Below are 229348 nucleotides of genomic sequence, written 5' to 3'. Positions count from 1 at the left end.
GTTCTCGCGGCCGCTTGCGACCGGGTCGGCGCCGGAGCCCTGGGCGACCACGCCGATGGCCCGCCGGACGCGGTCCGGGTGGCGCAGCACGTCATGGCCGGCGACGGTGGCCGAGCCGGAGTCGGGGCGGGCCAGGGTGGTGAGGATCTTGACGGTGGTGGACTTGCCGGCGCCGTTCGGGCCGAGCAGGCCGAAGACGCTGCCCCGCTCGACGACGAGGTCGATGCCGTTGAGGGCGGTGACCTCACCGCCGTAGGTCTTGATCAGTTGACGCGCCTCGATCGCGGGCGCACGGGTGTTCATGGCAGGTGCTCTCCTGGGTCTCCTGGCCGAGCGGACGACAACTGATCCGCGTGAGGAGCACCGGGCTATCCTGGGTGTGCCGCACCTCGATCGCCTGGATGTGCCTCAGGGCGGATTCAGTTCGGGGTTCGAGGCCCCGGCGGGCTGCTGCAACAGCCGTGCCGGGGCCTGTTCTTGTTCAGGTCACGGTTCGTGGAACGCCTTCCACTCCTCGATGCCGGGCAGCGTGCCCTTTCTGAGTTCGTCGAGGAAGCCGCCGACCCACGCCGCCTCCGCCTCGACCATGTGGAGCTGGTACTCGTTCTCCACGAGGAAGAGCCGGGGCAGCGTCTCGTACAGCTTCTCCAGTGCGCCTCGGCCGCTCGCCAGCTGGACCAGCAGGGCGTCGAGGCGCTCCTCCAGCAGCGTCACCACGTCGTCGGGGTGGAGCACCCCGAGCAGTGAGAGCGCGGTCTCGAAGATCGGGTACTCCTTGGCCGGGGAGGCGACCAGGTCCGACATCCACTCGGTAGTCTCCTGGCGTCCGGCCGCGGTGATGCCGTACACGGTCCGCTCGGGCCGGTTGCCCTGCCGCTCCACGTCCGTGACCTCGACGAATCCATGTTTCTCGAGGTTCTGCACGACCGTGTAGAGCGAGCCGTAATTGATCTTCGTGCTGGAGTCCTTGCCCTGGCGGCGCAGAGTCTGGGCGATCTCGTAGGGATGCATCGGCTTCTGCCACAGCGTCGCCAGCACGGCGAGCGCCAGGGGGTTGCGGAGTTTGCGACGCCGCATGCCTTCACCTCACCTCCGAAGCTCGCATCCGAATATCCGCGACCGAACATATCGCGATCTACGACAGACCGTCAATAGACACGATGTATCGCGTATGAACGGTCCGCGCAAGGGCGTGAGGACTTGGGCGCCGCTTCGACATGCCTGCGTCACGCACCCGAAACAGCCTCTCCCTAATTTCTGTCACCCGACAGGAATCCAGCTCCCGCACCGCTGGTCCGCCTCTTTCGCCCTCATGCCGCCGAAGGCAGGTGCCGCCGTGACGACGACCAGTCCCTCCGACGTCCGTCCCGATCCCCCGCATTCCCCCGCCCCCGAGGACCGGTCCCTCGCCGAGTTCGGCTACCACCAGGAACTGCACCGCAGCCTGGGCCGGTACGCGTCCTTCGCGGCGGGGTTCTCGTTCATCTCGGTCCTGACGACCGTCTTCCAGTTCTTCGCCTTCGGGTACGCGTTCGGCGGCCCCGTCTTCTTCTGGGCCTGGCCCGCGGTACTGGTGGGGCAGCTGCTGGTGGCGGCCTGCTTCGCGGAACTGGCGGCGCGCTACCCGCTCTCGGGCGCGATCTACCAGTGGTCGTCCCGCCTCTCCAACCCGACCTTCGGCTGGTTCGCCGGCTGGATCATGGTGATCGGGCAGATCGTCGTGGTCGCCGCGGCGGCGCTGGCCCTGCAGATGGTGCTCCCGGCGATCTGGTCGGGCTTCCAGCTGGTCGGCACCGACCCGGCACCGACCTCGGCGGACGGGGCGGCCAACGCGGCGGTCCTGGGCGTCATCCTCCTCGTCCTGACGACCCTCGTGAACGTCCTGGACAACCGTGTGATGTCCCTGATCAACCGGGTCGGCGTCACCGCCGAGATCATCGGGGCGGTCCTGATCGTCGTGCTCCTGCTGACCCACTCCGAGCGCACACCGAGCATCACCTTCCACACCGCGGGCGCCGCGCAGAACGGCCTGTTCGGGGCACTGCTGGTGGGCTCGTTCACGGCGGCCTACGTGATGATCGGCTTCGACAGCGCGGGCGAGATGAGCGAGGAGACCCGCAACCCCCGGCGCACCGCGCCCCGCACCATCCTCACGGCGCTCGGCGCGGCCGGCGCGCTCGGCGGCCTGATCGTCCTGGGCGGCCTGCTCGCCGCCCCCAGCCTCACCGACGGGCACCTGTCGGTCGACGGCCTCAGCTACGTCCTCACCAGCAGCCTCGGCGACGGGGTCGGCAAGGCCCTGCTGGCCGACGTGGTGATCGCGATCACGGTGGCCACCCTCGCCATCCAGACGGCGGCCTGCCGCATGCTCTTCTCCATGGCCCGCGACGGCCAACTGCCCTTCGCGGGCCGCCTCGCGCGCGTGAACCCCCGCACGGGCATGCCCAGCGCCCCCGCTCTGGTCGTCGGCCTCCTGGCGGCCGCCCTGCTCCTCCTCAACTTCGCCTCACCGGAGGCGTTCCTGGCGATCGGCACGACCTGCATCGTGATGCTGTACCTGGCGTACGCGATGGTCACGGGCCCCCTGCTGATCCGCCGCGTGCGGGGCGAGTTCTCCTCGTCGGGCACCGACGAGGAGGGCGGCCGCCTGTTCTCCCTGGGCCGCTGGGGCATCCCGGTCAACGCCCTGGCCCTCCTCTACGGCCTCCTCATGACCGTCAACCTGGCCTGGCCCCGGGCCGAGGTGTACGACCCGGCGGGCGGGCACTGGTACTTCCAGTGGTTCACGGTGCTGTTCCTGGCGGCGACGCTGGCGGTCGGCGTGACATGGCGCGCACTGCGCGGGCGTACGCCTGCCAGTTGACCCTCGTTGGGTTCGGCGGCCCCCTCAGTCGCCCCGGACACGCGCGTGCAGATGCATGTCGTGCCAACCGTCCGGATGCAGAACCGCACTCCGCTTGGTTCCCTCCAGAGCGAAGCCCGTCTTGGTCGCGACACGGCACGAGGCCTCGTTACGGACGGCGTGCATGAGCTCAAGACGGTGGAACCCGACGTCGTCGAGGGCCCAGCGAGACAGGGCGGCCGTGGCACGGGCGGCCACACCCTGCCCGCGGGCCCCCGCCGTCGTCCAGTACGCCAACTCGGCCTGCCCGTCGTTGAGATGGATCTCGCGCAGGGCCACCCGGCCGAGCAGCAGATCGCTGTCCCCGTCCACCACGGCCCACTGAGCGGTCTCCTCGCGGGCCCAGGCCTGCCGCCACTCCTCGATCCAGCCGCCGACCTCGTCCACGGAGTCGGCGGCACGGGCGTGCCACTGGCGCATCGCCGGGTCCTGGAACGCGACGTGCACCGCGGGCGCGTCCTGCGGACGCCAGGGGCGCAGGAGCAGGCCGTCACCGGTGGGGAGGGCGGGCTGAGCGGTGCGCGAAAGGGCGCCGGGTGCGAGCACCGGTTCGGTGAGGAAGGGCATGACCCGCATCCTGCCAACCGAGCGAGGCCCATCCCAACGGGTTTTACCCTTGACGGAGAGGGGACACAGACCTCGCATTCCGCCCCCGGACGAAGGCGCAGCCCCCCTTGGCCGTGCGAGTCGGGCGTGCCGTCCCCGCGACGAACTTGCTCCCCAACTGCCGCAAACGAGGGTGGTACCCGCAGCGCATCGTCGGCCCGGAGTGCGCGGCCGTGCATCCGGCGGCCAGGGGATCCGCTCCGTGCGCCGGGGCTGCGCCCCCTTTCCCACGGCCGGAAATCGTCGCATGGTGCGAAGTGGTGGGCTGTCAGGGTGAATGCGGGCATGAGCGGTGTCGCACCCGGGCCCGTGGGGGTGGTGGCCGAATGCCTGCGATGGTCGGCGGGAGGACTCAGGGGCGTCGTGCGTGTGAGGCACTGACGCGGTCGGCGTTGTTGTGTGCGAATGCGAAACCGCGCGAGATGGGCGAACACCTTCCGCCCGCCGGGCGGTCCGGAATGCCACCAAGAACATGGAACCGACTTCCGCGCTACGTGTCCTGAACAGTCGCCCGTCACGGCGCCCCACACTAGCTCCAGGCCGCCCCCACACAGTTGACGAAACCCACAGCGGCACTGGAAGGTAATGGTGATCCACGGCCTCACCACCGACAACGCTGTCGAGGCGGTGATGGCCGCGATTGTCGGCGCCGTCGGGCGGTCGCCTTGAAGGTCACACCAGCGAACAGCCCGGCACATGATTGACGGGGCCCCGGTCGAGCCGAACCGGCCGAATCGCAGCGTACGGAGCACAACGCACAGTTCATGAACTTGGTCGACTCCGCCTCCCGGAGGGCATCATGAAACGCTCTGCTCGTGCCCGGTTGTCTCGATGCGTTCCCACGGGCTCGCAGCCAATCCTTGATCGGACATCACTCGACTGGCCGGCTCGTCGCGAGACGACTCGGAAAGCACTCTTCGCCTCGTCGACCTCGCCAGAAGCAGCCGACGGACAACTCCAGGAACGGTTCGAAACGGCCTAGGTGCTTCTCATCCTCTGATGAGTGGGTCGATAAGCATGCTGAGACAGAAACTGGGAGAGAATAATGCCCCAGAACGTCACTATCAAGTTGCCCATTCCGCCCCGACTGAACGCTGGTTTGGCAGCCGCCAGGGAACGCAATCTGGAGTGGATGCGCCAGCATAAACTGGTCTCGGGCCACAGTGCCATTCATCGCTACATGTTCTCGGCAGTAGCCGACTTGGCAGCCTACAGCTATCCGGACGTCGACGGTGATGACCTCGACCTGGCCTTTGACACTATGGGCTGGTTCTTCCTGTTCGATGATCTGTTTGATGTACCCGAGGGGCGAAAAGCCGACGCAGCCGTCGACGTGTGCCAGCAACTCATCGCGCTCGTCAGCCACCCCTCGTCGCGGAGGGTCAACCACGACGTCCCTCTGGTTGGCGCCTTCGCCGACATCTGGCGGCGAGCCAAGAGGGGAATGTCCGAGGAATGGCAGCGACGGGCCGCTCACAACTGGGTGGACTACCTGACGGGAAACCTCACTGAGGAGATAGATCGCCGTACGTGGATCCCCCAGGACTTCGCCACCCGGATGCGCATTGGTCACCGCACGCTGGGGCTCATCCCCTCGCTCGACCTGGCCGAACGGGTGGGACACTTCGAGATCCCACAGATCATTTGGCACAGCAGCCATCTGGAATCCATGCGCCGAGCGGCTGTAGATTCCGTCAAGCTCATCAACGAGGTGATGTCTCTCGAGAACGACGACGCACGAGGTGATCCCAATCTGGTGAGGTGCCTCATGCGGCAACGTCATTGTTCGCGAGAGGAGGCCATCGAGCTCGCCATCATTCTCGTCCAGACAACGGTCAATCAGCTATTTGAGCAGATGAAACTGATCCCCCTGTTCTGCGCCCGGCTCGGCCTCACGAGCACGGAGTCCGAGAAAGTCCAACGGTATGCGTCCGCAATGTGCACGTGGATACGCGGCAGCTACGACTGGAGCCGCAACAACGGCCGTTATTCCCCACGCACGGCCAGCGCGCTCAGTCCCAACGTGACCGGCCAACTGCACCCCGCGAACCTCACGGCGGTGTCTCCATAGCTTTCCGGCGCCGAAGTCCCCCTTTTCGAGATCGGTGTCAGAGCCTCCTCGTAGGCTTGTCCTGATGAGACGCCGTACCTCGCCCCCGCCCTCTCCCCTGCCGCAGCGCGACGGGGTCGATCCAGTGCGAGTGCGGCTACCGCCCGGTGACACCTGGGTGACTGTGCGGGATCACCTCGTGGCGCGGCTCGCGGCCGGGGGCGAAGTGATCGACGGGATGCTGGAGGCGGGGCAGATCGTGGACGCCGCCGGGCATCCGGTGACCCGCGACACGGCGTACGTCCCGGGGATGTTCGTGTGGTTCCACCGGGAACTGCCCGCCGAAGAGCGGGTTCCGTTCCCGATCGACGTCATCTACCAGGACGAACACCTGGTGGTGGCCGACAAACCGCACTTCCTCGCCACCACCCCGCGCGGCAGCCACATCGCCGAGACGGCCCTGGCGCGGCTGCGCCGGGAGCTGGCCATTCCCACGCTGGGCGCCGCGCACCGCCTGGACCGTCTGACGGCCGGCCTGGTGATGTTCACCGTACGGCCCGAGGAACGCGGTGCCTATCAGTCGCTGTTCCGGGACAGACGGGTGGCGAAGGAGTACGAAGCCGTGGCCCCGTACGACCCGGCGCTGCCCCTGCCCCGCACCGTGCGCAGCCGCATCGTCAAGGAGCGCGGAGTCCTGGCGGCCCAGGAGGTCGAGGGGGAACCCAACGCAGTCAGCCGGATCGACCTGCTGGAGCACCGGGGCGAGCGTGCCCGGTACCGGCTCACGCCGGGTACCGGGCAGACGCACCAGCTGAGGGTGCACATGAGCGCTCTGGGGGTGCCTATCCTCGGCGACCCCCTCTATCCGGTGGTCACCGCCGCCGTGGCGCCCGGCGACTTCCGGCGCCCTCTCCAACTGCTGGCACGGGTACTGGAGTTCACTGATCCGGTCACGGGACGCGAGCACCGGTTCGTCAGCCCACGCAAGCTGCGGGCCTGGTCGTCCTACGAGGAGTGGGCAGCGGGGTGACCCCGGTGCCGTCGGCTCACTCGCCGCGCCACCAGCGCAGGAGGCGCCAGAACACGCCAGGGCGGCGGGCCGGCTCGGGCGTCTGCGGCGGAGCGACGGACGGAGCGGCGGCCTCCACAGGTGCCGTCTTGGGCTGGGGGGTGCTGACCAGCCAGTTGTTGCTGGAACGCTGGAACGCCAGCGGATGCGCGGGGCGGGCCATGACGTCCTGCTGGGGCTTCGCCTCGAACTTCACCGGCAGTTCCAGCAAGTGGCGGTTCGAGATGGACGCCCACCAGCGCAGCTCGTCCTCCTCACAAGCGAGTTGGACGTCGGGCAGGCGGGTCAGCAGTGCGTCCACGCCGACCTCGGCGATGACACGGCCGATGTCCTGCCCCGGACACTCGTGGGGACCGCCGCCGAAGGCCAGATGGGAGCGGTTGCCCTGCATGTGAACCTTGGTGTCGGGTCGGACCCGTGGGTCGACATTGCCCGGCGCGATGCCGAGGATGAGGGCGTCACCCTTACGAATGCACTGGCCGCCCAGCTCGCTGTCCTGCTTCGCGACGTAGGGAAGCACGGTACTGAACGGCGGCTCGTCCCACAGGGACTGCTCGACCGCTTGGGGCACCGTCATCTGGCCCCCGTTGAGCTGAGCACGGAACCGCGGGTCGGTGAGCACCACCCGCATCACGTTGGCGATCAGGTTGGCAGTGGCCTCGTACGCCGCGACCAAGATGATGCGCAGGTGCTGCGAGACCTCGTCATCGGTGAGCCGCGCCGGATGGTTGATCAGGTGGCTAGTGAAGTCGTCCCTGGGTTCGCCCCGGCGGCGGGCGGTGAGCCGCGTCAAAACGTCCATGAGGTATGCGTTGCTGGCGATGGCGGTCTCGCTGCCCTTGGGCATGTCACGAGCGGCCTGCACGATCTGGTCGTTGTACTCGTCGGGCATGCCGAGGATCTCGCACATCACCATCATCGGCAGGTGTTCGGCGAACTGGGCGACCAGGTCGGCCCTGCCCTCCCGACAGAACTGGTTGACGAGTTGCTGGGCCGCCCGGTTGACATAACGGCGGATGCCCCGGTGATCGATGGTCGACATGGCGCCGGTGACCGCGCCGCGCAACCGCAGATGCTCATCACCCTCGGCGTGGACGCAGATGGGTTGCCAGGCGAAGTGCGGCATGAGCGGGTGATCGGGCTTGACCGACCCGTCCTGCAAGGCGGACCACAACCGGGTGTTACGGCAGAACTGCGAGGGATTGCGCACCAGGTGCAGGTTCTCGGCGTGGCCGAGCACCACCCAGATCGGCACGTCATCGTGGAGCAGCGCGGGGGCCACGGGCCCATGCTCGGCGCGGAGCTCCTCGTACACAGCCTCCAGGTCCTCCGCCCCCGGGCCGTACAGCCGACGCAGTCCGCCGACGCCGATGCCGTGCGCGGGGCAGCCGGGGGGCGGGGCGCCCGCGGGGTCGTACGTACCGGCCGGGGTAAAGGGTTCAGGCGTCACGATAATCGCTCCGGAGCTGAGGTCGATCTGGTCTTGAGGAAGTCATGTGCTGCCCCGGCCCGAGCGGTTCGGGCGAAGCCGGGGCGTGGGAGAGGCCTGCGGCAGTACGGCTCTGCCGGACCTCGGCTCACACGGGAGCCTTCTCCACCGACAGCGAATGAAGGAACTGCAACAACGTCATCAGCACGTCCCGGCTGGACGCCCGCCGCCGCGCGTCGCATTCGACGATGGGGATGTCCGCGCTGAGGTCGAGCGCGGTGCGCAGGTCGTCGACGGGGTGGCGGGGGCCGTCGGGGAAGGTGTTGACGGCGACGACGAACGGCACGCCCCGTTCCTCCAGGCGGTCCATGACGTCGAAGCTGACTTCGAGGCGTCGGGTGTCCACCAGGACCACCGCGCCGAGTGCGCCTTCGAACAGGCCGTTCCACAGGAACCAGAAGCGCTCCTGGCCGGGAGTGCCGAACAGGTAGAGCACCAGTTGCTCGGTGATGCTGATGCGGCCGAAGTCCATGGCCACGGTGGTGGCCGTCTTGGTCTCGGAGCCGTAGTTGTCGTCGACCCCGATGCCGGCCTGGGTCATGGTCTCCTCGGTGGTCAGCGGTTTGATCTCGCTGACCGAGCCGACCATGGTCGTCTTGCCGACGCCGAAGCCGCCCACGATGACGATCTTCACCGCGGCCTCGGCGGTCTGGGGGAGGTGGTCCTCTGTTCGCGGACCGGGGATGGTGTCAGAGCCTTTGAAGTCCATGCATCACCGCTTCGAGGAGGGAACGGTCGGCCAGCGCCTGGCGGATCACAGGGGCGCGCGCCGTCACCAGTTCGGCCGTCAGCAGCTCGGTGAGCAGGACGGTCACCACGCTGAACGGCAGGCTGAGATAGGCGGACAGCTCGGCCACGGACAGGGGGGCCGTGCAGAGCCTGAGCAGCGCCGCCTGCTCGGGCGTGGCGGAGGGCGGTGGGTCGGCGTGCGCCACGATTAAGGTGACCAGGTCGAGTTCCGAGCGCTCGGTGCCGTCGGGGCCCGTGATGACGTACAGCCGCTCGGGGTTCTTCTTCGGTCCCTCGGGTGGGTCCTGGCCCTCCTGCGGAGGTTGGGGAGTCGGTTCCGGACTGGCCTTGGGGAATCGCCGTCGGCGTTGTGGAGGAGTCATACGGTCTGCCCGTTGCGCCGGGGCGGGCTGGTGAGGTGCGCGCCGATGCGGACGACCAGGTCGCTCATGCGGGCGCTCATGTGGCCGGGTTCGGTGATGATGTCCGAGAGCACCGCGAGATAGGCGTTGGGGCCGGCGGCCATGAGGTAGAAGTAGCCGCCGTGGATCTCGATCAGGACCATCTTCATCTTGCCGTCGCTGCCCGGGATCTCCCCGGCGACGGCGCCCGCCAGGCTCTGCAGGCCCGCGCAGGCGGCGGCGACGCGGTCGGCGGTGTCCGGGTCGCCGCCATGCCGGGCGATGCGCAGGCCGTCGGCGGAGAGCACCACGATCATCTGGATGCCCGGTACGCCTTTGGCGAGGTCCTGGAGCATCCAGTCGAAGTTGCCTCGCTGCTGGATCACTTGAGGTTCCCCTCGTCTTCGGCCTCGGTACGGGCCGGTTCGTCGGTCGGCTGGGTGACTGTGGAAGAGGTGGGGCGCTTGAGGCCGTCCATGAACGCCTGGACCCACAGGCCCGGCGGGGTGTCGTCCGGCTTCGGCTCGGGCTCCGGCTCACGCGCGGCCGTCGACCAGATGGTCGGGCGGCCTTCCCGCTCGGCGCGTTCGATCTCGGCCTGCTCGGCGTAGCGCTGGGTGAGCGAGGTTTTGACCCGGCTGCGGCGCTGCGGCAGCCCGTTGGCCGTCCACTCGGTGACCTCGGGGACGTCGTCCTCCATGGACACCGGTGTCGTGAACTTGGGGCTGGTGGGGCGGCGCTTCTTGATCGTGCGCTTGGGTCCGGGCAGCGCGCCGAGTTCGGCCTTGGGCACGGCGGTGGCGCCGATGCCGTGGGCGAGTCCGACGCCGGGCTCGTCGGTGAGCATGTCGCTGGGCACGACGAGGATGGCGCGGACGCCGCCGTACGCGGAGGCACGCAGGGACACCTGCATGTCGTACGCCTGGCAGAGCCGGCCCACGACGGCGAGGCCGAGGCGCGGCGACTCGCCGAGGTCCTGGAGGTCCACGCCGGCCTTGGCGCGCTCCAGCATGCCCTCGGCCCGCAGGCGAGCCTCCTCGCTGAGGCTGACGCCGGCGTCCTCGATCTCGATGCAGACGCCGGTCTGCACCTCGGTGGCGGTGACGTGCACCTTGCTCTGCGGCGGGGAGTAGCGCGTGGCGTTGTCGAGGAGTTCGGCCGCGGCGTGGATGACCGGCTCGACCGCGGTGCCCTTGACGTTGACCTTGGCGATCGAGGAGAGGTCGATGCGCCGATACTCCAGGATCCGGGACATGGCGCCCCGCAGCACGCTGTACAGCGCGACGGGCTCGGGCCACTGCCGGCCGGGGCGGCCGCCGCCGAGGACGGAGATGGAGTCGGCGAGCCGGCCGATCAGCGCGGTGCCGTGGTCGATGCGCAGGAGGTCGTCGAAGACCTCGGGGTTGCGACCGTGGTCCTCCTCCATCTCCCGCAGTTCGTTGGCCTGCTGGTGGACGATGGCCTGCACGCGCCGGGCGATGTTCACGAAGGAGCGTTGCGCGGCGTCACGCATGATCTCCTCGGTGTCGACGATGGTGAGCACCGTCTTGAGGAGCCGGATCTGGGCGTCGGGAAGGTCCGCCCACGCGGGGTCGATGTCGCCGAGTTGGCGAATCACCTCTCCGGGGGAACTTCCGCGGCGCAGCCAGTCCAGCGCGGTGGGCGCGATCTCCTTGGCGAACCGGATCAGATCCTGGTCGTGGTCGGCGATGCGCTGTTTCAGATGAGCCGTCTGACGGATGTGCTCGAGTCGCTGCTCACGCAGTTCACGACCGCGCCGGACGGCTTCGGCCGCCACCGCGATCACCAGCAGCGTGGCGACGGCACCGCACCAGCCGACAGCGGCCCTGGCGGGCTGCTGCACCAGCGCGACGCCGGCCCCGGTCACCGCGGCCATGACTATGGCGGGGAGCAACAGCACGCGCGCATACGGCAGTTCACGGCGTCCTGGGGGGGATTGAACACTCACCATGTGGGCCCTCTGAGACGTATCGACGGGGAGTCGCACATATAGGGAACAAGCGCACGAATACACATCAACTCGGTGCGCTGCGGGCGAGCTTAGTCCGACCGGATCATCGCCGTGTCATATTCAGCAAGGGCCTGAAACGGGCATTGCGACTGGAGTAACCTCGGCCCTATTTACACGCTCCGACATCGCTCGAACACGGCGAGTCATGGTGTACGGGCGTACGAAAATCACTCACCGCGGCGAGTGAAGGTCAGCTTCCGGCGGGGTGCCGGACCTGGATATCGGGGCGCCGGACCTGGATTCCGGCGATGCGCAGGGCCGCGTCCGCGGTGGCCTCCGCGAAGACGGAGACGGGCCGTTCGGGGTCGGAGCGGTGGACCAGGATCACGCCCTCGATCAGGCCGAACAGCAGGTCCGTGCGCAGGTCGAGCTCACTCTTGGCGAGCGCGCCACCCTCGGCCGTCGCGGCCATCAACTGCCGGTAGGCGTCCTTGAGTTCGGCACGCACGGCATGGAAACCGGCGAACTGCTCGGCGCGCACCTCGGGCAGCAGATAGAGCCCACCGAGGTTGTGCGGACCGCCGCACAGCACCTCGACGTCCGCGCGGCACAGTTCCCACAGCCGGCTCTCCGCCGGGACCTTGTCGTCCGCGAGCAGCTCACGGGCGTACGCCAGCGAGGGCGTGACAGTGGACTCCAGGAGCTCGGCGAGGAGCTCCTCCTTGCCGGAGACGTAGTGGTACATGGACGCCTGCCGCATGCCCGCGCGCTCGGCGACGGCCCGGGTACTGGTGGCGGCATAGCCCAGAGAGGTGAACAACTCGGCTGCGGCGACGAGGAGTTCATCGCGCGGCGCCAGCCCGCTGTCCGGCCGCCGATCGGCCCGCGGCCTGCCGACCCGCCGCCCGGACTCCGCCGCCCCACCTGTCGTACCCATGCGTTCGATCCTCGCACACGGGGCCCGTGACGGGCTCGGGTGATCGTCACACCCTGCCGGGTCGCCGGCAGTGCCGCCTTCCGCGCGGGCGCACTTCAGGCCGTGGGCGCCGCGCCGACGACGCTGCACTGCCCGTCCGGGGCGGCGCCTCCCACGCCGGTGCAGTGCCCGCACCGAAGACCCCGACCCCCAACATTGGTGGACTTCCCGCCCGGGATGCCGACCCCACACCGGTGGACCTCACGCCCTGGGAGACCGACCCGCCACCCGCGCACCTCACGGCCTGAGGGACGGCCCCCCACGCCGGTGCACTGCCCGCCCGGAGGCGTCGATCGCCAACACTCGTGGACTTCCGGCTCGGGACACCGCCCCCACACCGGTGCACTGCCCGCTCGGGGGCGCCTGACAGTGGTGCACTTCCCGCCCGTGGTGCCGACCCCACACCAGCACACCTCCCGCCCCGAGAGACCGACCCGCCACCCGCGCACCTCACAGCGTGGGCCACCGCCCCCACGCCACTGCACTGCCCGCCCGGGAGCACCGATCCCCACGCCAGTGCACTCAACGTCCTCGGACACCGACCCCGCGCCCGCGCACCCCCGACACCGCCCCCGCACGCGCGCCCCCGCCCGCCCATGCGCACCCCGAACACCGACCCAACGCCCGCCCACGCACCCCACACCCCGGACACCAACCCAAGCCGCCACACGGCTCCCCCGCGCGGACGCGTCGCGCGCCTCCTCGACCGCCCCGTACCCGACAACGCCCCCGTGAGCGCCCGGTAACCACCCCGCAACACCCGGGCAATCCCCCCGACCAACCCCGCCCCTAATTTCTGTCAAGCGACAGAAACACCCCCGGAGCCGGAGGTCCGCCATGGCCACAGAGACCACATACGGAGCCCGTGACCACGCCCGTGCCCAGGAGGGCACCCGCGCCGAGGCCATGCCCGTCGTCCCGGCCCGCGACTGGCCGGACCCGCCCTCCGCGGCGGGGCCCCTGGTGTGGGCGGAGACCGTCGGGGGCGGCAACTACACCCACCGTGTCCTCGCCCGCGGCACCGAACTCCGCCTCACCGACCTGCACGGCGACGCCTGCGCCCACCTCCTCCTGTACGCGGAGGGCCGCCCCTGGGAGCGGCTGAACGTCGCCGACACGGTCAAGGTCCAGTGGAACGCCTACCTCGGTGAGGGCCAGCTGCTCCTGTCCGACCAGGGCCGCGTCCTCGCGAGCGTCGTCGCCGACACCTCCGGCCGCCACGACGCCCTGTGCGGCACCTCCACGCTGGTCCGCAACACCGAGCGCTACGGCGACGGCACCCCCCAGAGCCCCTCCCCCGCCGGCCGCGAGCTCTTCAAGCTGGCAGCCGCCAAGAACGGCCTCGAACCCCGCGATCTCCCGCCCTCCCTCTCCTTCTTCCAGGGCGTCCGGATCCGCGAGGACGGCACCCTCGACTTCACCGGCTCGGCGGGCCCCGGCGCCGGCGTCACCCTCCGCGCCGAACAGGACGTGACCGTACTGATCGCGAACGTCCCGCACCCCGCCGACCCCCGCCCCGCCTACGTCAGCACCCCACTGGAGGTGCTCGCCTGGCGTGCCGAGCCCACCCGCGCCGGCGACCCCCTGTGGGACGCGACCCCCGAAGGCCGCCGCGCCTTCCTCAACACCGCCGAATTCCTCGCCTCGAAGGGGCGCGCATGAAGACCGTGGTTCCGGCCCGCTCCGCCTGGTCCTCCGTCATCCGCGAGGGCGAGACGCTCACCATCACCGATCTGCACGGCAACCAGGCCGTCGACTTCCTCGTCTACGACGCCCACGACACGTCGGTCCGCTACAGCGCCCCCGACACGATCCAGGCGCAGGGCGGCATCTTCCTCACCACGGGCAGCGTGCTGATGTCCGACGAGCACACCCCGCTGATGACGGTCACGGCGGACGACGTGGGCCGCCACGACACGGTCGGCGGGGCCTGCTCCAAGGAGTCGAACACCCTGCGCTACGGCCACCACACCTGGTCGCAGCACGCCTGCGTGGACAACTTCCTCGCCGAGGGCGCGAAGCGCGGTCTCGGCAAGCGTGACCTCGTCTCCAACATCAACTGGTACATGAACGTGCCGGTCGAGAAGGACGGCACCCTCGGCATCGTCGACGGCATCTCCGCCCCGGGCCTGTCGCTGACCCTGCGCGCCGAGCGCGACGTCCTCGTTCTGGTCTCCAACTGCCCCCAGATCAACAACCCTTGCAACGGCTTCGACCCGACGCCCGTAGCGATGACGATCGGGGCCACGGAGACCACGGCAGGGACCACGGAGACCGCGATCGGGGCCGACGCATGACCTTCGACACCCTCCTCGTCGCCAACCGGGGCGAGATAGCGGTCCGGATCATCCGCACGGCCCGCGAACTGGGCCTGCGCACCGTCGCGGTGTACTCCGACGCCGACCGGGCCGCACCCCACGTCCGGCTCGCCGACCACGCCGTACGCCTCGGCCCGGCGCCCGCGAAGGAGTCGTACCTCGACGCCGACCTGGTGCTGAAGGCGGCGAAGGACTCGGGCGCGGGCGCGATCCACCCCGGCTACGGTTTCCTGTCCGAGGACGCCGCGTTCGCCCGCCGCTGCGAGGACGCGGGGATCGTGTTCGTGGGCCCGACGCCCGAGCAGCTGGAACTGTTCGGCGCGAAGCACACCGCACGGGCCGCGGCGGAGGCGGCGGGCGTGCCGCTGGCGCCGGGGACCGGCCTGCTGGCCTCTCTCGACGAGGCCCTCGAAGCCGCGGAAGCCATCGGCTACCCCGTGATGCTCAAGGCCACCGGCGGTGGCGGCGGCATCGGCATGTCGGCCTGCCGCTCCGCCGACGGACTGACCGACGCCTGGGACCGGGTGCAGCGCGTAGCCGCCGCCTCCTTCGCCTCCGCCGGAGTCTTTTTGGAACGGCTCGTCGAACACGCCCGCCATGTCGAGGTGCAGGTCTTCGGCGACGGCGAGGGCAGGGTCGTCACCTTCGGCGACCGCGACTGTTCCCTGCAGCGCCGCCACCAGAAGGTCCTGGAGGAGGCTCCGGCACCGGGGCTTCCCGCTCCCGTCCGCGCACAACTCACGGACAGCGCACGTGATTTGTGCGCCTCCGTCGGCTACCGATCCGCGGGAACCGTCGAGTTCGTCTACGACGCCGCCCGCGAGGAGGCCTACTTCCTGGAGGTCAACACCCGTCTCCAGGTGGAACATCCGGTCACCGAGGAGATCTACGGCGTCGACCTGGTCGCCTGGATGCTCCGCCTGGCCCGGGGCGAGCGGAACGCCGTACGCGAACCCGGTCCGCCGCGCGGCCACGCCGTCGAGGCCCGCGTCTACGCCGAGGACCCCTCACGCGAACACCGGCCCAGCGCAGGGCTGTTGACACGGGTCGAGTTCCCCACCGGGGTCCGCGTGGACGGCTGGGTGGAGACCGGCACCGAGGTGACGACGTCGTACGACCCGATGCTCGCGAAGATCATCGCGTACGGCCCCGACCGCGCCCACGCGCTCCGGCGGCTGGACGAAGCGCTCCAACGCACCCGCCTCGACGGCATCGAGACCAACCTGGGCCTGGTCCGGGCGGCGCTGGCCGACGCCGACTTCAGGACGGCCGCCCACTCCACGGCGACCCTCGCCACCGTTCAGGACCCCACCCCGCGCATCGAGGTCGTGGCCGCCGGAACCCTCACCACGGTCCAGGACTGGCCGGGCCGCACCGGCTACTGGCAGGTCGGCGTGCCGCCGAGCGGCCCGATGGACGACCGTTCCTTCCGGCTCGGCAACCAGGCGCTGGGCAATCCCGAAGGCGCCCCGGGTCTCGAATGCACCTTGCAGGGTCCGTCGTTGCGGTTCACCCACCCCACCACCGTCTGCGTGACGGGCGCTCCGGCACCGGTCACCGTCGACGGCACACCGGTGGCGCAGTGGGAGCCGGTGACCGTGCCCGCGGGCGGCGTCCTGGAGGTCGGCGCACCCGCCGAACACGGCCTGCGCACCTATGTCCTGTTCGCGGGCGGCCTCGACATCCCGGCCTTCCTCGGCAGCGCGAGCACCTTCACGCTGGGCCGCTTCGGCGGCCACGGCGGACGGGCACTGCGCACGGGCGACGTCCTGCACGGGGGAGGCCGGGCCGACGGCACCCCTGTCGGAAACCGGCCCTCCTACACCTCCACCTGGCACATCGCCGCCGCGGAAGGCCCGCACGCCGCCCCGGAGTTCTTCACCGAGGACGACATCCGCGACTTCTACGCCGCCGACTGGAAGGTCCACTTCAACTCGGCCCGCACCGGAGTCCGCCTGGTCGGCCCCAAGCCTCGCTGGGCCCGCACCGACGGCGGCGAGGCCGGCCTGCACCCGTCCAACATCCACGACACCCCGTACTCGGTCGGCGCGGTCGACTACACGGGCGACATGCCGGTGCTGTTGGGCCCGGACGGGCCCTCCCTCGGCGGGTTCGTGTGCCCGGCGACCGTCATCAGCACCGAGCGCTGGAAACTGGGCCAGCTGCGCCCCGGTGACACGGTCCGCTTCGTCCCGGTGAACACGGACGGCTCGGCGCGGCCGGCGATCGTGGACGGCGGCATCCTCGCCCGCGACGGCGACGTGACGTACCGCCGCAGCGGTGACGACAACCTGCTGGTCGAATTCGGTCCCATGCAGCTGGATTTGGCGCTGCGGATGCGCGTCCACGCCCTCATGGAGGCGGTCGCCGAACAGGGCCCGGACGGCATCACCGACCTCACCCCCGGCATCCGCTCCCTCCAGATCCGGACCGACCCGAACCGGCTGCCCCAGCACGAACTCCTCACCGCCGTACGGGAGATCACCGCGTCCCTTCCCCCGTCCGACCAACTGGTCGTCCCCTCCCGCACCGTCCATCTCCCGCTCTCCTGGGACGACCCGGCGACCCGCGAGGCGATCGCCCGCTACATGGCGGGCGTGCGCGACGACGCGCCCTGGTGCCCGTGGAACATCGAGTTCATCCGCCGCGTCAACGGCCTGACCTCGGTGGACGACGTCTACCGCACGGTCTTCGACGCGGAGTACCTGGTCCTGGGCCTGGGCGACGTCTACCTCGGCGCCCCGGTGGCCACGCCACTGGACCCGCGCCACCGCCTGGTGACCACGAAGTACAACCCGGCGCGCACCTGGACGGCCGAGAACTCCGTCGGCATCGGCGGGGCATACCTGTGCATCTACGGCATGGAGGGCCCTGGCGGCTACCAGTTCGTGGGCCGTACGACCCAGGTGTGGTCGCCCTGGCAGCAGCGCGGCGCGTTCGAGCCGGGCTCGCCCTGGCTGCTGCGCTTCTTCGACCGCATCAAGTGGTATCCGGTGGACGCGGACGAACTCCTGGAGCTACGCGCCGACATCACGTCCGGCTGCTTCGTGCCCCGCATCGAGGAGGGCACCTTCTCGCTCGCCGAGTACCAGGCCTTCCTCGCCGAGCACGCCGAGCCCATAGCGGAGTTCAGGTCGCGCCAGCAGACGGCGTTCGCCGCGGAGCGGGACGCGTGGGAGGCGGCGGGCGAGTTCGCGCGGGCCGAGTCCGTCTCCGCCCCGGCAGCCGACCCAGCCGACATCGCGGTCCCTCCGGGTGGCCGCTTGATCGAGGCCGAATTCGCCGCCTCCGTCTGGCAGTTGAACGTCGAGCCGGGTGACGAGGTGACGGCCGGGCAGCCGCTCCTCGCCCTGGAGGCGATGAAGATGGAGTCCAGGGTGCACGCGCCGACGGCCGGCGTGGTCGCGGAGATCCTGGCCAGGCCGGGCGACCAGGTGGAGGCGGGGACGGCACTGCTCGTCCTTGCGCCGCCCGCACAGTGAAAGAGGAGCGAGCCATGTCCAGCACCGTCACCCGGGTCCGTGCCGCCTACGACCGCGTCGAGGCCGTGGACCGCCCCGAGATCTGGATCGACCTGCGCCCGCGGGAGGAGGTCGAACGGGAGGCCCGGTCGATCGACGAGCGGCTCGCGCGCGGCGAGCGGCTCCCCCTCGCGGGCCGCTTGTTCGCCGCCAAGGGCAACATCGACGTGGCCGGCCTGCCCACCACCGCGGGCTGTCCGTCGTACGCGTACCGTCCCGAGGCCGATGCGCCGGTGGTCGCCCGGCTCCGCGCGTCGGGCGCGATCGTGCTCGGCACCACGAACCTGGACCAGTTCGCGACGGGCCTGGTCGGCACCCGCTCCCCGCACGGCGCGGTCCGCAACGCCTACGACCCGGCGAGGATCAGCGGCGGTTCCAGCTCCGGCTCGGCGGTCGCCGTGGCACTGGGCATCGTCGACTTCGCGCTCGGCACCGACACGGCGGGCTCGGGCCGGGTTCCGGCCGCCTTCAACGGCATCGTCGGCCTCAAGCCCACCCGCGGCCTGGTCCCCACAGCCGGGGTCGTCCCGGCCTGTGCCTCGATCGACTGCGTGACCGTCTTCGCCCGCACCCTCCCGGAGGCCGAACAGGCGCTGTCCCACATGACGACCGGCACCGCCCCGTCCCTGCCCGGACGCCGGCCCGGCCCCTGGCGGATCGCGGTCCCGGCGCGCGAGCAGCTCGGCGAACTGGACGAGGGCTGGGCCGAGGCGTACGAGGAGGCCGTCCAGCAGCTCGTGACGGCGGGCGCGACGCTGTGCGAGCTGGACCTGTCGCCCTTCACCGAGGCGGCGGCGATGCTCTACGAGGGCGCGTTCGTGGCCGAGCGCTACACGGCGGTGGGTGCCTTCATCGACAAGGCGACAGCAGCCAACGACGACTGTCTCGACCCCACGGTCGCCGCGATCATCACCCGGGCCCGCGACCTCCCGGCCCACCAGCTCTACGCCGACCTGGACCACCTGGCCACGCTCCGCACCCGGGCCCTGGCCGAACTGCACGACGCGGACGCCCTTCTGCTGCCCACCACCCCCGGTCACCCCACGCTCGCCGAGGTCGCCGCGGACCCTCTGGGCGCCAACGCCCGCCTGGGCCGTTTCACCAACTCCACGAACCTGTTCGACCTGGCCGCGGCCGCGGTCCCGGCGGGCGAGGTGGGCGGCCTCCCCTTCGGCGTGATGCTGATCGGCCCGGCGCACACTGATGAGCGCTTGGCGAGCATCGCGCGCCTGCTCCAGCCGGAGACCCGCCTCGCGGTGGTCGGCGCCCACCTGACGGGCCAGCCGTTGAACCCACAACTCCTCGCGCTGGGCGCCCGCCTGGACCGTACGACCACCACGGCACCGGTCTACCGCCTGCACGCCCTGCGGACCGACCCGCCGAAGCCGGGCCTGGTCCACGTCGGCGAGGGCGGCACGGAGATCGAGGCGGAGGTGTGGCGCCTGCCGGCGGAGGGCCTGGGCCGCCTCCTGGCAGCCCTGCCCCGCCCCATGGCACTGGGCAGGGTGGAGCTGTCGGACGGAACCCGGATCCCGGGCTTCCTGTGCGAACCCGCCGCCCTCACGGACGCCCAGGACATCACGTCACACGGAGGCTGGCGGTCCTATCTGAACGCCGAGTAGGCCGACCCACCCAGGGGCGCGGGCTCGACCAGCCACCGTCGACCCGCCCCCGCCCCCGAACGCTCACCCCACCGACGAGTAGGCCACAACCCCCCGCAGCAACAGATCGACAGCCTTCCGCGCGTTCTTCGCGACGGAGGAAGACCCGTCACCCCCCGACACGGGAGCCGCCGCCGAGATCTGCCCCAGCACGTCGATCACCTGCTTGCACCACCGCACGAAGTCCCCGGCCGGCATCTCCGCCTCCCGCAGCACCTCGTCCAGCCCCTTCCCCGAGGCCCACATGTACGCGGCCCAGGCGAACCCGAGATCCGGCTCCCGCTGCCCGACCCCCTCGGTCTGGTTGATGCGGAAGTCCTCCTCCAGGGCGTCGAGACGCCCCCAGATCCGCACCATCTCACCGAGCGCGGCCTTGGCCTTGCCGGACGGCACCTTGGGTGCCATGGCGTCGTCGCCCACCCGGGCCTCGTACACCAACGCGGAGACGCACGCGGCCAGTTCGGCGGGGGCGAGCCCCTCCCAGACCCTTTCCCGCAGGCACTCGCTGGCCAGCAGATCGAGCTCGCCGTACAGGCGGGCCAGCCGCTTGCCGTGCTCGGTGACCTCGTTGCCGCGCAGATAGTCCAGCTCGGTCAGCAGGGCCACGATCCGGTCGAAGGTGCGTGCGATGGTGTTCGTGCGTCCCTCGATGCGCCGCTCCAGCTGCGAGGTGTCGCGCAGCAGCCGGTGATAGCGCTCGGCCCAACGGGCGTGGTCCTCGCGGTCGTTGCACCCGTGGCAGGGGTGCGCCCGGATCGCCGTCCGCAGCCGCGCGATCTCGCGGTCGTCGGCGGCCTGTGATCGCTGCTTGCGGGCCCGCTCCGGCGGAATGTGCCCTGCCTTGGTGCGCAGCGCGGAGGCCAGGTCCCGACGGGACTGCGGTGAGCGCGCGTTGAAGGACTTGGGGATCCGCATCCGCTCCAACGGCTCTACCGGGACGGGGAAGTCCATCGACGCGAGCCGCTTGACCTGCCGCTCGGCCGTCAGCACCAGCGGCCGCGGGCCGTCGTGGTGCTCGAAGCCCCGGTGGCCGTTGGACCGCCCGGCGGGCAGGCCCGGGTCCAGCACGAGCGCGAGACCGGCGTACTTGCCCGTCGGCACATGGATCACATCGCCCGGCTTGAGCTTCTCCAGCGCCACGGCCGCCTCGGCCCGCCGCTGGGCGACTCCCTGCCGGGCCAGCTCGGTCTCGCGGTCCTTGAGCTCGCGGCGCAGCCGCGCGTACTCCTCGAAGTCGCCGAGGTGACAGGTCATGGAGGCCTTGTAACCGTCGAGCCCCTCCTCGTTGCGCTGCACCTGCCGGGAGATCCCGACGACCGACTTGTCGGCCTGGAACTGCGCGAACGACGTCTCCAGCAGCTCGCGCGAGCGGTGCCGGCCGAACTGCTCGACCAGGTTGACCGCCATGTTGTAGGACGGCTTGAAGCTGGAGCGCAGCGGGTACGTACGCGTGCCGGCGAGGCCCGCGAGGTGTTCGGGACTGCTCCCCCGCTGCCACAGCACCACCGCGTGACCCTCGACGTCGATGCCGCGCCGCCCCGCACGCCCCGTCAGCTGGGTGTACTCGCCGGGCGTGATGTCGGCGTGCTGTTCGCCGTTCCACTTGACGAGCTTTTCCAGCACCACCGAGCGCGCGGGCATGTTGATGCCCAGCGCGAGCGTCTCGGTCGCGAACACGGCCTTGACCAGTCCGCGCACGAACAGCTCCTCGACGACCTCCTTGAAGGTCGGCAGCATGCCCGCGTGGTGGGCCGCGATACCGCGCTCCAGGCCCTCCAGCCACTCGTAGTAGCCGAGGACGTGGAGGTCCTCGGTCGGGATCGACGCGGTGCGCTCCTCGACGAGGGCGCGCACCCTGCCGCGGGCCTCGTCGTCGTTCAGCCGCAGTCCCGCGTACAGGCACTGCTGTACGGCCGCCTCGCAGGCGGCTCGGCTGAAGATGAACGTGATGGCGGGCAGCAGGCCCTCGGCGTCGAGCCGCTCGATGACCTCGGGCCGGCTCGGCGTCCAGACCTTGGAGCGCTGCCGCCGCTCGCGCTCCCGGTCGGCCTCGCGCATCGCCCTGCCGCGTCTGCGGTCCTGGTACGACGGCCGCTGGGCCTCCATCCGGGCCAGCCGGGCGAGATCGGGGTTGACGGCCTTCTTGTTGCCCTCGCCCTCCTCGAACAGGTCGTACATCCGCCGCCCGGCGAGCACGTGCTGGAACAGCGGCACGGGCCGGTGCTCGGAGACGATCACCTGGGTGTCGCCGCGGACGGTGTCGAGCCAGTCGCCGAACTCCTCGGCGTTGGACACGGTCGCCGACAGTGACACCAGGGTCACCGACTCGGGGAGGTGGATGATCACCTCTTCCCATACGGCGCCCCGGAAGCGGTCGGAGAGGTAGTGCACCTCGTCCATGACCACGTAGCCGAGGCCGAGGAGGGTCTGCGAGCCCGCGTACAGCATGTTCCGCAGCACCTCGGTGGTCATCACGACCACGGGGGCGTCGGAGTTGACGCTGTTGTCGCCGGTGAGCAGGCCGACCTTGTCCGCTCCGTAACGGCGGCTCAGGTCCGCGTACTTCTGGTTGGACAGGGCCTTGATGGGGGTCGTGTAGAAGCACTTCTTGCCCTGCTGGAGGGCGAGGTGGACGGCGAACTCGCCGACAATCGTCTTGCCGGAGCCGGTGGGGGCGGCCACCAGCACGCCCTTCCCGGCTTCGAGAGCCTTGCAGGCCTCGATCTGGAAGGGGTCGAGACCGAAGTCGTACATCTCGCGGAAGTCCGCGAGCGCGGTGGCCTGCTCGGCTGCCCGCAGGCGGGCTGCCGCGTACCGCTCGGCCGGTGAGAGGTCCTCTGTCATCGTGCTTTCGAGCGTACCCGGCGGCACTGACAACAGGACGATCATTATCCGGATCCAAGTCCGGGAAACCTGCTCTTCACGCAGTTCACGGGCCCACCACGGACACCGCCCCGCGCACACAGCTCGCGCTCAGCGGCAGTGGTCCGAGCGGCTCGCCGTCCGCATACCCCGTGACACCCTCGGCGGTGATCTCGACCCGCGCGGCCCTCAGCACGGTGACCTTGGGATGGTCGACGTGGGTGCCCCGGTACACCCTCGGGAACACCCGCAGCAGGGTCGTACGGCTGCAGTCGCCGACCACGGTGACGTCGAACAGCCCGTCGGTGAGGTCCGCGCCCGGGCAGATCCGCATACCGCCGCCGTACGACGATCCGTTGCCGACGGCCACCAAGGTCGCCTCCACCTCGCGGACCTGGCCGCCGTCGAGCGTGATCCGGTACGGGACGGGCCGGAAGGCGGCCAGTTCGGCGAGCATCGCGAGGTCGTACCTGAGGCGGCCCGCGGGCCATCTCATGCGGTTGCCGCGGTCGTTGACACGGGAGTCGAAGCCGGAGGCGAGGACGGTGCCGAACCAGTGGTCACCGACCCGGCCCAGGTCGGTGTCGTGGACGCGGCCCTCCTTGAGCGCCTCGCCGATCAGCCGGCCGGCGGCGGCGGGGTCGCGCACCGGCAGCCCCAGGGTGCGGGCGAAGTCGTTGCCGGTGCCGACGGCGACCAGACCGAAGGGGGTGCGGGTGCCGGCGACAGCCTGGAGGGCGAGGTTCGCCATGCCGTCGCCACCGACCGCGATCAGAGCGCCGGTGCCGTCCCGGACTGCGGCACGCGCGCGTGCGAGGGCGTCGGCGGGGTCCTCGCCCAGCACGGTCCGCACGGCGAAGCCTGCCGCCCGCAACGCGGAAGCGGCCGGCTGCGCCGCGTGGGCGCCCCGGCCGCGGCCCGCGGTGGGGTTCACGAAGAGGGTGATCTCGCTGGTCACAGCAGTGACCTTACGAGCGCTTCCCGGTCGTCAGGTCACGTCGTCATAACCGTTGACCCGGTCCGTGGCCGACTGCTCGGGCAGCGCCCGGCTCGCGGAGACGGTCTCGACCTCGCCGATGTCCTCGGGGGTGAGGTCCAGGTCGGAGGCCTCGTCGTCGGCGGGCCCCTCGGCCTCACGACGGCGCTTGCGCCGGTCGTTGAGCAGGGAGAAGGCGGTCGCCGCGAAGTACAGGACCCAGATCGGCGCGGCGAGGGCCAGCATCGTCAGCGGGTCGGTGCTCGGTGTGGCGACGGCCGCGAACACGGTGATGGCCATGATCATGCCGCGCCACCAGCCGAGCATCCGCTTGCCGGTGATCAACCCGGTGAGGTTGAGGAAGACCAGCAGGAGGGGCAGCTCGAAGGAGAGGCCGAAGACCAGCACCATGCGCAGGACGAGGTCGAGCAGGTCGTCCAGCGGCAGCAGGTTGGAGGTGCCGCCCGGGGTGAAGCCGATCAGCACCTTCGCCGTGGTGGGCAGCACCGAGTAGGCGAAGTACGCGCCGACCATGAAGAGCGGGGCGCCCGTGCCGACGAAGGCGTAGGCGTACTTCTTCTCGTGCCGGTGCAGGCCGGGTGCGACGAAGGCCCACAGCTGGTAGAGCCAGACCGGCGAGGCCGCGACGACGCCGGCCATGAGCGACACCTTCAGTGCCAGCGTGAAGGGCGCGAGGAGGCCGTTGATCGTGATCTCGGCGCACGGCTTGGTCGACTGCGTCGACTTGGCCAGTTCCGCGAAGGACTTGTCACAGCCGACCGAGTCGAGAATCGGCTTGGTGATCAAGTTGATGATGTCGTTGTAGAAGAAGGCGGCGACCACCGTGACGGCGATGATGGCCAGCATCGCCTTCGCGAGCCGGTTGCGGAGCTCACGAAGGTGATCCGCGAGAGGCATCCGCCCCTCGGGATCCCTCTCCTCTTTGCGGGCAGACTTCAGCAACCCACGTTCCCATCTCGTGCGGGCGGGCCGGAGGTCACCGGCCCCGCGTCAGCGCTTGGTCGTGTCCGTCGGCTCGGTGACCGGGCGCGAGCTGGTCACGTCGCCGGGGGCGGCCTGGATGGTGCGCTGAGCCGGGGTCTGCTCGTCGGTGTTGGGCGGGCCGGCCGGAGTGGCCGTGCTGCTGCCCTCGTCCTTCATCGCCTTGGCCTCGCTCTTGAGGATACGAGCGGACTTGCCGAGCGAGCGCGCCATGTCGGGAAGCTTCTTCGCGCCGAACAGCAGGATGATGACGACGAGGATGAGAATGATCTCGGGGGCGCCGAGCCTTCCGAACATAAGTCTTTACCTTCTCACCGAGGCGGCTTGTGGGGTGCTGTCCGACCGGTCGGACATGTGTCCGATCAGTCGTGCTGACAGCGATCGTAACGCTCAGGGGTGAACGCCTGGCAATCCCTGTGCGCACTCCCGGTTCGCGGCCGAGCCTCGTTATCCGGACCGCGACCAGCAGCGTACCTGCCGACCTGCCACGGTGACAGGGCGAAGTGGCCCAAAACGCATCCGCCGCTCGACTCACACCCAACTCTCAGCCGTACTCACAGCGAGTCCACGGAACGGGCCGTGCTCACCGCCGCCCGCTCCAGGTCCTCCGCGGCCCTGCTGATGCGCTGTGCGGAGTCCGTGACCTGGCGCCCGAGACGCTGGGCCTCCAGGAAGACCCGGACGGCGAGCACACCGAGCACGGCGAGACCCACGAAACCCACAGCTACCGCGAACATCGGCCAGAACATGACACCGAGCCTAGAGGGTCTGGAGGGACAAGAAACACTAGAGGGTGGAGTGCAGCCGCAGCGTCCGCACCCCGCCGCCGGTCAGCAGCTCCACGATCCGCTCACCGGCGGGCTTGCGGACGGCCGCGCCGCACTCGGGGCAGGTGAAGGAGTAGAAGGTGGTGCGGCTGGTCGCGCCGATGGCGAGGCGAAAGGCGCTGGCGGCCAGCTCGAACCGCTCCCGGCAGTCGGGGCAGCCCGCCTTGAAGGTCACCGGAGCCGCGCTTCTCATCCCCGCGAAAGCGGCGGCCACCGTGATGCCCGCACCGGACGTCGCCGACTCGCTCAAAGCCCCTGCTCCTGCCTGTCGTACCGACCGTCGTCCTGCCGCCCCTGGCGCCCCGCGTCCGCCACGTGCGCGTCCCGCGCCTCGACCCCGTCGTAGGCCGCCAGGGCCTCACGGGCCGCCTCGCGGGCGCTGTCGGCGAGGTCGCGCGGCGAGACGATGCGGCCGTCACGGCCGAGCCGGAGCGCCAGCCTCCGCAGCGATGCCGGGTCGGGGGTGCGCAGGGTAATACGCAGCCCGCCGTCGGAAAGCTCATCCGCACTGTCGTGCGGGTAGTACTCGGCGACCCAGCGGCCGCCGGGGCCGACCTCGACGACCACCTCGGGGTCCTCGGCGGCGGGCTGCACAAGCCCCTCCGACAGGTCCCTGAGCTCCACCTCGGGCGGCGCGGACGGCTCGTCGAGGATCTTGATCTCGGCCACCCGGTCGAGGCGGAAGGTGCGCCGCGCCTCGGAGCGGCGGCACCAGGCCTCGACATAGGTGTGACCGACGCTGACCAGGCGGATCGGGTCGATCTCGCGCTCGGTGAGCTCGTCACGGGCGGGCGAGTAGTAGCGGATCCACAGCCGCCGGCGCTCGGAGATGGCCCGGTCGACGTCCGCGAAGACACCGCCCTCCGACTCGAAGGTCACCGACAGCCGCGCGCTGGCACCGGCGGCCTCACCGGCCGCGGTCTCCACCTTGGCGGTGGCCCGCAGCAGCGCCTGCCGGTCACTCTCCCTGAGGCCGGGCAGCGTGGAGACCGCGCGGGCGGCCACCAGCAGCGCGGTCGCCTCGTCAGCGGCGAGCCTGAGCGGCTCGGCCGTCTCCTCGCCGAGGGCGGCGGGGTTGTGCCACCAGATCCGCTCGCCGTCGGTGTCGATGTCGAGCAGATCGCCGCCGCGGAAACTGGTGCCGCACATGGGCAGCACATCGAGGTCGGAGACCAGCTCGTCCTCGGTGATCCCGAAGGCGCGGGCCACGTCCTCGACCCGGGCTCCGGGGCGCTCCTTGAGATAGGTCACCAGCGAGAGCATCCGCCGGGTCTGGTCGATGGCGTTCGTGGGCCTGACCGGTTTGCCTGCCACAGTTCTCTTCCGCTCCCCCTCAGCCCTTGGCCACGGCACGCAGCCGGTCCACCACGTCGGCCCGCAACTCGGCGGGCTCCAGGACCACCACGTCGGGACCGAACTCCACCAGCCAGGCGTCCAGGCCATGGCCGTACGGAATCTCCAACTCGTCCCAGCCGTCGCCCAGTTCCCTTACCGAGGTGGCCTTCGCCCGCAAGGGGTACCCGGCGCCCGTGCGCAGCCGGATCCGCGCGCTGCGGTCGGCGGTCTCCCCCGCCCAGCCCGCCACGGTCTCGCGGACGGTGACGACATCAGGGACCGGGGCCGTGAACCGCGTCCCGCGGGAGCGCACCTTGCCGGTGATCCGGGAGAGCCGGAACACCCGCTCCGCGCCCCGGTCCCGGTCGAATCCGGCCAGGTACCAGTGGCCGCGCCAGCACTCCAGCGCCCACGGTTCGACATTTCGGGGCTCGGGGCGGGCGGCGGTGGCCTTGCGGTAGTCGAAGACGACCGGGCGGCGGTCCCGGCAGGCGAGCATCAGCGGCTCGAAGGAGGCCTCGTGCACCGGGATGCGCGGCTCCAGGGCACCGTGTGCCTCGTACGGGTCGACGTCCTCGGGCAGCCCCGCCGCGCGCAGTTTCTGCAGCGCTCCGCTGGCCGCGCCGGCGAGCCGGGCCTGCTGCCAGACCTTGGCGGCCAGGCCAAGGGCGGCGGCCTCCTCGGCGTCGAGGGTGATGGGCGGCAGCCGGTTGCTGTCCCGGCGGGCGAGATAGCCGACTTCGCCGTCGAGATTCTCAACCGTCTCGATCACGAGCCCGAGTTCGCGCAGATCGTCCTTGTCGCGCTCGAACATCCGGTTGAAGGAGTCGTCGGAATTGGCTTCCAGGTAGGCCTCGATGGACTCGCGGAGCTCACGCTTGCTCAGCGGCCGTCGCGTCCCGAGCAGACACAGCGCCAGATTCATCAGCCGCTCGGCCTTGGCAATGGCCATCGACGCCCTTCGCCTCCCTATGGTGCTTACGGACGTTGACCGTACCGCCCCGAAGGAGCAAGGCAAAAGCCGAGGGCCCATGCCCGGACAGGCATGGACCCTGGTCGATCAGGTCCGGTCGAATGTCGTACGACGATCCGACCGCGACGCGATCTCTTACGACTCCTCCGGTGACTCCGGTACGACGATCAGACGCCGAGGAGGTCGACCACGAAGATCAGGGTCTCCCCGGGCTTGATCGCCGGAGTCGGGCTCTGGTTGCCGTAGGCGAGGTGGGCCGGGATGGTCAGCTGGCGACGGCCGCCGACCTTCATGCCCTGCACGCCCTGGTCCCAGCCCTTGATGACCCGGCCGCCGCCCAGCGGGAAGCGGAACGGCTGACCACGGTTCCAGCTGGCGTCGAACTCCTCGCCGGTGCTGAAGGCCACGCCCACGTAGTGGACGGTGACGGTCTGGCCGGCCTGCGCAACCTCGCCGTCGCCCTCCCAGATGTCCTTGATCTCCAGGTCAGCCGGGGGCTCGCCGCCCGGGAAGTCGATCTCGGGCTTGTCGATGCTCACGTCACTCGCTCCTGCTTGTTCACGGAAAGGCAACAGGGACCAGTCTTACATCCCCGTCACGGAGACCTGCGCGCATGTCCCCCGTGCGTCACATCTTCGCGAGGATGTCCACGGTGAAGACCAGCGTGGAGTTCTTCTCGATACCGCTGCCGGCCGGCGGGTTGTCGCCGTAACCCAGCTTCGGCGGAATCGAGATCAGCACCCGGCTGCCGACCTTCTTGCCGGTCAGACCCTGCGCCCACCCCTTGACGACCTGCTGCAGCGAGAACGACGCCAGCTGCTTGCGGCTGTACGTCGAGTCGAACTCCTTGCCGGAGTCCCACACCACGCCCTTGTACTGCACGAGCAGCGTGCTGTCGGCCGCCACCTCGTCGCCGTCACCCTCGATGACGTACTCCGCCACCAGCTTGGTCGGCGCGTCCGCCTTGGGGATGTCGATCGAGGGGGCCTTGCCGTCGGTGTTGGTGCCGACCTTGGGCAGCTTGGCATCGCTCTGCGCGACGTTCTTGCCCTTGGCGGAGCTCTTCGCGTTGAACGTGTCCTGCACGTCGACGACGAACACCAGCGTGTCGGTGCCCTTGATGCCCGCCTGCGCGTTGCCCCCCTTGCCGTACCCCCAGGTCGGCGGGATGGAGAACTGCACGCGGCTGCCGGCCTTCTTGCCCGACAGTGCGTACCGCCAGCCGTCGATGATGCTGTTCTGCGCGAGCTGGATGACCAGCGCCGTCTTACGGTCGTAGGAGTTGTCGAAGACCTTGGCCGTGCTCCAGATCTGCCCCAGGTAGTGGGCCTGGATGTAGTCGCCCTCGGCGATGGTGGTGCCGCCGCCCGCGATGAGCGTCTTGACCGCGAGATCCTTCGACGGATCGCCGGTGCCCTTGGCGACGGTCGGCTTCTCACCGAACTTCGCGCCCGCCGTGATCGCCGGCAGCGGACCGGCGACGATCTTCGGCGGCGGTGCCTGGGGGGCCGAGGACGACGGCGAGGGTGACGCACTGTCGCTCGCCTTGCTCGAATCGGACTTGTCGTCACCGCATGCGGCGAGAGTGGCCAGTCCTGCGGGAACGGCGATGAGAAGGGAGCGTCGGCGCACGGTGAGAGCCTCGTAATCGGTCGATCTTGTTGATGGCGTGCGCGCAACTCTACGGCGTGAGAAGGGCGCCGTACGGGAAACGTACGGCGCCCGTGTTGCGTTCCGACAGCGATGCGGAACGCTTTGCTCACATTCCGGCGATCAGTTTCTCCACCCGGTCGTCGACCGACCGGAACGGGTCCTTGCACAACACCGTGCGCTGCGCCTGGTCATTGAGCTTGAGGTGGACCCAGTCGACGGTGAAGTCCCGGCGCTGTTCCTGGGCCCTGCGGATGAAGTCACCGCGCAGCCGGGCCCGAGTGGTCTGCGGCGGAACCGACTTGCCCTCGAAGATCTTCAAGTCGTTGCAGATACGGGTGGCTTGACCCTTCCTCTCCAGAAGGTAATAGAGCCCACGACGGCGGTGAATGTCGTGATACGCGAGGTCTATCTGCGCGACCCGCGGGTGCGACATCGTCATGTTGTGCTTGGCCCGGTACCGCTCGATGAGCTTGTACTTCATGACCCAGTCGATCTCGGTGCCGATCCGGTCGAGGTCCTCCGCCTCGATCGCGTCCAGCGTCCGGCCCCACAGCTCGAGGACCTGGTCGACGGTGCCGGTGCGGATGCCACGCCGCTCGACGAAGTCCACGGCCTTCTCGTAGTACTCGCGCTGCACCTCCAGCGCGGAGGCCTCCCGGCCACTGGCCAGACGCACCTTGCGCCGGCCGGTGATGTCATGGCTGACCTCGCGGATCGCCCGGATCGGGTTCTCCAGGGTCAGGTCACGCATCACGGTGCCCGCCTCGATCATGCGCAGCACCAGGTCGGTCGCGCCGACCTTCAGCAGCATGGTCGTCTCGGACATGTTCGAGTCGCCCACGATGACGTGCAGGCGGCGGTAGCGCTCGGCGTCGGCGTGCGGTTCGTCGCGGGTGTTGATGATCGGCCGGGACCGGGTCGTCGCCGAGGAGACGCCCTCCCAGATGTGCTCGGCCCGCTGGCTGACGCAGTACACCGCGCCCCGCGGGGTCTGCAGCACCTTGCCGGCACCACAGAGAAGCTGCCTGGTGACCAGGAACGGAATGAGAATGTCCGCGAGCCGGGAGAACTCCCCGTGGCGCGCGACGAGATAGTTCTCGTGGCAGCCGTAGGAGTTGCCGGCCGAGTCCGTGTTGTTCTTGAAGAGGTAGACGTCGCCCGCGATTCCTTCCTCGTGCAGGCGTCGTTCGGCGTCCACCAGGAGTCCTTCGAGAATGCGCTCGCCCGCTTTGTCGTGGGTGACCAGTTCGGTCACGTTGTCACATTCGGGTGTCGCGTATTCCGGATGTGAGCCCACGTCGAGATAGAGGCGTGCGCCGTTTCGCAGAAAGACATTGCTGCTGCGGCCCCATGACACGACACGGCGGAAGAGGTACCGCGCCACCTCGTCGGGAGACAGACGTCGCTGTCCCCTGAACGTACACGTGACGCCGTACTCGTTCTCCAGCCCGAAAATGCGGCGGTCCATGACTGAACATTACGCCCGATCCCCCGAGCTGAAACGGGGTTCGGCAGCACGGTTTGGATCATTTTCCGATGAAGACGCAACCACCGCCTGCCGGGCGGGAGCTGCGAGGACCCGCCCGGTGGCCAGCAGGACCACCCATGACACACCCCCCGCGACCGCCGGCACGGCGAAGCCCCACAGGGCCCCGCCACCCTCGACGACCGGGCCCGCGAGCCCCGTTCCCACCGACGCGCCCACGGTGAACGTCGTCACGATCCAGGAGAACGCCTCCGTGACCGTCCCGGCCGGCGCGTGCCGGTCGACCAGGACGAACGCACAGGCGATCACCGGCGCCAGGAACACACCCGCGAGAACCATCAGCAGCGTCATGGCGACCGCGCCCGGCATCAGCGTCAGCGGCAGGTAACACACCGCCAGGAAGCCCACCAGCACCTGGAGTCGCCGCGCGGGCTCACCGGCCCACTGCCGCGCCCCGTACACCGTGCCGCCCACCAGGGCCCCGAGACCGATCCCGGCCATCAGCCAGCCGTACACCGCGTCCCCGCCGTGCTCGTCCGCGTACGGCACGGAGGCGACCGTGATGGACCCCAGCGCGATCCCGACGAACAGGAACGCGCCCAGCAGCGCCAGGAGCCCGGGCGAGCGCAGCGCGCCGAGCCAGTGCGCCTCACGCGGCCCGGAGCGCCACGCGCGCGAGGGCGGCGACACCACGACCGAGAGCGCACCGAGGACCCCGATGACGTTCAGCACCACCAACGCCGCCTGCGCCGACCACAGCGACACGCACAGCGTCACCAGCAACGGCCCCACCGTGAACATGACTTCCTGCGCCACCGCGTCCATGGCGTACGCCGTGTGCACCTGTTCCTCCCGGCGCAGCACGCTCGGCCACAGCGCCCGCAGGCCACCCTCCAGCGGCGGCGTGAACAGCCCCGCGCCCGCCACGGCCGCGTAGGCGAGCGGAAGCGGATCGGTACCGGTGAAGGCGAAGACAGCCATCGCGAGTGCCGACAGCACGGCGGAGGGGAACTGCACACGGGGCTGGCCGTGAAGGTCGACGAGCCGCCCGAGCACCGGCTGCCCCACGGCGTTGGCGACCCCGTAGACGGCCGCGAGACCCCCGGCGAGGCTGTACGTACCGCCCTCCGCCCGCACGAACAGCACGATCGCGATCGCCGCGGTGGCATTCGGCAGCCGGCCCACCAGCGTCCCCGTCAGCAGGCGGGCCGCATGCCTCGCCCTGAGGATCTCCAGGTATCCCGCGGCCATGTCCCGCCTCCAAGTCATACGTATAACCCCGACCCCCATACGTACCATGTGCGCTGTTCGGACGTCCAGACGAAGGAGCGGACCCACGGTGGCACGCAGCAGCACGCGACCGACCAGCCGCGACGTCGCACAGGCGGCCGGCGTGTCCCAGGCCGCCGTCTCACTGGTACTCGGCGACAAATGGCGCGGCCGAGTCTCCGAAGCCACCGCCGAACGAGTCCGCGAAGCCGCCCGCGACCTCGGCTACCGGCCCAACCTCGCCGCCCGCAACCTCCGCCTCGGCCACACCCGCACCGTCCTCCTCGTCGTCCCCGCCCTCACCACCGAGTTCTTCGCCGGCGTCTACACCGGCGCCGCGCGCGTCGCCGCCGACCACGGCTTCGGCGTCGTCCTCTACCCCTCCCCCGAAGGCATCGGCCCCGCCCGCGACCCCTTCGCCTCCGCCCAGGCCGCCCTCGACGGCGTCATCGCCTCCTCCATGGCCGCCGACGCCCTCACCGCCATCCGCGGCGACCAACTCCCCCTCGTCATGCTCGACAGCGACCCCTCCGGCAGCCTCGGCGCCGCCACCGTCAACCTCGACATCGCCGACGGCGTCCGCCAGGTCGCCACCCACCTCCTGCACCTCGGCCACCGCCGCTTCCTGCACCTCGCCGCCGACGTACCCTCCTGGACCTTCGAGGTACGCGCGCGAGAACTGGCCGCACAGCTCGACACCGTCCCCGGCACCTCCGTCCGCACGGCCCGCGCCCCCATCTCCATCGACGGCGCCACGACCGCCGCCGAGGCCGCCCTCGCCACCCCCGGCCCCCGGCCCACCGCCCTGGTCTGCGACGACGACAAACTCGCCGCCGGCGCCTACAAGGCCGTACGACGACTCGGCCTGCGCGTCCCCGACGACATCTCCGTCACCGGCCTGGACGACCTCGCCCTCGCCACCGCCATCGACCCCGAGCTCACGACCGTCCGACTCGACGCCGAACTCTTCGGCGAACGCGGCATGCAAGCCCTCCTGGCCGTCCTGGAGGGCCGAACACCCCAGGCCGGAGACATCCCCGTCGAATTGGTCGTACGAGGCTCCACAGCCCCACCGAGCGGCTCCTGAACGCCCTGTGCCCCGGCCTGGTGATCGGCCGGGGCACAGAAAGGGATGATGGTCGGGCGGGACGCGCCGGGACTACTCGTCCTCGGAACCCTCCGGCTCATCCGCGCTCTCCGCCTCGGTGGACGCACCGCCGGCCTCCAGCAACCGACCGAGCTGACGCCCCACGATGCGCTTGAACTTGCGCTTCTGCGGACGCGTCCGGTCCAGCACCGCGACCTCCAGCCGCTCCGCGGGGATCTCCCGCTCACTGCCGTTCGTGTCGCGGGACAGCGCCTGCACGGCCAGCTTCAGCGCCTCCGCCAGGCTCATACCGTCCTGATGACGCTGATCCAGATAGCTGCTGATCGTCTCCGCGTTGCCGCCCACCGCGACCGAGCCGTGCTCGTCCACGATGGAACCGTCATGCGGCAGCCGGTAGATCTGGTCACCCTCCGGCGTCTCACCGACCTCGGCCACGACCAGCTCCACCTCGTACGGCTTCTCACCGGCCGAGGAGAAGATCGTGCCCAGCGTCTGGGCATAGACGTTGGCGAGACCACGAGCGGTCACATCGTCACGGTCATAGGTGTAACCACGAAGATCGGCATACCGCACGCCACCGATCCGCAGGTTCTCGTACTCGTTGTACTTCCCGGCGGCCGCGAAACCGATCCGGTCGTAGATCTCACTGAACTTGTGCAGCGCACGGGACGGATTCTCGCCGACGAACACGATGCCGTCGGCATACTGCAGCACGACCAGGCTGCGACCACGGGCGATGCCCTTGCGGGCGTACTCCGCCCGGTCGGCCATCGCCTGCTGGGGGGAGACATAGAACGGCGTCGACACCGGTTATCCGTCCCTTTCTGTGGAAGTCACTGCGATCACCTTGAACAAGACGGTGGCGCCTACAGCAGCGCGGCCCGCGGGCCGTCGGGCTGCTCAAGACGCCGCTCGAGAATCGAACGGGCGATCTCGGAGGACTCGTCGTCGGTGAGCCGACGGAAACCGTCCTCGGTGATCACAGTGACGATCGGGTAGATCCGGCGGGCGACATCGGGTCCACCGGTCGCCGAGTCGTCGTCAGCCGCGTCGTACAGAGCCTGCACCACAAGGGTGGTGGCCTGCTCCTCGGTCAGGTCGTCACGGAAGAGCTTCTTCATCGCACCGCGCGCGAAGATCGAGCCCGAACCGGTGGCGGCGAAGTGGTGCTCCTCGGAACGGCCGCCGGTGACGTCGTAGGAGAAGATCCGCCCCCGCTCCCGGTCCACGTCGTACCCCGCGAACAGCGGCACCACGGCCAGCCCCTGCATCGCCATGCCCAGGTTGGAACGGATCATCGTGGACAGCCGGTTCGCCTTGCCCTCCAGCGACAACTGGGCGCCCTCGACCTTCTCGAAGTGCTCCAGCTCCAGCTGGAACAGCTTCACCATCTCCACGGCGAGACCCGCGGTGCCGGCGATCCCGACGGCCGAGTACTCGTCGGCCGGGAACACCTTCTCGATGTCCCGCTGGGCGATGACGTTGCCCATCGTCGCCCGACGGTCACCGGCGAGCACGACGCCCCCCGGGAAGGTGACGGCCACGATGGTCGTCCCGTGCGGCGCCTCGATCACGCCCTGCGTGGGCGGAAGTTGCCGGTTCCCCGGCAGCATCTCCGGCTGATGCTCGGACAGGAAGTCCATGAAGGACGACGACCCAGGCGTCAGGAAGGCAGCTGGTAGACGCCCGGTGCTACGAGTGTTGGCTTCCACGCGTTTCCTTCCAGGTAATCGGCAGCTCGGTTCATCGCTTCGGGGTCGTCCCCCAACAGGCCGAGGCCGGAATTGCAGTTGAAGCACAGTACGCCACGGACCCTACCCGTCTTGTGACAGTGATCCACATGCACGGCAGGAGCCGTCAGACAGATCGCGCAGAGCCCCATCTGAGAGGCGACCATCTCGTCACGCTGGGCTTCGGTGATGCCGTACTTGCGCATGAAGTAACTGGCCCTGTTCCGCTCAGCACGGCATGCCCGGCAGTAACTGGCCCAGCCGTCAGAGGAGGACTTGTTTCTTTCCCACTCGACATGAGGCTTTACCTGGCCGCACTGCGGACAACGCTTGTGCCCTGCTGGGACAGAGACCTTCTCCCTGACCTTCTTACCCTTGGCCTCCTGACGCTGCCGGTAGTACTCAGCGGAGCACTGCCGGCAGTACGCCTGGAGACCGTCAGTCATCGCCTTGTTGCTCGCGAACGCTGCTCTCGGCAAATATTGCTTGCACCTTGAACAGCGCCTCAACGTGGATTCTTCGATCACTCGATCGCGCCCCCGACTTCACCTTCAATTCAAAGGTAAAGTCACTCTCCACCCTTCTGAACGAAGGACCGCACGAAATCCTCGGCGTTCTCCTCGAGGACGTCATCAATCTCGTCCAGGACGGAGTCCACGTCGTCGCTGAGCTTCTCCTGGCGCTCCTTGAGGTCCTCGGAACCCTGCGCTTCCGCAGTCTGCTCCTCGACCTCCTCGGTGTTGCGTGTGGCCTTCTGCTGTCCGCCGCCGGTGTCCTTGGTCGCCATAACCCCTCACCCCGCTCGGTTCGCCGTTCGTGATCAGACCCTACTTGCAGGGTCTGACATCGTCCCCGCAGTTCCTACAACGTACGGGGGCCATCTCGATGATTCCCTCTGGCCGGGCTTTCCACCCTGTCGGACCGCCCGGCCCGAGGACCCGCTCAGTTGCCCGACAACACCCTGACCAGGTCTTCTGCCGTGCGGCAGCGGTCAAGGAGCTCCTTGACGTGATTTCGCGTTCCGCGAAGCGGTTCGAGGGTTGGGACGCGCTGGAGCGAGTCCCGGCCCGGGAGGTCGAAGATCACCGAGTCCCAGGAGGCCGCGGCGACGTCGTCGGCGTACTGCTCCAGGCAGCGGCCGCGGAAGTAGGCGCGGGTGTCCTCAGGGGGCTTGGTGCGGGCCCGCTCGACCTCGTTCTCGTCGAGGAGGCGCTTGATGCGGCCGCGGGCCGCGAGTCGGTTGTAGAGGCCCTTGTCGGGGCGCACGTCGGCGTACTGGAGGTCCAGGAGGTGCAGCTTGGCGGCGTCCCAGTCGAGGCCGTCGCGGCGCCGGTAGCCCTCCATGAGCTCCCGCTTGGCGACCCAGTCGAGTTCGCCGGCGAGGCTCATGGGGTCGTGTTCCAGGCGGTTGAGGGTGTCCTCCCAGCGGGCGAGGACGTCCTTGGTCTGGTCGTCCGCGTCGGCGCCGAAGCGTTCCTCGACGTACTTGCGGGAGAGCTCGTAGTACTCCATCTGGAGCTGGACCGCGGTGAGTGTGCGGCCGCTGCGGAGGGTGACAAGGCGCTGGAGCGTCGGGTCGTGGGAGACCTGGTGGAGGGTGCGGACGGGCTGGTCCACTGCCAGGTCGACCGCGATGAAGCCGTCCTCGATCATCGACAGGACCAGGGCCGTGGTGCCGAGCTTCAGGTAGGTCGAGATCTCCGAGAGGTTGGCGTCGCCGATGATCACGTGGAGGCGGCGGTATTTCTCGGCGTCGGCGTGGGGCTCGTCGCGGGTGTTGATGATCGGGCGCTTGAGGGTGGTTTCGAGGCCTACCTCGACTTCGAAGTAGTCGGCGCGCTGGCTGAGCTGGAAGCCGTGTTCGTGGCCGTCCTGGCCGATGCCGACGCGGCCGGCGCCTGCGAAGACCTGGCGGGAGACGAAGAAGGGCGTGAGGTGGCGCACGATGTCCGAGAAGGGGGTTTCCCGCTTCATCAGGTAGTTCTCGTGTGTGCCGTAGGAGGCGCCCTTGTTGTCGGTGTTGTTCTTGTAGAGGTGGATGGGCTGGGCGCCGGGGAGCTGGGCGGCCCGTTCGGCGGCCTCGGCCATGATGCGTTCGCCGGCCTTGTCCCAGAGGACGGCGTCGCGGGGGTTGGTGACCTCGGGGGCGCTGTATTCGGGGTGTGCGTGGTCGACGTAGAGTCGTGCGCCGTTGGTGAGGATGACGTTGGCGAGGCCGATGTCCTCGTCGGTGAGCTGGCTGGAGTCGGCGGCTTCGCGGGCGAGGTCGAAGCCCCGCGCGTCCCGCAGCGGATTCTCCTCCTCGAAGTCCCAGCGGGCCCGGCGGGCCCGGTGCATCGCCGCCGCGTAGGCGTTGACGATCTGGGATGAGGTGAGCATGGCATTGGCGTTGGGGTGGCCGGGGACGGAGATCCCGTACTCCGTCTCGATGCCCATTACTCGCCGTACGGTCATGCGGCCCTCCTTGCCCGGCGGCGCCCTCGGTCGGGGGCGGCGCTCAAGTACCGCTGGCGCTCCGGTGCGTGTGCGGTGCCCGTCCCCGCACTGCGCGACTCGGCGGTACCGAAGAGCCTAGAACGGCTCTGCGCTGGTGGGGAGATCATTTGCGTCATTGCCTTGCTCGCGTTTGATCCGGTTGGTTGCCTGAAAAACAGTCGGCTGCGGGTACCCCGGTGAGGGCACCCGCAGCCGCCCTGTCTTTACAGGTACTGACCGGTGTTCGCCACCGTGTCGATGGAGCGTCCGGTGTCGGCGCCCTGCTTTCCGGTGATGAGCGTACGGATGTAGACGATCCGCTCGCCCTTCTTGCCGGAGATGCGGGCCCAGTCGTCCGGGTTGGTGGTGTTGGGCAGGTCCTCGTTCTCCTTGAACTCGTCCACGCAGGCCTGGAGGAGGTGGGAGACGCGGAGACCCTTGGCGTTGTGGTCGAGGAAGTCCTTGATCGCCATCTTCTTGGCGCGGCCCACGATGTTCTCGATCATGGCGCCGGAGTTGAAGTCCTTGAAGTAGAGGACTTCCTTGTCGCCGTTGGCGTAGGTGACTTCCAGGAAGCGGTTTTCCTCGGATTCCGCGTACATGTGTTCCACGGCCGTCTGGATCATGCTCTGGACGGTGGTGGCCTTGCTGCCGCCGTGCTCGCCGACGTCGTCGGAGTGCAGCGGGAGGCGCTCGGTGAGGTACTTGGCGAAGATGTCCTTGGCGGCCTCGGCGTCGGGACGCTCGATCTTGATCTTCACGTCCAGGCGGCCGGGGCGCAGGATGGCGGGGTCGATCATGTCCTCACGGTTGGAGGCGCCGATCACGACCACGTTCTGCAGGCCTTCCACGCCGTCGATCTCGGCGAGCAGCTGGGGGACGATGGTGTTCTCCACGTCCGAGCTGACACCGGAGCCGCGGGTGCGGAAGAGGGATTCCATCTCGTCGAAGAAGACGATGACGGGTGTGCCCTCGCTGGCCTTCTCCCTCGCACGCTGGAAGACGAGGCGGATCTGCCGCTCGGTCTCGCCGACGTACTTGTTGAGGAGCTCGGGGCCCTTGATGTTGAGGAAGAAGCTCTTGCCGGTGGCCTGGCCGGTGACTTCGGCGACCTTCTTGGCCAGCGAGTTGGCGACGGCCTTGGCGATGAGCGTCTTTCCGCATCCGGGGGGCCCGTAGAGCAGGACGCCCTTGGGCGGGCGCAGTTCGTGCTCCTTGAACAGGTCCGGGTAGAGGTAGGGGAGCTCGACGGCGTCCCGGATGGCCTCGATCTGGCCGCCGAGTCCGCCGATCTGTTCGTAGCCGATGTCGGGGACTTCTTCGAGGACGAGTTCCTCGACCTCGCTCTTGGGCACGACCTCGTAGACGTAGCCGGAGCGTGGTTCGAGGAGCAGGGCGTCGCCGGGGCGGATGGTGACGTCCATCAGTGGCTCGGCGAGCCGGACCACCCGTTCCTCGTCGGTGTGTCCCTGTACGAGGGCGCGCTGGCCGTCCTCGAGGATCTCCTTGAGGGTGACGATGTCGCCGACGCTCTCGTACTCCATGGCCTCGACCACGTTGAGAGCTTCGTTGAGCATCACTTCCTGGCCGCGTCGGAGCTCTTCGAGTTCGACGCTGGGGCTGACGTTCACCCGCAGTTTGCGGCCGCCGGTGAAGATGTCGGCGGTGCCGTCCTCGTTCGCTTCGAGGAAGACGCCGAAGCCGGCCGGTGGCTGTGCGAGCCGGTCGACCTCCTCCTTGAGGGCCACGATCTGGTCGCGGGCCTCACGGAGCGTGTTGGCGAGTCGCTCGTTCTGGGCGGACACGCCGGCCAGGTTGGTCTGCAGCTCGACGATCCGCTCTTCGAGAATCCTCGTGTGTCGCGGAGAGTCGGCGAGCTTGCGTCGCAGGACGGCGATCTCCTGCTCAAGGTAGGCAATCTGCCCGGACGGGTCGTCGGACCCTCGTCCCGGGCGGATGCCGCGGTTCATGTCGTCGTCGTGGGCTGCCACGGTCCTCACCTCCTCCAAGGGGAGCTGGACGCTTCCAGACCCTACCTGGGTGGGTGTCGATTGAAACCCCTAGATCACAAAGACTGTCGAGGTGTGTCCGATCTTCACCCTTGCGCTCTCCCTCACGCCAGGGGAATACCCACCGAACAAGATTGGAAAGCTGCCGAAGGTAGGGTCGAAGTGTTCAACACCCGTCAGAGCTGGCCGGATTCCCGTTCGGCTCGGGTCATAAACGGCAGGAGAGATGAGAGTGCAGCAGGAGGCCGGGGCCGGCGGCGAGACTCTGGAGGTCTGGATCGATCAGGACCTCTGTACCGGTGACGGCATCTGTGTCCAGTACGCGCCGGAGGTGTTCGAGCTGGACATCGACGGTCTGGCGTATGTGAAGGGCTCGGGCGACGAGCTTCTGCAGGACAGGGGCGCCACAACGCCCGTACCGCTGCCGCTTCTCACCGATGTGGTCGACTCGGCGAAGGAGTGTCCGGGGGCGTGCATCCATGTACGTCGGGTTTCGGACAGCGTCGAGATCTACGGTCCGGACGCGGAGTGACCGGAAAGCCGCTCTGCGTGACTGCTGTCTGATTTCTCACAGATGTGATCGCTTCGGTCAGACGGTGTGCGTGCCCGCGGGGGTCGAGCGGACGAACGAGCCGTCCTTCCACTGCCACTTCGCCTTGTCCTTCACGTCCGGACAGCAACTGGGTACGTCGGACGTGGAGTAGCCGAGCAGGGTCGCGAGGACGGCGCCGTCGCTCACTGTGAAGTCGGTGACGGTGTTGCGGGTCCTGGGGCTCAGCAGGGTGGCGACGACCCGGGGTTCGCCGGTGCCCTTCGCGTGTGTGATGACGTAGACGGCGTCGGGCGGGGTGCCCATGGGGGCGTCGCAGTGGACCACGACGACTGTTTCCGGCCGTCCGTCGCCGTCGAGGTCTCCGGAGATCCGTTTTTGCACTTTCGCCTTGACCGGGCCGCAGTCGATCGGGAAGTGGACGTGCGCGGGGTCGGGCGCGGTCGTGGCCGCCGGGGCGGTTCTGGCCTCGGGGCCGGCTGCCTGGGCCGCCGTCGCGGGGTTGGGCTGCAGGACCGAGGAGAGGGCCACGACTCCTGCCACGGCGGTGGCGGTGGCGACCCAGTGGATCGGGCGGGTGTGCGTGTGTGCCAGTTCCGGGACGGCGGATTGCTGCACTAGGAGCGTCTCCTGTGAGGGCTGTGCCGGTGGGGGGGTGGCCAGCATGGTGCCACACGTCACAGGTGGGCGGAACGTCGGGGTGGGTACTTGTCCTGGTTTCCTCGCGGCGGTTTCTGCCGCTCCCTCAACGCGGAGGCGCCGGGGTGGAGTTCCGCTGGTCTGCGGGAACTCCACCCCGGCGCCTGTACGTTGGCTGCGGCAGGGGGCGCCTCAGCGGCCGGAGCCGCCGTCGGCGTTGGGGCCGGTGTAGTCCTCGCCGTAGGCGCCCTTGGCGGGGCGGCGGCGGCGCATGGGGGGCTCGACGCCGTCGGCGAGGCGGCGGGCGGTGAGCAGGAACCCGGTGTGGCCGATCATGCGGTGGTCCGGGCGGACGGCCAGGCCTTCCACGTGCCAGTTGCGGATCATCGACTCCCAGGAGGTGGGCTCGTTGAAGGAGCCGATCTCGCGGATGGACTCGACGGTCCGGGCGAGCTGGGTGGTGGTGGCGACGTAGCAGCACAGGATGCCGCCGGGGACGAGGGCCTTGGAGACGGCCTCCAGGCATTCCCAGGGGGCGAGCATGTCGAGGATGACGCGGTCGACGTCGGCGTCGGACAGGTTGTCCTGGAGGTCGCCGACGGTGAGCTGCCAGGCGGGGTGGGGGCCGCCGAAGTAGCGCTCCACGTTCTGCTGGGCGATCTCGGCGAAGTCCTCGCGGCGCTCGTAGCTGTGCAGCATGCCCTGGTCGCCGATGGCGCGCAGCAGGAAGCTGCTGAGCGAGCCGGAGCCTACGCCGGCCTCCACGACGCGGGCGCCGGGGAAGATGTCGGCGAAGGCGAGGATCTGCCCCGCGTCCTTGGGGTAGACCACGGCGGCGCCGCGGGGCATGGACAGGACGTAGTCGGGGAGCAGGGGGCGCAGCGCGAGGTAGGCGACGTTACCGGTGGTGCGGACAACGCTGCCCTCGGGTGCGCCGATCAGCTCGTCGTGCGGGAAGGAACCCTTGTGGGTGTGGAAGTTCTTTCCCTCTTCGAGCGTGAACGTGTAGTGGCGGCCCTTGGGGTCGGTCAGCTGAACCTGGTCCCCGACCTTGAAGGGCCCGCGCCTGCGGGCGGCACCGGTCGGTTCGGACATGTGAACAGCCTACCGGTCCGCGGAGGGGCCGCCGACCACTAGGAGGGTCTGGCCATGGCCTTCACGAAGGCGCGTTCCACGTCGGCCGCGGAGAGGACGCCGTAGATCTCGCCGGTCTCCTCGACGACGAGGTATTCGGTGGCGGGGGTGGCGCGGAGGGTGTCCAGCAGGTCCTCGCCCGCGAGTTCGGCGGAGACGCGCATGCCGTCGGTGAGGTCCTGGGCGAGGCCGCTGACGGCGACCCAGGGGCGGCGGTGTTCCGGTACGCCGACGATGGCGGCCTCGCGGACGAGGGAGAGCGGGGTGCCCTCGGCGTCGACGACGACCAGGGCGCGGGCGCCGGCGTCGTTGGCGCGGCGCAGGGCCTCGGACAGGGGGGTGTCGGTCTCGACGGGGACCGCGCGGCGGGTGAGGGTGCGGGCGCGCAGTTCGGGGAGGTGTTCGCGCAGGCGGGCCATGCGCAGGCTGTTGCCGGCGCCGGTCCAGATGATCGCGGCGAGGATGGCGGCGAGCAGGGCGTCCATCACGGTGTCCATGCCGACGTTGTCCTCGGCGGAGGTGCCGAGGGCGCCGGACTGGGTGAGCAGCGGGAGGCCGATGAGGACGCAGACGGCGAGGGCGCGGCCGACCCAGGCGGCGGCGATGGTGCCGGTCATGGGCCTGCCGGTGATCTTCCAGACGACGGCGCGGAGCATGCGGCCGCCGTCGAGGGGGAGGCCGGGCAGGAGGTTGAAGGCGGCCACGATGAGGTTGGAGACCATCAGGCCGGCGAGCAGGACGCCGGGGACCGTGCCGGGTTCGACGGGCTGCATGGCGAGGTAGAAGAGGCCGGCGAGGATCAGGGAGAGCAGCGGGCCGACGAAGGCCAGCACGAACTCCCGGCCGGGGGTCTCGGCTTCCTTCTCGATCTCGGAGACGCCGCCGAAGAACTGGAGCTGGATGCGGCGGACGGGGAGCTTGAAGCGCAGGGCCGCGACGGTGTGGGCGAGTTCGTGGACGAGGACGGAGGCGTAGAAGGCGACCGCGAAGAAGAGGGAGACGAGGTAGCGGGCGGCGCCGAGTTCGGGCAGTACGCGGTCCAGTTGGCCGCCGAACACCCAGGTGATGAGCGCGGCGACGAGGAACCAGCTGGGGGCGACGTAGACGGGCACGCCGAAGGGGCGGCCCATCAGCAGTCCGCCGCGCGGCTGGGGGGACTGGGGCGGGGGGTTCCTGGGGGCGGTGGAGTGGGCGAGGGTGCGGTGGTCGTCGGTGGGGTGGGGGTCGCGGGGCGCTTCGGGGTCGTGCGGGGCGGCGGGCGTGCGGTGGGTCGCGTCGGCGCGCTCGGGGGTGTCGGCCCCGGAGGTGGGCGGCTCCTCGGCGTCCCCGGTACCGGTCCGGCTCCCGGGGGCCCGCTCGTCGTCGGGTGCGGGGGCGCCGGCGGTATCGGACGTCGGCGGGTCCTGGCCGGTGTCGTGATCCGCACCCGGCTGTCGTGCGGCGGCGGTGCCGTCGGTTGGGCCATCGGTGGTCGGGGGCTCGGTGGACGGGGCGGCCGCCGGAGTCCCGTTGTCGTGCGGGTCGGGGGGCGTGGGGTCGGTGGTCTGGGCCGTGGGCCCTGCGTGGGGCTTGGCCGGCCGGTCCGTGCCGGACCGCGGCTGCCCGCTCCCGCCGCTCTCGTCCACGATGTCCCCTCGTTCGAAGCGTCTTCCGCGCCTGCCGTGCGGAAGGTCTCGGGTCGATGGTATGCGGCGGTCGCGGCGCGTTCCGCCCCGGCACCCCCCGTGTTTGCTCAGGGGTCACGGCGGTCACGGCCGCGATGTGGGTCACTGTCAGTGGCGGGCCGTATGGTCTGTGGTCATGGAGACGAGCACGGAGGGCCTGGCCGAAACCACCGCCGACGACCCGTCGGTCACGGCGCGGATTCGGACGGCCGAGGAACCGGACACGGCCGGAGCCGGGGTCGCGGCGACGGCGGTCGAGGCCGGTTCGGATGGCGGGGGCACGGCCGTCGACGATCCGCGGGCGGCGGACGCGGCACAGCCCGGGGCGGTCGAGGCACGGGACTCGATCGGTCCTGAGATCGCGCCGACGACGGTCGCGGCCGGTACACAGGCCGGCGACTCCGTCGATGCCCCGCAGGCGACGCAAACGCTGGGCGCCGCGCGGCCCAGAACGGCCGAGGCACCCGACACCGCCGGGCCCGGGGTCGCCGCGACGGCGGCCGAGGCGGGTCCGGATGGCGGGGACACGGCCGTCGACGATCCGCGGGCGGCGGACGCGGCACAGCCCGGGGCGGTCGAGGCACGGGACTCGATCGGTCCTGAGATCGCGCCGACGACGGTAGCCGCCGGTACGCGGGGCGGGGCGGGGGCGGTTCCGGTTGTAGGAGCTGTGCCGGACACCGGTGCGGGGTCCCGGGGTGCCGTCGTGGCGCCTGCCGCGCCCGCATCCCTGTCCCCTTCTCGTGCCAATGACTTCATGCAGTGCCCGCTGCTGTACCGGTTCCGGGTGATCGACCGGCTGCCGGAGAAGCCGAGCGCGGCGGCGACCCGGGGGACCCTGGTGCACTCGGTGCTGGAGCGGCTTTTCGACGTTCCGGCCGGGGAGCGGACCGCGCCGGCGGCCAAGTCGCTGATCCCCGGTCAGTGGGACCGGCTCCGGGAGAGCCGGCCGGAGGTGGTGGAGCTGTTCGCCGACGATCCGGAGGGCGAGCGGCTGGCGACCTGGCTGGCTGAGGCGGAGCAACTGGTCGAGCGGTGGTTCACGCTGGAGGACCCGACGCGTCTGGAGCCCGCCGAGCGGGAGTTGTTCGTCGAGGCGGAGCTGGACTCGGGGCTGCGGCTGCGCGGGATCATCGACCGGGTCGACGTGGCGGCGACCGGCGAGGTGCGGATCGTCGACTACAAGACCGGCAAGGCGCCCCGGCCCGAGTACGCGGAGGGCGCGCTGTTCCAGATGAAGTTCTACGCGCTGGTGGTGTGGCGGCTGAAGAACGTGATCCCGCGCCGGCTCCAGCTCGTCTATCTCGGCAGCGGTGACGTCCTGACGTACGATCCGGTCCTCGCCGACCTGGAGCGTGTCGAGCGCAAGTTGCTGGCGCTGTGGGAGGCGATCCGGCAGGCCACGGAGACGGGTGACTGGCGACCGCGCCCGACCAAGCTGTGCGGCTGGTGCGACCACCGGGAGCACTGCCCCGAGTTCGGCGGCACTCCCCCGCCCTATCCACTGCCGGTGAAGTCCGCGTCCGGCGAGCAGGGCAGAATGGGGCCGGACTAGCGAAGGAGACTTACGTGGCCATCCGCGTCCTACTGGTCGACGACCAGCCGCTGCTGCGTACCGGGTTCCGGATGATTCTGGAGGCCGAGCAGGACATCGCGGTCGTGGGCGAGGCCGGAGACGGCCTTCAGGCTATCGACCAGGTGCGGGCGTTGCAGCCCGACGTGGTCCTGATGGACATCCGTATGCCGCGGATGGACGGTGTGGAGGCGACCCGGCAGATCACCGGTCCCGGGCGGGACGGCCCGGCCAAGGTGCTGGTGCTGACCACCTTCGACCTCGACGAGTACGTGGTGGAGGCGCTGCGGGCGGGGGCCAGCGGGTTCCTGCTCAAGGATGCTCCCGCCAATGAGCTCGTGCAGGCGATCCGGGTGGTGGCCGGGGGTGAGGCGATGCTCGCGCCGAGCATCACGCGCCGGCTGCTTGACAAGTACGCCACGCACCTTCCGTCCGGTGACGAGCCGGTGCCGGACACGCTGCACACGCTGACGGACCGCGAGGTCGAGGTGCTGAAACTGGTGGCGCGCGGGCTGTCGAACGCGGAGATCGCGGCGGATCTGTTCGTCAGCGAGACCACGGTGAAGACGCATGTCGGTCACGTGCTGACCAAGTTGGGGCTGCGGGACCGGGTGCAGGCCGCGGTGTACGCGTACGAGAGCGGTCTGGTGCGTCCCGGCGCGCAGTAGCCGTGCGTAGTGCGCCGAAGAGGGCGCCCCCTTCCTGACAGGGGGCGCCCTCTTCGTGTGTGCGGCGGTCGGATCAGCCCTTGCTGAGCTCCCAGAAGCGGAAGACCGTGGAGGCGTCGAGGCAGTACTCCAGGCCGTAGACGTCGTCGCGGACGACGGCGTACTGCTTGGCCTGCCAGACCGGGAGGACGGGGACGTCCTCGGCGACGAGGTCCTGGAGGGTGCCGAAGTGGTCGTCCGTCGCGGAGCGGTCCGGCTGGGCGGCGGTCTCGGGGATGAGGGAGCCGGTGATCTTGTTGTTGCTGTAGTGGTTGTCCAGCACGTTGCCCTTGCCGAAGAAGGGGGCGGTGAAGTTGTCGGCGTCCGGATAGTCGGGCACCCAGCCCTTGACGTACACGCCGTACTTGCCGGCGGCGATGTCCTTCTCGTACTGGTCGAAGGCCACGGACTTGACGTCGGCGTCGAACAGCCCGCTGGCGTTGAGCTGCTGGGCGATCGTCTTGAGTTCCTGGTCGGTGGCGGGGCCGTAGCGGGACGGCGTGGACCACAGGGTCAGCTTCACCTTGCCGGTGATGCCCTCTTCGGTGAGGGCGGCCGCGGCCCTGGACTTGGAGGGCTGGGCGCCGTAGGTGTCGAAGAAGGCCGTGTTGTGGCCCGCGATACCGGCCGGGATGATCGAGTAGAGCGGGGTCGCGGTGCCCTGGTAGACGTCGTGGATGAGGGCTTCGCGGTCGAGCAGGTAGGCGATCGCCTTGCGGACGCCGAGCCGGCCCGCGACCGGGTCGTTCATGTTGAAGACGAGGTGCTGGACCTCGGCGCTGGTGCCCTCGACGACTTCGACGCCGGAGTCGGGGGAGGCGTTCTCGATGTCGGCGATGTCGCCGGCGCTCAGACCGCGGTAGGCGAGGTCGACCTTGTTGTCGGTCAGGGCGGTCTTGAGGGCGGCCTGGTCGCCGTGGAAGAACTTGACCGTGACGCCGGAGTTCTGGGTCTCGGCGGTGCCCTTGTAGTTCTCGTTGACGGAGAACACGGCCTGGTCGTCGTCGAACGAGTCGAGCTGGTAGGGGCCGGAGCCGATCGCCTTGCCGTCCTCGCGCAGGCCGTCGGCGTCGTACTGGGTGTGGTCGACGATGGAGCCGGCGCCGGAGGCGATCTTGCTCGGGAAGGTGGCGTCGGCGGTGTTCAGCCGGAAGACGACGGTCTTCTCGTCCGGGGTCTCGACCTTGTCGAGCATCGGGAACATGATCGCGGGACCGGCGTCGTCGTTGATCTTCAGCAGGCGGTCGAAGGAGAACTTGACGTCCTCGGAGGTGAGCGGGTCACCGTTGCTGAACTTGAGGCCGGCCTTGAGGGTGCACTCGTACACCCGGGTCCTGGTGTCGGTGAACTCGCAGCTCTGGGCGGCGTCCGGCTCCGGTTCCGTGCCGCCCTTGGGGAAGCTGAGCAGCGACTGGAAGACGTTGTTGAACAACAGCCAGGAGCCGGGGTCGTAGCCGGAGGCCGGGTCGGTGGCGAGGACGTCGTCGGACATGCCCATGATCACCGAGGAGCCGTCGGAACCGGGCCCCCCGGACTCCGTGCCGCAGCCGGTCAGCAGGCCCGAGGCCAGTCCTGCCACGACGGGCAGGACAGACCACTGGATTCGCTTGTTCACGTGCGAGTGCCTTGTCGTCGGTTCTTGTGGAATCCCGGGCCCGTCCGCCCGGGCCCGGAGCAAAGGGGGCGTCGGCCGGTCAGCCGCTCACGCCCTTGCCGAGTTCCCACAGCTGCAGCGTCGACGAGGAGTTGAGCGCGTAGGCGGTGCCCGTGACGTCGTCGCGCGCGGCGACGTACTGCTTGCCCTGCCACAACGGCAGCACGGGGACGTCGTTGGCGACGATGTCCTGGATCTCGGTGAGGCTTCCGGACGCGGCGAGACGGTCGGCCTCGCGGCGGGAGTCCGGGATCAGGGTGTTGCGGATCTTGCCGTTGTCGTAGGGCGAACCGAGGAAGTTGTCCTTGTCGAGGAACGGGGCGAGGTAGTTGTCGGCGTCGGGGAAGTCCGGGAACCAGCCCATGCCGTAGACGTCGTACTCGCCCTTCTGCTCGGCCGGGCGGAAGGTGCTCCAGGGGGCGCCCTTGATGCCGACGTCGAAGAGCCCGCTGGCGTTGAGCTGCTTCTGGAGGTCCTCGAACTCCTCCTTGGTACCCGAGCCGTAGTGGTCGGTCGTGTAGTGGAGGGTCAGCTTCACCGGCGTGGTGATGCCGGCCTGTGTCAGCAGGGACTTGGCCTTGCTGACGCTCGGGTCGCCGTACTTGTTGAAGAAGGAGTTGGAGTGGCCGGTGATGGTGGCCGGGACCAGCGAGAAGAGCGGCTCGGCCTGGGTGCCGTAGACCTTGGAGACGAGTTCGCTGCGGTTGATGAGCTGGGCCATCGCCTGGCGCACGGCACGGGACTTCACGGCCGGGGCCTTGGTGTTGAAGGCGAGGTAGCGGATCTCGAGGCCGGCCATCTCGACGAGGTCGACGTCACCGCCGGACTCGTTCGACAGCTTCTGGATCTGCTGGGGCGACATGGTGCGGGTGATGAGGTCGATGTCGCCCTTTTCGAGGGCGGTGCCCATGGCGTCGGCGTCCGCGTAGGAGCGCAGTTCGACCTTGTCGTTGTTCACCGTCAACGCCCCCTTGTAATGGGGGTTCTTGGTGAACACGGCGTCCTCGAGCTCGTCGTTCTTGACGTCGGCCTTCATGGTGTAGGGGCCGGAGCCGTCGACGTCGAAACCGTCACGGAGCTTGTTCTTCTCGTAGTCGTCGGGGTTGACGATGCCGGCGACCGGGGTCGACAGCTTGTACGGGAAGGTGGCGTCGGCGGTCTTGAGGTGGAAGACGACCTCGCGGTCGCCCTTGGTCTCGACGGTGTCGATGGTGGACAGCAGGGCGAAGACGCCGGAGTCGGCCTTGATGGCGCGGGCGCGGTCGATGGAGTACTTCACGTCGGCCGCGGTGATGGCGTCGCCGTTCGCGAACTTCAGGCCGTCGCGCAGGGTGCAGACGTAGCGTTCGTTGCCGCTGTCGCTGAAGCCGCAGGACTGGGCTGCCTCGGGCACGGGTTCGCCGTCGCCCTTGGGCTGGATCATCAGGGTCTGCACGGTCTGGCGCAGGACGTTCCAGGTGCCGACGTCGTAGGCGTAGGCGGGGTCGAGCGGCGCGGGAGCGTCCTTCGTGGCGGTGAACCGGTCCGTGGTGCCTACGGCGATGGCGTCGTCCCCGCCGCTGCCGCTGCTGGACCCGCCGCAGGCGGCGAGCACCGGCGCGAGCAGACCTATGACGGCCGGCAGCACCAAAGTCTTGCGGTTCATGCTCGAGTTTCTCCACAGCTGTTCAGTCCGTGTACCCGGCATGCAGGGGTGGCGCGGCGGATCACGGGGTTAGGGCGATGTTCTCACCAGGAGATTAGTCCGCACCTGCACGAGGGTTCACAGTCACCGGAGTTGGGCTTCCATCACGCAGTGAAACCGGGTGTGGACGCACCGAAGGCCCACCGAGGGAAGGATTGGTGCAGGGTTTCATCAATCGGGACACATGGGCGCGTCCGCGCCCCGGGAAGCGGGGCGTCGGGCACAGCCTCGACCGCCTGTCGAGGGTCCGTCGAGTGAAGAACCTCACACCCGCAAGAGGGCGCCGACGGGCCGGAATTCGGCCGTCCGGCGCGCTTCGAATTCGTGCGACAGGGCCCTGGGGAATTACCGCGCTATCCGTGCCGCACGCTGGGTGAACACCCGAGGCATTTCCGTCATCGAAGGGCGATCAGGCCGCGCAGAAATGTCAGGTCGACCTCTTCGAGCGAACCGACGACCGTGCGTCCGGGGGCCGGGGTGATGGGGGCCACCGAGGGCACGGCCACGACCTGGCAGCCGGCGGCCTCGGCGGCGGCGACACCGGTCGCGGTGTCCTCGACGACCGCGCATCTGGCCGGGTCGGCGCCGAGTCCGGCGGCGGCGAAGAGATACGGGTCCGGGTGCGGCTTGGTGCGCGGCACCTCGTCGCCGGCGACCGTGAGGCCGAAGTGCTGGTGGCCGAGGGTGTCGAGGACGCGGTCGATGATGCGCCGGTGCGAGGCGGAGACCAGGGCGGTGGGGATCCGGTGCGCGGACAGTTCGGCCAGCAGCCGGGTGGCGCCGGGCATCAGGGGCAGGGCGCGGCCGATACGGTCCTCGAAGCCCTGGTTGAGCAGGACGGTGAGCTCGGCGAGGGTGATGTCGGCGCCGGTGGCCTCGATCAGGAAGCCCGCGCTGCGGGTCATGGGACCGCCGACCACGACATGGCGCCAGGAGTCGTCGAGGGTGTGACCGAGGCGCGCGAAGACCTCGACCTCGACGTCCCACCAGAAGCCCTCGGTGTCCACCAGGGTGCCGTCCATGTCGAGGAGGACGGCCTGCAGGGCCGAGCCGTCTGCCGTTCGGGTCACTGGCGCGGGGACCGTACTGGTCATCCACGTACCTCCTTGAGGGACGAGCAGGCCGGTTCCCACGAAGGGAACCGGCCAGCGGTGGACCGACCAGTGTACGACTTATCCGATCAGTGTGCTCGGTGAGCCGGACGTGGGCGGCTCGGCGAGCTCAGCGGGCGTTGAAGTACTTCGCCTCCGGGTGGTGGATGACGATCGCGTCGGTGGACTGCTCGGGGTGGAGCTGGAACTCCTCGCTCAGGTGGACGCCGATGCGCTCGGGCTGGAGCAGGTCGGCGATCTTGGCGCGGTCCTCCAGGTTCGGGCAGGCGCCGTAGCCGAGGGAGAAGCGGGCGCCCCGGTACTTCAGGGCGAACATGTCCTCGATGTCGTTCGGGTCCTCGCCGGCGTAGCCCAGTTCCGAACGCACGCGCGCGTGCCAGTACTCGGCGAGCGCCTCGGCCAACTGGACGGACAGACCGTGCAGTTCGAGGTAGTCGCGGTAGGCGTTTGCCTCGAAGAGCTTGGCCGTCTGCTCGCCGATCCGGGAGCCGACGGTGACGACCTGGAAGCCGACCACGTCCGTCTCGCCGGACTCCTCGGGGCGGAAGAAGTCGGCGAGGCACAGCCGCCGTCCGCGGCGCTGGCGCGGGAAGGTGAAGCGGGTGCGCTCGTTGCCCTCCTGGTCCAGGATGATCAGGTCGTCGTCCTTGGACACGCACGGGAAGTAGCCGTAGACGACGGCGGCTTCCAGCAGGTTCTCGGTCTGCAGCTGGTCCAGCAGACCGCGCAGCCGGGGCCGTCCGTCGGTCTCGACGAGCTCCTCGTACGTCGGTCCCTCGCCGGTGCGGGCCTGCTTGAGCCCCCACTGGCCCTTGAACAGGGCACCCTCGTCGAGCCAGGAGGCGTACTCCTTGAGCTGGATGCCCTTGATGACGCGGGTGTCCCAGAACGGCGGGGTGGGCACCGGGTTGTCGGTGGCCACGTCGGAGCGGACATGCCCCTCTTCGGGCCGCTCCTCCTCGACGGTCACGGCGCTCGCGCGCACCCGACGCTGCTTGAGCTCGGGCAGCTTGGCGCCGGGCACGCCCCGCTTGACGCCGATGAGGGCGTCCATGAGGCGCAGGCCCTCGAACGCGTCGCGGGCGTAGCGGACCTCGCCTTGGTAGATCTCGTGCAGGTCCTGTTCGACGTACGCCCGGGTCAGCGCGGCTCCGCCCAGGATGACCGGGAAGTCCGCCGCCATGCCGCGCTGGTTGAGCTCCTCCAGGTTCTCCTTCATGATCACCGTGGACTTGACCAGGAGGCCGGACATGCCGATGACGTCGGCGCGGTGCTCGGCGGCAGCGTCCAGGATCGCGGAGACCGGCTGCTTGATGCCGAGGTTGATCACGTTGTAGCCGTTGTTGGACAGGATGATGTCGACGAGGTTCTTGCCGATGTCGTGGACGTCGCCGCGGACGGTGGCGAGCACGATGGTGCCCTTGCCGGCCTCGTCGCCCTCGACCTTCTCCATGTGCGGTTCGAGGTAGGCCACCGCGGTCTTCATCACCTCGGCGGACTGGAGGACGAACGGCAGCTGCATCTGGCCGGAGCCGAACAGCTCGCCGACGACCTTCATGCCGTCCAGGAGGGTGTCGTTGACGATGTCGAGGGCGGGGCGGTCCGTCAGGGCCTCGTCGAGGTCGGCCTCCAGGCCGTTCTTCTCGCCGTCGATGATGCGGCGCTTGAGGCGCTCCTCCAGCGGCAGGGCCGCCAGTTCCTCGGCCCGGCCCGCCTTGAGGGACTTGGTGGTGGCGCCCTCGAACAGGGCCATCAGCTTCTGGAGCGGGTCGTAGCCCTCGGCGCGGCGGTCGTAGATGAGGTCGAGGGCGGTCTGCACCTCTTCCTCGCTGAAGCGGGCGATCGGCAGGATCTTCGACGCGTGGACGATCGCCGAGTCCAGACCCGCCTTGGTGCACTCGTCGAGGAAGACCGAGTTCAGCAGGACGCGCGCGGCGGGGTTGAGGCCGAAGGAGATGTTCGACAGGCCCAGCGTGGTCTGCACGTCCGGGTGGCGGCGCTTGAGTTCACGGATCGCCTCGATGGTCGCGACGCCGTCCTTGCGCGACTCCTCCTGACCGGTACAGATGGTGAAGGTCAGGGTGTCGATGAGGATGTCCGACTCGTGGATGCCCCAGTTGCCGGTCAGGTCGTCGATGAGCCGTTCGGCGATCTCGACCTTCTTCTCGGGGGTGCGGGCCTGGCCCTCCTCGTCGATGGTCAGCGCGATCAGCGCGGCGCCATGCTCCTGGGCGAGCTTGGTGACCTTCGCGAAGCGGGATTCGGGGCCGTCGCCGTCCTCGTAGTTGACGGAGTTGATGACCGCGCGGCCGCCGAGCTTCTCCAGACCGGCCCGGATGACGGGGACCTCGGTGGAGTCCAGGACGATCGGCAGGGTGGAGGCGGTGGCGAAGCGGCCGGCCAGCTCCTTCATGTCCGCCACACCGTCGCGGCCGACGTAGTCCACGCAGAGGTCCAGCATGTGGGCGCCCTCGCGGATCTGCTCGCGGGCCATCTCCACGCAGTCGTCCCAGCGGGCCTCCAGCATGGCCTCGCGGAACTTCTTCGAGCCGTTGGCGTTGGTGCGCTCGCCGATGGCCAGGTAGGAGGTGTCCTGGCGGAACGGGACCGTCTGGTAGAGGGAGGCGGCGCCGGGCTCCGGCTGTGGGGTGCGCTCGGCGGGCGTGAGGTCGCGGACGCGTTCGACGACCTGGCGCAGGTGCTCGGGGGTGGTGCCGCAGCAGCCGCCGATCAGGGAGAGGCCGTAGTCGCGGACGAAGTTCTCCTGGGCGTCGGCCAGGCCCTCGGGATCGAGCGGGAAGTGCGCGCCGTCCTTGGTGAGGATCGGCAGACCCGCGTTCGGCATGCACAGCAGCGGGATGCGGGAGTGCCGGGCGAGGTACCGCAGGTGCTCGCTCATCTCGGCCGGGCCGGTCGAGCAGTTCAGGCCGATCATGTCGATGCCGAGCGGCTCCAGCGCGGTCAGCGCGGCGCCGATCTCGGAGCCGAGCAGCATCGTGCCGGTGGTCTCGAACGCCATCGAGACCACCAGCGGCACATCGGCGCCGGTGGCCTCCAGCGCCCGGCGGGCGCCCAGCACGGAGGCCTTCGTCTGGAGCAGGTCCTGCGTGGTCTCGACGATCAGGGCGTCGGCGCCGCCGGCGAGCAGTCCCTCGACGTTGGCCTGGTAGCCGTCGCGGATCGTGGCGTAGTCGATGTGGCCGAGGGTGGGCAGCTTGGTGCCGGGGCCGACGGAGCCGAGGACCCAGCGCGGGCGGCCGTCGCGGGCGGTGTGCTCGTCGGCCGCCTCACGGGCGATGCGGGCGCCCGCCTCGGACAGTTCGTGCACGCGGTCGGCGATGTCGTACTCCGACGCGGCGGTGTGGTTGGACCCGAAGGTGTTGGTCTCGACGCAGTCGACGCCCACCGCGAAGTACGCGTCGTGGACGGAGCGGACGATGTCCGGGCGGGTCACATTGAGGATCTCGTTGCAACCCTCGAGATTCTCGAAGTCCTCGAGGGTGGGGTCCTGGGCCTGCAGCATGGTGCCCATCGCTCCGTCGGCGACCACCACTCGGGTGGCGAGCGCCTCGCGGAGCGCGGACACACGGGTCCGGCTGTCGGCGGAAGGGGTCGGTGGCGACGAGGCCATGAAGGGGCTCCCTCAGTTGCGACGGCTGTCGGCTTCAGGCGCCCGTGAGTCGTCCCACGCCGGGCGCACCACGCCAGGGTAGCCGGGTCCCCGCCGGGATGGTCGGCACGTCCACGGGGCGGACGAGGATGTCGGGCAGGTCACCGCCGGGACACCAGTGACGCAACAGTTGCCGACCGACCATTAGCGGGAGGTCGGCATCGACCGGTAGTGTTCGACATTGCCGAACAGCGGCAGCGACGCCGTAACACGCGGCTGTCGAAGGGGACGGAGGCGGAACGGCGATGGCACGGAACATCCAGTCGCTCGAACGGGCGGCCGCGATGCTGCGGCTCCTCGCGGGCGGCGAGCGGAGACTCGGCCTGTCGGACATCGCCTCGTCCCTGGGCCTCGCCAAGGGCACCGCGCACGGCATCCTGCGCACCCTCCAGGCGGAGGGGTTCGTGGAGCAGGACGAGGCCTCGGGGCGGTACCAGCTGGGCGCCGAGCTGCTGCGCCTGGGCACCACCTATCTGGACGTGCACGAGCTGCGCGCGCGTGCGCTCGTGTGGACGGACGACCTGGCCCGCTCCAGCGGCGAGAGCGTCCATCTGGGCGTGCTGCACCAGCAGGGCGTGCTGATCGTGCATCACGTCTTCCGGCCCGACGACAGTCGGCAGGTGCTGGAGATCGGGGCCATGCAGCCCCTGCACTGCACGGCGCTCGGCAAGGTGCTCTCGGCGTACGACCCGGTCGCGCACAGCGAGGCACTGGAGAGCGACCGCAAGGCCTTCACCGAGCGGACCGTGTGCGACCTGGAGGAGTTCGAGCAGCTCCTCGACGTCACGCGCGCGCGTGGGTACGCGGCGGACGTGGAGGAGACCTGGGAGGGCGTCGCGTCCATCGCCGCGCCCATCCACGACCGGCGGCGGATGCCGGTCGGCGCGGTCGGCATCACGGGCGCCGTGGAGCGGCTGTGCCGGCCCGACGAGGAGGGCGCGTTGCGCCCCGAGCTGATCGCGGCGGTGCGGGACTGCGCCCGCGCGGTCTCGCGGGACCTGGGCGCAGGGCGGTTCTGAAGCCCGCAGGACAGGGCCGGCACGTCGGTGACGTGCCGGCCCTCGCTCGCACTCTGACACAACGACACAAATCACCAGAACAAGATCGTTGACTCACAGCTATGAATAACGATCGTGTTTTCGACTACAGAACTCTTGACGTGCGCGTAACCCCGGAGCAAGACTCCCGTCCATCGGTCGGCATTGTCGAACACCTACCGGCAATACGCGCTAGAGTGTGACAACGCCAAGGGCCGGAATCGCTCTCACCCCCGAGGGCAGCTCGAACCTCCGGAGGGACCCGGGGTTCGGTCCCCTGGACGAAGGACAAAGGAGTCGCGGGTGTCCAGCTCCGACATCTTCATCGGCGAGACCATCGGTACCGCCATACTCATCCTGCTCGGCGGTGGCGTGTGCGCCGCCGTCACGCTGAAGGCCTCCAAGGCCCGCAACGCCGGCTGGCTCGCCATCACCTTCGGGTGGGGTTTCGCCGTTCTGACGGCTGTCTACACCTCGGCGCCGCTCTCGGGCGCCCACCTCAACCCGGCCGTGACGCTCGCGCTCGCGCTGAAGAAGGACGGCATCTCCTGGGGTGACGTCCCGATCTACTGGGGCGGTCAGTTGCTCGGCGCCATGATCGGTGCGGCGCTGGTCTGGGTCGCCTACTACGGCCAGTTCCACGCGCACCTGACCGACAAGGAGATCGTCGGCGCTCCGGGCGCGCAGGCCACGGCCACCAAGGCCGTCGAGGCGCAGGAGAAGGGCGCCGGCCCGGTGCTGGGCATCTTCTCCACCGGCCCCGAGGTCCGGGTCGCCTGGCAGAACGTCGCCACGGAGGTCATCGGCACGATCGTGCTGGTGCTGGCCGTCCTGACGCAGGGTCTCAACGGTGACGGCAAGGGCCTGGGCACCCTGGGCGCCCTGATCACCGCACTGGTGGTCGTCTCCATCGGTCTCTCCCTCGGTGGCCCGACCGGCTACGCGATCAACCCGGCCCGTGACCTCGGTCCGCGTATCGTGCACGCCCTCCTGCCCCTGCCCAACAAGGGCGGCTCCGACTGGAGCTACGCCTGGGTCCCGATCGTCGGTCCGCTGATCGGCGGGGCGATCGCCGCAGGCATCTACAACATCGCTTTCGCTTAGAACATCCGAAGCGGTCGTACAGCAAAGCAGTCGTAGATCAGCCGTAGATCAGTCGTAGACAGACCCTTACTCACGGAACCCCGGGAGCACACAGTGACCGACGCCCACACCGCCGGCCCCTTCATCGCCGCCATCGACCAGGGCACCACCTCCAGCCGCTGCATCGTCTTCGACAGGGACGGCCGTATCGTCTCGGTCGACCAGAAGGAGCACGAGCAGATCTTCCCGAAGCCGGGCTGGGTCGAGCACAACGCCAACGAGATCTGGACCAACGTCCAGGAAGTCGTCGCCGGAGCCATCCAGAAGGCCGGCATCACCCGCGACGACATCAAGGCCATCGGCATCACCAACCAGCGCGAGACCACGCTGCTCTGGGACAAGAACACCGGTGAGCCCGTCCACAACGCCATCGTCTGGCAGGACACCCGCACCGACGCGCTCTGCCGCGAGCTCGGCCGCAACGTCGGCCAGGACCGCTTCCGCCGCGAGACCGGCCTGCCGCTGGCCTCCTACTTCGCCGGCCCGAAGGCCCGCTGGCTGCTCGACAACGTCGAGGGACTGCGTGAGCGCGCCGAGCGCGGCGACATCCTCTTCGGCACCATGGACAGCTGGGTCATCTGGAACCTGACCGGTGGTGTCAACGGCGGCAAGCACTACACCGACGTCACCAACGCGTCCCGCACCATGCTGATGAACCTCCACACGCTGGAGTGGGACGAGAAGATCGCCGAGTCCATCGGCGTGCCGCTGTCGATGCTCCCCGAGATCCGCTCCTCGGCCGAGGTCTACGGCGAGGTCACGGGCGGCAAGCTGGGCGACCTGCTCGGCGGCATCCCGGTCGCCTCGGCGCTCGGCGACCAGCAGGCGGCCCTGTTCGGCCAGACCTGTTTCGCCGAGGGCGAGGCCAAGTCGACGTACGGCACCGGCACGTTCATGCTGATGAACACCGGTGACAAGATCATCAACTCGTATTCGGGACTGCTGACGACGGTCGGCTACCGCATCGGCGACGAGGCACCGGTCTACGCCCTGGAGGGCTCGATCGCCGTCACCGGTTCGCTGGTGCAGTGGATGCGCGACCAGATGGGCCTGATCTCCACCGCCGCCGAGATCGAGACGCTCGCGCTCTCGGTCGAGGACAACGGCGGCGCGTACTTCGTGCCGGCGTTCTCCGGGCTCTTCGCCCCGTACTGGCGCCCGGACGCCCGCGGTGTGATCGCCGGCCTCACCCGGTACGTCACCAAGGCGCACATCGCCCGCGCCGTCCTGGAGGCCACCGCCTGGCAGACCCGTGAGATCAGCGACGCCATGACCAAGGACTCGGGCGTCGAGCTCGCGGCACTCAAGGTCGACGGCGGCATGACCTCCAACAACCTGCTGATGCAGACGCTCTCGGACTTCCTGGACGCCCCCGTGGTGCGCCCGATGGTCGCCGAGACCACCTGCCTCGGTGCCGCCTACGCCGCCGGTCTCGCCGTCGGCTTCTGGACCAGCACCGACGACCTGCGCGCCAACTGGCGCCGGGCCGCCGAGTGGACCCCCAACATGGCCGCGGAGAAGCGCGACCGTGAGTACAAGAGCTGGCTCAAGGCCGTCGAGCGGACCATGGGCTGGCTCGAGGACGACGAGAGCTGAGCACCACCCTCAACAGCTCTGACGAGGAGTAAGAACCCCACATGACCAGTCAGTCCACCCTGCAGTCCGTGCCTGCCCTCGGTACGCGCCCGGCCTCCGGCTCCAACCCGAGCCGCGCCGAGACCCGGGAGCAGCTCTCCAAGGCGTCGTACGACCTTCTCGTGATCGGCGGCGGCATCCTGGGCATCTCCACCGCCTGGCACGCCGCGCAGTCCGGCCTCAGGGTGGCACTGGTCGACGCCGGCGACTTCGCCGGTGCCACCTCCTCCGCCTCCTCCAAGCTGCTCCACGGCGGTCTGCGCTATCTGCAGACCGGCGCGGTGAGGCTGGTGGCGGAGAACCACTTCGAGCGCCGTGCGGTCTCCCGCCAGGTGGCCCCCCACCTGGCGAACCCGCTCACCTTCTACCTCCCCGTGTACAAGGGCGGGCCGCACGGCGCCGCGAAGCTCGGGGCGGGCGTCTTCGCCTACTCCGCGCTCTCCGCGTTCGGTGACGGCGTCGGCCACCTCCTGTCCCCCGCCAGGGCGGCGCAGGACGTGCCCGAGCTGCGCACCGACAACCTCAAGGCCGTGGCCGTGTACGGCGACGACCAGATGAACGACGCGCGCATGGCGCTGATGACGGTCCGCGCGGCCGTCGAGGCGGGCGCGGTGGTGCTCAACCACGCCGAGGTGACCGGCCTTCGCTTCACCAAGGGCCGGGTGACCGGAGCGGATCTGCGCGACCGGCAGTCCGGTGACGAGTTCGGCGTCAACGCGCGGCTCGTGCTCAACGCGACCGGCCCCTGGGTCGATCACCTGCGCAGGATGGAGGACCCGAACGCGGCGCCGTCCATCCGCCTGTCCAAGGGCGCGCACCTGGTCCTGAAGCGGACCTCGCCGTGGAAGGCCGCGCTCGCGACCCCCATCGACAAGTACCGGATCACCTTCGCGCTCCCCTGGGAGGACATGCTCCTTCTCGGCACCACGGACGAGGAGTTCGAGGGCGACCCGGCGGACGTCTCGGTCACCGAGAAGGACACGGCCCAGATACTCGACGAGGCCGCGTTCTCCGTCCGCGACCAGCAGCTCTCCCGTGACCTGATCACATACTCGTTCGCGGGGCTGCGGGTGCTGCCGGGCGGTCCCGGTGACACGGCCAAGGCCAAGCGCGAGACCGTGGTCACGGAGGGCCGTGGCGGCATGCTGTCCGTCGCGGGCGGCAAGTGGACGACGTTCCGCCACATCGGCCGTACGGTCATGCAGAAGCTGGAGGCGCTCCCGGGCGCTCCGTTGGGCGACGACTACGAGCCCATCTCCTCCCTGCCGAAGAGGCTCCCCCTCCCCGGTGTCGCCAACCCGCGCGCGGTCGCGCACCGTCTGCTGGTGGACAACCCGGCGCCGGGACCGCGCATGGCCGCCGACACGGCGAAGCACCTGGCGACCCACTACGGCTCCCTCGCCTTCGACATCGCGCGCCTGGCGAACGAGAACCCGGAGCTGGGCGAGCGCGTCCACCCCGACGCCCCGGAGATCTGGGCACAGGTCGTGTACGCCCGGGACCACGAGTGGGCCGAGACGCAGGACGACGTGCTGCGCCGCCGGACGACGCTGACGATCCGGGGCCTGGCCACGGACGACGTCCGGGCGAAGGTGCAGGACCTGCTCGACAAGAAGTAGGCGTCACGACGCGGAAAGGGGCGGCTCCTGCTGACGGAGCCGCCCCTTTCGCCTGTGCCAGGCAGGGAGTTGCGGGCCGGATTATTCGCAGGCGCCGACGGCACAGCGCGTCTGTCGCGCGGGGCGATGATCACCGATGCGGATGTCGCCGCCCAGCTCGCGCCTGCCGGATTCCTGTTCCTGCGGCGCCTGGACGAGGCCGACGCCCCGCCCCGCCCGCTGCCGCCCCTTCACAGCCCCGCCAGTTGGTCAGGGACGGGTGGTACGGGATGGCGACCGAGTACGGGCTCCTCGACGACGGCCGCGAGTTCCTGCTCGCGGTCGACTACGCCGACCCCGACGATGTGGACCGCGCATGGGCATGGGTCCGCGTCCGCCTCCTCGACGACTGGGACCTGGGCGGTGGGGACGACGGGCCGCTGCCGAGGTGGACGCGCTGCTACCGGGGCGAGCGTTTCGTGCCCAAGTTCACGGTGATGGCACTCGACGGCCGCACGATGATGAACCCCACCCTGTGGGGCGACGGCACCGTCAGCACGATCGTGATCCCCCCGGGCGCGCTCCCCCGCGGCACCGGGCCCGGCACGACGAGCGGGCCGTGATCGCGGATCTGGAGGCAGTCGTGCGCGCCGACCTCATAATGGGCTGAGAGATCCGACGTCTCAGCGCACCGCGGGGCGAGAAGGAGGCCGGAAGACATGGCTGTCACCGACGAGGCGATCGAGAAGATCAAGGGCATGATCGTCTCCGGCGCGCTGCGCCCCGGCGACCGGCTCCCCAAGGAGAGCGAACTCGCCTCCGAACTGGGGCTGTCCCGCAACTCCCTGCGCGAGGCCGTGCGGGCCCTGTCGCTGATCCGCATCCTGGACGTACGCCAGGGCGACGGCACGTATGTGACCAGCCTGGATCCACAACTCCTGCTGGAGGCACTGAGCTTCGTCGTCGACTTCCACCGCGACGACACGGTCCTGGAGTTCCTGGCGGTACGCCGCATCCTGGAGCCGGCCGCCACCGCGATGGCCGCCTCCCGGATCAGCGAGCAGCAACTGGACGCGCTGAGCGCCCAGTTGGACAAGCTCGGCGACAGCCCGTCGGTGGAGGAACTGGTCGCCTGCGACCTCGACTTCCACCGCGGGATCGTGCAGAGCTCCGGCAACTCCGTGCTCTGCTCGCTCCTGGACGGACTGTCGGGCCCCACCACCCGGGCCCGGATCTGGCGCGGACTGACCCAGGAGGACGCGGTCAGCCGCACCCTGCACGAGCACCGCGCGATCCTGGCGGCCCTGCGGGACCGGGACGGCGAGGCGGCCCGCTCCTGGGCGACGGTGCACATCGCGAGCGTGGAGCAGTGGCTGCGGTCCACTCTGTGAGTCACCGGGGCCCTGAAACAGCTCGGAGGACCGCGGGGTGTTCCCGGGGGGTGAACGGGGCAGTGATCGTTCACTGCCCCGTGCTAGGGGGCTGCGGGCGCTCCCGCCGGACGCCGTAAGGTTGGTGCGTTAGGCGAGGGCACGTCGGAAGGAGGCGCTGGGTGATCGAGCTCGAGGGGGTTCCCGAGCTGATCGACCCGGTCATGGTGGCCGCGTTCGAGGGCTGGAACGACGCCGGCGACGCCGCCTCCACCGCGGTCGCGCATCTGGACAGGGAGTGGAAGGGCGAGGTGTTCGCGGCGCTCGACGCCGAGGACTACTACGACTTCCAGGTCAACCGCCCCACGGTGTGGCTGGACGGCGGAGTGCGCAAGATCACGTGGCCGACGACAAGACTGTCGGTGGTCCGCGTCGGCGGTGACAAGCCGCGCGATCTCGTACTCGTCCGAGGTATCGAACCGTCGATGCGGTGGCGCTCGTTCTGCAACGAGCTGCTGGGCTTCGCCCACGAACTGGGCGTGGAGCTGGTGGTGATCCTGGGCGCGCTGCTCGGTGACACCCCGCACACCCGTCCGGTCCCGATCAGCGGGACCACGTCCGATCCGGACCTGGCCCAGCGGATGGACCTGGAGGAGACCAAGTACGAGGGCCCCACGGGCATCGTCGGCATCCTCCAGGAGGCCTGCACCCACGCGGGCGTGCCCGCGGTGTCGCTGTGGGCGGCCGTACCGCACTACGTGTCACAACCGCCGAACCCGAAGGCGACGCTGGCCCTCCTGAACCGTCTGGAGGACCTGATCGACGTGCGGATCCCGCTGGGCGAGCTCGGCGAGGACGCGCGCGCCTGGCAGGTGGGCGTGGACCAGCTGGCCGCCGAGGACAGCGAGGTCGCGGAGTACGTGCAGACGCTGGAGGAGGCCCGGGACACCGCGGAGTTGCCGGAGGCCTCGGGCGAGGCGATCGCCCGGGAGTTCGAGCGGTATCTGCGGCGCCGGGACGGCGGCCAGCCGGGGCAGCCGGGCGGACACGCGACGGCGGACGGCAGCGACAGCACGACCTATCTGCGGGACAGCCCCGGCGGTCGTACGAAGCCTCCCAGGCCGCCCAAGCCGGAGGCCGAGACGGAGACGGGACCGGAGCGGGAACCGGAGACGGACGACGAGGACTCCTCCTCCGAGGACTGAGCCGGTGAGGGCGGTGCGCGGGATGCGCACCGCCCTCGGCCGTGTCAGACCTGCCGCACCGCCACCGCGTCGTAGTCGGTGGTGGGCGTGGGCTCCACGTCGAAGCGGGCGTTGGGCAGATACAGGCGCCTGCCCCAGGCGGCGACCGTGGTGGGGATGCGGAAGCGCGGATCGGTGATCCGGGTGATCGCGGTGCCCCGGGTACCGGAGTCGTTCAGCCGGAACACGTCGATCGCGTTCTGCTGCTGCTGGACGGCGTAGAGGATCCGGCCGAGCAGCAACAGGCCGTCGCCGTTGGGGAGTTTCGCCGTGCCGAGGTCGACGGCCCGGGCGGCGCCGGTGTGCGGGTCGACCCGCATGAGGCCACCGCCGTTCGCGAAGCCGTTCACCACGAGCAGGGCGCGGCCGTCGGGCGTCTGCGGTCGGGGGGCGGCCGGGGCGCCGGTGGCCTCGGCGACGTCGATGAGGGTGCCGCCGGTGGCGTACACCTGCTCGGTCTCGCCGGAGCGGGCGTCGACGGTCCGGATCTCGCCGCTGTCTCCGCCGGCGATGAAAGTCTGCGGCCCTGCCGGTCGATCTTCAGGCCCACCGTGGGGCGGCCGGCGCCTTTCGCGACGACTTCGCCGCGGCCGGTGGCCAGGCTCGCCCGGTAGATGTCGCCGTTCGCGAGCGAGCCGAAGTAGGCGTACGGCTCGGAGTCGATGGTGATGCCCTCGGGCTGGAAGCCGTCGGGGAGGGGGAACTGCGCGGGCCACGCCGTGTGCCGGGGCTCGGCCGCGTGCGCGGTGCCGCCGAGCAGGGCCGCTCCGGTCAGCGCGGCGGTCGTGGTCGGAAGTGTGCGACGTGCGAAGGAACGGTCTGCGGTTGCCACGGTGCGTCCTTCCGCGAAGGGGCCGGCGCACACCCGGCCGAACGGTCGAGCGACGCACGCACCCCATCACATGACGGCCGCGACTGTCTGCAGGAGCGGCTGAAAACGAAGAGGCGCCTCCTCCGGGCGGAGGGAACGCCCCTTGTTCACGTCCTGCTAGAGGGCCACGCCGAGCAGCGCGTCGACCGCACGGGTCACCACACCGGGCGCTCCCGCGTCGGTCCCCCCGTGCTCCTCCTGTGCGGCGGCCCAGCGGTCGACGGCGGTCAGCGCGGTAGGCGCGTCGAGGTCGTTCGCGAGGGCGTCGCGGATCTCCTCGACGAGCGTCTCGGCAGAGGGTCCGTCGGGCCGGGAGACGGCGGCACGCCAGCGGCCCAGCCGGTCCACGGCGTCCTGGAGGACCTGGTCGGTCCACTCCCAGTCGGCCCGGTAGTGGTGGGCGAGCAGCGCCAGCCGGATGGCGGCGGGGTCCACGCCGTCGCGCCGCAGTTGGGACACGAAGACCAGGTTGCCCTTGGACTTGGACATCTTCTCGCCGTCGAGGGCGACCATGCCGGCGTGGACGTACGCCTTGGCCATGGGGAACTCGCCGGTCAGCACCTGGGCGTGCGAGGCGCCCATCTCGTGGTGCGGGAAGGCGAGGTCGGAGCCGCCGCCCTGGACGTCGAAGGTCATGCCGAGGTGGTCGAGGGCGATCGCCACGCACTCGATGTGCCAGCCGGGGCGTCCCCGGCCGAGGGAGGCGCCGTCCCAGCTGGGCTCGCCCTCGCGGGCGGCCATCCACAGCATGGGGTCCAGCGGGTTCTTCTTGCCCGGGCGGTCCGGGTCGCCGCCGCGCTCGGCGGAGAGCAGCCGCATGGCGGCCGCGTCGAGGTTCGAGACCTTGCCGAAGTTCGGGTCGGACTCGACGGAGAAGTAGGTGTCCCCTTCGAGTTCATAGGCGGCACCGGCGTCCCGGAGCCGCTCGACGAGCGGCACGATGCCGGGTATCGCCTCGACCGCGCCGATGTAGTGCCGCGGGGGCAGCATCCTCAGGGCGGTCATGTCCTCGCGGAAGAGGGCCGTCTCCTTCTCGGCGAGGGCGGCCCAGTCGAGGCTGTCCCGCTCGGCGCGCTCGAGGAGCGGGTCGTCGATGTCGGTGACGTTCTGGACGTAGTGAACCTGACGCTTCGTGTCGAGCCACACGCGCTGCACGAGGTCGAACGCGTTGTAGGTCGCCGCGTGCCCCATGTGGGTGGCGTCGTACGGCGTGATGCCGCAGACGTAGAGACGGGCGACAGGACCGGGGTCGAGGGAGACCAGACCACCGGTCGCGGTGTCGTGGATCCTCAGGTCGCGGCCCTGACCAGGCAGGGCGGGGACCTCGGAAGCGGGCCAGGCATGCATGTCATGAGCCTAACCGGACTGATGTTCCGTATACGAACCGGACCGGGCCGGATGGCCGGTAAGGCCTTCTTGCGCGGTACGGGCCTGTGTGCAGTGTGCGGTACGGCCCGTGTGCAGTGTGCCGCTAGACGGGCGGCCAGGGAATGGCCGGCCACTCGCCGCTCGGTTCGGGGTGCGTCCCGGAGTCCAGCAGCGCGTCGACACGCGCGCGCGTGGCGTCGACTTCGGCGGGGGTGATCAGGGCGGTCAGCCGGGTGCCCAGCCCGCCCGACAGCGCCTCCTTGAGACCTTTCAGGACCTCGACCGCCTCCCCCGTCAGAGGCTCACCCGCCCAGCCCCACAGCAGGGTCCGCAGCTTGTTCTCGGTGTTGAAGGTCACGCCGTGGTCGATGCCGTAGAGGCGGCCGCCCTCGGCGGGCAGCAGGTGGCCGCCCTTGCGGTCCGCGTTGTTGATCACCGCGTCGAGGACGGCGAGCCTGCGCAGCCGCTCGTCGTCCGCGTGCACCAGCAGCGCGGTCTTCCCCTCGCCGACCTCGGCGAGGCCGATGGCCTTCCAGCCCGGTTCGGGCTCCTCGCCGTCGACCAGGGCGAGCAGCTCGCTGCCGGCCACGCCCTCGATCCACAGCTGGCACATGCCCTCGCCGAAGGGTCCGTCCCGCAGCACGGTGTGCGGCACCAGGCCCCAGCCGGTCGCCTCGGACACCTCGTAGGCGGCGACCTCGCGCTGGGCGAGGGTGCCGTCCGGGAAGTCCCACAGGGGCCGCTCGCCACGGACCGGCTTGTAGACGCAGAAGACCTCCTGGCCCTCGTACGCGACGGAGCAGTGCAGCACCGCGTTGGAGGCGTCCCGGATCTGCCCGCGTACCGTCAGCTCACCCCGGGTGAGCAGCTCTACCGTGGTCACGCTCCGCGGCGGTATCCGTTCTGGCGCGGACATACGTGTCCTTCCGGGTCGAGCGGGAGGCTGCACAGCGGGCACGGCGGCCGCCCCGCGTTGACGACGTCCAGGGCGCGCTTGGCGAAGGCCCGGGCCTGCGCGCCGGTGAGCCGGACCCGCAGCATCGGGGGTCCGTTCTCCTCGTCCTGGAGGAGTCTCTCCTCGGCCTCGGCGAGGTCCTCCTCGGAGTCGGCCTCCAACTCCACGAGGGCCTGCGCCTCGACGATCATGCGCTGTTCCTCACCGTCCCAGGCGAGGGCCATGGTGCCGACCCGGAACTCCTCCTCGACGGGGGTGTCGAGGGGGGCGGTGTCGGCGATCTCGGTGAGTGGCACGGCCGGCACGGAGGCGCTGCCGCCGCTGCGGCGCACGACCTCGTCGAGGAGTTCGTCCATCCGCTCGGCGAGGGCGGCCACCTGCGTCTTCTCCAGGGCCACGCTGGTCACTCGGGGGCCGGCCGTGGCCTGGAGGAAGAACGTACGGCGCCCGGGCAGTCCGACCGTGCCGGCCACGAAACGGTCCGGCGGGTCATAGAGGAACACCTGACGGGACACGTCCTGTCTCCATTGGCTTCGTGAGTACGGGAACGACGGGAACGTCCATGTGCGAACGCGCGTGAGTGAACCGCTTCACCCTACTGCGCCCGACGATCACGGTGCGCCCGCACCACCACCGACCGGGGCGTCACCGCCCGCGGCCTCCTCGCGCGGCACCAGGGAGGCGAAGTCACCGGTGTCGCCGAGGCGGACGAGGAACGGCCTCAGCCGTGTGTAGCGGATGACGGTGAGGGAACAGGGTTCGACGGAGATCCTCTGGAACAGGTCGAGATGAAGTCCGAGTGCGTCGGCGACGAGCGACTTGATGATGTCGCCGTGCGAGCACATCAGATAGACGGCGTCGGCTCCGTGATCGCGCTCCACGCGCGCGTTCCACTCGCGTACGGCCTCCGCCGCGCGCGTCTGCATGGCGCGCATGGACTCGCCGCCCGGGAACGCGGCCGCCGAGGGATGGGCCTGGACGATCTCCATGAGCGGCTCGTCCATGAGCTCGGCGAGCTTGCGGCCGGACCAGTCGCCGTAGTGGCACTCGCCGATGCGCTCGTCGCTGTGCGCGGGGAGGCCGGGGCGGGCGGCGAGCAGCGGCTGGACCGTCTCCTGGCAGCGCTGGAGGGGGCTGGCGACGACCTCGGAGATCGGCACCCCTTCGAGCCGGCCTGGCAGCGAGGCGGCCTGTGCGGTGCCGCGTTCGTCCAGGGCGACCCCGGGCGTCCACCCGGCGAGCAGCCCCTCGGTGTTCGCGGTGGATCGTCCGTGCCTGACAAGGATCAACGTGGGCATGCGGCAAGGGTAGGCGTACGCCGGAATGCAATGTCTTGCGAGCGACAGGAGAATACGCTCCGTGATCGTTGACTGTGCCATCTACCGAGAGGGGCACCGGACCGAGGGGCCCGAGGACCTGTCGGACGCGCTGGATCAGGCGCGGCTGGGGGGCGGGTTCGTCTGGATCGGCCTGCATGAGCCGTCGGAGAAAGAGTTCGAGCTGGTCACCAAGGAGTTCGGACTGCATCCGCTGGCGGTGGAGGACGCCCTCAAGGCGCATCAGCGGCCCAAGCTGGAGGTGTACGACGACTCGCTGTTCGTCGTTCTCAAGCCGGTGGTGTACGAGCCGGAGAGCGACACCGTGTCCACCGGCGAGGTCATGCTCTTCCTCGGCGACGCCTTCGTGGTGACGGTCCGTCATGGCGTGGGCTCGCCGCTGAAGGCCGTACGGGAGCGCCTGGAGCACGAACCGAAGCTGCTCGGCAAGGGGCCCACCTCGGTGCTGTACGCGGTGGCCGACGCCGTCGTGGACCACTACCTGGAGGTGGCGACGGAGCTGGGGACCGACCTGGAGGAGCTGGAGGCGGAGGTGTTCTCGCCGGACGGTGGCGGTTCCCGTAACACGGCGTCGCGGATCTACACCTTCAAGCGGCAGATCCTGGAGTTCCGCCGGGCCACCGTCCCGCTCTCGATGCCGCTGACCCGGCTCGCGGGGGTGGGGGCGTACGGCGGGACGGTGCCGTTCGTGAACGACAGGGCGCGTCCCTTCTTCCGGGACGTCAACGACCATCTCGCGCGCGTGAACGAGTCGGTGGAGGGCCTGGACCGGCTGGTGTCGGACGTCCTGTCGGCGCATCTCGCGCAGATGAGCGTCCGGCAGAACGACGACATGCGGAAGATCTCCGCGTGGGCGGCCATGGCGGCGATCCCGACGATGATCGCGGGGATCTACGGCATGAACTTCGAGCACATGCCCGAGCTGCACTGGGTGTGGGCGTATCCGGCGGTGATCGCGCTGATGGCCGTGCTGGAAGTGCTGCTGTACCGGACGTTCAAGCGCCGGGGCTGGCTGTAGCGGGCGCTCAGGCGAACTCGGGGGCGGAGGTGGCGGGTCCGCCGAGGGCGTCGCGGCGCTCCGGCGCTTTCAGGGAGACCATGCGGCGCCAGCCCGCGGCGCGTTCGTAGGCGTAGACGCCGTGGATGCCGGCGGCGAGGAGGGCGGACTTCGCCCGGGACCAGCCGAGGATGCGGCCCATGTGGGCCATCACCGCGAGGCTGACGTCCCGGTAGACGCGGATCTCGGCCAGCGCGCACTTTCTGAGCGTGTGCTGGATGACGCGGCCGTGGCCGGCGTGGGCGAAGCGCAGCAGTTCCTCGTGGCAGTAGGCGAGGTGGTTGTCCTCGTCGGCCGAGATCATCCGTACCGCCCGGCCGAGGTCGGGATGGTCGGCGAAGTGCCTGCGCAGCAGTTCCATCTGCTCGGAGGCCCGCTGTTCGGTGACCCGGCTGTGGGCGAGGTAGGTGACGATGTCGTGCACGGTCAGCGGCTCGTCGCCCCTGAGCTTGTCGTGGGCGAGGCCGATGCCGTGCTTCTCCAGGAGCATCGTGTAGTCCGTCTCCGGCGGGACGGGGACGGGTTCGAGGCCCCGCTTCTTGATCAGGGCAGTGAAGATCCGCCCGTGCTTGTCCTCGTCGGCCCCGTGCCGGGTGATCTTGGGGGCGAGTTCGCGCTCGCTCCGCGGCACCAGAGCGGCGATACGGGCGTTCTCCCAACCGCCCTGCGACTCCCCGCTGGCCGCGATGGAGCAGAACAGCCGGAAGGACTCGTCGTGGTCGAGGATCTCCTGGAACAGGCTCTTGGCCGAAAGCATCGTGGGGCACCTCTCTGCCGGACTCCGCGGCGATCCGCAAAGAACGAGTCAAATGCGGCGCGAGGGGTGCTGCAACAGCTGTGTCGGACAACTCCGCCAAAAGGAGGACCACCGGGGTCGGCGCGGGGGCGTAACCGCACGGGCGTGAGCGCGTTGAATCACGTGACGGCCGTGGCGGGGAAGACCCCCGAGCCCCCACCACGGCCGCGGAAACCTCCGGCGGTCGAGCGGGGTACGCGCGAGGTCGACCCACCGGCTCCCCGGCCACGGCGTGATGCGACGGGCTGGCTGTGATCAGGCGTTCCGGATCGGCTCCGTGGCCGCTCGCGAGTCGCCGCGGCCGCGGAGCCGGTCCGAGGAGCGACGTCTACGCGAGGCCCGCGCGCTCCAGGGCCTCGGTGCCGGCGCGGAGCGCAGCGAGGCGCTCGTCGAGGGTGAAGCCGGCCGGGGCCAGGGTCAGGGTGGTGACGCCGGCGGCCGCGTACTCCTTCATCCGGTCCGCGATGCGGTCCACGGAGCCGAGCAGTGTCGTCTTGTCGATCAGGTCGTGCGGGATCGCGGCCGCGGCGCCGTCCTTGTCGCCGGCCAGGTACTTGTCCTGGATCTCGGCGGCCGCCGACTCGAAGCCCATGCGCTGGGCGAGCTGGTTGTAGAAGTTCTGCTTGCGGCTGCCCATGCCGCCCACGTACAGCGCGGTGTAGGGGCGGAAGGTGTCGGCGAGCGCGGTGACGTCCTTGTCCTCGCCGAGGGCGAGCGGGAGGGTCGGGGCGATGTCGAACCCGTCGAGGGTCTTGCCCGCCTTCTCGCGCCCGGCGCGCAGATGGCGGATCGCGGTGTCCTCCAGGTGCTCGGCGGAGGGGAAGATCAGCAGGGCGCCGTCGGCGATCTCGCCGGTCTGCTCCAGGTTCTTCGGGCCGATCGCGGCGATGTACAGCGGGATGTGCTCGCGCTCGGGGTGCACCGTCAGCTTGATCGGCTTGCCGGGGCCACCGGGCAGCGGCAGCGTCCAGTGCTGTCCCTCGTAGGAGAGGCGCTCGCGGGACATGGCCTTGCGCACGATCTCGACGTACTCACGCGTGCGTGCCAGCGGCTTGTCGAACTTGACGCCGTACCAGCCCTCGGAGACCTGCGGGCCCGAGACGCCGAGACCGAGGCGGAAACGGCCGCCGGACAGGGAGTCGAGGGTCGCGGCGGTCATCGCGGTCATCGCCGGCTGGCGGGCCGGGATCTGGAAGATGGCCGAGCCGACGTCGATGCGCTCGGTCTGGGCGGCGACCCAGGTGAGCACGGTGGCGGCGTCCGAGCCGTAGGCCTCGGCGGCCCAGCAGACGGCGTATCCGAGCCGGTCGGCCTCCTGGGCGACGGCGAGATTGTCCGCGTCCATTCCGGCGCCCCAGTAGCCGAGGTTGATCCCGAGCTGCATGGCCGATTCCCCTTACCGATCAGTAACGTCCTTGTCGGCAGACCTTAGCGCGGCAGAGCCCGCCGGGGCAGGTCGCGGCCCGTCCCGGTGACCGGCGGGATTCCCGTGCGCCTGTCACAATCCGTTGTCCACAGGCCCCCACGCGACAGGTTCTGGCCAGTAATCTCGGCGTTCATGGAGCAGAGGCATCTCGGCCGTACCGGCCTGCGCGTGTCCCGCATCGGACTCGGCACCCTCACCTGGGGCAGGGACACCGACGAGCACGACGCGGCGGACCTCCTGAAAACGTTCTGGGAGGCGGGCGGGACGCTGGTCGACACGGCGGACGTGTACGGCGACGGGGAGGCCGAGTATCTGCTCGGACGCCTCATAGAAGGGCTGGTCCCGCGCCGGGACCTGGTCATCTCCACGAAGGCGGGCAGCGTGCCCGACCCGGAGATCCGCATCGACGGCTCGCGCGGACATCTGCTCTCCGCTCTCGACGACTCACTGGCCCGGCTCGGCACGGACTATGTCGACGTCTGGCACATCCACTCCTACGACCCCCACACCCCCCTGGAGGAGACACTCCAGGCCCTCGACCTTGCGGTCAGCAGCGGCCGCGCCCGCTATGCCGGGGTCTCCAACTTCTGCGGCTGGCAGCTCGCCAAGGCGGGCACCTGGCAGTTGGCGGCGCCCGGGACGCGGACCAGGCTGGCCGCGACACAGCTGGAGTACTCACTGTTGCAGCGCGGGATCGAGCGGGAGGTGCTGCCGGCCGCGCTCGATCTGGGCATCGGGCTGCTGCCCTCCTCGCCGCTCGGCCGTGGGGTCCTGACGGGCAAGTACCGCACCTCCACTCCGGCCGACTCACGCGGCGCCTCGGAGCATCTGGCGCCGTTCGTCGCGCCGTACCTCGACGACACCGCGAGCCACATCGTGGACGCGGTGGCGACGGCGGCCGACGGACTCGCGGTGACGCCGCTCCAGGTGGCCCTCGCGTGGGTCCGGGACCGGCCGGGGGTGAGCGCGCCGATCGTCGGCGCGCGCAACTCGCAGCAGCTCACGGCGGCATTGTCAGTGGAGGCCCTTAGTCTTCCTGACGAGATCTGCCGGGCGCTCGACGATGTGTCGGCGCCCGTGCACCGCTATCCCGATCACGACTGGAGCACGCTGTGAGCACGGAGCCGGAGCCCACGGAGAAGACCGAGCCGGGCACGCGGGGCGCCGCGCCGGAGCCGGAGGGCACGGGGGGAGCGCCGGAGCAGGGGACGGCCGGTGCCGGGGCGAGCGCCGGGGGCGGCGAAGCGGTCACGGGAGAGGCGACCGGCACCGAGGCCGGTGAGAGCGCCGGCGTGGAACCGGGGACCGAGGCGGGCGAGGGCGCTGACTCCGCTGAGGCTGATGCGGACAAGGACAAGGCCCAGTTGTCCGAGGCCGAGGCCGAGTTGGCGGCGCAGCGGATCGAGCGGGAGCGGATCGCCCGGCGGAAGGCCGAGAAGCAGGGGCCCCTCGAGAGCGGGGCCAAGCTCAGCGGGAAGGCGGCCGATCTCCTCGCCGCCGTACGCGCGGTGGAGAGCGGGGCGAAGCCTGTGGCCGCCGTCTTCAGCGAGCCGGAGCCACCGCGTCGGCCCGCCCAGGAGCCGGTGCGGACCCGGCCGGTGTCGGCGGAGGCGGCCGGGGTCGGGGGCGCAGCCGCGGTCGGTGTCGGGGGTGCCGTCGGCGCGCCCGTGCCGGAGACCGTGGAGGCCGTACGGCGGGTGCTGGCCGAGGGCGGGGCGCCCGAGGCCCTCGCGGCACAGGTCGCCGCGGTGTTCGGGGAGGGTGCCGACGACCAGCTGCGGGCCGACCCCTGGCAGTTGCTGCGGGTCACGGGCGTACGGCCCGAACAGGCCGACGGGTTCGCGCGGGCACTGCTCGGGGCGGAGTGCGCGCCGGACGACGAGCGGCGTGGGCGGGCGGTGACCGTCTGGCTCCTGGAGCAGGCGGCGCTCGCCGGGCACACCGCGCTGGAGATGCCGGTGCTCACCGCCGCGCTGGCCCAGCGGGGGGTGCCGGACGCCGACGCGGCCGTACAGAGCACCATCGCCGAGGCCGAGGCCCTGGTCTTCCAGGACGCCCTCGAGCCGGCGGCCCCGGAGCCCGCGGGGGACCACGAGGAGGAGGCGGAGCAGCCGGTCCGGATCCTGGTCGGGCTGGAGCGGTACGCCCTCGCGGAGGAGAGCCTCGCCGACGGGCTGGCCCGGCTGATCAACTCCGTGCCCAAGGAGGACGGTTCGGCCGAGGACTGGGAGCGCGCCGCAGCGTCGGCCAAGGGTTCGGCCGCCGAGCTGATCCGCGCGGTGGCGGCGGGTGGCCTGGTCCTGCACACCGGCGGCGAGGCGTCCCTGGCGGAACCGGCGGCGCTGCTGGCGGCGGCGCGGGGGCTCGGGCTGCGGGCGTGGGCGGCCACGCACAGCCCACTGGGCCGCGACCGCTTCGGTGTCCTGCTCGAAGCCGACTCGCCCGCCCCCACGCGGACCGTCGCCACCGTCGCCGGGCTGCTCTCCGGTGCCGAGGGCCCCGGTCGGGATGCCGACGGGGCGTTCGATCTCGACCTGCTCGTCGTGCTCGACGCGCCTCAGCTGGACGTCGAGACGGCCGCGCTGCTCGTGGAGTCGCTGCCGGACGGGGCGCGGCTGGTGCTGGCCGGGGATCCGGCGGTGCTGTGGTCGGCGGGGCCCGGTCGGGTGTTCGCGGATCTGCTCGCCGCGCGGATCTGCCCGCAGGTCGCCTCACGCCGGCCGGACCCCGGACCGCTGGGCGAGCTGGTCTCCGGGATCGGCATCGGTGAGCTGAACCAGGTCGAGGCTCCCGGCAAGGAGGTCGTGATCGTGCCGGTGCGGGACGCGGGCGAGGCCGTGCACCGGACCGTGCAGCTGGTCGCGGACTCGGTGCCGCGGGCGATCGGGATCCCCGCCGAGGAGACCCAGGTGATCACCCCGGGCCACGGCGGAGCCGTCGGCACCCGCGTGCTCAACGCGGCCCTGAAGGAGCGTCTCAACCCCGGCCCCGGCCGCTTCGGCGGATTCGACCCCGGTGACCGCGTCGCCTACTCCCCGGCACCCGGCCGTACGCTCCCGGGCCAGGTGGTGCAGGCCGACGCGGACGGCCTGCACCTGACCTGCTCCGGTGAGCCCGTGGTCGTGCCCAAGGAGCGCGTGGAGCAGTCCGTGCGGCACGGCTGGGCCCTGACCGCGCACCAGGCGGTGGGCGGCCGCTGGCCGGCGGCGGTCGTGGTGCTGCCCGGGGACGCGGCGCAGGCTCTCAGCCGGCCCTGGGTCTACACGGCGTTCAGCAGGGCGGACCGCCATCTGTCCGTGGTCCACGGCGTGGACCAGGCCCTTGCGAGGGCGGTCGCCGAGATCGCGGCCAAGGCCCGGACGACCCGGCTGCCCGTCCTCCTCAGGACACAGTCGCCGACGGTCGGCTGACCCGGCCGAAAAGGGGGCGCGGCCCCGGAAATCGTTCCTCCGGGGCCGCGCTCACCTGCCTCAGCGACGATCCGCGTCCAGCGGCTCCAGATCCTCGTCCTCGACGTCGGGCTCGTCGGCGTCGTCGTCCAGGTCGTCGTCGAACACCGCGCTGACATCGAACCGGCACACCACCCGCTCCACGTCGACCTGCTCGAACGGCGTCTCCAGCCACTCCCCCGGCTCGGCGGGTTCGTCCGCCGCGGTCACCCACAGGGTGGAGTCGCCCTCCTCGAGACCGAACTCCTTGTGGCGGGAGGCGATCTCGTCGGGCTCGAACTCACCGAACAGCACTTCCAGCGCACCGTGCACCGTGCCGGAGGCCTCCGTGCCGAGACCCTCGTCGGCCGCCTCGACCCGCTGGGCCTGCGCCAGCAACCGCTGCGGCTCCGCCACGGCGTAGTCACGGCGGATCAGCACGCTCAGCGCGTTCGGCTCCTCGGGGCCCGTGTACGGAGGGGCGTCCTCCGCGCCCGGGATCTCGAAGGGCGTGACCTCGTCGTAGCGGTCGTAGAGCAGCTCGTCGTACACCTCGGCGGCCGCGGCCAGTTCGTTGAAGGCCTCGTAGACGGCGGGGTCGTCCTCCCCCGACCTCCGTTCGACCGCGGCCAGGTGGCGGTCGAGCGCGGTCTTGACCGCCTCGGCGGCGGCACGTACCTCGGCAGCGGTGGGCTGCACAGCATCAGACATAGTGCAGACGCTATCCGTACCGGGCCCCGGCCCGCACAATAGATGCGATGCCGGAATACGAATTTGTCGACGTGTACGTACCGCGCGGGGTCTCCCGCAAGGACGCCACACGTCTGCTGACGGACCATGCCGAGTACGGACACTGGGAGTTGGACCGACTGAGCCTGATGCGGGACGGCAGCCGCAGGGTGCGGTTGCGCCGGCGGATCATCCGCCAGGTGCGTGCCACGTGGTGAGACAGCACGAACGGAGCGGGCCCCGCCGAGGCGGGGCCCGCTCCGTTTCACGCGGAATGCCCTAGACCGAGGCCCGGCCCCTGCGGTAGAGGACCGCGCCGGCCAGCAGCGCCCCGGCGCTCGCCGGGAGGACCAGCCCGATCGGCAGGTCGCTGCCGGTCTGGGCGAGCTGCGCGCTGCCCAGGGGCTGGGTGACCGTCTGGGTACCGGGGTGGTTGCCACCGCCCGGAGTCACGCCGTTCGCCCCGGGGGTGGCGGGGTTTCCGTGCTGGCCGGGGTGGCCGGGCTCCACCGGGTTCCCTGGGTGACCGGGGGTGCCGGGCTGTCCCGGATTCCCCGGGTGACCCGGAGTACCGGGATGTCCGGGGGTGCCGGGGTGCCCTGGGCTGCCAGGGTGCCCCGGACTGCCGGGCGGGGTGTGCTGTCCGCCGCCGTAGCCGCTGCCGCAGTCGTTGTCCATGGCGGGGTTGCCGATGCCGATGATGTCGACGCTGTTGCCGCAGACGTTCACGGGAGCGTCGATCGGCGCCTGGACGTGGTTGCCCGAGCCCACGCCGGGCGAGCCACCGGTGTGACCGCCGGCGTGCGAGCCTCCGGAACCGCCGTGCCCCCCGTGGCCGCCGCCGTGCCGGCCGGACGCCCCGCTGCCGCCGCCCTTGTTGGCGCAACTGTTGCCCATCGCGGGGTTGAGGACCCCGACGACGTCCACGGTGTTGCCGCACACGTTCACCGGTACGTGCACCGGCACCGACACGGTGTTGCCCGACAGCACGCCGGGAGAGTTCGCGCTCGATCCGCTCGCGCCCGCGTCGGCGTGGGCGGCACCTCCCGCGGCGGCGATCACGCCGGTCGCGGCCGCCACTGTCATCAGGCTCTTGCGGGTGACTTGTCGCATGTACCGAATCCCTGCTTTCGACCTTGCCTCGAAATACCGCTGCACAGCGGTTCTGTTCTTTTCGAAAGGCCCGTCGGCCCCGGAACGCATGGCTTGCGCTCCGGGGCCGACGGGCTCATCCCTGTCAACCAAGGGCGAGGCAGAACATCACTTGTTGATGCAGGTGTTGCCGAAGGCGGGGTTCAGCAGGCCGATCACGGAGACCGTGTTGCCGCAGACGTTCACCGGGACGTGAACCGGAACCTGAACGACGTTGCCGGACAGCACACCCGGGGAGCCCACAGCGGCACCCTGCGCACCCGCATCGGCGACGGCAAGGCCCGCACCCGCGAGAACCAGGCCACCAGTGGCGGCCGCAGCGGCGACGATCTTCTTGATCATTGTTCCTCCTAGTTGGCAAATGCGATCCCAATCAGCGGATCGCATCACCTGTAACGAGGAGGGAGTAATGGGGATACGAGCTTATGAGCGCATTCACCCTTCCCGGCCGATTTCGCACGCGCGGCCGAATAAACGCGTCAACAGGCGTAAACCCGCGACAGACGCGTCAGCTCGCGTCGATGAACCGGTCGAGAACGCGCACGCCGAACTTCAGCCCGTCCACGGGAACCCGCTCGTCGACACCGTGGAACATGCCGGCGAAGTCCAGCTCCGGGGGCAGCTTGAGCGGTGCGAAGCCGAAGCCGCGGATGCCGAGCCCGTCGAAGGACTTGGCGTCGGTGCCGCCGGAGAGCATGTAGGGAATCGCCTTGGCGGCCGGGTCCTCGGCGACCAGCGCGGACTGCATGGCGTCCACGAGCGCGCCGTCGAAGGTCGTCTCGACGGCCTTGTCGGAGTGCACGTCCTCACGCCTGACCTTGGGGCCGAGGATCTTGTCGAGGTCGGCGAGGAACTCCTCCTCGAAGCCGGGCAGGAAGCGCCCGTCGACGTGCGCGGTGGCCTCGCCCGGGATGACGTTGACCTTGTAGCCGGCACCGAGCTGGGTGGGGTTGGCGGTGTTGCTGAGGGTCGCGCCGATGAGCTTGGCGATGCCGCCGAGCCGGGCGAGCGTGCCCTCCATGTCCTCCGGGTCCAGCTCGGTGCCCAGGGCGTCGCCGAGTTCGTCGAGGAATGCCCGGGTGGTCTTGGTGACCCGCACGGGGAACCGGTGGCGGCCGAGCCGCGCGACCGCCTCCGACAGTTCGGTGATGGCGTTGTCCCGGTGGATCATCGAGCCGTGCCCCGCCGTGCCGGCCACGGTCAGCTTCATCCAGTGCATGCCCTTCTCGGCCGTCTGGATCAGATAGAGCCGACGCTGCTCGTTCACGGTGAAGGAGAAGCCGCCGACCTCGCTGATCGCCTCGGTGACGCCCTCGAAGAGGTCGGGGTGGTGGTCGACGAGGTGCCGGGCTCCGAACTTGCCGCCGGCCTCCTCGTCGGCGAGGAACGCGAGGACGATGTCGCGCGGGGGCCTGCGCCCGCTGCGCAACCGGTCGCGGACGACCGCCAGGGTCATGGCGTCCATGTCCTTCATGTCGACGGCGCCCCGCCCCCACACACAGCCGTCGGCGACCTCGCCCGAGAACGGGTCGTGGGTCCAGTCCTGCGCGTTGGCCGGCACGACGTCGAGGTGGCCGTGGATCAGCAGGGCGGGCCGGGACGGGTCCTCGCCCGCGATCCGGGCCACCGTGGAGGCGCGGCCCGGGTGCGACTCGTAGATCTGCGGGTCGAGCCCCACCTCGGCGAGCTTCTCCGCGACCCACTCGGCCGCCTTGCGCTCGCCCGGGCCGGAGTGGTCGCCGTAGTTGCTGGTGTCGAACCGGATCAGCTCGCGGCAGAGGTCCACGACCTCGTCCTCGCCGGTGACGCCCCTGGCCGTGTCCGTGTCGCTCACGCTGTTCCTCCCGCTGTCACTGCTGGTGGTTGCCCTCATCCTCTCCCCGCGACCCGGCCGTCCCCAAGACCGGGCCCGGCCCGTCACACCGCGTTCACGTGCGCCCCGGTTCGGGGACGGGGGGTGATCGGACCCCCTCGAAAGCCTGGTAATGTTTCCTTCGTCGCCGCGGGGGCAACCCCGCACGACAGACACCTTGTCCGGGTGGCGGAATGGCAGACGCGCTAGCTTGAGGTGCTAGTGCCCTTTATCGGGCGTGGGGGTTCAAGTCCCCCCTCGGACACCAGCTACGGTGCCAGTCGATCTTTCGACTGGCACCGTTCGCGTTCCAGGACCGATCGACGGGCACCGGGTTCCACCGGTACCGGGCGTCCTCCTCGTCCTTCAGCAGGACCCCACCCTCCGCCAAGGCGAAAGATCCCCAGGCCGAGCATGACAGAGCCCCTCACGCACAGTGTGGGCGATCTCTCTCGGGAGTGAAGACCCACAGGTCACAGCGTTCCCGGTGCTCATGAGGGGGCCCCGGACGGCCCTCCCGCATGGCCGATCAAGCGGCACGGACCTACCTTCGTACTAAAATTTCCGGCTTGTTACGAGCTGGAGCCGGACAACCCCAGGCAGACCTGCGGGCCCGCCAGCGCCCCGGAGGCTCCGGGATCGAGACGCGAGGACCGATGGCAGCCATAGACGAGAGCAGTGCTCTCGGCCTGCTCAACGAAGAGTTCAGCGCAGAGATCCGCGAACAGTTCGGTGACACCGCCCGTTTCTCCGGGGGCCCCGCCCCCTCCCCCCGCACGCTCGTCGACGTCTTCGACGCCTCCGTACGGTCCTACCCCGACGAGCTCGCCCTGGACGACGGCACGACCCGGCTCACCTACCGCGCCCTGGCCGTCGAGGTGGAACGGCTGCGGCAGCGGCTCGCCGAGGCCGGGGTCGGGCTCGGCGACCGGGTCGGTGTCCGGGTCCCGTCCGGCACCAATGACCTCTACGTCGCGATCCTCGCCGTCCTCGCCGCCGGTGCCGCCTACGTCCCCGTCGACGCCGAGGACCCCGATGAGCGGGCCGAGCTGGTGTTCGGGGAGGCGGAGGTCCGGGCCGTGGTCGGCGCCGGGCACGAGCTGACCGTCAACGGGCGCGCCGAGGTCCCCGCCGCGCGGCCCGGCATCGGGCACGACGCGTGGATCATCTTCACCTCCGGCTCCACCGGCAGGCCCAAGGGGGTGGCCGTCTCGCACCGCAGCGCCGCCGCCTTCGTGGACGCCGAGGCCGCGCTGTTCCTCACGGACGACCCCATCGGTCCCGGTGACAGGGTCATGGCGGGGCTGTCGGTCGCCTTCGACGCCTCCTGCGAGGAGATGTGGCTGGCCTGGCGGTACGGGGCCTGTCTGGTGCCCGTGCCGCGTTCCCAGGTCCGCAGTGGCGCCGACCTCGGACCCTGGCTGGTCGAGCAGGAGATCACCGTGGTCTCCACGGTGCCGACGCTCGCCTCGCTGTGGGAGCCCGAGACCCTCAACGACGTACGGCTGCTGATCTTCGGCGGTGAGGCCTGCCCGCCCGAGCTGGTGCAGCGGCTGGTCACCGAGGGGCGCGAGGTGTGGAACACCTACGGGCCGACCGAGGCGACCGTGGTGGCCTGCGCCTCGCTGATGAGCGGCGAGGCGCCGATCCGGATCGGGCTGCCGCTGGACGGGTGGGAGCTGGCCGTCGTCGACGAGGCCGGCGATCCCGTGCCGATGGGCGGCAGCGGGCAGCTGGTGATCGGCGGCGTCGGGCTCGCCCGGTACCTGGACGCCGAGAAGGACGCGGAGAAGTACGCGCCGCTGAAGTCGCTGGGCTGGGAGCGGGCGTACCGCAGCGGTGACCTCGTGAAGGCGGAGCCCGCGGGGCTGGTCTTCCTCGGACGGGCCGACGAGCAGATCAAGCTCGGTGGCCGGCGGATCGAGCTCGGTGAGGTCGACGCGGCTCTCCAGGCGTTGCCGGGGGTCGCGGGAGCGGCCGCCGCCGTGCGCACCGCCCGCAGCGGCAACCAGCTCCTCGTCGGGTACGTCGTCACACAGGACGGCTGGGACCACGCGGCGGCCGTGGAGAAGCTGCGGGCCGAACTGCCCGCCGCGCTCGTGCCGTTGATCGCTCCCGTCGACGACCTGCCGACCCGGACCTCCGGCAAGGTGGACCGCAACGCGCTGCCCTGGCCGTTGAAGGGGCTCGAAAGCGGTGCGAAAACCGAGCAGTTGTACGGGACCGAGGCCTGGCTCGCCGAGCAGTGGGCGGAAGTCCTCGGCATCCCGGTCTCCGGCGCCCGCGACGACTTCTTCGCGATCGGCGGCTCCAGCCTGGCCGCCGCCCAGTTGACCACCCGGCTGCGCGCCCGCTACCCGAGCGCGGCGGTCCTCGACATCTACCAGCGGCCCACGCTGCGGAAGCTGGCCCGGCACCTGGAGGAGTCCGCGCAGGACGACGGGGCCGCGCGGGTGATCGCGCCGGTGCCGCTCAGGGCCCAGGTGATCCAGCTCCTGGTTCTGATCCCCCTGTTCACGCTGATGGGGCTGCGCTGGCTGGTGCCGCTGGCCGCCGTCGGGAACCTCCTGCCGTCCCACGGCTGGCTGCCGTCCGCCTCCTGGTGGCTGATCGGCGCCGGCGCCCTCGCCCTCTTCAGCCCGCCCGGACGGCTCGCGATCGCCGCGGGCGGGGCCCGGCTGCTGCTGCGCGGCGTCCAGCCCGGCCGCCATCCGCGCGGGGGCAGCGTCCACCTGCGCCTGTGGACCGCCGAGCGGCTCGCCGAGTTCACCGGGGCGACCTCGCTGACCGGCTCCTGGCTGGAGCGGTACGCGCGGGCGCTCGGCGCCAAGATCGGTCCCGACGTGGATCTGCACTCGCTGCCGCCGGTCACCGGCATGCTCAAGCTGGGCCGGGGCGCCGCCGTGGAGTCCGAGGTGGACCTGTCCGGCTGGTGGCTGGACGGCGACCGGCTGGAGATCGGCCACGTCAAGGTGGGCGCACACGCCGTCGTCGGCACGCGCAGCATGCTCTTCCCGGGCGCCCGGGTCGGCAAGCGGGCCGAGGTGGCGCCGGGCTCGGCGGTCACCGGCCAGATTCCGACGGGGCAGCGCTGGGCGGGCGCGCCCGCGGTCAAGCTCGGCAAGGCCAAGCGCAACTGGCCGAAGGAACGTCCGGCGCGGGGGACGTACTGGGGTGTGATGTACGGCCTCACCGGTCTCGCGCTGACCCTGCTCCCCGTGCTGGCGGGCGGGGCGGCCTTCCTGGTCGCCCGTCCCTTCCTCGCCGGGGACACCCCGCTCCGGGGTGCCTTCCTCGCCCTCGTCCCGGCCACGCTCGCCTACGGGCTGGCGTACGCGCTGCTGCTCCTGGTCGCCGTACGGCTGCTGAGTCTGGGGCTGCGCGAGGGGACGTATCCGACGCACAGCCGGGTCGGGTGGCAGGCGTGGACCGTCACGCAGCTGATGGACCGCTCGCGCGAGACGCTGTTCCCGCTGTACGCCGGGCTGGTCACGCCGGTGTGGCTGCGGCTGCTCGGGATGCGGATCGGGCGGGGCGCCGAGGTGTCGACCGTGCTGGCGCTGCCGAGCCTGACGACGGTCGGCGAGGGCGCGTTCCTGGCCGACGACACGCTGACCGCCCCGTACGAGCTCGGTGGCGGCTGGGTCAGGATCGGGCGGGCGGAGATCGGGCGGCGGGCGTTCCTCGGGAACTCGGGGATGACGGCGCCGGGGCGGACCGTGCCGGACGGCGGGCTCGTCGGGGTGCTGTCGGCGACGCCGAAGAAGGCGAAGAAGGGCACGTCGTATCTGGGGCTGCCGCCGGTGAAGCTGCCGCGCAGCGCGGTCGGCAGCGACCAGAGCCGGACGTACGAGCCCTCGGCGGGGCTGCTGTGGGCGCGCGGCCTCGTGGAGCTGTGCCGGATCGTGCCCGTGTTCTGCTCGGCGGGGCTCGCCGTGCTGACGATCGCCGCGCTGTGCGTGCTGGGGCCGTGGGCCTGGCTGCTCGCCGGGGTGGTGCTGCTCGCGGCCGGTGCGGTGGCGGGCCTGGTGTCCATGGCCGCGAAGTGGCTGCTCGTGGGGCGGCACCGCAGTGGGGAGCACCCGCTGTGGAGCGGCTTCGTGTGGCGCAACGAGCTCGCGGACACCTTCGTCGAGGTGCTCGCGGTGCCGTGGCTGGCGGGTTCCGTGCCCGGTACGCCGGTGATGACGGCGTGGCTGCGCGGACTCGGCGCGCGGATCGGCAAGGGCGTCTGGGTGGAGAGCTACTGGCTGCCGGAGACCGACCTGGTGACCCTGGAGGACGGGGCCACCGTGAACCGCGGCTGTGTGCTGCAGACCCACCTCTTCCACGACCGGATCTTGCGGACGGATACTGTTGTTCTCCGTGAGGGCGCCACGCTGGGCCCTGGCGGGATCGTGCTGCCCGGCAGCACGATCGGGGCCCGGACCACGCTGGGCCCCGCGTCGCTCGTCATGGCCGCGGAGTCCGTTCCGGACGACACCCGCTGGCTCGGCAACCCGATCGAGGCATGGCGGCCCTGAACGCGGGCCACTCGGAGTCGGTGAGCGGTGTACCGGCGGATCCGAGTGGCGGCGCGGCGCAGGGAGCGGAAGCGGCAGTGGCAGTTCAGCAGGCGGCGGGTGCGGACCCGTACTTCCCGGAGCACGGTGACGCCCGGTACCGGGTGCACCGCTACGAGCTCGCGCTGGACTACCGCCCCGCCCCGAACCGGCTGGCCGGGAGCGCCCGGATCAACGCCATAGCGGGGCGCTCGCAGCTCGCCGAGTTCATGCTCAACCTGTCCGACTTCAAGATCGGCCGGGTGCGGGTGGACGGCCGGCCGGCCCACTACACGCACCGGGGCGGGAAGCTGCGGATCCGGCCCGCGAAGGCGGTGCGGCCCGGCGCCGCGTTCACCGTCGAGGTGCACTGGTCGGGCAACCCCAAGCCGGTCGGCAGCCCTTGGGGCGGGCTCGGTTGGGAGGAGCTGGAGGACGGGGCGCTGGTGGCGAGCCAGCCCATCGGGGCGCCGTCCTGGTACCCGTGCAACGACCGGCCCGCCGACAAGGCGTCGTACCAGATCTCGATCACCACGCCCTCCGCCTACGCGGTCGTGGCGGGCGGGCGGCTGCTGACGCGTACCGCCAAGGCGTCCACGACGACCTGGGTGTACGAGCAGGCCGCGCCCACCTCCAGCTATCTCGTCGGGCTGTCGATCGGCAAGTACCAGACGGTGCTGCTCGGCGATCCGGGTCCGGGCGGGGTGCCGCAGCACGGGCACATCCCGGCGCATCTGCTGCCGGAGTTCTCCAGGGACTTCGCGCGGCAGCCGCAGATGATGGAGCTGTTCCAGGAGCTGTTCGGGCCGTATCCGTTCGACGAGTACGCGGTCGTCGTCACGGAGGAGGAACTCGATGTGCCCGTGGAGGCCCAGGGGTTGTCGCTGTTCGGCTCCAACCACGTGGACGGCGCCCGGGGTTGGGAGCGGCTGGTCGCGCACGAGCTGGCGCACCAGTGGTTCGGCAACAGCGTGTCCATCGCCAACTGGCGGCACATCTGGCTGAACGAGGGGTTCGCCAAGTACGCCGAGTGGCTGTGGTCGGAGCGCTCGGGGGGCCGTACGGCCCAGCAACTGGCCACCGCCGCGCACCGGTTGCTCTCCTCGCTCCCCCAGGACCTGCGGCTGGCCGACCCGGGCCGCAAGTCGATGTTCGACGACCGGCTCTACGAGCGTGGCGGGCTCACCGTGCACGCGGTGCGCTGCGCGATGGGCGACGAGGCGTTCTTCCGGATGCTGCGCGGCTGGGCCGGGCTGCACCGGGGCGGCGCGGTGAGCACCACGACGTTCACGGCCCATGTGAACCGGTTCGCGGACGAGTCGCTGGACGGACTCTTCGACGCGTGGGTGCACGGGGCTGTCCTGCCGCCGCTGCCGACGCTGGGTCCGGCCCGCCCGGCGCATCCGCCGACCAACACCGGGAAGGTGCAGCCGTGAACCGACGGGCCGCACGGCAACGGCCCTGCTGTCCTTGCGGACTTCAGGAGACGTACGACGACTGCTGCGGTCGCTGCCACCGGGGCGAGTCGGCCGCACCCACCGCCGAAGCGCTCATGCGGTCGCGCTACAGCGCCTTCGTGAAGCTGGAGCGGGACTACCTGCTGCGCACCTGGCACCCCCGGACCCGCCCCGGCTCACTGGACCTTGATGCGGGCATGCGCTGGACCGGGCTCGAGATCCTGGACACGACCGGCGGTTCGGCCTTCCACAGCTCCGGGACGGTGACGTTCCGCGCCTCGTTCAGGGGCGGCTCCCTGCAGGAGCGCAGCCGTTTCGAGCGGGTCGGCGGGGCCTGGGTGTACGTCGACGGGGAGTTCCTCGACTGAACCGCTGCGCCTGAACTACGGCGCCAGTATGTCGAGTTCCTGAAGGGCGCCCTCCGCGATCTCGCGGGTCAGTTCCTCCGCGTGCCCTGCGTCCCCCGCGCGGATCGCCTCGGCGAGCCGGACGTGGAGGGTGACGGCGGCCGGGTCGGGGTCCTCGAACATGACCTCGTGACGGGTGCGGCCGGTGAGGACCTCGGCGACGACGTCACCCAGGCGGGCGAACATCTCGTTGCCGGAGGCGTTGAGGATCACCCGGTGGAAGGCGATGTCGTGGAAGAGGTAGCCCTCCAGCCGGTGGCCCTTGGAGTTGGCGACCATGCCGAGCGCGCACTCGGTGAGTTCGGCGCACTGCTCCGCGGTCGCGTGCTTCGCGGCGAGGGCCGCCGCCACCGGCTCGATCGCCGAGCGCAGCACGGTCAGCGAGCGCAACTGCTGCGGCCGGTCGGCGCCGGCCAGCCGCCAGCGGATGACCTGGGGGTCGTAGACGTTCCACTCGGCCTTCGGGCGCACCGTCACGCCCACGCGGCGGCGGGACTCGACCAGGTGCATGGACTCCAGGACCCGGACGGCCTCGCGCATCACCGAGCGTGAGACGTCGAAGCGCTGGGCGAGTTCGTCGGTGCGCAGAACGCTGCCCGGCGGGTACTCGCCCGCGGTGATCGCGGGTCCGAGGGCGTCCAGTACGCGTCCGTGCAGCCCCCGGCCCAATGTGCTCATGCACTCAGAGTACGGGGCGCGTCACACCCAGAAAAAGTCAGACTTATTCATCACAGGCTCTTGAATTGTCGTACCTAATCGGTTTCAGTTGCGTCGACATCCTGGGCGTCGGTCGACGTCCTGGGCGTCACACGTCGAAGACAGCAGACAGTGAGGCAGCGATGAGTACCCCGAAGGTCGTCGTGGTCATGGGCGTCGCGGGCACCGGCAAGACCACGATCGGCCCCCTGCTGGCGGGCCGGCTCGGCGTCCCGTACGCCGAGGGCGACGACTTCCACCCGCCGGCCAACATCGCCAAGATGTCGGCCGGTACCCCGCTCACCGACGACGACCGGTGGCCGTGGCTGGACGCCATCGGCTCCTGGGCGCACGGGCGGGCGGGGCTCGGCGGGGTGGTCAGCTGCTCGGCGCTGAAGCGGTCGTACCGCGACCGGCTGCGGGCCGAGGCGCCCGGGGTCGTCTTCGTGCACCTGGCGGGCGACCGCTCCCTCATCGAGGACCGGATGTCGCACCGGCAGGGGCACTTCATGCCCACCGCGCTGCTGGACTCGCAGTTCGCCACGCTCCAGCCTCTCCAGGAGGACGAGGCCGGGGTCGTGGTGGACGTCGTGGGCAGCCCGGAGGAGATCACCGGCCGGGCCGCGAAGGCGCTCGCCGAACTCCCGTAACACCCCTTTTCCTGACGCCCCTTTCCGAAGAACGTCCCCGTACCTGCAAGGGAATCCCCCGTGACCAGACTCAGCGTCGAGATGCTGGCAGCGGACGCACCCGAGCCGATCACCTCGGCCGGTCACGCTCAGCTGGGCATCGCCGTCCTGGTGGGCATCGCCGTCATCGTTGTGCTCATCACCAAGTTCAAGCTCCACGCCTTCCTGTCGCTGACCCTGGGCACGCTCGTGCTCGGCGCGGTCGCCGGAGCGCCGCTCGACAAGACCATCCTCAGCTTCACCACCGGGCTCGGCAGCACGGTCGCCGGCGTCGGCGTGCTGATAGCCCTCGGCGCGATCCTCGGCAAGATGCTCGCCGACTCCGGCGGGGCCGACCAGATCGTCGACACGATCCTCGCCAGGGCGGGCGGCCGTTCGATGCCGTGGGCGATGGTCCTGATCGCCTCCGTCATCGGTCTGCCGCTGTTCTTCGAGGTCGGCGTCGTGCTGCTGATCCCGGTCGTGCTGATGGTCGCCAAGCGCGGCAACTACTCCCTGATGCGCATCGGCATCCCCGCCCTCGCCGGGCTGTCCGTGATGCACGGCCTCGTCCCGCCGCACCCCGGCCCGCTGGTGGCGATCGACGCGGTGCAGGCCAACCTGGGTGTCACGCTCGCGCTCGGCGTGCTGGTCGCCATCCCGACGGTGATCGTCGCCGGTCCGCTGTTCTCGAAGGTCGCGGCCCGCTGGGTGGACGTGCCGGCCCCCGACCGCATGGTCCCGCAGCGCGCCTCGGAGGAACTGGACAAGCGCCCGGCCTTCGGTCCCACGCTCGCCACGATCCTCCTCCCGGTCGTCCTGATGCTCTCCAAGGCACTGGTCGACATCGTGATCGACGATCCCGACAACACCGTGCAGCGCGTCTTCGACGTCGTCGGTTCGCCGCTGATCGCCCTGCTGGCCTCGGTCCTGGTGGGCATCTTCACGCTGCTGCGCCCCGCCGGCTTCGGCAAGGACCGTCTCACCCCGCTCGTCGAGAAGGGCCTCGCGCCCATCGCCGGCATCCTGCTGATCGTCGGCGCGGGCGGCGGCTTCAAGCAGACCCTGATCGACTCCGGCGTGGGTCAGATGGTCCTGGACATCTCCGAGGACTGGTCGATCCCGGCGCTGCTGCTGGCCTGGCTGATCGCGGTCGCGATCCGGCTCGCGACCGGCTCGGCGACGGTGGCCACGGTCTCCGCGGCCGGCCTGGTCGCCCCCCTCGCCGCCGACATGTCCACCACCCACACGGCCCTGCTCGTCCTCGCCATCGGCGCCGGCTCGCTCTTCTTCAGCCATGTCAACGACGCCGGGTTCTGGCTGGTCAAGGAGTACTTCGGCCTGAGCGTCGGCCAGACCATCAAGACCTGGTCGATCATGGAGACGATCATCTCGGTGGTCGCGGGCGGCCTGGTGCTGCTGCTCTCGCTGGTCATTTAGCCGTACGGCTGCTCCGGCACCCCCTGTCCGGCTACGGCCGCCACAGGGGGTGTTCGCGTTCCGCCCACTCCTGGCTCACTTCCCCGGTCCTGAGCCCTCTTCTCGCCTCCGGGTCGCCCAGTGCAATGCCGATGTGGCCCGCGAGGACGATGCCGATGGTCAGGGCCAGCCAGTCGTGGACGAAGGTCGCGCTGGTGCGCCACTGGATCGGGGTGAGATGGGTGAACCACATCAGCAGGCCGGTGCCGAGCATGACCAGGCTCGCGCCCGCGATCCAGGCGGCGTAGACCTTCTGGCCCGCGTTGAACTTGCCCGCGGGGCGGGAGGTCCGGCGCTTGTCCCGGTGCAGGGCGGCCCGCAGCCAGACCCGGTCGTGCGGACCGAAGCGGTTCAGGAAGCCCAGGTCGGCGCGGAAGGCGCGGGAGGCCAGGCCCGCGAGGGCGGGTACGGGCAGGGCCAGGCCCGCCCACTCGTGGACGCGGACCACCAGCTCACGGCGGCCGACGAGTTCGGCGAACTGAGGGACGTACAGGCAGGCGGCCGTCGCCACGCAGACGCCCATCAGCGCGGCGGTGGCCCGGTGCACCCACTTCTGGGTGCGGCCGAAACGCCGGACCCGTGTCGGCGAGGGCGCGTCAACTCGTAGGCTCATCGTCCCGCCCGTTCGATCGGCCGACCCAGGCGTCCACGTCGTAGCCCCGGTCCTCCCAGTAGCCCGGCTTCACGTCCTCGGTGACGGTGATGCCGGACAGCCACTTGGCGGACTTGTAGAAGTACATCGGCGCCACATAGAGACGGACCGGGCCGCCGTGGGAGTGGCCGATGTCCTTGTCCTGCATGCGAAGGGCCACCAGGACGTCCGGGCGGCGGGCCTGGTCGAGGGTGAGGCTCTCGGAGTACGCCCCGTCGAAGCAGGTGAAGCGGACGGCGCCCGCCGTCGCCCTGACTCCGGCGGCATCCAGCAGCCGGGACAGCCGTACGCCCTCGAAGGGCGTGTCCGGGACCCGCCAGCCCGTCACGCACTGCACGTCCTTGACGATCCGCGTCTGGGGCATCGCCCGCAGGTCGGCCAGGGTGTACGTGCCCGGGCGGGAGACCAGGCCGTCGATCTTGAGCTGGTAGCTCTCGGCGTTCCTGTGCGGCACCGACGACGTCACCGAGTAGTAGCGGAAGCCTCCGCCGTTGGGGAGCAGCCCGGTCAGACCGGTGGGGTCCTTGTCGGCGGCGCTGCCGAGGAAGGCCTCCAGGCCGCGTTGCAGGGTGGGCGCGGCGACCACGCCGAGCGCGCCCAGGCCGAGGGTGCCGAGGAGGACACGGCGGCCGATGGGCCGGCCGCGCTGCTCCTCGGGATGTTCGGAGTTCACCTCCTCATTCGAACACCCGCGAGCCCTGCGGGACCAGGAATCGCGGGTGCTCGTCAGACTTCCGTAACCACTTCTCACCGCGTTCTCAGGCTGCTACGGCGTCTCCCCCGCCGCCTTCTCCAGCTGGAACGCCTCGTTGCCGAGCCCGATCCGGGCGTGCGCCTCGGGCCTGCGGGCCCGCATGAGGAGTCCCTGTGCCAGGCCGACCAGCACGGCGAGTCCGATGATGCCGGGCAGTACCCAGCTCAGCGAGGAGCCGGGGCCCGCGCCGACCAGGACGTCGAAGTCCTTCACCGTGTAGACGGCGATCACCAGCAGGGCGATCCCGGCGAGGGCCGAGGTGACCAGGCGCCAGGCCTGGGCGCCCGCCGCCCCGCGCCGGACGAAGAAGACGACGACGGACGCGGAGGCCGCCGCCATCAGCACGATCACGCCGAGGGCTCCGATGTTGCCGAACCAGGTGAACAGGTGCAGGACCGGCACGGTCGGGTCGCCGGTGGGCTTGTCGTCGGCGACCGCGAAGACGGCCACGACCACCACGGACACGGCGGTCTGGAGCAGCGAGCCGGTGCCGGGCGCGCCGCTCGCGCTGTTGGTGCGGCCGAAGGCGGCGGGCAGCAGACCCTCGCGGCCCATCGCGAAAGCGTAGCGGGCGACGACGTTGTGGAAGCTGAGCATGGCCGCGAACATGCCGGTCACGAACAGCACGTGCAGGACATCGGTGAAGGTGCCGCCGAGACGGGACTCGGTGAGTCCGAAGAGCAGTCCGGCGCTCTGCTTCTGCGACTCGGCGACGACCGCCGAGGGCCCGGTGGCGACGGTGAGGGCCCAGCTGCTGAGCGCGAAGAACACGGCGACGCCGCCGACGGCCAGGAACATCACACGCGGCACCAGGATGTGCGGGCGGCTGGTCTCCTCGGCGTACACGGGCGCCTGCTCGAAGCCGAGGAAGGCGGCGATGCAGAAGCACAGGGCGGTGCCGACGCCGGCGCCGCTGAGGGTGTCCGGGTTGAAGGCGTGCAGGGACAGGCCCTGGGCCGCGGGGTCGGCGACGGCTGCGATGTCGAAGATGACGACCAGGGCGACCTCGATGATCAGCAGGACTCCGAGCACGCGCGCGTTGACGTCGATCTTCAGCCAGCCGAGCGCGCCGACGACCAGGGCGGCGACCAGCGCGGGTATCCACCAGGCCACCGACAGGTCGGTGTAGGTGGCGAACAGGCCGGAGACCTCGAAGCCGAAGATGCCGTAGATGCCGACCTGGAGCGCGTTGTAGGCGACCAGGGCGACGAGGGCCGCGCTCGCCCCCGCCGTGCCGCCGAGGCCGCGGGAGATGTAGGCGTAGAAGGCGCCCGCGTTGTGGACGTGCCGGCTCATCTCGGCGTAGCCGACGCTGAACAGGACGAGGACGACACCGAGCACGACGTAGAGGAGGGGCTGGCCGACGATCCCCATCACCGCGAATGTAGTGGGCATGACACCCGCGACGACCATGAGGGGGGCGGTCGCCGCGAGGACGGAGAGCAGCAGGCCCCCGGTGCCCAGGCGGCCGGCCCGCAGCGCGCGGTCCTGCCCCTTGAACGTACTGATCTCTGGTCTGCTCTTGCTGGAACTCTCGGTGGCCATGGGGACCGTCCTTCTGGGGTTCGGGGGTGTCACACCGTGCCGAGCGCGTGGTCGCGGGCGGCACGGAAGGCGGAGTACGGCTCGCGGTCGGGATAGGACCAGGGAGCCGGGGTGGGGCGTTCGCCGATGCGGTGGAAGAGGGCTGCGGCCTCGGCGCCGCGGCCCTCGCAGACCTTCGCGTGGGCGAGGAAGTTGAGGTCGACCAGTCGGCGGGGGTGGCCCTCGTGCTCCCATTCGAGCCACCAGTCGAAGGCGGACTTCATCACCTGCCGGGCCCGGCGCCCGGTCCAGTGGCCGGAGGCGGTGGGATCGGACGGCTCGTGCCCGGCGGCGGCCAGGGCGCGGTAGCGCTCGGCGTGCGCGATGACCGGCAGGATCGCCAGCGGTGAGTCGGCGGGGGCCTGCTCGGCGGCCCAGTTGGCGAAGTCGTAGACCTCGTGCAGCGGGTCGGGGCCCGTCTCGGCACGGCGCTCGGCGAGCCGGGCGACCATCAGATGGTGGGCGTGGTGGTGGTCGGCATACCGCTGCCGGATCTCGCCGAACACGTCGGCGACCTCGTCCGCCGCCCCGAGGTCGCGCTCCAGCATGAGCAGGCCTAGCCAGGGGGTGGGATCGGCGGGCGCGCGGCGGGCCGCGGTCCGGCAGGCCTCGCGGGCGGCGGCGGGTTTCCCCTTGCCCCGCCGCACGCGCTGGACCAGGGCGAGGGCGAGCAGCACGGCGGCGTCGGCGGAGTCCGGCTCGGCCACCAGCCAGTCCCTGGCCCAGGCGTCGCTGTACGGCTCGGCCGCGAGCACCGTGACCCGGTGGCCCCGCCGGTCCCAGTCGTCGCCCGTCCGGGTGAGCAGCGCCCGGACCGCCTGCCACCTGCCCTGCGCCAACGCGGCGCGCGCGTCGATGAGCTCGGCGTCGTCGAGGGCCGCGTCGAAGGCCTGGGAGGCGCGTTTTCGACTGCGGCCGAAGGGGGGTGGGGGCGGGGACACCGTGTGGGTTTTCCTCACGGAACGTGGCTCGTGGCGGGTGGGGCTGGAGGGGGGTTGGGCGATACGGGTGCGGCGGGCGGGGATGCCGGTTTGAGTGCGGCGGACGGGATGTGGGTGGATCGGGAGGGGATGCAGGTGGGGCAGGAGAAAGCTGTGGGGCGGAAGGGGGTGCCTGGGCGGATGCGGGCAGGCTGACAGTCGGTGCGTGCAGGTCGGGAGGACGATTCGCACCGCCATCGACTGATCACGGACAGCCAACCCTCCGCCAATGGTTTGCGTCAAGGGCTGAAGGCGCATTACACGCGTCAACTCTCCATACCTGAGAGGAAGTTGTGACGACGCGGTGCTGGTGGGACCGGGTCAAGGCCCCCTGTCTGTGGCGTACGCCATGGCGCCGCCCTCTCCCGCACCGCACCATGACGGGACACCCCGCCGCCGAGAATGGTTGGTGGCCGAGTCGACGACCCGAATCCGGGTACTCCCAGGGGCAAGCCGGACACTGGGACGCTACAGTCGGCGACTACCCCCTGCCGCCCGGCCGGACGATCGAGGTACGCAGCGTGTCGGTTCTGGTTCTGATTCTCGCCGTGAGTGCTGCCTGTTGCCTGGGCTTCGGCTTCGTGCTCCAGCAGAACGCGGCCCGTCAGGCCCCGCTGAGCGACTTCCTCTCCCCCCGGCTGCTGCTCGACCTGATGAGGATGCCGCGCTGGCTCGGCGGCATCGGTTTGATGGTGGCCGGCATGGTGCTGGGCGCGATCGCACTCGGTCAGGGCGAGGTCTCCCTGGTCGAGCCCCTGCTCGCCACGAACCTGCTGTTCGCCCTCGCCCTGTCCCGCAGGCAGACCAAGCAGCCGCTGGGCCGCCAGGGCTGGGCGGGGCTCGCGCTGCTGGCGGGCGGGGTGAGCGCGTTCATCGTTGCGGGCGAGCCGCGCGGCGGTACGGCGGTCACGGATCCCTTCCGCCACTGGCTGATCATCGGCGTCATGATCGGCCTCGCCCTGCTGCTCACGACCTACGCGAAGCGCTCCCGCCTCAGTTCGGGCCCGGTCCTGCTGGCCCTGGCGGCCGGATTGCTGTACGGCGTCCAGGACGCTCTCACCCGGGTCAGCGGCCAGCGCTTCTCCGAGGGCGGTCTCGCCGAGCTGCTGACCGGATGGCAGCCGTACGCCGTGCTGGCCCTCGGCATCACCGGGCTCGTCCTGGTGCAGAGCGCGTTCGAGACCGCGCCGCTGCGGATGTCGCTGCCCGCCCTCACCGCGGCCCAGCCGCTCGCCGGGATCGTGTGCGGGGTGGGCTTCCTGGGCGACCGGCTGCGCACCGACACCGCCGCGCTGACCTGGGAGGCGCTGGGGCTCGCGGCCGTCGTCGCGGGCATCGTGCTGCTGGGGATGCACCCCGCGATGCCCTGCGGAGCCGCCCAGTCGGAACCTACGCGTAACCTCCAGCCGAGCTGAGGCGCGCGCGGACGCGGACTCGGGGTTCTGCGGGGGTAGGGGGTCCCTGAGCGACTGCGGACCCCTGCGTGGACGCGGGCGTCCGAGCGACTCCGGACTCTGGCGCGGGCCCGGGTGCCCGAGCGGCTCCGGGCCCCTGCGCGGACGCGGGTTTCTGGCCGACTTTGACTCTGGCGCGGGCCCGGATGTCCGAGCGGCTCCGGACCGCCTCGACGCAGACCTCTGGCCGACTGCGGACTCCCGCGCGGGGCCGGGTGCCCGAGCGCCTCCGGGCTCCTGCGCGGACGCTCGATTCTGGCCGACTTTTGACTCTGGCGCGGGCCCGGATGTCCGAGCGACTCCGGACCCCGGGCTGGTCGGCCGGGCAGTTCGCCACCATGACGGTGGTGAAGCCGGCCGCGCTGCTCGTCGCCGCCTCCTGCGGTTTCCGGGGCGGGCGGATCTTCCCGGCCGTGTTCGTCGGCGTCGCGTTCGGGCTGTGCGCCCACGCGCTCGTGGACGCCGTACACCCGGCCCTCGGCGTCGCGGCCGGGGTGCTGGGCATGCTGCTCGCCGTCACCCGGCAGGCGTGGGTGAGTCTGTTCGTCGCCGCCGTGCCGGCGGCCTCGCCCGCGATCCTCGCCCTGTTGTGCATCGCCTCGCTGCCGGCCTGGCTGCTGGTGACGGGGCGGCCGCAGATGCAGTTGCGCGCGGACACCTCAACGCAGACCTCTGGCCCACTTCGGACTCCCGCGCGGGGCCGAAAAGACCGAGCGACTCCGGACCCCCGCCTCGACACAGACCTCTGATCGGCTCCGGACCCCGCCTCGACGCAGACCTCTGGCCGACTGCGTGCCCGTTCCCGGAGGCTCCGGGCGCCTTCCCGGGCGCGGGCTTCCGCAGGGACTCCTATGAGGGTGGGGGTGCCGGCCGGTGCCTGGTCGCGCGTCCGCAAGTCGGTGCAAAGTCCGGCGAGGATGCGGGCCCCGGCGCGGGTGTGCACTCCCGCTTGGAGGAGATCCGGCGGATGAGGACCCCTGCCTCGATGCGAGCCCCTGCAGGGATACGCACTCCCCCCGGACCGCAGCCCCGGCGCCGATGAGGACCCCTGCTTGGATGGGGGACATGAGCGCTGCTGACGAGATTCTCGACATCGTCGACGAGCACGACAACGTCGTCGCCCAGTCCCCGCGCGGTGAGGCCTACGCCAAGGGCCTGCGCCATCGCTGTGTCTTCATCCAGGCCCGGGACGCCGAGGGCCGCCTCTTCGTCCACCGCCGCACCCCGGGCAAGCTGGTGTTCCCGTCCCTCTACGACATGTTCGTCGGCGGAGTGGTCGGTGCGGGTGAGTCCTACGACGACGCGGCCCTGCGCGAGGCCGAGGAGGAACTGGGCGTCAAGGGCCTGCCCCGCCCGGAGTACCTCTTCAAGTTCCTCTACGACGACGGCGCCGGCCGGACCTGGTGGTCCGCGGTCTACGAGGTCCGCTGCGAGCTGCCGGTCAGCCCCCAGGTGGAGGAGGTCGCCTGGCACGACTTCCTTCCGGAGGACGAGGTGGAGCTGCGCCTGCGGGACTGGGAGTGGGTGCCGGACGGCCTCGCGGCCTACAAGCGGCTCAAGGCGTACCGGTCGATGGGGTGAGCGTCGACGAACACGGCGGCGGCAGTGAGCGCGCCCCGGCGCCTCGGCGGGACCGCCCCGGACACCGCCCTACAGGCACCCGGTGGATAGGCTCGTGCGCGTGATCGATTTCGCACGGAACGTCCGCGTCTGGTTCGCCCCCGAGGAGGTCCGGCAGGAGGGCCACACCCCCGACTACCGGTTCTCGCTGGCCAATGAACGCACCTTTCTGGCCTGGCTGCGCACCGCGCTCGCGCTGATCGGCGGCGGCTTCGCCGTGGACCAGTTCCTGCCGGACCTGCGCTGGGGGTGGCGGGTCGGCCTCGCACTCGCACTGCTCGCGGCGGGCGTGCTGTGCTCGTTGCGGGCGGTCAACCACTGGGTGCGGTGCGAGCGGGCGATGCGGCGGGGCGAGGACCTGCCGGTGTCGCGGTTCCCGGCGCTGCTGAGTCTGGTGGTCGCGGTGGTGGCCGTGGCCATGGTCTTCGTGGTGCTCGTCGGGTGGGAGGGATGAGCGTGGGCGCCGCGGCGGAGCGCGATCCGGGCCTCCAGCCCGAACGCACCCGGCTCGCCTGGCGCCGTACGACACTCTCGGGGACCGTCTCCGCCGTACTCGCCGTGAAGACGGCCCTGCACGGCGGTCCGTCCCCCGGAGCGCTCATCGCCTGCGCCCTGTGCTGCACCCTCTGGCTCGGCCTCCTCTACCTCGCCCACCGCCGCATCCACACCCTGACCTCGTCCGACGCCCCGTCGACCCTCACCCGGCGAACCGCCACGGCAGCGGTCCTGTGCACGGTGGCGATGGCGGCGTGCGGGGCGGCACTGGTGTTCTGAAGGGGGTCCGGACGACGGGGGCCGGCGAGCGGCGTCAGGGGCCCGGTGACACGACCACGCCGAATCGCCCGATATGCACCCCACCCATGGCAGCCTGTCCGACGTCATCGTCCGTCGCTTCGAAGGTGAGCACCATGACCACCCTCCACCACGAACACGCCTCCCACGCGCACGCCCACGGCTCGGACTGCGGACACGCCGAGGTGCCGCACGAGGACCACGTCGACTACGCGCACGACGGGCATCTGCACCGCGAGCACGAGGGGCACTGGGACGAGTGCGAGCCCGGCGGGCATGTCTCGCACGACGGGCACGACCACCGGCACGGCCAGGACTGCGGACACGAGAGCGTCCTGCACGGCGATCACGTCGACTACCTCCACGACGGCCACCGGCACGCCGCCCACGAGGGCCACTGGGACGACCACTGACCTGACCGCGAAAGAACCGGGAAGAACCTAGAAGAACCGGGAAGAACCGGGAAAACACGGCAAAGCACCAAAGAAGCACCGCCGGCAGCTCCCCGCCGCACCACGCGGGGAGCTGTCGGCCTATCGTGGGCCGGATCACGTTCACCGTTCCCCCTGGACGACATACCGACCAGTCGGCATGATGGTCGGTACCCGTTCACGCGCGCGTAAGGAGCCCTGATGAGCCCCGACCATCCGCCAGGCCTCGATCTCGACCGGCTGCGCGGCCTGCTCGACCGCGAGCGGCCCGGCCTGGTGCAGGGCACCCTGACCGGCCGGCTCATCGAGGGTGGACGGTCGAACCTCACGTACGCGGTCTCGGACGGCACCATGAAATGGGTCGTACGACGGCCCCCGCTGGGCCATGTCCTGGCCACCGCGCACGACATGAAGCGCGAGCACCGGGTCATCAGCGCCCTGCACCCCACGGACGTGCCCGTGCCGAACCCGGTCCTGCTGTGCGAGGACGAAGAGGTGCTGGGATCGCCGTTCTACGTCATGGAGTTCGTCGAGGGCACCCCGTACCGCACCGCCGACCAGCTCGCCCCCCTCGGGCCCGAGCGCACCCGCGAGGCCGTGCTGTCCCTCGTCGACACCCTCGTCGAGCTGCACGCCGTCGATCCCGCCGAGGTGGGCCTCGCGGACTTCGGCCGCCCCGAGGGCTTCCTGGACCGCCAGTTGCGCCGCTGGGGCAAGCAGCTGGACGCCTCCCGCAACCGCGACCTGGCCGGTATCGACGAGCTGCACGCGACCCTCGGCCGCCGCCTCCCCCAGTCCCCCGCGGCCACGGTCGTGCACGGCGACTACCGGCTCGACAACGTTTTGATGGGCGACGACGACCGCATCAAGGCGATCCTCGACTGGGAGATGTCCACCCTCGGCGACCCGCTCACCGACCTCGGCCTGCTGGTGATGTACAGCCTGCCGCTCGGCATGCCCGACTCCCCGGTCTCCACGACCGCCGAGGCCCCGGGCCACCCGGATCCGGCCGAGCTGGTCGCGCGGTACGCCGAGCGCTCAGGCCGGGACGTCTCGGCGGTGTCCTGGTACACGGCGTTCGCCTGGTTCAAGCTCGCCGTGATCCTGGAGGGCATCCACTACCGCTACACCCTGGGCCAGACCGTCGGCCGCGGTTTCGACCGCATCGGCGACCTCGTCCCGGTCTTCATCCAGCACGGTCTGACCACGCTTCACGACGGCATCCAGGAAGGCTGATCCGCATGGACTTCGCGTTCGACGCGCGCACCGAGGAGCTGCGCGCCAAGCTGCTCGCCTTCATGGACGAGTACGTCTACCCCGCCGAGGCGGTCGCGGAGGAGCAGCGCGCGCGGCTGGCCTCGCCGTGGGACACCCCGGCCGTGGTGGAGGAGCTGAAGGCCGAGGCCCGTCGCCAGGGCCTGTGGAACCTCTTCCTGCCCGACTCCGAGTACGGCGCCGGGCTGACCAATCTCCAGTACGCCCCGCTCGCCGAGATCACCGGCCGCTCCCCGCAGCTCGCGCCCACCGCGCTGAACTGCTCGGCGCCCGACACCGGGAACATGGAGGTGCTGAGCCAGTTCGGCGACGAGCAGCAGAAGAAGCAGTGGCTGGAGCCGTTGCTTGCCGGTGAGATCCGCTCTGCGTTCGCGATGACCGAGCCGGAGGTGGCCTCCTCGGACGCCACGAACATCACCACGTACATCGAGCGCGACGGCGACGAGTACGTCGTCACGGGCCGCAAGTGGTACATCTCCGGGGCGATGAACCCGGACTGCAAGATCTTCATCGTGATGGGCAAGACCGATCCGGACGGCGAGGACATCCGCCGCCAGCAGTCCATGATCCTGGTCCCCCGCGACACCCCGGGCGTCACCGTCACGCGGGCGATGCAGGTCTTCGGCTACGAGGACCACTACCACGGCGGCCACGCCGAGGTGATCTTCGACCACGCGCGCGTGCCGGCCGCCGGCCTCATCGGCGAGGAGGGCGGCGGATTCGCCATCGCCCAGGCGCGCCTCGGCCCGGGCCGGATCCACCACTGCATGCGGCTGATCGGCATGGCCGAGCGGGCGATCGAGCTGATGTGCCGCCGGGCCGTCTCCCGCACGGCCTTCGGCAAGGCGCTGGCCCAGCAGGGTGTGGTCCACAACTGGATCGCCGACGCGCGCGTGACCGTCGAACAGCTCCGCCTGCTGGTCCTGAAGACGGCCTGGCTGATGGACACGGTCGGCAACCGGGGCGCCCACACCGAGATCCAGTCCATCAAGATCGCCACGCCCCGCGCGGTCGTCGACATCATCGACCGGGCGATCCAGCTGCACGGCGCGGGCGGCGTCAGCCAGGACTTCCCGCTGGCCGAGCTGTACGCCGGCGCCCGCACCCTGATGATCGCGGACGGGCCCGACGAGGTGCACCAGCGCTCGCTCGCGCGCCGGGAGCTGAAGAAGTACCTCTAGGCCTGGAAGGCGCTCTACGGGCGCAGGGCTCGCAGGAGGAGGTCGGCCAGGTGGTCGGCGACCTCCTGCGGGCCCATCGGGCCGTCGGGGCGGTACCAGGTCGACAGGTGGTGGACGGAGCCGAAGTGGTAGTCCACGACGAGGTCGGCCGGGGTCGCCTTCGAGAAGACGCCGGCTTCCTGGCCCTCCTCGACGAGCGCGCGGAAGCGCTCGTGGTACTTGCGCCGCTCGGCCCGCACCTGCTTGTTCTTCTCCGGGCTCAGGTGGTGCATCGAGCGGAAGAAGATCATCGCGTCGTCGAGGTTCTCGATCGTGGTGACCACGACGTCCGCGGCGGCGGCCCGCAGCCGCTTCTCGATCGGCTCGTCGGCGTTCGCGAGCGCGTCCAGGCGCTCCTGCTGGACGCGCAGCACGCGCGCGTACACCTCGTGCAGGAGATCGTCCTTGGAGCCGAAGTAGTGGTACAGCGCCCCCTTGGTGACGCCGGCCGCCTCGACGATCTCCTGCACGGAGGTGCGGTCGTAGCCCTGCTCGGCGAAGAGCCGGGTGGCGGCGGCCAGCAGCCGCTGCGGGACGGGCGTACCGTCTCCGTCCGTCGTCCTGGGCACTGTGCCGCCACCTGCCTTCCTAGAGGTCATTCACCGTTGTGCGGTCGGGAACGGAGTTCCCGACGGAGGATCTTGCCACTGGCCGTCTTCGGCAACTCGGGCAGGATCTCCACCTGTCGCGGGTATTTGTAGGCCGCCAGTCTCTCCTTGCAGTACACGGCGAGCGCATCGGGGTCGGTTTCGACACCCGGACGGAGGCTGATGTACGCCTTGACGGTCTCCCCGCGGTACCCGTCGGGCACCCCGACGACGGCCGCCTCCCGCACCGCCGGATGCGTGTACAGCACGTCCTCGACCTCGCGCGGCCACACCTTGAAGCCGGACGCGTTGATCATGTCCTTCTTGCGGTCGACGACGTACAGCCAGCCCTGCGGGTCCATGAAGCCGATGTCACCCGTACGCAGCTCGCCGTCCGGGAAGGTCTCGGCGGTCGCTTCGGGGCGGCGCCAGTAGCCGGGGACGACCTGGGGGCCGCGGACGACGATCTCGCCCTGTTCGCCGAAGGGCACCTCGACGCCCTGCTCGTCGACGATCCGTACGACGGTCTCGGGCCCCGGCACCCCCACGGCGAGCGTCCCGGACACCGGGTCGACGGGCGCCTCCCGCTCCGGTGGCACGGAGGCGCAGGGCGCGGAGCACTCGGTCAGCCCGTAGCCGTTGCGGATGTACGGCCCGAAGCCGGCCCGGAACTTCTCCACCAGGGCGGGCGGCAGCGGGGCACCGCCCGAGGAGATGTTGACGAAGGACGAGAAGTGCTCGCGGGTGACGTCCGGGTGGGCGGCGAGCGCCATGAACGCGGTCGACGGGCCGACCGTGTAGTGCGGCCGGTGCTCGGCGAAGGCCTCCAGGACCACACCCGCCTCGAAGCGGTACGTCAGCACGAGCGTGCCCACGCTGTTCAGACACGCTCCCAGCTGGCAGACCATCCCGGTGATGTGGAACAGCGGCGCCAGGGCGTAGTACACGGGCGCCTCGGGCAGTGCGAGCCCGGTCCGCTGCCGCTCGGCGTTGTACATGATGTTGCCGTGCGTGTTGGTGGCGCCCTTGGGCGTGCCGCTCGTCCCCGAGGTGTAGCTGATCAGGGCGATGTCCGAGGGCGTGACCTCCCGCCCGTCGGGCGCCTTGTGCCCGGCCCGCGCGACCGCGACCAGGTCGTCGGCGTCCTCGGCCTGCGGTAGCCGCTCGAAGGTGAGCACGCGCGCGTCCCCGCGGGTCTGGAAATCCAGCTCGCAGCCGGTGAGCACGATCCGCACCGGCGAGCCGGCCGCCGTCTCGCGCAGATACGACTCCCAGGCCCGGTCGGAGCAGATCAGGGCGGCCACCTCGCCGTCCCGCAGGACATGCCCGACCTCCCCCGACTTGTACATGGGGTTGACGGGCACGACGACCGCGCCCGCCTTCCAGGCGCCGAGCAGTGCGAGCACGAACAGGGGCGAGTTCTGCAGCAGGATCGCCACCCGGGCCCCGCGTTCCAGACCGCCGGCGGCGAGGTGCCCGGCGACGGAGTCGCTGAGCTCGTCGACCTCGCGGTAGCTGAGCCGCCCGTCGAAGTAGGCGAGGAAGGGCCGCTCCGGCGCCTCGGCGACGGCCCGCCGCAGGGCGTTCACCAGCGAGGCGTCGGGCTCGACCGGCCCGCGCTGGGCCTCGCTGAGCAGTGCCAGCCAGGGCTTGGCGGCGTAACGGGACTCGCTCATCGGACCTCCTCCCACTTGCGCTGGAGGTGGTTCATGCCGGCCAGCCAGCGATCGGGTTCGGCGGCCCGCGCCTGGTAGTACTCGGCGACCTCGGGGTGCGGCAGGATCAGGAACCGGTCCTCCTCGATCCCCCGGAACAGCGCCTCGGCCACGTCCCCCGGCTCGACAGCGGTCGGCCTGAGCACCAGGTCACCCGCGGTCCCGGTGGCCGCGAGCATGTCGGTCCGCACTCCCTGCGGACAGATCGCGTGCACCTTGACCCCCCGGTGCCGGTATGTCAGCGACAGGTACTCGGCGAAGGCGTACGCCCCGTGCTTGGTGACGGCGTAGGGGGCGGCCCCGATCATGGTCAGCAGCCCGGCGGCGGAGACGGTCGACACGAACCGCCCGCTCCCGCGCTCCAGCCACTCCGGGAGCAACGCGTGCGCGGCCCGTACATGGGCCATGACGTTCACGTCCCAGGAGGTGGCCCAGGCACTCTCGTCGAGCGAGTCGCCCCCGAAGGCGACCCCGGCGTTGGCGCAGTAGACGTCGACAACGCCGTCCAGGGCGTCACGAGCGTCGGAGATCACGGCAGAGGCGTCCCCGGCGACGGCGATCCCTCCGATCTCCTCGGCAACGTCCTTGGCCCGTCCGGCATCAAGGTCGTTGACGACGACCCGAGCCCCTTCAGCGGCGAACCGCCGGGCCAGCGCTGCCCCGATGCCACCTCCCGCTCCGGTCACAACCACTCCGGCGTCGTGCAGGGCTTCCACCATCGGTCTCCTTCGACTACGGCTCGACTGCGGGCCCAGACTAACCGGTCGGTATGTTGAAGGAAAGGGTGAGGGGATCGCCCCAGGGGCGCGGGGAACTGCGCGACCGGCCACGAAGCACGCGTACCCTCCCCACAACCCGCGGGAGCGCCTACCGTGCACACCATGCGCCTATCCAGACGAGCCCTCCTCGCAGCGACAACGGCAGCAGCTTCACTCACCTCGGCCCCGCCTGCCCACGCGGTCCGGCCCAGCCGCAGGCGGACCGGTTTCGAGAACCTCGCCGCATCCGGCTACGAACAACTCCGCGGCGAGCGTATCGGCATCGTCACCAACCCCACCGGCGTCACCCGCGACGTCCACCACATCGTCGACGTGATGCACGCCGACGAGAGAGTGAACCTGACCGCCGTCTTCGGCCCCGAGCACGGCTTCCGGGGCACCGCCCAGGCCGGTGGCTCGGAGGGCCGCTACGACGACCCCGCGACCGGCCTGCCCGTCTACGACACGTACCTGAAGAGCGGCGGGCCCCTCGCCGACATCTTCACCGCCTCCGCCGTGGACACGATCGTCTTCGACATCCAGGACGTCGGCGCCCGCTTCTACACGTACATCTGGACCCTGTACGACTGCATGGAGGCGGCGCAGCTCGCGGGAAAGCGCTTCGTCGTCCTGGACCGGCCGAACCCGGTCACCGGCCGCGCGGCCCTGGGGCCGGTCCTGCACAGGGAGTTCGCGACCTTCGTGGGCAGACAGCCCATCTCCCAGGCGCACGGAATGACCGTCGCGGAGCTGGCCCGCCTCTTCAACGGCGAGTTCCTCACCACCCCCGTGCCGCTGGACACGGTCCTGATGACGGGCTGGCGGCGCTCGGAGTTCTACGACGCCTGGGACCTCCCCTGGGTTCCCCCGAGCCCGAACATGCCGACCCCCGACACCGCCCTGGTGTACTCCGGTACCTGCCTCTTCGAGGGCACGAACCTCTCGGAGGGCCGCGGCACCACCCGCCCCTTCGAACTACTGGGCGCGGAGGGCCTGGACGGCCGCTGGGCCGCCGCCGTAAGCGAACTGGGCCTGCCCGGTGTGCACTTCAGGGAGGCCTATTTCGCTCCCACGTTCTCCAAGTTCCAGGGCAGGACGATCGGCGGCGTACAGATCCACGTCCACGACAGGCCCGCGTACGACCCCGTCCGCACCGGCATCGCCCTCCTCGTGACCGCCAGGAGGACCTGGTCCGGGTTCGGTTGGCGGGCGGACAACTGGATCGACAAGCTCACCGGTTCCACCCGGGTCCGCACGATGATCGACGCCGGTGCGAGTACCGACGAGGTCGTGGCGGGCTGGCACGAGGAGCTGAGCGCTTTCCGGCGGATTCGAAAGAACTACCTCCTCTACGGATGAGCCGTGACGTATGGCCAACCTCGCCCGGCAGCAGGACGATGCGCACCACTGCGGGGGACGAGGGGGTCGGTGATGGCGGATCCGGCGATGAGTGTGACGCCTTACTGGGAGCTGACGTTCGACGCGGACGGCGACCCGGACACCGGCCGGCGGATCGGCTGCTCGCGGAGGTGGTGCACCGGGGCGTCGAGGACCTGGTCGTCTTCGCGCACGGCTGGAACAGCGACCGCTCGGGCGCGACCCGGCTCTACAGCCAGTTTTTCGCTCCGTTCCCGGAGCTCGCGCCGGCCGCGAGGCTCGGGTACGTGGGGGTCGTATGGCCGTCGATGCGGTTCTCGGACGAGCCGATCCCGGACTTCCCGCGGGCGGTGGCCGCCGAGATGCCGCCGCGCCCGGTGCTCGACAAGGACACCCGGCACGCGCTGCTGGACACCTTCCCGGGCCGGGCCACCGTGATCGACCAGTTGGCCCGGCTGCTGGACCAACAGCCGCGGGAAGAGGCGGAGTTGGAGGAGTTCGGGCGGCTGGTGCGGATGCTGGTGGAGGTCGTGCCGCCGGGACCGCAGGCGTTGTTCGCGGCGGACACGCTGGCGGAGGGGGCGCCGCAGGACCAGCCGGAGATCTTCGCCGGGTCCGCGGCGACGGTGTGCGAGGAGTTCGCGCAGGCCATTTCCCTTCTCGAATCCCCGGACGGAGCACAGGGGTTCACGATTCCCAACCCGTGGGACGGCGCCCACGAACTGCTCCGGCAGGGGACGTACTACGCGATGAAGCGACGCGCGGGCACCGTCGGCGAGCGGGGACTCGGCCGGGTGATCGGGCAGCTCGCCGCGGCGGCGCCCGGAGTTCGGGTGCATCTCGTGGGGCACAGCTTCGGCGGGCGGCTGGTGTCGTTCGCGTTGCGCGGGCTGCCGGACGGGGTGCGGACGGTCAAGTCCGTCACGCTGCTCCAAGGGGCCTTCTCGCACTACGCGTTCGCGACCCGGCTGCCGCACGACGCGCGGGCCACAGGGGTGCTCCAGGGGCAGCAGAACCGTGTCGACGGGCCACTCGTGTGCTGTTTCTCCAGCCATGACTCGGCGCTCGGCACGCTGTATCCGCTGGCCTCGCGGATGGCGGGCGACGCGCAGGGGGTCACGGCCTTCGGCATCGGCCGGATGCTGGGCGACAAGTGGGGCGCGATGGGATACGACGGGGTGCAGGCGGTGCCGGGCACGGCCTCCCTGAAGCTCGCCGACGCCCTCAAGAAGCTGCCCGTGAAGGGCTGTGTGAACGTCGACGCGGCGGCCGTCGTCAGACGGGGCGGACCGCCCGCGGGCGCGCACAGCGACATCTGCCATCGCGAGCTGGCCCGACTGGTGCTGGCGGCGGGCCGTATCCACTGACCCGCCGCCAACAGCCGTTCGGCTACCTGTGTTTCACCGGTGCGAGGTGAACTCCACCACCTGCTGGAAGGTCGGACGGTTCTGCCAGCTGATGTTGTAGTGCTTGATGCCGCCCAGGGTGCGCTGCACGATCGAGTCGGCACACCACTGGTCGCCCGCCGAGCACAGGGTGTCGCCGGGGTAGACCTGGGCCGCGGTCTTGCCGGCCGCGGCCTTCAGAGTGCTGATGAGGATGTCCCGGCAGGCACTGAGGCTGCCGCCACCGCAGTACTTGTCCGTCAGCGGGCCCTGCACGCTCTCACCGAGCACCGCGCGGACGTCCTTGTCGACGTAGCTCCACCAGCCGTACTGGAAGGAGCTGCCGGCGTGGGCGCCGGTGGGGCCGTGCGCGGCCGACGGGGACTCGTCGACGGGCAGGTTGGCCTGCATGGCGGTGTACAGGCCGGTGCCGAGACCCGGTTCGAAGATGCCCTTGGCCAGCAGCGGCCACCACGCGTCCAGGATGCGGATCGCGTCGGCGTCGGCGTACTTCTTCGAACCGGCCGACGTCTCGGTGCGCTTGCCGCCGGCCGTCACCCAGGTCTGGAGCTTGCTCACCGCGGCCGCGGCCGTGGAGTCGGTGACCGTCGAGCTGTTGACCACCTTGAGCAGGTCCGGCAGGACGTCCTCCGCGCGCAGGTCGGCGAGGGACGCGTCCGCCATGGCCTTCACCAGCGAGGCCCGGGTGACCCCGCCCGCGGCGACCAGCTTCTTCACCCGGTCCTCGAGGAGATTCCCGCGGTGCACCGAGCCGTCGCCCCAGGACGCGGTCGTGTAGTCCTTGGCCTGCTTGTTGTTCCAGGAGATGTAGTAGTCCTGGTCGATCGAGTTGGGGTGCGCGGAGGCCGGCGTGTAGTCGGCGGTGTTCGTCGTCGGGTTCCAGTTCCTCCACTCGTACGCCGCCTGCGCCCACACCGGGAACTCGGCGTCGACGCCGGATGCGCGCACCGGGTTGTTCCCGCTGTTGTAGTACGCGGTGTGCGCGGAGTCGGCGTAGAACCAGTTGAAGGTGTAGTTGATGTGCTGCACCGCGCTCTGGAAGGTCCCCGGGCTCTTGACGTAGTCCGGGTCGTTCAGCATCTGGAAGCCGATGATCGAGTCGGCCTCGTGCATGAAGGAGGAGCGCAGGGTGGTGTAGGCGACCTTCTTGCCGCCGACGGTCGCCCGATACTCGACGGGGCCGTACTTCGTGCGCCAGACCCGCATCGTGTACGACCCCGCGGCGGTGCCGTCGGCCGTGGTCGGGGCCCAGGAGTTCTTCTGCTCGATCTTGTCCATGGCCGTGCAGGTGCCGTGGTACAGGTAGTGGAAGTCGTCCTGGCACAGCTCGACGGCGTAGGTGTCGATGATGTCCTGGCCGGAGGTCGTGGCGGACCACGAGTAGTCCTGGCCGCGGCCGAGTTCGACGTACATGCTCAGGCCCGCGAAGGAGGCGCCGCGGGCGCTGATGCCCGGGCCCTGGATCTCCTGGAGCATGAGGAGCTGCGGGGCGAAGTAGCCGGTCTGCGGTCCGAAGACGGCGACCGGGTGGCCGCTGGCGGTGTACTTGCCGCTCACCACGAGGGCGTTGGACATGCCGCGCTTGGCGGAGGTGAGGGCGTTCGCGGTCGCCGTGGCGGAGGCCGCGTTCGCGCTCTGGTCGGCGCCGGTGCCCGTGGGGTCGTAGACCAGGGGCTCGGTGGTCACCGAGCCGGCGTCGGGCAGCGCCTCGCCCTGCGCGTTCGCGGGCTTGGCGGCGTACGGGAAGCTCTCGCCGTTGTGGACGGTGAGGACGGCCTCGGGGTCGTTGCGCTCCCGGAAGGACTCCCAGACCTCGGTGCCCTTCGCCACGCCGTACCGCTCCTGGGCGGCCATCAGCGAGATCGCGTTGTTGACCTCGCCGCCGCCCCCGGAACCGAACAGGGAGCCGATGACGGAGGCCAGCGCGACCAGGTCGGTGATCTTGAAGTGGTCGATGGTGCCGGCGTTGGTGACCGAGTCCTTGTGGCCGGTCAGGACGTACTCGCCGGGAAAGTAGCGGCCGCTGTCGGAGGCGTCGATGTAGGAGTTGATGCCGGCGAGGTAGGCGTTGGCGTCGGCGAGGGCCTGCTGGCCACGGGCGCCGTTGCTGGCGACGGCGTTGTCGATCTGTGCTTGCAGATCCGCCTCGCTGTAGGGCGCGTTGCGCCAGAACTGCTGCTCCAGGCCCTGGTTGGAGGCGGCGCCGCCCGCGAAGGCGGTCAGCTGGCCGCGCCCCACGTGCCGGAAGACGTCCATGAGCCACAGCCGGTCCTGTGCGGCCGCATAGCCCGCGCCGAACTCGGTGCCGTATCTGGTGGTACCGGTGATGTGCGGTACGCCCGTCTTCTTGTCACGGACGATCGTCACGTCGGTGCGGCCCGCGGGGCTCAGGGTGGAGGCGACTTGGTCGGAGGCGACCCCGAAGGACGCATCGTTGAAGAACGTGTTGATGGTGGAGTTGGTGAGCGTGGGGTACCCCTTGGCCAGGTTGGCGTAGGGGCCGAGCTGGTCCTCGGCGTGGTCGGGCTGGGTGCCGAAGGCCTGGTTGAGGAGGACCTGCGCGAGGGTGGCGTTGCCGTTCTCGCCGGGCGGCAGGATGTCGGAACACTGGCCGCCGCAGTAGTCGTTGGCCGCCGTGGCCTCGGCCGCCGACGCGGTTTGGGCAAGCGGGGACAAAAGACCGGCAATCAGGACGCATAGGGATGCGGACTTCAGGAACCCGGTGAGCCTGCCGGGAGTTCTCAGTCTGTCGAGTGCGGTGCGTGAGGTGCGCCGTGGCATGGCAGCTCCAACCGACGGGGGGTGTGGCCGGACGTTACCGCCGGTATCCCCGGGATTGAAGATGAACATGCGTCAAGTTTTGGCAGGGGTTCTCGAGCTTATGGGGGGCATCGGAAATCGGATGGAGCCAAATCGCTTGTCGATACGTCTATTCGGCAACGCCGTGCAATGGCCGTACGGCGACGCCGAAGTGACCGAAGTACAGGTGCAGGTGTGACGGAGGTGCAGGGCGATGGCCGGTTTCCGGAGTCTGGCGAGACAGGTACGGGATCCGCGGTGCGATCTGGCGCTTCGGCGCTACTCGCTGCGCAAGTGCCTTGAGAGGTTCGCCCCTTACGGGCACAGGGCGACCTGGGACCACTTGTGCTCCCGGGCGGGATTCGGTCCCGAGGACCGCTCCCCCGATCCGGCGCGGCTCGTGGCCGCACTGGAGGAACTGGAGGAGGCGCGTTCGGTCTGGCTGGCCTACGAGGTCGAGTTCGCCGAGCGGCGCAAGAAGGAAAAGCACGACGGGTTGCGTCGGCCGGGCAGTGTGGACGACTGGCACCGGCTGACCTGGGGCGGGTTCGGAGTCGCGTGGTGCGACGACCCCCGGGTGCACCCCGATGACTCGCTGGCCGAGGTGCTGCGCAGGCTGATCTCCGCACTGGAGCGCGAACCGGGCGCGGTGTGCCCGGTGTGCGACGGGGAGCGGCTCGTCTGGAAGTACGAACTGGACCACGAACCCTCGACCGGTCCGGTCTGCGTGGACTGCGGAATTCTGGTGCCGCGGCCCGTGCTCACCCCCGAGGCCCTGGCGGACGCCAGGCGCGGACGGTTGCTGATGTCGGCCTAGAGCGTACGAGCGCACCGGGGGTGCGCCGGGGATGCCGCGCCCCCTGTTGGACAGGGTTGAACTGTCGGTGCCGCCTGGCACCATCGAGGAATGGTGCAGGTGTGTCTCAACGGCCCGCGCGGGGCCGCCGACGGGTCGGCGGTGCCGCTCACGCCCGGGTCCATGGCGCAGGCGGCGGCCGAGGCCGTCGCGGCGGGCGCCACGGACATCCATGTCCACCCCAAGACCCCTTGTGGGCAGGACAGTCTGTCGCCGCGGGTGGTCGCGGCGACACTTGAGGCGATCCGCGCGCGGGTGTCGGTCCCGGTCGGCGTGACGACCGGCGCCTGGGCCGAACCGGACCCCGCGGCCCGGCTCGCCCATGTCCGGGGCTGGACCGTGCTGCCCGACCATGCCTCGGTGAACTGGCACGAGCCGGGCGCCGAGGAGACGGCCGCCGCGCTGATCGACCTGGGAGTCGGTGTGGAGGCCGGCATCTGGTCGGCCACGGACGCGGCGGCGCGGTTCGCGGTGTCACCGCTCGGGCCGAAGGTGCTGCGTGTTCTCGCGGAGGTGACGGACACCGACGCGGCGGAAGCCGCCGCGCGCACGCTCCTCGCCGAGCTCGGTACGGCGCACGGCCGCCCGGTGCTGCTGCACGGCGAGGACGCCGGCGCCTGGCCGGTACTGCGGCTGGCCGGACGACTGGGCCTCGCGACCCGGATGGGCCTGGAGGACACGCTGGTTCTGCCGGACGGCCGACGCGCCCTGTCCAACGCTCAGTTGGTGGCCGAGGCACTGGTCCAGTACGGGTGGGCCCAGCGCTCGTCGTAGGGCAGGCCGAGGAGTTCGGCCCGCTGCGCCAGCTCGGGCTCGTTTTCGGCACGGAGGCAGGCGGGCGCGTGTGCCGCCAGCCAGGACTGGAGCACGGCGACAAGGGATGCGTCGTCACCGCCGTACCACCAGCAGAACGGCGAGTCGTCGGTGATCAGGTCGAACAGCCAGGCCCTCGCACAACTGACGACATGCGCCGCCACGACCGGCTGCGTCCGGAAGCGGTCGAGGAGCGGTGTCAGGTCGCCCAGGATCGAGACGCAGGTCTCGAACACCTCGTGGACCGGATAAGGCGGCTCGGGCGTCGTAAGTGTGTCGTCCCACCACGCGTGCACAAACGCCTCGACGGCTGCCGTCTGCTCGGACGGCCAGTCCCGCCAGTCCACCCGGCTCAGGCCGTGCTCCTCCCAGCCGACGCCGCGCAGACTCCCGTCGGCCATGGCGTGCACCGTCTGCGGCAGGAGGCGGCGCATCACCGCCGCGTGGTCCTCGAAGTGACCGGGGACCTCGAAGACGAAACGGCTGACCAGATCGGCGGGCACCCGCTTGTACGGCGTACGCAGATACGCCGTCTCCGCAGGGAGGTAACACCGCTCGCATCCGGTCTCGGTGGGGCTCGCGAAGCCGTTGAACACGGTGTCGATGTCCGCGAGGGCTGCGTCAAGGGCCTTTGACGTCATGGGAGTTGGTCCCGTCAGGACTCCGGACCCGGTGTCTTCACCGGCCGAAGATCGCGACGCTACCAGGCGTGGGGAGGAGCCACCATCCGTTTCCGGTACAGCCGGGTGCCGGACGGATTGCGGTGACGCCGGGTGCCGACGGAGCGGATGCCGCACCGCCCGTACGGGTCATCGGCGCCCTCCGCTCCGCTCCACCAGCAGCCGGGACCCCGTCAGCCGCTCTCCGAAGACGTCGTCCGGGTTGGACAGGACGCAGGTGTCGAGGGAGAGACAGCCGCAGCCGATGCAGTCGGTGAGGTGGTCGCGGAGACGGTTCAACTGCTTGATGCGCTCGTCGAGTTCGGAGCGCCAGGCCTCGGAGAGGCGGGCCCAGTCCTCGCGGGTGGGGGTGCGTTCCTCAGGGAGTTCGGAGAGGGCGTCGCGGATGGTGGCCAGGGGGATGCCGACGCGTTGGGCGGCCCGGACGAAGGCGACTCGGCGCAGCGCGTCACGGGAGTACCGGCGCTGGTTGCCCGTGGTGCGGCGGCTGCTGATCAGGCCCTTGGACTCGTAGAAGTGCAGGGCGGAGACGGCGGCGCCGCTGCGGGCGGCGAGCTGGCCGACCGTGAGTTCGTGGATCTTCTCGGGAATCTGGGGCACCCCTCGAACCCTACCCATGCCGTCACCCTCGCGGTCCGTTGACAGGGGCTCCCGGGCCGACCATGCTAAGCAGTCGCTTAGACATTATGTGGCGAGGAGGCAGGGACATGGCAGAGCCGAGGATCTTCACGGGCGCGGACGACCTGAAGGCGGCGGTGGGCGAGCAGCTCGGGTACACCGACTGGCTGGAGGTCGACCAGAAGCGCATCGACCTGTTCGCGGACGCCACCGGTGACCACCAGTGGATCCACGTGGACCCGGAGAAGGCCGCGCAGGGCCCCTTCGGCACGACCATCGCGCACGGCTATCTCACCCTGTCCCTGCTGCCGCTGTTCGGACCGCAGCTGATCAAGGTCGAGGGTGTGAAGATGGGCGTCAACTACGGGACGAACAAGGTGCGTTTCCCCGCACCGGTACCCGTCGGCTCCCGGCTGCGGGCCACCGCACAGATCACCGGCGTCGACGACGTGACGGGCGGTGTCCAGGTCACCGTCGCGTTCAGCGTGGAGCGCGAGGGCGGCGACAAGCCGGTGTGCGTGGCGGAGTCGGTGTCCCGGTACTACCTGTAGGCCCTCACTTGGCCGCGCCCACCATGCGCAGCACGAGGTCGGCGTCGAGCGCGCCGACCTCGTCGGGCGTCCAGGGGCCGTCGACGTTGAACCAGCGGGCCACGTCGATGCAGAGCGACATGACGGCGAGGGTGGTGCCCCTGACGTCGAGGACGTCGAACTCGCCGGAGGCGATGCCGTCCTCGATGATCCCGCGCACCTCGGCGTCGCACTGCCGGCGCAGGGCCAGGATCTCGGCGCGGGCGTCGGGGCCGAGGGAGTCCAGTTCGTACTGGACGACCCGGGCGGTGGTACGGCCGCCCGCGTGCCACCGGACGAAGGAGCTCACCGCGTCCGCGAGCCGCTCGGTCGCGGTGCCCTCGCGGCGGGCCGCGACCTGCAGGATCTCCAGCGCCTTCGCGTGGCCGATCCGGCTGATGCGGTGCAGCAGCTCTTCCTTGGTCTTGTAGTGGATGTAGAGCGCGGCGGGGCTCATCCCGGCCCGGCCCGCGATGTCCCGGGTCGTGGTGGCGTGGTAGCCGCGCTCGGCGAACGCCTCCACCGCGGCGACGAGCAGCCGCCGCGCCGCGTCGGGCGTGACCTCGCCCCACGCCGACGTCTCGCCGTCGGCCGTCTCCTCCGCCGTACTCATCGCACGCCCCTCTCCACTGGCAGAACCCCCACCATACCGCCGAACCTGAGCGAGCGCTTAGCCTGTCCGCTCAGCGGGCGCCGGCCGCGGGGCCGGAGCGGGACGAAAGGGGCCGTGACGCGGGAGCGGCTCGGGGCGGGCCCGGGGGAGCTGCTCGACGTCGGAGCGGTCGGTCTCCTGGGGGCGCCTGCGGCCGGGCGGGAAGCTCGCACAGTGTGCCCGCGCCGTCCCCGCTCAGAGCCGGCCCCGGGGCCGGAATCCGCGGAGCCGAACAGGAGCCGAGCCGGGTCAGGCCCGGTCAAGACTCCCGGACCGGGCCCGCGAGACCGGCACCGGGTCGGACAGTCCTCCGGACGGCCCCGTCAGAGCTTCTCGAAGGGGTCGTGTTCCGCGAGGAGTTTTTCCAGGCGGGCCTGGTCGACGCGGCTGACGATCTGGCCGGCCTCCTGGCGGTCGCGGATGACCTTGGCGAGCGTGAAGGCGGACGTGACGAGGTACAGGACGGCGATCGCGAGGAAGCCCCGCACCCAGGCGTCGGCGTTCAGGCGGAAGATTCCGACGGCCGTGGCGGCCATGGCCACGGCGAAGGAGGCGACGGCCTGGCCGTAGAAGGCGGCCGTGTTCTGCTGCTTGACCGGTGTGTCACTCATGGCCACAGTCTCGGCCGTCCGTGACCCCGGCCACATCCGCTCAGGTACTCAGACGGTACTCAGAACGCCGAGACCCCCGTCAACGCCCGCCCGATCACCAGCTTCTGGATCTGGCTCGTGCCCTCGTACAGGGTCATCACCCGGGCGTCCCGCAGCAGTTTGCCCGCCGGGTACTCGTCGATGTAGCCGTACCCGCCGAAGACCTGCAGGGCGTTGTTCGCGGCGCGCACCGCGGCCTCCGAGGCGAAGAGCTTGGCCTTGGAGGACTCGACGGCGAACGGCCGGCCCCGGTCGATCAGGTCGGCGACCCGCCAGGTCAGCAGCCGGGCCGCGTCCACGTCGACGGCGATGTCACTGATCAGCTCCTGGACGAGCTGGTGGCCCGCGATCGGCTTGCCGAACTGCTCGCGCTCACCGGCGTACCGGACGGCCGCGTCCAGCGCGGCCTGGGCGATGCCCACACACCCCGCCGCCACCGACATCCGCCCCTTGGCCAGCGCGGACATGGCGACGGAGAAGCCCTTGCCCTCCTCGCCGAGCATCGCGGAGGCGGGCACGCGTACGCCTTCGAGGACCAGTTCGGCGGTGGCCTGCCCGCGCAGGCCGAGCTTGCCGTGGATGGTCCGGCGGGTGAGGCCGGGGGTGTCCGTCGGCACGAGGAAGGCGGACACGCCCTTGTGGCCGGGGGCATCCGTCGAGCGGGCGAACAACAGCACCACGTCGGCCCAAGTGCCGTTCGTGATGAACATCTTGGTGCCGTCGATGACGAAGTCGTCACCGTCCCGCACCGCACGCGTGGCGAGGTTGCCCGCGTCGGACCCGGTGCCGGGCTCGGTGAGGCCGAAGCAGCCGACGTACTCGCCGGAGGTGAGCCCGGGAAGCCAGCGCCGCTTCTGCTCCTCGCTCCCCCACCCGGCGACCGTCTTGGCGACCAGCCCCAGGGAGACGGACACGATCCCGCGCACGGACGAGTCCCCCCGCCCCAGCTCCTCGGTGACCAGGCAGTACGCGAGATGATCGCCGCCCGAGCCGCCGTACTCCTCGTCGATCGTCAGCCCGAGGAAGCCGACCTCGCCGAGCTTCTTGACCAGGGACCGGTCGACCTCCTCGGCGCGGTCCCAGGCGACGACATGAGGGGCGATCTCCCGGGTGACGAAGTCCCGCGCCAGCCGCTGGACGGCGGCCTGTTCCTCGCTGAGCCCCAGGTCGACCACGAGATCACCTCACTTGAGAAGGACACCTTTAAATTAGCACTGCTAGTTTACGTTCCGCAGCCCTACTATGTGCGCCATGGCCCGACCGCGCAAGCCCCTCCTCAGCACCGACCGGATCGTCGAGACGGCCCGCGCGCTCGTGGACGCGGAGGGTCTCGCGGCGCTGTCCACGCGCCGGCTGGCGGCGGAACTCGGCGTCAGCGGCCCGTCCCTCTACAACCACTTCCGCACGAAGGACGAGATCCTGGAGGCGGTCGCCGACTCGGTGAGCGCCCAGGTCGACCTGTCGATGTTCGAGGACGGCCGGGCATGGCGGACCGCCCTGCACGACTGGGCCCTCTCGTACCGGACCGCCCTGCGCGACCACCCCAACATCGTCCCGGTCCTGGCCCAGGGCCCCGGCCGCCGTCCCGCGGGGCTGCGCCTGGCCGACGCGGTCTACGGCGCGATGGTCGACGCGGGCTGGCCCCCGGCACAGGCCACGTCCATCGGGGCGCTGATGCGGTACTTCATCATGGGCTCGGCGCTCGGTTCGTTCGCCGGGGGTTTCGTGGACGACGAGAGCGCGTACGACCCGGCGGACTATCCCCATCTCGGCCAGGCCCACCTTCTCGCCGAGCGGCAGGAGAAGATCGACGAGCGGGCGTTCGAGACGGGACTGAAGGCTCTGCTGGACGGACTTGCGCTCCAGTACGAGCAGGTCGGAGACATGGCGTAGCGATATTTCGGTGGGCGCCGAAGCGTCCCTGCGCGATGCTGGACGCATGACCAAGGACCCGCAGGCACCCCGGTTGGCGAGGCTCGCCGCCCTGATCGCCGACGAGACCCGGGCCGCCTGTCTGCTGGCCCTGCTCGACGGCCGGGCCTGGACGGCGGGCGAGCTGGCCCGCCATGCGGGTGTGGCCCCGTCGACCCTGAGCGAGCACCTGGGCAAACTGGTCGCCGGCGGTCTGTTGACGGAGGAGCGCCAGGGACGCCACCGGTATGTGCGTGTGGCCGACGCGAGGGTGGCCCACCTGGTGGAGGACCTGGCCGCTCAGGTCTCCCCGGACCCGGACTCGTCCCCACGCCCGCGCAGTCTTCGGGAGTCGAGCGCCGGCTCGGCGATGGCCCGGGGACGCACCTGCTACGACCACTTCGCGGGCCGCTTGGGCATCGCCCTGACAGACGCGCTGACGTCACGTCGACTACTGCTCCAGGACACCGGCTTCGCCCTCACGGACGCGGGCCTGGCGTGGTTCGAGACCGCGGGCATCCCCCTCGACCGCGGCGGCCGCCGCCCTCTGGCCCGAGCCTGCCTCGACTGGACGGAACGCCGACCGCACCTGGCGGGGGTGGCGGGAGCGGCTCTCTGCCGGCACGCGCTGGACGCGGGCTGGTGCGTACGCATCGGCTCGGAGCGGGCGGTGAAGGTGACGGCGACGGGAGAACGGGCGTTGGCCGACCTCCTGGGACTCGGCACGGAAGCACTGCGCTGAGGCTGTCGCGACCGATCCGTCCGAAATCCGCGAGCTCTCCCACCCGACCCTTCTCCAGCCTCTGGAAAGTGATGACCTCCCTCCGCCGCACCGAACTCCTCGCCGCCGCCGCGGCCACCGTCACCGTCGTCCTCTGGGCCTCCGCCTTCGTCTCCATCCGCAGCGCGGGCGCCGCCTACTCACCCGGCGCGCTGGCTCTCGGCCGGCTCCTCTCGGGGGCACTCGCCCTGGGCGTGATCTGCCTGATACGCCGGGAGGGGCTCCCCCCACGCTCCGCCTGGCGCGGCATCGCGATCTCCGGCGTCCTCTGGTTCGGCTTCTACATGGTCGTCCTGAACTGGGGCGAACAGCAGGTGGACGCGGGCACCGCGGCCCTGGTCGTGAACATCGGCCCGATCCTGATCGCCCTGCTCGGCGCGCGCCTGCTGGGAGACGCGATGCCCCCGAGGCTCCTCGCGGGCATGGCGGTGTCCTTCGCGGGCGCGGTCACCGTGGGCCTGTCGATGTCGGACGACGGCGGCTCCTCGGTGCTGGGCGTGGTCCTGTGCCTGCTCGCGGCGATCGCCTACGCCGGCGGAGTCGTCGCGCAGAAGCCGGCCCTGGGCTCCGCGACCCCGCTCCAGGTGACGACGTTCGGCTGCTTCACCGGCGCCGTCGTCTGCCTGCCGTTCGCCGGCCAACTGGTGTCGGAGGCGGCCGACGCCCCCGCCTCGGCGACGCTCAACATGGTCTACCTGGGGGTGTTCCCCACTGCTCTGGCCTTCACCACCTGGGCCTACGCCCTCGCCCGCACGACCGCCAGCCGCATGGGTGCGACCACCTACGCGGTGCCCGCCCTGGTCGTCCTGATGTCGTGGCTGGCGCTCGGCGAGATCCCCGGCCTGCTCACGCTCGTGGGAGGGGCGCTGTGCCTGGCGGGCGTGGCGGTGTCCCGCTCCCGTGCGCGGGCGGCCGCGGCCCCGGTGGAGGCACCGGAGCCGCGGCCCGAGAAGGCCTCAGACTCCGCGTGAACGCGCCCTGCCCGCGAGCACCTTGATGCAGAGCAGCGCGATCACCGAGAGCACGATGATGTATCCGGAGACCGCCATCGACGTGCCGGTCGCCTCCAGCAGCAGCACCATCAGGAAGGGCGCGAGCCCACCGCCGAGCACGGCGGCGATCTGGTAGCCGAGGGAGGCGCCCGTGTACCGCATCTCGGGCGTGAACAGCTCGGCGAACAGGGCGGCCTGGGGCCCGTACATGATGCTCAGGAAGCACCCGGCCACGAATGTGCCGACCGCCAGCCACAGCAGCGACCCGGTGTCGATCAGCAGGAACATCGGTACGGCCCACAGGGCGATGCCGACCGCGCCGATGGCGTAGATCCGGATACGGCCGAGGCGGTCGGAGAGCGCGGCGGCGGCCGGGATCAGCACCAGCTGGGTGAGGCTGATACAGAGCGAGACGGTGAGAACGGCACTGCGTTTCATGCCGAGTTCGCGGGTGGTGTAGTCGAGGACGCCGGTGATCAGGATGTAGAAGGTCGCGGTGTTCACGGCGAAGGAGCCGCCCGCGAGCAGGACCGTGCCGAGGTGGTGGCGGAGGATCGTGCGCAGCGGGGAACTCTGCCCGGTCTCCTCCTTCTCGGCCAGCTCCCGCTCCGCCCGGCGGAATTCAGGGGTCTCCTCGACCTTGGTGTGGATGTACCGGGCGAGCGCGAGGACGAACAGGCCGATGAGGAACGGGATGCGCCAGCCCCAGGCAGCGAACCCGGAGTCGGTGGTGAACGCCCCGGCCAGCAGGAAGACCGTGTTGGCGGTCACCACGCCGATGGGGACACCGAGTTGGACGACACTGCCGTACAGCCCGCGCTTGCCCTCGGGGGCGTACTCGGTGGCCAGCAGCATCGCGCCGCCCCACTGCGCGCCTACGGCGACGCCCTGTACGACGCGCAGGAGGACGAGCAGGATCGGGGCGGCGACGCCGATCGTGTCGTACGTCGGCAGCAGGCCGATGCCAGTGGTGGCGACGCCCATGAGCGTGAGCGCGAGGACCAGCATGGGCTTGCGGCCGCGCTTGTCGCCGAGTTGGCCGGCGACGATGCCGCCGATCGGGCGGGCGAGGAAGCCTACGGCGAAGGTCGCGAAGGCGGCGAGGACGCCGGCGGAGGAGCTGCCCGTCGGGAAGTAGAGATCGCCGAGGACGAGGGCGGCGGCTATGCCGAAGACGAAGTAGTCGTACCACTCGACGGCGGAGGCGAGAGCGGCCGCGGTCGCGACGCGACGGCGGTGGGGAGACGCCGGCGCGGTGACGGAAGTGGGGTGAGCGGAAGGGGCCGTGTCCATGTGGTGCACACTCCGGTGGGTGCGTGGGGACGTTGGCGGCCGAACATACTGACCGGACGGTATGGGGTCAACGGTTGTGCGCGAAGGTTGCCCGGAGCACCCGAGGCGGGGTCCGGGCAACCGTCGGTCAGAACACCACCAGCGCCCGGCCGCCCTTGCCCGCCAGCATGTTGTCGAACGCCGCCGGGATGCCGTCCAGCGCGATCCGTTCCGTCACCAGGGCACCGAGGTCGAGGCGGCCCGCCCGGACGTGCTCGGCGAGTACCGGGAGGTCCTCGGCGGGGTTGGAGTTGCCGTAGACACACCCCGCGAGGGTGCGGCCCCAGTGGAAGATCTCCAGGGCGTTGAAGGTGACCTGCTGGTCCTTGCCACCGATGCCGACGACCGTCGTACGGCCGCCGCGGCGGGTGGAGTCCCAGGCCGTGCGGATGGTCGACGCGCGGCCCACGCACTCGACGGCGACGTCGACGCCCTGCTTGCCGGTGAGGCCCCTGATCTCGCGGGCGGTGTTCTCGGAGGCGATCACGTAGTCGGTGGCTCCGGCCGCGCGCGCCAACTCCTCCTTCTCCGGGGAGACATCGACCGCGACGATCTTCGAGGCCCCGGCGATCCGGGCCGCCTGGAGTGCGGCCAGGCCAACGCCTCCGACGCCGTACACCGCGACCGTCTCGCCCTCCCGCACCCGCGCCGAGTGGTGGACGGCGCCGTAGCCGGTGAGGACGGCGCAACCCAGCAGGGCCGCGTCGGTGAGCGGGATGCCCTCGGGGAGGGGCAGGAGGCAGGACTCGGAGACGACGGTCTCCTCGGCGAACGCGGCGACGTTCAGGCCGGGGTGGAGGTCGGTTCCGTCGGCGGTGCGGGCGTAGACGTCGGCGGCGCCGTTGAGGGCGTTGGCGCACAGCCAGACCTCGCCGAGCGCGCAGGCGTGGCAAGTGCCGCAGGAGGGAGCCCAGTTGAGGACGACTCCGGCACCGGGCGCCACCCCGATGACCCCCTCCCCCACGGCGACGACCGTGCCCGCGCCCTCGTGACCGAGGACGGCCGGGACGGGGACGCGCATGGTGCCGTTGGACAGGGACAGGTCGGAGTGGCAGACCCCGGCGGCGGCGAGCCGGACCCGGACCTGGCCGGGGCCGGGGTCCGGGAGGTCGATGTCGGTGACCTCCAGGGGAGCGCCCACGGCGGGAAGGACGGCGGCACGAACCACGGGACGGCTCCTCAGAACTGCAGGGACTTGGTCTGGAGGTACTCGGCGAGACCGTGCGAGCCGAGCTCGCGGCCGACGCCGGACTGCTTGTAACCACCGAACGGGGCAAGGGGGTTGAAGCGGCCGCCGTTGATGTCGACCTGCCCGGTGTCCATCCGGCGGGCGAAGGCCACGGCCTCCGACTCGGCACCGGCCCACACCGCGCCCGCGAGGCCGTAGACCGTGCCGTTGGCGATGCGCAGGGCGTCCTCCTCGTCCTCGTAGCGCAGGATCGACAGGACCGGGCCGAAGATCTCCTCCTGGGCGATCGTCATGTCGGGTGTCACGTCGGCGAAGACGGTCGGGGCGACGAAGTAGCCCTGCTCTCGCGGCGATTCGGGGCCGCCCGCGACCAGCCGGGCTCCCTCGGCCACACCCTTCTCGATGTAACCCCGCACCCGCGCCTGCTGCTTGGCGTTGACGACCGGGCCGATCCGCTCGCCGTACTTCGCGGCGGCGCCGGCGGCGAGCTCGACGGCCTCGTCGTACTGGTCGGTGTGCACCAGCATCCGGGTCCAGGCGCTGCACGTCTGGCCGGAGTTGGACATCACGTTGGCGACGCCGACGTTGACCGCCTTGGCCAGGTCGGCGCTCGGCAGGATGACGTTGGCGGACTTGCCGCCCAGCTCCAGGGCGACCTTCTTCAGCGCGGCACCGGCGGTCGCGCCGATCCGGCGACCGACCGCGGTGGAGCCGGTGAAGGAGACCAGGTCGACGTCCGGGTGCTCGGCGAGCGCCTGCCCGGCGACCGGGCCGAGGCCGGTGACCAGGTTGAAGACACCGGCCGGGACGCCGGCCTCGTGGACCGCCTCGGCGAAGAGCTGGGCGACCAGCGGGGTGTCCTCGGCGGGCTTGAGGACGACCGTGCAGCCCGCGGCGAGGGCCGGCGCGACCTTGGCGACGATCTGATGGAGCGGGTAGTTCCAGGGCGTGATCGCGGCGACCACGCCGACCGGCTCCTGGTGGACGGTGGAGTTGCCGACCTTCTCCTCGAAGGGGTGCGTCGCGGCGAGCTCGGCGTAGGAGGCGGCGACCGCGACGGGGACGGCGGCGTGGACGTTCTGCGAGAACTTCAGCGGCGAGCCGAGCTCGGCGGTGACCGTCTCGGCGATCTCGTCCTTGCGGGCGGCCAGCACGTCCCGGAGCGCGGCCAGCCGCGCGGCCCGCTCGGCAGGGGCGGTCGCGGCCCAGGCCGGGAGGGCGGCGCGGGCGGCCCGTACGGCGAGGTCGACGTCCTCGGCGGTGCCGGCCGGAACTCGCGCGATGACCTGTTCGTCGGCCGGGTTCACGACCTCGATCACGTCCGGGCCGGTGGCCGGACGCCACTCGCCCTCGATGTACATGCCGTCGTGCGCCTTCATGGTGCGTCCTCCCGGGCTGGGCCGTGACGTGCTGTCGTCCGGCCTCATAAACTAGCGGCGATAGTTTTCTCGCGCCAGAGCGGGCCGAACCCTCCACGGACATCAGAAGTCGACACGGGCCCGCCCGTCCACCCGGCCCACGGTTTCCTGCCCGAATGTCTTCTTCGCCCGACGAAGGCCACGAACCGCCGACCGGTGACGGCCGCTCCGCCGCCGGGCCGCCTGGCGCCGAAGAGGAGCTGCGTCTCGACGTACGGCGCCCCGCGCTCCGGCGTCGAGGAGTCGGCCTCGGCGAGGGTGCCGTAGGCGGTCGGCGCGGCGCCGGCGAGGAGGGCCCTGGTGCTGGTCCGGTGAGAAGGGCCCTCTTCCCCCGCCCTCACTCGTCCAGGTCCGGCAGGTGGTCCGGGGACGGGCAGATGCGTTCGCCGTGCTGGTCGAAGACGAAGAGGTGGGAGATGTCGACGAGGAGGGGGACCTGCATGCCGCGGCGGAGGTCGATGTCCGGGGTGGTGCGGACGACGAGGTCGCCGGGGAGGCGTGGATCGGCCGCAGGGGGTTCGGGGTCCGGTGGGTCCTCCAGGACCACGACGGGGCCCGCCCGCAGGGAGACCGCGCGGTCTCTCAGGCGGTCCAGGACCGTGCCGTCGCGGCGACGGCGCCGGGGCGGGCGCGGGGCCGGGCGCGGGGCCTCCAGGTCGGGGACGAGGGCCGGGCGGGAGCCGGTGTTGAAGTGGACGAGGACCTCGTGACCCTGGAACTCCACGTGCTCCACCAGGCCGGTGATCGGCATCTCCCCGGGACGGGCGGAGGTCCGTTCGGCGATGCGGATCGCCTCCGAGCGCAGGCCCACGATCACCTCACGGCCCTGCTGGACGCGGAGCAACTGGTGGTCCAGGGACAGGGGTTCGGGCAGCCGCAGGTACTGCTTGCCGAGGCTGATGGTCATGGCTCCGTCCAGCGGGGCCCGGACCAGCCCGCGCAGAAGGTTGATGCGCGGGGTGCCGATGAAGGCGGCGACGAAGACGTTGCGGGGCAGCCCGTACACCGAGCGCGGGGTGTCGACCTGCTGGAGGACTCCGCCGCGCAGGACGGCCACCCGGTCGCCGAGCGACATCGCCTCGGCCTGGTCGTGTGTGACGTACACCGTGGTGACGCCCAACTCCCGGGTGAGCCCGGCTATTTCGGCACGCAGATGGTTGCGGAGCTTGGCGTCGAGGTTGGACAGCGGCTCGTCCATGAGGAAGGCGGAGGGGTGACGGGAGATGGCCCGGCCCATCGCCACGCGCTGGCGTTCGCCGCCGGAGAGCTGGCCCGGGTAGCGGTCGAGGAGGTCCTCGATGCCCAGCATGCGGGCGGTGGCGTCCACGCGTGCGCGCGGGTCCTCGCCGGGGGCCTCGATGCGCAGCGGGAAGCCGATGTTCCCCCGGCTGGTCATGTTCGGGTAGAGGGCGAAGTTCTGGAACACCATCGCCATCCGCCGCTCGGCGGGCAGCAGGTCGTTGGCGTACTCGCCGTCGAGCCTGAGCTGGCCCTCGGTGATCTCCTCCAGTCCGGCGATCATCCTGAGGACGGTGGATTTCCCGCAGCCGGAGGGGCCGAGCAGGACGAGGAACTCGCCGGGCGCGACGTCCAGCGAGAGCCGGTCCACCACCCGGATCCCCCGGGTGTAGGTCTTGCTCACGTGGTGCAGAGATATGGCGCGTGTCATGACGGTGCCCCCGGGGGCTGGTTCAGGCGCTGGTGCTCCGCGGTCGAGAGGCCCCGTGCGGGTCGTACGGGGCTGTGAGTCACGGAAGTTAACGGAATGCATGCGGCCTGGGGAAGAGACTGGGCGGGATCGGGGGCTCCGGTCCAGCCTGCGAGACGACGGACGGCCCGAGGAGGGGTGCCGTCATGCTCCCCAGCGCGCCGTCGCGCTCTTCGCCGGGCGCGGCTCGCGGGTCTGGGTGAGATGCGCGAAGACGACGACGTTGCTGGTGTAGCCCGTGCGCCGGCTGAAGAGTCCACCGCAGGTGATCACGCGGAGTTCCGGGCGCCGGGCTGGGCCGTAGACCTCCTTGTCGGGGAAGCCCGCCTTGTCGAAGACCTTCACCCGGTCCACGGTGTAGACGGCGGTACGGCCGTCCGCGCGCCGCGCCTCGATCACCTTGCCGGGCTTCACCTGGGCGAGCGCGGCGAAGACGGCGGGGCCGGTCCTGGTGTCGCGGTGGCCCACGGCGATCGCCGTGCCGGACTCGCCGGGCGTGGCGCCGCCCTCGTACCAGCCGACGAGCTTCGGTTTGTCCACCGGTGGTGTCGCCAACTCCCGGCCCTTGGTGAGCCGGAGGCCCGTGACCGGGGCGTCGATGCCCAGGGAAGGGATGCGGAAGGTCGTCGGCCGGGCGCGGGGCAGCGGGCGAGGTGGGGGCGTTCGGGTGGGCGCGGGGCGGGCGGAGGGGGGCGGCTCACCGGCCGCGTCCGGTCCGGCGGCCGCCACGGTGTCCGGACCTTCGGGCCCGTCCGGCGCGGTCGGCTTGTCGTCACCCGTACACCGGACCCCCACCGTCACCAGGACGACCGTGAGCAGGGCCGTCCTGGTGAGGCGGTAGGCCCGGGTCCGGTACCAGGGCCTGCGTCTGCGCCTACGCGGCGCCATTGGGCCGACGGCGGTTCAGCCGGAAGTACGCGACACCGCCGACCGCCACCAGGCCGACGGCCCCCGCGGCGGTCACCGGAGCGAACGCGGCCGCGGTGTCGACGAGACCGCCGCCGCCCGCGTGCACTCCGCCCTTCGGGCCGCTGGGGTCGTTCTGACCCCAGCCCCCGCCCTCGCGCTGCTGGTCCTGGATCTGGTCGCCCGGCCGGCGCTCCGCGTCGCGCTTGCCGTCGTGGCAGTTGACGCGAAAGACCTTCTCCTTGGGGGCGCCCGCCACGATCCAGGTGATCTTGTACTGCCCGTCCGCCACCCCGAGCGGGTCGGTGTGACCGGCACCTCCGGCGAGCTGGATGATGCCGGTGGTGGTGGCGGCGGTGGGCAGCGGAGGCTGGGGTGTGATGGTGTAGGCGATGCTGGTGAGGATGTCGAAGTTGACGGCATCCAGGTAGAACTTGCAGACCCGGGGATCATCCTTGGAGACGCCGAAAGGCACGCCCACGTGGTGGATCCTGATGTCGCCGTTCTCGCCCTGGGCCGATGCGGTCGGCGCCGCCACCCACGATGCGCCGGCCGCCGCGAGGGCGGTGAGGACGACCGAGGCGCCCGTGCGGACGCGGAAGGTACGTGGGAGTTTCAGGGTGGGCATGCGCGCTCCTCCGATTCAGACGATTTCCATACAAATCGCTCTTTCGGCAGCACTCTCCTTCATGCGCGCGAAGGTCGGCCGCACCGACGCCCGGCGCGCCGTCAGATATCGCTCGTGCGGCGCAATTCCGGGCGCTTCGGCCGTTTCCCCGCGGCCGGCCCGGTCCCCTCGGTCCGCCCCGGCGACCGCAGCGCCACCCCCGCCGACAGCAGCAGCAAGGTCCCCAGCATCACGAACGGTGCGGCCACCCCCGCCACTCCCGCGACCATGCCCGCGGTGGCCGGTGCGGCGACCTGGCCGAGGCGGTTGCCGGTCAGCCGCAGGGCGAGGGCGGTGGAGCGGGCGCCGTCGGGGGCGGCCTGGACGACCGTCGTCATGGACAGCGGCTGCCCCACGCCGAGGCAGAAGCCGAGCAGGGCGAGGACGACGGCCAGCGCCCACACCGGGACCGGCAGCGCGATGCCCGCGCACAGCACGGCCGCCAGCAGACACGTCACGGTGAGGAGCAACGCGCGCCCCAGCAGCCGTAGCAGAGGAGTCAGCACCAGACGGCAGGCGATCGTGGCCGCCGCGCGCAGGCTGAGGAGCAGGCCGACCACCGAGGGGGCGATGCCCCGGTGCTCGCCGACCACCGGAAGGTACGCGGTGAGGATGTCCGTCGCGGACAGCACGGACAGGCTCACGAAGATGCCCCCGGGCACGCCCCGGGACCTGAGGATGCGTCCGACGGGGATCCGGTCACCCTGCCCGGTACGGGACTTGGCCGCCGTGTCCCGATGCTCGATGCGCCACAGCGACGTGAACGCGACCGCCGCCCCCGCGCCCGAGACGAGCAGCGCGAGCGCACTCGTGCCCGCCATGTCGGAGCCGCCGATCAGCGCGCCCGCCGCGACCGGCCCGACCAGTTGGCCGAGGGAGGCGCCGATGGTGAAGTGGCCGAAGTTGCGGTCCTGTTCGTGCGGGGCGGACTGGCGGGCGACGAGCGACTGGGCACCGATGACGAAGCAGAGGTGGCCGAGGCCCATCACCCCGCTCCAGACCGCCATGGCCCACAGGGAGTCGGCGAGTCCGCTCAGCGCGCACCCGCCGGAGATGAGCACGACTCCCACGGGCAGCAGCGGCGCGCACCGCCCGTGATCCGTGCGGCGGCCGAGCGGTACGGCGGCGAAGAGCGGCAGCAGCGCGTACACACCGGCGATGACACCGATCGCCCGCTCGTCCGCGCCCAGCGCGAGAGCCCGGTAGGAGACGGCGGGCCGGGCCATCGACACCGCCCCCTGCGCGAAGCTGAAGGCGATGACGAGGCGGAGCAGCCAGCCGCGGTTCCCACCGGGCGCCATGTGCGAATCCTCCGTGGAGAGAAGGTCAGATGATTCCGAAGACGATGCCTGCCCCGAGGATCAACAGGCAGGTGAGCGCGGCCCACTTGACCACGAACCTGGTGTGGTCGCCGAACTCCACCTTCGCCATGCCGACCAGGACGTACACGGCCGGGACGAGCGGGCTCGACATGTGCAGCGGCTGGCCGACGAGCGAGGCGCGGGCCATCTCCAGCGGGGTGACGCCGTGCGCCGCGCCGGCCTCGGCGAGAACCGGCAGGACACCGAAGTAGAAGCCGTCGTTGGACATGAAGTAGGTGAGCGGGAGGCTCAGGACGCCGGTGACCAGGGCCATGTGCGGGCCCATGCCCTCGGGGATGACGTCCACCATCCAGCGGGCCATGTGGTCGACCATGCCGGTGCCCTGGAGGACGCCGGTGAAGACGGCGGCGGCGAAGACCATGCCGGAGACGTTGAGGACGTTGTCGGCGTGGGCGGCCAGGCGGGCCTTCTGGTCGGGGATGTGCGGGAAGTTCACGGTGAGCGCGAGCGCGGCGCCGAGCAGGAACAGCACCGGGATCGGCAGCCACTCCATGATCATGGAGGTGAGGAGGGTGACCGTGAGCAGCGCGTTGAACCAGTAGAGCTTGGGGCGCAGGGTGGGCCGGTTGGGGTCGAGGACCTGGAAGCGCTCCGCGTCGCCCTCCTCGGGGGCGTCGGTGCCGGAGCCCGCGCCGCCCGCGGGAGCGGGGACCTTGGTGTCACCGGAGCCGGCGCCGGCGCCGGAACCCGCGCCGACCAGGACCGTCTCGGCCTCCGCGGGCTCCAGGACCTCCTCCAGCGTGAGCGTGCCGAGCCGCTTGCGCTCGCGCATGCCGAGGACGTACGAGAGGACGAAGACGCCCAGGAGGCCGACGGCGAGGGCCGGGATCATCGGGACGAAGATGTCGCTGGCGTCGAGCTTCAGCGCGGTGGCCGCGCGGGCCGTCGGGCCGCCCCACGGCAGGGTGTTCATCACGCCGTTGGCCATGGCGGCGACGCCGGTCATCACGACCAGGCTCATCTTCAGGCGCTTGTACAGCGGGTACATCGCCGAGACGGTGATCATGAAGGTGGTCGAGCCGTCGCCGTCCAGCGAGACGATCGCGGCGAGGAGCGCCGTACCGACGACGATCCGCATCGGGTCGGCCTTCGCGAACTTCAGGATCCCCCGCACGACCGGGTCGAAGAGGCCGACGTCGATCATCACGCCGAAGTAGACGATCGCGAACATGAGCATCGCCGCGGTGGGGGCGAGGCTGGTGACGCCGTCGATGACGTAGTCACCGAGCTTGGCGCCCTTCCCGACGAAGACACAGAACAGTGCCGGGATCAGCACGAGCGCCGCGATCGGCGACATCTTCTTCATCATGATCAGGACCAGGAAGGTCGCGATCATGGCGAAGCCGAGGATGGTCAGCATGAGTGGATACCTAACGTTCGCCCTTGAACTCCCACCGGAGTCGGCAGTGCGATGACGTTAGGTTGCGTCAAGCAGCGTTAACAAGACGTTGACATGCGAGCAATAAGCGCAAAACTGCTGGTCACAGCTTTGCGCTGCTCACAGCGTCGCCACGGCGGCTGTTTTTCTGCCGGGGGTCCGGGGGCCGCGCGGCGGTAGCCGCATCTCGACTCAGCCCCCGGGGACAAGCAGTACCGGTACGCCGTTGAGGACCGCGTTGCCCGAGAGGGGGTCGAGCAGGCTGCCGTCGAGGAGCTGGTTGACGTTGACGCCGGGGTTCTTGGCGGCGTGGCCGAGCCGGGTGCCGGGCCGGTCGTGACCCCAGCCGTGCGGCAGGCTGACCACGCCGGGGCGCATCGCGTCGGTGAGCTCGGCCTCGGTCACCACCTCTCCCCCGGCGCCCTTGACCCGCACCGCGGCGCCGTCCTTCAGGCCCAGCCGCTCGGCGTCCTCGGGGTGGATGTGCAGGGTGCAGCGGTTGCTTCCGCCGGTGAGGGCGGGGACGTTGTGCATCCAGCTGTTGTTGGAGCGCAGATGCCTGCGGCCGACGAGGACGAGCCCGTCGGGCCGGTGCCGCAGGGCCTCGCGGAGCCGGGGCAGGTCGTCCGCGATCGGTCGCGGCAGCAGTTCGACCTTGCCGCTCCTGGTCTTCAGCGGCTGCGGCAGCCGGGACTTCAGCGGTCCGAGGTCGATGCCGTGCGGATGCGCGAGCAGCTGCGTGAGGCTCAGCCCGTCCGGTCGTACGCCGAAACCGTCGCCGTAGGGGCCGAGGCGCAGCATCATGTCGAGCCGGCGCTCGGGGCCGGTGTCGCCCTGCAGAAGTGCCGCCAGCTCGCGCGGTTCGCGGCCGTGCACGGGCGAGTGGGTGTCCTTGACCGCCTTGCCGAGGGTCTGGCCGATGACCAGGTCGTCCACGGCGGACGGGTCGGCGCCGTGCATGCCGGTCGCGGCGAGGATCAGTCGGGCGAGGATCTCCGTCTCGGCCATCCGGCCGGGCTCCAGCGGGACGGCGGGGCGGGTGTAGCGGACCTGGTTGCGCACGGCGAGGGTGTTGAAGGCGAAGTCGTGGTGCGGGCTCTGGGAGGGCGGGGGCGGCGGCAGCACGACGTGGGCGTGGCGCGAGGTCTCGTTCAGGTACGGGTCCAAGCTGACCATGAAGTCGAGCGAGCCGAGGGCCTTGTCGAGCCGGTCGCCGTCGGGAGCGGACAGCACGGGGTTGGCGGCGACGGCGATCAGCGCCCGGACCGGCTCGCCCTCCGCGGTCGGGGTGTCGATCTCCTCCGCGAGTGCGGAGAGCGGCAACTCCCCCTTCGCTTCCGGGTGTCGGCTCACCCGGGAGCGCCAGCGCCCGAGGGCGAACCCGTGGCTGGGTCCCGCGGGCCGGGGCGTCCGGTCGGTGGCGGCCTGCGGGAAGAGCGCGCCGCCGGGCCGGTCGAGGTTGCCGGTGAGGATGTTGAGCACGTCGACGAGCCAGCTCGCGAGGGTGCCGTGCGGGACGGTGCAGCTGCCGATGCGGCCGTATACGGCGGCGGTGGGGGCGCCGGCGAGTTCGCGGGCGAGGGTGCGGATGGTGGGGGCGTCGACGTCACAGGTGGCGGCGACGGCCTCGGGGGTGAAGTCTTCTATGTGTTCCCGGAGTTCGTCGAGCCCTTGGAGATGCGGGGTCAACTCCCCCGTGTCCACGAGCTCTTCCTCGAATAGCACGTACGCCATCGCGGCGAGCAGCAAGGCATCGGTGCCGGGCCGGACGGCGATGTGCCGGTCGGCGAGCTTCGCGGTGCGGGTGCGGCGGGGGTCTATGACGGTGAGCGTGCCGCCGCGGGCCTTGAGCGCCTTGAGTTTGCCGGGGAAGTCGGGGGCGGTGCACAGACTCCCGTTGGATTCCAGGGGGTTGGCGCCGATGAGGAGCAGGTGGTCGGTGTGGTCTAGGTCGGGCACGGGGATGGCGTTGGCGTCGCCGAACAGCAGCCCGCTGGAGACGTGCTTGGGCATCTGGTCGACCGTGGAGGCGGTGAAGATGCTCCGGGTGCCGAGGCCGGCGAGCAGCACCGGCGGGTAGAGGGCACCGGCCACGGTGTGGACGTTGGGGTTGCCGAGGACGACTCCGACGGAGTTCGCCCCGTGTCCCTCGACGACGGCCCGGATTCCGGCGGCGACGGCGTCGAAGGCCTCCTCCCAGGTGGCCTCGCGCAGCTCGCCGTCCCGTCGTACGAGAGGCGTGCGCAGCCGGTCGGGGTCGCCGTCGACGGCTCCGAAGGCGGCGCCCTTCGGGCAGATGAACCCCTTGCTGAACACGTCGTCCCGGTCTCCGCGGGCACCGGTGACCCGGGTTCCCTCGACGGTGAGCGTCAGACCACAGGTGGCCTCGCACAGGGGGCAGATACGCAGAGCGGTGCGGGACACGGGTCCTCCCGGGGCAGCGGTGCCTGTCGGGGTGAGCATACCGACCGGTATGCATGGAGGGGAGGCCTTCACCGGCGAATTCCGGCGACGTCTCAGTCCAGAACCCTCGCCAGATAAGCCCGCAACATCTCCCTGGCCTCCTGGATGATCCGCTCGTCGCCTTCGGGTGCCATGCGGAAGGCCAGGTGAACCAGGGTGTCCGCGGTTTCCACGGCGATGAGGAAGGTGCGGCGCAGGTCGTCGTCCGGTTCGCGGGAGAGGTAGCCGGAGAGGAGTTCGGTGAGGCGGTCGGCGACGCGGTGGTTGGGTTCGGCGTGACGGGCGCCGACGGGGATCTGGTTGCCGAAGTCGACGAGGGAGAAGCCGGGGGCGGTGCGTTTCATGGCGAGGTACTCGTCCAGGACGACATCCATCGCCGTACGCCAGCCCCCTTCCTCGCCGGACTCCTTGAGACGGTCGGTGACGCCGGCCGAGAACCGCTCCAGGTTGCGCTGGGCCAGCGCGTCGGCCATCTGCCGCTTGTTGCCGAAGAAGCGGTAGACGGAGCCGATGGGCACGCCGGCACGCTGGGCGACGGCGCGGGTGCTGAGGGCGTCGTAACCCACCTCGTCGAGCAGGTCGGCGCAGGCGTCGAGGATTCTGGTCAGCCGTTCGGCGCTGCGCCGCTGCACGGGGGCGCGGCGAAGCGAGGTCGCTTGGGGCACGGGCTTCATGATGCCTTTCCGCCGTCGTCCGGTGAACCCTGCCACCTGGTACGGGGCGGGGGGCCTGCGGCACTCATCGGCCACCGCCGGCACTCGTCACGGGCTGCGCCTGCGCGGCGGTGCCGTCGGCGGCGCCGGTGCCCGCCGCGGGCGGGGAGGCTGCGATGCCGGTGCTGCCGCCGGCCTGCGGGGCCGGGACGCCACCACCGGTAGCCGCCGCGGGCTGCGCTGCCGCGGCCGTGCCGCCACCGCTCGAGTCGACCTGCGGAGCCGCGTCGCCGCCGGCACTCGCCAGGAGCCGCGCCTCCGAGACCGCGCCGCCGGTGCTGCCGCCCGCCTGCGGGGCCGGGACGCCACCACCGGTAGCCGCGGCGTTCCAGGCCGTGCCGACGCCGACACCGGCCCGCGTGGCCGCCACGTCACCGGGGTCCGCCCCGGCCTGCGATCCCAGGACATCGCCGCCCCCACTCACGGTGAGCTGCGAGCCCGATGCACCGCCGCTCAAGCTCGTCCTCGTGAAGGACCGCGCCCCCGAAGCGCCACTGCCCGCACCCGTGACGACCCGCGAGCCCGAAACACCGCCCGCGCTCCGCATGACCCCCGACTCCGAACCGCCGCTCCCCGTGACCCCCGACTCCGACGCCCCGCCCCCCGTCGCCCGCGGCTCCGACGCCGTGACGTCTGCCGTGCTTTCCACCGGGGTGCCGTCGACGGCCCAGACGGTGCCGTCGTCGGCGTAGAGCCGGGCGGTGACCTTGTGGGTGCCCTGGGGGACGTACGCGGCCGCGAGGTGGTAGGACGGGGCGCGCAGGGTGGTGACCGGGCGGTCGTCCACGAAGAGGACGGCGACACCGCGGCCGGAGACCGCCTTCGCCTTCGTCGTGGCGGGCGAGAAGGTGAAGTTCTCGACGGTCAGCCGCACGGACCAGCTGTCGTCGGTGTCCGGCTGCACCACTATGCCGACGTCGGGGGCGTTCTCCTTGTCGACCTCCCGGTAGTGCCGCCCCTCGTGGTCGGTGTCGTCAAGGACTTTGCCCACCGGTGAGACCGACTGTCCGTCCTTGCGTTCCTGTGCCCCATTGGCGCCACAGCTCACGGATCCGGTCACCAGAAGGACACAGACCGCGAGCAGGGCAAGGAGTCCCCGCGTCCACGACATGCCGGGGAGCGTAGAACACGGGTCCGACAACGCGAATCCCCCTGGGGTCTGGTTCTCCTCCTCCCTGAGGAGGTCACGGGCGGGGAAACGGTTCCACGGAACGCCCCCTTGCGCCGACGACACCGCAATCCTACGGTGTTCCATAGGAATCAGACCGCAAGGGAGCGATCATGAGCGGGGACGCAGCCATCACGCGCGGCGACGCACGCAAGACCGCCGAGGGCCTGGCCCACCTCTCCGGATTCGGCAACGAGCACGCCTCGGAGGCCGTCCCGGGCGCCCTCCCCGAGGGCCGCAACGCCCCCCAGCGCGCCCCCCTCGGCCTGTACGCGGAACAGCTCAGCGGTACGGCGTTCACCGAGCCCCGCGCCCACAACCGCCGCTCCTGGCTCTACCGGATCCGCCCGTCCGCCGCGCATCCACCGTTCACCCACACCCACAACGGCCGAATCCGTACGGCCCCGTTCACCGAGTCGGTCCCCGACCCCAACCGGCTGCGCTGGAACCCGCTGCCCGAGCCCCCCGAGGGCACCGACTTCCTCGCCGGCCTGTGGACCCTCGGCGGCAACGGCGACGTCACCCAGCGCACCGGCATGGCCGTGCACCTCTACCACGCCACCGACTCCATGGACCGCGTCTTCAGCGACTCCGACGGCGAGCTGCTGATCGTCCCGGAGCGCGGCGGGCTGTTGCTGCGCACGGAGTTCGGGCTGCTGCATGTGGAGCCCGGCCATGTGGCGCTGATCCCCCGTGGGGTGCGCTTCCGCGTGGAGCTGCTGGACACATCCGCCCGCGGTTATGTGTGCGAGAACTACGGGGCCCCGTTCCAGCTCCCCGACCTCGGCCCGATCGGGGCCAACGGCCTCGCCAACGCCCGCGACTTCCTGGCCCCCGTCGCCGCGTACGAGGACGTCGAGGGGCCGGTGGAGGTGGTCAACAAGTTCTGCGGCAACCTCTGGACGGCGACCTACGACCACTCCCCGCTCGACGTGGTCGCCTGGCACGGCAACCACGTGCCGTACGTCTACGACCTCCGCCGTTTCAACGTCATCGGTTCCATCTCCTACGACCACCCCGACCCGTCGATCTTCACCGTGCTGACGTCCCCGTCGGACACCCCGGGTCTGGCCGGAGTCGACTTCGTGGTCTTCGCGCCGCGCTGGCTGGTCGGCGAGGACACCTTCCGGCCGCCGTACTTCCACCGGAACGTGATGAGCGAGTACATGGGCCTGATCGAGGGCGCCTACGACGCGAAGACCGCCGGAAAGGGGGGCTTCGTGCCGGGCGGCGGCTCGCTGCACAACATGATGTCGGCGCACGGGCCCGACCGGGAGACGTTCGACCGGGCGAGCGCGGCCGAGCTGAAGCCGCAGAAGGTGGACGACGGGCTGGCGTTCATGTTCGAGACCCGCTGGCCGGTGACGCTCACCGCGCACGCGGCCCGGGCGGACCACCTCCAGGCGCACTACGACGACGTGTGGCGGGGCCTGGAACGTCACTTCCGCCCGTTGCACTGACCGAACCGCGGAAGGTACGGATAGCCCGTGACCTCCTTCGCTCCCGACTCGATCGTCCTGAACCGCAAGCTGCCGCTCTGGTACCAGGTGTCGCAGTCCCTGCGCGCCTCGATACTCGGCCGCTCCCCCCAGGACCCGCTCCGCCTGCCCACCGAGGAACAGCTGGCGGGGCACTACGGCGTGAGCGTGCTGACCATGCGGCAGGCGCTGAAGGAGCTGGAGGACGAGGGGCTGATCACCCGTCACCGGCGCCGGGGCACCTTCATCGAACCGGACGCCCGCCGGGGCAGCCCGGTCCGGCTGCTCGGCTCGGTGGACGCGATCGTGGCCCAGCAGTCCGGCATGACGACCGAGCTGCTGGAGCACGGCAAGTCACCGGTGCCGTCCGAACTGGCCGAGTTCTTCCCGGATCTGGACGAGGTGGCGGCGTACCACCGGCTGCGCAGCGACGAGAAGACCGGCGAGCCGACCAACCACGCCCGCAACTACGTCCGTCCCGAACTGGCCGCGCGCGTCGACCCGTCCGACCTGGCGCGCTGGCCGATGACCAAGGTGCTGCGGGACGTCGTCGGAGCGGACATCAGCCGCATCACGGACACGGTGGAGGCGCGGCTCGCGGACCCCGAGACCGCCCGGCTGCTCCAAGTCCCGCTGCTCAGCCCGATCCTGCACTACACGGGGGTCACCTACGACACGGGCGGCCGGGTGCTCGACGCGGCGGTGATCCACTACCGGGGTGACCGGTTCTCCTTCACGGTGACTCTGGACGCCACATGAACCCACCGGCCCCGGCTGCCTGTCGGCGGAAAGTCGTACGATGCCCAGCGTGACGCACGATGACGCTCCGCCGCTGGCGGACCTCATGCCGTGGTCCGTCGCACCGCCGCGGCTGGGCCGAGGGTGGCCGACGGGCCCCGACGCGGCGTCCCTCAGAGCCCGCTGGGACGCCCTGCTGAAGGCCGAGGGTCCCGACCGGGAGGCCCTGTTCGAGCCCACCCGCTCGCGCACCCTGCGCTCGGCGGTCGGACAGCTGCCGGGGCGCACGGGCGGCACGGAGCGGCTCGCGCGCGCCACCGGCCCCTGCCCGGAGCCGGTGCGGGTCCTGCACGCCCCCTTCGACGAACAGTGGCTGATCCCGGACCACCGGCTGATCGACGCGGCCCGGCCCGAGCTGTGGCGGGTGGCGGACGAGGACCAGGTGTTCGTGGTGGAGACACCCACGGACGGTCGGGGCCCCCAGCTCCTCGCGACCTCGCTGCTGCCCCTGCTCCGCCCGGGCCGTATCCGCCCGCTGTACCGCCGCCCGGGCGGCACGGAACCGAACCTGGCCCCGGGCCTCCTGGAGCACCTGGGCTCGCGGCTCGGGATCCCGGTGGAACCGCTGGACGTCCTCGCCTGGATCATGGCGGCGATCCGCCCGGACCTGACCGTCCCGCTCCCCGACGACCCCGAACCGTGGTCCCGTGGCGTCGAGTCGGGCCACCGCGTCCTGTGGCTGATGCGCCGCGACGGCGACCGCCCGAAGCTGCCCGGCGGCCGCCGACCGTACGTCCGCGCCCCTCTGCCGTCCCGTCCGCTGATCCTGGACTACGACCGCGACGAGGAGGCCCTGCTGCTGGACGAGGGCCGCGTCTCCCCCGTGCCGCCGGAGGCCTGGGACTTCGAGGCGGGCGGGGTGCGGGTACTGGAGCAGTGGTTCGCGGCGCGCGTCACGGAACCGGAGCCGGGCACGCTGTCCGCCATCCGTCCGGCGACCTGGCCCCAGACGTGGACGTCCGAACTCCTGGAGCTGATCACCGTGCTGGCCCTGCTGGCGGATCTCCAGCCGCTCCAGGACGAGCCGACGTCACGGATCACGGCGGCCGATCTGCGCGCGGCGGGGGTGCTGCCGGTCCCGGACTCGGCCCGCAGGCCGGCGTCGGTCCTGGACGGGCACGAGGAGGGGCCGGAGGGGCAGCTCACGCTGCTCTAGGTTCTGGGCTCGAAGCCGTCCAGCACCCGCCCCAGCATCCGCTCGAACACCGCGTCCAGGTCGATCGGCCCCGCGTCCTCCATGAACGACGCCGCCAGCCGGGGATACGCCCCGGACGCCACCTGACTTCCCAGGTACGCGATCCGCACCGCGTTCTCCTGCTCCTGCGACCACGGCAGCGACCGCACCCGCTCGGCCGTGGAGAGCTCGTTCGAGACGTACGTGGTCACGCACCCGTTGAGCATCGCGACCAGCTCGATCTTCGTGCCGTAGGGGGCGTCCAGCGGGTCGAGGCAGGCGAGGCAGTGCTCCAGGTAGCGCAGGGCGTTGGGGCTGAAGCCGTACACCCCTGACATCAGGCGCGGCATCCAGGAGTGCCGGTGCATGAGCTCCTTGGTCTGGCGTGCGTTGCGCAGCATGTCCGCCCGCCAGTCCCCCGTCGGCTCGAACAGCTCGTGCTCCCCGCTGACCGCGTCCACCATCAGCTCGTACAGGTCCTCCTTGCGGGGGACGTAGTTGTACAGCGACATCGTCCCGCAGCCCAGTTCGGCCGCGACATGCCGCATGGACACCGCGTCCAGACCGCCGGCATCCGCCAGCCGCACCGCGGCCGCCGCGATGTCCGCCCTGGTGAACGCAGGTTTCGGCCCGCGCCCCGTCCGCTCGGGACGGGCCCAGATCACTTCAGGTACGGCCGCTCGGCCCGCCATCGATCATCACCTCGGCCACCATCCTAGTTACGTACAGCGTACGTAGTGCGCTATGGTCCTGCCATGACTTCTACGTACGCTGTACTTAGTGAAGGTCTGGAAAAGCGGTTCGGGGAGGTCCATGCCCTGCGCGGCCTCGATCTCGCGGTCGCTCCGGGCACGGTCTGCGGCATCCTCGGCCCGAACGGGGCGGGCAAGACCACGGCGATGCGGCTGCTGACCACGCTGCTGCGGCCGGACGCCGGTTCCGCGCGGGTCGCCGGGTACGACCTCGTCCGGGAGCCGGCGGCGGTGCGGCGCGCCATCGCCGTCGCCGGGCAGTACGCGTCGGTCGACGGGGACCTCACCGGACGGCAGAACCTCCGGCTGTTCGCCCGGCTGCACCGGGTGCGGGGGCCGGCCGAGCGGGCCGCCGAGCTGCTCGACCGCTTCGGACTGACCGAGGCCGCCGACCGCACCGCGTCCACCTACTCGGGCGGGATGCGCCGCCGCCTGGACCTGGCGGCGAGCCTGATCCGCCGCCCCGAGATCCTGTTCCTCGACGAGCCGACGACCGGGCTCGACCCGGCCAGCCGCAACCTGATCTGGGCCGCCGTGCGCGATCTCACCGCGGACGGCACGACCGTGCTGCTGACCACGCAGTACCTGGAGGAGGCCGACCAACTCGCCCATGACATCGCCCTGGTGGACAAGGGGCGGGTCGCGCACACGGGTTCGCCCGCCCAGCTCAAGGCGTTGATCGGGGCGCATGTGGAGATCGTGGTCGCGGACGCGGACGTCCTGGTGAGGGCGGCCGGCGTCCTCGACCAACTCACCGGCGGGGAACCGTCGTTCGACCAAGAGCGGAACTCGGTCGGCGCGGTGACCCGGGACACGACGCTCACCTTGCCCCGGCTGGTGCGCGAACTGGACGCCGCGGGCGTGCCGTTGCTCGACGCGAGCATCCGGCCACCGACCCTCGACGAGGTCTTCCTTCGACTCACCAAGGAGCTTGCGGTATGAGCATGCAGGCCTACGACTGCACCGCGATGCTGGGCCGTCAGCTGCGGCGGGTCCGGAACAACCCCGGACTGCTGATCCTGACCCAGACCATGCCGATCACCATGCTGCTGTTCTTCGGCTATGTCTTCGGCAGCGCGCTGGCGATGCCGGGCGAGCAGTACCGGTCCTTCCTGGTGCCGGGCCTGCTGGTGGCGACGGCGGCTAACGGGATCATGACCGGGATGTTCCAGGCGGCCCAGGATGTCCACCGGGGCGTGACGGACCGGCTGCGCACCCTGCCGATCAGCCGGGCGGCCGTGCCGCTGGGTCAGTCGGTCGCGGACGTGGTGGTCACCGCCGCCGGCATGGTGCCGTTTCTGCTGGTGGGACTCGCGGTGGGCTGGCGCGTCGAGGGGTCCGCACTCCAAGCGGTGGGCGCTGTCGCGCTGTTGCTGCTGTTCCGGTTCGCCACCACCTGGATCGGCATATTCCTCGGCCTGCTCACCGGCAGCGAGGAGGCCGCGGGCCAGCTGGGCGGGGCGACCTTCATCCTGCCGCTGCTGTCCAACGCGTACATCCCGACCGAGGGGCTGCCCGGGTGGCTGCGCACCCTCGCCGAGTGGAACCCGATCAGCGCGGTGACCACGGCCCTGCGGGACCTGTTCGGCAACGCTCCGGTACCGGAGGGCGCGGCCTGGCCGGTGGCACATCCGATCGCCGGGTCACTGCTGTGGTGTGCGGTGCTGCTCGCGGTCTTCGCGCCGCTCGCCGTACGGAGATATGCACGCGGCGAGGGCTGACACCTCTTGCCGGGAGGGGAGTTCGGGCCCTGCCGGGGCCCGGGTCGACCTCGGAGGCGCGCATGCCGAAGGTGCCGCGTACGGGAAGGCTCACCTGGATCGTGCTGCACGCCGTGGGGATGACGGACAGGATCGCAGCACGATACCGGGCGGCGAGGGCTCAGCGCCCGCCGAACAGCGAACGGCGCAGTCGGCGCAGTGGCGCGAACAGCGAGACGCGGCGCACCCGCGCACCCCTGTCACTGCGCTCCTGCTTGGCGGGGTCACGCGCGGTCAGTTCGCGCATCAGTGACGTCGCCTCGGCCGCCTCGCGCTGCGGGACGGCCGGCCCCGAAAGCACCGAGAGATGGCGGTCGAGGCGCGAACTGGTCGCGCTGCTCCCGCAGGTGATCGCAGGGACCCTCGCCCTGCGCACTGCTATCTGTTCCATGTCACTCCCCACCCGTACGAGTCCACCCGGCCCGGGCAGGGTAACCCTATCGCCCCGTCGGAGCACACGTGTATCGGCGTCACAGGATTCACCTTCCCCGCAAGGGTGTTGACGACCCCTCCATGATTACTCTCCGAATCCAACAGATTTCAGGGCGAGTTGGACAACCGGCTGGGTGGTGGGCTGTGGTGACCCACCGTCGGGCTCGACCGTCACGGCGAGTGAGGTCGCGGACTTGTCGAGTCCGCTCGCGACCAAGGGCGTGTCGGCGGCGAAGAGCCCGAGGGAGCGCGGTTGCTCGTTGGGGCGCATGGCCCATAGTTGACGCACGCGGCCGCTCGGGGGCGCGCCGTACCCGCTCAGGGTGACGACCGCGCGCCCCTCCGATGCGGAAGCGATCACTCCGATCGTCCGGCCCTGTGCGTCCTGGCCCCGGGTCGCGAGCGCGTCCGCGGCCTGGAGAACGTGGGCGATCTCACTGGCCTGGGCCTTCTGCGCGTCCAGTTCGTCCTGGGTCCGGTTGGCCTGGACGGCGAACAGCGAGGCGACGACGAGCGCCGCGGCCGCGGTGGCCGTCGCGAAGGGCGCGAACAGGGGACGCCGCTGACGCTGCCGGGGCGGCGGCTGGACACCCCAGACATGGGGCGGCAGCTGCGACTTGCGCGCCCGTGCCGGCTCCGGTCGCGCGCGGGCCGGCTCCGGCCGTACGGCGGACTCCTGCGGGATGGTCCGTACGGCGGCCAGCACCCGGTCGCGCATCGCGGTCGGCGGTGGCGCGGCGGCCGACCACGCGAGGCGTACCGCGTCCTCGGACAGCGCACGCACCTCCGCCGCACAGCTGTCGCAGTCCTTCAGGTGCCTCTCGAAGCGGGCCCGCTCGGGGGGCTCCAGCGCGTCCAGGGCGTAAGGGGCCGCGAGGGAGTGCAGATCTTCCCGGCGGAAGAGGCTCATGCCGCACCTCCCAGGCACTCCCGCAAGCGGGTCAGTCCGTCACGCATCCGCGTCTTCACCGTCCCCAGCGGCAGCGAGAGCCGCTCCGCCACTTCACGGTACGTGTAGCCGTCGTAGTAGGCGAGGGTGACCGACTGGCGCTGGAGCTCGGTCAACCGGTCCAGGCAGCGGCGCACCCACTCGCGTTCGAGGCCCGCCTCGACCTCCTCGGTCACCTGGTCGAAGGCGGGGTGGTGGGCCCGGCGTGCCTCGCGCTGCTCGCGTTCACCGGCCGCGCGGGCGCTGCGCACCCGGTCGACGGCGCGGCGGTGCGCGAGGGTGAGGATCCAGGACAGCGCGCTGCCCCGGCGCGGGTCGAACCGCGCGGCGGACCGCCAGGTCTCCAGCAGCACCTCCTGCGACACCTCCTCCGACTGCGCCGGATCACGCACCACACGCCGTACGAGCCCGAACACCGGCCCGGCGACGAGCCCGTAGAGCTCCTCGAAAGCCCTCTGGTCCCCACCCGCCACGAGCACCAGAAGCTCGTCCGCCTCCAACTCGCCGCCCCCTCCCGCAAAGCCGCACCTGGGCCGTCCCGTCCCACGAGGTATTCGCAACGAACACACCTCCGGATGGGGTTACGGATCAGAACGTCGAAAACGCGGGTCGAGCAGCAGAAAAGAAGTTTTGAGATTCGACCAATCCGCCCCGGCCACCGCTCCGAATCACCGAGCGTCAGGCAAGTTGGACTGAGGACGGACGGCATGACACCTATCTCCAGGAGCGGCTCGGGACGCAGGAGTCTCGTGACTCTCGTATGTGGTGCGCTGGCCGCCGGGGGGCTCGCAGCCGCCGGTGTGGCCACGCTGGAACCGGGGGCGGCCTCCGCCTCCAGTCACCGGGAGGCCCCACTGATCTCGGGCGACCCCCAGTACGACAACACGGACGTGTACGCGTTCGTCAGCCCCGACAAGCCCGACTCGACGACGATCGTCGCCAACTGGATCCCGTTCGAGGAGCCCGGGGGCGGCCCGAACTTCTACCAGTTCGCCGAGGACGCGCAGTACGACCTCCACATCGACAACAACGGTGACGGACAGGGCGACCTGCTCTACCGCTTCACGTTCAAGACGCACGTCAAGAACAAGAAGTCGTTCCTGTACAACACCGGCGTGGTCGAGAGCCTCGACGACCCGGACCTGAACGTCACGCAGACGTACGACATCGAGCTCTTCCGGCTGAAGTACGGGAAGGTCGAGTACAAGACGAAGGTCGCCGACGACATCCCGGTGGCCCCGTCGAACGTCGGCAAGGCGTCCATGCCGAACTACGAGAAGCTGCGCGACCAGGCGGTCTACAAGCTTCCGGGTGACGCGACGGCCTTCGCCGGCCAGGCCGACGACCCGTTCTTCGCCGACCTGCGCGTCTTCGACCTCCTGTACGGCGGGAACCTCACCGAGGTCGGCAACGACACGCTCAAGGGCTACAACGTCAACTCGATCGCCCTCCAGGTCCCGACGGACGTGATCGCCGAGTCCTCGCACCAGCCGGTCGTGGGCATCTGGTCGACGACCCAGCGCAGGAACGCGCAGGGCTACTACTCCCAGGTCTCGCGCCTCGGCAACCCGCTCGTCAACGAGGTCGTCAACCCGCTCAAGGACAAGGACAAGTTCAACGCGTCCTCGCCGGAGTACGACGCGCAGTTCCTGAAGAACGTGACCAACCCCGAACTGCCGAAGCTCATCGAGGCGATCTACAAGATCCCCGCCCCGAAGGAGCCCCGCAACGACCTCGTGGACGTGTTCCTCAAGGGTGTGAAGGGGCTGAACCAGCCGCCCCACGTCCGCCCCGCGGAGGAACTGCGCCTCAACACGTCCATCAAGCCCACCGATTCTCCGAAGCGGCTCGGTGTGCTTGATGGCGACAACGCCGGCTTCCCGAACGGCCGCCGGCTCACCGACGACGTGATCGACGCCTCGCTCCAGGTCGTCGAGGGTGAGCTCGTCGGGTCCAAGAACGACCTCGGTGACGCCGTCGACAAGAACGACAAGGACTTCGAGAAGTCGTTCCCGTACGTGGCGCTGCCGACGGAGGGTTCGCGGGGTCCGCTCGCCAAGGGCACGTCCGGTGGGAACGACGTCCGTAACCAGCTCGGGGACGCGCTGTCTCCGGCCGGGTCCTCCGGGTCGGACAACATGACGCTGATCGCCGGGTCCGCGGGTGCGGGTGCCGCGGGTATCGCGCTCATCGGGGCGGCGCTGATGTGGTGGCGTCGGGTGCGGGGGCGTGCCTACTGAGGCCGACGGTGCCTAAGGGGGTGCCTCGGTCCGTCGTCTGGCGGCTGCGGGTATGTGGGGGCTGGTCGCGCCCCGCGGCGGAGCCGCTAGTCGACACAGCCCCGCGCCCCTGACCACCTCCACTCACCCCCCTTTACTGGCGCGGCCTGCGCGTACTCATCCCCCACGGCGCAGGCCGCGCCGCACACACGATCACGAACGGAACTGGAGAGGGCAATGTCCGGGTCTACGACCGACAGCGCACCCGAGGACGAGCAGAGCGGTTCGTCGGAGGGCGTGGAGCCCTCTGCGCAGGCCGATGACGAGAAGGTCGCCGCCGTGCGGCGGGTCTCGGCGGCCGGGCGACGCTGGCGGGCCGCTCAACTCGCCGGATGTGCGGCGCTGTTGGCCGTGGCGCTGACGGGCGGGTCGATCGCCTTCGGAGCGCTGCGGGACGGTGGCACGGCCGCTGTCGCCAGTTCGTCGTCGGCGGTCTCGCCCGGGCTCATGGCGAGTGGGGACCTCGACGCGGGCATCAGGGCGATCCAGGCCCATCTGCGCGGCCAGCCCAAGGACTTCGGCAGCTGGGCCACCCTCGGGCTCGCCTACGTCGAGCAGGCACGGACCAAGGGCGACCCCTCGCGGTATCCGCAGGCCGAGCAAGCCCTCAGGAAGTCACTGAAGTCGAAGGCGGACAACGAGCAGGGCCTCGCCGGTCTCGCCGCGCTCGCCGCGGCCCGGCACGACTTCAAGGGCGCCCTCACGTACGCCGACAGGACGCTGAAGCAGAACCCGTACAACGAGCGCGCCCTCTCCTCCCGGATCGACGCTCTCGTCGAACTGGGCCGCTACGAGGAGGCGTCGAAGGCCGCCGACCTCGCGGACGAACGGCGGCCCGGCATCCCGGTGTTCACCCGCTACGCCTACGTCCACGAACTCCGTGGTGACGTCCGTACCGCCCGCACCGTACTGGAGCGGGCCCTGTCGACCGCGACCACTCCGGGCGACATCGCCTACGTGGCCTCCGCGCTGGGCCAACTCGCCTGGAACCAGGGCGATTACGACACGGCTCTGACCGACTACGCCCGCGCGCTGGCCGCCGACGACGCCTACCTCCCCGCCCTGGAGGGCAGGGCCCGCGCCCAGGCCGCGAGCGGGGACCGCGCCGCCGCGATCAAGGGCATGGAGGCCGTCGTAGCCCGATATCCGCTGCCCGGGCCGCTCGTCGCGCTCGGGGAGCTGTACGAGGACCGGGGCGGCGACGGCGACGAGGCGAAGGCCGGGGACCAGTACGCGCTCGTGGACGCGTGGACGGCACTCGCCCGCGCCAACGGCGTCAACGCCGACCTCGACACCGCGATGGCCGCCGCCGACCACGGCGACAAGGCCTCCGCCCTGAAGGCCGCCCGCGCCGAGTGGGCCCGCCGGCACACCGTGCACACCGCGGACGCTCTCGCCTGGGCCCTGCACGTGAACGGCCGGGACAAGGAGGCCCTGCCGTACGCCCGGCAGGCCACCGCCACCGGCTACCGCAACGCCTCCTTCCGCTACCACCGCGGCATCATCGAACTGGCCGCGGGGGACACGAAGGAGGGCCGGAGCCAGCTCGGCTCCGCCCTGAAGCTCAACCCCGGTTTCTCCCCTCTCGGCGCCCGCGAGGCCCGCAAGGCTCTCAAGGAGGCGTCCGAGTGAAGCCCCGCCGTCTGTTCGCGTCCCTCACGGCCGTCCTGACGGCGGCTTGTGCGCTCGCGCTGCTCCCTTCCAGCAGCGCGAGCGCCCACCCCCTCGGCAACTTCACCGTCAATCGCTACGACGGTCTCGTCGCCGCCCCCGGCGCGCTCCGCGTCGACCACGTCGAGGACCTCGCCGAGATCCCGGCCACGCAGGCCGAGCCGGACATCGAGAAGCTCGGCATGACCGGGTGGGCCGCCCAGCGCTGCGACACGGCGGCGGAGGGCGCCAAGGTCAGCGTCGACGGCCGTACGGTCGCCCTGAGCGTGCAGAACAGCCACGCGCGCGTGCGTCCCGGTCAGGCCGGACTGAACACCCTGCGCGTGGAGTGCCGGCTGACCGCCCCGCTGCCCGAGGACGCCACCGTCACGCTCGGCTTCCACAGCGCGGGCACCGACTCCGGCCCCGGCTGGCGCGAGATCACCGCGCGCGGTGACCGGATGACGCTCACCGGGTCGGACGTCCCCACGAAGTCGGTCTCGGACGAACTGACCACGTATCCGCAGGAGTTGCTGTCCTCCCCCGCCGACACGGTGACCGCCTCGCTGCGCGTGCGGCCGGGCGGCGCGGCCCTCGCCGAGGAGCGGTCGGACGCCCCCGCCGCCTCCGTGCTGCCCCGTGGCGCCGACCGCTGGACGCGCGCCCTGGACTCCCTGGTCGCCCGGCACGACCTCACCGTCGGCTTCGCCGCGCTCGCCCTGCTCATCGCGGTCGTGCTCGGCGCGATGCACGCGCTGGCCCCGGGGCACGGCAAGACCCTGATGGCCGCGGTGGCCGCGGCGCGCGGCGGCAAGGCCCGGATGAAGGACGTCCTGCCGCTGGCCGCCTCGGTGACCGTCACCCACACCCTGGGCGTGGTCGCCCTGGGCCTCCTCGTCACGGCCGGCTCGGCCGCCGCGCCCTCGGTGATCGCGTGGCTGGGCATCGCGAGCGGGGTGATGGTGACGGCGGCGGGCGTCACCCTGCTGCGCCGAGCCCTGCGCACCCGTGCTCATCAGCACGGACACGGGCACACTCACGACCACGCGCACGATCACGCGCCCGACGCCGAAAAAGCCGAGGAACGCTCGCTGGTCCTGGTCGCCGCCCACGCGGAGACCGCCCCGGCGACGGCGGAGACGCACGCGCCCACCCACACACCCGGACACACCCACGACCACGACCACGGACACAGTCACACCCACGACCACGGCCACGATCACGGGCACCCGCACCCCCACGACCACCCCCACACCCTGGAACACAGCCACGGCGGCTTCACGCACACCCACGCCGTCGCCCCCACCCTCCGTGGCACGATCCTGCTCGGTTTCGCCGGTGGTCTCGTGCCCAGTCCCTCCGCCGTCGTCGTGCTCGTCGGGGCCGCCGCGCTGGGGCAGGCCTGGTTCGGTCTGCTGCTCGTCGTGGCGTACGGCGTCGGGCTCGCCCTGACCCTGACCGCGGCCGGATTCGCCGTCGTCAGGCTGGGCAGTGGAGTCACACGGCTGCTGGACAGGCGCCCCCGCCTGGCCGCGAGCCCGATGACCGCGCTGGTGCGCAGGACCGCGCCCCTGATGTCGGCGTTCGTCGTGGTGGCTCTCGGGGCAGGATTGGTGCTCAAGGGGGCGGCATCCGCACTCGGCTGAGCTACTTTTGTACAGAATTCACGTGCGACATCACGCGGAGTGGAGATTTCGCCCGGATGCGAATGGGGGACGCCCGTGTCCGAAGAACCGGGCAGTGAACGAGTGATCGCGGGCCGCTACCGCCTGCTGTCCCCGCTCGGCGAGGGCGGCATGGGAACCGTGTGGCGCGCCCGTGACGAGGTGCTGAACCGCGAGGTCGCCGTCAAGGAGGTGCGTGCGCCGCACGGACTGGCGACACACGAGGTCGAACGGTTGTACGCCCGCCTCGAACGCGAGGCGTGGGCGGCGGCGCGGGTCGCCAACCGCAATGTGGTGACGGTGTACGACGTGGCCACCCAGGACGGTCGCCCGTGGATCGTAATGGAGCTGGTGCGCGGCATCTCGCTCGCCGAACTCCTCGACGCCGAGGGCCCCTTGAGTCCGCAGCGGACCGCGCACATCGGTGCCGAGGTGCTCTCCGCGCTGCGGGCCGCGCACGAGGCCGGGGTGCTGCACCGGGACGTGAAGCCCGCCAACGTGCTGCTGTCGAACGACGGCCGTGTGGTGCTCACCGACTTCGGGATCGCCCAGGTCGAGGGCAGTTCGGCGCTGACGATGACCGGCGAGGTGATCGGCTCGCCCGAGTTCCTGGCCCCGGAGCGGGCGCTCGGCCGCACCCCGGGCCCGGAGTCCGACCTGTGGTCGCTGGGCGTGCTGCTGTACGCCGCCGTCGAGGGCAATTCCCCCTTCCGGCAGAACACCCCGCTGAGCACCCTGCGCGCGATCGTGGACGAGGAGCTGCCGCCGCCGTACCGGGCAGGTCCGCTCACGCCGGTGATCGAGGGGCTGCTGCGCAAGGACCCGGCGGAGCGGCTGCCGGCCGACCGGGCCGAGCAGGAGCTGCGGATCATCGGGGCGGGAGGCACCCCCCGGGCGGATGCCGTGCAGGCGGGGCCGTACGCCTCGACCGTCGCGGCCCCCTTCCCGCAGGAGCCGTCGACGGCCCCGTACCGGCCCGCGCCCACGCCGACCTCCACTCCTGTCACCACGCCCTCAAGAGCACCGGAGCGCAACCGCCGCGCCGGGGTCGTCCTGGTCGTGGGCGTGCTGGCCGTTGCGCTGGCGATCGCCGGGCTGACGTACGCGCTGCTGAACCGTGACAACGGCGACAAGGGCGGGGAGACCGCCAAGGACACCGCTCCGGTGGTGAGTTCGCCCGCGCGGACCGGGGCGGACGAGACTGCTGAGGACACCCCGTCCCCGAGTCCGAGCAAGAGCAGCACCACGAGCGCGCCCGCGCCGCAGTCGGTGGACGTCTCGCTGGCGGGCTCGAACACCGACTACACGGGCTCCTGCCCGCCGGACAGGTCCGCGGCGCCCACCTTCACGGTCACGCTGACGGTCGGCCGGCTCCCGGCGACGGTGACCTACCGCTGGGTGTCGAAGAACGGCTCGGTGAACGGCAACTGGAAGTCGCTCACCTTCCCGGCCGGGGGCGGAAAGACCCAGGAGGACAGGCGGTTCGTCACCACGCAGGACGACAGCGGGACGTTCCAGGACTCCGTCAGCGTGGAGGTCCGCGATCCCGTCGAGAAGACGTCCAACTCGGTCCCCTTCTCGCTGACCTGCGTGGCGGAGACCCCGACCGACACCGGCGAGGCCTCCCCCACTGAGTCCCCGTGAGAGGGGATCAGGCCGCGCTGTTCAGGACCGGGAGATAGCCGCCGGACTGGCCGGCCGCGGTCGGGTGGTAGGACTCGCCGATGTTGAGCAGGTTGAGGCTGTGCAGCCAGGCGCTGCCGGAGCACAGTTCGTGCCCGGTGAAGGTGGAGCGGACGTCGCCCCAGGCGAAGCCGTGGTTCGCGGCCCGCTTGGCGATGGCGGTGTCGAGGTAGTCGGCGGCGTCGTTGATGGCCTTGCGCTTGGTCTCGGAGAGGCCGAGGCAGGTGGTGCCGAGCTGGTAGAAGCGGGGGTAGCCGAGGACGACCACGTGGGCGTTGGGGGCCCGGCCGCTGATCTCGGAGTAGACGGTGTCCAGTTGGCCCTGGAGCGTCGAGTCGACGTACGCCTTCGCGGTGTTGATCCGGGAGAGGCAGGAGCTGTCGGACTGGAGCACACAGGTCGTCATGACGTCGGCGAAGCCGGCGTCGTTGCCTCCGATGCTGATGGAGACGAGCGCGGTGGCGGAGCTGAGCGGGGTCAGCTGGTTCGCCAGAACATCACCCGTACGGGCGCCCGAGCACGCGGTGAACGCGAACGACGAGGGTGAGTGGGCGGCTGCCCAGAGGTAGGGGTAGGCCTTCGTGCTGCGCTTGCAGTCGCCGCTCGCACTGATGTAGCTGCCCGCGCCGACACCCGAGGAATAGGAGTCGCCCAGGGCCACATAGGGGCCCTCGGCGGCGTGGGCGGTGCCTGTCCCGGTGAGGACTGCGGCGAGGGCGAGGAGGAGTGAGCCGACGTACGCGGCAAATCGGGAACGTCTCATGGAACCTCCCTTTAGCAGGATCTCTGCCGTATCCGTCGTAGCAACGACACGTGGCGACGGGAAGTGTCCATGCCAAAATCGGTGCCGAAGCCAAGGACCGCGGTGGGGTGCGCCCTTGACGGTCCCCGGTGGACTGCGCGACATTGAAACCCGGCATCCGGCGCTTTCTGGGGGGAAACGTCGCCCATGCAGACCACACGTCTCCGGACATCTTCGACCGTGTCGGGCAGAGACCTGACGCCGCTGCTCGCGGGCGCCGCGACCGCCGTGGGGGGATTCGGCGCACTGCTCGCGCTCACCGGTTCCCACTCACCGCTGCGCGCCCCGCTGACGCTCTTCTTCCTGCTCGCGGCACCCGCCGCCGGAATCGCCGCCGCACTGCGCGGCTTCGATCCGTTCGCCCGCCTGCTGGCCTCACTGGCCGGCTCGGTCGTCCTCAACATGCTGGTGGCCCAGGGCATGCTGGCCACGCACCGCTGGTCGGCGCGGGGCGGCGTCCTGGCGGTGACCGTGATCAGTGTCCTGATCCTCCTGCTGGTGCTGTTGCGGCGGCGCCGTAGGGCGAAGGGTCAGGACCTCTGACGTGGACATCAGCGTGTACCGCCCCGGTGAGCTGAGCGCGGCCGACCGGGTGGCGTGGACCGCCATGCAGTCCAAGGCACATCTCCAGGGCTCACCGGGTCTCGGGAATCCTTTCCTGTCCCCCGAGTTCGCGCTCGCGGTGGGCCGGTGCAGGCGGGGCGTGCGGATCGCCGTCGTACGGGAGCGGGGCGAGCCCGCCGCGTTCTTCGCCTTCCAGAGAACCGCCGCCGGTGTCGGCCGGGCCGTGGGCCTGGGCATCTCGGACGCCCAGGGGCTGGTGCACCGGCCCGGATTCACCTGGGACGCACGGGAGTTGCTGCGCGCCTGCGGGCTCGCCGTCTGGGAGTTCGATCATCTGGCGGAGGGCCAGGGGCCGTTCGAGGCGGGGGCCTCGGGCAGGTTCCCCTCTCCGGTCATGGACGTCGACCAGGGGTACGAGACGTATCTGGCCGGGTTGCGGGAGCGTTCACCGAAGTTCACCCGTACCACCCTCGCCAAGGAACGCAGACTGGCCCGCACCGCGAGCGAGGTGCGCTACGTCCACGACGAGCGCGACCCGGCCGCCCTGCGCACCCTGATGGGCTGGAAGTCCGCCCAGTACCGCAGGACCGGCCGCAGCGACCGCTTCGCGCACGAGTGGATCGCCCGGCTGGTGGAGCAGCTGTTCCACACCCGCTCCGAGCCGTTCGCCGGGATCCTCTCGGTGCTCTACGCCGACGAAAAGCCGGTCGCCGCCCACTTCGGGCTGCGCGGCGAACGCGTCCTCGCGTGCTGGTTCCCGGCGTACGACCCGGAGTACGCGAAGTACTCCCCCGGCCTGATCCTGCATCTGCGGATGGCCGAGGCGGCCGCCGCCGACGGCGTCGCGTACCTCGACCTGGGCCGGGGGCGGAAGGAGTACAAGGACTCCCTGAAGACACGGGAACTGACCGTGTCGGAGGGGTGGGTGACCCGTCGGCACCCGGTCGCGGTAGGACACCGCGTCCGCCGGGTTCCGGTGCGGGCACTGCGCAACGCCGTGGTGGCGCGGCCGGAGCTGTTCGAACCCGCCGACAGGCTGCTGAAGAAAATGGGAAAGATCCGCTCCGACGCGACTGTAACGGTCAAACCAACAAAAACGTGAGGCCTCGTTTCAGGTCTTGCCATACAGGTTCAAATGTCAATACCGTCATACATCACACCCGCACCGTCCCGTCATCGAGCGGCTCTAGGGGAGGGCTCAAGGACCGCGACGGGGGCGCGGGGCGCGGTAGGGGGGTGCCGTGCTCGGTGACCGCTCAGGTGACCGAGTCGTGCCGCGCGACCGGCTGTCGTTTCTTCGAAACAAGCACAGCACGACGGCGGTCGGCCAGCTTTGCCAGCTCACCCGGCGTGTACGGAGATTCCTTCCGCCATGCCGTGAGTGAGAACCCCCCTTTCGAACCGGAGCAACAAACCGGACCGCCCAGGGGCGGGCGGTCCACCGGACGAGAGGGAACCAGACTCATGAGTTCAGTTCTGCGCCCGGCGACTGCGGGCCAGGATGTGCCGACAGCCAGCCAGTACCGGCCGATCTCCACCCACCTGGCCATCGCGCCACCGGTGAGTGTGGTCATACCCGCCATGAACGAGGCGGAGAACCTTCCGTACGTCTTCAAGACCCTGCCCGACTGGATCCACGAAGTGGTTCTGGTGGACGGCAACTCCACGGACGACACCGTCGCGGTGGCCCGCGAGCTGTGGCCCGAGGTCAAGGTCGTGAAGCAGCACGGCAAGGGCAAGGGGGACGCCCTGATCACCGGGTTCGAGGCCTGCACCGGTGACATCGTCGTCATGATCGACGCCGACGGTTCGGCCGACGGCAACGAGATCGTCTCCTACGTCTCCGCCCTCGTCTCGGGCGCGGACTTCGCCAAGGGCTCCCGCTTCGCCAACGGCGGCGGTACCGACGACATGACCTTCGTCCGCAAGCTCGGCAACTGGGCGCTGTGCAGCATCGTCAACCGCAAGTTCGGCGCCCGCTACACGGATCTCTGCTACGGGTACAACGCCTTCTGGCGGCACTGCCTCGACAAGATCGACCTCGACTGCACGGGCTTCGAGGTGGAGACCCTGATGAACATCCGGGTCGTCAAGGCGGGGCTGAAGGTGCAGGAGATTCCGAGCTACGAGTACCTGCGCATCCACGGCGCGAGCAATCTGCGGGCCGTCCGGGACGGGTTCCGGGTGCTCAGGGTGATCCTCGGGGAGCGGTCGAACCGGCGTGCGCTGCGCCGCCGCGCCCACCACTCGCCGCTGCTCGACTCGCGCCGGGGAGAGGTGTCTTGAGCGATCCCGACATCTCCGTCGTGATCTGCGTGTACACCGAGGACCGCTGGGAGGACATCCTCGCGGCGGTCGCCTCGGTGCGGACGCAGTCGTACCCGGCCCTGGAGACGCTGCTGGTCGTCGACCACAATCCGGCGCTCCTGGACCGCCTGACCAAGGAGTACAAGGAAGTCCGGGAGGTCCGCGTGTGCGCCAACGCGGGCCCCCGCGGCCTGTCCGCGGGCCGCAACACGGGCATCGCCGCCGCGCGCGGCGAGGTGATCGCCTTCCTGGACGACGACGCCGTCGCCGAGCGGGACTGGCTGCGGCACTTCGCCTCGGGATACGCCGATCCGCGGGTGATGGCGGTCGGCGGCCGCACGGTGCCGATCTGGGCGTCGGGGCGCCGGCCCGCCTGGTTCCCGGAGGAGTTCGACTGGGTGGTCGGCTGCACCTACAAGGGCATTCCGGCCGGGCTGGTCCGGGTGCGCAACGTCCTGGGCGGCAACGCCTCCTTCCGCCGCAGCGCCTTCGACGCGGCGGGCGGCTTCGCCACCGGTATCGGACGGGACGGCGACAAGCGCCCGCTGGGCTGCGAGGAGACCGAGCTGTGCATCCGGCTGAGCCGGGCCAGACCGGACGCGGTCCTGCTGATCGACGACCGGGCGGTGATCCACCACCGGGTGCCCCAGGCGCGCGAGCACTTCGGGTACTTCCGCACCCGCGCGTACGCGGAGGGCCTGTCCAAGGCGCTGGTGGCCCGAAGTGTGGGCGCGGACAAGGGACTTGAGTCGGAGCGCCGGTACGCCACCCGAGTCCTGCCGGCCGGGGTGGTGCGCGGGCTGCGGGACGCCGCGCTGGCCCGGCCGGGCGGCGCGGGCCGGGCGGGCGCGATCGTCGCCGGGGTGCTGACGGCGGCCGGCGGCTATCTGGTGGGCACCGTCCGGGCGCGGCGGGGAGGAGCCACGTTCGGGGTCGTGGAGATCGAGGGGGAGAGAGATGGCTGAGCCGCCCGTACCGATCCTCATGTACCACTCGGTCGCCACCGACCCGAACGAGGCCACCCGCGTGCTGTCGGTGTCCCCCGAGGCCTTCGCCCAACAGATGGAACTGATCGGCGAGTTGGGGCTCACACCCGTGAGGACGGCTGATCTGGCCGCCCGTTGGCGCGACGGCCGCCCGCTGCCCGAGCGGCCCGTCCTGATCACCTTCGACGACGGCTACGAGGGCGTCCACCGGCACGCCCTGCCCGTGCTCGCCAAGCACGGCTTCACGGCCACCGTGTTCGTCTCCACGGGCTGGATCCGGGGCGCGTACGACACCGGCGGCGGCCTGGACACCATGCTGGACTGGGACCAGGTCCGCGAACTCGCCGCGGCGGACGTCGAGATCGGCGGCCACACCCACACGCACCCGCAGCTCGACCAGCTCGACGACACCGCGCTGCGCCACGAGCTGATCCACTCCAGGGAGATCGTCACCGACGAACTCGGCACCGCGCCGGCCTCGCTCGCCTACCCGTACGGCTACTCCAGCCGCCGGGTGCGCGAGGCGGTGCGCGAGTCCGGCTACGGCCAGGCGCTCGCCGTGAACAACGGCCTCGCGCGGCGCCGCCAGGGCCCGTACGCGCTGACGCGGCTGACCGTGCGCCGTTCGACCTCGGCCGAGGAGTTCGAGCGGCTCGTCCAGGGCCGGGCGATCGCCCGGGACTTCGCCAGGGACCGTGCCCTCACCAAGGGGTACGCGTTGGTCCGAAGAGCACGACAGGTCCGCCGGAAGGTCTCCCGTTCCCGTGTCTGACACGACGACCACGACCGAGCCCGAGTCGACCGCGGCTAAGGCGCCCGAGCAGTCGGGGCGCCGTCTACGACTGCCCGGACTCGGCAGGGGCGGCGGCGGCAACCAGCTGTTCCGCAACGCCTACGCGCTGATGCTCAACACCGGTATCTCCGCGGTGCTGGGTCTCGGCTTCTGGCTGGCGGCCGCCCGCTACTACTCCGAGTCGGCGGTGGGCCAGGGCTCCGCCGCGATCGCCGCGATGAAGCTCCTCGCGGGCCTGACCGCGGTGACCCTGACCGGAGCGCTGGCCCGCTTCATCCCGGTCGCGGGCCGGGCCACCGGGCGCCTCATCGCCCGTACGTACATGGGCAGTTCGGTGATCGTGGCGGTCGCCGCGGTCGTCTTCCTGCTCACCCTGGACGCGTGGGGGCCGTCGTACCGGTTCCTGCACGGGCCGGTGAACGGCCTCGGCTTCATCGCCGCGGTCGTCGCCTGGAACGTGCTCACCCTCCAGGACGGCGTGCTGACCGGGCTGCGCAGCGCGCTGTGGGTGCCGGTCGGCAACACCGTGTTCTCCGCGGTGAAGCTGGGACTGCTGGTCGCGTTCGCGGTGGCGATCCCGACGGCCGGTGTCTTCGTGTCGTGGGTCGCGGCGATCGCCGTCTCGGTGCTGCCGTTGGGCTGGATGGTGTTCCGGCGTCTGGCGCCACGCCATGTGAAGGCGACCGAGGACCGCGCGAAGCCGCCTTCCCTCAGGGAGATCGGGCGTTTCCTCGCGGGCGACTACACCGGTTCGCTGTTCTCGCTCGCCGTGGTCTATCTGGTCCCGGTGATCGTGGCCTCCCAGGTCAGCTCCCAGGACAACGCGTACTTCTACATCACCACGACGATCGGCGGCACCTGCAACCTGCTCGCCATCAACATGGGCGCCTCCCTGACCGTCGAGGGCTCGCACGACCCGGGCCGGCTGGCCGCCAACACCCGGGCCGCGCTGAAGCGGATGGCGCGGATCATGCTGCCGGTGGCCGGGATCCTGTTCTTCGGGGCGCCCTGGATCCTCGGGGTGTTCGGATCGGGCTACGCGGACGCGGCCACCCAGCTGCTGCGCTGGTTCGCCGTCGGCGCGGTGCTCCGGGTCGTCATGGAGACGTACTTCGCGGTGCTGCGCGCGCAGAGCCGCACCTCCGGACTCGCCTGGCTGCAGGGCCTGTTGTGTGCCATGGTGCTCGGCCTGACGTTGCTGCTGCTCCCCCGGATGGGGCTGACCGGAGCGGGCGTCGCCGAGATCTCCTCGCTCGCGGTGATCGTCGCGATCGCCGCGCCCAGGCTGTACCGGACGATCCGGCTGGCCCCGCCCCCCGAGGTGCCCGCGAGCGCGGCTCCCGACGGCGACCTCGCCGACCTCGGGCCGCGCGAGGTACCGGCCGCCGGCCGCACCCGCCGTCCCGGCTGGGCGATCGACCAGGACACCCTCGCGCTGGGCATCCACGTCGACTTCGACCACCAGGAACGCCGTCCCGACGTCCGTCCGGGGCCAGGCACCCCGCCCACGGGCACACCCGTGCCCGGCGTGACACGCGACCGGCCGACATGGGCGCTGCAGAAGCCGTCCGACGTGGGGCTGCCGGTGGAACAGCGGGAGCCCGGCTCCGAGTCCTCACTGGGCCCGTCCGAGACGGAGGTGGACGCGCCCTTCGAGGTGGCCTTCGACGCGGGCAAGGAGGTCGGCACACCGCAGGAGCCCGCCGTACCGGAGGAGGCCGTGCGGCCCGCTGAGCCGCCGCGTCCCCTCTCCTTGCGGGAGCGGCTGCAGCCCACCTGGCTGGGCGTGTTCCTGGGCTGCCTGCTGGCCGTCGCGCTGCTCCTGTACTGGGTACCGGCGCTGGGCCTGGGCGAGAGGGACCTGGACCGGATGGGCGGGCTCGGGCTGATCTCGATCCTGCCGCTGCCCACACTGGGCGGCGCGGCCCTGCTGGTCGTGGTCTTCGCCTCGCTGCTCTGGCTGGGCCGCGAGCACAAGGCGTTGCTGCTGGTCACCCTGGTGGCGACGGTGTTCTCGCTGCACGCGCTGCCCGCGGTGATCGAGGCCGAGCCGCGGTTCGCGACGGCCTGGCAGCACCTCGGGTTCATCGACTACATCGACCGGACCGGCTCCGCGGTGCCCGACCTGGACGCCCGCTGGAGCTGGCCGGGCTTCTTCGCGGCGGCCGCGTTCGTCGCGCAGGCCTGCGGGGTCACGGACTTCACCGAGATCATCCGCTGGTGGCCGACGGCGATCCAACTCGCCTACCTGGTACCGATGTTCCTGCTCGTACGACACCTGCGGGCGAGCTGGCGGGCCAAGTGGACCGGCATCTGGATCTTCGTGCTCAGCGGCTGGGTCGGCCAGGACTACTTCTCCCCGCAGGGCTTCACCTATCTGCTGTACCTGGTGTTCGTGGCGGTCCTGCTCGTCTGGTTCCGCGCCCCGCGCGTGATCTGGACGAAGAGGCGACCCGGCGAGGCGGAGGTCGAACCGACGAACCGCCGCCAACGGGCCGTTCTGCTCGCGGTGTTGATCGGTCTGTTCGCGGCGAGCGTGCCCGCCCACCAGCTCACCCCGTTCGTGATGCTCGGCGTGCTGGCGGTGCTCGTGGTGATCGGCCGCAGCGAACTGCGCGGTCTGCCCATCCTGTTCGCCGTCATGGTGGCCGCCTGGATCGGCTGGATGGCCGAGCCGTACTGGTCGGGCCACTTCGACGACCTGTTCGGCGGGGTCGGCGGGGTCGGCGGCAACGTCTCCTCGTCGGTCTCCGGCCGTATCGAGGGCGGCAGTTCGACCCACAAGCTGGTCCTGTACGTGCGCGTGCTGCTGGCCGGCGGGGTCATGGCGCTGGCCTGCTACGGCTGGTGGCGCCGCCGCGACCACAGGTACCGGGAGGCCGCGCTGCTCGTCCTCACCTTCGTGCCGTTCCTCGGCTTCGGCATGCAGTCGTACGGCGGCGAAATGGCCCTGCGGGTCTTCATGTTCGCCCTGCCCGGTGCCGGCCTGCTCGCGGCGCTGGCGCTCTTCCCGCGCACGGGAGTCACCGCGAAGGAGCGGGAGAGGGACCGGGTCAGTCTCGCCCCGGTGGCCGCGCTGATGGCGGGTCTGCTGCTCGTCGGCGGCTTCCTGGTCGCCCGTTGGGGCAACGAGCCGTTCGAGCGGATCCAGCCCGGCGAGATCGCCGCCATGGACTACGTCTACGCCCACGACGATCCGACGGTCCGGGTGCTGTGGCTGTCCAACGACACCCTCGACAATGTGACGCCGGCGATGCCGTGGGGCGCGAAGGACATGGAGAAGGTGTCCTACGTGCCGACGCTGGCGCCGACCGACCCGGTGCTGGTGTCCGGGCTGGTCAAGGCCTTGAAGGACGCGGGCCCGAACTCGTATCTGATGGTCAACATCAGCCAGGTCACGTATCTGCGCCTCGACGTGGGCTATTCGAGGACCTGGGAGCCGCGGCTGCTCGACAACCTCGACAGCCGCAAGGAGCTCAAGCGGGTCCTCACCAACGACGACGTGACCATGTACGCCCTGCGGGAGCAGCCCACTGGCAAGGTCCCGAAGGCCGATCCCGGGCCGATCGGGCCGCAGGTGACCTGGACACCCTGGTCGGTGGTGGGGGCGCTGGCCGCGCTGGCGTTGATCCTGCTGCTCTCGGCCCGTGAGGTGGTGCGGGTCGCGGTGCGGCCGGGCGTGCGGCAGCTGCGGTGGCTGCAGAGCAGTTTCTGGTTCGCGCTGCCGCTGCTCGCGGTGTTCCTGGCGGCGCTGGTGCAGCGGTTCCTGACGATGAAGTGACGCCCTTCGGACGTCGTTCGGAGGTCAAGTGGCTCAGCGGCTGAGCCACTTGACCTCGTACGCCTGCATGTCGAACCGCTTCCCGTCGATCTGTGCGCTGATCTTCCGGTTGAGGGTGTTGACCACCAGGACCGTCCTGTCGGTGGCGAGGACCCGGACGTTGGGCATGTCGTCGGCGGCGACGGGGACGGTCTTGTACGTGGTCCCCGGCGGGAATGCCTTGCCGAAGCGGCTGACGAGGTCGAACATGGGCAGCTTCCGCCCGCCGCCGCTGCCGCTGGTCGGCGTCCACAGACAGCCCGCGCAGGCCGTGCCCTTCTCGTTCTCCGGGTTCCAGTAGAGGGCGGACGTGGTGCCGCCCCTGGCCAGCGCGATCATTCCGGCGGCCTGCACCGCGACCCGGCGGTTCTCGGACCAGCCCTCGCGTTCGTCCCGGCTGTCGGCGGGCTCGACGTAGTACTCGGCCCACCACAGCGGCAGGTTCCCGGTCCGCTGCCGCACCCAGCGGCTCACCACGGTGAACTTGTCGGTGGCCGCGAACTCGTTCGGCAGCAGCTCGTCGTCGTTGGTGTAACTGGAGCCGTCCACGACCACGAAGTCGGCGCCGGCCTTGTTCCTGTTCCAGTAGTCGAAGGCGTCGAGGATCCGCTGGTCCATCGCGCCCCAGGCCCCCTTGAAGGTCGCGGAGGCGTCCTCGGAGCGCGGGTCGACGCTGTCCATCACGAGATACGGCCCGCCCACCATGATCTTGGGGTCGACCTTCTTGAGCGCCTTGTAGACCAAGTTGTAGAGCTGGGTGTAACCCTCATAGTCCCAACGGGACTTCGCGTCGTTCCAGAAGCCCTTGAACTCGTTCCAGACGATGAAGTGGCGTACGTCCGGGTACCGCTTGGCGACGGTCGCGGCGAGCGCCGCGTAGTCCTTGAAGTGCGCGGGATCCGGGGCGGTCTCCAGCGCGGCCTTGCTCCAGTCGGTCTTGCCGACGCCCGCCTCGCCGCCCTTCATCCAGTCCGGCGCGCAGCACAGGGTGATGGTCGGTGTGGAGTGGGAGGCGCGGATGAAGTCGATGCGCCGGTCCAGGTCCTCGAAGTCGTAACGCCCCTTGACCGGCTCGGGGTTGTCGGCGCCCCAGCCCATGATGTGCTGGTTCTGCGGAAGTCCGCCCGCGTCCCCGATCCGCTGTCCCACCCGCTCGGTGGCTTGGGAGCTGCCCTCGTCGGCGCTGAACTGGGTGTGGGTGAAGCCCCAGCCGACCTCCGGGGTGTCCGCGTCCGGTGTGCTCGTCGGGGTGCCGTGGACCTTGTCGCCGTTGCGCGAGGTGCCGTCGGTGCCCGCGCCGCCGCCCGGAAGCGTGTTGAGGAGGGTCACGACCAGTGCCAGAGCCGCCGCGCCCACACCGAGCAGAGCGGTGAGCCGCCACCGCCGTGCCCCCGAATTCCACTCATGACGTCCCATTGAGGGCAACGGTATCCGCGAACGCGCCTGTGGGGGCAGATGCCGGAGATGCACAGCTCTGTAACAGGACGTAGGGGACAGAGCGGAAGCCCGGAACCGGCGCGACACGACCGGCGCGGCACAGAAACCGGGTGCGTGCGGGGGTCCTGTGCCGGATCATGGGCGGCATGTCTGCGAACCCACACGACGCGCTGCCGATCCGGCTCAACGTCGACGACAGCGACTCGCCGTCCGACGTCGTCGACGCGCTGTTCCTCGGCCGCTTCGCGACGGGCGAGCAGCCGTACTCCCACGCGGCCAACATCGACCGGGTCCGCACCGGGGCCACGCTCCTGCCGCCGGGCGCGCGGGTGCTGCGCGTCGCCCGCGACGACGACCGCAGCGCGACGCTCGCCGAGGGCGACGGCTGGACCCTGCTGATCTCCCGCTGGAACCGCGGCGCCGACGTCACCGTCACGGCCACCGAACCCGAGCTGGCCAAGAAGGTCCTCGACCAGGCCACCGACGGCGCGGCGGACGAGCCCGAACCCCAGCCGGAGAACGTGACGATGGGCTTCTGGTACGTCTCCCCCCGGCGTGGCCCGCACCGCACGACCCGGCAGATCTCCGCGGGTACCTGGGACGAGGTCCGTCAGAACTACACGGCGCCGGTCGCGGACGCGATGGACGGCCTGATGAAGACGACCCCGGAGGACATCGCGGGCCGCCTGCTCCTGCTGCACGGCCCGCCGGGCACCGGCAAGACCTCCGCCCTGCGCACGCTGGCCCGCTCCTGGCGGGACTGGTGCCAGGTGGACTGCGTCCTGGACCCGGAGCGGCTGTTCAGCGACGTCGGCTACCTGATGGACATCGCGATCGGCGAGGACGACTCGACGGGCAAGGGCCGCTGGCGGCTGCTGCTCCTGGAGGACTGCGACGAGCTGATCCGCGGCGAGGCCAAGCACACGGCGGGCCAGGCCCTTTCGCGGCTGCTGAACCTGACCGACGGTCTGCTGGGCCAGGGCCGCAACGTCCTGGTCGGCGTCACGACCAACGAGGACCTGGAGCGCCTGCACCCCGCCGTCGTCCGCCCCGGCCGCTGTCTGGCCCGCATCGAGGTGGGCCCGCTGACCCGCCGGGAGGCGGTGGGCTGGCTCGGCGCCGAGGAGGGCGTGGGCCGCGAGGGGGCGACTCTGGCGGAGCTGTACGCGCTGCGCCGGGGGACGTCACCGACGGCGGTGCCGGAGCCGCGGCCCGGGGCGGACGCGGGGCTGTACCTGTAGTGCTTTGATGGGTGTATGACCTTGTTCGTCGGCACGTCGGGGTGGCAGTACAAGGACTGGCGAGGCGTCCTCTACCCCGACGGCGTCCCCGTGCGGCTCTGGCTGGAGGAGTACGCGGCGCACTTCCCGACGGTCGAGATCAACAACGCGTTCTACCGGCTGCCGACCCGGGAGACCTTCGAGGCGTGGCGCGAACGGGTGCCGGGAGACTTCGTGGTGGCGGTGAAGGCGAGCCGGTACCTGACCCACATCAAGCGGCTGAAGGACCCGCAGGAGCCGGTGCACCGCCTGATGAGTCATGCGGAGGGCCTGGGCCCGCGGTTGGGCCCGGTGCTCCTCCAGCTCCCCCCGACCCTGCGCGCCGACACGGACCTGCTGGACGCCTGCCTGGCCTGTTTCCCCTCGTCGGCCCGGGTCGCGGTGGAACCACGCCACGCATCCTGGTGGACGCCTGAGACCCGCGAGGTCCTGGAGTCCCGCGGTGCGGCCCTGTGCTGGGCCGACGTCCGCGCCCGCCCGGTGGCCCCGCTCTGGCGCACCACCGACTGGGGGTACGTCCGCTTCCACGAGGGCCGGGCACAGCAGTGGCCGCACTACGGCAGACGGTCCCTGGAGACCTGGGCCGAGCGGATCCGGGAGACCTGGTCAGGGAACGAGGACGTGTACGTGTACTTCAACAACGACCCGAACGGTGCCGCCGTGCGGAACGCGAAGACCTTCGCCTCTCTTTCTCAGCCCTCCCCGTAAGCCGCCCGCAGCGCATCCCGTACGGCCGCCAGGGCGTCGTCCTCCGTGAGCCCCAGCCGCCGGGCCCGCTCGACGTACGCCTGCGCGGCCGACGCCAGCTCCCGTTCCGCGGCCGACCCGGCGGCAGCCACGAGCGTGCCGTTGCGCCCCCGCGTCTCGATCACCCCGTCGCTCTCCAGCGCCCGATACGCCTTGGCGACGGTGTTCGCGGCGAGCCCGAGCGACTCGGCGAGCCCGCGCACGGTCGGCAGCCGGTATCCCACCGGCAGCACCCCCGCCCGCGCCTGCTCGGAGATCTGCGCCCGCACCTGCTCGTACGGCGGTGCGCTGTCGTCGATGTGGATCTTCAAGGTCACGAGCTGATTGTCCCGCACCTGCCGGAAAATGAGAGGCACCCGGGCAGGCCTCCCCCGTAACGTGCGCCTTCATGACCGTGATCGTGCGCGACCTGCGCCCACAGGACCCCGCCGACGTCGAGAGCTTCGCCCACGCCCGCCATCTGGCCCTTCCGTTCGTGCTGTGGACCCCGGCCGGTGTGCTGCACCGCCTCGTCCACACCCACCCGGACGCGCGCTACCGTTCGCTCGTGGCCGAGGAGGACGGCGAGGTGATCGGCACGGCCCAGCTCGGCCTCGCTCACGACAGCCCGGAGCCGGGTCAGGGCTATCTCAACATCTATGTACGGCCGGACCGCACCCGGCGCGACGTCGGCGCCCTGCTCGTGCGCACCGCCGAGGAGCATCTGGCGGCGCACGGGGCGACCAAGCTGTTCGCCTGGGTCCTGGACGAGCCGCAGAACCGCGTGTTCGCCGAGCGGCACGGCTACCGGGCCAGCCGCGCCGCGCACTTCCTGCGCCTGGACCTGACGAACGGCACGCTGCCGCCGCTCCAGCCCCTTCCCCCGGGCGTCGAACTGCTCACCGCCGCCGACTACGCGGACGACCCGCGCCCGTTCTTCGAACTGGACGCCGAGACCGCGGGGGACGAACCGAGCGACGTGGGCACCGAGTTCACGGACTACGAGGCGTGGATCGAGGAGAACTGGAAGCACCCTCTCCTCGACCATGCCCTGACCACGATCGCGCTCGTCGACGGCCACCCGGCCGCCTTCAGCGTGGCCCATACCGACGGGGCCGGCCGCTACACCACCGCCATGACCGGCACCGCCCGCGCCTTCCGCGGCCGCGGCCTCGCCAAGCTCACCAAGAACGCCTCCCTGCACCGCGCCCGCGCCGCCGGCTGCACGGAGGCCCTCACGGGCAACGATGCCGCCAACGAGCCCATGCTCGCAATCAACAGGTGGTTCGGATACGAGATCCGCGCCACGGAGGTACGCCATGTGCGCGAACTCGTCTGACCCCCTGCGACGTGTGGACGTCGTCCTGCTCAAGGCGGGCCGCACGAAGATCCGTTACGAGGCCGAGCTGCTCACCGACGACGGCACCCGCGTCACGGTCCGCGCTCCCTGGGCGGGAGAGGGCGTCCGCGACTTCGGCTTCGTCCGCTTCGAGCCTGGCGATGTCTTCACCGAGCACTACTGGCGGGACCGCTGGTACGCCGTCAAGGAGGTCCGCTCCTCGGACGGCACCCTGAAGGGCTGGTACTGCGACATCACCCGCCCGGCGACAGTGGACGGCACCGAGCTGGTCGTAGAGGACCTCGACCTGGACCTGTGGGTCTCGGCGGACGGCACGGAAGTACTGCGCCTGGACGAGGACGAGTTCGAGGAGAGCGGCCTGGCGGACAGGGACCCGGAGGCGGCGTCGGCGGCAACGGCCGCTCTGGATGAGCTGGAGGCGCTGGCCCACCTCTCCAGGGGCGCGACCAGCCACAACGCACCCTCAGCCGACACACCGCACTGGCTCCCCAGCTCTTAGTCGCCCCGCACCACCACCGCATACCGCTCGTCGTCCACGTCCTTCCCCCACAACAACGACTCCGCCGAGAGCCGCTGCACCCGCACACGGCCCCCGAGCGGCTCCACCAACCCAGCCACCACCTCGGCCGGTATCCCGACCGCCCCCCACACCCCCTCCACCAGCACCAGCCGCCCACCCGGCCGCAACAACCCCCACCACCGCCGCAGCACCCGCCCGGGATCCGGCAGCGCCCACAGCACATGCCGACCGAGCACCACATCGAACCGCTGCTCCCCCACCGGGGGCATTCCGGCGTCACCGACGAGAAACACCGCGTCACGCCCGGCGAGCTTCGCGCGGGCCAGCTCCACCATGGCCGGGGACAGATCCACCCCGGTCACCCGGTGTCCCTGCTCGGCCGCGAGGAGCGACAGGCTCCCGGTGCCGCAGCCGAGATCGAGGACGTCGGACGCCCTCCCCGGCAGCCACCCCCGCAGCCGCTCGGCCCAGGCCCCCCGCACCTCGGGATCCCGCAACCCGTGATCCGGCTCCTCGTCGAAGGACACCGCCTCGGCGTCCCAGTCCACGTCAGCCGCCCCGCCCCTGCCCTCGCCGTTCTCCGCCATGCCCCCAAGAGTGACACCCGCCACTGACAGTCGAATCGTGACAGCCGCCACTGACAGACCGCTGAGCGATGAGGAACTCTCCCCCAAAGGGTCTACCTCCGTGAGAACGCGGGAACTCGGTGGACCTTGAAGGAGGCAGCCATGCGCCGTACCACCGTGCAGAAGCCCCTGAAGAGGACGGATGCCCGGCGACTCCCGGAGGAGGCCGACGAGCGCCCCGCGGGACGACCCGAGGTCCGCAAGGACATCGCGCGTACCTGGTGGCCCGACGGCTGACGGCGGCAGGCATGCTCCGTGTCAGACCAGTCGCTTGCGGTAGTGGACGCGGTCATAGGGCCCGTCCACTCGCCGTTCCACGACCTCATAACCGAACTTCGGATAGATCTCCTGGTTCTCCCACATCAGCGCGTTCGTGAAGAGCCTGACCTCGGGCAGCCCCAGCGCACGCGCGTGTGCCTCGACGAACCGCAGCAGCCGTCCGCCCACGCCCTGTCGCTGGGCGTCGGGGCGGACGGCGATGTTGTCGAGGTACAGATGGTCCGGGTACTCCTCGACCACCACGAGCCCGATCACGGGGTCGCCCGTGACGAACACCTGCCCCGCGGCGACGTTCGCCGCGTGGTCCCGTTCCATGGGCTGCGGCACCCGCCCGATGCGCTCGATGTAGTGCTCGTACGCCGCGTCGGTCACGGCCTTGACGGTCGGTACGTCGGCCGCGTCGGCGCGTCGGATCTCCTCGTTCGTCATGCCCGCACGCTACCTACCTGATCTCCGCCTCAGCACTCCCTTAAGAGGGCCATAAAGATCGCCACCGAACGTCACAGGCTGGGGATTTCGCGGTTTCTTTGATCCGGCACCCCTCAGTACCGGTTCCGAGGAGATCCTTCATGCCCGCACGCCACAAGGCCGCAGCCGCCGTTGCCGTTGCCGTTGCCGTCGGCCTGGCCCCGCTCGCCCTGACCGTGCCGGCGGCCGCGCACGGCTCGATGGGCGACCCGGTCAGCCGGGTCTCGCAGTGCTACGCGGAGGGTCCCGAGAGCCCGAGGTCGGACGCGTGCGGGGCGGCGGTCGCGGCCGGCGGCACCCAGGCGCTCTACGACTGGAACGGCATCCGCATCGGCGACGCGAACGGGCGCCACCAGGAGCTGATCCCGGACGGCAGGCTGTGCAGCGCGAACAACGACGAGTTCAAGGGGCTCGACCTGGCCCGCGCCGACTGGCCGGCGACGAGCGTGCGCAGCGGGTCGTACACCTTCAGGTACCGCGTGACCGCCCCGCACAAGGGCACCTTCACGGTGTACCTCACCAAGCCGGGCTACGACCCGACACAGCCACTGGCCTGGAACGACCTGGATCTGTCGAACCCGGTCGCCACGGCCACCGACCCGGTCGCCACGGGCGGCTTCTACACGTTCTCCGGCACGCTCCCCGAGCGCTCCGGCAGACAGCTCCTGTACGCCGTCTGGCAGCGCTCGGACAGTCCCGAGGCGTTCTACTCCTGCTCGGACGTGATGTTCGAGGGCGGGGGCGACTCCGCTGGGGCGGCGAGCGGTTCGACGCCTGCCCCGAGCGCCTCCGCACCCTCCGAGGAGCAGATCGAGGACGGCTCCCGCAAGTCGACGATCGAGCACCACGGGCATGGTGACGACGACGCCGGTACGTCGGCGCGACCGGTGGCGGCCACCGGGACGGCGAGCCCTGCGGCCAACGACGTGCAGGTGGCGGGCGCTTCGCAGAACCTCGCCGAGACGGGCGGCGACAGCAGCACGTCGTATCTCGCGATGGGCGGCGCCGCCACGCTCGCGGTCGGCGCCGCGGTCCTGTTCGGTTCGGTGCGTCGGCGCGCGGCGAACAGCGGTGGACGGCACGGCCGTTGACCGATTGAACTCCGGGGCCTGACCGGCGGCTCAGGCCGGACAGGCCCCGGCCGCTCTCAACTCAGGGCCGCCGCGCAGGTGGTGGCGGCGGCGTGGGCGGGGTCGAGTGCGTTGGCCACCTCGTGGAAGGCGATCCGGTCGAACAGGCCGATGGCCACGTGCTCGGAGAGGTCGAGCGGGCACAGGTCCTGCAACAGGACGTTGTGGACGCCGGCCCCGCTGAGGAACTGGCTCCGGTACGGCGTGACGACCTCGTCGTACTTGGTGGCGAGGACCGTGTACTTGACACCGGGGACGGTGTCGCCGCCCTCGTTGAGCTTGGTGAGGAAGGGGGAGCCGACGACCTGGTCGGCGAGGGCCGGGGTGTGGGTGGTGAGCAGGTCCTGGATGCCCGGGAAGTACGGCAGCAGGTTGGTGATGCCGGACAGGGTGGTGCCGTGGTTGTCGGGGGCGATGCCGACGAGGGCGTTCACCTTGGCGGCTCCGCCGAGGAACTTGAGGTAGTAGCGGGGCATCAGGCCGCCCTGCGAGTGACCGACGAGGTCGGTCTCGGGGGCGCCGGTGGCGGCGAGCACCGTGTCGACGAAGGTCTTCAGCTGCTCCGCCGACTTGTCGATGGGGCCGAGGCCGAAGAAGAGGGGCACGCCGGACAACTGACCGTAGTCGAAGGAGAAGACGCAGTAGTCGCGGTTCTCCAGGTAGGGGGCGAGGGACAGCCAGTTGTCGACGGAGTTCGCGAAGGTGCCGTGGACGAGGACGACGGGGCGGGGGTGCGCGGCGGAGGGCTTGCAGGACCAGTCGTTCCAGCCATGGCTGGGGGCACCGGCCGCCTGGGCGGCACCGGCGGCAGGGACGACGGCGACCGCGGCGGTCAGGAGCAGGGCGGCGAGGGGTCTGAGGGCTCGTTTCCAGGGCAGCATCGGGTGATCTCCTTGCGGCTCAAGGGAGTTTCGATGGCCGTACGCCCTGTGACCCGGATCACGAGGATGCTGTTCAATTCGAAAGTTACGGACGAGTAGTGCACTTGTGAAGTTACGCGTCAGTAAAAACTTCCAGTGGTAATCACGCCGAATGCGTCCACCGATGAACCGTCACCAGACGGGCCTGATGGGACCATAGGGAGCAATGCGCCCCAATCGCTCACGCAACGCGCGCACTTCACTCTCGCCGAGTACATCGACCCATGGCCGCACGGCCTCCGCGGCGGCCTCCTCCGCCGCACGGGTGCAGGCCCACCCCCGCTCGGTCAGCACGATGAGCCGGGCCCGCGCGTCCTCGGGATGCGGCCGCCGCTCGGCGTACCCCTTGCGCACGATCTCGTCGACCAGCTGACTCGCCGCCTGCTTGGTCACTCCGAGGTGGCCGGCGAGCTGCGTGACCGTGGCCCCGTCCGGCGCGAGCCGGGTGAACGCGAAGCCCCAGGCGGGCCGCGCCTCGAAGCCCCGGGCGACCACCCCGTCGTTGATGCGCTGGGTCAGATCACCGGCGGCGGCGAGCAGGGCGGCGGTCAGGGCGAGGGCTTCGGAGTTCTGCACTCAGGCATTGAAACACCCTTGACGGATTGGTCAAGCAGCTTGACTATGGAGTCATATAGTCAAGCTGCTTGACCATCTACGACCCGGAGGTTCCGCATGCCCGTAGTCCGCTCGTCCGATGCCGTCACCCACGAGATCCACGGCGCCCGTTTCGTCTCGTACGCCACTCCCCTCAGCGGGGCCAAGGAACTCTGCGCCTGGCGCGGCGAGATCCCCGCGGGCACGAAGGCACCGGCGCACACCGTCAACCGCGAGGAGATCTTCCATCTGCTCATCGGCGAACTCATGATCACCCTCGACGACAGCACTCATCGGATCACCGCGGGCGACACGGTGATCGTCAGTCCCGGGGTGACCTTCGCCGTCGAGAACCCGACCGATCACACCGCCCTCACCTGGGTCACCACCTCCATCGGCCTGGAGGCGACACTGGCGGACGGATCCCGTATCACCCCGCCATGGGCCAACTGACCTACGCGGCCAGGGTCGCCGGCAGCACCGCCAGTGGTCCGAACCTCGCCCGGGCGCGGTCCGCGGCCTCCTCGATGCGGCGGAGCTTGTCGTCGGTGGGGTCGAAGGTGAGCTGGTGGGAGGCCTGTTCGGCGGGGTCCAGGCCCTCGGCGCGCAGCGAGACGGAGCGGACTCGGGCGCGCTGGAGACCGAGGGCCTCGTACATGCCGTAGGCCGCCCTGGTGAGGGCCGCCGAGTGGGCGGTGGGTTCACCGAGGGTGCGGCTGCGGGTGGTCGCGGTGCGGTCGGCGTAGCGCACGGTGAGGCTCAGGGTGCGGCAGACCTTGTCGAGGGCGCGCAGCCGGGAGCCCAGTTCCTCGGCGGCGGAGAGCAGGGCGCGGCGGTGCCGGTCGGGGTCCAACTCGTCGCGATTGAAGGGGCGTTCGGTGGCGAGGGAGCGCGAGACGCCGTTCGGGACCACTCGGCCGCGGTCCACGCCGTTGGCCCTCTCGTGCAGTTCACGGCCGGTCTTGGCACCGACCAGGCGCTGGAGCGTGGACAGGGGTGCGGCGGCGACCCGGCCCAGGGTGTCGAGGCCGTACTCGCACAGGGTGCGGGCGGTCGCGGCGCCCACGCCGGGGAGCGCGGCGACGGGCCGGCCGGCGAGGAAGTCCGCCGCCGCGTCCTCGGGAACCGAACGGGTCACCCCGGGCCGGGCGTCCTTCAGTGCCATGCGGGCCAGCATCGGTCCGGGTCCGGCGCCGATCGCGCAGTCGACGCCGTGCAGGGCGAGGGCGCGGACCCGGATCACCGAGGCCAGTTCGACGGCGTCCCGCTTGAAGTAGCGTTCGGCGCCCCGCAGATCGGCCAGTGCCCGGTCCGGTGGCAGTGCCTCGACGACCGGGGTGAACTCCTCCAGGAGGCCGAGCAGTTCGGGCAGGGCCGCCTCCCGCGTCGGCGGCAGCTGGAAACGTACGCAGAGGATGGTCATCCCGCACTCCCCGGACTCTGGTGCCACAACTTCCGTACCTGTGAAGCCTCTTGACCCGCCGGTCGCAGATCGGCCCACGGATGCAGTTCGTATCCCGTCGGCATTTGGATTCGCCGGCCGCCGGTCGGATCGCCACTCGCGTCACCGGCCCGTTCCGGCACCGGCTCGGCCAGCCGTGCCGCCACCGCGTCGAGGCCTTCGCCGTCCCGCAGTTCGACCAGTTCGGCCAGGTTCCAGGCGGCCGCGCCCACCACGCTGAGGCTGCGCGGGCCGCGCCGCTGCACCACCCCGCGCACCAGCAGCAGCCAGGAGTGGAAGACGGTGTGCGCGCAGGCGTCGTGGGAGTCGTCGAAGAAGGCGAGGTCGACCAGGCCGGTGCCGTCGTCCAGGGTGGAGAAGATGACCCGCTTGCCGGACCTGATCGGCGGTGTCTGGGTGGCCGCCTTGGCCCCCGCGACCAGCACGGCCTCGCCGTGCCGCGCCTCGCGCAGCCGCCGTGCGCTGACCACGCCCAACTCCGCCAGGAACTCACGGTGGTCGTCCATCAGATTGCGCGAGACGTCCATCGACAGCACTCCCAGCTCGGCGCTGAGCCGCTCCACGGAGGACAGGTCCGGCAGCCCGGCCGGGGCCGTCTTCCGCCCGCCGGACAAGGGGAGTTGGTCCCCACGGCCACCGCGTGCGCCCCGGTGCAGCTCGGTCAGGTGCAGTTGCAGATCACGCCGGTTGGCACCGAAGGCGTCCAACGCGCCGACCTGGGCCAGCCGCCCGGCCACCGGACGGCTCGGCCGCCCCCGCTCCCAGAAGTCCAGCAGCGAGGCGTACGGCTGCCCCTGGGCGATCCGCGCCGCCTCGGCCTCGCTGATGCCGTGCACGTCGGACAGGGCCAGTCGCAGTCCCCAGCGTTCGGAAGAACCGGCAGATTCAGACACCAGTTCGATCCGATGTGCGACCCCCGACTCGTTCACGTCCAACGGCAGGATCGGCACCCCGCGCCGCCGCGCGTCCGCCAGCAGCAGCCGCTTGGGATACATCCCGGGGTCGTGCGTGAGCAGCCCGGCGTAGAAGGCGGCCGGGCGGTGCGCCTTCAGCCACGCCGACTGGTACGTCGGTACGGCGAAGGCGACCGCGTGCGCCTTGCAGAAGCCGTACGACCCGAAGGCCTCGACGATCTCCCAGGTCCGCTGAATCGTTTCCGCGCTGTATCCGTTCGCCGCCGCGTGCTGCGCGAACCAGAACCGGATCCGCCCCTGCGACTCCGGGTCGGACAGCCCGCGCCGCACCCGGTCCGCCTCGCCGCGCCCGCACCCGGTCATGATGTCGACGATGTCGATGATCTGCTCGTGGAAGACGACGACCCCGTACGTCCCCTTCAGCGGCTCCGCCAGGTCCGGGTGCGGATAGCGCACCGGCGCCCGCCCGTGCCTGGCCTCGATGAACGGCCGCACCATGTCGGCGGCGACCGGACCGGGCCGGAAGAGCGAGATGTCGACGACGAGGTCGTGGAAGGTGGCCGGCTGCAACCGCCCCACCAGGTCCCGCTGCCCCGGCGACTCGATCTGGAAGCACCCGAGCGTCTCGGCGGACCGGATGAGTTGGTACGTCGCCGGGTCGCCCGGCGGTACGGCGTCCAGGTCGACCCGCTCCCCCGTCGCCCGCTCCACCTCCGCGACCGCGTGCGCCATCGCCGACTGCATCCGCACGCCCAGCACATCGAGCTTGAGCAGCCCGAGATCCTCGACGTCCTCCTTGTCGAACTGCGACATGGGAAACCCCTCGCCGCTGGTCGGCACGACCGGCGTACGGCTGAGCAGAGACGCGTCGGAGAGCAGCACCCCGCACGGGTGCATGGCGATCCCGCGCGGCAGGGCGTCGAGGGCCTCGACCAGCTCCCACAGCCTGCCGTGACGCTCCTTCTCCCCTGCCAGCGCCTTGAGTTCAGGCAGTTCCTCCAGCGCCGCGCGGGCGTCCCGCGCCCGGATGTGCGGGAAGGACTTGGCGATGCGGTCGATGTCGGCGGGGTCCATGGACAGGGCCGCCCCCACGTCCCGGATCGCGTGCCGCACCCGGTACGTCTCCGGCATCGCGACGGTGGCGACCCGCTCGGTCCCGAACCGCCCGATGATCGCCCGGTAGACCTCCAGGCGGCGCGCGGACTCCACGTCGATGTCGATGTCGGGCAGCACGAGTCGCCGCGTGGACAGGAACCGCTCCATCAGCAGCCCGTGCTCGACGGGATCGGCGTGGGCGATGCCGAGGAGGTGATTGACGAGCGAGCCCGCGCCGGAGCCACGAGCCGCCACCCGGATGCCCATGTCCCGTACGTCGTCCACGACCTGAGCGACCGTCAGGAAGTAGGAGGCGAAGCCGTGGTGGGCGATGATGTCCAGTTCCTCGTGCATCCGCTCCCAGTACGCGCGCCTGCCCGCGTATCCCCTCAGCACCATCCCGGCCGCCGCCCGTGAGGCCAGCGCCCGCTGGGCACCGCGGCGGCCCGCGCCGACGAGATGCGGCTCGGGGAAGTGGACGGTGCCGATCCCGAGGTCGTCCTCGGGATCGACCAGGCACTCGGCGGCCGTCGCCTGCGTCTGCTCCAGCAGCCGGTACGCGGTCTCGCGCCGGAAGCCCGCGGCCTCGACGATCCGCTCGGCGGCCGCCAGCATGGCGCCCGGGTCCTTGAGCCAGGCCTCACCGGAGTCCAGTTCCTTGACGGCACCGACCGGGACGAGGCGGCGGGCGGAGTCCAGGACGTCGGCGACCGGGCCCAGGCCGGCGTCGGCGTACCGTACGGCGTTGCTGAGCACGGGTCGGATCCGCTGCTCGGCGGCGAATCCGACCGTACGGGCGGCCAGCCGCAGGGAGCCCGGTCCCGTGCCCTTGCGCCCGTGCCAGACGGCTTCGAGGCGCAGGGCGTCGCCGTAGGCCTCCCGCCAGGGGACGAGCAGCCGGGCGGCCCGGTCGGGGCGGCCGGCGGCAAGGGCACGGCCGACATCGGAGTCGGGCCCGAGCAGCACGGTCAGCCCGTCCCCCCGGTTCTCGGCCCGGGACAGCAGCGGCGTGCCCTGCTCGCCCTTGTCGGAGTGCGCCGCCGTGACGAGCCGGCACAGGTCGGCCCAGCCGCGGGCGCCGTCGCGGGCGAGGAAGGTGACACGGGGAGCCGACTCGTCGACGAAGGCACCGCCGCGCACGGGAGCACGGCGTCGTTCCTGCCGTACGGGCTCGGCCTCCTCCACGGCCAGCCCCACCCCGAACAACGGCCGCACCCCCGCCTTCGCACAGGCCTTGGCGAACCGGACCGTGCCCGCGAGGGTGTCGCGGTCGGTGAGGGCGAGAGCGTCCATCCCCCGCTCGAAGGCACGCTCGGCGAGGCGCTCCGGGTGCGAGGCGCCGTAGCGCAGGGAGAACCCGGAGACGGTGTGCAGATGAGTGAAGCCAGGCATCCACACCTCCCGCTGTCGAACATCAGTTCCCTATCGCCTCACCTCCACCATAGACCAAAAACCGAACGTGTGTACGACATGGTTCGAGCCACCTCTCACCTGCGGAAACGGCTATTCGGACCCGGATGTGTCGGTCTCGGTGGATTCCTCGGAAAGGGGCTCGGCCGCAGTGTTCGACCGAGCCCCGGCGGCCGTCGCACGCTGGACGGTCTCCAGGGCGTGCACGCGCGTGAAACGCGATGGCGCGCCCTCGCCGTTTTTGACAGTCCACGGTCACCCCAGGCCGTTCACGCTGCAAACACTACGAGCGAGTAACTCCTCATCAGCCTGAGGTCTAGTCCTGTCCTGAATTCGACCCCTCGGAATCCGGACCCGGCCGGGGCTGAAGAGGCGCACGTTGCTCCTGCAGCGATTGCTGCACCGGCTCCTGCACCGGCTGCTGCGCCCTCTCCAGAAACCGCAGCAGCTCGACGGGAAACGGCAGCACCAGCGTCGAGTTCTTCTCCGCCGCAACCGCCACCACCGTCTGCAGCAGCCGCAGTTGCAGCGCGGCGGGCTGCTCCGACATCTCCTTGGCCGCCTCGGCCAGCTTCTTCGACGCCTGGAGCTCCGCGTCCGCGTTGATGACCCGCGCCCGCCGCTCCCGGTCCGCCTCGGCCTGCCGGGCCATGGACCGCTTCATGGTCTCGGGCAGCGAGACGTCCTTGATCTCGACCCGGTCGATCGTGACCCCCCACTCCACCGCCGGGCTGTCGATCATCAACTCCAGCCCCTGGTTGAGCTGTTCGCGGTTGGACAGCAGATCGTCCAGTTCGCTCTTGCCGATGATCGACCGCAGCGAGGTCTGCGCCATCTGCGCGACCGCGAACCGGTAGTCCTCGACCCGGACGACCGCCTCGGCCGGCGAGGTCACCTTGAAGTAGACGACGGCGTCCACCCGCACGGTGACGTTGTCCCGGGTGATGCCCTCCTGCCCCGGCACCGGCATGGTCACGATCTGCATGTTGACCTTCCGGAGCTTGTCGACGCCCGGAAGGATCATCGTGAACCCCGGTCCGCGCACGTCCGGCCGGAGCTTTCCGAGGCGGAAGACCACGCCCCGTTCGTACTGCTTGACGACCCGCGCGGCCGCCATCACGTACACCGCTCCGGCGGACACGAGCGTCACGCCCGCCGCCACCAGCTCCTCGACCATCGCGACCCCCAGGGTCCGAACCAGGCGCTCAAGGTGTGTACTTCGACGGTAGCTCCGCTGTGTACACAAAGGGGAGACGGAGGACACAGGTGGTCCACGGCATCAGGACTCAGGACGGCCGCCGGCTGACGGTCGAGGAGTACGGCGACCCGGACGGCGCACCGGTCGTCCTGCTGCACGACACCCCGGGCTGCCGCTTCGGCGTCGTACCCCCGGACGTCGTGACCGCGCACCCGCACATCCGGTTCATCGCCTACGACCGTCCCGGCTACGGTGATGCGGACCGCCTGCCGGGACGCCGCGTGGCCGACGCCGCCCGGGACGTGGCGGAACTGGCCGGCGCTCTCGGGCTCGGCCGTTTCTCGGTGCTCGGCCACTCCGGCGGCGCCCCGCACGCTCTGGCCTGCGCCGCGCTGCTGCCCTCCCGGGTACGGCGGGCGGCGGCGCTGGCGTCACCCGCGCCCCCGGACGCGAGGGACCTGCGCTGGTTCGACGGCATGGCCGCGTCCCGGGTCGAGGAGTTCACCCGGGCGCTCACCGACCCGCTCTCCTTCGCCGAGCGCCTCGCCGCCCGCGCCGCCGACATCCGCCGCGATCCCGCGCAGTTGCTCGTCTCGCTGCGTGACGGGCTCACGGACTCCGACCGGCGGATCGTCTCTGACCCGGCGGTCGGCGAGCTGCTGCTGCGCACCTACCGGGAGGCGCTGCGCGGTTCGTCGTACGGCTGGCTCGACGACGAACTCGCCCTGCTCAGCGACTGGGGCTTCGACCCGGGGGCCGTCACCCGGCCGGTCCTGCTGTGGCACGGCGCCCAGGACACGTTCTCGCCGGTCGGCCACTTCACGTGGCTGGCGGAGCGCATCCCCCGTGTCCGCCCCGTCCTCCAGCAGGGCACCGGGCATTTCGGCGCTCTGAAGGCACTGCCGGCCGTACTGGACTGGCTCTGCGCGGCACCGGACCGGACCCCGTCATGATCACGGCGAACCCCCGTACGACGGATGCGTACGGGGGCTCACCAGGTGCCGGCTGCGCTGCAGGCCGTTGCCGGTCCTAGAAGACGCTGACGCCGTAAGCGCTCAGTGCCTCGGTGACCGGCTGGAAGAAGGTCGTACCGCCGGAGGAGCAGTTGCCGCTGCCGCCGGAGGTCAGACCGTAGGCGATACCGCTGTTGGAGTAGAGCGGGCCGCCGGAGTCGCCGGGCTCGGCGCAGACCGTGGTCTGGATCATGCCGTAGACGACGTCACCGCCGCCGTAGTTGACGGTCGCGTTCAGCGCGGTGACCCGGCCGCTGTGGATGCCGGTGGTGGAGCCGCGGCGGTAGACCGTGGTGCCCACGCTCGGGGTGGCGGCGCTGGTGATGTCGACGCTGCCGACGGTGCCGGAGATCGAGGACGTGGGGTAGCTCGTCGAGTACTTGACGAGGCCGTAGTCGTTGGTCGGGAAGCTGGACCCGGCCGTCGAACCGAGCGTGGTCGTGTGCGAGGAGTTCGACCACCAGGTGCCCGCGCCGTCGGTGCAGTGACCGGCGGTCAGGAAGTAGTAGGTGCTGCCGCTGCGGACGTTGAAGCCGAGGGAGCAGCGCCAGCTACTCGCATAGATGGCGTCGCCGCCGGAGATCAGCTTGTTGAACTTGCCCGGGGTCCGCTTGATCGTGAGCGCGTCGGCGTTGCTGCCCGCCTGCTCCTTGATCTTGGCGATCTCGGCCTGCGAGACCGTGCTGTCGACGGTGACGACCACACGGTTGGTCTTGCTGTCGACGGCCCAGGCGGTACCCGGGATGTCGGCCTTGAGCACCGAACTGCTGGCGCTCTTGAGTTCGGTGGTGCTGAACGGGGTCGCAGCGGTCGCGTTCGCGCTGGGGACCGCGATCGCGGCCGCGGCCACGAGGCCGGTGGTACCGGCGATCAGCCGGGTCCGTCTCGTTATGCCACTGCGGGGGTTGGTGCGCTTGATCCTCACGTTTCGTTCCCTCCCAGGGGAAGTCGGGGGCCCGCGTGGGGTCGGGGCCCGTGAGGCGCAGTCAGCGGCACGACCGTCCGGTTTTCGAACACGCCGTGCCCCTGACAAGCGCTGAGGGGGAGTATTCGGCCGAACGGACGGTCGGCGCAAGGGCGCCTTTCGGCCGTCAAGCTTTGAAAGACCTTTGTGCTTCAGAGGGAACGGCCACGCCTCGAACCACGTCCCACTCCCCTGTTTCGACCGCGCCGCCGAGAGGGTTTCCCGGCGGCGAAAAGCGGCAGACGCAGTGGTCGGCGAAGGCTCGGGGCGTCGGCGGGGTTCGGTCGAAGCCGACCGACGTACGGCCGTCGGCGTCCGGCGCGGACGGGTACGCGAACCGGAATCGGCGCCTGCCGACCCCGCTCGCCGTATCGCCGAAAACCGCCCACCGCGAACCGCCCCGTCCTGACCGTGTGCGGCTCGGGCACGGACGGCACCGCCTCGGCCCGGTCCGACGCGATCTCGACCGCCGGAAGTGAAACACCTTTGGGGCACGGGGCCGTATCGGTGTCCGGATCCGCGTCGGCCTCTCCGGCAAAAACCTCACCGGCCTGATCCGCCGTCAGAATCGATACGCGCAAGCCGACGGCAGCCGGGCCCGAGGAATCCGAGTACGGCGATTCCCCGTGGTCGGCACGGCGTTGAGCAGCGGGTTCGCACGGCCGCCCCGTTCACCCGTACGCCCCGGCCCTCACCCATACGCCGTGAAGAATCATATTTCACTCACAGTCAGCAGCCGTATGGGAAACGACCCTTGGGGTACCTGGGCTCTCGACGTATTCCCTGTGCACCAGTACCGTCACAAACCCCCCGCGCGGCGGCTATCCACTTGGCGCGCGATCCGCATCATGGATGACCATAGGGATACAGAAGCAAGAGAAACCGCTGTGAGAGGAGGCGTCCATGGGATCGGTGCGCAAGGCGAGTGCTTGGCTGGGCCTCGTTGACGACAACGATGACGAGCGTTACTACGACGACGACGGATACTCCGAAGGGACCGAGCCCGGGGATGCCTGGGTCACCGACCCACGGGTCAAGGTGGCCTCGGATGTCGCCGAGGAGAAGGGCCGTCGCATCGGCACGGTCACCCCGGACAGCTTCCGGGACGCCCGCGCCATCGGCGAACTGTTCCGCGACGGTGTCCCCGTCATCATGAACCTCACCGCGATGGAGGCCGGTGACGCCAAGCGCGTCGTCGACTTCGCGGCGGGGCTGATCTTCGGACTGCGCGGCTCCATCGAGCGCGTGTCCACCCGGGTGTTCCTGCTGACCCCCGCCAACACCGAGATCGTGAACGGCGATCCCGCGCAGCACCGCACGGACGGCTTCTTCAACCAGAGCTGAGGCAGGGCCGCTCGTCGGCCCTGCCTCAGGCAGGGTTCACCGGAAGGCATCCAGTCCGGTGAGCGCCTTGCCCAGCACCAACTGATGCATCTCGACGGTGCCCTCGTACGTCAGCACCGACTCGAGGTTCGTCGCGTGCCGCATGACGGGGTATTCGAGGGAGATCCCGTTGGCACCGAGGATCGTCCGTGACGTACGGCAGATCTCGATCGCCTCACGGACGTTGTTGAGCTTGCCGAAGCTGACCTGCTCGGGACGCAGGCGGCCGGCGTCCATGCGCCGCCCCAGATGGTGGGCGAGCAGAATCCCCTTGTGCAGTTCGACCGCCATGTCGGCGAGTTTGGCCTGGGTGAGCTGGAAGCCCCCGATCGGCCGCCCGAACTGCTCCCGCGTCTTCGCGTAGTCGACGGCGGTCTCGAAACACGACCGCGCCGCCCCCATCGCGCCCCACACGATCCCGTACCGGGCGTGCGAAAGACAGCTCAGCGGCCCCTTGAGCCCGACGACCTCCGGCAGCACCGCGTCGGCGGGCAGCCGTACGTCGTCGAGGACCAGCTCGCTGGTGACGCTGGCCCGCAGCGACCACTTGTGCTTGATCTCGGGCGCCGAGAATCCCGGCGTGTCGGTCGGCACCACGAACCCGCGGATCCCGTCGTCGGTCTGCGCCCACACGACGGCGACCCCGGCGACCGACCCGTTGGTGATCCACATCTTGCGCCCGTTCAGGACCCAGTCCGTGCCGTCCTTCTTGGCGTACGTCCGCATGGAGCCGGGGTCGGAGCCGTGGTCGGGTTCGGTGAGCCCGAAGCAGCCGATGACCTCGCCGGCCGCCATGCGGGGCAGCCAGGTCTGCTTCTGCTCCTCGCTGCCGAAGCGGTGGACGGCGTACATGGCGAGAGAGCCCTGCACCGAGACGAGGGAGCGGATCCCGGAGTCGGCGGCCTCCAGCTCCAGACAGGCGAGCCCGTACTGCACGGCGGAGGCGCCGGCGCACCCGTAGCCGCTGAGCGACATCCCGAGGGCGCCGATCTCCCCGAGTTCGCGGGCGAGTTCCCTGATCCCCGGCAGCTCGCCCTTCTCGTACCAGTCGGCGACATGGGGCAGCACGCGGTCGGCGGCCCAGGTCCGCACGGTCGCGCGGATCGCGAGGTCCTCCGGCTCCAGCAGGTCGTCGATGCCGAGGGGGTCGGCGGGGTCGAACGGGGGCATGGCACATCCTCCGGCAGAAGGGCTCCAGCGGGCGGGCGACTAGAAACTAGCACCGCTAATTTAAGCTTCCGTCGCCGACGGTACAGCGCGTCCCGCCGCACATCCAGACGCCGGTCAGGCGGAGACGCGCGACTCCGCGACTTCCCTGGGCGCCGGAAGCTCGACCGCCGTAGCGGCCTCACCGCACTGCATCGTGCGCGGCAGCCGCAACGCCATCACCGCGCCCAGCAGCAACAACCCCGCACTCACCAGCAAGGTCACGTGCAGCCCGTGCACGAAGGAGTCCCGGGCGGCCCGGCGCAGGGCCACACCCGCGGGTCCGCCGAGGCGTCCGGCGACCTCGTAGGCCTCGCCCAGGGAGTGCCCGGCCGACCTGGACGCCGACTCCGGGACACCGGACACGCCGGAGAGGCCGGGCGTGTACGCCGCGTTCATCACGCTGCCGAGCAGCGCGATCCCGATGCCCGCCCCGAGCTGGTACGAGGTCTCGCCGATCGCCGCGGCCCCGCCCGCCTGCTCCGGCGGCGCCTCGCTGAGCATCGACTCGTACGCCCCGAAGAGCGTGGTCTCCAGGCCGAACCCGAGCAGCACGAACCCGCACACCAGCAGTCCGGCGTTGTCCGTGTCGCCCATCGCGGTGAGCAGCAGCACGGCCACGGCCGTGAGGCAGAACCCGGCACTCACCATCCGGCGCGGCCCGAACCGCCTCAGCAGTCGCGCCCCGGCCAGCCCCGCCGCCATCGCGGCGATCGTCAGCGGCAGCAGCCTCAGGCCGGTCTCCAGCGGGGACAGGTCGAGAACCAGTTGGAGGTACTGCGCCGCGATCAGTTCGAGCCCGACGAGGGCGAGCATCGCCAGGACGATGCAGCCGACCGAGGTGCTGAACGCGGAGCGCGCGAACATCCGCAGGTCCACCAGGGGATGCGGGAGCCGTCGCTGCCGCCGTACGAAGAGGACCAGCAGTACCGCGCCCACGGCCAGCGGCACCGCGGTGAACACGTCGAACTCCCCGCCGCCCAGCCGCTTCACGCCGAGCACGAGGGCGAACAGCCCGGCGGCGGCCAGCAGTGCGCCGACCACGTCCCAGGGGCCCTTCCCGCTGCCCTTCGACTCGGGCAGCAGCAGTCGGCCGATCGGCAGGCTGACCAGCATCAACGGGATGTTGACCAGGAAGACCGAGCCCCACCAGAAGTGCTCCAGGAGGAAGCCGCCGAGCAGCGGTCCGACCGCCGCGCCGACCGCCGCGACGGCGCTCCAGATGCCGATGGCGAGCGCCCGCTCACGCCGGTCGGGGAAGACCTGGCGGAGGATCGACAGTGTCGCGGGCATGATCATCGCGCCGCCGACGCCGAGCAGCGCCCGCGCGAGGATCAGCACCTGGGCGGTGTCGGCCACGGCGGCCACACCGGAGGCGACGCCGAAGAGACCGTAGCCGAGGAGGAGGACTCTCCTGCGGCCCACGCGGTCACCGAGCGTGCCGAAGAGGATCAGCAGCGAGGCGCAGACGAGCGGATAGACGTCGACGATCCAGAGCAGTTCCATCGCGCCGGGCTTGAGGTCCTCGGTGACGGCGGGCACCGCCACGTGCAGCACGGTCGCGTCGAGGGCGACGAGGAGCAGGCTGACGCAGAGGACGACGAGGACGACCCAGCGGTTTGCACCGGCCCCGGCCGCCCGACGGCGCAGCATTGCGGCGGCCGTGGTCGTCCCGGACATGTACGTACCTCCCAGAAGTTCCCTCGCGTTCGGCGGGCACACGGGGTGGGGACTCCCCATGATCTCGGCCGGAGAGGAGCGGTGGTCTCCGGCCCGCGCAGCGAACGGCGGGTGACACGTCAGCGTACGCGAGTTCGGGCGAAGGCCCAGTGGCGGACCTCTCAGACTTCGGACGGAACACGTGTGGTGTACGCCACTTTCCCCGCCTGTCGCCCCGCCCCGGCGGGTGGGCGGGTGTGGGGGCCGGTCGATAATCGGACCCGTGACGGATCTTGGAGCGCGCACCGAACCGGCCCTGCGCCGAGCCGCCCCGGCGCTGCTCGGCTACGCGGCCGTACGCGCCCTGGGCCTCATCACGCTGGCGCTGTGGAGCGCGGCGCGCGACAAGAACGCGTACACCCTGCTGACCGCCCGCTGGGACGCCCTCTGGTACACGCGGGTCGCCGAACTCGGTTACGGCTACGAGGTACGACTGCCGAACGGCGACGTGCACTCCAACCTGGCCTTCTTCCCGCTCCTGCCCTGGCTGGAGCGACTGCTGTCCGCGACGACCCCGCTGTCGTACGCCGACGCGGGCTTCGTGGTGGCCCTGCTCGCCTCGCTGGCCGCGGCCTGGGGCGTCTTCGCGGTGACGGATCATGTGTACGGCCGTCGGGCGGGCCTCTGCGCGGTCCTGCTGTGGGCCGTGCTGCCCGTCGGGATCGTCCAGTCGATGGCGTACAGCGAGTCGCTGTTCACGGCGCTGGCGGCCTGGTCGCTGTACGCGGTGCTGACCGGCCGCTGGGTGACGGCGGGCCTGCTGGCCTCCCTGGCGGGCCTGACCCGTCCGGTGGGCCTGGCGGTGGTCGCGGCGGTGTGGGCGGCGGGGATCACCGCCTTCCTGCGGGAGAGGCGGACCCGGGAGAGTTCCGGCAGCGCCCCTGCCCGCCGCGCCCTGGGCATGACCCTCGCCCCCCTGGGCGCCGCCGCCTACGTCCTGTGGGTCGGTCACCGCACCGGCAAGGGGCCGCTCGGCTATCTCGACGTGCAGGCGGGCTGGCGCAACGGCTTCGACGGCGGGTACGCCTTCGCCCGCTTCGTCGCCGACAAGTTCACGTCGTTCCCGTCGGCCCTGGCCGGGGTCGGGCTGATCCTCGGCGTCGGCCTTGTGGTGTGGCTGTACGTCGTCTGCGCGCGACAGGGCCAGCCGCTGCCCCTCCTGGTGTACGCGGGTGTCGTCACCGCGCTCGCCCTGTGCGCGTCGAGCTACTTCGGCTCGAAACCGCGCCTGCTGATGCCCGCCTTCCCTCTGTTGCTTCCCCTCGCCCTGGCCCTCGCCCGCGCAAGGACCCGCAGGTCAGCCGTGATCGTGGCGCTGCTCGCCGGCGCGTCCGCCCTGTACGGCGCCTTCTGGCTGAACGGCTCCGGTCCGCCATGATCGACTCCGGGCCGATGAGCGCCCGGAGAATTCCGCCCCATGATTCGGTGAACGAATTCATAAGGACCATAAAACCCCCACCCGGAATGATCAAAGGAATTGAAGGACGCAGCCGTCCGCCTTTGCGGAATCCCTGGAAATAAACCCCCGGCTGAGAGGAATCCCACATCACATCGTCATCACAAAGCCGCTGATTCGCCAGGGAACAGAGCTCACTCGCTGTAACGTCGATTGGGTGCGTACCGAACGAAACCCCACCCGTCTGGACCGGGTGTTCGCCAGGCTGGACCGTGAGCCGGAGCGGCCGGCCCACCTCAGCGTGCCCCGGGCGAGCCGGCACCGGACCGTCCTCGCGGTCGCCGCACTGGCCTTCTACCTGGCGATCGTCTGGCTCGTGGTGACCACCTCGTGGCTGGTCCGCCTCGACTGGCAGGTCATGTTCTTCCGGCCGTACCAGCAGTGGGCGTCCATCCACTGGTTCGTCGACTACTACGTGGTGCTGGGCCAGCGCGGCCCGACCGCGGTGATGGTCGCGGCCTGGCTGGGCTGGCGTTCCTGGCGCCAGCACACCCTGCGCCCGCTGCTGACCCTGGGCGCCTCGCTGCTGCTGCTGAACATCACGGTCGGCGCCGCGAAGTACGGCATGGGACGACTCGGACCGCACTACGCGACCGTCATCGGCTCGAACGAGATGGGCCTCGGCGGCGATATATTTCCCAGCGGCCACACCGCCAACGCCGTGGTGACCTGGGGAATCCTGGCATATCTGGCCTCCACCCCGAGAGCCCGCCGCTGGCTGTCCGCGATCTCCGCGGTGACCTCGCTGGGCGTCGGCATGGCCACCGTCTACCTCGGTACGCACTGGCTGAGCGACGTCGTGCTGGGCTGGGTCGCGGGTCTGCTGATCCTGCTCGCGCTGCCCTGGTTCGAGCCGCTGATCGCCCGCACCGAGGTCTACGCCTTCGACCTGCGCGACCGCTGGCGGGCCCGCGGCGGCGCGAAGGCCCCCGCCCCGGTCACCCCGGTCACGGCGCCCGCGCCCGCCCGGCTCAAGCCGCTCACGGCCCCGCAGAACGAAACGGCGGCCCGCGAGGCCTCGGCGCCGACGCGTGGCCCCAGGTCACCCGCCCACCTGGCGCCGGGCCCGCACACCACCCGCTCGGAGCGCACCCCGGTCACCCCGGCCGGCAGCCGCCGCCCGCCGCACCCGGACCGCATCGTGCGCGGTACGCCGTCCCCGGCCACCCGGCCGGTGACCGGCGGCTGAACCTCACCTCGAAGCCGACGGGGCCGGTACGCACCACCACCCCGGGCATGACGTGGGCCCCGGTCCCCCGAGAGGGAACCGGGACCCACGTCATGCGGTTCAGCCCTTCCAGGCCCGCGCCACGCGGCCGTCCTTCACCTCGAAGTTCAGCCGGCCCGCGCGGTACTCCATCGTGATGATCGCCCCCGGCGGCAATGTCCGGACCGTCGACCAGCCCCGCTCACGCGCGAGCTGTTCGGCGGCGGCGGAGTCGAGACCGACGTAGGTGTCCGGGCTGTCCTGGGGTTCGGCGGGCGGTGTCGGAATGGGTGCCATACCGCCACGCTAGGCCCTGCCCGGCGGCCGCGGAAGTCCGGATCCCGCACGCCTCCTGTCACGCTTCTGCCACAGCGTCCCGCCACCCGTTTCCCTCGCGCTCCGTCACACGAACGGGCGTTTCCCCACCCCTTCCGCGCGTATTCGAACGTAATTCCCGCGCGTCGTACGGCTTCTCCGAATGAACCGTGAGAAGGCTTGTCCGAGAACTGGCCCGGCTCCTTTGCCCGCCACCGATTCCGGACACGGCCGGCCGGCTGACACCGCATAGGAAATACACGGTTCCAGCACAGAACCCCCTTACGCCCCCTGTCGCCGCGCACGACGGCGCGAGCATCATGGCGTGAGCCGAGCGAAGGGGCGAGCGATGGGGACGCAGACCGTGCACGCGACGGCACGACCCGTGCGGACCAAGGGGCACGGGCGGGTGATCGTCGACTGGCTGATCACGACCGACCACAAGAAGATCGGTCACCTCTACCTGATCACGTCGTTCGTGTTCTTCCTGGTCGGCGGGGTGATGGCGCTGCTGATGCGGGCCGAACTCGCCCGGCCGGGGCTGCAGATCATGGACAACCAGCAGTACAACCAGCTGTTCACGATGCACGGCACGATCATGCTGCTGCTGTTCGCGACCCCGAGCTTCGCGGGCTTCGCCAACGAGCTGATGCCGCTGCAGATCGGCGCCCCGGACGTGGCGTTCCCGCGGCTGAACATGCTGTCGTACTGGTTCTTCCTGTTCGGCGGTCTGATCGTGCTCGGTTCACTGATCGTGCCGACCGGCCCCGCCGCGTTCGGCTGGTTCGCCTACGCGCCGCTGAACAACTCCGCGCACTCCCCCGGCGTCGGCCCCGACCTGTGGATCATGGGGCTCGCGCTGGCCGGCTTCGGAACGATCCTCGGCGCGGTCAACTTCATCACCACGATCATCGGGATGCGCGCGCCCGGCATGACCATGTTCCGGATGCCGATCTTCACCTGGAACACACTGTTCACGTCGATCCTGATCCTGCTGGCGTTCCCGGTGCTGGCGGCCGCGCTGCTGGTCCTGGAGGCCGACCGGCGCTTCGGCTCCCGCGTCTTCGAGGCGGGCAACGGCGGGGCGCTGCTGTGGCAGCACCTGTTCTGGTTCTTCGGGCACCCCGAGGTGTACATCATCGCGCTGCCGTTCTTCGGCATCATCACGGAGATCATCCCGGTCTTCAGCCGCAAGCCGATCTTCGGCTATCTGACGCTGGTCGCGGCGACGATGTCGATCACCGGTCTGTCGATCGTGGTGTGGGCGCACCACATGTTCGTCACCGGCGCGGTGCTGCTGCCGTTCTTCTCCTTCATGAGCTTCCTGATCGCCGTCCCGACGGGCGTGAAGTTCTTCAACTGGACCGGCACGATGATCAAGGGCTCGCTGTCCTTCGAGACACCGATGCTGTGGGCGACGGGGTTCCTGGTGACGTTCCTGTTCGGCGGCCTGACCGGAGTGCTGCTGGCCTCGCCACCGCTGGACTTCCACGTCTCGGACACCTACTTCGTCGTGGCGCACTTCCACTACGTCGTCTTCGGCACGGTCGTCTTCGCGATCTTCGGCGGGCTGTACTTCTGGTGGCCGAAGTTCACCGGGAAGATGCTCGACGAGCGGCTCGGCAAGATCCAGTTCTGGACGCTGTTCGTCGGCTTCCACACCACGTTCCTCGTCCAGCACTGGCTGGGTGCCGAGGGCATGCCGCGCCGGTACGCCGACTACCTCGCGGCCGACGGCTTCACGGCCCTGAACACCGTCTCGACGATCGGCGCGTTCCTGCTCGGCGCCTCGACGCTGCCGTTCCTCTACAACGTCTGGAAGACCGCCAAATACGGCGTGAAGGTGGAGACCGACGACCCCTGGGGCTTCGGCCGCTCCCTGGAGTGGGCCACCTCCTGCCCGCCGCCGCGGCACAACTTCACGACGCTGCCGCGGATCCGTTCCGAGTCCCCGGCGTTCGACCTGCACCACCCGGAGTACGCGGCCCTGGCTCCGCAGCCCGAGCCGAAGAGCGAGCAAGCGAGCGAGCGAGGCGGTCGTGAGCCGTCCTGATCGCCTCGGTCAGCCCGTCCGGCTCCAGCACCTCGAACTCGAAGCCCGTCATCATCACGTGGATCACCATCACGTCGAGGCTCGATGCCCCGGTGCGCAGGATGCAGCTGTCGGGCCCCTCCCCCTCCAGCACCCCGGCGCTCGGTGAGATCCGCTCGGCGGCCCGTTCCTTGGGCACCAGCAGCCGCACGACCGCGTGCGAGGCGTACGCGCGCGTGGAGACGCCTCGCGAGACGTAGGCGGCGAGATCCTCGGCGGGCGGGGTGCGCGGCGCGAACCGGGGCCCGTGCGGCGGCTTCGGGGTGATCCGGTCGACGCGGAAGGTCCGCCAGTCGTCGCGGTCCAGGTCCCAGGCGACCAGGTACCAGCGCCGCTCGCTGCACACCAGGCGGTGCGGTTCGACGCTACGGCGGCTGGCGGCGCCGCCGTGATCGCTGTACTCGAAGCGCAGTCGCTCGGCGTCCCGGCAGAGGTTGGCGAGCTCGGTGAGGACGCCCGGGTCGACGGCATCCGGTTGCGGGCCGCGCAGCATCGGCACCGTGAAGGCGTTCAGGGCACCCACCCGGCGGCGCAGCCGGCCCGGCAGCACCTGCTCCAGCTTGGCGAGGGCCCGTACGGAGGTCTCGCCGATGCCCTCGATGCCCTGCCCCGCGGCCGTGCGCAGGCCGACGGCGACCGCGACGGCCTCGTCGTCGTCCAGGAGCAGCGGGGGCAGCTCGGCGCCCGCGCCCAGCTGGTAGCCGCCGCCGGTGCCCGGGCTGGCGTTGACGGGGTAACCCAGCTCGCGCAGCCGGTCCACGTCCCTGCGCACGGTGCGCGAGGTGACACCGAGGCGGTCGGCGAGGTCGGCGCCGGACCATTCGCGGTGGGCCTGCAGCAGCGAGAGCAGGCGCAGGAGTCGTGCCGAGGTCTCCAACATGGTGCCGAGTCTGCCAGCGCTTGCGGACAGTGGCTGTCCGCAAGCCCTCCTACCTTGGACTCATGGCAGACACCAGCGCGACCGCGAAGAACCGTGAGATCCGTCCGTTCCGGATCGACATCCCGCAGGCGCAGCTCGACGACCTGCACACCCGCCTGGACCTCACCCGCTGGCCGGACGAGCTCCCGGAGACCGGCTGGGAGTACGGCGCCTCCCTGCCGTATCTCCGCGAGCTCGCCGCGTACTGGCGGGGCGCCTACGACTGGCGCAAGCACGAGGCCGCCCTGAACGAGCTCCCGCAGTTCGTCACCGGGATCGACGGCGCCCAGGTGCACTTCCTGCACATCCGCTCCGCCCGTCCGGACGCGCTCCCGCTGATCCTGACGCACGGCTGGCCGGGGTCGGTCGTCGAGTTCCTCGGGGTGATCGGCTCGCTGAGCGAGGACTTCCATCTGGTGATCCCGGCCATCCCGGGCTTCGGCTTCTCCGGCCCGACGCGCGAGCGGGGCTGGAACGTCAACCGGGTCGCCCGCGCGTGGGCCGAGCTGATGCGCAGGCTCGGCTACGAGCGCTACGGCGCCCAGGGCGGCGACCTCGGCGCCCTGATCTCGCCCGCGCTCGCCCGGATCGCGCCGGAGTCCGTGGTCGGCGTCCATGTGAACGCCGCCTCGGTCGGCTTCATCCCGCTCGGCCCGGTCGACGAGGAGGCGCGGAAGGGACTGACCGACCGTGAGCTGCGCAGCCTCGCGAGCATCGCCGAGTTCACCACGGACGGCTTCGGCTACAACGTGCTGCAGTCGACCCGCCCGCAGACCCTGTCCTACGCGCTGACCGACTCACCCGTCGGCCAACTGGCGTGGATCATGGAGAAGTTCCAGGCGTGGACGCACTCCTCGGCCGCGCTGCCGGAGGACGCGATCGACCGGGACACGCTCCTGACGAACGTGATGCTGTACTGGCTGACCGGCACGGCCGGTTCCGCGGCCCGCATGTACTACGAGAACAGCCATGTGCCGGACTGGTTCCCGACGCAGACCTCCGGAGTGCCGACCGCGGTGGCCAACTTCGGCGAGGACGTGGCGATCCGCCGCTGGGCCGAACAGGTCAACACCCTCGTCCGCTGGACGGAGTTCGACCGCGGCGGCCACTTCGCGGCCCTGGAGGTGCCCGAGTTGCTGGCCGGTGACGTCAGGGAGTTCTTCAACGGGGCCGAGGTCACCCGAATGCGGTGACTCACTGCTGGTACGGCAGTTGCGGAACGTCGAAGCACGTGCGGTTCATGTCGCCCTGGGAGACCCAGCCCCGGCCGTCCTGCCAGCGGGCCACCGAGAGACAGGTCCTGCGGGACGTCGGGGGCTCGGCCAGGCGCTCGAACCGCACGGGGACGAGCAGGCCGTCCGCCGTGTAGTCCTGGCTGCGGTTCATGAAGGCGTCGACGCACGCGCGCGTGATGCCCGCTTCCGCCTCCGCGCACGACTTCGCCGCGTCCGTGAACCACATGGCGGCCGCCCAGCCTTCCAGCTGCCACTGGGAGTGCGTCCTGAGTCCCTTCGTGGCGTCCCTGAACTCCCGTACGGCCCGGTTGCCGGTGTCCTCGTAGTCGCGGCTCGCCCCGGTCGCCCACAGGGCGTTGCGGCAGCGCGGGGCGTCCCGGTAGTCGTCCTGGACGGTGGACGTCCAGTTCTGCACGTTGGTGACCTTGGCGGTGACCTCGACGCCGGCCGCGTCCATCGCCTCGCACAGTCGGGCGTTGCCATGGCTGTCGACGGCGTCGAAGACGAGGTCGGCGCCCTGCTCCTTCAGGTCGGCCGCCACGGCACGGAAGTTGGGCAGTGCGAAGTCGACCTGCTCGGTGACGACCCTGTAGCCCTCGGCCCTCAGTCCCTGCTCGACGAGCCGGGCGTAGGCGGCGGACGCGGCCTGGTTGTAGGAGACGACGGCGGCCGTACGGGCCCCGTGCTCGCGCTTGAAGTAGCGGTAGACCTCCGTGCCGCCGTACTGCTTCCCGTCCCAGCCGGTCGTGCCGTTCCGGGGCGCGAGGCTGCCGTAGATGCCGTAGAGGTGCGGCCAGGTGTCGTAGGCGGCGCCGATGGGCTGGCCGCCGATGTCGGGCACGCGCGCGTGCGAGACGCGGGAGGCGCCCGCGTAGTCGAGGGCCGTGGTGGCGACCAGGGCGACCACCTTGTCCTCGTCGATCAATCGGTGCACACAGGTGTTGTTGCCGACCCCGCTGCCGCCGTCGTCGCACTCGCGCACCTCGATCCGGCGGCCGCTGACGCCCCCGCGCGCGTTGAGCCGCTCGAAGTACGCCTTGGCGCCGTCGCGCGGACCGGTGAAGGCGCTGCCGCCGACCGGGCTGGTGGCGCTGGTGACGATGCCGACGCGGACCGGGGTGTCGCCTCGCGCGGGGGTGGCCCGCTCGCGGTGCTCGAAGTCGCTCTCCGGCAGCCTGCTGCCGCACGCCGTGCCCACCGTGAGCAGCAGGACCGCGAGGGCGGCCTCAGCAGCCCGGAAGAGCCGACGCCGTGGCATTGCCGCTCAACTGGACGAGCGCGCACAGGGTGTTGACCGACACCTTCCAGGTGCCGTCCTGTTCGACCGCCGTTCCGGAGGCGTCCGGCAGGGCGGTGGCGCCGTTCAGCATCAGGGTGTACGTCACGTCGGCCGCGGTCGGCTCGGTGAACCCGACCTTGGTGACCTTCGCCCGCACCTGTCCGCCGCGCTGGTCACCGCTGAAGGCCTGGAGCACCGGGCCCATGTCGTCGCCGTTCTCCAGGACGGCCTGCTTGTCCTTGGTGGAGGTCCTGGGGTCGAAGAACTTCTCCCAGTTCGTCCTGATCTCCCGCTGGGCGGCGGCCGCGTCGGCCGGTCCGCTCGGCGACGGTGCCGCCGAAGGTGTGCTCCGCTCCACGGAAGGCGTCGGCGGCGGGCTCTCGCTGCCGCCGCCGCTGTCGTCGCTGCACGCCGTGAGGGCCACGGCGAGGGCGAACCCCACCGCCATCAGCCCCCGGCTGCCGTTCCCCCACGTGCGGTCGCTCCCGAGAACCATCTGGCTCACCACCGGGTGTCGGTCCGGGCCACGTGCGCCCGGTGCTTTCAGGGTCAGCTTCAAGAAGGCATAGTGCAAGCGATTGGCTTACATGGACAGGCATGCGACATGTGGGAGCCAGAGATGCGGACAGCCCGACTGCGGACCGTGCACCCCGTCCTGTGGGCCGGCTGGGCCGCACTCGCCGCGGGCGCGGTGCTGTGCGTCCTCGGCTGGTACGGCGTCTCGGGCGAGCGTTACGCCGAGCGGCAGCTGCCCTACCTCGCCTCCTGCACGGTGCCCGGCGCCGCGCTGATCGTCGCCGGGGCCATGCTCCTCACTCATGGCCGGGGCGCGCTCGCCGCCGCGCGCGTGGAGGAGCTGTACGGCCTCCTGGTCGCCGCGGAGCCCACGGAGGCCGAGGAGTCCGGCCCGGCGGTCGGCGCGCCCCTGGCCGTCAGCGGGGACCTGCTGATGGTGCCCGGCGGCACCCTCTGGCACCGCGCGGACTGCCCGCTGGTCGCCGGGAAGGTGGAGTCGATCCCGGTGGACGCCAAGCTCCTGGCGAGCGGCGAGCTGGGCCCCTGCCCGATCTGCGAGCCCGTCGAGGAAACCGACTGATGTCCTCGCTGACCTACGACCTCACCCTCGCCGGGTTGTCGGTCGGCGGCGCGGCCGCGCTCACCGGAATCGGCCTGATCGTGACGTACCGCGCGACCGGGGTGCTGAACTTCGCGCACGGGGCGATCGCGATGGTGTGCGCGTTCGTGCTGCGGAGTTGCGTGGTCGAGTGGGGCTGGCCGCTGTGGGCCGGGGCGGTGGTGACCCTGCTGCTCCTGGCACCGGCCCTCGGCGTGCTGCTGGAGCGTTTCGTCTTCCGGCCCCTGGCCGTCCTGGGCGGTGATCCGGCCCAGACCCTGGTGGCCTCCATCGGCGTCTTCGTCCTGCTGGTGGGCGGGGCCGCGCTGCTGTGGGGACAGGGCGCCCGGGACGATGCTCCGGAGCTGGTGCCGGCGGACCCGTGGGGGCAGCTGGCGGTCGTCCTGGTCCTGTCGGCCGGCGTGGGCGCGGTCATCCGCTGGACGCGCTTCGGACGGGAGCTGCGGGCCGTCGTGGACGACCGCGGGCTGGCCGTGCTCGGCGGGATCGACGCCGACCGGGTGGCGGCGGCCGGCTGGGCGTTCGGGGCGTTCACGGCGGGCCTGACGGGCGTCCTGCTGGCCCCCTACGTCCGCCTGGACCCGTACGGGCTGCCGCTTCTCGTCATGGAGGTGGTGGCGGTGGCGGTGGCCGCGCGGATGCGCAGCCTGCCGGTGGCGGTGTTGACGGCGCTGACGATCGGAGCGGCCCAGAGCCAGCTGACGAGACTGCACCCGTCGGGCTGGGCCGAACCGTTGCTGCGGGCGGTGGGCGCGAACCTGTTCGTCGTGGCCCTCCTTCTCGCGGCCCTGGTACTCCCCCGCATCGGCACCCGGGATGTCCTCCCCCGTACGGCCACCGCGCGCGTGCCGACGCCTTTGGGCGCGTGGATCGTGGCGGCGGTCCTGTTCCTGCTGCCGCTGGGCTTCGCGGGCTCGGACCTGCACACGTCGGTGCAGGTTCCCGCGCTGGGCGTGGTGCTGCTCTCCCTGGTGGTGGTGACGGGCAGGGGCGGCCAGCTCTCCCTCGGACAGGCGGCCTACGCGGGCCTGGGCGCCCTGTTCACGGCCCTGCTGGCGGCGGGCCGCTTCCCGGGCCTGCCCCGCGTGCCGGAACTGGCCGCGCTGGCGCTGGCGGTGGTCCTGGTGGCGCCCCTCGGCCTGCTGACCGGCTGGCCGGCGATCACCCGCCGGGGGCTGGCCCTGGCCCTCGCGACCTTCGCGGTCGGCGTCGGCGTGAGCCGCTTCGTCTTCGCCCAGCCGTACGCCACGTCCGGCCTGTCCCTGGACCGCCCCGAGGGTTTCGAGGGCGACCGCGCGTACTACGTCCTGGAGCTGGCCCTGCTCGCGCTCGCCCTGCTGGCGACCCACGCGCTGCGCAGAGGCCGTACGGGCCGGGCCCTGGCCGCGCTGCGCGATCACGAGTCCGCGGCCTCGGCGGCAGGCGTCCGCGTCCCCGCCCTGAAACTCCTCGCCTTCGTCGCGGGCGCCGCCCTGGCCGCCCTGGGCGGCGGAATGCTCGGCATGGGTCTGCGCGCCTTCGACCCCACCGCCTACGACCCCGTCCGCGGCCTCCTCTGGTTCGCCGCGGTGGTCGTCCTGGGCGCCGACAGCACCCTGGGCGCCCTGGGAGCGGCAGCCCTGCTGGTCGGCCTCGACGCGGGGGCACGGGGCGGGGTGGCGGCGGCGCTGATCGGAGTGCTGGCGGTGCTGGTGGGCCGCTTTCCCGGGGGGCCGTACGAGGCGGTGCGGGCGGTGGCGGAGCGGCTTCGACCACCCCGGCCGACAGCCCTGACGCCCCTCGGGGTGCGGGTGAGACGCCGCTTGCCGACATCTCGGGGGCAGGCCCCGGCACCCACGAACGACGCCGCACCCGCCGGCGACGCTCCACCCCCGCAGGGGCCTCCCGCACCCGGCCGTGAAGGGGGCACGCGTGGTGCGAGGGGGCACACGAACCCGGCCGAAGGCCGGGCCGTCCTCACCGCCCACGACCTCCACGCCCGCTACGACGGCTTCACCGCCCTCGCCGGAGTCGACCTCACCGTCCCACCCGGCAGCATCACCGCGATCATCGGCCCCAACGGCGCGGGAAAATCCACCCTGTTCCACTGCCTGGCAGGCACGCTCCGCCCCACCCGGGGCCAAGTCCGCCACGGCGACCGCGACATCACCCGCCTCTCCCCCCACGCCCGCGCCCGTCTCGGCATCGCCCGCACCTTCCAGCAACTGGCCGTCTTCCCGACCCTGACCGTGGCCGAGAACGTCCAGGTAGGCGCGGAACAGGGCCACCGCACCGACCCGGCCGCCACGGCCCGCGCCCTGAGACTGCTCGCCCTCGACGGCCCCGTGCGGGACTCCCCCGCCGCCGGCCTCCCCACCGGCACCCTACGCCGCGTGGAACTCGCCAGAGCCCTCGCCGGCGCTCCGGGCGTCCTGCTGCTGGACGAACCCGCCGCCGGTCTGGACACGGCCGAGGTGACCGCCCTGGCCCGCGTCCTCAGGGCCCTCGCGGCGGACGGGACCGCCCTCCTCGTGGTCGAGCACGACCTCGACCTGGTCGCCGGCCTCGCGGACGTCGTGCACGTCATGACCGCGGGCCGCGTCATCGCCTCCGGCCCCCCGGCCCACGTGCTGGACACACTCGACGCCCGGGAGACCGCCGTATGACAGCCACCACGGCCATCTCCCTGCGCCACGCGCGCGTGCGCTACGGCCCCCTGGAGGCCCTGCACGGCATCACCCTCACCGCCCCCGGACCCGGCCTCACCGTCCTGCTGGGCCGCAACGGCTCCGGCCGTACGACGGCTTTGCGCGCCCTGGCCGGGACAGTGCCGCTCATCGACGGCCGCGTCGTGTGGGACGGCGTCGACGTGACCCGCGTGCCGGCGTACGAGCGGGCCCGGCGCGGTCTGTGTCTGGTCCCCGAGCGCCAGGCGGTGTTCGCTTCCCTCACCGTCCGCGAGAACCTCGAACTCGCCGCCCCCGCCCACGACCTGGCCCTGGAGGCCTACCCGCAGCTGGCCGCCCTGCTCCCCCGCCGCGCCGGCACCCTCTCCGGTGGCGAGCAGCGCATGCTCGCCGTCTCCCGTGCCCTGCTGGCACGCGCACGTGTGGTCCTCGTCGACGAACCCGCGCAAGGCATGTCTCCCGCGGTCGCGGCCCGCACGTACGAACTCCTCGCCGCCCTGGACGCGTGCGTGGTCGTGGCCGAGCAGCGGCTCCCAGCCACGCTGCCCGGCCGGACGGCGATCGTGTACGAACTGCGGCGCGGCGCGGTCGTGTTCCGCGGAGAGGCGGCGGAGCTGCGGCGGGGGCGCGCCTGAGCGCCCCGTCCGCGTCCGCACGGCCAGGGCCCCGCCCGGTCGGGAGACCGGACGGGGCCCGTGCCCATGGCAGGGGGGAGCTCTCAGATTTCGAGGCGCTGCCCGGGCACGATCAGGTCGGGATCAGCGCCGATGACGGCCTCGTTGGCGGCGTAGAGCTTCTGCCAGGTGGTCCCGTGCCGGGCGGCGACCTTGCTCAGCGTGTCGCCCGGGCGGACGGTGTAGTCGCCGCGGGAGGCGCTGCGGTTGGTGTGGCTCTTTGAACGGGCCGGCGTCTTCGCCGGCTTGGACGGCGCGGCCTTGGTCCCGGACGAGGTCCCCGCCGAGCCGGACGAGGTCCCCGCCGAGCCGGAGGAGGTTGCGGGCGCGCTGCCGTACGCCCCGGCGCGTGCCGAGCAGGTCGGCCAGGCGCCCCAGCCCTGGGCGCCCTGGACCTTGGTGGCGACGGCGATCTGCTGGGTTCTGGTGGCCTGGTCGGCGGTGGGCGCGTAGGCCGTACCGCCGTACGCGCGCCAGGTGCCGGCGGAGAACTGGAGTCCTCCGTAGTAGCCGTTTCCGGTGTTGATGTGCCAGTTCCCGCCACTCTCGCACTGGGCGATGCGGTCCCACACCCCGCCGTCCGCCGCCACCGAGTTGCCGGCCGCGGCCAGCAGCCCGAGCGGGGCGAGCAGGGCGGCCCCGGCGAGGGCCGCGGTGGTTCGGGTCCTACGAGTGGTGTCGCGGGTGGTATCGGCACATTCGGACATGTGATTCCCTCTCGAAGGACTCGGGGTCCCCCAAGGCGGAACGCACTCCCGGCACAGGGGCCGGGCGGTCGCGCTCCGCCCCGTCCGCCGGAAGGTGGTGCGATGTGCTGGCTTCGTACGTCGGCGGACGTTCCCGAGCGGTGCTCGCTGCACACGGCGGAGGAATGTAGAGAGCCTGTGGAGACGTCGGCAACCAACTCCTCGTCGTTCCAGGCCAGTTCATCGTTACCGCGGGTATCGGCGATTTCCGGCCACCCACTTCATTCGCTGATTTCCTGATTTGTCGACCACTCGCCCCGTCAACCTGTGACCCACTTCACGCAACCAACTTCCTTTGATATCCATCTACTTGACACTGAGTGCCCGATTCCGCACCCGGGGTGACCCTGCGCGGTGGTCGGTTCGATTCCGTTCGCTTTGGGGCGTGACTCCCGCCACAGATCACCCGTTGTCTTCTTCATGAGCCCGGGACCCACCCGGGCACCACATCCCGAGGGAGCCACCCGTGCCGCGCATGCTCGACGTCAGCGACGAGGTACGCGCTGAGATCGGCGACGAAGAAGCCGACCGGCTGCTCGCCGGAGACAACGCCCCCGGCAGCTACGACTGCACGTCCTGCCGCACCCAGGGCGACTCCGAACAGGAGCGCACCAGCACCGTCCTGTTCATCGGCGACGAGACCGCCGTCCTGGCCTTCGCCCACGCCACCTGCCTGCCCTCCCAGGTCGTCCAGGTCACCGAGGAGCAGCTCCAGGGCGCGGTGAAGTCCATCACCGGCGACTCCGTCGACCTGGACCCGGACAAGGTCGTACCCGAGCAGGCGGTGCTCGGGGTGACCAGTGGCCTCGTCCTGATCGCCGGGGAGTTGCACCCGGCACTGGTCGTGGAACCGACCGGGCCGATCGCGCGGCCGGGCGCGACGGGAAGCGGCGACGACTTCCTGCCGCTGCTGATCGAGCAGGGGTTCATGCCGCTGACGGCGATCGAGTCGGTGCCGTCCGTGCTGCACGGGTGGTCGGTGCTGCTGGCGGTGGGGCAGCTGCACGCGGTGCTCCAGCCGTCGCCGAACGGTGGGCAGCCGGTGGCCTGGTGGCAGGCGCACCAGCCGCTCCAGGTGACGGACAGCTGGCGGGCCGCCGCCAACAAGCACCAGCAGGTGCTGATGTTCGCCGCGCCGGTGGGGTCCATCGGACGGCAGCCGCGCGAGGACCTGCTGCGGGACGCGCTCGACAAGGCGGCGGCGAACGGCAAGCTGGTCGCGGCCGCGATGCCGCTCGCGGGGACGTGAGGACCGGCTGAAGGATCACGCCGAACCGCATCCCCGAGGTCCCGGTGTCGTTTGGACATACGTGCACCCATACGACGCTCCGCGCCGGTTTCCCGGCGGACCATCGGCCACGCCGATCTACGACGCGCTCTACTCCGAGTACGTCAAGACCTTCCGTTCGCTGCCGGGTGACCGCAGCGGCGAGGAGGAGCTGGGCTTCACCGCGTTCGGGAACATCCCGCACGCCTCGGGCTCGTTCAGCGGCTCGTACAGCGCCTACAGCGCGGGGGCGTTCAGCGCCCGCCAGCAGTCGCAGTGGCAGCGGGTGGGACACATCGGGCACCAGCACACCGGAATGCACCACGTCCCGGCGGCGCTGCCACCCGGTCCCCGCAGAGGGAACTGAGACATGAGGAAGGGCGGCCCCGGTGTGGGCCGCCCTTCCTCATGTCTGGGTCACTTCTTCTTCGCGCCGCGCTTCTCGCGCACCCGCACCGAGATGTGGATCGGGGTGCCCTCGAAGCCGAACTCCTCGCGCAGCCGTCGCTCGATGAAGCGCCGGTAGCCCGCCTCGATGAACCCGGAGGCGAAGAGCACGAACCGCGGCGGCTTGGTGCCGGCCTGGGTGCCGAAGAGGATGCGCGGCTGCTTGCCGCCCCGGATGGGGTGCGGGTGGGCGGCGACCAGCTCGCCGAGGAAGGCGTTCAGGCGGCCCGTCGGGACCCGCGTCTCCCAGCCCGCCAGAGCCGCCTCGATCGCGGGGACCAGCTTCTCCATGTGCCGGCCGGTGCGCGCGGAGACGTTGACCCGGGGCGCCCAGGCGACCTGGCCGAGCTCGGTCTCGATCTCCCGCTCCAGGTAGTAGCGGCGCTCCTCGTCGAGGGTGTCCCACTTGTTGTAGGCGAGGACGATCGCGCGGCCCGCGTCAACGGCCATGGTGACGATCCGCTGGTCCTGGACCGAGATGGACTCGGAGCCGTCGATCAGGATGACCGCCACCTCGGCCTTCTCGACGGCGGCGGCCGTACGCAGCGAGGCGTAGTAGTCCGCGCCCTGCTGGAGGTGGACCCGCTTGCGGATACCGGCTGTGTCGACGAACTTCCAGGTGACACCGCCGAGTTCGATCAGCTCGTCGACCGGGTCACGGGTGGTGCCGGCCATCTCGTTGACGACGACCCGCTCCTCACCGGCCACCTTGTTCAGCAGCGAGGACTTGCCGACGTTCGGGCGGCCGATCAGCGCGATCCGGCGCGGCCCGCCGACCGCGGTACCGAAGGTCTGCTCGGGCGCCTCCGGCAGCGCCTCCAGGACAGCGTCCAGCATGTCGCCGGTGCCCCGGCCGTGCAGCGCGGAGACGGGGTGCGGCTCACCGAGGCCCAGGGACCACAGGTACGCCGCGTCGGACTCGCCGCTCAGGCCGTCGACCTTGTTGGCGGCCAGCACCACGGGCTTACCGGCCTTGCGCAGCAGTCGTACGACCGCCTCGTCGGTGTCGGTGGCACCCACCTTGGCGTCCACGACGAACACGACGGCGTCGGCGGCCTCGATCGCGTACTCGGCCTGCGCGGCCACGGAGGCGTCGATGCCGAGGACGTCCTGCTCCCAGCCGCCGGTGTCGACGACCTTGAAGCGGCGCCCCGCCCACTCGGCCTCGTAGGTGACGCGGTCGCGGGTGACGCCGGGCTTGTCCTCCACGACGGCCTCGCGGCGCCCGATGATGCGGTTCACCAGAGTCGACTTGCCGACGTTCGGGCGTCCGACGACGGCGAGCACGGGCAGCGGACCGTGACCGGCCGCCTCGATGGCACCCTCGACGTCCTCGACGTCGAAGCCCTCTTCCGCGGCGAGCTCCATGAACTCCGCGTACTCGGCATCGCCAAGCGCCCCGTGGTCGTGCTCCTCGCCCGAGCCCTCGGAGTGGATGTGGTCGTTCATGAAGTCCGTACCTCGTTCATCGTGGTGATCGGTGGACAGTCCGGCCCTTTCGCCGGATTGATCCACTACTCAGTGTCGCCTAGCGCCCGGTCAGGCGCCTGGCGTTTTCCAGGTGACTGCTCAGCTGCTTCTGGATGCGCTCGGTCGCCTCGTCGAGCGCTTTGCGCGTGCGCCGTCCGCTGCCGTCGCCCGCCTCGAAGGGGTCGCCGAAGACGACGTCGACGCGGCTGCGCAGCGGAGGCAGCCCCTTTATCAACCGTCCCGGCTTCTCGGAGCTTCCCAGCACCGCGACCGGCACGACCGGCGCCCCGCTGCGCACCGCGAAGTAGGCGAGGCCTGCACGCAGGGAGGCGAAGTCGCCCTCGCCCCGGGTGCCCTCCGGGAAGATACCGAGGACCCCGCCGGTCTTGAGGACGTCGAGCGCCTGGGTGATCGCCCCGCGGTCGGCGCCCGAGCGGTCCACCTTGACCTGCCCGATGGCGATCAGGAAGGGATCCAGCGGCCCGATGAACGCCTCCTTCTTGATCAGGAAGTGCGTCGGCCGGGGTGACACGCCCATGACCATGGGGCCGTCGATGTTGTGGGAGTGGTTGACGGCGAGGATCGCGGGCCCGGTCGCGGGCATCCGCCAGGCGCCGAGCACGCGCGGCTTCCACAGCCCGTACATCAGTCCGACGCCGATCCGCCGCCCGACCTCGGCCCCCTTCTCCGACGGCACGCTCACTTCCCGGCCCGCTTCTCCTCGACGAGGGTGACGACGCACTCGATGACCTGCGCGAGGGTGAGTTCGGTGGTGTCCACCTCGACCGCGTCGTCCGCCTTGGCGAGCGGCGAGGTCTTCCGGCTGGAGTCGGCCGCGTCCCGCTTGATCAGGGCCTCGCGGGTGGCCTGGACGTCGGCGCTCTTGAGCTCCCCGCTGCGGCGGGCGGCGCGGGCCTCCGGCGAGGCGGTGAGGAAGATCTTGAGGTCGGCGTCGGGCAGCACGGTCGTACCGATGTCGCGGCCCTCGACGACGATCCCCTTCTCGGCGGAGGCCGCGATCGACCGCTGGAGCTCGGTGATCCGGGCCCGCACCTCGGGTACCGCGCTCACGGCGCTGACCTTGGAGGTGACCTCCTGGCTCCGGATCGGACCGGCCACATCGGTGCCGTCCACCGTGATCGTCGGGTTCTCCGGGTCGGTGCCGGAGACAATCTCCGCCTTGCCCGCCACGGCGGCGATCCCGGACGGGTCATCGATGTCGATCCCGTTGGTCACCATCCACCAGGTGATCGCCCGGTACTGGGCCCCGGTGTCCAGGTAGCTCAGCCCCAGCTGCGCGGCGACAGCCTTCGAGGTGCTCGACTTGCCCGTGCCGGAGGGGCCGTCTATGGCGACAATCACGGGCTGGGCGGCGCCGTTTTCCACGGGGGGACACCTTTCGGGTGCGGTCTGGCGGGTGGTGTGGGGGCGCGACTGTGCCCCGCACAAGGTTACTGGGTGCGCGTCACCCGTCCGGACGCCGTCGTCCCGGCGCCGGTCCGGGCCGGGCAGGGGCCCCGGGACGGACCCCTACTGCCGAATGGCCCAGCCCCGCTCCCGCAACGACGCCGCCAGCACGGGCGCGGCCGACGGCTCCACCATCAGCTGCACCAGACCCGCCTGCTGCCCCGTCGCGTGCTCGATCCGCACATCCTCGATATTGACCCCCGCCCGCCCGGCGTCCGCGAAGATCCGGGCGAGCTGTCCGGGCTGGTCGTCGATGAGCACGGCCACGACCTCGTACACCCGAGGCGCGGACCCGTGCTTGCCCGGAACCCGCACCTGCCCGGCGTTCCCCCGCCGCAGCATGTCCTCGATCCCGGACGCGCCCTCGCCCCGCTTGGACTCGTCGGCGGACTGGAGCGCGCGCAGCGCCCGCACCGTCTCCTCAAGATCCCCGGCGACATCGGAGAGCAGGTCGGCCACCGGCCCCGGGTTCGCGGAGAGGATGTCGATCCACATCCGGGGGTCGGACGCGGCGATCCGGGTCACGTCCCGGATCCCCTGCCCGCACAGCCGTACGGCGGCCTCCTCGGCGTGCTCGAGCCGCGCGGCGACCATGCTGGACACCAGATGGGGCATGTGTGAGACGAGTGCCACAGCGCGGTCGTGGGCGTCGGCGTCCATGACCACCGGCACCGCGCGGCAGTGCGAGACCAGTTCCAGCGCGAGGTTCAGCACCTCGGTGTCGGTGTCCCGGGTCGGGGTCAGCACCCAGGGCCGTCCCTCGAAGAGATCCGCGGAGGCGGCCAGCGGCCCGGACTTCTCCCGGCCGGACATCGGATGCGTACCGATGTACGAGGAGAGGTCGAGGCCGAGCCCCTCCAGCTCCCGCCGCGGCCCGCCCTTCACGCTGGCCACGTCGATGTACCCGCGGGCCGCACCCCGCCGCATGGCGTCGGCGAGCACCCCGGCCACGTGCGCGGGCGGCGCGGCGACGATCGCGAGGTCCACCGGCCCCTCGGGCGCCTCGTCCGTGCCCGCGCCGAGGGCGGCAGCCGTGCGGGCCTGCTCCGGGTCGTGGTCGGCGAGGTGGACGGTGACGCCCCGCCCCGCCAGCGCCAGCGCGGCGGACGTCCCGATGAGCCCGGTCCCGACGACGAGTGCGGTCCTCACTGGGCGATGTCCTTGCGCAGGGCGGCCGCGGCACCGAGGTAGACGTGCGCGATGTCGGCGCGGGGCCGGTCGGACTCGATGTGCGCCAGGACGCGGACGACTCGGGGCATGGCGCCCTCGATGTCCAGCTCCTGCGCGCAGATCAGCGGTACGTCGACGATGCCGAGCTTGCGGGCCGCGGCCGCCGGGAAGTCGCTGTGCAGGTCGGGCGTGGCCGTGAACCAGATGCTGATCAGGTCCTCCGCGGTCAGCTCGTTCCGCTCCATGATGGCGGTGAGCAGCGCCCCGACCTGCTCGTCCATGTGGCCGGCCTCGTCCTGTTCGAGTTGGACGGCGCCCCGGACCGCTCGTACCGCCACGGCATTGCTCCTTGCTGATGTACAACCCGGCTCTTTGTACAACCAGCCTAGTCAGCCGGTGCGGGGCGGGCTCGGGGCGCCCGCCCCCTGAGATGGCTTCCCGGACCGTGTCAATGTCACCCGAATGTCCCAGTTCCGCTCCTTGGGGTGAAACACACCCGTGCGCCTCTGGACTCGGGACGCCGGGTCCGCTCTGATGGCAGGAAACCTGCCTCGGGGGAGGCCCCTTTCATGAAGCGTTCCGGACCGTTGCTGACGCTGCTCGCGGGCTTGCTGTTCGGCCTGTTCATGCTCTCGCTCAACGCCACCACGGGAGAGAAGCCCACGTCGTCGTACGTGAAGCCGCCGGCGTCCGGGAAGCCGTCGCCCAGCACCAAGGCGTCACCGAGCACCGCCCCGGCCTCGACGTCCGCGCCGCCCAGCCCCTCCCCGACCCAGGCCCCCGTGCCCGAGGGCGTCTACACGGGCCGTACCGACGACGACTCCTCCGCGGTCGCCATCACGGTGCGCGACGACAAGGCGATCGCGTACGTCTGCGACGGCCACAACATCGAGTCGTGGCTGCAGGGCGACGTGAAGGACGACGGCAGCCTGCGACTCACCGGCAAGGGCGGCGCGAGCCTGGACGGCAAGGTGAAGGGAACCAAGGAGATCCGCGGCACGGCCCACGTCGGCGGCGGGAGCCACGCCTTCACCATCGGCAGGGCGAAGAAGTCGTCCGGGCTCTACCGGGCGAACAGCACGGTGGCCGGCGCGAAGATCGAGGGCGGCTGGATCGTCCTGCCGGACGGTGAGCAGGTCGGCATCCTCACACGCGACGGCAAGCCCTCACCGGCACCGGAGATCGACCCCGAGACCGGTGCGGTGACGGTCGACGGACAGCAGCTCACGGCCCGCCCGGTAACCCCCTGACCTCCGCCCGAGGGAGCCGATCATGACCGTCGACCCGAACGCGGCCACCCAGAGCTGGCCCACTCCCGAACCCGAGCGCGGCCCCGGCCCGGCCCGCTATCTGATCCCGGCCCTGGTCGCCGCCGCGGTGGCGGTCGCCCTGGGCGTCTACGGCAAGGTCCACGACCCGACGGGGACGGCCTTCAACCTCGCCGGCTTCAGCAGCACCGGCGCGGTGAAGTCATGGCTCGCGACGGTCGCGTTCTTCTTCGCGATCGTGCAGCTCGTCTCGGCGCTGATGGTGTACGGCAAACTGCCGGGGCCGCGTTGGTCCGCCACCCTGCACCGCTGGTCCGGCCGGGTGGCCTTCCTCGTCGCGGTGCCGGTCGCGGTGCACTGTCTGTACGCGCTGGGCTTCCAGTCGTACGAATCACGCGTTCTGTGGCACTCGCTCCTGGGTTGCTTCTTCTTCGGGGTGTTCAGTGCCAAGATGCTGCTGCTCCGTTCGGAGCGACTTCCCGGGTGGCTGCTGCCGATCGTCGGCGGGCTCGTCTTCACCGCGCTCACCATTCTCTGGCTGACCTCCGCCCTCTGGTTCTTCCGCACCTTCGGAGTCACGACATGACGCACAGCCCGACGCGGCGCACGATCCTTCTGACGACGGGCGCGGCCACGCTTACCGTCGGCTGCGGCGAATACGGCAACGAGAACAGTGACTCCGGGTCCAGTTCGGTCAAGGCCGGCACCGAACTGGCAAAGACGAGCGACATCCCGGTCGGCGGCGGAAAGATCTTCAAGGACGAGAAGGTCGTCGTCACCCAGCCGAAGAAGGGTGAGTTCAAGGCCTTCTCCGACATCTGCACCCACCAGGGCTGCCAGGTGACCAGCGTGTCCGGCGGCACCATCAACTGCCCCTGCCACGGCAGCAAGTTCAACATCACGGACGGCTCGGTGGCCAATCCGCCGGCCGACCAGCCGCTGCCCGAGAAGCAGATCAAGGTCACCGGGGACTCGATCGAGCTCGCCTAGCGCCTCCGGGGTTAAAGTCGGGCGGTGCCCGAGCTGAAACAGCTGCGTGCTGGTCATGCCCCGGCGGTCCTGGCCTTCGAGCTCGCGAACCGCGCCTACTTCGCCGCCTCGGTCTCCGACCGCGGCGACGACTTCTTCGACCGGTTCGCCGACCGGTTCAGCGCCTTGCTGGCTGAGCAGGAGGCCGGCATCTGCGTCTTCCACGTGCTCGTCGCCGAGGACGGCTCGGTTCTGGGGCGGTTCAATCTGTACGACCTCGAGGACGGTACCGCCGTACTCGGTTACCGGGTCGCGCAGCACGTCGCCGGCCGCGGCATCGCGACCGCGACCGTTCTGGAGCTGTGCCACGTGGCGTCGGCGCGGTACGGGCTGCGCACGCTGCGGGCGGCCACCGCCCACGAGAATGCCGCGTCCCGGAAGGTGCTGGTCAAGGCCGGGTTCGTCCCGGACGGGCCGGCCGATCCGGCCGAACTCGGCGGTAAGCCGGGCACCTGGTACCAGCGCGATCTGGCACGCCGGCCGTAGCCCGCACCGGCCTGACCGGTCCACCGGCCTGACCGGTCCACCGCCGAAGCGTCAGGCGTCCCAGAGCGCCCCGAGCGTCACCAGCTCACTGCCGTACTCGATCCGGTCGGCCCACTCGACCGGCCATGCGTCCGCTCCCAGGTGGGCTCCCGCGAAGGCGCCCGTCAGACAGGCGATCGAGTCGGAGTCGCCGGAGCTGCACGCGGCTCGCCGCAGGGCCGTCAGCGGTTCGTCCGGGAACTGCAGGAAGCACAACAGCCCGGTCGCCAGGGCCTCTTCGGCGATCCAGCCGGCCCCGGTGGCCAGACAAGGGTCCTCCTCCGGCGAGGCGTTGCGCACGGCGTCGTCGAGCCGGTCGAGGACCGCCAGGCACTCGTCCCAGCCGCGCGCCATGAACTGCCCGGGGGTCGGGTCCGGGCTCCTCGCCCACAGGTCCCCGAGCCAACGCTCGTGGTAGTGGCCCCGGTTCACCAGGGCGTACGACCGCAGCAGCCCGACCAGTTCACCCGGCTCGGCCCCCTGTGCGAGCAGCCGTACGGCACGCGCGGTGAGGTCGGACGCGGCGAGCGCGGTCGGATGCCCGTGGGTGAGCGCGGACTGCAACTGGGCGGCGCCCGCGCGCTGTTCGTCACTGAGCCCGGGGACGAGTCCGACGGGCGCGACGCGCATGTTGGCGCCGCAGCCCTTGGAACCGATCTGGCTGGCGTGCTGCCAGGGCAGATCCGTGCGCTCCAGCAGGTCGCAGGCCCGCAGGCAGGTGTTGCCCGGGGCCCGGTTGTTCTCCGGGGAGCGGTTCCACGCGATGAACTCCCGCCGGACCGGCTCCGCCATCTCGGGCCCGAGCACTCCCCGGTCCATCGCCGCCCGCAGCCCTCTCCCCACCGCCAGCGTCATCTGCGTGTCGTCGCTGACGACGGCCGGCGTGCGCAGCTCCATCTCGCGCCACGGCCCGCACTTGGCGAGGATCGACGGTACGTCGTTGAACTCGGTCGGGAAGCCGAGGGCGTCCCCGAGGGCGAGGCCGACGAGGGTTCCGGTGGCGGCGCGTTTGGTCAGGATCGTGGTCATGCGGGACGTCCTTCCGGGGACGGTCGGAGGAGAGGGGGGTGCAGGGTGGTGGCCGGTCCGGCGCGGTAGAGCGCGGCCGGTTTGCCGCGGCCGCCGGTCAGCCGCGCGGCGCCGGGGACGGCCTCGACGAAGCCGGGCGTGGCCAGCACCTTGCGGCGGAAGTTGGGCCGGTCCAGGGCGGTGCCCCACACGGTCTCGTACACCTGCTGCAGCTCGCCGAGGGTGAACTCGGGCGGGCAGAAGGCGGTGGCGAGGCAGGTGTACTCGAGCTTGGCGCCGACGCGTTCGTGGGCGTCGGCCAGGATGCGGTCGTGGTCGAAGGCGAGCGGTCCCGCCTTGTCGTACGGCACCCAGCGGGCCTCGGCCGCGTCGCCGCCGCCGTGCGGCTCGGGAGGATCGGGCAGCAGTGCGGCGAACGCGACGGAGACGACCCGCATCCTGGGGTCGCGGTCGGGCTCGCTGTAGGTCCGCAGCTGCTCCAGATGCAGCCCGGAGAGGTCCGACAGGCCGGTCTCCTCGGCGAGTTCGCGCCGGGCCGCGGTCTCCGCGCACTCGTCCGGGTGCAGGAACCCGCCGGGCAGTGCCCAGTGTCCGGCGTACGGCTCCTGCCCCCGCTCCACGAGCAGCGCGTGCAGGGCGCCTTCGGTGACGGTCAGGACGGCGAGGTCGACGGTGACGGCGAAGGGTTCGTGGGCGTACTTGTCGTAGTCCACTTACACCCGCCCCCTTCATGGTCGGCATAACTAATAGTCACTACGACTATAAAGAGCGCGCGAGTCTTCCACAAGCCTTCAGAGGCGCCGGCCCAAAAAGGCGAGAAGCCGGGTCTCGGCTTGCGCGCCGGACGGCACGGCGACCGGTTCGGCGAACCGCACTCCCCGGTCCTCCTCCCCCACCACGCACCGGGCGACGGACAGGAGTTCGGCCGCGAGGCCGTCCGGCAGGGGCCGCGGCCGTCCGCAGGACCGGGCCACGTCCCACCCGTGCACGGTGATCTCGACGGCGCCGACCGCGGCCATCACCCGCACGTCCAGCGGTCGTTCACCCACCAGCACGCCCTCGGGCGGCCCGGCGGCCCAGGCGCCGAGCACGGCACACGCGCGGGTGCGGAAGCCGCAGACCCGGTCGGCATGCGGGAGCAGTCCGATCCGTCCGCCGCTCAGCCCCTCGTACAACGCGTCCAGCGAATCGTCGAGATGACCCAGCAGCTCGCCCAGATTCCACTCGGCACACGGCGTGCCCCTGCCGGGATCCACGCACTGCGCCCCCGCGACGCTGCCCAGCGCGTAGGCGAGCGAGCGCTCCAACAACTCCCCCGCGCTCATGCCCGCACCCCCGCCAGGACGCCGCGGCAGCCCCTCGACGGCCTCACCGGCATCTCCTGAGCCCCGGGGAGCCCGACGGTCCGCCGGGGCCGCACACGGCCCTCCAGCGCTGTCGGACCCGTCCCGCCACAGTCGGCGTTCCTCGCGTCCATCCCCACTCCCTCCGTCACGGATACAGACCGGGAGGAGGACGAAAACGCATCGGCCGGCCCCGGAGGATTCCGGAACCGGCCGCACACACGCGTGGGGAGGACTACAGGTCGACTTCCTTCATCAGCATGCCGACCTCGGTGTTGGACAGCCGCCGCAGCCAGCCCGACTTCTGGTCGCCCAGAGTGATGGGGCCGAAGGCGACCCGCACCAGCTTGTCGACCGGGAAGCCCGCCTCGGCGAGCATCCGGCGGACGATGTGCTTGCGCCCCTCGTGGAGGGTCACCTCGACGAGGTAGTTCTTGCCGGTCTGCTCGACGACCCGGAAGTGGTCCGCCTTCGCGTACCCGTCCTCCAACTGGATGCCGTCCTTGAGCTGCTTGCCCAGGTCGCGCGGGATCGGGCCCACGATGTGCGCGAGGTAGACCTTCTTCACGCCGTACTTGGGGTGGGTCAGCCGGTGGGCCAGCTCGCCGTGGTTGGTGAGCAGGATCACACCCTCGGTCTCGGTGTCGAGCCGCCCCACGTGGAAGAGCCGCGTCTCACGGTTGGTGACGTAGTCGCCGAGGCACTGCCGGCCCTCGTTGTCCTCCATCGTCGAGACCACACCGGCGGGCTTGTTCAGCGAGAAGAACTGGTACGACTGCGTCGCCACGGTCAGGCCGTCGACCTTGACCTCGTCCTTCTCCGGGTCGACCCGCTTGCCCTGCTCCAGCACGATCTCGCCGTTGACCTCGACCCGGGCCTGCTCGATGAGCTCCTCGCAGGACCGCCGCGAGCCGTAGCCCGCGCGCGCGAGGATCTTCTGGAGCCGCTCGCCCTCCTGCTCGGCGCCCGGGAAGGTCTTCGGCGGCTTCACGTCCTTCTTGCCCGCGTACCGCTCGCGGTTGCGCTCCTCGGCCCGCGCCTCGTACTCGCGAGAGGTCGCCGGCACCCAACGGCCCCGCCCGGTGCCCTGACCCTGCTTGGGGCCGCCCTTGGCACCACCGCGCGCGGCGGCACCGCGCCCGGACTTCGGTCCCTCGTGGGTGGCGCCGGGGCCCACGTCGTAGCGGCGCTCCTCGGGGCGGGGGTTCTTCGGCCGGCCGCCCTGCTTGTCGTCGCGGTCGTTCCCGGCACCGCGGTAGTTACCGCGACCACCGGTACTCCCCCCGCGACCACCGCTGCTCCCGCCGCGGCCGCCGCTGTTGCCACCACGGCTCCCGCCGTTGTTTCCGCTGCTGTTCCTGCCGCTGCTGCTTCGCATCAAGTTTCCGTCTAGTCGTCGTCTGTGTCGGAATCCGGGGCGTCCGGATCGAACGACGGTACGGCTTCCTGGGTCTCGGCCTCGATCGCCTCCGCCTCCGGGAGGAAGGGCGCGAGCTCCGGGAGCTCGTCCAGACCGCGCAGGCCCATCCGCTCCAGGAAGTAGTTCGTCGTCACGTACAGGATCGCACCTGTTTCGGGTTCCGTGCCCGCCTCCGCGACCAGACCCCGCTGGAGAAGGGTGCGCATCACACCGTCACAGTTCACTCCGCGCACCGCGGAGACCCGGCTGCGGCTGACCGGCTGGCGGTAGGCGACCACCGCCAGCGTCTCCAGCGCGGCCTGGGTGAGGCGGGCCTGCTGCCCGTCCAGGACGAACCGCTCGACGGCCGGGGCGTACGCGGCCCGGGTGTAGAACCGCCACCCGTTCGCGACGTGCCGCAACTCGAAGCCCCGGCCCTGAGCGGCGTACTCGCCCGCCAGTTCCCGCAGCGCCCTGGTGATCTGCCGCTTCGGCCGCTCCAGGATCTTCGCCAGGTGCTCCTCGGTCGCGGGCTCGTCCACGACCATCAGGACGGCCTCCAGGGCCGGCTTCAGATCGAGGTCGGCGACGCCCGGCGGTCCCGCCGGGGCCTCGGTGGTGTCCTCGCTCACGCCTTGTCCTCCTTGGGCGGCTCGGGCGGTCGGTCGAACTCGTCGGTCACCGTCGGCTCGGCCTCCCCCGCACCGCCGGTCCACCGCACGATCAGCTCCCCGAGCGCGGTCTCCTGATCCAGTGCCACGGCCTTCTCCCGGTACAGCTCCAGCAGCGCCAGGAAGCGCGCCACGACGGTCAGGGTGCCGTCGGCGTCCTCCACCAGCAGCCGGAAGCTGGCCTCGCCGAGCTCCCTGAGCCGAGCGACCACGATCCCCGCCTGCTCCTGGACGCTCACCAGGGGCGCGTGGATGTGGTCGACGTAGACCTGCGGCTTGGGCTTGGGCTGCATCGCCTTCACGGCGAGCTTCGCGAACCCCTCGGGCCCGATGCTGATGACGACGTCGGGCAGCAGATCGGCGTGGTGCGGCTCGAGACCGACGGTACGGGGGTAACGCCGGGCTTCCTCGTCGAGCCGCCGGTTGAAGATGTCCGCGATCTGCTTGTAGGCGCGGTACTGGAGCAGCCGCGCGAAGAGCAGGTCACGGGCTTCCAGGAGCGCCAGGTCGGCCTCGTCCTCCACCTGTGCGGCAGGCAGCAGCCGAGCCGCCTTGAGGTCGAGGAGGGTGGCGGCGACGACGAGGAACTCGGTCGTCTCGTCGAGGTCCCAGTCCGGCCCCATGGCCCGGATGTACGTCATGAACTCGTCGGTGACCTTGGAGAGCGCGACCTCGGTGACGTCCAGCTTGTGCTTGGAGATCAGCTGGAGGAGCAGGTCGAAGGGGCCCTCGAAGTTGGCGAGCCGGACCTTGAAGACACCGTCGGACTCGTTGCCCTCCCGGGGGACGGTCCCAGCCTCCGCGGCCTCGATCTCCGTCTCTTCCGAGACCGGCACGGCCTCGATCTCCGCGGCCTCGATCTCGGCTTCCGCGACCTCAGCCTCCGCGGCCTCCGGCTCCTCCGAGACCGGCGCGGCCTCGACCTCCGGCTCCGCGACCGGCTGGTCCCGCGGAGCGCCCGGCCCCTGCCCCAGCACACGCCGACGACCGGCAGCTGCGCCGGCGCCGAGGGGAACGTCGTTCGAGGTCATGGCCTCCGCAGGCTACCGCTACCGCCCACGCAGCCGACGGACGAGGATGCTCGCGTCCCCGCGGGACTCCAGATCCGCCAGCACCACGGCGACCGCCTCGCGCACGATCCGCCCGCGGTCCACCGCCAGCCCGTGCTCACCCCGGAGCACCAGACGGGCGTGCTCCAGATCCATGAGCTCCTCGGCCGACACGTACACGGTGATCTTCTCGTCGTGCCGCTCGCGCCCACTGGGCCGCCGAGCCGGCGACCGGCCGCGCTTGCCGCGCGGCTGCGCACCGCCGGAGGCCTGGGCAGAACCTTCCTGCGCCTCCTGACGTCGCGCGGTGCGCTCCGCGGCGGCCGCCCGGAGACGGGACTCGCCCGCCTCCGCGGACTCGGCGTCGGCCGCCACATGCTCGGCCCCGTCGCCGTCCCCGCCCTGTGCGGGCACGGACTGCGGCGCGTCCTCGGGTACGGCCCCGTCCGACTCCCCCGCGGGAGCCGGTACCCGGGCCTCGCCGTTGGCCCCCCGCCGGGGAGTGGACGCCTGGAGCGCCATTCCCCCTGTCGTACGGAACAGTTCGTCGGCCCCCGGCAGACTCACTCGGCGTGACACCGGGCGAGCACCTCCCTGGCGAGCTGGCGATAGGCGGCGGCACCGACGGAGTTGGACGCGTACGTGGTGATCGGCTCACCGGCGACCGTGGTCTCCGGGAAGCGGACCGTGCGCCCGATGACCGTGTGGTAGACGTGGTCGTCGAACGCCTCGACGACACGGGCCAGGACCTCACGGCTGTGGACCGTGCGCGAGTCGTACATCGTGGCGAGGATCCCGTCGAGCTCCAGATCCGGGTTGAGCCGCTCCTGGACCTTCTCGATGGTCTCCGTCAGCAGTGCGACACCACGCAGGGCGAAGAACTCGCACTCCAGAGGCACTATCACCTTGTGCGCGGCCGTCAGGGCGTTGACCGTGAGGAGGCCGAGCGAGGGCTGACAGTCGATCACGATGTAGTCGTAGTCGGCCATGAGCGGCTTCAGAGCCCGCTGCAATGTCGACTCGCGGGCGACCTCGGAGACCAACTGGACCTCCGCCGCCGACAAGTCGATATTGCTCGGCAGCAGGTCCATGTTGGGGACCGCGGTCTTCAGCAGGACCTCGTCGGCCGCCATGCCCCGCTCCATGAGCAGGTTGTAGACCGTGAGGTCGAGCTCCATCGGGTTGACACCGAGACCCACCGACAGCGCGCCCTGCGGGTCGAAGTCCACGAGCAGCACGCGCCGGCCGTACTCCGCGAGCGCGGCACCCAGGTTGATGGTCGACGTGGTCTTGCCCACGCCGCCCTTCTGGTTGCACATCGCGATGATCTTCGCGGGGCCGTGGTCGGTCAGCGGGCCCGGGATCGGGAAGTACGGCAGCGGGCGTCCGGTCGGACCCACGCGCTCACGGCGCTGGCGGGCCGCGTCGGGCGCGAGCGTGGCGGCGTACTCCGGATCGGGCTCGTACTCGGCGTCGGGGTCGTAGAAGTGCCCCTCGGGCAGTTCGTCGTAGTCGGCGAAGTGGTTGTGGGGCGCGCCACTTCCGTCGCCGGCCATGGCGTTCACGTGATGGCCATCCATGCTCTGGTGTGCTGTCCGCACGGTGCGCGGACTCTGGTGGGCTGCGAAGGTGCGCACCGCGACGGAGCCGACAGCCTCGAACCCTGCGGGGCTCTGGGCCCCGGCAGGCATTCCTGGTTGACCACCCCCGGGAGAAAATGTCGACTCATTCACAAGTCGTCTTACCTCCTTGGTGACCAGGAAACTTCTAGACAAGGTCAGCGTGGCACCATGCCGACGGTTGGCGACTCTATGGCGTGTCGGGTGTTCACAGCAACACAATCCGCCGGACCGGGCAGGATGTGTCGGCAATGAAACATCCCGCTGTCAAGGGCGTACGGCAGTCGCACGGCAGGTTTCGCCGGTGTACGAATCGGTGCAAGGGTTACGTTCGACGTGAGTTGACCGAGAGTCGCAAAGTGACCATACACACATCCGGCCGGACCTTGTGGGGCAAGGTCCGGCCGCATGTGCCTCGTTGACGCGCCTTGTTGACGTATCGCCTTTACGAAAAGGTGACTTAGCTCTCTGCCGAGGTCACAGGCTCAGCCGAGCAGGGTTTCGAGCTCGGTGTGCTCCAGGCCGTGCGCCTCCGCGACCTCCCGGTAAACGACCTTGCCGTCATGGGTGTTGAGACCCTTCGCCAGCGCGGGATCGCGGCGCAGCGCCTCCACCCAGCCCCGGTCGGCCAGTTCGACGATGAAGGGCAGCGTCGCGTTGGTGAGCGCGTAGGTGGAGGTGTTGGGCACCGCGCCGGGCATGTTGGCGACGCAGTAGAAGACCGAGTCGTGGACCTGGAAGGTCGGCTCGGCGTGGGTGGTGGGACGGGAGTCCTCGAAGCAGCCGCCCTGGTCGATCGCGATGTCGACAAGGACACTTCCGGGCTTCATCCGCGAGACGAGCTCGTTGGTGACCAGCTTCGGGGCCTTGGCGCCCGGGATGAGCACCGCGCCGATGACGAGGTCGGCGTCCAGGACGGCCTTCTCCAGCTCGAAGGCGTTGGACATGATCGCCCGGACCTTGGTGCCGAACACCTTGTCGGCCTCGCGGAGCTTGTTGATGTCGCGGTCGAGCAGCGTGACGTGGAAGCCCATGCCGACGGCGATCTGCGTGGCGTTCCAGCCGGAGACACCGCCACCGATGACGACGGCCCGCGCGGGCTGGGTTCCGGGGACGCCGCCGGGCAGGACACCGCGGCCGCCGACCGAGCGCATGAGGTGGTAGGCGCCGACCTGCGGGGCGAGCCGGCCCGCGACCTCGGACATCGGGGCGAGCAGCGGGAGCGCGCGCGAGGGCAGCTCGACGGTCTCGTAGGCGATCGCGGTGGTGCCCGACTCGATGAGCGCGTCGGTGCACTCCTTGGAGGCGGCCAGGTGCAGGTAGGTGAAGAGCGTCTGGTCCTTGCGGAGGCGGTGGTACTCCTCCGCGACCGGCTCCTTGACCTTCAGCAGCAGGTCGGCGGTGGCCCACACCTCGTCGGCGGTGTCCAGGATCCGGGCGCCCTCGGCGACGTACTCCTCGTCCGGGATGGAGGAGCCGACGCCGGCGCCCCGCTCGATGACGACCTGGTGGCCGTGGCGCACCAGCTCGTGCACACCGGCGGGGGTGATGGCCACCCGGAACTCGTTGTTCTTGACCTCGCGGGGGATGCCGACCTTCACGTGGATCACGGTCCTTGGCTCAGAGTGTGTGGGGCAATACAACACATACCCGGGCATGCATGAGCACACCAGGAGACACCGCAGGAGAAGGTGCGGCAGAGCCAGTCTAATGAAGGTGTTCCCGCTGTCTAGCCTTTCATTGCATCAATCTTCTGCGGATGTACTACGGATTTCGCAGGCGTCAGCGTCATGTTTCGGTTCCTCGACCTGCTCAGAGGCGGATTCATCCTGGGAAAGCTCCTCCCCCAGCAGCCGCTCGGCGGCGCCGCGGTGCAGCTGGGCGGCCGCGGGATCGCCGAGGCGGTCCAGCGTGTCCGCGAGCCGCAGCTGGAGCGCGGACTGCAGCCGGACGTCCTCGGCGCGCCGCGCCCACTCCACGGCCTCCTGGCAGGTACGCAGCGACTCCTCGGGGTGTCCGGCGTACTCCTGGACGCGGGCGAGTTCGCTCAACGCGCGCGCGTGGGCCGGGACATCGCCGTTCTTGCGGTGACCGGCGAGCGCGGCCCGCCAGTTCCTGACCGCCTCGCCGTAGCGGCCGGCGTAGGTGTGCGCGGCGGCGATACGGCCGTACAGCCGGGCGGCCTCGGCGCGCTCGTCCCGGGCCAGCCGCTGGGCGAGGGCCCGGCCGAACCAGTCGGCGGCCCGGTCGTAGTCGCCGAGCTCCAGATGCGCGCCGCCTACGGATTCCATCGCGCGGCCCGTCGCATACGGGTCGTTCGCCTCCCGTCCGGCGTCCAGGGCCGCCCGATAGCGCGCCAGCGCCTCCCGGGTGCGGCCGGTCTGGGCGTCCAGGTCGGCGAGGTTCAGCAGGGCCGCGGCCTTCTCGCGGGGCAGGGCGCGCCGCTCGGCCACGTCCAGGACCAGGCCGTGGACGGTGTAGAGGTCGGGGGCGGCGGCCTTCATGCCGAAGTGGGCCACCATCGTGCGCACGAGCTGCGACATCAGGCGCCGGGCCAGGGTGTCCAGCTCCCCGTCGGCGACCGCGAGACGGACCGCGGCGAGCAGGGCCGGGCGACGGATGCGCAGCCAGTCCTCGGCGGCCCGGGGGGTCGGAAAGCGCACGGAAGGCGGCATGCCCTGGAGCTTCTCGCGGGCGTCGGGGCTGTCGGTCTCGGTGATCGTGCGGGAGGACTGGAGCAGCCGTACGGTCCGCTCCAGCATGCGGGCGCGGGCCAGCTGGAGTTCGGCCGGGCGGTCCTGGCTGTCGGCGAGGGCCTTGAGCAGGGGGTACAGACAGCCGGGGACCTCGTACTGCGGCAGCGGTGAGTCCACGGCGTGCAGCAGACCGAGCGCGACGAAGTCGTCGAGGGTGGAGCGGGCCCCGCTCACCGAGCAGCCGGCGAGCGCGGAGGCGGTGTGCGGGTCGATGAGGCCGGCCGGGGCGAGGGAGAGCAGTCGCAGCGTCCGGGCGGCCGCGGCGGGCAGGGACGTGTAGACGAGCTTGAAGACCCGGCTGAGCGGGCTCCCCTCATCACTCTCCGTATGCACCTGCTTGGCCAGATCGGCGACGGCCGCTTTGGGACGGGCGGCGAGCCAGCCCCCGGCCAGCATCAGCGCGGCGGGGTGGCCCTGGCACTCCTCGACAAGCTGCTCGGCGGCACGGGGGTCGACGGTGATGCGGACCGACCCGGCGTGCCGGGACAGCAGCTCCAGCGCGGACTTGGTGTCCAGCCCTCCGAGGGTGCACGGACGGACGTCCGCGATCCCGGTCAGCGGACCTCCCGACACGGCCACGACCAGGCATTCCGGGGTATCCGGAAGCAGGGCGTCCACCTGTTCCGCGGTCACCGCGTCGTCGAGCAGAAGCAGCGCGCGACGGTCGGCGAGGGCCTCGCGCAGCACCGCCGTGAGGTCGTCCTCGGCGGCTCCGGCGGGTGCCTGCACCCCGAGCACGGTGAGCAGTTCCCGGGCGGCGTCCCCGATCGGTACGGGGGTTCCGTCGGGCTCGCTCAACCGGGCGCGCAGCACCCCGTCGTAACGGTCAGCGACCGCCCGGACGAGTTCCTCGGCGAGTGCGGTACGGCCGGACCCGGGGCGCCCCGCGATGAGCAGCACCCTGGCTCGGGGTGCCTTCCTACCGGAGAGCGTGTCGAGTCCCGCCCGCTCGATGTCGGCGCGCAGCTCCTTCAACTCCCGCGTCCGCCCCAGGAATTGGCCCTCGCCGGACAGCCGTGTGCCGCCTGCGTCCACCGCCTGATCCGTCACGGGCCACACTCCCGTCCCACCGCACGCGCAAAGCCCGCCGGTGACCCCGGTTCGGGCTTTTCAGAGCCTAGTTCACGCTGTGCAACGTGCCTGGCGGAGCGCGGCGGCGGGGCCACGGGAGTCCCCCGATCGGATCAACGGATCATAGGAACTACGGCACCGCACTACCGATAGGGGCGCGGGGAACCGCGCGACCAGCCCACCACGAACCGGCACCCCGCAACGGACCGCTCCCCGAAGACGGCGCGACCCGAAAACCCGTCACGCCTCGAACGGCCGCGCCGGCCACTGAGCCTCAGCCGACCGCAACCCGTCCAACCCGCCGGAGGCACCCCGCGCCGCGACCAGCGAAAGCACCCCCACCACCAGACAGGTGTTGTGCAGCTCCCCCGCCAGCACCCCCCGCACCAGCTCGGCGACCGGCACGCGCGCGTACTCCAGGTCGATCTCCTCGTGCTCGACCTCGAAGCGCTCGCCGTCGGCCTCGGACAGTCCCCGGGCCAGGAAGATCCGGATCGCCTCGTCGCAGCCCCCCGGCGACGTGTAGACGTCCGTCAGCACCCGCCAGTCCTCCGCCTTGACGTGCGCCTCCTCGTACAGCTCCCGCTGGGCCGCGTGCAGCGGGTTCTCCCCCGGCACGTCGAGGAGCCCCGCGGGGATCTCCCACAGCTTCTGCCGTACGGGGTGCCGGTACTGCCGGATGAGCAGGACGCGGTCCTCGTCGTCGAGGGCGAGGACGCCCACGGAACCCGGGTGGACCTGGTAGTCGCGGCCGACCACCGACCCGTCGGGCATGACCACCTCGTCCGTGCGGACGGAGGTCTTGTTGCCCACGAACGGGGTCTTCGTCGCCCGGATCTCCCACTCTTCCGGGGTGTCCTTGATCGTCATGCCCTGTCCTTCCCCACCTGCGCAAAAGAAGCCGGGACGCCCGCCCTTTGAATGCGTGCGCCCCGGCCACCGTACAACTGTCGTGCTACTTGGAACTCTGCCGCTCCACCGCCGCCTTCACCAGGCCGGCGAACAGCGGGTGCGGCCTGGTCGGGCGCGAGCGCAGCTCGGGGTGGGCCTGCGTGGCGACCAGGTACGGGTGGACGTCGCGCGGGTACTCGACGTACTCGACGAGCTTGCCGTCCGGCGAGGTGCCGGAGAACAGGATGCCCGCCTTCTTCTCCAGCTCCGCGCGGTAGGCGTTGTTGACCTCGTAGCGGTGCCGGTGCCGCTCCTCGACGTACTCCTTGCCGTCGTACACCTCACGGACGATGGAGCCCTCGGCGAGCTTGGCCGGGTACATGCCGAGCCGCATGGTGCCGCCCATGTCACCCTCACCGGCGACGATGTCGAGCTGCTCGGCCATGGTGGAGATGACCGGGTGGCCGGTCGCCGAGTCGAACTCGGTGGAGTTGGCGTCCGGGATGTCGGCGAGGTTGCGCGCGGCCTCGATCACGATGCACTGCAGGCCCAGGCACAGGCCCAGCAGCGGGACCTTGTTCTCGCGGGCGTACTTGATCGCGCCGACCTTGCCCAGCACACCGCGGTCGCCGAAGCCGCCCGGGATGCAGATGCCGTCCACGTCACCAAGCTGCGCCGCGGCGCCGGCCGGGGTCTTGCAGTCGTCCGAGGTGACCCACTTGATCTTGACGCGGGCCTTGTTGGCGAAACCGCCGGCACGCAGCGCCTCGGTGACCGAGAGGTAGGCGTCGGGCAGGTCGATGTACTTGCCGACCAGGGCGAGGGTGATCTCGTGGTCGGGGTTGTGGACGCGGTCGAGCAGGTCGTCCCAGGTCCGCCAGTCCACGTCCCGGAACGGCAGGTCCAGCTTGCGGACGACATAGGCGTCCAGGCCCTCGCCGTGCACGGTCTTCGGGATGTCGTAGATCGAGCGGGCGTCGGGGCAGGCGACCACGGCGGCCTCGTCGACGTCGCACATCAGCGAGATCTTGCGCTTGATGGCGGTCGGCACCTCCCGGTCGCAGCGCAGCACGATGGCGTCCGGCTGGATACCGATGTTCCGAAGGGCCGCAACCGAGTGCTGGGTGGGCTTCGTCTTCAGCTCACCCGAGGGGCCGATGTACGGCAGGAGCGAGATATGGACGACGAAGACGTTGTCACGGCCGACCTCGTGACGGACCTGGCGGACCGTCTCCAGGAACGGCAGCGACTCGATGTCGCCGACCGTGCCACCGACCTCGGTGATGACGACATCGACCTCGTCGGTCGCCATACGCCGGATGCGGTGCTTGATCTCGTTGGTGATGTGCGGGATGACCTGCACGGTGTCGCCCAGGTACTCACCGCGCCGCTCCTTGGCGATCACCGTGTTGTAGACCTGGCCGGTGGTGACGTTGGCGGAGCCGTCGAGGTCACGGTCGAGGAAGCGCTCGTAGTGGCCGATGTCCAGGTCGGTCTCGGCGCCGTCGTTGGTGACGAACACCTCACCGTGCTGGAAGGGGTTCATCGTGCCCGGGTCGACGTTGAGGTACGGGTCGAGCTTCTGCATCACGACGCGCAGGCCCCGCGCCTTGAGCAGCATGCCGAGGCTGGAGGCCGTCAGTCCCTTGCCGAGCGAGGAGGCGACACCCCCAGTGACGAAGATGTGCTTGGTCGTCGTGGCTGTGCTGTTTCGAAAAGCAGCGGTCATGGCCAAGAGGGGGCTCCCGTGGTCGCGATCTGGAGGTGCGGTTCGGGGGTCAGGCGCCCACCGGTCCACGGGCTACCAGGGTATCAGCGCCTCGGGGAGATGGCTTCCGGCCACGCTCCGCGCACACGCCGACACGGACCCGCACGAACACACCCGTTTCTCACCCGTTGCTCACCCGTTCGGCGCAGCCGCGTTGCCCGGAGCGGCACACAGATCATCTACGTGCGTCGTATCCTGCTCGGACACTCACTGCCGAGCCCGGCCGGAAACGCGGGACCACCCCCACCCGTTAGGCCCCGGAACAACGAGAGCTCGTCAGTTCGTTGAGCAACAGTTGTCGTTTTGCCTCACAGCAGCAGGACTGTTTTGCTTCACCGCTCAACGACGCTTTACAACGACCCCCTTGACCGCACCAAGCGACAGCCCCCTTTTTCCTACAGGGGGTGACGTGGCCGTTCGACTGGAGTTGCACGTGGCCGGGCGCATCGAAGACTACGCACTCATCGGAGACATGCAGACCGCAGCCCTGGTCTGCCGGGACGGCACGGTGGACTGGCTGTGCCTGCCCCGCTTCGACTCGCATGCCATCTTCGCCGGCCTGCTGGGCACCGAGGAACACGGGTTCTGGCGTCTCGGCCCCGCGCACGCGGCCGACGCCAAGCCACCCACCGCGGCCCGGCGCACCTACCGCGGCGACTCCCTGATCCTGGAATCGGAGTGGGACACCTCACGCGGCACGGTCCGGGTGACCGATTTCATGCCCCCGCGTGACGGCGCCCCCCAGCTGATCCGGATCGTGGAGGGCGTCTCGGGCCGCGTGCCCATGCGCTCGGCCCTGCGGATGCGTTTCTCGTACGGCCGTGTCGTCCCCTGGGTCCACAAGCACGAGGGGCGCACGGTCGCCGTGGCGGGCCCGGACTCGGTGTGGTTCGACACCGACTGCGAGACGTACGGCAAGTCCCTGACGACGTACTCGGACTTCACGGTCGCCCCGGGTGACCGGATCGCGTTCACGATCTCGTGGGAGCCCTCGCACAAGCAGCCGCCCCCGCTGCCGGAACCGGAGCAGGCGCTGGAGGCGACGGAGGACTTCTGGCGCGAGTGGGTCGAGCACTGCACGTACCACGGCCCCTACCGCGAGGCCGTCATCCGCTCGCTGATCACCCTCAAGGCGCTGACGTACGCCCCCACCGGCGGCATCGTGGCGGCCCCGACGACCTCGCTGCCCGAGGACATCGGCGGTGTCCGTAACTGGGACTACCGCTACACCTGGCTGCGCGACGCGGCCATCACCCTGTCCTCGCTGCTGCGCACCGGCTACCGGGAGGAGGCCCGCGCCTGGCGCGAGTGGCTGCTCAGAGCGGTCGCCGGCGACCCCGAGAACCTGCAGATCATGTACGGCATCGCGGGCGAACGGGAACTGGGTGAGGCCGAGCTGGACTGGCTGCCGGGCTACGAGAACTCCGCACCGGTCCGGGTCGGCAACGGCGCCGCGCACCAGCTCCAGCTCGACGTCTACGGCGAGGTCACCGAGGCCCTGCACCTGGCCCACATGACGGGCCTGTCCCGCAACGACTACGCCTCCCTGCTCCAGCTCAAGCTGATCCGCTACCTCGAGGACCACTGGGACGAGCCGGACGAGGGCATCTGGGAGGTGCGGGGCCCGCGCCGGCACTTCGTGCACTCCAAGGTGATGGCCTGGGTCGCGGTGGACCGCACCATCAAGCTCATCGAGTCCGGTGACGCGGACGGCCCGCTGGAGAAGTGGCGCGAGCTGCGCGACGACATCCACCGGGACGTGTGTGAGAAGGGTTACGACAAGGAGCGCAACACCTTCACTCAGTCGTACGGCTCGAAGGAGCTGGACGCCTCCCTGCTGCTGATCCCGCAGATGGGCTTCCTGCCGCCGGACGACAAGCGCGTGATCGGCACCATCGAGGCGATCCAGCGCGAGCTGTCCACGCCGGACGGCTTCATCCTGCGCTACCCGACCTCCAGCGGCGACGAGAACGTCGACGGTCTCCCCGGCGACGAAGGGGCCTTCCTGGCCTGTTCGTTCTGGATGGCGGACGACCTCGCGATGATCGGCCGCGTGGACGAGGCGAGGAAGCTCTTCGAGAAGCTCCTCTCGCTCCGCAACGACCTCGGTCTGCTCGCCGAGGAGTGGGATCCGCGCCAGAAACGCCAGGTCGGCAACTTCCCGCAGGCCTTCAGCCATGTCCCGCTCATCGACACCGCCCTGCGCCTGACGGCGTCGGGGGCGTACGGCGGCTGATCCTCACCCATCGGTGACGTGCGGCGGCTGAACAGGACCGGCGGCCAGAGGCCGCCCGGGCTGGGAACCGCCATCAGCCCCCGCCGCACGTCGTCGACACCCCGCTGTGCGGGGCCCTGCTGCGGTACGGGACGTGCGCACCGGCGTCCGGCCTGGAGCACCGGCGCGGTCCCCCACATCAAGCCGGCCTGAGCGCCGTCAGGGTGCGTTCGCCGCCCGGATCCCCCGCCGTCGCCGGCACCAGGGCGATCTCGTCGAGCCCGGCCTCGGCGTAGGCGTGGATGCGCGCCCGTACGGCGTCCAGGCCGCCCACCAGCCCCACCGTGCCCGCGGCCTCGGCCGGCAGGGCCCGCACCAGGGTCTCCCGGTCGGCCCCGCTCGCGGCCAGCTCCACCGCCTCCCCGAACCCCGCCTCGGCGAAGACCTCGCTGTAGCCCGGCACGGTCAGGTATCCGGCGATGCTGCCCAGCACCTGCGCGAGCGACTGAGGATCGGGATCGACGGCCGCCGGCAGCCAGGCGGCGAGCGTGGGCGGCGTACGGTTCGCCTTCCGGGCCGCCGCGTCCAGCTCCGCGCGCAACGCCCGCACCTGCTCCGGGGAGACCACGTCCAGCAGCATGCGGTCGGCGTGCGCGGCGGCCGTGGCGATCGCGCGGGGACCGAACGCGGCCACGGTGAGGGGCCCTGCGGGTGGCGGCAGACGGCGGCGGAAGGGGCTGCCGGGCACGACCGGCTCCCCCGGAGAGGCGTGCAGGAGCCGTCGTAGGGCTGCCGCCTGCTCCTCCAGTACGGCGGCGGGCCGCGCCCGGGGCCGGTCGTGCACGCCCTCGACCACCCGCTTGCTGGACGTGCCCAGCGCCACCCCCACCGGGCGACCGACGAGAGCGGCGACCGAGGCGGCACCCCGGGCCGAGGTGTACGCGTCGCGGACCGACACCGGGACCGGCCCCGCGGTCAGCGCGACCCGCTCGGTGTCCCGCCCGATCACCGCGGCGAGCACGAACGCGTCCCAGGTGGGCCCCTCCCCCACCCACACCTCCCGGTATCCGAGCCGGTCGGCGTGCGCCGCCACCCGGAGCGGCTCCTCTACCGCGCTGTCGTCCTCTCGTGCCACGGCCACCACGCTGAAGTCCATGCACCGGCCGCTACCCCGGCACGGCATCGGGCACGCCTCCGGTAGCGTCCGGCTCATGGACAGCGGCACGAACAGCGGTTTCGACACCCAGGGCGCCGGGATCACCGTGCAGCGGGCGCTGGAGCTGCCCGGTCTGCGCAGCGGACTCCCGGAGATCCTCGCGGGCGCGGACCGGCTGCACCGGACCGTGCGCTGGGTGCACGCGGGCGAGGTCCCGAACATCGCTTCGCTGCTGAAGGGCGGCGAGCTGCTGCTGACCACCGGCTACGGGCTCGGCACCCGCCCGGCCGAACAGCGCGCGTTCGTGCGCACCCTGGCCGAGCGCGGGATCGCCGCCCTGGTCGTCGAGCTCGGCCCGCGCTTCACCCGGCTGCCCGCGGCCCTCGTCGACACGGCTCGCTCGACCGGCCTGCCGCTCGTCCAGCTGCACCGCGAGGTGCCGTTCGTGGCGGTCACCGAGGAGATCCACACCGAGATCGTCAACGGCCACTACGCGCTGCTCCAGCGGGCCGAGGAGGTGCACCGCCGCTGTACCGAGGCCCTGCTGGGCGGCGGCGGTGTCCCGCAGGTCCTCGGCATCCTGGCCGACTTCAGCGGCAACCCGGTCTTCCTGGAGACGACGGACGGGCAGCTCCTGTACGCCGCCGGGGAGGGCCCCGAGGGCGCCGACCCGCTCCAGGTGTGGGAGGGGCTGCGCGGCCAGCACAAGGACACCCCGCCGTCCGGCTCGGCTCTCGTGGACGTCCCCGGGGGCGGACCCGGTGCGGGTTCGGTACGGGCGCGGCTGGTCCTGCTTCCCGTACGGGCCCCGCTGGCCCCCGTGCACCGCATGGCGGCCGAACGCGCGGCGGGCATCCTGGCCGTCGTCCTGATGCAGGCCCGCCAGGAGGAGGAGCTCGCGGCACGCGGACGCGGGGACTTCCTCACCGACCTCGCCGAGGGCCGCATCACCGCCGAGGACGCGCCCGCGCAGGCGCGCGTGCTGGGCTTCCGGCCGGGCAGCGGCCCGCTGCTGCCGGTGGTGATGCACCTCGGTTCCTCAGGCGGCGGCTGGGCGGTACTGGCGCGGGCGGTCTCCGAGGAGCTGGCCGCGGTCGGGGTACCGGTCCTGCTGGGCGTACGGCCCGTCGAGGGTCGTGTGCTGGTCCTGCTCGGTCTGCGCTCGGAGTCGGAGCGGCCGGCGGTCGCGGACCGGGTCGCGGTGGCCCTGCGGGCCGGCGTGGAGCGGGCCGGGATGCAGCGCCCCGGCGCCCAGCCGCCGGTCGTGGTGGTCGCGGTCGCCGGTGGCTGGGCGGCGGCCTCGGCGGGTCTGCGGCACGCGGCGGAGACGGCGACGGCGGCGCAGGGCCTGTCGGACCGCCCCTGGTACGACGCCCGGCGCCTCGACATCGACCTGCTCCTGTGGCGGCTGCGCGACCATCCGGACCTGGCCGCATTCGTGGACCGCGCCATCGGCCCGCTGCGCGCCCACGACAACCGCTCCAAGCCGCCACTGCTGCCGACCCTGGAGACCTATCTGGCGCACGCGGGCCGCAAGGCGGAGACGGCCCGGGAACTCCACCTCAACCGGCAGACCCTCTACAACCGCCTCGCCCGCATCGGCGAGTTGCTGGGCACGGACCTCGACGACCCGCAGACGGTACTGGCGTTGAGCCTGGCACTGCGGGCACGCCGGCACGTGTCCTAGTCTCCCGGGCCTTCAGATGAGCGGCCGGGGCTGGGTCAACTCGTCGTAGACACTGAGCACCTGCGCCACGGTCTCGTCCTCGGTGGGCCAGGTGGCCGCCTGCCGCACCCCGCGCTCCTTGAGCAGCTCCCGGCGCTCGGGATCGCCGAGCAGCCGTACGACGGCCTCGGCGAGGGCCTCCGGGTCGCCGTACGGGACGAGTTCGGCCGCGTCACCGACGAGTTCGGGGATGCCGCCGACCTCGGTCGCGACGAGCGGCACACGTGCGTGGAAGGCCTCCTGGGCGAGCACCGAGCGCGCCTCCCAACGGCTGGGCAGGAGCACGAGATCGGCGGCGGCGAGCAGTTCGGAGATGTCGTCGCGCCGCCCGATCAGCCGGACGGGCAGGCCTTCCTCCTCGATACGGCTCTGCAGGACCGCCCGCAGGGGCCCCTCTCCCGCGACCACGACCAACGGCACGGGGTCGAGAAGGCGCCACGCGCGTGTGGCGTCCAGCAGCGTCTCGTAGCCCTTGTGTCGTTCCAGGGCGCCGACCGCCATCAGCAACGGCCGCCCGATGGCCCCGAGTTCGGCCCGCACCTTGGGCCGCAGCCGGTCGGGGTCCTCCTGTTCGACGACCCCGCGCGACCCGGGCAACGCGACGGCGGCGAGCCGTGCGTCCCGGGCACCGGTCCTGCGGGCCCGGTCCACGAGCGCCGAGGTGGATCCGAGCACCACGGAAGCGGCCTTCACGACCCGGCGCTCCAGAAGGCGCACGAAATGGGCCCGCGCGCCCTCGGCGTACGCCCGGTCGTGCCAGGTGACGACGAGCGGGGTCCGCCGCCCGCTGAGCGCGAGCACCGCACGGAACGAGGCGTGCAGCCCGTGCGCGTGCACCAGATCGGCGTCCGCGCACGCCGCCCGCAGCACGGCCACGGAGGTCGGATCGCTGCTGCGCGGCACATGCACGTGTTCGGCACCGGCCCCGGAGAAGTCGTAGGCGCGATCCGCCTCGGCGGGGGCGCACACCGTGACCCGCACGCCCCGCGCGACAAGCCCCGAGGTCAGGGAGCGCACATGCGCGCTGCTGCCGGCATTGCCGCCGCCCAGCACCTGCACGGTGCGCAGCGGCGACTGGCCGTGCGGTGAGTGGCTGCTCACGGGGGTCACGTGGCCGGGCTCCTGGTTCGGGTCGGACGGTCACGAGGAAACGTACAGAAGGTGTCGAGCGGAGGGGTGTACCGCGCGCTTCCTACGCGTGATGGGTTCTCCGCCAAGGATGCCAGGGCGTACGGGTGTTCCGCGCATGCGGAGAAGCGGGAGAAGGGTGCGTGCGGCGAGTCGGGTCACTCGCAAGGGTGAGGGGACGGTGTCCCACCCAGGGGCGCGGGGAACTGCGCGACAAGCCCCCACCGGCCGGTGGACGAAAAACGACTCACCTGCTCCCCACAGACAGCCGCGGCAACAACCGCAGCCGCATGAGCGAGGAGCCCCACCCTTCCGTTCCCGGCGACGACAGCGGCTCCCAGCGCCGCCCCCAGCGCATGCGCCCCCACATCCCCGATCATCACGCGCTCACCGAGGTCGTCCGGCAACACGGCCACCGCGGCACCCACGGCGACGCCGGCCAACTCCGACCGCACCATCCCCGGCACCCCGAGCGCGACCACCGCACCGGCCGCCCGACCGGGCCGTACATCCACGAGGTTGACGAAATGCGCGGCCCCGGCGATCACCACACCCGCGAGCACCTTGTCGACGACCCGCTCCTTCATCAGCGCGCCCGCGACCAGCCCCGCCGCCGAGATCCCGAACAACTTGACGGCCCCGCTGGTGACTTCACCGTCCCGCAGCGCACTCAGATGCGCCCGGAACCCCCGCCGATGGTCCCCGGCGAGGTCGTCGTACGCCCCACAGAGACCCGCGACAGCCACCGCCACCCCCGCGGCGGGCCGAACCCGCCCGACCCCGGCCGCAACGGCCAGCGCACTCGCGGGCCCGGCGTACAACCCCACCGTCCGCCCTGCGTGGTTCGTCCGCTCCCACCGCTCCCGCCCACCCGGTGCCGTGGCCCGGAGGACGGCCATGCCCGCGCGCGTCAGGGCAGCGGCGACTCCGAGGGACGTGCCCCTCACGCGTCCGCCCGCGCCGTGGCCAGCAGCTCCTCCGCGTGCGCCCGGGCCGTCTCCGAGTCCTCCTGCCCGGCGAGCATCCGGGACAGCTCCCGCACCCGTTCCTCGCCCTCCAGCACCTTCACACCGGACCGGGTGACGGACCCGTCGTTCGTCTTCTCGACCAGCAACTGCCGGTCGGCGAAGGCGGCGACCTGCGGCAGGTGGGTCACCACGACGACCTGCGCGGTCTTCGCGAGCCGCGCGAGCCGCCGCCCGATCTCGACCGCGGCCTTGCCGCCGACACCGGCGTCGACCTCGTCGAAGAGGTACGTCGGCACCGGATCCGTCCCCGCGAACACGACCTCGACGGCCAGCATCACGCGCGAGAGCTCACCGCCGGACGCGCCCTTGGCGATGGGCCGCGCCGGCGCACCCGGGTGCGGGGCGAGCAGCAGCTCGACCTCGTCGACGCCGGCCGGCCCGTACGCGACCGCACGCCCGCCGACCTCCACGCCGTCCGGGTCCTCGGTCTGCCGGATGGCGAAGGACACGCGCGCGTGAGGCATCGCCAGCGAGGCCAGCTCTGCCGTCACCGCCGCCGCAAACCTCTCCGCGGCCTCTGTTCGCGCGTCCGACAGGGCCTGCGCCAGCCCGCCCAGTTCGGCCCTGAGCGCGTCCCGCTCGGCGGTCAGTTCGTCGATCCGCCCGTCGTCGCCGTCCAGTTCCGTGAGTCGCGCGGCGCTCTGCTCGGCCCACGTGAGCACGGCAGCCACGTCCTCGCCGTACTTCCGCGTCAGCGCGGTGAGCGCGGCCCGCCGCTCCTCGACGGCCGACAGCCGCAGCGGATCGGCGTCCAGGTCGTCGGCGTATCCGGCGAGCTCTCCGGCCACATCGCCGAGCAGGATCCCGATCTCCCCGATCCGGTCGGCGAGCGCGGCCAGGGCCGGGTCGTATGCCCGGACGGCTTCCAGAGCCCGCTGAGCGCCCGCCACGAGCGTCGCGGCGTCGATGCCCTCGGGATCCTCGGGGTTCCCGGCGAGGGCGGCGTGAGCTGCCGTGGCGGCCGAAGACAGTGCCTCGGCGTGCCCGAGCCGCTCGGCCTCCTCGGCCAGCTCGACGTCTTCCCCTGTCCGAGGCTCCACGCCGGCGATCTCGTCGAGCCCGTACCGCAGCATGTCGGCTTCCTGAGCCCGCTCACGCGCGCGCGTGACGATCTCGTCCAGCTCGACGGAGACGGCCCGCAGCCGCCGGTACGCCTCGGTGTACTTGGCCAGCGGCACGGCGACGGCATCGCCCGCGTACCGGTCGAGCGCCTGGCGCTGCCGGGTCAGCTTGAGCAGCCCCTGCTGATCGGTCTGCCCATGGACGGCGACCAGCTCGTCGGCGAGCTCGGCGAGCACCCCCACGGGCACCGACCGCCCGCCCAGATGCGCCCGGGACCGCCCTTCGGCGGAAACGGTACGGCTGATCAACAGCGCCCCGTCGTCGAGCTCCGCCCCCGCTTCCTCGGCCCGTACGACGACGGGGTCGCCGGCGGACACGGTGATCCGCCCCTCCACGACCGCCTTCTCGGCACCGATCCGCACGAGCGCCGCGTCCGCCCGGCCACCGAGCAACAGCCCCAGGCTGGTGACGACCATGGTCTTGCCCGCACCCGTCTCACCGGTGACAGCGGTGAACCCGGGCGACAGCTCGACGACGGCGTCATCGATGACTCCGAGTGACCGTATCCGCATCTCTTCCAGCACGGTGAAGACCTTACGAGGTCGGGGCGGGCGAGTGCGAGGTGCCCTGTTCACTCGGGCGAGTGGAGGTTCCTTCAGGGGCGCGGGGAACTGCGCGAGAAGCCCCACCGGCTCGCAGCCGCCCACGCTCCGCACCACCCCCCACGGTTGGCTAGTGAGGCGCCCCCCGCCACCCGGAAACGGGCAACGCGAACTTCGCCACCAGCCGGTCGGTGAAGGACGCGTGATGCAGCCGAGCCAGCCGCACCGGCACAGCCCCCCGTCGCACCTCCACCCGCGCCCCCGGCGGCAACTCGAACGTCCGCCGCCCGTCACACCACAGCACACCCGGCGGAATGTGCGGCAACAACTCCACCGCCAGCACGGAGTTCGGCGAGGTCACCAACGGCTTCGCGAACAACGCGTGCGCGGAGATCGGCACCATCAACAGCGCCTCCACCTCGGGCCACACCACAGGCCCACCCGCGGAGAAGGCGTACGCCGTGGACCCGGTGGGCGTGGACAGCACGATCCCGTCACACCCGAAGCCGGTCACCGGCCGCCCGTCGATCTCCAGTACCACCTCAAGGAGCTTCTCGGCGCCCGCCTTCTGCACGGCGGCCTCGTTCAGAGCCCAGTCCGTGTGGACGATGTCCCCGTTCCGGTGAACGACGACATCGACGGTCATCCGCTCCTCGACCTCGTACGACTTGGTCACCACCCGGTCGACGACCTTGTCGAGGTCGTCCCGCTCGGCCTCCGCGAGGAAGCCGACACTGCCCAGGTTGACGCCCAGCATCGGCACCCCGGACGCGCGGGCGAACTCGGCGCCGCGCAGCAGCGTCCCGTCACCGCCGAGCACGATGAGCAGCTCGCACCCTTCGAGGCACTGCGGAGTCGCCTCCTTGACGAGCTGCACCTCGGGCGGCAGCGGCAGGTCGGCCGCCTCGTACTCCAGGACGCGCACGCCGATGTCGGAGCGCAGCAGCCCCTTCACGACCAGCTCGGCACTGCGAATGGCCGCGGGCCGCCCGGTGTGGGCCAGCAGGAAAACAGTACGAGCTCGGTTCTGGCTCAACGCGGCCCCTCCGCCACTGCACGGTCGACATCGGCCGGGTCCAGGGCGGGCGCCCCGGCACGCAGCCACAGAAAGTATTCGACATTCCCCGAGGGTCCGGGCAACGGACTGGCCGTGACGCCCTTCACCCCGAGCCCGAGCTCCCCCGCCTTCTCGGCCACTCCCCGCACGGCCTCCGCCCGCAGCTGCGTGCTCCGTACGACTCCCCCGCTGCCCAGCCGTTCCTTCCCCACCTCGAACTGCGGCTTCACCATCATCACCAGATCGGCGTCCGGCTTCACGCACCGCACCAGGGCGGGCAGTACCAGTCCGAGCGGGATGAAGGACAGATCCCCCACGACAAGATCCACTGGTTCCCCATCGATCGCTTCGAGCGTCAACTCGCGTACGTTCGTACGGTCCTTGACGGTGACGCGTTCATCGCTCTGCAGAGACCACGCGAGTTGTCCGTAGCCGACGTCGACGGCGACCACGTGCGCGACCCCCGCCCGCAGCAGCACATCGGTGAAACCGCCGGTGGAGGCTCCGGCGTCCAGCGCCCGCCGCCCCTCGACGGCCAGCCCCTGCGGCACGAACACCTGAAGGGCGCCCGCGAGCTTGTGCCCGCCCCGGGACACGTAGGCGGGATCGCTGTCGTCGCTCTGGACCACGATCGCGGCCGCGGTCTCCACCTGGGTGGCGGACTTGGTCGCGACGGTCTTGCCTACGGAGACCCGCCCGGCCGCGATCAGCTGCGCGGCATGCTCACGCGAGCGCGCGAGCTTCCGTCGGACCAGCTCCGCGTCCAGTCGACGGCGTGCGACTCCTGCCACGTTCGGTTCAGCTCCTAGTGCCATGCGAGGGTGAGGGCGCCCTCTGGTCATACGACGGTGAGGGCGCCGGAGGTCCCGGGCGCACGTCCAGCGCGGTGAGCGCGTCACGCAGCCCCCGGTGTACATCCTCGTACACCTCGATGTGTCCGTCCGTGGCGAGGTGGTCGGCATCGCCGAGCCGCTCCAGCTGGACGTCGACCTCGGCGTTGCCGGTGGGAGTGCGGGGCACGTTCAGCGGGGCCGGGCCGGCCGGGCTGTACTCGGGTTCGACCGCGGCCTCGTGTGAAGGCTCTGGAACAGCGTCACTCATGCCCAGACGCTACCTCGAACCGCTGAGGTACCGTCGAGCGCGATGGCCACGATCGAGGAGTGCCGCGCCGCACTCGAGAAGCTCTCCGACAACATGCGCAGCGCCGAAGGTGACGTCGCCACGGCGGCTTCCATGGACCGCTCGGTGAGCTGCCGTATCACCGATCTCGACGTCACCTTCGTCGGCCGGATGACGGGCGGCCGGATCGTGGTGCGGGACACGATCCAGGGCCCTCCGAAGGAGAAGGCCCAGATCAGACTGACCATGGCGGGCGACGACCTGGTGGCGCTGGTGAATGGCGAGCTGAACTTCGCCAAGGCCTGGGGCTCGGGCCGGGTGAAGCTGGAGGCGGGCCTGCGCGACCTGCTCCAGCTCAGGAAGCTTCTGTAGCGACCACGCGCGAGCGTGCCTTGCGCGCCGCCGGCACCACCAGCGGTGTCCCCGTCTCCGGGTCGTCGATGACCTGGCAGCGCAGCCCGAAGACCTCCTCGACGAGGTCGGCCGTGACGATGTCGTTCGGGGCGCCCTCGGCGATGATCTTCCCGCTCTTCAGCGCGATGAGATGCGTGGCGTACCGGGCCGCGTGGTTGAGGTCGTGCAGGACGGCAACCAGCGTCCGCCCCTGCTCCTCGTGCAGCTCGGCACAAAGGTCGAGAACGTCGATCTGGTGCTGGATGTCCAGGTAGGTCGTCGGCTCGTCGAGGAGCAGCAGCGGGGTCTGCTGGGCGAGCGCCATCGCGATCCACACCCGCTGCCGCTGGCCGCCGGACAGCTCGTCGACGTACCGCTCGGCGAGTTCCGCGACCCCGGTCTGCCGCATGGACTCCTGGACGATCCGCTCGTCCTCGGTGGACCACTGGCGCAGGATGCCCTGGTGGGGGTAGCGGCCGCGGCCGACCAGGTCGGCGACCGTGATCCCGTCGGGCGCGATCGACGACTGCGGGAGCAGGCCGAGGGTCCGGGCGACCTTCTTCGCGGGCATCGACTGGATGACCTGCCCGTCGAGCAGCACCTTGCCCTGGCTGGGCTTGAGCATGCGCGAGAGGGCCCGCAGGAGTGTGGACTTGCCGCACGCGTTGGGGCCGACGATCACCGTGAAGGAGTGGTCGGGTATCTCCACCGACAACTGCTCGGCGATGACGCGCTGGTCGTAGGCGAGGGTGAGGGTGTCGGCGGACAGGCGGTTCACGGTGCTCCTCGGGTTGTTCAGTCCGCTGGTCAGGCTGGTCTCGGCGCTCATATCCGGCCCGCCTTGCGTTCGGTGACCAGGAGCCACAGCAGGTAGACGCCGCCGAGGACTCCGGTGACCACGCCGACGGGCAGTTGGTCGGCGCCGAAGACCTTCTGCGAGACCCAGTCGGCGGTGACCAGGAGGGTGGCGCCCATGCACAGGGACGGCAGCAGGTTGGGGCCGGGCGAGCGGGTGAGACGCCGGGCCAGCTGCGGGGCGGTGAGCGCGACGAAGCTGACCGGTCCGGCGGCCGCGGTGGCGGCGGCGGTGAGCAGGACGGCGGCGACCAGGAGCAGCAGCCGTACGCGCTCGACGCGCACCCCGAGGGCGCCCGAGACGTCGTCGCCCATCTCCATCATCCTGAGGCCGCGCGCGTTGGCGAGGACGAGCGGGACGAGGACGGCGCACAGCCACAGCAACGGCCAGACCTGCGCCCAGTCCCGGCCGCTGAGCGAGCCGGTCATCCACACGACGGCCTGGGCCGCCTCGGTGAGGGTGGACCGGGTCAGCAGATAGCCGTTGACCGCCGTGACGATCGCGGAGACGCCGATGCCGACCAGGACCAGCCGGTACCCGTGCACCCCCTGCTTCCAGGCGAGCAGATAGATGGCCAGCCCGGTCACCAGCCCGCCCACGAGCGCGCCCGTGGTGATCTGGGTCGCGCTCCCGGAGAACAGCACGATCATCGTGAGCGCCCCGGCCGTGGCCCCCTGACTGAGCCCGAGCACGTCCGGACTGCCCAGCGGATTGCGGGAGATGGCCTGGAACAGCGCGCCCCCGAGCCCGAGCGAGGCGCCGACCAGGAGCCCGACGAGGACCCGCGGCAGCCGCAGTTCGTTGATGATGAACTCCTGCCCGGCGTTGCCGTTCCCGAGCAGCGTCTTCAGCACGTCCCCGGCGGGGATCGGGAAGTCGCCGGTGCCGATCAGCGCGACACCGGCGGTGAGCGCGGCGAGCAGGATCAGGCCGACGACGACGGCCGCCCGCACGTCCAGCCGGACGGAGAGGCCGCCGGGGGTCCTGATGGCACGGTTGGTCCTCACAGCTGCGCCGTCCTTCGCCGTCGTACGAGGAAGATGAAGACCGGCCCGCCGATGATCGCGGTGACGATGCCGACCTGGAGTTCCGCGGGCCGGGCCACGATCCGGCCGATCACGTCGGAGCCCAGCAGCAGCACGGGCGACAGGACGGTCGCGTACGGCAGGATCCAGCGCAGGTCGGGGCCGGTGAAGGAGCGCACGATGTGCGGAACCATCAGGCCCACGAACACGATCGGACCGCATGCGGCGGTCGCGGCCCCGCACAGCACGGTCGCGGAGAGCATGGCCAGCGCCCGGGTGCGGTTGAGGTGGGCGCCGAGGGCCTTGGCGGTGTCGTCGCCCATCTCCATCGCGTTGAGCGGCCGGGCGAGCGCGAGGGCGAGCAGTGAGCCGGTCGCGAGGAACGGCAGCACCTGGAGGATGGTCGAGTTGTCGGCCGAGGACAGCGAACCGACCGTCCAGAAGCGCATCTTGTTGAGCGCCTGGTCGTCGGTGATCATCACGGCCTGGAGATAGCCGTACAGCGCCGCGCTGATCGCCGTACCGGCCAGGGCGAGGCGTACCGGAGTGGCACCCCGGCTGCCGCCCAGGAACCAGACCAGGGCGCCGACCGCGGCCGCGCCGAGAAAGGCGAACCACACATAGCCGCTGAGCGAGGTGACGCCGAAGAAGGTGATCGCGGTGACGACCGCCGCGGACGCGCCCGCGTTGATGCCGAGCAGTCCGGGGTCGGCCAGCGGATTACGGGTGAGCGCCTGGAGCACCGCTCCGGACAGGCCGAGCGCGGCACCGGCGAGCAGCCCGAGGACGGTCCTGGACAGCCGGTCGGCCACCACGACGTCGCCGTAGGTCCCCGTGTCCTGGAACAGTCCGTGCCAGACCTGTGCCACGGACAGCCCTTTCGCCCCGACCGCGATGCTCGCCACCGCGACGAGCACCAGGATCACGACGGACACGAGGAGCCCAAAGACACGTATCGCCCGGCGGGTTGGGGGCGCGGGGGCGGTCTCCGCGCGCTGTTCGGGAGGACTGTCGACCAACACGCAGTTAGGTTAGCCTACCCTGCCAACGAGCCACGATCCCGAGCTCCGACCGCTCCCGGAATCACAGCAATCTCTTCGGCACCAACGGCTCACAGCCCCAGCCTCGCCAGCGCCTTCCCCGCGTCCAGCTCGCACACGCCTTCCCCGGCCGCCGTCCAGGCCGCCGCGCACAGCGCCCGCAGCCCGTCCATGGCCTCGCCGTCGCCGTCGAGTTCCAGCCGCTCCTCGCCGGCCTTCGCGGTCCACCCCCCGCACCGGAAGCCCTCTCCCGCCTCGGTGACCTCGGGCTGCCCGGTGAGCATCCCCCGCAGATCCGCGTCCACATAGGTCGGCCGGTGCTGCGGCGGCGCGGCCAGCAGCTGCGCGCCGTCGGTGACACCGGTGAGCACGAGCAGCGAGTCCACCTCTCCGTTGAACGCGCCCTCGATGTCGGTGTCCAGCCGGTCCCCGACCACCAACGGCCGCTTCGCACCGGTGCGCAGGATGGTCTCCCGGTGCATGGGAGGCAGCGGCTTGCCCGCGACCTGTGGCTCGGCACCGGTCGCTATCCGCACGACCTCCACCGCGGCGCCGTTGCCCGGCGCGATCCCCCGCCCGCTCGGAATCGTCAGGTCGGTGTTGGACGCGAACCAGGGCACCCCACGCGCGACGGCGTAACTGGCCTCGGCGAACCGCCCCCAGGGCAGGTCCGGGCCGCCGAAGCCCTGCACGACCGCCGCCGGATCGTCGTCCGCGGACTCCACGGGCTCGAGCCCCCGCTCACGCAAAGCCACCCGCAGCCCCTCGCCACCGATGACAAGGACCCGGGAACCCGCTGGCACCTGCTCGCTGATCAGCCGCGCGACGGCCTGCGCGGAGGTGATGACGTCGTCGGCCCCCGTCGGAATCCCCAGCTCGGTGAGGTGCTCGGCCACCGTGTCAGGGGTCCGCAAGGCGTTGTTGGTGACGTAGGCGAGGTGCATGCCCCCCTCGCGCGCGGTGGCGAGCGACTCGACGGCGTGCGCGATCGCGTTCCCGCCCGCGTACACCACCCCGTCGAGGTCGAGCAGCGCGGTGTCGTACGCCTCACTCAGGTCCTGTTCACTGCCCTCGGGCCTCGTCCTTGCGCGCTGGCTCATTCCGCATCGCTCCTCGTTCGACGGCTTTCCCCCGATCATCCCCCATGCCACTGACACCCGTACGATGCCGGGATGAACACAGCAGGTCACCCGGAAGCAACGGCGCGCCGAGGCCTGGAACTCACCCCGTTCCGAGGGCTGCGCTACGACCCCGACCGGGTCGGCAGCCTGGCCGCCGTGACATCACCGCCGTACGACGTCGTGGTCCGCCCCGACGGCCTGCACCAGCTCCAGTCCAACGACCCGTACAACATCGTCCGGCTGATCCTCCCGCAGGCGACGACACCGGCCGAACGCAACGAACAGGCAGCCCGCACCCTGCGCGGCTGGCTCTCCGAGGGCATCCTGGCCGCCGATCCCGAGCCCGGCCTGTACGTCTACGAACAGCAGGACGGCGCCGGCCTGCTCCAGCGCGGAATCATCGGCACCCTGCGCCTGTCGGAGCCTTCGGAGGGCGTGGTCCTGCCCCACGAGGACGTCATGCCGCACGTCGTCGCCGACCGCGCGGCCCTCATGCGCGCCACCTCCGCGAACCTGGAACCCCTGCTCCTCACCTACCGCGGCAACGGCTCGGAGTCCGTCACGACGGCCGCGATCGAACACACGGCCCAACAGCCCCCGCTCCTCGCCACCACCACCGAGGACGGCTACAGCCACCGCCTGTGGTCGATCACCGACCCCGCCGAAGTGGCCCGCATCCAGTCGGACCTGACGCGGCACCAGGCCCTCATCGCCGACGGCCACCACCGCTGGGCGACGTACCGCCGTCTACGCGCGGAGCACTCGTCCCCCAGCCCCTGGGACCACGGCCTGGTCCTGCTCGTCGACACGGCCCGCTACCCCCTCCGCGTCCGCGCCATCCACCGCCTCCTGCACGACGTCCCGGTGTCCCGGTCCCTGGCGCTCCTCGACGGCCTCTTCCGCGTACGCCACCTCGACCTGCCCCTCGCCGAGGCCCTGGACGTCCTCGCCGACGCGGCCTGCGCGGGCAACGCCTTCCTCCTCGCCGGCGACGGCGCCTTCCACCTCGTGGACCGCCCCGACCCGGACCTCCTGTCCCGCACGATCCCCACGGACCGCCCCACCGCCTGGCGCACCCTGGACGCCACGGTCCTGCACGCCACGCTCCTCGCCCACGTCTGGCACGTCCCCGAGGACGACCCCGCCCGCATCGCCTACATCCACGACACGGCCGCCACGGTCGAGAAGGCGGAACGCGACGGCGGCACGGCGGTCCTGATGCACCCGGTCCGCGAGGACGTCGTCCGCGACCTCGCCCGCCAGGGCGTCACGATGCCCCGCAAGTCGACGTCGTTCGGCCCGAAACCGGCGTCGGGTCTGGTCCTGCGCGCGCTGGACGTATGACGCACAAAGGGGCGGGATCCCAGGATCCCGCCCCTTTGCTCACCGACAACACACGTCAGTCCTTGAGGTCGCCTTCCTCAACGTCCTCGCCGTCCGCGTCCTCCACGTCTTCTACTTCTGCTACGCCTTCTACGACCTTCTCGGCGGCCTCGCCGTCACCCTCGTCCTCCTCGTCGGCGAAGGCGTCGACGAACTCGACCCCGTCCAGCTCGGCGAGTCGGTCGGAGGCGTCCGTGCTGCCGTCCTTGTCGGACTCCACGGCCTTGGCGAACCACTCCCGCGCCTCGCTCTCCCGACCGGCCGCGAGCAACGCGTCGGCGTACGCGTACCGCAGTCGCGCGGTCCACGGCTGCACGGAGTTGGAGGCCAGCTCGGGGCTCTGCAGCGTCACGATCGCCGCGTCCAGCTGGTCCATGTCACGCCGCGCACCGGCGGCGACGAGCCGCATCTCCACCTGCCCGGCCTTGTCGAGCTTGTGCACCTCGGGCGCCCCGGCCATGTCCAGCGCCTTCTCCGGCCGCCCGAGCCCACGCTCGCAGTCGGCCATGACGGGCCACAGTTCCACGTTCCCGGTCATCCGCCGCGCGGCCCGGAACTCGGCGAGCGCCTCGCTGTACTTCTGGTTGGCGTACGCCGCAAACCCGGCCGCCTCCCGTACGGCAGCGACACGCGAGGCGAGCCGCAGAGCCACCTTGGAGTAGCCGTACGCACCCTCGGGGTCCTCGTCGATCAGCCGGGCGACCATCACCAGGTTCTTGGCGACATCCTCCGCGAGCCCCTTCGGCAGGCTCTGCAGCTCCTGCCGTACGTCCTTGTCGATCTCGTCGCCCGTGACGTCCTCGGGGATCGGCAGCCGCTTGATCGGCTCACGATCGCGATCCCGCTCATCGCGGAAACGCCCGCCACCGCCACGCCGGTCGTCGCCACCGCGCCGGTCGTCCCGTCCACGGAACCCACCGGGCCGCCCACCACGGTCGTCCCTACGGGGACCACCACTTCCACCACGGTCGTCGCGTCGGAAGCCACCGCGATCGCCGCCAGTACTGCGGTTGTCGTCGCGTCGGAAGCCACCGCGGTCCCCGCCAGTACTGCGGTTGTCGTCGCGCCGGAAACCACCGCGGTCCCCGCCGGCACTGCGGTTGTCGTCGCGTCGGAAGCCGCCACGGTCATCGCTGCGACGGTCGTCACGGCGATCGTCACGGCGGTCATCGCGACGGTCGTTGTCGCGTCGGAAGCCACCGCGATCCCCACCGCGGTCATCGCTGCGGCGGTCATCGCGACGGTCGTCACGGCGAGGCGCGTAGCTGCTGCCACGGTTGTCGTCCCGGCGGAAGCCGCCCCGGTTGTCGTCGCGGCGCTCTACGCGCTCGCCCCGGTCCGCGCGGTCGTCACGCCGGAAGGCAGGCCGGTCACCGTCACGCCGGAACCCACTGCCACGGTCATCTCGGCGAGGCCCAGCCGGCCGGTCATCGCGACGGAACGGAGGACGAGCCCCACGATCCCCACCACGGTTGTCACCACCACGATCGTCACGACGGAAGCCACCACGATCGCCGCCAGTACTGCGGTTGTCGTCGCGGCGGAAGCCGCCACGGTCATCGCTGCGACGGTCGTCACGGCGATCGTCACGGCGGTCGTTGTCGCGTCGGAAGCCACCGCGATCCCCACCGCGGTCATCGCTGCGGCGGTCATCGCGACGGTCGTCACGGCGAGGCGCGTAGCTGCTGCCACGGTTGTCGTCCCGGCGGAAGCCGCCCCGGTTGTCGTCGCGGCGCTCTACGCGCTCGCCCCGGTCCGCGCGGTCGTCACGCCGGAAGGCAGGCCGGTCACCATCACGCCGGAACCCACTGCCACGGTCGTCCCGGCGAGGCCCAGCCGGCCGGTCATCGCGACGGAATGGAGGACGAGCCCCACGATCCCCACCACGGTTGTCACCACCACGATCGTCACGACGGAAGCCACCACGGTCCCCGCCGGCACTGCGGTTGTCGTCACGCCGGAAGCCGCCGCGGTCATCGCTGCGACGGTCGTTGCCGCCACCGCGGTTGTCATCGCGACGATCGTCACGGCGTGCGTAACCACCACCCCGATTGCCACCACGGTCATTGCCGCCGCGGTCGTTCCCACCGCGGTTGTCGTCGCGGCGGAAGCCGCCGCGGTCCCCCCGGTAGCCTCGATCGCCACGGTCACCACTGTCCCGTCGTTGCTGGTCGCGCTCCGGTCGGTCGTCGGGAGAGTTGGTGGACATGGTGACTCCTGTCTTCGGCACTGCAAGCATTCTAAAAACAAAAGGACCCCTGGTCCCAGCTGAACGCTGGGACCAGGGGTCCTCCAAATATTGTTCGGCGGTGTCCTACTCTCCCACAGGGTCCCCCCTGCAGTACCATCGGCGCTGTAAGGCTTAGCTTCCGGGTTCGGAATGTAACCGGGCGTTTCCCTCACGCTATGACCACCGAAACCCTAATGGTTTCGAGCGAACAAGCACACTTTTCTGTTGTGTGGTTCAAGCTCTAGCCGACAACTGTTCGTTGTCTCAGAACTAACACAGTGGACGCGAGCAACTGAGGACAAGCCCTCGGCCTATTAGTACCGGTCACCTCCACCCATTACTGGGCTTCCAGATCCGGCCTATCAAC

The 229348-nt window shown here is 70.9% G+C and carries 203 protein-coding genes, 1 tRNA gene, 2 rRNA genes and 5 pseudogenes (1 of these 211 cut by a window edge); 85 read left to right on the top strand and 126 right to left on the bottom strand.

Annotation, left to right across the window (positions count from 1 at the left end):
* Window positions 1-303, bottom strand: partial view of an ATP-binding cassette domain-containing protein gene (locus ABZT02_RS22995; protein ID WP_356019965.1) — the start only. It extends 687 nt beyond the left edge of the window; the window shows 303 of its 990 coding nt (coding positions 1-303); the start codon lies at window positions 301-303; its stop codon lies beyond the left edge, outside the window.
* 183 nt (window positions 304-486) lie between these two features.
* Entirely contained in the window at window positions 487-1077 is a 591-nt protein-coding gene (locus ABZT02_RS22990; protein WP_356019963.1) for a PadR family transcriptional regulator, read from the bottom strand.
* Between the two features lie 259 nt (window positions 1078-1336).
* Between ABZT02_RS22990 and ABZT02_RS22985 the strand changes: the two genes are divergently transcribed.
* On the top strand, window positions 1337-2863 hold the full coding sequence (locus ABZT02_RS22985; RefSeq protein WP_356019961.1) for an amino acid permease: 1527 nt from the start codon (window positions 1337-1339) through the stop codon (window positions 2861-2863).
* Between the two features lie 24 nt (window positions 2864-2887).
* Here the strand turns inward: ABZT02_RS22985 and ABZT02_RS22980 are convergent, their stop codons facing one another.
* On the bottom strand, window positions 2888-3469 hold the full coding sequence (locus tag ABZT02_RS22980) for a GNAT family N-acetyltransferase (RefSeq protein ID WP_356019958.1): 582 nt from the start codon (window positions 3467-3469) through the stop codon (window positions 2888-2890).
* A gap of 1084 nt (window positions 3470-4553) precedes the next feature.
* Between ABZT02_RS22980 and ABZT02_RS22975 the strand changes: the two genes are divergently transcribed.
* Window positions 4554-5579: a pentalenene synthase gene (locus ABZT02_RS22975; protein WP_356019956.1), complete on the top strand. Its 1026-nt coding sequence runs from the start codon at window positions 4554-4556 to the stop codon at window positions 5577-5579.
* Window positions 5580-5643: 64 nt separating this feature from the next.
* Window positions 5644-6588 (top strand): RluA family pseudouridine synthase, encoded by a 945-nt coding sequence (locus ABZT02_RS22970; protein WP_356019953.1) that lies wholly within the window; start codon window positions 5644-5646, stop codon window positions 6586-6588.
* A gap of 16 nt (window positions 6589-6604) precedes the next feature.
* On the opposite strand, the gene ABZT02_RS22965 is transcribed toward ABZT02_RS22970, so the two are convergent.
* From ABZT02_RS22965 to ABZT02_RS22940, 6 genes are all read right to left on the bottom strand, one after another.
* A complete protein-coding gene (locus ABZT02_RS22965) occupies window positions 6605-8077 on the bottom strand; it encodes a cytochrome P450 (protein WP_356019951.1) in 1473 nt (490 codons plus the stop codon).
* Between the two features lie 127 nt (window positions 8078-8204).
* The gene (locus tag ABZT02_RS22960; protein WP_356019949.1) at window positions 8205-8825 is read right to left on the bottom strand and encodes an ATP/GTP-binding protein; all 621 of its coding nucleotides are present in this window, start codon (window positions 8823-8825) and stop codon (window positions 8205-8207) included.
* Window positions 8806-9228, bottom strand: a complete 423-nt coding sequence (locus ABZT02_RS22955) for a DUF742 domain-containing protein (RefSeq protein ID WP_069761324.1) — start codon at window positions 9226-9228, stop codon at window positions 8806-8808. Before ABZT02_RS22955 ends, ABZT02_RS22960 begins: the two co-directional genes overlap by 20 nt.
* Window positions 9225-9632 (bottom strand): roadblock/LC7 domain-containing protein, encoded by a 408-nt coding sequence (locus ABZT02_RS22950; protein WP_007380839.1) that lies wholly within the window; start codon window positions 9630-9632, stop codon window positions 9225-9227. The genes ABZT02_RS22955 and ABZT02_RS22950 overlap by 4 nt, the downstream gene beginning before the upstream one ends.
* Complete coding sequence (locus ABZT02_RS22945) at window positions 9629-11218, bottom strand: ATP-binding protein (protein WP_356019945.1); 1590 nt, start codon at window positions 11216-11218, stop codon at window positions 9629-9631. Before ABZT02_RS22945 ends, ABZT02_RS22950 begins: the two co-directional genes overlap by 4 nt.
* Before the next feature lie 250 nt (window positions 11219-11468).
* Window positions 11469-12155, bottom strand: coding sequence for a TetR/AcrR family transcriptional regulator (locus ABZT02_RS22940; protein WP_356019943.1), 687 nt, complete (start codon window positions 12153-12155; stop codon window positions 11469-11471).
* Window positions 12156-13031: 876 nt separating this feature from the next.
* Here ABZT02_RS22940 and ABZT02_RS22935 point away from each other — a divergent pair.
* Genes ABZT02_RS22935 through atzF form a run of 4 tightly spaced genes read left to right on the top strand, consistent with a single transcriptional unit; the run spans window position 13032 to window position 19655 of the window.
* On the top strand, window positions 13032-13856 hold the full coding sequence (locus ABZT02_RS22935; RefSeq protein WP_356019941.1) for an urea amidolyase associated protein UAAP1: 825 nt from the start codon (window positions 13032-13034) through the stop codon (window positions 13854-13856).
* On the top strand, window positions 13853-14491 hold the full coding sequence (locus ABZT02_RS22930) for an urea amidolyase associated protein UAAP2 (RefSeq protein WP_356019939.1): 639 nt from the start codon (window positions 13853-13855) through the stop codon (window positions 14489-14491). Before ABZT02_RS22935 ends, ABZT02_RS22930 begins: the two co-directional genes overlap by 4 nt.
* A complete protein-coding gene (locus ABZT02_RS22925; RefSeq protein WP_356019936.1) occupies window positions 14488-17994 on the top strand; it encodes a 5-oxoprolinase/urea amidolyase family protein in 3507 nt (1168 codons plus the stop codon). Before ABZT02_RS22930 ends, ABZT02_RS22925 begins: the two co-directional genes overlap by 4 nt.
* A 14-nt stretch (window positions 17995-18008) precedes the next feature.
* Window positions 18009-19655, top strand: a complete 1647-nt coding sequence (gene atzF, locus ABZT02_RS22920) for an allophanate hydrolase (protein ID WP_356019934.1) — start codon at window positions 18009-18011, stop codon at window positions 19653-19655.
* Between the two features lie 63 nt (window positions 19656-19718).
* Here atzF and ABZT02_RS22915 read toward each other — a convergent pair whose 3' ends face one another.
* From ABZT02_RS22915 to ABZT02_RS22860, 12 genes are all read right to left on the bottom strand, one after another.
* The gene (locus ABZT02_RS22915) at window positions 19719-22583 is read right to left on the bottom strand and encodes a DEAD/DEAH box helicase (RefSeq protein WP_356019932.1); all 2865 of its coding nucleotides are present in this window, start codon (window positions 22581-22583) and stop codon (window positions 19719-19721) included.
* Between the two features lie 40 nt (window positions 22584-22623).
* Entirely contained in the window at window positions 22624-23514 is an 891-nt protein-coding gene (locus ABZT02_RS22910) for a diacylglycerol kinase (protein WP_356019929.1), read from the bottom strand.
* Window positions 23515-23544: 30 nt separating this feature from the next.
* Window positions 23545-24495, bottom strand: a complete 951-nt coding sequence (gene tatC, locus ABZT02_RS22905; RefSeq protein ID WP_356019927.1) for a twin-arginine translocase subunit TatC — start codon at window positions 24493-24495, stop codon at window positions 23545-23547.
* Between the two features lie 48 nt (window positions 24496-24543).
* Window positions 24544-24831, bottom strand: a complete 288-nt coding sequence (gene tatA, locus ABZT02_RS22900; RefSeq protein ID WP_057614315.1) for a Sec-independent protein translocase subunit TatA — start codon at window positions 24829-24831, stop codon at window positions 24544-24546.
* A 257-nt stretch (window positions 24832-25088) separates the two neighbouring features.
* Window positions 25089-25283, bottom strand: coding sequence for a hypothetical protein (locus ABZT02_RS22895; protein WP_356019923.1), 195 nt, complete (start codon window positions 25281-25283; stop codon window positions 25089-25091).
* 37 nt (window positions 25284-25320) lie between these two features.
* Complete coding sequence (locus tag ABZT02_RS22890; RefSeq protein WP_280852532.1) at window positions 25321-25611, bottom strand: hypothetical protein; 291 nt, start codon at window positions 25609-25611, stop codon at window positions 25321-25323.
* Complete coding sequence (locus tag ABZT02_RS22885) at window positions 25608-26675, bottom strand: WYL domain-containing protein (protein ID WP_356019921.1); 1068 nt, start codon at window positions 26673-26675, stop codon at window positions 25608-25610. The genes ABZT02_RS22890 and ABZT02_RS22885 overlap by 4 nt, the downstream gene beginning before the upstream one ends.
* 19 nt (window positions 26676-26694) lie before the next feature.
* Complete coding sequence (locus ABZT02_RS22880; protein ID WP_356019918.1) at window positions 26695-27648, bottom strand: WYL domain-containing protein; 954 nt, start codon at window positions 27646-27648, stop codon at window positions 26695-26697.
* A 188-nt stretch (window positions 27649-27836) separates the two neighbouring features.
* Window positions 27837-28208: an FKBP-type peptidyl-prolyl cis-trans isomerase gene (locus tag ABZT02_RS22875; RefSeq protein WP_020117713.1), complete on the bottom strand. Its 372-nt coding sequence runs from the start codon at window positions 28206-28208 to the stop codon at window positions 27837-27839.
* An 88-nt stretch (window positions 28209-28296) separates the two neighbouring features.
* On the bottom strand, window positions 28297-29301 hold the full coding sequence (locus tag ABZT02_RS22870; protein WP_356019916.1) for an FKBP-type peptidyl-prolyl cis-trans isomerase: 1005 nt from the start codon (window positions 29299-29301) through the stop codon (window positions 28297-28299).
* A 127-nt stretch (window positions 29302-29428) separates the two neighbouring features.
* Complete coding sequence (gene pafA, locus ABZT02_RS22865) at window positions 29429-30790, bottom strand: Pup--protein ligase (RefSeq protein ID WP_030795508.1); 1362 nt, start codon at window positions 30788-30790, stop codon at window positions 29429-29431.
* A 9-nt stretch (window positions 30791-30799) separates the two neighbouring features.
* Window positions 30800-32059, bottom strand: coding sequence for an MFS transporter (locus ABZT02_RS22860; RefSeq protein ID WP_356019912.1), 1260 nt, complete (start codon window positions 32057-32059; stop codon window positions 30800-30802).
* A gap of 88 nt (window positions 32060-32147) precedes the next feature.
* Here ABZT02_RS22860 and ABZT02_RS22855 point away from each other — a divergent pair, with 88 nt between their 5' ends.
* A complete protein-coding gene (locus ABZT02_RS22855) occupies window positions 32148-33164 on the top strand; it encodes a LacI family DNA-binding transcriptional regulator (protein WP_356019910.1) in 1017 nt (338 codons plus the stop codon).
* A 72-nt stretch (window positions 33165-33236) separates the two neighbouring features.
* Here ABZT02_RS22855 and prcA read toward each other — a convergent pair whose 3' ends face one another.
* The 6 genes from prcA to arc form a co-directional block, all read right to left on the bottom strand.
* Window positions 33237-33992 (bottom strand): proteasome subunit alpha, encoded by a 756-nt coding sequence (prcA, locus tag ABZT02_RS22850; protein ID WP_356019908.1) that lies wholly within the window; start codon window positions 33990-33992, stop codon window positions 33237-33239.
* 59 nt (window positions 33993-34051) lie between these two features.
* Window positions 34052-34897: a proteasome subunit beta gene (gene prcB, locus ABZT02_RS22845; RefSeq protein WP_356019905.1), complete on the bottom strand. Its 846-nt coding sequence runs from the start codon at window positions 34895-34897 to the stop codon at window positions 34052-34054.
* Window positions 34849-35121, bottom strand: coding sequence for an endonuclease VII domain-containing protein (locus tag ABZT02_RS22840; protein WP_356019903.1), 273 nt, complete (start codon window positions 35119-35121; stop codon window positions 34849-34851). The genes prcB and ABZT02_RS22840 overlap by 49 nt, the downstream gene beginning before the upstream one ends.
* Window positions 35122-35483: 362 nt before the next feature.
* Window positions 35484-35702: a ubiquitin-like protein Pup gene (locus tag ABZT02_RS22835; protein ID WP_053852487.1), complete on the bottom strand. Its 219-nt coding sequence runs from the start codon at window positions 35700-35702 to the stop codon at window positions 35484-35486.
* Between the two features lie 155 nt (window positions 35703-35857).
* A complete protein-coding gene (gene dop, locus ABZT02_RS22830; RefSeq protein ID WP_356019901.1) occupies window positions 35858-37369 on the bottom strand; it encodes a depupylase/deamidase Dop in 1512 nt (503 codons plus the stop codon).
* A gap of 245 nt (window positions 37370-37614) precedes the next feature.
* Window positions 37615-39381: a proteasome ATPase gene (gene arc / locus ABZT02_RS22825; protein ID WP_062045307.1), complete on the bottom strand. Its 1767-nt coding sequence runs from the start codon at window positions 39379-39381 to the stop codon at window positions 37615-37617.
* A 244-nt stretch (window positions 39382-39625) separates the two neighbouring features.
* Here arc and ABZT02_RS22820 point away from each other — a divergent pair, with 244 nt between their 5' ends.
* Window positions 39626-39931, top strand: coding sequence for a ferredoxin (locus ABZT02_RS22820; RefSeq protein WP_356019897.1), 306 nt, complete (start codon window positions 39626-39628; stop codon window positions 39929-39931).
* A 57-nt stretch (window positions 39932-39988) separates the two neighbouring features.
* Here ABZT02_RS22820 and ABZT02_RS22815 read toward each other — a convergent pair whose 3' ends face one another.
* The 3 genes from ABZT02_RS22815 to ABZT02_RS22805 all read right to left on the bottom strand — a co-directional run bounded on the left by ABZT02_RS22815 (window position 39989) and on the right by ABZT02_RS22805 (window position 43347).
* Entirely contained in the window at window positions 39989-40567 is a 579-nt protein-coding gene (locus ABZT02_RS22815) for a hypothetical protein (RefSeq protein WP_356019895.1), read from the bottom strand.
* Between the two features lie 213 nt (window positions 40568-40780).
* Window positions 40781-41683, bottom strand: coding sequence for a tRNA (adenine-N1)-methyltransferase (locus tag ABZT02_RS22810; RefSeq protein WP_020117726.1), 903 nt, complete (start codon window positions 41681-41683; stop codon window positions 40781-40783).
* Between the two features lie 38 nt (window positions 41684-41721).
* Window positions 41722-43347 carry a site-2 protease family protein gene (locus ABZT02_RS22805; RefSeq protein ID WP_356019892.1) on the bottom strand — a complete coding sequence of 542 codons (1626 nt, stop codon included), beginning with the start codon at window positions 43345-43347 and terminating at the stop codon, window positions 41722-41724.
* 709 nt (window positions 43348-44056) lie between these two features.
* On the opposite strand from ABZT02_RS22805, the gene ABZT02_RS22800 reads away from it, so the two are divergent.
* Together ABZT02_RS22800 and ABZT02_RS22795 are read left to right on the top strand one after the other, a co-directional pair.
* Window positions 44057-44941 (top strand): RecB family exonuclease, encoded by an 885-nt coding sequence (locus ABZT02_RS22800; protein WP_356020141.1) that lies wholly within the window; start codon window positions 44057-44059, stop codon window positions 44939-44941.
* A 14-nt stretch (window positions 44942-44955) separates the two neighbouring features.
* Complete coding sequence (locus ABZT02_RS22795; protein WP_356019890.1) at window positions 44956-45627, top strand: response regulator transcription factor; 672 nt, start codon at window positions 44956-44958, stop codon at window positions 45625-45627.
* Between the two features lie 73 nt (window positions 45628-45700).
* On the opposite strand, the gene ABZT02_RS22790 is transcribed toward ABZT02_RS22795, so the two are convergent.
* The 4 genes from ABZT02_RS22790 to metH form a co-directional block, all read right to left on the bottom strand.
* Window positions 45701-47281: an ABC transporter substrate-binding protein gene (locus ABZT02_RS22790; RefSeq protein WP_356019888.1), complete on the bottom strand. Its 1581-nt coding sequence runs from the start codon at window positions 47279-47281 to the stop codon at window positions 45701-45703.
* A gap of 79 nt (window positions 47282-47360) precedes the next feature.
* On the bottom strand, window positions 47361-48965 hold the full coding sequence (locus ABZT02_RS22785; protein ID WP_356019886.1) for an ABC transporter substrate-binding protein: 1605 nt from the start codon (window positions 48963-48965) through the stop codon (window positions 47361-47363).
* A gap of 434 nt (window positions 48966-49399) precedes the next feature.
* Window positions 49400-50098, bottom strand: a complete 699-nt coding sequence (locus ABZT02_RS22780; protein ID WP_356019883.1) for an HAD family phosphatase — start codon at window positions 50096-50098, stop codon at window positions 49400-49402.
* 127 nt (window positions 50099-50225) lie between these two features.
* Window positions 50226-53747 carry a methionine synthase gene (gene metH / locus ABZT02_RS22775; protein WP_356019881.1) on the bottom strand — a complete coding sequence of 1174 codons (3522 nt, stop codon included), beginning with the start codon at window positions 53745-53747 and terminating at the stop codon, window positions 50226-50228.
* Window positions 53748-54031: 284 nt separating this feature from the next.
* Here metH and ABZT02_RS22770 point away from each other — a divergent pair, with 284 nt between their 5' ends.
* The 7 genes from ABZT02_RS22770 (at window position 54032) to ABZT02_RS22740 (ending at window position 61774) form a co-directional block, all read left to right on the top strand.
* Window positions 54032-54805, top strand: a complete 774-nt coding sequence (locus ABZT02_RS22770; protein ID WP_356019879.1) for an IclR family transcriptional regulator — start codon at window positions 54032-54034, stop codon at window positions 54803-54805.
* Window positions 54806-55126: 321 nt separating this feature from the next.
* On the top strand, window positions 55127-55927 hold the full coding sequence (locus tag ABZT02_RS22765) for an MIP/aquaporin family protein (RefSeq protein ID WP_356019877.1): 801 nt from the start codon (window positions 55127-55129) through the stop codon (window positions 55925-55927).
* 93 nt (window positions 55928-56020) lie between these two features.
* On the top strand, window positions 56021-57562 hold the full coding sequence (gene glpK, locus ABZT02_RS22760; RefSeq protein WP_356019874.1) for a glycerol kinase GlpK: 1542 nt from the start codon (window positions 56021-56023) through the stop codon (window positions 57560-57562).
* Window positions 57563-57603: 41 nt separating this feature from the next.
* On the top strand, window positions 57604-59220 hold the full coding sequence (locus ABZT02_RS22755) for a glycerol-3-phosphate dehydrogenase/oxidase (protein ID WP_356019872.1): 1617 nt from the start codon (window positions 57604-57606) through the stop codon (window positions 59218-59220).
* Window positions 59221-59489: 269 nt separating this feature from the next.
* Window positions 59490-59822 carry a hypothetical protein gene (locus ABZT02_RS22750; RefSeq protein ID WP_356019870.1) on the top strand — a complete coding sequence of 111 codons (333 nt, stop codon included), beginning with the start codon at window positions 59490-59492 and terminating at the stop codon, window positions 59820-59822.
* A 96-nt stretch (window positions 59823-59918) separates the two neighbouring features.
* Window positions 59919-60590, top strand: coding sequence for a FadR/GntR family transcriptional regulator (locus ABZT02_RS22745; protein WP_356019867.1), 672 nt, complete (start codon window positions 59919-59921; stop codon window positions 60588-60590).
* A 161-nt stretch (window positions 60591-60751) separates the two neighbouring features.
* Window positions 60752-61774 (top strand): PAC2 family protein, encoded by a 1023-nt coding sequence (locus tag ABZT02_RS22740; RefSeq protein ID WP_356019865.1) that lies wholly within the window; start codon window positions 60752-60754, stop codon window positions 61772-61774.
* Window positions 61775-61818: 44 nt separating this feature from the next.
* On the opposite strand, the pseudogene ABZT02_RS22735 reads toward ABZT02_RS22740, so the two are convergent.
* The 5 genes and pseudogenes from ABZT02_RS22735 to ABZT02_RS22715 form a co-directional block, all read right to left on the bottom strand.
* A pseudogene (locus ABZT02_RS22735) lies at window positions 61819-62645 on the bottom strand (superoxide dismutase).
* Between the two features lie 156 nt (window positions 62646-62801).
* The gene (gene mshC / locus ABZT02_RS22730) at window positions 62802-64031 is read right to left on the bottom strand and encodes a cysteine--1-D-myo-inosityl 2-amino-2-deoxy-alpha-D-glucopyranoside ligase (RefSeq protein ID WP_356019863.1); all 1230 of its coding nucleotides are present in this window, start codon (window positions 64029-64031) and stop codon (window positions 62802-62804) included.
* A 124-nt stretch (window positions 64032-64155) separates the two neighbouring features.
* On the bottom strand, window positions 64156-64968 hold the full coding sequence (locus ABZT02_RS22725; RefSeq protein WP_356019861.1) for an SCO1664 family protein: 813 nt from the start codon (window positions 64966-64968) through the stop codon (window positions 64156-64158).
* On the bottom strand, window positions 64932-65522 hold the full coding sequence (locus ABZT02_RS22720) for a DUF3090 domain-containing protein (RefSeq protein ID WP_356019859.1): 591 nt from the start codon (window positions 65520-65522) through the stop codon (window positions 64932-64934). Before ABZT02_RS22720 ends, ABZT02_RS22725 begins: the two co-directional genes overlap by 37 nt.
* 96 nt (window positions 65523-65618) lie before the next feature.
* A complete protein-coding gene (locus ABZT02_RS22715; RefSeq protein WP_356019856.1) occupies window positions 65619-66305 on the bottom strand; it encodes a histidine phosphatase family protein in 687 nt (228 codons plus the stop codon).
* A gap of 61 nt (window positions 66306-66366) precedes the next feature.
* On the opposite strand from ABZT02_RS22715, the gene corA reads away from it, so the two are divergent.
* Window positions 66367-67362, top strand: a complete 996-nt coding sequence (gene corA / locus ABZT02_RS22710) for a magnesium/cobalt transporter CorA (RefSeq protein WP_356019854.1) — start codon at window positions 66367-66369, stop codon at window positions 67360-67362.
* Window positions 67363-67369: 7 nt separating this feature from the next.
* Here the strand turns inward: corA and ABZT02_RS22705 are convergent, their stop codons facing one another.
* Window positions 67370-68158 (bottom strand): ferritin-like domain-containing protein, encoded by a 789-nt coding sequence (locus tag ABZT02_RS22705; protein WP_356019852.1) that lies wholly within the window; start codon window positions 68156-68158, stop codon window positions 67370-67372.
* Window positions 68159-68525: 367 nt separating this feature from the next.
* Complete coding sequence (locus ABZT02_RS22700; protein WP_356019850.1) at window positions 68526-69581, bottom strand: LLM class F420-dependent oxidoreductase; 1056 nt, start codon at window positions 69579-69581, stop codon at window positions 68526-68528.
* A 174-nt stretch (window positions 69582-69755) separates the two neighbouring features.
* Here ABZT02_RS22700 and ABZT02_RS22695 point away from each other — a divergent pair, with 174 nt between their 5' ends.
* On the top strand, window positions 69756-70739 hold the full coding sequence (locus tag ABZT02_RS22695; protein WP_356019848.1) for an aldo/keto reductase: 984 nt from the start codon (window positions 69756-69758) through the stop codon (window positions 70737-70739).
* Window positions 70736-73033 (top strand): helix-hairpin-helix domain-containing protein, encoded by a 2298-nt coding sequence (locus ABZT02_RS22690; RefSeq protein WP_356019846.1) that lies wholly within the window; start codon window positions 70736-70738, stop codon window positions 73031-73033. Before ABZT02_RS22695 ends, ABZT02_RS22690 begins: the two co-directional genes overlap by 4 nt.
* A gap of 60 nt (window positions 73034-73093) precedes the next feature.
* On the opposite strand, the gene ABZT02_RS22685 is transcribed toward ABZT02_RS22690, so the two are convergent.
* A complete protein-coding gene (locus ABZT02_RS22685; protein WP_356019843.1) occupies window positions 73094-73762 on the bottom strand; it encodes a hypothetical protein in 669 nt (222 codons plus the stop codon).
* Between the two features lie 47 nt (window positions 73763-73809).
* On the opposite strand from ABZT02_RS22685, the gene ABZT02_RS22680 reads away from it, so the two are divergent.
* The gene (locus ABZT02_RS22680; protein ID WP_007380901.1) at window positions 73810-73998 is read left to right on the top strand and encodes a DUF5703 family protein; all 189 of its coding nucleotides are present in this window, start codon (window positions 73810-73812) and stop codon (window positions 73996-73998) included.
* A gap of 61 nt (window positions 73999-74059) precedes the next feature.
* Here ABZT02_RS22680 and ABZT02_RS22675 read toward each other — a convergent pair whose 3' ends face one another.
* The 3 genes from ABZT02_RS22675 to ABZT02_RS22665 all read right to left on the bottom strand — a co-directional run bounded on the left by ABZT02_RS22675 (window position 74060) and on the right by ABZT02_RS22665 (window position 76766).
* Window positions 74060-74893, bottom strand: a complete 834-nt coding sequence (locus ABZT02_RS22675; RefSeq protein ID WP_356019840.1) for a chaplin family protein — start codon at window positions 74891-74893, stop codon at window positions 74060-74062.
* 147 nt (window positions 74894-75040) lie between these two features.
* A complete protein-coding gene (gene chpH / locus ABZT02_RS22670) occupies window positions 75041-75274 on the bottom strand; it encodes a chaplin ChpH (protein ID WP_020117753.1) in 234 nt (77 codons plus the stop codon).
* Window positions 75275-75440: 166 nt separating this feature from the next.
* Window positions 75441-76766: a M20/M25/M40 family metallo-hydrolase gene (locus ABZT02_RS22665; protein ID WP_356019837.1), complete on the bottom strand. Its 1326-nt coding sequence runs from the start codon at window positions 76764-76766 to the stop codon at window positions 75441-75443.
* A gap of 198 nt (window positions 76767-76964) precedes the next feature.
* Between ABZT02_RS22665 and ABZT02_RS22660 the strand changes: the two genes are divergently transcribed.
* The 4 genes from ABZT02_RS22660 to ABZT02_RS22645 all read left to right on the top strand — a co-directional run bounded on the left by ABZT02_RS22660 (window position 76965) and on the right by ABZT02_RS22645 (window position 83150).
* Window positions 76965-77052 (top strand) — tRNA-Leu (locus ABZT02_RS22660).
* 388 nt (window positions 77053-77440) lie between these two features.
* Window positions 77441-81307: a Pls/PosA family non-ribosomal peptide synthetase gene (locus tag ABZT02_RS22655; RefSeq protein WP_356019834.1), complete on the top strand. Its 3867-nt coding sequence runs from the start codon at window positions 77441-77443 to the stop codon at window positions 81305-81307.
* Window positions 81308-81384: 77 nt separating this feature from the next.
* A complete protein-coding gene (locus tag ABZT02_RS22650) occupies window positions 81385-82761 on the top strand; it encodes a M1 family metallopeptidase (protein ID WP_356019832.1) in 1377 nt (458 codons plus the stop codon).
* Complete coding sequence (locus ABZT02_RS22645) at window positions 82758-83150, top strand: YchJ family metal-binding protein (RefSeq protein WP_356019830.1); 393 nt, start codon at window positions 82758-82760, stop codon at window positions 83148-83150. The genes ABZT02_RS22650 and ABZT02_RS22645 overlap by 4 nt, the downstream gene beginning before the upstream one ends.
* A gap of 15 nt (window positions 83151-83165) precedes the next feature.
* Here ABZT02_RS22645 and ABZT02_RS22640 read toward each other — a convergent pair whose 3' ends face one another.
* Window positions 83166-83867 carry an FCD domain-containing protein gene (locus tag ABZT02_RS22640; RefSeq protein WP_356019827.1) on the bottom strand — a complete coding sequence of 234 codons (702 nt, stop codon included), beginning with the start codon at window positions 83865-83867 and terminating at the stop codon, window positions 83166-83168.
* A gap of 161 nt (window positions 83868-84028) precedes the next feature.
* Between ABZT02_RS22640 and ABZT02_RS22635 the strand changes: the two genes are divergently transcribed.
* A complete protein-coding gene (locus ABZT02_RS22635; protein ID WP_356019825.1) occupies window positions 84029-84535 on the top strand; it encodes a gluconokinase in 507 nt (168 codons plus the stop codon).
* Between the two features lie 60 nt (window positions 84536-84595).
* A complete protein-coding gene (locus tag ABZT02_RS22630) occupies window positions 84596-85993 on the top strand; it encodes a gluconate:H+ symporter (RefSeq protein WP_356019822.1) in 1398 nt (465 codons plus the stop codon).
* A gap of 31 nt (window positions 85994-86024) precedes the next feature.
* On the opposite strand, the gene ABZT02_RS22625 is transcribed toward ABZT02_RS22630, so the two are convergent.
* From ABZT02_RS22625 to ABZT02_RS22610, 4 genes are all read right to left on the bottom strand, one after another.
* Window positions 86025-86645, bottom strand: a complete 621-nt coding sequence (locus ABZT02_RS22625) for a cytochrome b/b6 domain-containing protein (protein WP_356019820.1) — start codon at window positions 86643-86645, stop codon at window positions 86025-86027.
* Window positions 86629-87357, bottom strand: a complete 729-nt coding sequence (locus ABZT02_RS22620) for a molybdopterin-dependent oxidoreductase (RefSeq protein WP_356019818.1) — start codon at window positions 87355-87357, stop codon at window positions 86629-86631. Before ABZT02_RS22620 ends, ABZT02_RS22625 begins: the two co-directional genes overlap by 17 nt.
* Window positions 87358-87450: 93 nt before the next feature.
* Window positions 87451-88983, bottom strand: coding sequence for an APC family permease (locus ABZT02_RS22615; RefSeq protein WP_356019816.1), 1533 nt, complete (start codon window positions 88981-88983; stop codon window positions 87451-87453).
* A gap of 29 nt (window positions 88984-89012) precedes the next feature.
* On the bottom strand, window positions 89013-89963 hold the full coding sequence (locus ABZT02_RS22610) for a hypothetical protein (RefSeq protein WP_356020139.1): 951 nt from the start codon (window positions 89961-89963) through the stop codon (window positions 89013-89015).
* A 560-nt stretch (window positions 89964-90523) separates the two neighbouring features.
* On the opposite strand from ABZT02_RS22610, the gene ABZT02_RS22605 reads away from it, so the two are divergent.
* The 8 genes and pseudogenes from ABZT02_RS22605 (at window position 90524) to ABZT02_RS22570 (ending at window position 96755) form a co-directional block, all read left to right on the top strand.
* Complete coding sequence (locus ABZT02_RS22605) at window positions 90524-91417, top strand: DMT family transporter (RefSeq protein WP_356019814.1); 894 nt, start codon at window positions 90524-90526, stop codon at window positions 91415-91417.
* Between the two features lie 350 nt (window positions 91418-91767).
* Window positions 91768-92112 (top strand): annotated as a pseudogene (locus tag ABZT02_RS22600) (ion channel protein); the annotation flags it as partial.
* Window positions 92113-92521: 409 nt separating this feature from the next.
* Complete coding sequence (locus ABZT02_RS22595) at window positions 92522-93037, top strand: NUDIX domain-containing protein (RefSeq protein ID WP_356019811.1); 516 nt, start codon at window positions 92522-92524, stop codon at window positions 93035-93037.
* Between the two features lie 100 nt (window positions 93038-93137).
* Window positions 93138-93530 (top strand): DUF202 domain-containing protein, encoded by a 393-nt coding sequence (locus ABZT02_RS22590; RefSeq protein ID WP_356019809.1) that lies wholly within the window; start codon window positions 93138-93140, stop codon window positions 93528-93530.
* A complete protein-coding gene (locus tag ABZT02_RS22585) occupies window positions 93527-93850 on the top strand; it encodes a DUF202 domain-containing protein (protein ID WP_356019807.1) in 324 nt (107 codons plus the stop codon). The genes ABZT02_RS22590 and ABZT02_RS22585 overlap by 4 nt, the downstream gene beginning before the upstream one ends.
* 134 nt (window positions 93851-93984) lie before the next feature.
* Window positions 93985-94281 carry a hypothetical protein gene (locus ABZT02_RS22580; RefSeq protein ID WP_356019805.1) on the top strand — a complete coding sequence of 99 codons (297 nt, stop codon included), beginning with the start codon at window positions 93985-93987 and terminating at the stop codon, window positions 94279-94281.
* A 219-nt stretch (window positions 94282-94500) separates the two neighbouring features.
* Window positions 94501-95535: a phosphotransferase family protein gene (locus tag ABZT02_RS22575; RefSeq protein ID WP_356019803.1), complete on the top strand. Its 1035-nt coding sequence runs from the start codon at window positions 94501-94503 to the stop codon at window positions 95533-95535.
* A 5-nt stretch (window positions 95536-95540) separates the two neighbouring features.
* Entirely contained in the window at window positions 95541-96755 is a 1215-nt protein-coding gene (locus ABZT02_RS22570) for an acyl-CoA dehydrogenase (protein WP_356019800.1), read from the top strand.
* A 14-nt stretch (window positions 96756-96769) separates the two neighbouring features.
* Here the strand turns inward: ABZT02_RS22570 and ABZT02_RS22565 are convergent, their stop codons facing one another.
* From ABZT02_RS22565 to ABZT02_RS22555, 3 genes are read right to left on the bottom strand one after another with little or no spacing between them, the layout of a single operon-like run.
* On the bottom strand, window positions 96770-97363 hold the full coding sequence (locus tag ABZT02_RS22565; RefSeq protein ID WP_031043591.1) for a TetR/AcrR family transcriptional regulator: 594 nt from the start codon (window positions 97361-97363) through the stop codon (window positions 96770-96772).
* 26 nt (window positions 97364-97389) lie between these two features.
* Window positions 97390-99057: an AMP-binding protein gene (locus ABZT02_RS22560; RefSeq protein WP_356019797.1), complete on the bottom strand. Its 1668-nt coding sequence runs from the start codon at window positions 99055-99057 to the stop codon at window positions 97390-97392.
* Window positions 99054-99815, bottom strand: a complete 762-nt coding sequence (locus tag ABZT02_RS22555) for an SDR family oxidoreductase (protein ID WP_356019795.1) — start codon at window positions 99813-99815, stop codon at window positions 99054-99056. The genes ABZT02_RS22560 and ABZT02_RS22555 overlap by 4 nt, the downstream gene beginning before the upstream one ends.
* 162 nt (window positions 99816-99977) lie before the next feature.
* Between ABZT02_RS22555 and ABZT02_RS22550 the strand changes: the two genes are divergently transcribed.
* Both ABZT02_RS22550 and ABZT02_RS22545 read left to right on the top strand, forming a co-directional pair.
* A complete protein-coding gene (locus tag ABZT02_RS22550) occupies window positions 99978-101213 on the top strand; it encodes a DUF1343 domain-containing protein (RefSeq protein ID WP_356019794.1) in 1236 nt (411 codons plus the stop codon).
* A gap of 72 nt (window positions 101214-101285) precedes the next feature.
* Window positions 101286-102598: pseudogene (locus tag ABZT02_RS22545) on the top strand (serine-threonine protein kinase).
* Between the two features lie 33 nt (window positions 102599-102631).
* On the opposite strand, the gene ABZT02_RS22540 reads toward ABZT02_RS22545, so the two are convergent.
* Complete coding sequence (locus ABZT02_RS22540; protein ID WP_356019792.1) at window positions 102632-105418, bottom strand: penicillin acylase family protein; 2787 nt, start codon at window positions 105416-105418, stop codon at window positions 102632-102634.
* 232 nt (window positions 105419-105650) lie between these two features.
* Here ABZT02_RS22540 and ABZT02_RS22535 point away from each other — a divergent pair, with 232 nt between their 5' ends.
* Window positions 105651-106253 (top strand): hypothetical protein, encoded by a 603-nt coding sequence (locus tag ABZT02_RS22535; protein ID WP_031043581.1) that lies wholly within the window; start codon window positions 105651-105653, stop codon window positions 106251-106253.
* A gap of 90 nt (window positions 106254-106343) precedes the next feature.
* On the top strand, window positions 106344-107066 hold the full coding sequence (locus tag ABZT02_RS22530; RefSeq protein WP_356019791.1) for a 3-keto-5-aminohexanoate cleavage protein: 723 nt from the start codon (window positions 106344-106346) through the stop codon (window positions 107064-107066).
* Here ABZT02_RS22530 and ABZT02_RS22525 read toward each other — a convergent pair.
* The gene (locus ABZT02_RS22525) at window positions 107012-107746 is read right to left on the bottom strand and encodes a hypothetical protein (RefSeq protein ID WP_356019789.1); all 735 of its coding nucleotides are present in this window, start codon (window positions 107744-107746) and stop codon (window positions 107012-107014) included. The genes ABZT02_RS22530 and ABZT02_RS22525 overlap by 55 nt on opposite strands.
* 168 nt (window positions 107747-107914) lie before the next feature.
* Window positions 107915-108385 (bottom strand): redox-sensitive transcriptional activator SoxR, encoded by a 471-nt coding sequence (gene soxR / locus ABZT02_RS22520; RefSeq protein WP_356019788.1) that lies wholly within the window; start codon window positions 108383-108385, stop codon window positions 107915-107917.
* A 107-nt stretch (window positions 108386-108492) separates the two neighbouring features.
* Between soxR and ABZT02_RS22515 the strand changes: the two genes are divergently transcribed.
* Entirely contained in the window at window positions 108493-108954 is a 462-nt protein-coding gene (locus ABZT02_RS22515; protein ID WP_356019787.1) for a MaoC family dehydratase, read from the top strand.
* Window positions 108955-108958: 4 nt separating this feature from the next.
* Here ABZT02_RS22515 and ABZT02_RS22510 read toward each other — a convergent pair whose 3' ends face one another.
* The 3 genes from ABZT02_RS22510 to ABZT02_RS22500 form a co-directional block, all read right to left on the bottom strand.
* Window positions 108959-109585, bottom strand: coding sequence for a TetR/AcrR family transcriptional regulator (locus ABZT02_RS22510; protein WP_356019786.1), 627 nt, complete (start codon window positions 109583-109585; stop codon window positions 108959-108961).
* A 362-nt stretch (window positions 109586-109947) separates the two neighbouring features.
* Window positions 109948-110235: a YiaA/YiaB family inner membrane protein gene (locus ABZT02_RS22505; RefSeq protein ID WP_020117785.1), complete on the bottom strand. Its 288-nt coding sequence runs from the start codon at window positions 110233-110235 to the stop codon at window positions 109948-109950.
* Between the two features lie 59 nt (window positions 110236-110294).
* Window positions 110295-111449 (bottom strand): acyl-CoA dehydrogenase family protein, encoded by a 1155-nt coding sequence (locus ABZT02_RS22500; protein ID WP_356019784.1) that lies wholly within the window; start codon window positions 111447-111449, stop codon window positions 110295-110297.
* A gap of 76 nt (window positions 111450-111525) precedes the next feature.
* On the opposite strand from ABZT02_RS22500, the gene ABZT02_RS22495 reads away from it, so the two are divergent.
* The 3 genes from ABZT02_RS22495 to ABZT02_RS22485 all read left to right on the top strand — a co-directional run bounded on the left by ABZT02_RS22495 (window position 111526) and on the right by ABZT02_RS22485 (window position 113937).
* Entirely contained in the window at window positions 111526-112167 is a 642-nt protein-coding gene (locus ABZT02_RS22495; protein WP_356019783.1) for a TetR/AcrR family transcriptional regulator, read from the top strand.
* Window positions 112168-112213: 46 nt separating this feature from the next.
* The gene (locus tag ABZT02_RS22490; RefSeq protein WP_356019782.1) at window positions 112214-112927 is read left to right on the top strand and encodes a winged helix-turn-helix domain-containing protein; all 714 of its coding nucleotides are present in this window, start codon (window positions 112214-112216) and stop codon (window positions 112925-112927) included.
* 71 nt (window positions 112928-112998) lie between these two features.
* Window positions 112999-113937, top strand: a complete 939-nt coding sequence (locus ABZT02_RS22485) for a DMT family transporter (protein WP_356020137.1) — start codon at window positions 112999-113001, stop codon at window positions 113935-113937.
* Here the strand turns inward: ABZT02_RS22485 and ABZT02_RS22480 are convergent.
* From ABZT02_RS22480 to ABZT02_RS22430, 11 genes are all read right to left on the bottom strand, one after another.
* Window positions 113923-115251 carry an MFS transporter gene (locus ABZT02_RS22480; RefSeq protein WP_356019781.1) on the bottom strand — a complete coding sequence of 443 codons (1329 nt, stop codon included), beginning with the start codon at window positions 115249-115251 and terminating at the stop codon, window positions 113923-113925. The genes ABZT02_RS22485 and ABZT02_RS22480 overlap by 15 nt on opposite strands.
* 127 nt (window positions 115252-115378) lie before the next feature.
* Window positions 115379-116458, bottom strand: coding sequence for a Zn-dependent alcohol dehydrogenase (locus ABZT02_RS22475; protein WP_356019780.1), 1080 nt, complete (start codon window positions 116456-116458; stop codon window positions 115379-115381).
* Between the two features lie 11 nt (window positions 116459-116469).
* Window positions 116470-117858 carry an aldehyde dehydrogenase family protein gene (locus tag ABZT02_RS22470; RefSeq protein ID WP_356019779.1) on the bottom strand — a complete coding sequence of 463 codons (1389 nt, stop codon included), beginning with the start codon at window positions 117856-117858 and terminating at the stop codon, window positions 116470-116472.
* Between the two features lie 376 nt (window positions 117859-118234).
* Complete coding sequence (locus ABZT02_RS22465; RefSeq protein ID WP_356019777.1) at window positions 118235-119566, bottom strand: ABC transporter ATP-binding protein; 1332 nt, start codon at window positions 119564-119566, stop codon at window positions 118235-118237.
* 183 nt (window positions 119567-119749) lie between these two features.
* Window positions 119750-120493 (bottom strand): class F sortase, encoded by a 744-nt coding sequence (locus ABZT02_RS22460; RefSeq protein ID WP_356019776.1) that lies wholly within the window; start codon window positions 120491-120493, stop codon window positions 119750-119752.
* On the bottom strand, window positions 120480-121139 hold the full coding sequence (locus tag ABZT02_RS22455; protein ID WP_356019775.1) for a hypothetical protein: 660 nt from the start codon (window positions 121137-121139) through the stop codon (window positions 120480-120482). The genes ABZT02_RS22460 and ABZT02_RS22455 overlap by 14 nt, the downstream gene beginning before the upstream one ends.
* 101 nt (window positions 121140-121240) lie before the next feature.
* Window positions 121241-122479, bottom strand: coding sequence for an MFS transporter (locus tag ABZT02_RS22450; RefSeq protein WP_356019773.1), 1239 nt, complete (start codon window positions 122477-122479; stop codon window positions 121241-121243).
* Between the two features lie 25 nt (window positions 122480-122504).
* Window positions 122505-123920 (bottom strand): citrate:proton symporter, encoded by a 1416-nt coding sequence (locus ABZT02_RS22445; RefSeq protein ID WP_356019772.1) that lies wholly within the window; start codon window positions 123918-123920, stop codon window positions 122505-122507.
* A gap of 210 nt (window positions 123921-124130) precedes the next feature.
* Complete coding sequence (locus ABZT02_RS22440) at window positions 124131-126362, bottom strand: molybdopterin oxidoreductase family protein (RefSeq protein WP_356019770.1); 2232 nt, start codon at window positions 126360-126362, stop codon at window positions 124131-124133.
* Between the two features lie 92 nt (window positions 126363-126454).
* On the bottom strand, window positions 126455-127075 hold the full coding sequence (locus ABZT02_RS22435) for a TetR/AcrR family transcriptional regulator (RefSeq protein ID WP_356019769.1): 621 nt from the start codon (window positions 127073-127075) through the stop codon (window positions 126455-126457).
* A gap of 64 nt (window positions 127076-127139) precedes the next feature.
* Window positions 127140-128225 carry a hypothetical protein gene (locus tag ABZT02_RS22430; protein ID WP_356019768.1) on the bottom strand — a complete coding sequence of 362 codons (1086 nt, stop codon included), beginning with the start codon at window positions 128223-128225 and terminating at the stop codon, window positions 127140-127142.
* Between the two features lie 170 nt (window positions 128226-128395).
* On the opposite strand from ABZT02_RS22430, the gene hmgA reads away from it, so the two are divergent.
* From hmgA to ABZT02_RS22415, 3 genes are read left to right on the top strand one after another with little or no spacing between them, the layout of a single operon-like run.
* Window positions 128396-129742: a homogentisate 1,2-dioxygenase gene (gene hmgA / locus ABZT02_RS22425; RefSeq protein WP_356019767.1), complete on the top strand. Its 1347-nt coding sequence runs from the start codon at window positions 128396-128398 to the stop codon at window positions 129740-129742.
* Window positions 129743-129769: 27 nt separating this feature from the next.
* Complete coding sequence (locus tag ABZT02_RS22420) at window positions 129770-130519, top strand: GntR family transcriptional regulator (protein WP_356019766.1); 750 nt, start codon at window positions 129770-129772, stop codon at window positions 130517-130519.
* 40 nt (window positions 130520-130559) lie between these two features.
* Entirely contained in the window at window positions 130560-131714 is a 1155-nt protein-coding gene (locus ABZT02_RS22415) for a type ISP restriction/modification enzyme (protein ID WP_356019765.1), read from the top strand.
* On the opposite strand, the gene ABZT02_RS22410 is transcribed toward ABZT02_RS22415, so the two are convergent.
* Entirely contained in the window at window positions 131711-132424 is a 714-nt protein-coding gene (locus ABZT02_RS22410) for a TetR/AcrR family transcriptional regulator (protein ID WP_356019763.1), read from the bottom strand. The two genes, ABZT02_RS22415 and ABZT02_RS22410, sit on opposite strands and share 4 nt — an antisense overlap.
* Before the next feature lie 63 nt (window positions 132425-132487).
* On the opposite strand from ABZT02_RS22410, the gene ABZT02_RS22405 reads away from it, so the two are divergent.
* Window positions 132488-133426 carry an ATP-binding cassette domain-containing protein gene (locus tag ABZT02_RS22405; RefSeq protein WP_356019762.1) on the top strand — a complete coding sequence of 313 codons (939 nt, stop codon included), beginning with the start codon at window positions 132488-132490 and terminating at the stop codon, window positions 133424-133426.
* The gene (locus ABZT02_RS22400; RefSeq protein ID WP_356019761.1) at window positions 133423-134205 is read left to right on the top strand and encodes an ABC transporter permease; all 783 of its coding nucleotides are present in this window, start codon (window positions 133423-133425) and stop codon (window positions 134203-134205) included. Before ABZT02_RS22405 ends, ABZT02_RS22400 begins: the two co-directional genes overlap by 4 nt.
* A gap of 160 nt (window positions 134206-134365) precedes the next feature.
* Here ABZT02_RS22400 and ABZT02_RS22395 read toward each other — a convergent pair whose 3' ends face one another.
* The 3 genes from ABZT02_RS22395 to ABZT02_RS22385 form a co-directional block, all read right to left on the bottom strand.
* Complete coding sequence (locus tag ABZT02_RS22395; protein ID WP_356019760.1) at window positions 134366-134635, bottom strand: hypothetical protein; 270 nt, start codon at window positions 134633-134635, stop codon at window positions 134366-134368.
* A gap of 126 nt (window positions 134636-134761) precedes the next feature.
* Window positions 134762-135586 carry an anti-sigma factor gene (locus ABZT02_RS22390; protein ID WP_356019759.1) on the bottom strand — a complete coding sequence of 275 codons (825 nt, stop codon included), beginning with the start codon at window positions 135584-135586 and terminating at the stop codon, window positions 134762-134764.
* Window positions 135583-136125: a sigma-70 family RNA polymerase sigma factor gene (locus ABZT02_RS22385; protein WP_356019757.1), complete on the bottom strand. Its 543-nt coding sequence runs from the start codon at window positions 136123-136125 to the stop codon at window positions 135583-135585. Before ABZT02_RS22385 ends, ABZT02_RS22390 begins: the two co-directional genes overlap by 4 nt.
* A gap of 207 nt (window positions 136126-136332) precedes the next feature.
* Here ABZT02_RS22385 and ABZT02_RS22380 point away from each other — a divergent pair, with 207 nt between their 5' ends.
* From ABZT02_RS22380 to ABZT02_RS22365, 4 genes are all read left to right on the top strand, one after another.
* Window positions 136333-137865: a DUF4331 domain-containing protein gene (locus ABZT02_RS22380; protein ID WP_356019756.1), complete on the top strand. Its 1533-nt coding sequence runs from the start codon at window positions 136333-136335 to the stop codon at window positions 137863-137865.
* A 216-nt stretch (window positions 137866-138081) separates the two neighbouring features.
* On the top strand, window positions 138082-139536 hold the full coding sequence (locus ABZT02_RS22375; RefSeq protein ID WP_356019755.1) for a tetratricopeptide repeat protein: 1455 nt from the start codon (window positions 138082-138084) through the stop codon (window positions 139534-139536).
* Complete coding sequence (locus tag ABZT02_RS22370; RefSeq protein WP_356019753.1) at window positions 139533-141200, top strand: sulfite exporter TauE/SafE family protein; 1668 nt, start codon at window positions 139533-139535, stop codon at window positions 141198-141200. Before ABZT02_RS22375 ends, ABZT02_RS22370 begins: the two co-directional genes overlap by 4 nt.
* A 75-nt stretch (window positions 141201-141275) precedes the next feature.
* The gene (locus ABZT02_RS22365; RefSeq protein ID WP_356019752.1) at window positions 141276-142862 is read left to right on the top strand and encodes a serine/threonine-protein kinase; all 1587 of its coding nucleotides are present in this window, start codon (window positions 141276-141278) and stop codon (window positions 142860-142862) included.
* Window positions 142863-142869: 7 nt separating this feature from the next.
* Here ABZT02_RS22365 and ABZT02_RS22360 read toward each other — a convergent pair whose 3' ends face one another.
* Window positions 142870-143664 (bottom strand): SGNH/GDSL hydrolase family protein, encoded by a 795-nt coding sequence (locus tag ABZT02_RS22360; RefSeq protein WP_356019751.1) that lies wholly within the window; start codon window positions 143662-143664, stop codon window positions 142870-142872.
* 186 nt (window positions 143665-143850) lie between these two features.
* Between ABZT02_RS22360 and ABZT02_RS22355 the strand changes: the two genes are divergently transcribed.
* The 6 genes from ABZT02_RS22355 to ABZT02_RS22330 all read left to right on the top strand — a co-directional run bounded on the left by ABZT02_RS22355 (window position 143851) and on the right by ABZT02_RS22330 (window position 152134).
* Entirely contained in the window at window positions 143851-144246 is a 396-nt protein-coding gene (locus ABZT02_RS22355; RefSeq protein WP_356019749.1) for a hypothetical protein, read from the top strand.
* A gap of 1 nt (window position 144247) precedes the next feature.
* Window positions 144248-145369 carry a GNAT family N-acetyltransferase gene (locus ABZT02_RS22350; RefSeq protein WP_356019748.1) on the top strand — a complete coding sequence of 374 codons (1122 nt, stop codon included), beginning with the start codon at window positions 144248-144250 and terminating at the stop codon, window positions 145367-145369.
* A gap of 362 nt (window positions 145370-145731) precedes the next feature.
* Entirely contained in the window at window positions 145732-146553 is an 822-nt protein-coding gene (locus ABZT02_RS22345; RefSeq protein WP_356019747.1) for a glycosyltransferase family 2 protein, read from the top strand.
* Window positions 146550-147539 (top strand): glycosyltransferase family 2 protein, encoded by a 990-nt coding sequence (locus ABZT02_RS22340; RefSeq protein ID WP_356019746.1) that lies wholly within the window; start codon window positions 146550-146552, stop codon window positions 147537-147539. Before ABZT02_RS22345 ends, ABZT02_RS22340 begins: the two co-directional genes overlap by 4 nt.
* Window positions 147532-148332, top strand: coding sequence for a polysaccharide deacetylase family protein (locus tag ABZT02_RS22335; protein ID WP_356019744.1), 801 nt, complete (start codon window positions 147532-147534; stop codon window positions 148330-148332). The genes ABZT02_RS22340 and ABZT02_RS22335 overlap by 8 nt, the downstream gene beginning before the upstream one ends.
* On the top strand, window positions 148325-152134 hold the full coding sequence (locus ABZT02_RS22330; protein ID WP_356019743.1) for a polysaccharide biosynthesis C-terminal domain-containing protein: 3810 nt from the start codon (window positions 148325-148327) through the stop codon (window positions 152132-152134). Before ABZT02_RS22335 ends, ABZT02_RS22330 begins: the two co-directional genes overlap by 8 nt.
* A gap of 33 nt (window positions 152135-152167) precedes the next feature.
* On the opposite strand, the gene ABZT02_RS22325 is transcribed toward ABZT02_RS22330, so the two are convergent.
* Complete coding sequence (locus ABZT02_RS22325; protein WP_356019742.1) at window positions 152168-153589, bottom strand: xylan 1,4-beta-xylosidase; 1422 nt, start codon at window positions 153587-153589, stop codon at window positions 152168-152170.
* Between the two features lie 167 nt (window positions 153590-153756).
* On the opposite strand from ABZT02_RS22325, the gene ABZT02_RS22320 reads away from it, so the two are divergent.
* Together ABZT02_RS22320 and ABZT02_RS22315 are read left to right on the top strand one after the other, a co-directional pair.
* Entirely contained in the window at window positions 153757-154851 is a 1095-nt protein-coding gene (locus ABZT02_RS22320) for a DUF5925 domain-containing protein (RefSeq protein ID WP_356019741.1), read from the top strand.
* 15 nt (window positions 154852-154866) lie between these two features.
* Window positions 154867-155598, top strand: coding sequence for a DUF72 domain-containing protein (locus tag ABZT02_RS22315; RefSeq protein WP_356019739.1), 732 nt, complete (start codon window positions 154867-154869; stop codon window positions 155596-155598).
* Here ABZT02_RS22315 and ABZT02_RS22310 read toward each other — a convergent pair.
* Complete coding sequence (locus ABZT02_RS22310; RefSeq protein WP_356019738.1) at window positions 155583-155954, bottom strand: GntR family transcriptional regulator; 372 nt, start codon at window positions 155952-155954, stop codon at window positions 155583-155585. The genes ABZT02_RS22315 and ABZT02_RS22310 overlap by 16 nt on opposite strands.
* A gap of 71 nt (window positions 155955-156025) precedes the next feature.
* Between ABZT02_RS22310 and ABZT02_RS22305 the strand changes: the two genes are divergently transcribed.
* Both ABZT02_RS22305 and ABZT02_RS22300 read left to right on the top strand, forming a co-directional pair.
* Window positions 156026-156955 carry a GNAT family N-acetyltransferase gene (locus tag ABZT02_RS22305; RefSeq protein ID WP_356019737.1) on the top strand — a complete coding sequence of 310 codons (930 nt, stop codon included), beginning with the start codon at window positions 156026-156028 and terminating at the stop codon, window positions 156953-156955.
* Window positions 156936-157475: a DUF402 domain-containing protein gene (locus ABZT02_RS22300; RefSeq protein WP_356019736.1), complete on the top strand. Its 540-nt coding sequence runs from the start codon at window positions 156936-156938 to the stop codon at window positions 157473-157475. The genes ABZT02_RS22305 and ABZT02_RS22300 overlap by 20 nt, the downstream gene beginning before the upstream one ends.
* Here the strand turns inward: ABZT02_RS22300 and ABZT02_RS22295 are convergent.
* Complete coding sequence (locus ABZT02_RS22295) at window positions 157472-158083, bottom strand: class I SAM-dependent methyltransferase (RefSeq protein ID WP_356019735.1); 612 nt, start codon at window positions 158081-158083, stop codon at window positions 157472-157474. The two genes, ABZT02_RS22300 and ABZT02_RS22295, sit on opposite strands and share 4 nt — an antisense overlap.
* 141 nt (window positions 158084-158224) lie before the next feature.
* Here ABZT02_RS22295 and ABZT02_RS22290 point away from each other — a divergent pair, with 141 nt between their 5' ends.
* Window positions 158225-158359 (top strand): hypothetical protein, encoded by a 135-nt coding sequence (locus ABZT02_RS22290; protein ID WP_020117828.1) that lies wholly within the window; start codon window positions 158225-158227, stop codon window positions 158357-158359.
* A gap of 21 nt (window positions 158360-158380) precedes the next feature.
* On the opposite strand, the gene ABZT02_RS22285 is transcribed toward ABZT02_RS22290, so the two are convergent.
* Window positions 158381-158830 (bottom strand): GNAT family N-acetyltransferase, encoded by a 450-nt coding sequence (locus ABZT02_RS22285; RefSeq protein ID WP_356019734.1) that lies wholly within the window; start codon window positions 158828-158830, stop codon window positions 158381-158383.
* A gap of 140 nt (window positions 158831-158970) precedes the next feature.
* Here ABZT02_RS22285 and ABZT02_RS22280 point away from each other — a divergent pair, with 140 nt between their 5' ends.
* Window positions 158971-159960, top strand: a complete 990-nt coding sequence (locus ABZT02_RS22280; protein ID WP_356019732.1) for a lytic polysaccharide monooxygenase — start codon at window positions 158971-158973, stop codon at window positions 159958-159960.
* Between the two features lie 56 nt (window positions 159961-160016).
* Here ABZT02_RS22280 and ABZT02_RS22275 read toward each other — a convergent pair whose 3' ends face one another.
* Complete coding sequence (locus ABZT02_RS22275; RefSeq protein ID WP_356019731.1) at window positions 160017-160880, bottom strand: alpha/beta fold hydrolase; 864 nt, start codon at window positions 160878-160880, stop codon at window positions 160017-160019.
* Between the two features lie 171 nt (window positions 160881-161051).
* A complete protein-coding gene (locus ABZT02_RS22270; protein ID WP_356019730.1) occupies window positions 161052-161495 on the bottom strand; it encodes a MarR family winged helix-turn-helix transcriptional regulator in 444 nt (147 codons plus the stop codon).
* A gap of 96 nt (window positions 161496-161591) precedes the next feature.
* Between ABZT02_RS22270 and ABZT02_RS22265 the strand changes: the two genes are divergently transcribed.
* A complete protein-coding gene (locus ABZT02_RS22265; RefSeq protein ID WP_356019728.1) occupies window positions 161592-161966 on the top strand; it encodes a cupin domain-containing protein in 375 nt (124 codons plus the stop codon).
* A gap of 1 nt (window position 161967) precedes the next feature.
* Here the strand turns inward: ABZT02_RS22265 and ABZT02_RS22260 are convergent, their stop codons facing one another.
* The 3 genes from ABZT02_RS22260 to ABZT02_RS22250 form a co-directional block, all read right to left on the bottom strand.
* Window positions 161968-162936 carry a hypothetical protein gene (locus ABZT02_RS22260; protein ID WP_356019727.1) on the bottom strand — a complete coding sequence of 323 codons (969 nt, stop codon included), beginning with the start codon at window positions 162934-162936 and terminating at the stop codon, window positions 161968-161970.
* Window positions 162933-166376 carry a DNA polymerase III subunit alpha gene (gene dnaE, locus ABZT02_RS22255; RefSeq protein WP_356019726.1) on the bottom strand — a complete coding sequence of 1148 codons (3444 nt, stop codon included), beginning with the start codon at window positions 166374-166376 and terminating at the stop codon, window positions 162933-162935. Before dnaE ends, ABZT02_RS22260 begins: the two co-directional genes overlap by 4 nt.
* Before the next feature lie 334 nt (window positions 166377-166710).
* On the bottom strand, window positions 166711-167571 hold the full coding sequence (locus ABZT02_RS22250) for a slipin family protein (RefSeq protein WP_356019725.1): 861 nt from the start codon (window positions 167569-167571) through the stop codon (window positions 166711-166713).
* An 89-nt stretch (window positions 167572-167660) separates the two neighbouring features.
* Here ABZT02_RS22250 and ABZT02_RS22245 point away from each other — a divergent pair, with 89 nt between their 5' ends.
* Entirely contained in the window at window positions 167661-168545 is an 885-nt protein-coding gene (locus ABZT02_RS22245) for an alpha/beta hydrolase (protein ID WP_356019724.1), read from the top strand.
* Window positions 168546-168621: 76 nt separating this feature from the next.
* Here ABZT02_RS22245 and ABZT02_RS22240 read toward each other — a convergent pair whose 3' ends face one another.
* Both ABZT02_RS22240 and ABZT02_RS22235 read right to left on the bottom strand, forming a co-directional pair.
* On the bottom strand, window positions 168622-169530 hold the full coding sequence (locus tag ABZT02_RS22240; RefSeq protein WP_356019723.1) for a S1 family peptidase: 909 nt from the start codon (window positions 169528-169530) through the stop codon (window positions 168622-168624).
* Window positions 169531-169696: 166 nt separating this feature from the next.
* Window positions 169697-170053: a DUF1684 domain-containing protein gene (locus tag ABZT02_RS22235; protein ID WP_356020134.1), complete on the bottom strand. Its 357-nt coding sequence runs from the start codon at window positions 170051-170053 to the stop codon at window positions 169697-169699.
* Window positions 170054-170472: 419 nt separating this feature from the next.
* Here ABZT02_RS22235 and ABZT02_RS22230 point away from each other — a divergent pair, with 419 nt between their 5' ends.
* Window positions 170473-170913, top strand: a complete 441-nt coding sequence (locus ABZT02_RS22230) for a cell division protein SepF (RefSeq protein WP_164428030.1) — start codon at window positions 170473-170475, stop codon at window positions 170911-170913.
* Between the two features lie 36 nt (window positions 170914-170949).
* Here the strand turns inward: ABZT02_RS22230 and ABZT02_RS22225 are convergent, their stop codons facing one another.
* Window positions 170950-172122, bottom strand: a complete 1173-nt coding sequence (locus ABZT02_RS22225; RefSeq protein WP_356019722.1) for an acyl-CoA dehydrogenase family protein — start codon at window positions 172120-172122, stop codon at window positions 170950-170952.
* Window positions 172123-172236: 114 nt separating this feature from the next.
* The gene (locus ABZT02_RS22220) at window positions 172237-173838 is read right to left on the bottom strand and encodes an MFS transporter (RefSeq protein ID WP_356019721.1); all 1602 of its coding nucleotides are present in this window, start codon (window positions 173836-173838) and stop codon (window positions 172237-172239) included.
* A 262-nt stretch (window positions 173839-174100) separates the two neighbouring features.
* On the opposite strand from ABZT02_RS22220, the gene ABZT02_RS22215 reads away from it, so the two are divergent.
* Entirely contained in the window at window positions 174101-175255 is a 1155-nt protein-coding gene (locus ABZT02_RS22215) for a mannosyltransferase family protein (RefSeq protein WP_356019719.1), read from the top strand.
* 235 nt (window positions 175256-175490) lie between these two features.
* Window positions 175491-176522, top strand: a complete 1032-nt coding sequence (locus ABZT02_RS22210; protein ID WP_356019718.1) for a phosphatase PAP2 family protein — start codon at window positions 175491-175493, stop codon at window positions 176520-176522.
* A gap of 99 nt (window positions 176523-176621) precedes the next feature.
* Here ABZT02_RS22210 and ABZT02_RS22205 read toward each other — a convergent pair whose 3' ends face one another.
* Window positions 176622-176837, bottom strand: a complete 216-nt coding sequence (locus ABZT02_RS22205) for an I78 family peptidase inhibitor (protein ID WP_356019717.1) — start codon at window positions 176835-176837, stop codon at window positions 176622-176624.
* Between the two features lie 367 nt (window positions 176838-177204).
* On the opposite strand from ABZT02_RS22205, the pseudogene ctaD reads away from it, so the two are divergent.
* Window positions 177205-178878, top strand: a pseudogene (ctaD, locus tag ABZT02_RS22200) (cytochrome c oxidase subunit I); the annotation flags it as partial.
* Here ctaD and ABZT02_RS22195 read toward each other — a convergent pair.
* Window positions 178775-179827 (bottom strand): YafY family protein, encoded by a 1053-nt coding sequence (locus tag ABZT02_RS22195; protein ID WP_356019716.1) that lies wholly within the window; start codon window positions 179825-179827, stop codon window positions 178775-178777. The pseudogene ctaD and the gene ABZT02_RS22195 overlap by 104 nt on opposite strands.
* Before the next feature lie 62 nt (window positions 179828-179889).
* On the opposite strand from ABZT02_RS22195, the gene ABZT02_RS22190 reads away from it, so the two are divergent.
* Entirely contained in the window at window positions 179890-181059 is a 1170-nt protein-coding gene (locus tag ABZT02_RS22190) for an epoxide hydrolase family protein (protein WP_356019714.1), read from the top strand.
* A gap of 1 nt (window position 181060) precedes the next feature.
* Here ABZT02_RS22190 and ABZT02_RS22185 read toward each other — a convergent pair whose 3' ends face one another.
* Both ABZT02_RS22185 and ABZT02_RS22180 read right to left on the bottom strand, forming a co-directional pair.
* Window positions 181061-182359 (bottom strand): ABC transporter substrate-binding protein, encoded by a 1299-nt coding sequence (locus ABZT02_RS22185; RefSeq protein WP_356019713.1) that lies wholly within the window; start codon window positions 182357-182359, stop codon window positions 181061-181063.
* Window positions 182328-182888 carry a hypothetical protein gene (locus tag ABZT02_RS22180; RefSeq protein ID WP_356020132.1) on the bottom strand — a complete coding sequence of 187 codons (561 nt, stop codon included), beginning with the start codon at window positions 182886-182888 and terminating at the stop codon, window positions 182328-182330. Before ABZT02_RS22180 ends, ABZT02_RS22185 begins: the two co-directional genes overlap by 32 nt.
* Window positions 182889-182999: 111 nt before the next feature.
* Here ABZT02_RS22180 and ABZT02_RS22175 point away from each other — a divergent pair, with 111 nt between their 5' ends.
* The 3 genes from ABZT02_RS22175 to ABZT02_RS22165 are packed head-to-tail and all read left to right on the top strand — an operon-like array spanning window position 183000 to window position 186816.
* Window positions 183000-183476, top strand: a complete 477-nt coding sequence (locus tag ABZT02_RS22175) for a hypothetical protein (RefSeq protein WP_356019712.1) — start codon at window positions 183000-183002, stop codon at window positions 183474-183476.
* Window positions 183476-186160, top strand: a complete 2685-nt coding sequence (locus tag ABZT02_RS22170; RefSeq protein ID WP_356019711.1) for an ATP-binding cassette domain-containing protein — start codon at window positions 183476-183478, stop codon at window positions 186158-186160. Before ABZT02_RS22175 ends, ABZT02_RS22170 begins: the two co-directional genes overlap by 1 nt.
* Window positions 186157-186816: an ATP-binding cassette domain-containing protein gene (locus ABZT02_RS22165; RefSeq protein WP_356019710.1), complete on the top strand. Its 660-nt coding sequence runs from the start codon at window positions 186157-186159 to the stop codon at window positions 186814-186816. Before ABZT02_RS22170 ends, ABZT02_RS22165 begins: the two co-directional genes overlap by 4 nt.
* A gap of 83 nt (window positions 186817-186899) precedes the next feature.
* Here the strand turns inward: ABZT02_RS22165 and ABZT02_RS22160 are convergent, their stop codons facing one another.
* A complete protein-coding gene (locus tag ABZT02_RS22160; RefSeq protein WP_356019709.1) occupies window positions 186900-187562 on the bottom strand; it encodes a transglycosylase family protein in 663 nt (220 codons plus the stop codon).
* Between the two features lie 505 nt (window positions 187563-188067).
* Between ABZT02_RS22160 and ABZT02_RS22155 the strand changes: the two genes are divergently transcribed.
* Window positions 188068-188850, top strand: a complete 783-nt coding sequence (locus tag ABZT02_RS22155; protein ID WP_356019708.1) for a hypothetical protein — start codon at window positions 188068-188070, stop codon at window positions 188848-188850.
* Between the two features lie 61 nt (window positions 188851-188911).
* On the top strand, window positions 188912-189235 hold the full coding sequence (locus tag ABZT02_RS22150) for a hypothetical protein (RefSeq protein WP_356019707.1): 324 nt from the start codon (window positions 188912-188914) through the stop codon (window positions 189233-189235).
* 50 nt (window positions 189236-189285) lie between these two features.
* Here the strand turns inward: ABZT02_RS22150 and der are convergent, their stop codons facing one another.
* The 5 genes from der to aroH form a co-directional block, all read right to left on the bottom strand.
* Window positions 189286-190764, bottom strand: coding sequence for a ribosome biogenesis GTPase Der (der, locus tag ABZT02_RS22145; protein ID WP_356019706.1), 1479 nt, complete (start codon window positions 190762-190764; stop codon window positions 189286-189288).
* A 79-nt stretch (window positions 190765-190843) separates the two neighbouring features.
* Window positions 190844-191527 (bottom strand): lysophospholipid acyltransferase family protein, encoded by a 684-nt coding sequence (locus ABZT02_RS22140; RefSeq protein ID WP_356019705.1) that lies wholly within the window; start codon window positions 191525-191527, stop codon window positions 190844-190846.
* Window positions 191485-192171 carry a (d)CMP kinase gene (gene cmk, locus ABZT02_RS22135; RefSeq protein ID WP_356019703.1) on the bottom strand — a complete coding sequence of 229 codons (687 nt, stop codon included), beginning with the start codon at window positions 192169-192171 and terminating at the stop codon, window positions 191485-191487. The genes ABZT02_RS22140 and cmk overlap by 43 nt, the downstream gene beginning before the upstream one ends.
* A gap of 144 nt (window positions 192172-192315) precedes the next feature.
* On the bottom strand, window positions 192316-193401 hold the full coding sequence (locus ABZT02_RS22130) for a prephenate dehydrogenase (protein ID WP_356019702.1): 1086 nt from the start codon (window positions 193399-193401) through the stop codon (window positions 192316-192318).
* A complete protein-coding gene (aroH, locus tag ABZT02_RS22125) occupies window positions 193398-193760 on the bottom strand; it encodes a chorismate mutase (RefSeq protein WP_356019701.1) in 363 nt (120 codons plus the stop codon). Before aroH ends, ABZT02_RS22130 begins: the two co-directional genes overlap by 4 nt.
* A gap of 231 nt (window positions 193761-193991) precedes the next feature.
* Here aroH and ABZT02_RS22120 point away from each other — a divergent pair, with 231 nt between their 5' ends.
* The 4 genes from ABZT02_RS22120 to ABZT02_RS22105 are packed head-to-tail and all read left to right on the top strand — an operon-like array spanning window position 193992 to window position 196205.
* A complete protein-coding gene (locus ABZT02_RS22120) occupies window positions 193992-194672 on the top strand; it encodes a hypothetical protein (RefSeq protein WP_356019699.1) in 681 nt (226 codons plus the stop codon).
* Between the two features lie 22 nt (window positions 194673-194694).
* Window positions 194695-195276: a DUF6529 family protein gene (locus ABZT02_RS22115; RefSeq protein WP_356019698.1), complete on the top strand. Its 582-nt coding sequence runs from the start codon at window positions 194695-194697 to the stop codon at window positions 195274-195276.
* A complete protein-coding gene (locus tag ABZT02_RS22110) occupies window positions 195273-195680 on the top strand; it encodes a Rieske (2Fe-2S) protein (protein ID WP_356019696.1) in 408 nt (135 codons plus the stop codon). Before ABZT02_RS22115 ends, ABZT02_RS22110 begins: the two co-directional genes overlap by 4 nt.
* 24 nt (window positions 195681-195704) lie before the next feature.
* Entirely contained in the window at window positions 195705-196205 is a 501-nt protein-coding gene (locus ABZT02_RS22105) for a GNAT family N-acetyltransferase (protein ID WP_356019695.1), read from the top strand.
* A 51-nt stretch (window positions 196206-196256) separates the two neighbouring features.
* Here the strand turns inward: ABZT02_RS22105 and ABZT02_RS22100 are convergent, their stop codons facing one another.
* The 12 genes from ABZT02_RS22100 to ABZT02_RS22045 form a co-directional block, all read right to left on the bottom strand.
* Complete coding sequence (locus ABZT02_RS22100) at window positions 196257-197273, bottom strand: ADP-ribosylglycohydrolase family protein (protein ID WP_356019693.1); 1017 nt, start codon at window positions 197271-197273, stop codon at window positions 196257-196259.
* Window positions 197270-197986 carry an NUDIX domain-containing protein gene (locus ABZT02_RS22095; RefSeq protein ID WP_356019692.1) on the bottom strand — a complete coding sequence of 239 codons (717 nt, stop codon included), beginning with the start codon at window positions 197984-197986 and terminating at the stop codon, window positions 197270-197272. Before ABZT02_RS22095 ends, ABZT02_RS22100 begins: the two co-directional genes overlap by 4 nt.
* A gap of 78 nt (window positions 197987-198064) precedes the next feature.
* Window positions 198065-198598, bottom strand: coding sequence for a TIGR03086 family metal-binding protein (locus ABZT02_RS22090; RefSeq protein ID WP_356019689.1), 534 nt, complete (start codon window positions 198596-198598; stop codon window positions 198065-198067).
* A 253-nt stretch (window positions 198599-198851) separates the two neighbouring features.
* On the bottom strand, window positions 198852-199994 hold the full coding sequence (locus ABZT02_RS22085) for a pseudouridine synthase (RefSeq protein WP_356019688.1): 1143 nt from the start codon (window positions 199992-199994) through the stop codon (window positions 198852-198854).
* 11 nt (window positions 199995-200005) lie between these two features.
* Window positions 200006-200647: an SMC-Scp complex subunit ScpB gene (scpB, locus tag ABZT02_RS22080; RefSeq protein WP_356019687.1), complete on the bottom strand. Its 642-nt coding sequence runs from the start codon at window positions 200645-200647 to the stop codon at window positions 200006-200008.
* Window positions 200644-201717 (bottom strand): segregation/condensation protein A, encoded by a 1074-nt coding sequence (locus ABZT02_RS22075; RefSeq protein ID WP_356019686.1) that lies wholly within the window; start codon window positions 201715-201717, stop codon window positions 200644-200646. The genes scpB and ABZT02_RS22075 overlap by 4 nt, the downstream gene beginning before the upstream one ends.
* Before the next feature lie 18 nt (window positions 201718-201735).
* Window positions 201736-202314 carry a hypothetical protein gene (locus ABZT02_RS22070; protein WP_356019685.1) on the bottom strand — a complete coding sequence of 193 codons (579 nt, stop codon included), beginning with the start codon at window positions 202312-202314 and terminating at the stop codon, window positions 201736-201738.
* Window positions 202299-203426 (bottom strand): ParA family protein, encoded by a 1128-nt coding sequence (locus tag ABZT02_RS22065; RefSeq protein WP_356019684.1) that lies wholly within the window; start codon window positions 203424-203426, stop codon window positions 202299-202301. Before ABZT02_RS22065 ends, ABZT02_RS22070 begins: the two co-directional genes overlap by 16 nt.
* A 413-nt stretch (window positions 203427-203839) precedes the next feature.
* Window positions 203840-204955, bottom strand: coding sequence for an alanine dehydrogenase (ald, locus tag ABZT02_RS22060; protein ID WP_356020130.1), 1116 nt, complete (start codon window positions 204953-204955; stop codon window positions 203840-203842).
* A 144-nt stretch (window positions 204956-205099) separates the two neighbouring features.
* Entirely contained in the window at window positions 205100-207160 is a 2061-nt protein-coding gene (locus ABZT02_RS22055) for a tetratricopeptide repeat protein (protein WP_356019683.1), read from the bottom strand.
* 261 nt (window positions 207161-207421) lie between these two features.
* Window positions 207422-208051 (bottom strand): NUDIX hydrolase, encoded by a 630-nt coding sequence (locus tag ABZT02_RS22050; RefSeq protein WP_356019682.1) that lies wholly within the window; start codon window positions 208049-208051, stop codon window positions 207422-207424.
* Between the two features lie 85 nt (window positions 208052-208136).
* Window positions 208137-209801, bottom strand: a complete 1665-nt coding sequence (locus ABZT02_RS22045) for a CTP synthase (RefSeq protein ID WP_356019681.1) — start codon at window positions 209799-209801, stop codon at window positions 208137-208139.
* Between the two features lie 472 nt (window positions 209802-210273).
* Here ABZT02_RS22045 and ABZT02_RS22040 point away from each other — a divergent pair, with 472 nt between their 5' ends.
* Window positions 210274-212076, top strand: coding sequence for a glycoside hydrolase family 15 protein (locus ABZT02_RS22040; protein WP_356020128.1), 1803 nt, complete (start codon window positions 210274-210276; stop codon window positions 212074-212076).
* Between the two features lie 178 nt (window positions 212077-212254).
* Here the strand turns inward: ABZT02_RS22040 and ABZT02_RS22035 are convergent, their stop codons facing one another.
* Complete coding sequence (locus tag ABZT02_RS22035; protein ID WP_356019679.1) at window positions 212255-213211, bottom strand: LLM class F420-dependent oxidoreductase; 957 nt, start codon at window positions 213209-213211, stop codon at window positions 212255-212257.
* 55 nt (window positions 213212-213266) lie between these two features.
* Here ABZT02_RS22035 and ABZT02_RS22030 point away from each other — a divergent pair, with 55 nt between their 5' ends.
* Window positions 213267-214898: a PucR family transcriptional regulator gene (locus ABZT02_RS22030; protein ID WP_356019678.1), complete on the top strand. Its 1632-nt coding sequence runs from the start codon at window positions 213267-213269 to the stop codon at window positions 214896-214898.
* A 12-nt stretch (window positions 214899-214910) separates the two neighbouring features.
* Here the strand turns inward: ABZT02_RS22030 and ABZT02_RS22025 are convergent, their stop codons facing one another.
* From ABZT02_RS22025 to ABZT02_RS22000, 6 genes are all read right to left on the bottom strand, one after another.
* Window positions 214911-216047: a glycosyltransferase family 4 protein gene (locus ABZT02_RS22025; protein ID WP_356019677.1), complete on the bottom strand. Its 1137-nt coding sequence runs from the start codon at window positions 216045-216047 to the stop codon at window positions 214911-214913.
* 176 nt (window positions 216048-216223) lie between these two features.
* Window positions 216224-216964, bottom strand: coding sequence for a hypothetical protein (locus ABZT02_RS22020; RefSeq protein ID WP_356020126.1), 741 nt, complete (start codon window positions 216962-216964; stop codon window positions 216224-216226).
* Window positions 216965-217008: 44 nt separating this feature from the next.
* Window positions 217009-218727: a DNA repair protein RecN gene (gene recN / locus ABZT02_RS22015; RefSeq protein ID WP_356020124.1), complete on the bottom strand. Its 1719-nt coding sequence runs from the start codon at window positions 218725-218727 to the stop codon at window positions 217009-217011.
* 160 nt (window positions 218728-218887) lie between these two features.
* Entirely contained in the window at window positions 218888-219793 is a 906-nt protein-coding gene (locus tag ABZT02_RS22010; RefSeq protein ID WP_356019676.1) for an NAD kinase, read from the bottom strand.
* Window positions 219790-220605, bottom strand: a complete 816-nt coding sequence (locus tag ABZT02_RS22005; protein ID WP_356019675.1) for a TlyA family RNA methyltransferase — start codon at window positions 220603-220605, stop codon at window positions 219790-219792. The genes ABZT02_RS22010 and ABZT02_RS22005 overlap by 4 nt, the downstream gene beginning before the upstream one ends.
* Window positions 220606-220612: 7 nt before the next feature.
* Window positions 220613-220915 (bottom strand): hypothetical protein, encoded by a 303-nt coding sequence (locus tag ABZT02_RS22000; protein WP_356019674.1) that lies wholly within the window; start codon window positions 220913-220915, stop codon window positions 220613-220615.
* A 42-nt stretch (window positions 220916-220957) separates the two neighbouring features.
* Between ABZT02_RS22000 and ABZT02_RS21995 the strand changes: the two genes are divergently transcribed.
* Window positions 220958-221305 (top strand): SCP2 sterol-binding domain-containing protein, encoded by a 348-nt coding sequence (locus tag ABZT02_RS21995; RefSeq protein ID WP_356019673.1) that lies wholly within the window; start codon window positions 220958-220960, stop codon window positions 221303-221305.
* Here the strand turns inward: ABZT02_RS21995 and ABZT02_RS21990 are convergent.
* The 4 genes from ABZT02_RS21990 to ABZT02_RS21975 form a co-directional block, all read right to left on the bottom strand.
* Entirely contained in the window at window positions 221289-222155 is an 867-nt protein-coding gene (locus ABZT02_RS21990; protein WP_356019671.1) for an ABC transporter ATP-binding protein, read from the bottom strand. The two genes, ABZT02_RS21995 and ABZT02_RS21990, sit on opposite strands and share 17 nt — an antisense overlap.
* Window positions 222152-223189 carry an iron chelate uptake ABC transporter family permease subunit gene (locus ABZT02_RS21985; RefSeq protein WP_356019670.1) on the bottom strand — a complete coding sequence of 346 codons (1038 nt, stop codon included), beginning with the start codon at window positions 223187-223189 and terminating at the stop codon, window positions 222152-222154. The genes ABZT02_RS21990 and ABZT02_RS21985 overlap by 4 nt, the downstream gene beginning before the upstream one ends.
* Complete coding sequence (locus ABZT02_RS21980; RefSeq protein WP_356019669.1) at window positions 223186-224229, bottom strand: iron chelate uptake ABC transporter family permease subunit; 1044 nt, start codon at window positions 224227-224229, stop codon at window positions 223186-223188. Before ABZT02_RS21980 ends, ABZT02_RS21985 begins: the two co-directional genes overlap by 4 nt.
* Before the next feature lie 89 nt (window positions 224230-224318).
* Entirely contained in the window at window positions 224319-225347 is a 1029-nt protein-coding gene (locus ABZT02_RS21975) for an HAD-IIA family hydrolase (RefSeq protein WP_356019668.1), read from the bottom strand.
* Between the two features lie 72 nt (window positions 225348-225419).
* Here ABZT02_RS21975 and ABZT02_RS21970 point away from each other — a divergent pair, with 72 nt between their 5' ends.
* Window positions 225420-226712, top strand: coding sequence for a DUF1015 domain-containing protein (locus ABZT02_RS21970; protein WP_356019667.1), 1293 nt, complete (start codon window positions 225420-225422; stop codon window positions 226710-226712).
* A 55-nt stretch (window positions 226713-226767) separates the two neighbouring features.
* Here the strand turns inward: ABZT02_RS21970 and ABZT02_RS21965 are convergent, their stop codons facing one another.
* The 5 genes and pseudogenes from ABZT02_RS21965 to ABZT02_RS21945 form a co-directional block, all read right to left on the bottom strand.
* The gene (locus ABZT02_RS21965) at window positions 226768-227565 is read right to left on the bottom strand and encodes a hypothetical protein (RefSeq protein ID WP_356020122.1); all 798 of its coding nucleotides are present in this window, start codon (window positions 227563-227565) and stop codon (window positions 226768-226770) included.
* Window positions 227457-228002, bottom strand: a complete 546-nt coding sequence (locus tag ABZT02_RS21960) for a hypothetical protein (protein WP_356020157.1) — start codon at window positions 228000-228002, stop codon at window positions 227457-227459. Before ABZT02_RS21960 ends, ABZT02_RS21965 begins: the two co-directional genes overlap by 109 nt.
* A gap of 235 nt (window positions 228003-228237) precedes the next feature.
* Window positions 228238-228879 (bottom strand): annotated as a pseudogene (locus tag ABZT02_RS21955) (RNA helicase); the annotation flags it as partial.
* Window positions 228880-229052: 173 nt separating this feature from the next.
* A 5S ribosomal RNA gene (gene rrf, locus ABZT02_RS21950) occupies window positions 229053-229169 on the bottom strand.
* A 106-nt stretch (window positions 229170-229275) separates the two neighbouring features.
* A 23S ribosomal RNA gene (locus tag ABZT02_RS21945) occupies window positions 229276-229348 on the bottom strand; the annotation flags it as partial.

Origin of the sequence: Streptomyces sp. NPDC005402 (genome assembly GCF_040606575.1) — a bacterium.
GTDB lineage: Bacteria > Actinomycetota > Actinomycetes > Streptomycetales > Streptomycetaceae > Streptomyces.
The sequence above is the reverse complement of the archived record's forward strand: the minus strand, read 5'-3'. Positions and strand labels throughout refer to the sequence as shown.

Bases quoted from the DNA above. Each gene is read 5' to 3' on its own strand.
- ABZT02_RS22990 (WP_356019963.1), bottom strand. From the start codon at position 1,077: ATGCGGCGTCGCAAACTCCGCAACCCCCTGGCGCTCGCCGTGCTGGCG.
- ABZT02_RS22980 (WP_356019958.1), bottom strand. From the start codon at position 3,469: ATGCCCTTCCTCACCGAACCGGTGCTCGCACCCGGCGCCCTTTCGCGC.
- ABZT02_RS22975 (WP_356019956.1), top strand. From the start codon at position 4,554: ATGCCCCAGAACGTCACTATCAAGTTGCCCATTCCGCCCCGACTGAAC.
- ABZT02_RS22970 (WP_356019953.1), top strand. From the start codon at position 5,644: ATGAGACGCCGTACCTCGCCCCCGCCCTCTCCCCTGCCGCAGCGCGAC.
- ABZT02_RS22960 (WP_356019949.1), bottom strand. From the start codon at position 8,825: ATGGACTTCAAAGGCTCTGACACCATCCCCGGTCCGCGAACAGAGGAC.
- ABZT02_RS22955 (WP_069761324.1), bottom strand. From the start codon at position 9,228: ATGACTCCTCCACAACGCCGACGGCGATTCCCCAAGGCCAGTCCGGAA.
- ABZT02_RS22945 (WP_356019945.1), bottom strand. From the start codon at position 11,218: ATGGTGAGTGTTCAATCCCCCCCAGGACGCCGTGAACTGCCGTATGCG.
- ABZT02_RS22940 (WP_356019943.1), bottom strand. From the start codon at position 12,155: ATGGGTACGACAGGTGGGGCGGCGGAGTCCGGGCGGCGGGTCGGCAGG.
- ABZT02_RS22935 (WP_356019941.1), top strand. From the start codon at position 13,032: ATGGCCACAGAGACCACATACGGAGCCCGTGACCACGCCCGTGCCCAG.
- ABZT02_RS22930 (WP_356019939.1), top strand. From the start codon at position 13,853: ATGAAGACCGTGGTTCCGGCCCGCTCCGCCTGGTCCTCCGTCATCCGC.
- ABZT02_RS22925 (WP_356019936.1), top strand. From the start codon at position 14,488: ATGACCTTCGACACCCTCCTCGTCGCCAACCGGGGCGAGATAGCGGTC.
- atzF (WP_356019934.1), top strand. From the start codon at position 18,009: ATGTCCAGCACCGTCACCCGGGTCCGTGCCGCCTACGACCGCGTCGAG.
- ABZT02_RS22915 (WP_356019932.1), bottom strand. From the start codon at position 22,583: ATGATCGTCCTGTTGTCAGTGCCGCCGGGTACGCTCGAAAGCACGATG.
- tatA (WP_057614315.1), bottom strand. From the start codon at position 24,831: ATGTTCGGAAGGCTCGGCGCCCCCGAGATCATTCTCATCCTCGTCGTC.
- ABZT02_RS22895 (WP_356019923.1), bottom strand. From the start codon at position 25,283: ATGTTCTGGCCGATGTTCGCGGTAGCTGTGGGTTTCGTGGGTCTCGCC.
- ABZT02_RS22880 (WP_356019918.1), bottom strand. From the start codon at position 27,648: ATGGCCATTGCCAAGGCCGAGCGGCTGATGAATCTGGCGCTGTGTCTG.
- pafA (WP_030795508.1), bottom strand. From the start codon at position 30,790: ATGGACCGCCGCATTTTCGGGCTGGAGAACGAGTACGGCGTCACGTGT.
- ABZT02_RS22860 (WP_356019912.1), bottom strand. From the start codon at position 32,059: ATGGCCGCGGGATACCTGGAGATCCTCAGGGCGAGGCATGCGGCCCGC.
- ABZT02_RS22840 (WP_356019903.1), bottom strand. From the start codon at position 35,121: ATGCGCAAGTACGGCATCACCGAAGCCCAGCGTGACGAGATGGTCGCC.
- ABZT02_RS22835 (WP_053852487.1), bottom strand. From the start codon at position 35,702: ATGGCGACCAAGGACACCGGCGGCGGACAGCAGAAGGCCACACGCAAC.
- dop (WP_356019901.1), bottom strand. From the start codon at position 37,369: ATGACCGTACGGCGAGTAATGGGCATCGAGACGGAGTACGGGATCTCC.
- ABZT02_RS22820 (WP_356019897.1), top strand. From the start codon at position 39,626: ATGAGAGTGCAGCAGGAGGCCGGGGCCGGCGGCGAGACTCTGGAGGTC.
- ABZT02_RS22810 (WP_020117726.1), bottom strand. From the start codon at position 41,683: ATGTCCGAACCGACCGGTGCCGCCCGCAGGCGCGGGCCCTTCAAGGTC.
- ABZT02_RS22785 (WP_356019886.1), bottom strand. From the start codon at position 48,965: ATGAACCGCAAGACTTTGGTGCTGCCGGCCGTCATAGGTCTGCTCGCG.
- ABZT02_RS22780 (WP_356019883.1), bottom strand. From the start codon at position 50,098: ATGACCAGTACGGTCCCCGCGCCAGTGACCCGAACGGCAGACGGCTCG.
- metH (WP_356019881.1), bottom strand. From the start codon at position 53,747: ATGGCCTCGTCGCCACCGACCCCTTCCGCCGACAGCCGGACCCGTGTG.
- ABZT02_RS22770 (WP_356019879.1), top strand. From the start codon at position 54,032: ATGGCACGGAACATCCAGTCGCTCGAACGGGCGGCCGCGATGCTGCGG.
- ABZT02_RS22755 (WP_356019872.1), top strand. From the start codon at position 57,604: ATGACCAGTCAGTCCACCCTGCAGTCCGTGCCTGCCCTCGGTACGCGC.
- ABZT02_RS22750 (WP_356019870.1), top strand. From the start codon at position 59,490: ATGGCGACCGAGTACGGGCTCCTCGACGACGGCCGCGAGTTCCTGCTC.
- ABZT02_RS22745 (WP_356019867.1), top strand. From the start codon at position 59,919: ATGGCTGTCACCGACGAGGCGATCGAGAAGATCAAGGGCATGATCGTC.
- mshC (WP_356019863.1), bottom strand. From the start codon at position 64,031: ATGCATGCCTGGCCCGCTTCCGAGGTCCCCGCCCTGCCTGGTCAGGGC.
- ABZT02_RS22725 (WP_356019861.1), bottom strand. From the start codon at position 64,968: ATGTCCGCGCCAGAACGGATACCGCCGCGGAGCGTGACCACGGTAGAG.
- ABZT02_RS22715 (WP_356019856.1), bottom strand. From the start codon at position 66,305: ATGCCCACGTTGATCCTTGTCAGGCACGGACGATCCACCGCGAACACC.
- ABZT02_RS22705 (WP_356019852.1), bottom strand. From the start codon at position 68,158: ATGCTTTCGGCCAAGAGCCTGTTCCAGGAGATCCTCGACCACGACGAG.
- ABZT02_RS22700 (WP_356019850.1), bottom strand. From the start codon at position 69,581: ATGCAGCTCGGGATCAACCTCGGCTACTGGGGCGCCGGAATGGACGCG.
- ABZT02_RS22695 (WP_356019848.1), top strand. From the start codon at position 69,756: ATGGAGCAGAGGCATCTCGGCCGTACCGGCCTGCGCGTGTCCCGCATC.
- ABZT02_RS22685 (WP_356019843.1), bottom strand. From the start codon at position 73,762: ATGTCTGATGCTGTGCAGCCCACCGCTGCCGAGGTACGTGCCGCCGCC.
- ABZT02_RS22680 (WP_007380901.1), top strand. From the start codon at position 73,810: ATGCCGGAATACGAATTTGTCGACGTGTACGTACCGCGCGGGGTCTCC.
- ABZT02_RS22675 (WP_356019840.1), bottom strand. From the start codon at position 74,893: ATGCGACAAGTCACCCGCAAGAGCCTGATGACAGTGGCGGCCGCGACC.
- chpH (WP_020117753.1), bottom strand. From the start codon at position 75,274: ATGATCAAGAAGATCGTCGCCGCTGCGGCCGCCACTGGTGGCCTGGTT.
- ABZT02_RS22655 (WP_356019834.1), top strand. From the start codon at position 77,441: ATGGCAGCCATAGACGAGAGCAGTGCTCTCGGCCTGCTCAACGAAGAG.
- ABZT02_RS22640 (WP_356019827.1), bottom strand. From the start codon at position 83,867: ATGAGCACATTGGGCCGGGGGCTGCACGGACGCGTACTGGACGCCCTC.
- ABZT02_RS22635 (WP_356019825.1), top strand. From the start codon at position 84,029: ATGAGTACCCCGAAGGTCGTCGTGGTCATGGGCGTCGCGGGCACCGGC.
- ABZT02_RS22625 (WP_356019820.1), bottom strand. From the start codon at position 86,645: ATGAGCCTACGAGTTGACGCGCCCTCGCCGACACGGGTCCGGCGTTTC.
- ABZT02_RS22615 (WP_356019816.1), bottom strand. From the start codon at position 88,983: ATGGCCACCGAGAGTTCCAGCAAGAGCAGACCAGAGATCAGTACGTTC.
- ABZT02_RS22595 (WP_356019811.1), top strand. From the start codon at position 92,522: ATGAGCGCTGCTGACGAGATTCTCGACATCGTCGACGAGCACGACAAC.
- ABZT02_RS22585 (WP_356019807.1), top strand. From the start codon at position 93,527: ATGAGCGTGGGCGCCGCGGCGGAGCGCGATCCGGGCCTCCAGCCCGAA.
- ABZT02_RS22580 (WP_356019805.1), top strand. From the start codon at position 93,985: ATGACCACCCTCCACCACGAACACGCCTCCCACGCGCACGCCCACGGC.
- ABZT02_RS22575 (WP_356019803.1), top strand. From the start codon at position 94,501: ATGAGCCCCGACCATCCGCCAGGCCTCGATCTCGACCGGCTGCGCGGC.
- ABZT02_RS22570 (WP_356019800.1), top strand. From the start codon at position 95,541: ATGGACTTCGCGTTCGACGCGCGCACCGAGGAGCTGCGCGCCAAGCTG.
- ABZT02_RS22560 (WP_356019797.1), bottom strand. From the start codon at position 99,057: ATGAGCGAGTCCCGTTACGCCGCCAAGCCCTGGCTGGCACTGCTCAGC.
- ABZT02_RS22555 (WP_356019795.1), bottom strand. From the start codon at position 99,815: ATGGTGGAAGCCCTGCACGACGCCGGAGTGGTTGTGACCGGAGCGGGA.
- ABZT02_RS22550 (WP_356019794.1), top strand. From the start codon at position 99,978: ATGCGCCTATCCAGACGAGCCCTCCTCGCAGCGACAACGGCAGCAGCT.
- ABZT02_RS22540 (WP_356019792.1), bottom strand. From the start codon at position 105,418: ATGCCACGGCGCACCTCACGCACCGCACTCGACAGACTGAGAACTCCC.
- ABZT02_RS22535 (WP_031043581.1), top strand. From the start codon at position 105,651: ATGGCCGGTTTCCGGAGTCTGGCGAGACAGGTACGGGATCCGCGGTGC.
- ABZT02_RS22530 (WP_356019791.1), top strand. From the start codon at position 106,344: ATGGTGCAGGTGTGTCTCAACGGCCCGCGCGGGGCCGCCGACGGGTCG.
- ABZT02_RS22525 (WP_356019789.1), bottom strand. From the start codon at position 107,746: ATGACGTCAAAGGCCCTTGACGCAGCCCTCGCGGACATCGACACCGTG.
- ABZT02_RS22515 (WP_356019787.1), top strand. From the start codon at position 108,493: ATGGCAGAGCCGAGGATCTTCACGGGCGCGGACGACCTGAAGGCGGCG.
- ABZT02_RS22510 (WP_356019786.1), bottom strand. From the start codon at position 109,585: ATGAGTACGGCGGAGGAGACGGCCGACGGCGAGACGTCGGCGTGGGGC.
- ABZT02_RS22505 (WP_020117785.1), bottom strand. From the start codon at position 110,235: ATGAGTGACACACCGGTCAAGCAGCAGAACACGGCCGCCTTCTACGGC.
- ABZT02_RS22495 (WP_356019783.1), top strand. From the start codon at position 111,526: ATGGCCCGACCGCGCAAGCCCCTCCTCAGCACCGACCGGATCGTCGAG.
- ABZT02_RS22490 (WP_356019782.1), top strand. From the start codon at position 112,214: ATGACCAAGGACCCGCAGGCACCCCGGTTGGCGAGGCTCGCCGCCCTG.
- ABZT02_RS22485 (WP_356020137.1), top strand. From the start codon at position 112,999: ATGACCTCCCTCCGCCGCACCGAACTCCTCGCCGCCGCCGCGGCCACC.
- ABZT02_RS22480 (WP_356019781.1), bottom strand. From the start codon at position 115,251: ATGGACACGGCCCCTTCCGCTCACCCCACTTCCGTCACCGCGCCGGCG.
- ABZT02_RS22470 (WP_356019779.1), bottom strand. From the start codon at position 117,858: ATGAAGGCGCACGACGGCATGTACATCGAGGGCGAGTGGCGTCCGGCC.
- ABZT02_RS22465 (WP_356019777.1), bottom strand. From the start codon at position 119,566: ATGACACGCGCCATATCTCTGCACCACGTGAGCAAGACCTACACCCGG.
- ABZT02_RS22460 (WP_356019776.1), bottom strand. From the start codon at position 120,493: ATGGCGCCGCGTAGGCGCAGACGCAGGCCCTGGTACCGGACCCGGGCC.
- ABZT02_RS22455 (WP_356019775.1), bottom strand. From the start codon at position 121,139: ATGCCCACCCTGAAACTCCCACGTACCTTCCGCGTCCGCACGGGCGCC.
- ABZT02_RS22450 (WP_356019773.1), bottom strand. From the start codon at position 122,479: ATGGCGCCCGGTGGGAACCGCGGCTGGCTGCTCCGCCTCGTCATCGCC.
- ABZT02_RS22445 (WP_356019772.1), bottom strand. From the start codon at position 123,920: ATGCTGACCATCCTCGGCTTCGCCATGATCGCGACCTTCCTGGTCCTG.
- ABZT02_RS22435 (WP_356019769.1), bottom strand. From the start codon at position 127,075: ATGAAGCCCGTGCCCCAAGCGACCTCGCTTCGCCGCGCCCCCGTGCAG.
- ABZT02_RS22430 (WP_356019768.1), bottom strand. From the start codon at position 128,225: ATGTCGTGGACGCGGGGACTCCTTGCCCTGCTCGCGGTCTGTGTCCTT.
- hmgA (WP_356019767.1), top strand. From the start codon at position 128,396: ATGAGCGGGGACGCAGCCATCACGCGCGGCGACGCACGCAAGACCGCC.
- ABZT02_RS22415 (WP_356019765.1), top strand. From the start codon at position 130,560: ATGCCCAGCGTGACGCACGATGACGCTCCGCCGCTGGCGGACCTCATG.
- ABZT02_RS22410 (WP_356019763.1), bottom strand. From the start codon at position 132,424: ATGGCGGGCCGAGCGGCCGTACCTGAAGTGATCTGGGCCCGTCCCGAG.
- ABZT02_RS22405 (WP_356019762.1), top strand. From the start codon at position 132,488: ATGACTTCTACGTACGCTGTACTTAGTGAAGGTCTGGAAAAGCGGTTC.
- ABZT02_RS22400 (WP_356019761.1), top strand. From the start codon at position 133,423: ATGAGCATGCAGGCCTACGACTGCACCGCGATGCTGGGCCGTCAGCTG.
- ABZT02_RS22395 (WP_356019760.1), bottom strand. From the start codon at position 134,635: ATGGAACAGATAGCAGTGCGCAGGGCGAGGGTCCCTGCGATCACCTGC.
- ABZT02_RS22390 (WP_356019759.1), bottom strand. From the start codon at position 135,586: ATGAGCCTCTTCCGCCGGGAAGATCTGCACTCCCTCGCGGCCCCTTAC.
- ABZT02_RS22380 (WP_356019756.1), top strand. From the start codon at position 136,333: ATGACACCTATCTCCAGGAGCGGCTCGGGACGCAGGAGTCTCGTGACT.
- ABZT02_RS22375 (WP_356019755.1), top strand. From the start codon at position 138,082: ATGTCCGGGTCTACGACCGACAGCGCACCCGAGGACGAGCAGAGCGGT.
- ABZT02_RS22360 (WP_356019751.1), bottom strand. From the start codon at position 143,664: ATGAGACGTTCCCGATTTGCCGCGTACGTCGGCTCACTCCTCCTCGCC.
- ABZT02_RS22355 (WP_356019749.1), top strand. From the start codon at position 143,851: ATGCAGACCACACGTCTCCGGACATCTTCGACCGTGTCGGGCAGAGAC.
- ABZT02_RS22345 (WP_356019747.1), top strand. From the start codon at position 145,732: ATGAGTTCAGTTCTGCGCCCGGCGACTGCGGGCCAGGATGTGCCGACA.
- ABZT02_RS22335 (WP_356019744.1), top strand. From the start codon at position 147,532: ATGGCTGAGCCGCCCGTACCGATCCTCATGTACCACTCGGTCGCCACC.
- ABZT02_RS22325 (WP_356019742.1), bottom strand. From the start codon at position 153,589: ATGGGACGTCATGAGTGGAATTCGGGGGCACGGCGGTGGCGGCTCACC.
- ABZT02_RS22320 (WP_356019741.1), top strand. From the start codon at position 153,757: ATGTCTGCGAACCCACACGACGCGCTGCCGATCCGGCTCAACGTCGAC.
- ABZT02_RS22315 (WP_356019739.1), top strand. From the start codon at position 154,867: ATGACCTTGTTCGTCGGCACGTCGGGGTGGCAGTACAAGGACTGGCGA.
- ABZT02_RS22305 (WP_356019737.1), top strand. From the start codon at position 156,026: ATGACCGTGATCGTGCGCGACCTGCGCCCACAGGACCCCGCCGACGTC.
- ABZT02_RS22300 (WP_356019736.1), top strand. From the start codon at position 156,936: ATGTGCGCGAACTCGTCTGACCCCCTGCGACGTGTGGACGTCGTCCTG.
- ABZT02_RS22295 (WP_356019735.1), bottom strand. From the start codon at position 158,083: ATGGCGGAGAACGGCGAGGGCAGGGGCGGGGCGGCTGACGTGGACTGG.
- ABZT02_RS22290 (WP_020117828.1), top strand. From the start codon at position 158,225: ATGCGCCGTACCACCGTGCAGAAGCCCCTGAAGAGGACGGATGCCCGG.
- ABZT02_RS22285 (WP_356019734.1), bottom strand. From the start codon at position 158,830: ATGACGAACGAGGAGATCCGACGCGCCGACGCGGCCGACGTACCGACC.
- ABZT02_RS22280 (WP_356019732.1), top strand. From the start codon at position 158,971: ATGCCCGCACGCCACAAGGCCGCAGCCGCCGTTGCCGTTGCCGTTGCC.
- ABZT02_RS22275 (WP_356019731.1), bottom strand. From the start codon at position 160,880: ATGCTGCCCTGGAAACGAGCCCTCAGACCCCTCGCCGCCCTGCTCCTG.
- ABZT02_RS22265 (WP_356019728.1), top strand. From the start codon at position 161,592: ATGCCCGTAGTCCGCTCGTCCGATGCCGTCACCCACGAGATCCACGGC.
- ABZT02_RS22260 (WP_356019727.1), bottom strand. From the start codon at position 162,936: ATGACCATCCTCTGCGTACGTTTCCAGCTGCCGCCGACGCGGGAGGCG.
- dnaE (WP_356019726.1), bottom strand. From the start codon at position 166,376: ATGCCTGGCTTCACTCATCTGCACACCGTCTCCGGGTTCTCCCTGCGC.
- ABZT02_RS22250 (WP_356019725.1), bottom strand. From the start codon at position 167,571: ATGGTCGAGGAGCTGGTGGCGGCGGGCGTGACGCTCGTGTCCGCCGGA.
- ABZT02_RS22230 (WP_164428030.1), top strand. From the start codon at position 170,473: ATGGGATCGGTGCGCAAGGCGAGTGCTTGGCTGGGCCTCGTTGACGAC.
- ABZT02_RS22225 (WP_356019722.1), bottom strand. From the start codon at position 172,122: ATGCCCCCGTTCGACCCCGCCGACCCCCTCGGCATCGACGACCTGCTG.
- ABZT02_RS22220 (WP_356019721.1), bottom strand. From the start codon at position 173,838: ATGTCCGGGACGACCACGGCCGCCGCAATGCTGCGCCGTCGGGCGGCC.
- ABZT02_RS22205 (WP_356019717.1), bottom strand. From the start codon at position 176,837: ATGGCACCCATTCCGACACCGCCCGCCGAACCCCAGGACAGCCCGGAC.
- ABZT02_RS22195 (WP_356019716.1), bottom strand. From the start codon at position 179,827: ATGTTGGAGACCTCGGCACGACTCCTGCGCCTGCTCTCGCTGCTGCAG.
- ABZT02_RS22190 (WP_356019714.1), top strand. From the start codon at position 179,890: ATGGCAGACACCAGCGCGACCGCGAAGAACCGTGAGATCCGTCCGTTC.
- ABZT02_RS22185 (WP_356019713.1), bottom strand. From the start codon at position 182,359: ATGCCACGGCGTCGGCTCTTCCGGGCTGCTGAGGCCGCCCTCGCGGTC.
- ABZT02_RS22175 (WP_356019712.1), top strand. From the start codon at position 183,000: ATGCGGACAGCCCGACTGCGGACCGTGCACCCCGTCCTGTGGGCCGGC.
- ABZT02_RS22170 (WP_356019711.1), top strand. From the start codon at position 183,476: ATGTCCTCGCTGACCTACGACCTCACCCTCGCCGGGTTGTCGGTCGGC.
- ABZT02_RS22165 (WP_356019710.1), top strand. From the start codon at position 186,157: ATGACAGCCACCACGGCCATCTCCCTGCGCCACGCGCGCGTGCGCTAC.
- ABZT02_RS22160 (WP_356019709.1), bottom strand. From the start codon at position 187,562: ATGTCCGAATGTGCCGATACCACCCGCGACACCACTCGTAGGACCCGA.
- der (WP_356019706.1), bottom strand. From the start codon at position 190,764: ATGAACGACCACATCCACTCCGAGGGCTCGGGCGAGGAGCACGACCAC.
- ABZT02_RS22120 (WP_356019699.1), top strand. From the start codon at position 193,992: ATGAAGCGTTCCGGACCGTTGCTGACGCTGCTCGCGGGCTTGCTGTTC.
- ABZT02_RS22115 (WP_356019698.1), top strand. From the start codon at position 194,695: ATGACCGTCGACCCGAACGCGGCCACCCAGAGCTGGCCCACTCCCGAA.
- ABZT02_RS22110 (WP_356019696.1), top strand. From the start codon at position 195,273: ATGACGCACAGCCCGACGCGGCGCACGATCCTTCTGACGACGGGCGCG.
- ABZT02_RS22100 (WP_356019693.1), bottom strand. From the start codon at position 197,273: ATGACCACGATCCTGACCAAACGCGCCGCCACCGGAACCCTCGTCGGC.
- ABZT02_RS22090 (WP_356019689.1), bottom strand. From the start codon at position 198,598: ATGAGCGCGGGGGAGTTGTTGGAGCGCTCGCTCGCCTACGCGCTGGGC.
- ABZT02_RS22085 (WP_356019688.1), bottom strand. From the start codon at position 199,994: ATGCGAAGCAGCAGCGGCAGGAACAGCAGCGGAAACAACGGCGGGAGC.
- ABZT02_RS22075 (WP_356019686.1), bottom strand. From the start codon at position 201,717: ATGACCTCGAACGACGTTCCCCTCGGCGCCGGCGCAGCTGCCGGTCGT.
- ABZT02_RS22065 (WP_356019684.1), bottom strand. From the start codon at position 203,426: ATGCCTGCCGGGGCCCAGAGCCCCGCAGGGTTCGAGGCTGTCGGCTCC.
- ABZT02_RS22050 (WP_356019682.1), bottom strand. From the start codon at position 208,051: ATGACGATCAAGGACACCCCGGAAGAGTGGGAGATCCGGGCGACGAAG.
- ABZT02_RS22045 (WP_356019681.1), bottom strand. From the start codon at position 209,801: ATGACCGCTGCTTTTCGAAACAGCACAGCCACGACGACCAAGCACATC.
- ABZT02_RS22035 (WP_356019679.1), bottom strand. From the start codon at position 213,211: ATGGACTTCAGCGTGGTGGCCGTGGCACGAGAGGACGACAGCGCGGTA.
- ABZT02_RS22030 (WP_356019678.1), top strand. From the start codon at position 213,267: ATGGACAGCGGCACGAACAGCGGTTTCGACACCCAGGGCGCCGGGATC.
- ABZT02_RS22020 (WP_356020126.1), bottom strand. From the start codon at position 216,964: ATGGCCGTCCTCCGGGCCACGGCACCGGGTGGGCGGGAGCGGTGGGAG.
- recN (WP_356020124.1), bottom strand. From the start codon at position 218,727: ATGCGGATACGGTCACTCGGAGTCATCGATGACGCCGTCGTCGAGCTG.
- ABZT02_RS22000 (WP_356019674.1), bottom strand. From the start codon at position 220,915: ATGAGTGACGCTGTTCCAGAGCCTTCACACGAGGCCGCGGTCGAACCC.
- ABZT02_RS21995 (WP_356019673.1), top strand. From the start codon at position 220,958: ATGGCCACGATCGAGGAGTGCCGCGCCGCACTCGAGAAGCTCTCCGAC.
- ABZT02_RS21990 (WP_356019671.1), bottom strand. From the start codon at position 222,155: ATGAGCGCCGAGACCAGCCTGACCAGCGGACTGAACAACCCGAGGAGC.
- ABZT02_RS21975 (WP_356019668.1), bottom strand. From the start codon at position 225,347: ATGAGCCAGCGCGCAAGGACGAGGCCCGAGGGCAGTGAACAGGACCTG.
- ABZT02_RS21970 (WP_356019667.1), top strand. From the start codon at position 225,420: ATGAACACAGCAGGTCACCCGGAAGCAACGGCGCGCCGAGGCCTGGAA.